Consider the following 201,190-nt stretch of genomic DNA (forward strand, 5'->3'; position numbering starts at 1 on the left):
ATATTTGTTGTCATTTTATTAAAATTCCCCCGGTTAAATGCTAACATGGGGGGGGTTTCTTCACCCGCGGGGGCGTCGGGCCGGGGGGCGTCCGCGCCCCGGGCAGCGACGTCTCAGGACCCCGCGCGCAGCACCGCCGCCACCACCGGGCCGGCCGCGTCGCCGCCGTGACCGCCGGACTGGACGACCGCCGCCGCCGCGAGGTCGTCGCTGAAGCCGGTGAACCAGCTGTTGGACGTGGCCTGTCCGTCGACCTCGGCCGAGCCCGTCTTGGCTCCCTTGTCACCGTTGACCGAGGCCATGGCCGCCTTGCCGGTGCCCCAGGAGGCGGTGGCCCGCATCATGTCGTTCAGCTGCCCGGTGACGTTCGACGGCAGCGACCGGGACGCGGTGGCGAGCTGCCGGTCGTCCAGGGACTGCGGCACGATGACCGGCTGACGGAACGTTCCGTTACGGGCGGTCGCCGTGACGGAGGCCATGTTCAGCGCGTTCATCTGGACGGTGCCCTGGCCTATGTACTGGGCCGCCGCCTCACCGCCGGTCTCCTCGGGGACGCTTCCGTCGACGGACGTGATGCCGGTCTTCCAGTTGTCGAGGCCGATCCCGAAGACGTCCCGGGCCTCCTTGGCGAGCGCGGCGTCGTCCTTGGTGTCGTCGATCAGCTTGATGAACGCCGTGTTGCACGAGCGGGCGAAGCTGGTGGTGAAGCTGCTGGAGGCGGGCAGCTCGAAGTTGTCCAGGTTGTGGAACGTACGCCCCTGCCACGTTGCTTCCTTCGGGCACTCTGTCGGGCCGTTCGCTGTGATCAGGCCCTTCTCCAGGAGCATCGCGGCCGTCACGATCTTCATCGTGGAACCGGGAGCCTGCTTCCCCTGCATCGCCGCGTTGAACCCGGTCGCAGGGTTGTTGGCCACCGCGCGTATCGCGCCCGTGGAAGGCTTCACGGCGACCACCGACGCCTCGCTGAAGTCCTTGACCGACTTCTCGGCCGCCGCCTGGGCACCGGCGTCGAGCGTCGTCTGCAGCTTGCCGGGCTTCCCCTTGGCGAGCGTCAGCAGCGTGGTGTCCGGCAGCTGCTTGTCGGCGGGCTCGATCCAGGTCTCGACGCCCGGGGTACCGCCGGCCTTGTCGCCGTACTTCTCGCGCAGGCTGTCCAGGATCGGCCCGAGCGACGGGTACGTCTCCTTGTCGAGGACCTTGCCGTTGTGGTCGACGGCCTCGATGGCCGCCGTCGAGGACTTGCCGGTCTCCAGCGTCGCGCCCTCGGTCAGCTGCGGATGGATCACCGCGGGCTTCCAGTCGACGAGGGCCTTGCCGGTGGTCAGGCCGCGCACCACGGTCAGCTCGGAGGAGTACGACCAGGGCTTGGTCTTCCCGTCGTAGGAGACGGTCGCCTTCACCGTGTACGGCACCTTCGTGCCGACAGCGGCACCCGGCGTGATCACGGCCTTCGTGACGTGGGCGTCTTCGGCGTAGCCGGCCAGCATCGGCTCGGCGCCCGTCTCGTTGTTCGTGAGCAGCGAGGCGGCCTTCGCGTCGCCGGACGCCCATGCCTTGAGGAAGCCCTCGGCGGTCTCCTCGATCTCCTTCTTGTCCGGTGGTCCGGTCTTCACCTCGGACGAGTCGGAGGCGGTCCCCATGCCCCCGGACCCGTCCCCTCCGAGCACGACCTCGTACACGCCGTAGCCGAGGCCTCCGGCCACCAGCACGAAGACTCCGCCGGCTATCGCTGCCTTCGCTCCACCGCGCATCTGTGCAGTCCCCCTCCCCCGGAGTCCCCCCTGAACGTGTTCAGGGGGCTGTCCTTCAGGACTTTACGGGACGGCAGTGAGCGCTGAGGCGGTTGTTACAGGACCGCGACGCTCATGGGGAGAGCGCCGCTTGCCCTATACCCAGGTGTCCAGCCACATCCGGTCCCGCCACGCGTCCTCCGGGATCGACGTGCCCGTGTAGAGCGGCCAGAAGTAGATGAAGTTCCAGACGATCAGCAGCACCAGGACGCCCGCCGCGATCGCGCCCAGCGTGCGTCTGCGTTCGCCCGTGGGGTCGGCGGTGTCCATGCCGAGCCGGTGCTTGGTGCCCGTGCCGGGCGCCGGGCCCAGGAGAGCGCCGATCATCATCGTGACCGCCAGACACAGGAACGGGACGAACACGACCGCGTAGAACAGGAAGATCGTCCGCTCCTGGTAGAAGAACCAGGGCACCCAGCCCGCCGCCACCCCGCACGCGATCGCGCCCGCCCGCCAGTCGCGGCGGAAGAACCAGCGCCACAGCACGTACAGCAGCGCCACGCACCCCGCCCACCAGAGCAGCGGGGTTCCGAGCGCCAGGACCTCGCGGGCGCACTTCCCGGTCTCGGATTCCAGGCAGCCCGTCTTCTCCTCGTAGAAGTACGAGACGGGGCGGCCCAGCACGATCCAGCTCCACGGGTTGGACTGGTAGGTGTGGCCGGAGGTCAGGCCGACGTGGAACTCGTAGACCTGGTTCTCGTAGTGCCAGAGGCTGCGCAGCCAGTCCGGCAGCCAGGTCCAGCTGCCGCCCTTGCCCTCGGTGGCCGCCCAGTTGCGGTAGTAGCCCTTGTCCGTGACGATCCAGCCGGTCCACGAGACGACGTACGTGCCGATCGCGACCGGCACCGTGGAGACGAACGCGGGCAGCAGGTCCCTGAGGAGCACGGTCCTGTACGGCTGTACGGCGCCCGCCGTGCGCCTCGCGCCGACGTCCCAGAGCACCGCCATCACGCCGAAGGCAGCCAGGATGTAGAGCCCGTTCCACTTCGTGGCGAAGGCCAGGCCGAGCATCAGACCGGCCGCGAGCCGCCACGGCCGCCACCCGAGGCGGAGCGTTTCCGCGATGTGGTTGTCCGGGCGCAGGAGCCCTTCCTCGTCGGCGGGGAGCGCCGCGGCCAGCTTGCGGCGGGACCAGTCGCGGTCGATGAGGAGGCAGCCGAAGGCCGCCAGCACGAAGAACATCAGCACCAGGTCGAGCAGCGCGGTACGGCTCATCACGAAGTGCAGCCCGTCCACGGCCAGCAGGGTGCCCGCCAGACAGCCCAGGAACGTCGAGCGGAACATCCGGCGGCCGATGCGGCACAGCATCAGGACCGAGACCGTGCCGAGCAGCGCCACCATGAAGCGCCAGCCGAACGGGGTGAATCCGAAGAGCTGTTCGCCGAGCCCGATGATCCACTTGCCGACCGGCGGATGGACGACGTAACCCGGGTCAACCGGGATGTCCACCGAGGACGGGTCCTTGAGGATCAGCTTGTCGACGTCCTTGGGCCAAGAGCCCTCGTAGCCCTGGTTGACCAGGGCCCAGGCGTCCTTGGCGTAGTACGTCTCGTCGAATATCACCGCCTTCGGGCTGCCCAGGTTCCAGAACCGCAGCACCCCGGCGACCAGGGCGACCAGCAGCGGCCCGCCCCAGGCGGACCAGCGCACCAGGCGGCCGGCGAGGGCCGGCGGCACGGAGAGCGCGGTCCAGAACTGGCGGCCCGGGCGGGCGTAGGGCGGGACAAGGCGCTCGCGCAGCCCCGTCTCCGGCCGTGGGGAATGGCCGAAGCGGCGCAGCCGCTGTTGCCAGGAAGGCGGCTGGTCGCCGGTGTGATCCCCGGCGTCGTTGCCCTGCTGGGCTTCGGGCGCAGTACTCGTCACCGCGCCATCGTAGGGAACGCGACTGTGCGAGTGGTGCCGCCCGTGCTGGGAGGATGGCCGATGTGACTGGAACGACTGGAACGCTCGTACTCGCAGGGACCCCCATCGGCGACGTGGCGGATGCCCCTCCACGGCTCGCCGCCGAGCTGGAGACGGCCGATGTCGTGGCCGCCGAGGACACCCGCCGGCTGCGCCGGCTCACCCAGGCCATGGGCATCCACACGACGGGGCGTGTCGTGTCCTACTTCGAGGGCAACGAGTCGGCGCGTACGCCCGAGCTCGTCGAGGCCCTGGTCGGTGGCGCGCGCGTCCTGCTGGTCACGGACGCCGGGATGCCGTCCGTCTCCGACCCCGGCTACCGGCTCGTCGCCGCCGCCGTGGAGCAGGACATCAAGGTCACCGCCGTACCGGGACCGTCGGCCGTGCTGACCGCGCTCGCGCTGTCCGCCCTGCCCGTGGACCGCTTCTGCTTCGAGGGTTTCCTGCCGCGCAAGGCGGGCGAGCGGCTCGGGAAGCTGCGGGAGGTCGCGGACGAGCGCCGCACGATGGTCTTCTTCGAGGCCCCGCACCGGCTGGACGACACCCTGGCCGCGATGGCCGAGGTGTTCGGGGCGGACCGCAGGGCCGCCGTGTGCCGTGAGCTGACCAAGACGTACGAGGAAGTGAAGCGCGGCCCGCTGGGCGAGCTGGCGGCCTGGGCGGCCGAAGGGGTGCGCGGCGAGATCACCGTCGTGGTCGAGGGCGCGACGGGCTCCGGCAACGAGGGACTGGACGCCGTCGAGCTGGTACGCAGGGTGCAGGTGCGCGAGGAGGCGGGGGAGCGGCGCAAGGAGGCCATCGCCGCGGTCGCCGCCGACGCGGGGCTGCCCAAGCGCGAGGTGTTCGATGCGGTGGTCGCGGCAAAGAACGCGGCTCGGACCGGCCAGGATCAGGGCAAAGGACTAACCTGAAATGTAAAGCCTGAGCCGCGTACCGGGCCGTTCGGCCACGAAACGGCCAAAAGCGTTCCAATACTCGGCAGACCTGGTGCATCGCCGTCGGCGAAGGCGTCCACTTGAGGGTGGAACGCACCATCCGGAGTGCTTGTCCGGAGTGCTTGTCCAGCGGACAAGAGGAGCAGGCATGAGTGAGATCGCAGCGCCCACCGTGCACGAGGCGTACGCCTTCGCGTGCATGAGGTGCGGGCACGGCTGGGAACAGGCCTACGAGATAGAGCACCATGTCGACGGCGAGGGCAACGCGTTCGTCGTCTACAAGGCGGACGGGCAGCGCGTGCCGTCGCCGCTCTCCACCCCGACCTGTGCGAACTGCGGCAACCACGTGGTGCGGATCATGCGCGCCGGCCGGGTCTCCACCGTCCAGCGGCTGCTGAGGCCCCAGGAGGCCGCGCGTCCCGTGACGGCGGGCGGGGGCGAGGCCCATGAGGAGATGTCCGCGGCCACCGCCGTCCCGGTGTCCGGACCCGTACCGCATCACTGGCAGCTCTCCGATCTGCTCCGCCCCTTCCACCGGCGGTGAGAGAGGGCTCATGCCCTCGTAGAGTCGTGGGCATGAGCCGTACCGACGCCCCGCCGCTCCCCGAACCCCTCAGGGTTCCGGTCGCCGATTCGCACACCCATCTGGACATGCAGGACGGAACCGTCGAGGAGGGCCTGGCCCGTGCCGCGGCGGTCAACGTGACCACCGTCGTCCAGGTGGGCTGTGACGTGAAGGGCTCCCACTGGGCCGCCGAGACCGCCGCCGCGCACCCCTCCGTGCACGCCTCCGTCGCCCTGCACCCCAACGAGGCGCCCCGCATCGTGCACGGCGACCCCGACGGCTCGTCCCGCCAGGGAGCGCGGGAGCCGGGCGGGAAGGCGGCGCTCGACGAGGCGCTCGCGGAGATCGACGCACTGGCCGCCCTGGGCCACGTACGCGCGGTCGGTGAGACGGGCCTGGACCACTTCCGCACGGGGCCCGAGGGCGTGGCCGCACAGGAGGAGTCCTTCCGGGCCCACATCGAGATCGCCAAGCGGCACGGCAAGGCCCTGGTCATCCATGACCGTGAGGCCCACGCGGACGTCCTGCGCATCCTCGCCGACGCGGGAGCGCCGGAACGGACCGTCTTCCACTGCTACTCCGGGGACGCCGACATGGCCCGGATCTGCGCGGCGGCCGGCTACTTCATGTCCTTCGCGGGCAACGTCACCTTCAAGAACGCGCAGCCGCTGCGTGACGCGCTGACGGTCGCCCCCGCCGAGCTCGTGCTCGTCGAGACCGACGCCCCCTTCCTCACCCCCGCCCCGTACCGCGGACGGCCCAACGCGCCCTACCTGATTCCGGTCACGCTCCGTGCCATGGCCGAGGTGCGGTCCACCGACGAGGACACCCTGGCCGCCGCTGTCTACGACAACACCGCGCGGGCGTTCGACTTCTGAGGGACGTCGGGCGCCCCGGTCGACACGTTGGGTAATCGTACGACTTTGTACGGTGACGAAGCCTCCGCTATCGTGCCCGCGCAACGGGGTCGGCAGGCCGGAACGTCGGGAGCGTCGTGGGCCATTCGCAGGGCAGTCACCGCGCGGCGCGCGGCAGTCGCACGAGGCAGGTCCTGGCGCGGGTTCCCGCCCCGCCGGCGGCGTCGCCGCGCTCCATCCACGAACAGCGGACGATCGTCGCCGGGCTGTGGCCGGCCACTCCGTCCGTCCACGACCCCACCGTGCTGGACATCCCGTCGGCCCCCCGGCCGTCGGCCCCCCGGCAGCCGGCCCACCGCAGGGAGACCGGCGGACACCGGGCGGCCCGGCGGCGCCGCGCGGCCCCGGAGAGCCTGCGGCGGATCGTCCCGCGCGCACTGGTCGTCGCCGTCCTGGCAGGCGGCACCGCCGGGTTCCTCGCCCAGGACAAGGCCGTCCGTGTCGACGTCGACGGGACGTCGCGCACCCTGCACACCTTCGCGGACGACGTCGGGGAGCTCCTGGAGGCCGAGGGCGTCACCGTCGGCACCCGCGACACCGTCGCCCCCGGCCCCGCCACGGCCCTGGACAACGGCGACGAGGTCGTCGTCCTCCGGGAGACGCGCGGCCTCGGGCCCGTGCCGGGCGGAGCGCCCTGGCTCCGGCCGTAGGCTTGACGGGTGAGCACCACAGAGCCCGACGCCCTCCTGGGCCCCGCAGACATCCGCGAGCTGGCCGCAGCGCTGGGCGTACGCCCCACCAAGCAGCGCGGTCAGAACTTCGTCATCGACGCCAACACGGTCCGCAGGATCGTACGGACCGCCGAGGTGCGGCCCGACGACGTGGTGGTGGAGGTCGGGCCCGGGCTGGGATCGCTGACCCTGGCCCTGCTGGAGGCGGCCGACCGGGTCGTCGCCGTCGAGATCGACGACGTGCTCGCGGGCGCCCTGCCGGCCACGGTCGCCGCACGGCTGCCGGAGCGGGCCGGCCGCTTCGCCCTGGTCCACTCGGACGCGATGCTGGTCACGGAGCTGCCGGGCCCCGCCCCGACCGCGCTCGTCGCCAACCTGCCGTACAACGTGGCCGTGCCGGTCCTGCTCACCATGCTGGAACGCTTCCCCACCATCGAGCGGACGCTCGTGATGGTGCAGGCCGAGGTCGCCGACCGGCTGGCCGCCCGGCCAGGCAACAAGGTCTACGGCGTGCCGTCCGTCAAGGCCAACTGGTACGCCGACGTCAAGCGCGCCGGTTCGATCGGCCGCACGGTGTTCTGGCCCGCGCCCAACGTCGACTCGGGCCTGGTGTCCCTGGTCCGGCGTGCCGAACCGGTCCGTACGACCGCGAGCAGGGCCGAGGTCTTCGCCGTCGTGGACGCCGCCTTCGCCCAGCGCCGCAAGACGCTCCGCGCGGCCCTGGCCGGCTGGGCGGGCTCCGCGCCGGCCGCCGAGGCCGCGCTGACCGCCGCGGGGGTCTCGCCGCAGGCGCGCGGCGAGGCGCTGACCGTCGAGGAGTTCGCCGCCATCGCCGAGAACAAGCCGGAGCCCTCCGCATGACCCAGAGCGTCACCGTCCGCGTACCCGCCAAGGTCAACGTGCAGCTCGCGGTGGGCGCTCCCCGCCCCGACGGCTTCCACGACCTGGCCAACGTCTTCCTCGCCGTCGGCCTGTACGACGAGGTCACCGTCACCCCCGCCGAGGCCCTGCGCGTCACCTGCTCCGGACCGGACGCCGGCCAGGTCCCGCTGGACGCCACGAACCTCGCGGCCAGGGCCGCGATCGCGCTGGCCGCCCGGCACGGCATCGCCCCCGATGTGCACATCCACATCGCGAAGGACATCCCCGTCGCCGGCGGCATGGCGGGCGGCAGCGCCGACGGCGCCGCCGCCCTGGTGGCCTGCGACGCCCTGTGGGCCACCGGTGCCACCCAGGAGGAGCTCCTGGAGATCTGTGCCGAGCTGGGCAGCGACGTGCCGTTCAGCCTGATCGGCGGGGCGGCGCTCGGGGTCGGCCGTGGCGAGCAGCTGACCCCCGTCGAGGTCGGCGGAAGCTTCCACTGGGTCTTCGCCGTAGCCGACGGCGGTCTCTCCACCCCCGCCGTCTACGGCGAGTTCGACCGGCTCACCGCAGGCACCGACGTACCGGAGCCGGCCGCCTCCCCCGCACTCCTGGCCGCCCTGCGCAAGGGGGACACCACCGCGCTCGCAGGCGCCCTCGGCAACGACCTCCAGGCCGCCGCCCTCTCGCTGCGCCCCTCGCTGGCCGGCACCCTCACGGCGGGCATCGCCGCCGGAGCCCTGGCCGCGCTGGTCTCGGGGTCCGGGCCGACCACCGCGTTCCTGACCGCCGACGAGGAGTCGGCGCGGAAGGTGGCCGACGCGCTGCCGGCGTCCGGCAGCTGCCGCGAGGCCCGGGTGGCGGCGTCCCCTGCGGCGGGGGCCACGGTCGTCCGATAGCGGGGACGGGGCCGTCGTGTTGCGCCGGCGCCCGTCAGCTCAGCTTCAGGGTCTTCCTCGCCAGCTCGTACGCCGGGAGCATCGCCTTGTGCTCCTGGGAGTCCAGCCCGCCCAGGTGCACCACCACCGGGCCGTCCGGCGTCGCGACGGCGAAGGCACGCTCCGTCTTCTGCTCGTCCAGCAGCTCGACGCCCACCGTGTAGGTGACCTCCGTGGCTGCCGCCGGCCCCGCCTCGGTCTCCCTGTACGACGCCTCGGACGCGTTCGGATCGCCGGCCACGAAGTCCTCCAGCGCCGCTCGCGGCGCGGTGCCGGCTCCCTTGCCCTGCCAGACGCGGAGGTAGCCGATGTTCCCGGCCGGCTTGGCGTCGATCTCGCAGACCATCGTGGCCGAGCCCTGCTGCCCCAGTTCCGCGAGCTCGGAGCCGGGATCCACCTCCACGGCCTCCGGCTTCCAGTCCGCCGCAAGGTCGAACGTCACCGGCAGCTCGCAGGCCGAGCCCGCGCCCCCGAGCGTGACGCCCTCCTCGGCTGCGGTGCTCTCCGCGGCCTTCGAGGGGACGCTGTCCCCGTTCTTGCCCGTATCCGTCCCGCCGCCGGACGACGACGAACAGCCGGCCAGCGCCACCGTCGCCACGACCGCCGAAACCAGAACCCGCAGTGTCCCGCGCATCATGAAGTCCCCACCCCAGAGATGTTCCGAACCGCTCCGACCTGGGGTTACTCCCCATGATCGATCGCCGCACGCTATCGCACCCCGCGCGGCGACTACTCTGGGACGTCGAGCGGTCCCCGACGCAGGGGCCACCTAGGCAGGAGTGAAATGGCCGTCAATCTGGTCAATGTCGAGCAGGTCAGCAAGGTGTACGGCACCCGTGCCCTGCTCGACGGTGTATCCCTCGGGGTGTCCGAGGGCGACCGGATCGGCGTCGTCGGCCGCAACGGCGACGGCAAGACGACGCTCATCCGGATGCTCGCCAAACTGGAGGAGGCGGACACCGGCCGCGTCACCCACAACGGCGGGCTGCGCCTCGGCGTCCTCACCCAGCACGACTCACTGGATCCCCAGGCGACCATCCGCCACGAGGTGATCGGCGATCTCGAGGACCACGAGTGGGCGGGCAGCGCCAAGATCCGCGATGTGCTGACCGGGCTCTTCGGCAGCCTCGCGCTCCCCGGCTTCGAGCACGGCCTGGACACCGTCATCGCCCCGCTCTCCGGCGGCGAGCGGCGCAGGATCGCACTGGCGCAGCTGCTCATCGCCGAGCAGGACCTGGTCGTCCTCGACGAGCCCACCAACCACCTCGACGTCGAGGGGATCTCCTGGCTGGCCGGACACCTGCGGACCCGGCGCTCCGCGCTCGTCTGCGTCACCCACGACCGGTGGTTCCTCGACCAGGTCTGCACCAGCATGTGGGACGTCCAACGGGGCTCCGTCCACGAGTACGAGGGCGGCTACAGCGACTACGTCTTCGCGCGGGCCGAGCGGGAGCGGATCGCCTCGACCGAGGAGTCCAAGCGGCAGAACCTGATGCGCAAGGAGCTGGCCTGGCTGCGGCGCGGCGCCCCCGCCCGCACGTCCAAGCCGCGCTACCGCATCGAGGCCGCCAACGAGCTGATCGCCGACGTGCCGCCCCCGCGCGACACCAGCGCGCTGATGAAGTTCGCCAACGCCCGGCTCGGCAAGACCGTCTTCGACCTGGAGGACGTGACCGTCCAGGCCGGACCCAAGACGCTGCTCACCCACCTCACCTGGCAGCTCGGCCCCGGAGACCGCATCGGCCTGGTCGGCGTCAACGGCGCGGGCAAGACCTCGCTGCTGCGCGCGCTCACCGACGCGGCCCGCAGCCAGGGCGACGTACAGCCCGCCGCCGGGAAGGTCGTCGTCGGCAAGACCGTGAAGCTCGCGTACCTCTCCCAGGAGGTCGCGGAGCTCGACCCGAAGCTGCGGGTGCTCGAAGCCGTCCAGCAGGTGCGCGACCGCGTCGACCTCGGCAACGGCCGCGAGATGACGGCCGGACAGCTCTGCGAGCAGTTCGGCTTCGTCAAGGAGAAGCAGTGGACCCCCGTCGGCGACCTCTCCGGTGGTGAGCGGCGGCGGCTGCAGATCCTGCGGCTGCTGATGGACGAGCCCAACGTCCTCTTCCTCGACGAGCCCACCAACGACCTGGACATCGAGACGCTGACCCAGCTGGAGGACCTCCTCGACGGCTGGCCCGGGTCGATGATCGTGATCTCCCACGACCGGTTCTTCATCGAGCGGACCACGGACAAGGTGATGGCGCTCCTCGGCGACCACGCGCTGCGGATGCTGCCGCGTGGCATCGACGAGTACATCGAGCGCAGGAAGCGCATGGAGGAGGCGGCGACGCCCGCGTCCGCCGCCGGGTCGTCCTCGGCGCCAAAGGTGGCGCCGGCCGAGGCCGTCTCGCCGCAGGTGGCACGTGCCGCGAAGAAGGAGCTCCAGAAGGTCGAGCGGCAGCTCGACAAGATGTCGACCAGGGAGACGACGCTGCACGCGCAGATCGCCGACAACGCCACCGACTTCGAGAAGGTCGCGTCGCTCGACGCCGAGCTGCGTGAACTGGTCGCGGAGCGGGACGTGCTGGAGATGCGCTGGCTGGAGCTGGCAGAGGAGGCCTGAGCCGGCCTGTCCGGCCCGGAGGGCGAGCCCGGTCGGGCGGCGGAAAGCGGGCCCGCCCGGGCACAGTTGACGGGGCGTCGGACCGTGCGTGCCCCGCACGGCCGCGAAGGGCGCGTAACGGCGGCATCACGGACCGGTTCTCCCTTGGGAACAGGGGGTGGACCGAACCGGTGCCCTGTGTGGTGCGGGTGGTACAAAGAAGCCCCGCTCGACTGTCGTAACGCCGCGGAAGCCATGCCCGATTCGCTCCTTTCCGGGGGGAATTCAGAGATTTCTTGCACGTGATCCTCTGAGCCCAGCGGAATCGCGGGGGAGACCGGACCGGGCACCGGACCGCACGAAGGGGGACGTGCTGATGACCCAGCCGCCCAGCCAGCAACCGCCGCAGGGGGGCTTCGGGGCTCCGCAGGATCCGCAGGGCATTCCTCAGCCACCGGCGGCTCCGCCGCAGATGCCGCCCGCACCCCCGCAGACCCCGCCGCCGGGGGCACCGCAGACGCCTCCCCCCGCGCAGCCGGGCTACGGCTACCCGCAGGCACCCGGGGCGCAGCCCGGCTACGGCTACCCGCAGGCACCCGGACAGGCACCCGGACAGGCGGCCCCCGGTCCGTACGCCCAGCAGCCCGGCCCGTACGGCGCCCCTGCCGGCCCGTACGCGCAACAGCCCGGCCCTTACGGTCAGCAGCCCGGCTACGGCTACCCGCAGCAGCAGTACCCCGGCGCCCCCGCGCCCGGCGGCTCCGGCGGCGGCCCCTTCAAGGGCAAGCCCGCCGTCATCATCGGTGCGGCGCTCGCCGTGCTCCTCGTCGTCGGCGGCGGCATCTTCTTCGCCACGAGCGGTGGCGACGACGAGAAGAAGCCCGTCGCCAAGTCCAGCAGCGGCGCCCCGGAGCCGAACACCTCGCCCAGCGTCGACCAGGGCGACGGCAAGGGCGACGGGCGTGAGGCGAACGACGACCTGAACGCCGGGCGCAAGGAGGGCGAGGCGAAGGTCCTCTGGACCACGGCGAACGACATCGACCTGCCGCGCGACGGCGCCGACGTGTACGGCCCCTGGATCGTGGGGGACACGGTCGTCAAGGGCATGTACCGCTCGGTCGTCGGCTACTCGGTCGCCGACGGCAAGGAGAAGTGGAAGCTTCCGCTGCCCGCCGACATGTGCGCGGCACCCGGGACGGCCACGGCCGACGGCAAGATCGTCATCGGCGTGATGAGCGGTACCACGGACAGGGCGAACTGCTCCGTACTCCAGATGGTCGACCTCAACACCGGCAAGGCCGGGTGGAAGAAGCCGATCAAGAAGAGCGGCAACTTCGACATGCTGTCCAACATCGGTCTGGCGATCAGCGGTGACACCGTGGCCGTCGGCCGCACGAGCAACTCCAACGCCTTCCGGGTCAGCGACGGCAAGGAGCTGTTCGGTAATCCGGATGGCAACTGCAAGCCGTACTCGTTCGCCGGAGGCGCCAAGCTGATTGCCGCCGTGAACTGCAGTACCGGCGACGTGGACAATCCGAAGCAGCAGGTCCAGGAGCTCGACCCGACCACCGGCAAGGCCAAGTGGACGTACCAGGTCGAGCGCGGCCTGGAGGTCGACAAGGTCTTCTCGGTGAACCCTCTGGTCGTCTCGCTGCTCCAGTACGAGGAGAAGAAGCGGACCATCGTCGCGCTCAACGAGAACGGAACACTCCGCTCCAGGCCGGCCGTCGAGAGCAAGGACAACCTCACCGCCGACTGCGGAGGATCCCTCAACTTCACGGAGACGCTCGAAGGCTGCGTAGGCGTCACCGCCGACGCGAACAGCTTCTACATGATGACCGGGGACGACAGCAGCGCCGCCACCCGCACCAACAAGGTCGTCGCGTTCGATCTGAACACCGGCAAGGTCAAGTGGAGGGCCTCCGCCCCCGCCGAACAGGCCATGAAGCCGCTCCGGATGGAAGGCGGCAACGTCGTGGTCTACGTGGGGCCGACCTACGAGGCGGGCGGGGGGATCTCGACGATCGCGCCCACCGGAGGCACGCCCAAGGCGCTGCTCCAGCACCCGGACTCCACGGCGGAGATCGAGAACTTCTTCTCGGCCAAGGTCGCCTACGCGGGCGGCCGTTCCTTCATCGTCAGCGACCGTGTCAGCGGTCGCGACGACTCGGAGGGCGAGACCACCATGATGGCCTTCGGCAAGTGACGGCCGGCGACGGCACCCGCAGCCCCTTCTCCCCAGACTCCGCAGAGGTACGTACGCCATGACCCAGCCGCCCCAGCCGCCCCAGCAGCCACCCAACGACCCGCCCCAGGGCGGATTCGGCGCGCCGCAGGACCCGCCTCCCGGCGGATTCGGCGCGCCCACCCCGCCGCCGTCCGACCCGTTCGGCAAGCCGCCCCCGGCCGCGCCCCCCACCCCGCCCGCCGGTGGTTACGGCAGCCCGCCGCCTCCGCCCGCGGGTGGTTACGGCAGCCCGCCGCCCCCGCCCGCCGGTGGTTACGGCAGCCCGCCGCCTCCGCCCGCCGGTGGTTACGGCAGCCCGCCACCCCCGCCCGGACAGCAGCCGCCGCAGAATCCCGCGTACGGCTACCCGCAGGCGCCGCCCCCCGGCCAGCCGCCGGCCCAGCCCGGCTACGGCTTCCCGCAGGGGCCCCCGCCCGGACAGCCCGGCATGCCTCCGCAGCAGGGGTACGGCTACCCGACCGCGCCGATGCAGCCGCAGTACGCCGCGCCCCAGCCGGGCGGCGGCAAGAAGTTCAACACCCAGATGCAGATCATCGTCGCCGCGGTCGTGGCCGTGGTCCTGATCGTCGGCGGCGGAGTCTTCTACGCCTCCAGCAGCGGTGACGACGGCAAGCAGGACGAGGCGTCCTCGGCCGGAACCGACGGCGGCGGCGAGGGCAAGGGAGGAGAGGGTGACGGCCTGGCCGGCGGCACCGAGAAGGCCCCGGCCGACACCAAGTCCAAGGTCGGCTTCCAGCTTCCCCACCCGAAGGTCACCGACACCACCGTCGTCAACGGCTCCTGGCTGACGGACAAGGCGTACGTGAAGACCGGCGCCTACGAGATCGTCGGCTACGACCCCGCCAAGGGCACCAAGCTCTGGTCGATCCCGCTCACCGGCCAGCTCTGCGCCGCGTCCCGGCACATGAGCAAGGACTTCAGGACGGCCATCGCCTTCGAGGACGGCAAGCCGAGCGCCGAGGACAAGTACCCCTCCTGCACTCAGATCGGCGCGCTCGACCTCGCCACCGGCAAGCTGATGTGGAGCAAGTCCGTCACCTCCTCGGCCAGCGGTGACGAGCCGATCAGGTTCAACGAGGTCACGCTCAGCGGCACCACGGTCGCCGCGGGCGGCACCAGCGGCGGCGCCGCCTTCAACCTGGCCGACGGCGCCGAGCTCTGGAAGCCGAAGGCCGACACCAACAACTGCTACGACATGGGCTACGGCGGCGGCGAGGCCCTGGCCGTGGTCCGCAAGTGCGGCGGCTCCGACACCCCGCAGCTGACCGTCCAGGCGCTGAACCCCACCACCGGCGCACCGCTCTCCTCGTACAACATGCCGGCCGGCGTCGAGTACGCGAGCATCGTCTCCACCAAGCCCCTCGTGGTCGCGGCCGATGTCGGCGACACCGCCGGCGACGGCAGCAGCATCTCGGACTTCTTCTCCCTCGACGCGGCCACCGGGAAGCTCATCGTCCGGATCTCCGCCGACGCGGACAAGTACGCCGCGGACTGCGGTTCCACCGAGGTCGAGGAGTGCACCTCCCTGGCCGTCGGCAACAACAGGATCTACCTGCCGACCGAGGAGCACGAGGGCACCGGCGAGTACGGCAACACCAACGAGATCGTCGCCTTCGACCTCACCACCGGCAAGCTCGTCGGAGGCAGGGCGGACGCCGGCGACAAGTACACGCTGACCCCTCTGCGCATGGACGGCTCCAACCTCATCGCGTACAAGCAGCCCCCGTACGACAAGGGCGGCCAGGTCGTGTCCATCAACGGCTCGACCTTCGAGGAGACCGTGCTCATGGTCAATCCGGACGAGGAGTCGGTCCGCGACGCGGAGACGAGCTTCTCCATCGACTACGCCGAGTTCATCTACGAGAAGGGCCGTCTGTACATCTCCGAGCGGATGGTCAGTGAGCCCAGCGAGTCGAGTTCGGCGGACGACAAGGAGTACCTCGTCGTCTCGTTCAGCACCGCCTGACCCGCCCGGCCCGTTTCCGGGCCTGACGTGACGGCCCTGCCGGTTGATCATCCGACCGGCAGGGCCGATCGTTTTCCGACGGGTAAGTGGCCCTGAATGGCACAGAATTCGGCATTCCGGTGGGCTTCTGGACGGTAGAGGGCGCGCGCCGTCGAACAAGCGTGTAACTTGCCGGGTCAGAGGGGCCGGGGGGCCTGTTCAGGGTTACGCAGCGGTAGTGCGCTGTACACATGGGGGCTTTTCCGATGGGCGTGCGGCTCATGGTGGTCGATGACCACCGTCTGCTCGCCGAGGCACTGGCCTCGGCGCTGAAACTGCGTGGGCACCGGGTGCTCGCGGCAGCCGCGCCGACGTCCGGGGCCGCGGAACTCGTCGTCAGCAGGGCGCCGGAGGTCTGCCTTTTCGGCACGGCTGCGCCCGCGGAACCAGGCACGTTCGACCCGATCGTGCGGATCGGGCGGGAGCGCCCGCAGGTGGCCGTGGTGGTGCTGGGCCCGGTGCCGAGCCCTCGGGGGATCGCCGCGGCGTTCGCCGCGGGCGCGGCGGGTTACGTCCGCCACGACGAACGCATCGAGGGCGTCGAACGCGCCATCGTCAAGGCCCGTGCGGGGGAGGTCGCGATCGCACCCCAGCTGTTGCGTGGCGCGTTCGCGGAGCTGCTGCATCCGGTGGCACAGCCGGACGACGAGGGGCAGCGGCTGCTGCGGATGCTGACCCCGCGCGAGATCGAGGTGCTGGTGCGGGTCGCCGAGGGCGAGGACACCCGGGTGATCGCGGCCGGGATGGGGATCGCGCCGAGCACCGCGCGCACCCATGTGCAGCGGGTGCTGATGAAGCTCGGCGTCGGCTCCCGGCTGGAGGCCGCCGCGCTCGCCGCCCGTACGGGACTGCTCGACCGGGCGGCGGCGGGAACACCGCAGGGGCCGGACGGCCTCGCGTGAACGCGTGACGGTCCGGCCCCTGCGGGTGTGCCGGTTCAGCTCTCCGGTGTGCCGGGTGCCTCGTCGGGCACCTGGGCCGGGCGCAGCTTCATCCAGATGAGGAAGAAGAGGCCGAGCGCCAGCATGGCCAGGCCGGTCCAGAGGTTGATGTGGACGCCCTCGGCCTTCTTGAGGTCGGCGTCGGACGGGCTGATGCCGGCGATGGTGACGATCACTCCGTAGACCACGAAGAGACCGCCGATGATCCGCCGGATGTCGAAGAGCCGGGCCGCGGTCGCGGACTTGCGCTCCAGCTCGGAGACTTCCTTGTTGAGGTCGGACATGGTGAGTGCCTCCGATCAGAGCGAGTAGGGCAGGTAGCAGAGGGCGGCGAGGACCAGGGCGCCCCAGCCGAGCAGTGCGGGCTTGCGGTACCAGGCGCTGTCGCCCTCCTCCGGAGCCTCTTCGGCCTCCGGGGACTCCGTCCCGTAGACCAGACCGGCCAGTTGGGCCTCCGGCTTGGGGGCGGTGAACAGCGTGACGACCACCATGACGACCGCGCCGGCGACGAATCCGACGATGGCGGAGACGAAGTTGGCGCCCTGGTCGGACGGGATGTCGATGATGCCCTGCTTGTAGATCACGAAGTAGTTGACCATCGCGGCGGTGGTGCCCGCCAGCAGGCCCCAGACACCCGACTTCATCGAGGCGCGCTTCCAGAACATGCCGATGATGAAGACGACGAACAGCGGGACGTTGAAGAACGAGAACAGCGTCTGCAGGTACGTCATGATGTTGGAGAAGCTGGCCGCGATGAACGCCGTGCCGATGGAGGCCAGCACACCCACGGCGGTGATCAGCCGGCCGAAGCGCAGGTAGTACGCGTCGGGCTGGTCCTTCTTCACGTACCGCTGCCAGATGTCCGTGGTGAACACCGTGTTGAACGAGGACACGTTGGCGGCCATACCGGCCATGAACGCGGCCAGCAGACCGGTCACCGCGATGCCGAGCACACCGTTGGGCAGGAGCTCCTGCATCAGCAGCGGAATGGCGTCGTTGTACGTGAGGTCCGAGCCGGGCGTACCGATCTTGGGTACGACGACGGCGGCGACCAGGCCCGGGATCATCACCGCGAAGACGATGAAGATCTTCGGGAAGGCCGCGATCAGCGGGGTCCGCTTGGCGGCCGAGAGGTTCTTCGCGGACAGCGCACGCTGCACCTCGGCGAAGTTGGTGGTCCAGTAGCCGAAGGAGAGCACGAAGCCGAGGCCGAGGATGATCGTCAGCCAGTTGGCGCCGAGCGGGTTGGCGTCACCGATGCCGGTACCGCCCCAGGCGGTCATGAAGTCCGCGCCGTGCTGCTTCTCCAGCGAGCCGCTCAGACCGTCCCAGCCGCCGACACGCTTGAGGCCCAGCAGGGTGATCGGGATCAGCGCGGCGAGGATGACGAAGAACTGCAGCACCTCGTTGTAGATCGCCGAGGAGAGACCGCCGATGGTGATGTAGATCAGCACGAAGAGGCCCGCGACGACGATCGCGACCCACTGCGGCCAGCCCAGGAGCGCCTCCACGACGATCGACAGGGCGTAGAGGTTCACGCCCGCGATCAGGATCGCGGAGAAGGCGAAGAGTACGGAGCTCAGCAGGTGCGCCGACTTGTCGAAGCGGTGCAGCAGGAACTCCGGTACGGAGCGGACCTTCGACCGGTAGTAGAAGGGCATCATCACCAGGCCGAGGAAGACCATGGCGGGGATGGCGCCGATCCAGTACCAGTGGACGACCGCGACGCCGTACTGCGCGCCGGTCGCCGCCATGCCGAGGATCTCGGTGGCCCCGAGATTCGCCGCGACGAAGGCGAGGCCGGTCACCCAGGCAGGCAGGGACCGTCCGGAAAGGAAGAAGTCGAGACTCGTCTTCACACTGGCCCGGGCGGCGAAGCCGATGCCGAGCACCACGACGAAGTAGATCGCCAGGATTGTGTAATCGAGCCCGTTCGTGGGGAGCCGGAGCCCTTCGGCCAGATATTGCATGGGGGGTACTCGCTTCGTTGCGCGAACTGAACCCGTCGGAACCTACGCCTATGTGTTCAGAAAATGAACAGCTCGCATGACGTTCTTTGTTTGATCGTGATCGCACGGGGCGAAATGTCCCGGTTCAGGCAGTCCCTACGCACAGGCTGTCCACAGGTCTCGTCAGCATTGACTGTCGTGTTGAGTTGTGATTTGTTATGTGCGGTTATGTTTGGAGGGCGTTACATGGAGGAGCCTGGTGAAGAAGACGGTTACGACCCTCGCCGACGGCCGTGAGCTGATCTATTACGACTCCGCTGACGACACCGTCCGCGACGCCGTCGACCAGCGGCCGCTCGACGCCGTCTCGACGTCCTCGGAGGTCCGCCGCGATCCCCTGCTCGGCGACTCGGTGGCCATCGCCTCGCACCGGCAGGGACGCACCTACCACCCGCCGGCCGACGAGTGCCCGCTCTGCCCCTCGCAGGAGGGCCGGCTCAGCGAGATCCCCGACAGCGGCTACGACGTCGCCGTCTTCGAGAACCGCTTCCCCTCCCTCGCCGGCGACTCCGGCCGCTGCGAGGTCGTCTGCTTCACCTCCGACCACGACGTGTCCTTCGCCGGCCTCACCGAGGACCAGGCCGCCCTGGTCCTGGAGGCCTGGACCGACCGCACCGCCGACCTCGCCGAGCTCCCGCAGGTCACCCAGGTGTTCTGCTTCGAGAACCGCGGTGCCGAGATCGGCGTCACCCTCGGTCACCCGCACGGCCAGATCTACGGCTACCCGTTCGTCACCCCGCGCACCGAGCAGATGCTCCGCTCGATGGAGACCCACCGCGCCGAGGCCGGACGGAACCTCTTCGACGACGTCGTCGCCCGCGAGCTGGCCGACGGCGACCGTGTCGTCCTGGAGGGCGAGCACTGGGTCGCCTTCGTGCCCTACGCCGCCCACTGGCCCTACGAGGTCCACCTCCACCCGCGCCGCCGCGTCCCCGACCTGCGGGAACTCGACGAGGCCGCACGCACGGAATTCCCACAGGTCTATCTGGAACTCTTGAGGCGATTCGACCGGATCTTCGGCCCCGGTGAGCCGCCGACCCCGTACATCTCGGCCTGGCACCAGGCTCCCTTCAGGGTCCCCGGCCGTGAGGAGTTCGGGCTGCATCTCGAGCTTTTCACCATCCGGCGGACCACCGGCAAGCTGAAGTTCCTCGCGGGCTCCGAGTCCGGCATGGGCGTGTTCATCAACGACGTGCCGCCGGAGGCCGCGGCCCAGCGACTGCGAGAGGTAGCGAGCGAGTGAGCAACACCGGCAAGAAGTACCTGGTGACGGGCGGCGCGGGATACGTCGGCGGTGTCGTCGCCGCACACCTGCTGGAGGCCGGCCACACCGTGACCGTCCTCGACGACCTGTCGACCGGCTTCCGTGAGGGCGTCCCCGCCGGCGCCGACTTCATCGAGGGCCGCATCCAGGACGCCGCCAAGTGGCTGGACCCCACCTACGACGGAGTGCTCCACTTCGCCGCGTACTCCCAGGTCGGCGAGTCCGTCGTCGACCCCGAGAAGTACTGGGTCAACAACGTCGGCGGCACCACCGTCCTCCTCGCCGCCATGCGCGACGCCGGGGTGCGCACCCTCGTCTTCTCCTCCACCGCGGCGACGTACGGCGAACCCGTCTCCAGCCCCATCACCGAGTCGGACCCGACCGCGCCCACCAACCCGTACGGCGCCTCCAAGCTCGCCGTCGACCACATGATCACCGGTGAGGCCGCCGCACACGGCCTGGCAGCGGTCTCCCTGCGCTACTTCAACGTCGCCGGGGCCTACGGCAGCCATGGCGAACGCCACGACCCCGAGTCGCACCTCATCCCGCTGGTCCTCCAGGTCGCCCTCGGGCAGCGCGAGTCGATCTCCGTCTACGGCGACGACTACCCCACCCCCGACGGCACCTGCGTACGCGACTACATCCACGTCGCCGACCTCGCCGACGCCCATCTGCTCGCCCTGGACGCGGCCGCCGCGGGCGAACACCTCATCTGCAACCTCGGCAACGGCAACGGCTTCTCCGTACGCGAAGTCATCGAGACCGTCCGGCAGGTCACCGGCCACCCCGTCCCGGAGACCGCCGCGCCCCGCCGCGACGGAGACCCGGCCGTCCTCGTCGCCTCCGCCGCCACCGCCAGGGAGCGGCTCGGCTGGCAGCCGTCGCGCGCGGACCTGGCCGCCATCGTCGCCGACGCGTGGACGTTCGCCCGCCGAGAGGAGCCCACCGCACCATGACCGACAACGCCGAGCTGACCGCCTCCTTCACCGAGCTCTACGGGACCGCACCCGAGGGGATCTGGGCCGCACCCGGACGGGTGAACCTGATCGGTGAGTACACCGACTTCAACGACGGCTTCGTCATGCCGCTCGCCCTCCCGCACACCGCCCGCGCGGCCGTCGGCCGCCGCACCGACGGACAGCTGCGCCTGCACTCCACCGACGTGCCGGGCGGGGTCGTCTCCCTGCGCGTCGACGAGCTGGTCCCGCACTCGGGCCACGGCTGGGCCGCCTACCCCGCCGGTGTCGTCTGGGCGCTCCGCGAGGCCGGCCACGCCGTCACCGGCGCGGACATCCAGCTCACCTCCACCGTCCCGGTCGGCGCCGGCCTCTCCTCGTCGGCCGCCCTCGAAGTCGTCACAGGGCTCGCCCTGAACGACCTCTTCGAACTGGGCCTGAGCGCCCCGGAGATCGCCGTGCTCGGCCAGCGGGCCGAGAACGCGTTCGTCGGCGTGCCCTGCGGCGTCATGGACCAGATGGCCTCGGCGTGCTGCACCGAGGGCCACGCACTGCACCTCGACACCCGCGACCTCACCCTGCGCCAGGTCCCCTTCGACCTGGCCGCGCACGGGCTGCGACTGCTGGTCGTCGACACCCGGGTCAAGCACGCGCTGGGCGACGGCGCGTACGCGGAGCGGCGGGCCGGCTGCGAGGCGGGAGCCCGGGCGCTGGGCATCGGCACGCTCCGCGACCTTCCGTACGAGGGCCTCGACGCCGCCCTGGAGATCCTCGCGGCGGCAGGCGAGGACGAGTCGGTCGTTCGCTACGTCCGCCATGTCGTGAGCGACAACCACCGGGTGGAGCAGGTCATCGCACTGCTCGACGCGGGCGAGGTGCGCGCGGCGGGCCCGGTCCTCAACGAGGGCCACGTCTCGCTCCGCGACGACCTGCGGGTCTCCTGCCCCGAACTGGACCTCGTGGTCTCCGCGGCGAACGAGGCCGGGGCGCTCGGGGCCAGGATGACCGGGGGCGGCTTCGGCGGCTCGGCGGTCGTGCTGGTGGAGGAGGCCATGGAGGACACCGTCTCCAAGGCCGTCTCGGAGGCCTTCACCTCGGCCGGTTACGCCGCCCCAGGAGTCTTCCCCGCGGTTCCCTCGGCTGGGGGCCGTCGGATCGCTCCAACTGCTTGACCAGGATGAACTCCGCGACGCCGGGCGGGTAGTTCTCGACCTCGCCGACCACCTCGTACCCCTGCTTCCGGTAGAAGTCCGGAGCCTGGAAGCTCCAGGTCTCCAGCCGGGAGCGGGTACAGGACCGGTCCTCGCGGGCGAGGCGCTCCGCCTCGGCGAGCAGCCGCGAGCCGAGGCCGAGGCCGCGGTGGCGGCTGTCGACCCAGAGCAGGTCCACATGGAGCCAGTACGCCCAGGTCCGCCCGCTCAGGCCGCCGGCCAGCTCCCCCCGGTCGTCCAGGAGCCAGACCTCCAGCGGGACTTCGTGCTCGGCGGAGGTGGAATGCAGGGCGCGCAGCTCCGGTGATCCGTCCCAGTTGTCGTCGTTCAGCCGCCGACCCAGCAGAATACGACGTTCCTTGTCCACTTCGGTCTCAAGACGGAACATGAACAACACCCTAGACACCTCGGGCAGTCAGTTCTGCGAATAGCCTTCCGGCGCCCACCACCCACCGTAGGCTGATGCGCAGCACCGGTGGGGGCCGGTGCCGTTTCAGGGGACGAGACAGTCGGATACGACGCCCGGGGCGGGTGGCGGCCGGCACACGGCGGCGGCCGTGCGCCGGCGGTCCACCGGAGTGCTCCGGGCGTCGTATCCGCCGTGGTCGGTCCACGCCGGGGCCGGCCACGAACGGGGCGCCCCAGGAGCTCACACAGCATGGGGGTGTCTGTGGCTCGTATCCGGGTTCTGGTGGTCGACGACCACCGCATCTTTGCCGAGTCCCTCGCCGCGGCTCTCGCGGCCGAACCGGACGTCGACGTGTCCGCCACGGGCAGCGGCCCCGCCGCACTGCGGTGTCTGGAGCGTGCCGCAGCCGAAGGGCGCCGCTACGACGTGATGCTGGTCGACGCCGAACTGGGCACCCTCGCCAGGGGTGGCGCCCGCACCGTCCCCGCACCGCGAGGCGCACCGGACGAGGCGCCCGCCGGCGGGCCGGTGGACGGCATCTCGCTGGTGGCGGGGGTGCGTTCCGGGCAGCCCCAGATCCGTACGGTGGTCCTCGCGGAGAGGGACGACCCGCGCCGGGCCGCGTCGGCGCTGCAGGCCGGCGCCTCGGGCTGGGTCGCCAAGGACTGCTCGCTGCAGAGGCTGCTGACGGTCATACGGGGCGTGCTCCGCGACGAGACGCATCTGCCGGCCGCGCTGCTGACCGGTGTCCTGCGGGAGCTGACGGCGGCCCGAAAGCACCGCACCGAGAGCGAGGAGCTCGTCGAGTCGCTGACCCCGCGCGAGCGCGAGGTGCTGCGCTGCATGGTGGCGGGCCTGGGGCGCAAGGCGGTCGCGGAGCGGCTCTTCCTGTCCCCGCACACGGTGCGTACCCATATGCAGAACGTGCTGGGGAAGCTGGGTGTGCACTCGACGCTGGCGGCCGTGGCACTCGCCCGGCGGGCCGGGGTGGGCCCGGTCGCGCTAACCGGGGATGTTGTCGAACGGGGCGGTCAGCTGGCGTAGCAGCCCGGCGAGTTCGGACCGCTGCCGGCGCGAGAGCTCGCCCAGGATGGCCCGCTCCTGGTCGAGCAGCCCGGCCAGCGACTGGTCGGCCTTGTCGCGGCCCAGGTCGGTCAGCCGGACGAGGACACCACGGCGGTCGCTCGGGTCGGGCAGCCGCTCCACCAGGTTCTTCTTGGTCAGCCGGTCGATGCGGTTGGTCATCGTGCCCGAGGTGACCAGGGTCTGAGTCAGGAGCTGGCCGGGGGAGAGCTGATACGGGGCGCCGGCACGGCGCAGGGACGTCAGTACGTCGAACTCCCAGGGCTCCAGCTGGTGCTCCGCGAAGGCGATTCTGCGGGCCCGGTCCAGATGCCGGGCCAGGCGGGAGACGCGGCTCAGGACCTCGAGTGGTTCCACGTCGAGGTCAGGGCGCTCGCGGCGCCATGCAGCGACCAGTCGGTCGACCTCGTCCTCCATGTCGATCAGTGTAAAGGGTCCCTCGACATGAAGTCTCTTGAATTCAAGTGTCTTGACATCAAGAGACTTTCTTGGTGATCCTGAACTCATGACGCCACCCGCCTGGGACCCCCAGCAGTACCTCCGCCACGCGGACCACCGCACCCGCCCCTTCCATGACCTCCTGGCCCGGATCGGAGCCCTCCCACACGAACCCGCACCCCGGATCGCCGACCTCGGCAGCGGCGCCGGAAACGTCACCGTCCTCCTCGGTGACCGCTGGCCGGGCGCCCGCATCACCGGCTACGACAGCTCACCCCAGATGCTCGAGCGCGCCCGCAACCACGCCGGGCCCCTCCTCGACTTCACCGAGGCCGACGCCGCGACCTGGGCGCCCACCGAGACGTACGACCTCATCGTCTCCAACGCCCTGCTCCAGTGGGTCCCCGGCCACACCGCCCGCTTCCCCCACTGGCTGGACGCCCTCACTCCCGGCGGCACCCTCGCCTTCCAGGTCCCCGGCAACTTCGACGCCCCCAGCCACACCCTCATGCGTGAACTGGCCGAATCCCCCCGCTGGCACAACCGCCTCGGCGGCCTCCTCCGCCACGGGGACGCCGTGCACACCCCCGCCGACTACCTGGAGCACCTCACCGCGCCCGGGCGCACCGTCGACGTCTGGGAGACCACCTATCTGCACCTGCTCCAGGGCGAGGACCCCGTCCTCGACTGGGTCAAAGGCACCGGCCTGCGCCCCGTCCTCGACGCCCTCGCCGACGACCCGGACGCCCGCGACGCCTTCCTCACCGAATACCGCGACCTGCTGCGCACCGCCTACCCGGCCGGCCCGCACGGCACGGTCTTCCCGTTCCGCCGGATCTTCGCCGTGGTCCGTACCGTCAAGGAGCAGCCGTGATCACCGCCGTCGACCATGTCCAGCTCGCTGCTCCGCCCGGATCGGAGGACGTCCTGCGGGCCTTCTACGTACACGTTCTCGGCCTTACGGAGCTCACCAAACCTCCAGCCCTCGCCGCCCGCGGCGGCTGCTGGTTCGGGGCCGGGCCGGTCCAGCTGCACCTGGGGATCGAAGAGGGCTTCCGCCCGGCGAGGAAGGCGCATCCGGGCCTGCGCGTCACCGGCATCGACGCCTACGCGACCCGGCTGGCCGGGCACGGCGCCCCCGTCGAGTGGGACGACAACCTTCCGGGCCACCGCCGCTTCCACTCCCAGGACCCTGTCGGCAACCGGCTGGAGTTCCTGGAGCCGGTCAGCGGGTGAGCGTCACAGCGCGTCGAGCGCCTCCGCCGAGATGTCCAGGTCGACGGGGAACGGAACGCCGGTCTTGAGCCGGTCATGGTGGATACCCGTCAGGGCGTACGTCTTGTTCACCGGGTCCAGCTCGTAGACCCGCACGACCGGGTGCCGGTCGCTGCCGGCCATCTCGACCAGCCAGAAGTTCGGGATGCCCGCCGACGCGTACTTCTGCGGCTTGGTGTCACGGTCGCGCGCCTCGGAGTCCGGGGAGACCACCTCGACGGCGAGAAGGACGTCTGCCGCCTCGAAACGGGTCAGCTCCCGCCCGGTGACCGCTTCCGCCCGGACGACGCAGAGGTCGGGCTCGGGGGCGTTACGGCGATCCAGGACCACAGTCACGTGGCGACGTGTCTTCAGTTCCAGTGGCGTGTGGTGACGGAGCCCTGTCACCAGAAGGTCGACCATCGTGCTGTGGAAGAGTCGTTGCGGGCACGCAAGGATCAGGTCTCCGTCGAGCAATTCCGTGTGCGGTGGAAGATCGGGCAAGGCCCACAGAGCATCCACCGTGTATCCGTCCTGTGGGGCTGGCCAGCGGCTGCTCTGACTGGTGATCGGCTCGTCGCCGGCGGTCATGGTTCCTCCCGTGACTCCTCCCCGCCCTGGAGACGAGGCTTCTCGCTATGCCTGGTTGGCGTCACGACGGACCAGCCCGGCCCGTAGAACATTGAGTGCCCCGACCTTGTCGGCGTGTGCCTGGTGGCCGCAGACGAGGCAGTGGAACTTCTCCTGTGTGGGCCGGTTCTCCTTGGCTATGTGCCCGCATTCGGGGCACATGCGGGAGGTGTTGCGGGGGTCCACGGCCATCACTTCCCGCCCGGCACTCTCAGCCTTTGCGTTCAGGATCGTCAGGAACACCCCCCATCCGGCGTCAGCGATCGAACGGTTCAACCCGGCCTTGGCCGCAGCCCTGTTGGGCAGGAAGCTGCCTGGATTCCAGGGGTCGGGTTTCGGCTCGGGAGTCCCGCTCATGTTGCGGATCTTGAGGTCTTCGTGCGCGATGAAGTCATGCTCCCGCACGAGCAGGAGCGCGGTCTTGTGTGCGTGGTCGAGCCGCTGACGACGCACCCTGCCGTGCAGGGCCGCGACCTTCTCCACCGCCCGCTGATGATTGCGGGTGCGGTCCCTGGCTTTGCACCGTGGAAACCGGGACAGGGCCTGCTGCGCGGCACGAAGCTTCGCTGCTGCCCTGCGGCCGTGGCGGGGACTGGGAATGTGCACGCCGTGTGAGGTGGTGAGGAACGACGCGATACCGAGATCGATACCGACCTGGCTGCCGGCCGCGGGCAACGGATCGGGCCGGTCACGCTCGGCGGTCAGCACGACGAACCACCTACGGCCCTCGCGTTTCACGCTGACAGTCTTGACCCTGCCCGTCACCGGACGGTGCTGGTTGACCCGGGCATGCCCGATACCCAGGAAACGGACCCGAGTGACAGCGTCGTGTGGGGTGGAGTCCCAACGGCAGCCGTCTCCGTCCCTGGGGAAGTCCACTGTGTCGAACCAGTTCGCCCCGCGAAAACGCGGATAACCTGGTGCGTCCCCAGCCATGACCCGGTGGAAGAAGCTGGCGAACGCCTTGTCCAGCCTGCGTAGCGTCGCCTGCTGCGAGGAAAAGGACCAGCGCCCCTGACGCCCCGGGTCGAAGGCCCGGATCTCCTTCAGCTGCGCGGACTGCTCTCCGTACCTGATGCTCGTCCTGGAGGGATGCCGGTAGGCGTCACGGCGTTCCTGCAATGCACCGTTGTAGAGCGAACAGTGATCCCGCAGCATCTCGCCCATTGCGATCGCCTGCCCCGCGGTGGGCCGCAGGAGAAACTTGTACGCACGGATCATCCAGCACACCCCCCTCCGGTCGGTACTGGGAATCATCCTACGTTCGGCGGACGCCGCCGCACCGGGAACCAGATCCCGTCACCCGGAGGGGTGATACACGACCGTTTCTTTTCCTGCACCGCACAGTAGGGTGCGCTTCGCGGCCTCGTCATCACAACGAGTGATCGCATGTGCGCCGCAGTGGCTCAGCTCTTCCGGTGGCCTATCAGCCGCGGCTTCGACTCCAGGTTCTCCAGCCCGTGCCACGCCAGATTCACCAGATGGGCGGCGACCTCCGCCTTCTTCGGCTTCCGCACGTCCAGCCACCACTGGCCGGTCAGTGCCACCATCCCGACCAGGGCCTGCGCGTACAGCGGGGCCAGCTTCGGGTCGAAGCCCCGGGCCTTGAACTCCAGGCCCAGGATGTCCTCGACCTGCGTCGCGATGTCACTGATCAGCGACGCGAACGTGCCCGTGGACTGCGCGACCGGAGAATCACGGACCAGGATCCGGAAACCGTCCGTGTACGTCTCGATGTAGTCGAGCAGCGCGAACGCCGCCTGCTCCAGCAGCTCACGCGGATGCCCCGCCGTGAGCGCCCCCGTCACCAGATCCAGCAGCTGGCGCATCTCACGGTCGACCACGACGGCGTACAGGCCCTCCTTGCCGCCGAAGTGCTCGTACACCACCGGCTTGGAGACCCCGGCACGCGCCGCGATCTCCTCCACCGAGGTGCCCTCGAAGCCCTTGTCGGCGAACAGGGCGCGGCCGATGTCCAACAGCTGCTCGCGGCGCTCCTTGCCCGTCATCCGGACCCGCCGGGCCCTTCGCGTGGGGGCAGGCCTGCTCTTCTCGCCGCTGGTACTTCCGTCGGTCGCCACGTCGTCAATCATGCAGGGTCGGCACCCACGGGCTTGCGCCGGGAGGCGATACGCGAGGCATCGGGCCACCGGACGTCATGCGCCCAGCCCAGTTGCTCGAACCAGCGGATCAGCCGGGCACTGGAGTCGATCTGGCCCCTCATCACCCCGTGCCGCGCGCTCGTCGGGTCCGCGTGGTGCAGGTTGTGCCACGACTCGCCGCACGAGAGCACCGCCAGCCACCACACGTTCCCGGACCTGTCCCGGGACTTGAAGGGCCGCTTCCCGACCGCGTGACAGATCGAGTTGATCGACCAGGTCACGTGGTGCAGCAACGCGACCCGGACGAGAGAACCCCAGAAGAACGCGGTGAACGCACCCCACCACGACATCGTGACCAGGCCGCCGACCAGCGGAGGGATCGCCAGCGAGAGAATCGTGAAGCTGAGGAAGTGACGCGAGATCGCGCGGATCGCCGGATCCCTGACGAGGTCCGGGGCGTACTTCTGCTGAGGCGTCTGCTCCTCGTTGAACATCCAGCCGATATGGGCCCACCACAGGCCCTTCAGCAGTGCCGGGAGGTTCTCGCCGAACCGCCAGGGCGAATGCGGGTCGCCCTCGGCGTCGGAGAACCGGTGGTGCTTGCGGTGGTCGGCCACCCAGCGCACCAGCGGGCCCTCCACCGCCATCGAACCCGCGACCGCCAGGACGAGACGGAGCGGACGCTTCGCCTTGAACGAGCCGTGCGTGAAGTAGCGGTGGAAACCGATCGTCACGCCGTGGCAGCCCCAGTAGTACATGGCGACCAGCAGACCCAGATCGAGCCAGCTGACCCCACGGCCCCAGGCCAGCGGCACCGCCGCGACCAGGGCCGCGAACGGCACCACGATGAACAGCAGCAGCGCGATCTGCTCGACCGAACGCTTCTTGTCCCCGCCGAGCGTGGCGGAGGAGTGTACGGAGTCGCCTGCCGTCGTCGGCAGGCCGTCGTCGATCACGTCGGGGCTGGTGGGCATTGGGGAGTCCCCTGTGAGGTGAGGAAATATGACGGTATGACCGGGCTACGCATCCGTAACCTACGGCAACGTAAGTATGGCAGCGAAGAGGCCCGCAACACGCGAACACCACCGTGGCAACCCTTGTGCGAGCGGGCCTCCGCCCTTCGTGTACCCCCGATCGTCACAACCCTGCAGGGCACCGAGCACGCCGAACGCCCGGACACCTATCCTGGGAGCGTCGGACAGCGCGGTCCGCACTCTGCATAACCGGGGTGACCCGTCAGCACCGCGAGCGCCCCGGCCCCCCTGACAGACGTGCTCAACCACTGCAAGGAGCCGCACACTGTGAGCAGTGCCGACCAGACCCCTGCCGCCAACACCGAACTGCGGGCCGACATCCGCCGCCTCGGCGACCTCCTGGGCGAGACCCTCGTACGACAGGAGGGCCAGCACCTCCTCGACCTCGTCGAGCGCGTCCGCGCCCTGACCCGCACCGACGGCGAGGCAGCGGCCGAGCTCCTCGGCGACACGGACCTGGAGACCGCCGCACAGCTCGTGCGCGCCTTCTCCACCTACTTCCACCTCGCCAACGTCACCGAGCAGGTCCACCGCGCCCACGAGATGCGCGACCGCCGGGCCGCCGAAGGCGGGCTCCTCGCCCGCACGGCCGACCGGCTCAAGGACGCCGACCCCGAACACCTGCGCGAGACGGTCAAGAACCTCAACGTACGACCGGTCTTCACCGCGCACCCGACGGAGGCCGCGCGCCGCTCCGTACTGAACAAGCTCCGCCGCATCGCCGAGTTGCTCGAAACCCCCGTGATCGAGGCCGACCGCCGGCGCCACGACCTCCGGCTCGCCGAGAACATCGACCTCATCTGGCAGACCGACGAGCTCCGCGTAGTACGCCCGGAGCCCGCCGACGAGGCCCGCAACGCCATCTACTACCTCGACGAACTCCACGCCAACGCCGTGGGCGACGTCCTCGAGGACCTCGCCGCCGAACTGGAACGCGTCGGCGTCGAGCTCCCGGCCGGCACGCGCCCCCTCACCTTCGGCACCTGGATCGGCGGAGACCGCGACGGCAACCCCAACGTGACGCCCGCCGTCACCTGGGACGTGCTCATCCTCCAGCACGAGCACGGCATCACCGACGCCCTCGAACTCATCGACTACCTGCGCGGACTCCTCTCCAACTCCATCCGCTACACCGGAGCCACCGACGAGCTCCTCACCTCGCTCCAGACCGACCTGGAGCGACTCCCCGAGATCAGCCCCCGCTACAAGCGGCTCAACGCCGAAGAGCCCTACCGGCTCAAGGCCACCTGCATCCGCCAGAAGCTCGTCAACACCCGCGAACGCCTCGCCACGGGCACGCCCCACCGCCCCGGCTGCGACTACCTCGGCACCGCCGAACTCATCGCCGACCTCGCACTCATCCAGACCTCCCTGCGCGAACACCGCGGCGGACTCTTCGCCGACGGCCGCATGGACCGCACCATCCGCACGCTCTCCGCGTTCGGCCTCCAGCTCGCCACCATGGACGTACGCGAACACGCCGACGCCCATCACCACGCGCTGGGCCAGCTCTTCGACCGCCTCGGCGAGGAATCCTGGCGCTACACCGACATGCCCCGCGACTACCGGCAGAAGCTCCTCGCCAAGGAGCTCAGGTCCCGCCGCCCGCTCGCCCCGACCCCGGCCCCGCTGGACGCCGCAGGTGAGAAGACCCTCGGTGTCTTCCACACCATCAAGGAGGCCTTCGAGCGCTTCGGCCCCGAGGTCATCGAGTCCTACATCATCTCGATGTGCCAGGGCGCCGACGACGTCTTCGCCGCCGCCGTCCTCGCCCGTGAGGCCGGACTCATCGACCTCCACGGCGGCTGGGCCAAGATCGGCATCGTGCCGCTCCTGGAGACGACCGACGAGCTCAAGGCCGCCGACGTCATCCTCGACGAAATGCTCGCCGACCCCTCCTACCGCCGCCTCGTATCACTCCGCGGCGACGTCCAGGAGGTCATGCTCGGCTACTCCGACTCCTCCAAGTTCGGCGGCATCACCACCTCCCAGTGGGAGATCCACCGCGCCCAGCGCCGGCTCCGCGACGTCGCCCACCGCTACGGCGTACGCCTGCGCCTCTTCCACGGCCGCGGCGGCACCGTCGGCCGAGGCGGCGGCCCCTCGCACGACGCGATCCTCGCGCAGCCCTGGGGCACCCTCGAGGGCGAGATCAAGGTGACCGAGCAGGGCGAGGTCATCTCCGACAAGTACCTCATCCCGGCGCTCGCCCGCGAGAACCTGGAGCTGACCGTCGCGGCGACCCTCCAGGCCTCCGCGCTGCACACCGCGCCCCGCCAGTCCGACGAGGCACTGGCCCGCTGGGACGCGGCCATGGACACCGTCTCCGACGCCGCCCACGGCGCGTACCGCAAGCTGGTCGAGGACCCCGACCTGCCCGCGTACTTCCTCGCCTCCACCCCGGTGGACCAGCTCGCCGACCTGCACCTGGGCTCGCGGCCCTCCCGCCGCCCCGGCTCGGGCGTCTCGCTCGACGGCCTGCGGGCCATCCCGTGGGTGTTCGGCTGGACCCAGTCCCGCCAGATCGTCCCCGGCTGGTTCGGCGTCGGCTCCGGCCTCAAGGCACTGCGCGAGGCCGGCCTCGACACCGTCCTCGAAGAGATGCACGGCCAGTGGCACTTCTTCCAGAACTTCATCTCCAACGTCGAGATGACCCTGGCCAAGACCGATCTGCGCATCGCCCGGCACTACGTCGACACGCTCGTCCCCGACGAGCTCAAGCACGTCTTCGACGTCATCGAGGCCGAACACGCACTCACCGTGCAGGAAGTCCTCAAGGTCACCGGCGGCAAGGAACTCCTCGGCACCAGCCCGGTGCTCCAGCAGACCTTCGCCATCCGGGACGCCTACCTGGACCCGATCTCCTACCTCCAGGTATCCCTGCTCGCCCGCCAGCGCCAGGCCGCCGAACGCGGCGAAGAGGCCGACCCGCTGCTCGCACGGGCCCTGCTGCTCACCGTCAACGGTGTCGCCGCAGGCCTCCGCAACACCGGCTGACTCGTACGCATGGCTGGGCCTCTGTCCTTCCTGGGCAGAGGCCCAGTCTGCGTGGCGTTCGCGCAGACTGTTGCCGGCTACTCGTCGGCCAGCGCAGTCAGCCTGTCGATCCATGCGCTGAAATGCGGGCAGGCGGCTCGCAGACCTTCGAGCCCGAGGTCGGTCACTGCCGCAGGCCCGTGAAGGGTTTTGTTGTACTCCGGGTGCAGCTTCAACAGGCGCTTCGACGGAGCGGTCTCCGGCCTCTCGTTGACCTCCTCCGGACCTCCGGCAGCAGCGGCTATGTTCTGCACCTTCTGCGCGAGCGCAGGGTCGTCCGTCCAATAGGCAAGCTGTTCCGCCGCAGCGAAAACCCATGCCTCGGTTTCGTGAAGAACCAGGTACGGAATGAAACGCGGGTGGCCGATGTGCTCGGCCATGCGTTTCTCCACGTGCTCGGCCTTTTGCCGAGCCGAGGCCGAAGGCCGGTCAGCCATCCCCGGACTGTCCTGCGGGAGCCCGTAGTAGTCGATCAGCGTCGTGACCGCAGCCCAGTGCGGACTGCTCCTGAGACGGTTCTGCAGATCCTTCTCGATCTTCGACCACTTACTGACACCCCCGCGCCCGGTGGGCCCGCCTGCCGCAGTTCGAGTCAAGAGGATGGTCGGCACCATGATGATGCCCAACCGCACCAACTCAGGAGCAAGGAAGTCCCGGACCATGTTCTCTTCGGTCTGCCCTTCGCACAGCACCCCCACCGTGATCATTCCGGGCGACCCCGGAAGGGAAGCTCCGCCGCAGGTCGTCCGCCCAGGACGTTCTTCTCCCACAGCTCACCGAGCGAGTAGTCTTCCAGCCAATCATGGAGCGCTTCGTGGTCTGGTCGTCTGAGCACGGTCGCTCCGTTCTCCCTCTCCACCACGACGATTTCGTCCAGCAAAAACTGGTTGAGGAGAGTGACGGACTGGGTGGCGATGACGATCTGGCTTCGCACCGCAGTTGAGCGCAGCATGTCCGCGAGCTGAACCACTGCATAGGGGTGCAGGCCCAACTCAGGCTCATCCAGGGTGAGCAGCGCCGGCGGATCAGGTTGCAGGAGCAGCACACACAGGCAGATGTACCGCAGCGTGCCATCGGACAGCGCCTCGGCGGGAAAGACCGCGTCCACACCTTCCTGGGTCCAGCGCAGCCGGATCCGGCCGCCAGGCTCCTCGGCCAACAGGAAGTCCCGGAAGAACGGTGCGACGGACTGCACCGCGCGCACGATACGCCTGTACGACCTCGGCTCCCCGTCCCGCATCCGCAGCAGGAAAGCCGCGAGATTCTCCGCGTCGGGTCTCAGCGCTTCATTGTCCGCGGCATAGCCGAAGCGTTTGACCGGTGCCTCACGGCCAGTGTCCTGGAAGTGGAACACCCGGCAGCCGGCCAGGATGGCGCGCACCGGCCCCGCGAGTCGCGACAGTTGTTCCTCCTCCTTCTGGCGAAGGAGCGATTCCCGGTGCCCCCGCCCGAAGTCCTCGACGAGGGGGCGGCCCCACTCATTGAAGTGGCCCTTCTCCTCCGAGAAGATAAGAGTGTCGTTCGCCGCTGCTATCAGGTGGGCCTCGTAGCGGTAGGGAGACGCGCTCACCCGCAGGCGAATCCCCTTGCCCGGATCCGCGCCCGCGAACTGCAGAGCCTGTGCTCCACCGCGGAGACCCACCTCGAGCGCTAGGTCCCCGTCCGCCATCCGCCCGAGCAATTCCAGCGCCCCGACCACATTGCTCTTGCCTGCCCCGTTGGCACCCACAAGCACGGTCACGCCCTCGCCCAGTTCCAGCGTGCCGGCGCGGATGGAGGCATATCCCTCGACGGACACCTCAGAGAGCTTGTAGGACGACATGGCCCAACCCTAGGCCAGGCCCGACCGCCCAGCCTGGGCACTGCCAACAAGCGAACTGTTGGCGCGCTGCGTCTCACGTAGCGCCCAGCCGCACGCAGACATGTCCGTCCCTGCCGATACGCTGGAACGCCGGCTGAGATCCAGCCACGGAGCCGATACGCGGAAGGGACGATCGAGGTCATGAGAGACGGCCGGTGGACCACTGTCACCGAGTCGCAGTTCCAGCATGAGCGCAGCGGACTGCTGCATCTCAAGGAATTGCTGCCCGACAACGAGCCCTACCGAGCTTGGTCGAACTTCACCTTCACCGCGCACAGCGGCCATGTACGCGAGGTCGACCTGCTGGTCGCCGCGCCCTCCGGGCTCTTCCTCATCGAGCTGAAGAGCTGGCAGGGCACGCTCACCTCCGCGGGGTCCAGCTGGGTTCAGACGTTGTCCGACGGCCGCACACGCATGCACCGCAATCCCCGCCATCTCGCGAACCAGAAGGCGAAGGAGCTCAAAGGGCTGATCAAGGACGCCATGGACCGGGCCGACATCCGGCTGCCCGTGCCTTACGTCCAGGAGATCGTCTACTTCACCAACCCCGGCCTGCGGATCCGTCTGGCGCCCAACGATCTGGCGGGCGTCTTCGGCAAGGTGGGGCATGCGGGGCTCCCTGACATTCTTCCCGAGCTGATCCGCCAGCCCCGCGACGTCCACGGTGGGATCGACCTCCAGCTGTCCCGTCAGCTAGGCAAGATCTTCGAAAGTGTCGGTATCGGCCGCTCCGACGCCGAGTACCACCTGGGTCCGTACAAGCTGGACCGGACCCCCTTCGACACCGGGCCCAACTGGGCCGACTACCTGGCCCACCACGACTCCCTGCGCCGGACTCGCCGCGTCCGCATCTACCTGCGCGAACGCGGCGCCGACCGGCAGAGCCGCTTGTCCATCAGCCACACCGCCGAGCGGGAGGCAAAGGCCCTCGACGGCCTCGGCCATCCGGGCCTGGTCGCCCTGGAGAACTTCGACGAGAACGGCCACAGCGCCGGTCCCGCTCTGCTCTACAAGTACGACCCGAAAACCCTGCGCCTGGACGACTACCTCCTCCAGTACGGTGACCGGCTCGATGCCCAGGCCCGCTCCGGCCTGCTGCGCCGGCTCGCCGAGACCGTGCATTACGCGCACCGTCACCGCCTCTACCACCGCGCTCTGCACGCCCGTGCCGTCCACGTCCTGCCCGGCCCGCGCACCCGCGACATCGCCGAGGAAGACCGCTGGCTGCACCCCGTCCTGCAGATCGCCGAATGGCAGACGGCCGTGCGCCGCCCGCGCACGACCGGGGCACAGGGAGGCTCAGGCGGCACGCTCAGCAGCGGCCACGAGATCGTCCCCTCGCACGATCTGGCCGCATACGTCTCCGACGCCGCCGGCCCCTACCTCGCCCCGGAGCTGTCGGCCAAGACCCCGGATCCCGTCGCCCTGGACATGTTCGGCCTCGGCGTGCTCGGCTACCTGATCTTCACGGGACGCCCGCCCGCCGCCAGCCAGGCCGAACTGGGTGCCCGGATCCAGCAGGACCAGGGCCTGATCCCGTCCGTCCTGATTGATGGACTGTCCGGATACGTCGACGAGCTTGTCAGGAACGCCACGACGTACAACCCCCTGCACCGCCCCCGCACAGCTGCCGAATTCCTGGAAGCACTCGACGCCGTCGATCTCGACCTCGCTCCGCACGCCGGGCAGCACCCGATCGGCGAGATTCCCGCCGAGGAGGGCGACCCGCTCGACGCCTCCCCCGGAAACATCATCGGCGGCGGTCGCTTCGAAGTCCTGCGCAGCCTCGGCCAGGGCTCCACCTCCCGCGCCCTGCTCGCCCGCGACCTCACCCGTGAGGACAAGGACGGCGAGAAGCGACAGGTCGTCCTCAAGGTCGCCCGCGCGGACAAGTACGCCGAAGCGCTGCGCCGCGAGGCCGACGTACTGTCCAAGCTGAGCAACGACTCCAAGGTCATTCACCTTGCCGAGGACGAGCCGGTTCGTATCGGTCCGCGTACCGTCCTGGTCCTCGACCACGCCGGTGACTCCACCGTTGCCCGCCAGCTGCGTGAGCGGGGCCGCCTCCTCACCGACCAGCTGGAGACGTACTCCACCTACCTGTTCGCCGCCGTCGACTTCCTCGACGGCGAGGGCATCTGGCACCGAGACCTCAAGCCCGACAACATCGCCATCCGGGTCCGCCCCAACGGCACCCGCCAGCTCGTCCTCTTCGACTTCTCCCTCGCCGGTATCGACGTCCGCGCCACCGGAGCAGGCACCGAGGGCTACCTCGACCCCTTCGTTGCCAAGGACATCACCCGCGGCCGGTACGACGTCCACGCCGAGCTGTACGCCCTGGCCATCACCCTGCACGAGATGGCATCCGGTGAGCTGCCCCAGTGGGGGGACGGCTCGGTGCTGCCCGACCAGACGGACCCGAAGAAGTGGCCCCACCCCAAGGTCCCCTCCGAGGCGTTCGACTCCGCTGTACGCGAAGGCCTCACCGACTTCTTCCATTGCGCGCTCCACCGCGACGCCCGGCGCAGGTTTGCCGACCTCCAGGAGATGCAGCGCGCCTGGCAGCGCGTCTTCGCCCTCGCCGACCAGCCGGTACCTGCCCGCTCCACCGGCCACCCGGAGGACAACAAGGACAAGGCCGTCCTGCCCGTGGGGCTTCTTCCCCCGGAGGACCCCGCCGACGACACCTCGCGCCTCGACGTGGACGCCGCGAAGGCGGACCGGGGCACGCAGCTCCTCGTAGCCGGGCTCACCCCCCGCGCGGTGTCCTTCCTCAACGGGATCGACCTCAACACGGTCGGCGACCTCCTCGACTACTCCACCCGCCGCCTCGTCAACCAGCCCGGGCTCGGACACCGCACCCGGGACGAGATCAACCGCCGCATCAAGCGGTGGCGACTCGCTCTCGACACCCCCGAACCCTCCCCCCTCTCCGCGGGCGAGCGCTCCGACTCTGCCGAGGAGATCGCCGAAGCCCTCGCCGAACAGGAGACCGAGGGCGATCCTCGCGCCCTGCGCCGCGTCACTCTGGACGCCCTCGTCTCCCTCCTCGTGCCCAAGCCGGCCCCCAAGGGCCGCAATGCCACCGAGGTCGAAGCGGTACGGCTCCTGCTGCGCCTGCCTGACGAGCAGGGCACCCCACTGCCCAAGGATCTTCCCGCCTGGCCGCTGAACACATCCGTGGCCCCCCTCACCAGCGAGCAGGTCACCGAGGGCCGGATCGCCCAGATCCTCGGCACTCAGCGCAAACGTTGGGCAAGGAGTCCCGTCCTGCTCGCCCTGCGCGACGAGGCCGTGGAGATCCTGGCCACCCTCGGCCGGGTCGCCTCCGTCACCGAACTCGGCGAAGCTCTCATCGGCCGCCGAGGCGTCACCCAGCGGGACCCTCAGATCCGCCGAGCGCTCGGCTTCGCAGCCGCCCGCGCCGCGTACGAGGTGGACTGGACCCTCAGCCCACGCCGGATGCGCAGCCGCCGCCACGGCGACACGGGCACCAATCTGATGCTGTTCGCCCTGGAGGTGGACGAGGACACCGACACCCCGGACACCCCCTCCGCCCCAGCACTCCTCAACTACGCCGACCGCCTGGGCAAAGCCGCCGACCTGTTGGCCGCCCGCGACGTGCTCGCCAGCCCCACGACGGTGCTGGAACAGATCGTCGCCGCCGACGCCGCGTTCCACGAGCGCTATCCAGGCACCCGAATCTCTCTCGATGATGGCCGCATGGTCACCCTGGCCGCCGCCGCCTCCGGGACCGCTGCGGCCAACGCCCGCCTGGAGATCTACAGCCGCAACCTCCAGCCCGTCCGCGCCCTGCGCTTGACCCAGGCCGGCCTGTTCCTGCCCCTCGCGGGAAAGAATCAGAACGAGCAGGACGGTCTCACCATCGAGACCATCCACCAGCGGGTCCATAACCGTTTCCCCGACCTCTCGACCCGGCTCCCGGACCAGCCCGCACCATTGAGCCGGCTGCTCAGCCAGGCGGGCTTCGCCCTGAAGTGGCGCACCCGGGGCAGAACCGGCCGCGGAGTGTTCCTGCCCGAACGCGACGAGACCAATGCGGACCGCACCTCGGCCGTCACCCAGCGCCGGATCACCCGTGCGACGATCACCGACCACTGGACAGCCGGCACCCCGGAACAGAAGCTGCGCTACCGGGCCAACGCCCAGCTTCTCGAATCCGCCGCCCGCCCCGGCTTCCGGCTCCTCACTGTCCGCTACGACGACCAGCGACTCGCCCTGCTCACCCTGACCGAACCCGGCCGCGAATGGCGCGCCGAACCGGTCGACGTCAGCGTCCTGTTTCTCACCTCGCTGCGCCGCCTGGTCGAGGCCCGCCCCCGACCCACCTGGGACACCATCCTGGAAGCCGACAACGCCGTGCCGGGATCGCGGGACGCGATGAAGTTCGGCGAGTACACGGCGGCGGCGTGGGGGGAGGTGGAGAAGGAACTGCTGCGTCGGCTGGACGCGGCACCGGCTGGGGACGCGTCCCCGTCCGATGCACGTCTCGACTCGGCTCCGTTCACAACGAACTCTCGGCCCCTGCTCCTGCATGACGCCTCCGTGATGGCCCGGTACGGAGGCACGGGCGCCCTCCAGCGCCTTGCCGACCATGCGCGGCGCGGTGGTGGCGCGAGAAGTGGAAGAGGCCTGTGGCTCCTCAGCCCGCTGAACGATGCCACCGCCGCCCCCCGGCTGGAGGACTGGACGGTGGCATTGGAAGACCGCGAGGAATGGATCCGCCTCAACCACAGTTGGGTCGTCAACGACCCGGAGGATGCTCCGGCGGCATAGTGCTCCGCAGCCTGGCCGGTCCGGACCCCGGTGCGGCCCAGCTGCTGCGGGCATTCGCCACCGCGAGCGACGCCCGCAGTCGCTCCTGCGGAGAGGCCGGGCGTACGGCGCCGGGAGCCGCGTCCCACTCCTTGCCGCCACCGAGTGGCCGCAGCTGGACGTACGGCCCCACGAAGCCCATGACCTCGCCGATCCCTATGGTGCGCTGATCCACGGCCACCGTGCCGATCGCGACGCGAGGGACGGCCCCGCTCACTCCGCGTCCGCCTGCGGGGTGCGCCGCAGTACGTCGGTCAGTCGTGCCGCTGTCGCGAGGTTCACCCGGCCCAGCTCGATGAGCGGACGGGGCGCTGTGGTCGTCGTGCACGAGGCGAGGTCGGGGCCCAGCGACGGAAGCGTAATGCCGAGCCGATGGAGCACGTCGGCGAGCTCGTCGGCAGCGACGAGCGCGACGGCGAGGGGGTTCGCGGCGAACTCGGCCTCGGCGGTGGCGGCGAGTGAGGGTGTGGGGGAGGACGGGGTGCGGTGAATATTCGGGTTCATGCTCACAGCGTGACGTTCAAGGGCTACGCTCAGTAGGGGGAGCGTGCCAACAACCGCACTGCGGGCGGCTGCCAGCCCCGGACCAACACGGGGCTGCGATGCGTGGGCACGCGCGGACCACCGAGAACCACCGAGGAGACGTGGCCGATGACCACGCAGAATCAGCTGGACCCCTACGCCTCACCGCGGACCTTCTACGGCTCCGAACTACGCCGCCATCGAGAGGTCGGCGGCTACTCCCAGGACCAGCTAGGGGAGCGAATTTTCTGCTCCGGCACGTACATCGGCCAGTTCGAGTCGGCGAAGCGGCTGCCGCAGCCGGATGTGTCGCGGCTGCTGGACGAGGTGTTCGACTCGGGGGAGCACTTCCAGCGGCTGTGTCACTTGGCGCGCAAGTCCAAGCATGCGGAGTACTTCGCGGATGCGGCGGAGCTGGAGCAGCAGGCACGGACGATCAGCGAGTACGCGCCGACGCTCGTACCGGGCTTGTTGCAGACGGAGGGGTATGCGCGGGCATTGATCGAAACAGCCCAGCAGTTCGAGTCGCAGGAGGTTGTTGAGGAGTTCGTGAGGGCGCGCCGAGAGCGACAGGGCATCCTCGACAGTGCAACAGCGCCGCAACTGTGGGTCGTTCTACACGAGTCCGTGCTACGAGTGCGGGTTGGGGATTGCGCTGTCATGGACGAGCAGCTCGTCAGTCTCGCAAGGGCAGCTCGAACCAACCGGCGTCTATTGGTACAGGTGCTTCCCTTCGAGGCCGGGGCTGCCGCCTTCCTGAACGGCACGACGATCCACATGACCTTCGACGAGGCTCCGCCAGCCGTGTACGCAGAGAGCGCCTACACTGGCCAACTGGTTGAGGAGCCAGCTCTAGTTGCCCGGTACCAGAGGGCCTACGATTTGACGAGGGCCGCTTCGTTGCCACCGGAAGCATCCCTCCAGTTGATCGAATCGGTGGCGAAGGACTACGCGACACCATGACCTTCGTACTTGACCTGACAGCCGCTGTGTGGCGTAAGTCGTCGTACAGCAATGGCGACGGCGGCGCTTGCCTTGAGATTGCCGATGCTCCTGGTGTGATCCCAGTCCGGGACAGCAAGCTGCCGAATGGGCCGGCCTTGCTCGTTCCGTACCGAACGTGGGGAACCTTTGTGGAAGCAGTTAAGGCAGGATCGATCGCTCGAAACTGACCCACGCCCGCTACGGTGCGTGCAGGCCCTGTCACTCGTGAGTGGCAGGGTTCTTACGTGGTCCAATGGATGTGGGCGCACTAGTGCGTACTTTTCGTGACACGACAACTCAACTGTTGGTGGACTCAGTGATTGATCGCGAACGGCTGCTCAAGGACCTGCAGAAGCAGGTGGAAGCCATGGAGGTAGACCTTCAGAGCCAGCTTGGCAGGCTTCCGGATGTGGACCAAAGGCTCCGGTTGGAGCACGAGAACGCAGTTAAAGCTGGGCGTACGACTGCCGCCCCCACCGAGTGGGTCGGTGATCGTGTTAACCAGGCCGCCGTTGCCTGGGTGTTGGGCACGGTTTTCGTACGCTTCTGCGAGGACAACGGTCTCCTGCGCGATCCGTTCATCGCGGGATCGGCTGTGCCTCGCCAGACTCACGCTGAGGAACGTCACAGTCAATTTATTAAGGATAACCCGGCCCACACCGACAGGCATTGGCTTTCGGCGGCCTTTTTGCAGATTGCATCCACTCAAGTGGGTAAACTTCTCTTTGATGAACGCCACAACCCTCTCTTTCAGATCCCCCTGTCGAACGAAGGGGCTAGGCAGCTGATTACGTTTTGGCGATCTCACGAGGAGATGGAAGGTGATGTTACTGGCATCATTCATAACTTTTTTGACCCTGAGTGGGATACTCGTTTTCTTGGCGACATTTATCAGGATCTATCAGTAGAGGCGAAAGAAAAGTACGCGCTGCTTCAAACGCCTGAATTTGTTGAAGATTTCATCTTGAGTCGAACTCTCCATAAAGCTATCCAAGAGTTCGGTTACGACAAGGTCAAGATGATCGATCCGACTTGCGGATCCGGTCACTTTATTCTGGGGGCGTTTCATAGAATTTTGGCTGCTTGGGAAAAAATGGCTCCTTCGGTGAGTCAGCATGACAGAGTGGAAGCTGCGCTGAATTCTGTTCACGGCGTCGATATAAATCCTTTCGCCTCGGCTATCGCGCGCTTTCGTCTTCTTGTTGCCGCACTTAAGGCCGCAAAGGTGCACCGCTTCGATGATGCGAGAAGCTATGATTGGCCAATTCATATTGCCACTGGCGATGCATTGCTGAAGTTTGAGCAGGGTAAGCTCTTCGACTCCGTGAGTGACGAAGGAGGGTTGGATGGATATGAATTTCATTTCACGACTGAAGACATCTCGCGGCATCTAAATATCCTCACACCTGGGCGGTATCATGTGGTTGTCGGTAATCCTCCGTACATCGTTCCAGGGAAAGACTCCCCCAAGGCCCTCTACAGGAAGCTGTATAAAACCTGTTACAAGCAATACCAGCTCACCGCACCATTTGCTGAGAGATTTTTCGAGCTTGCGAAGCCAGCGGAGGGGGACAGTCAACCTGGTTACGTAGGGCAAATCACCGGAAACGGCTTCATGAAGCGTGAATTTGGTGAAAAGCTGATTCAAGAATTTTTGGCAACTGAAGTGGACTTGACTGAGGTTATTGACACGTCGGGGGCCTATATCCCGGGACATGGGACCCCCACAGTGATTCTTGTCGGACGCCGACGCAAGGCGTCTCTTGGGGCTAGCACAATTCGCTCAGTACGTGGAATTAATGGTGAGCCAAGCGTTCCTCGGGACCCCGCCAAGGGCCAAGTGTGGTCCGAGATCACAAAGCTGATTGATGAGCCGAACGATAAGCCGGGGGAGTGGGTGTCTGTCGGAAATCTTGAGCGTGGAAAGTATTTTGGTAGCCACCCGTGGATTCTCATGGATGGAGGGTTGGAGGCAGTTGAGACCATTAATGGCGAAGATCGTCCTAAATTGCGTTCGCGTCTCGCTATGAATGTTGGATTCGCGAGCTTCCCCGGGCACGATGACGCATTTATTGGCGTGCCGTCATCATTTGCGCGCAGACGGCTGGAGAATGGGCGAAATCTCATTGTGGGGGAGGTGATTCGGGATTGGGGAGTCAAGGCAAAGTATCGGGCTGTCGCTCCGTATGAGGCTGATGGGTCCTTGGCGAGCTACAACGGAGGGAGTGCCTGGGGTAGAGGTCTATGGGGAGTTCGGCAAGTTCTACGTTCAACCGATAATTTCAAGAATGAGAAATCGTGGTGGGGGTGGTATAGATGGATTCCTGAAAGGTACAGGACGAGGCTCGCGCTAACCTTCTCCGCCGACGCTGCAACGCATAATCAGTTCTGTCTGACTAGGGATGATGAGGTTTTTAAGCAATCTTCCCCAGTGATTAAACTTTCTGACGACTCTGCAGAAAGCGATTATCTCGAGATTCTTGGAGTTTTGAATTCCTCGACGGCCTGCTTCTGGCTTAAGCAGATGTGTCACAATAAGGGGAGTACCGTAGACAAGAAGGGTGCCAGGCAATCGAAGGTTCCATTTGAAGATTTCTACCAATTCAACTCGAGCAACGTGCAGGAGTTTCCTCTTTCTCCAGTTTGCCCCCTCGCCCGCGCTACTGAGCTCGACAGCCTCGCGCAGAGGATTTCCGCGGTAAGCCCCGCTACGCTCGCCGCCGACCCAGAAAAGCCGCCCACAGCGGACACCCTCGCCGAGGCCCGCGAGGAATGGCACCGCATCCGTGCCCGGATGATCGCCGTCCAGGAGGAGCTGGACTGGGAGGTGTACGCCCTCTACGGACTGCACAAGGATCTGACCGCTCCCGAAGAGTCGCTCCCCGCTGAAGGGCTCGAACTAGGCCAGCGCGCCTTCGAGATCGACCTCGGTAAGCGCGTCAACGCCGGCGAAGCGAAGACCGAGTGGTTCCGGCGGCACAACTCCAAAATGATCGACGAGATCCCGGCCGAGTGGCCCGAGGCGTACAAGGACACCGTCCTCCGACGCCTCGACGCCATGCAGAACTCCAATGTCATCGGGCTCATCGAGCGCCCCGAGTACAAGCGCCGCTGGCTGACCGACGGCTGGGACAAGCAGCAGAGTGCCGCCCTGCGCGAGTGGCTGCTGGCCCGCATGGAGCGGCGCGAGCTCTGGTACCAGCCCGACTATCAGGGTGTCGAGTACCCCCGGACCCGATCGATCCGTGAACTCGTCGAGGCCCTGGCGGCCGATTCCGACTTCACGGACGTCGCCGCGCTCTACGCCCCCGGCAAGGAACTGTCCGAGATCGTGCCCGAGGTGGTCGAAGACCAGCACGTGCCGTTCCTGGCGGCCCTGCGCTACCAGGAGCCGATCATGGAGAAGAAGCGCGCGGTCTGGGAGGACGTCTGGGAGAGGCAGCGCGCCGAGGACGTAGCCACGGCCGCCGCCGACCACTTCAAGGCCAAGGAGATCCGGGACGGCACACCCGTACCTCCGAAGTACACGACGAAGGACTTCCGCAAGGACTCCTACGGCGCCCAGCGCGGCTCCCTCGACGTGCCGCGTGAGCGGTTCATCTCCTACAGCCGCACCCTCACCCCTGCCATCGAGGTGCTGGGCTGGGGCGGCTGGGACCACGCCGAGCAGGCCACCGCGCTGACCCAGGCCATCGAGGACCGCCGGGAGTCCGGGAACTGGGACAAGCCCGACTTCCTCCCCTACCTGGCCGGACTGCTGGAGCTGCTGCCCTGGGTACGCCAGTGGCATCCGGAGGACGCAGGCTTCTTCGAGGAGGTCCTGCTGGCCTGGCAGAGCGAGGAGGAGTTCGGTGTCACCGAGGCCGAGCTGCGTGCCTGGCGCCCGGCCGCCGTCAAGCGGACCCGCAAGGCAGCCGTGAAGAAGGCGAAGGCCACGAAGGTGCCTGCCGGCACGGAGGCCGCCGAGCAGCCATAGGGAACGAGTGCGTACTGCCCGCCGGCCACGGCGGGCAGTACGCGTGGATCACACCCACTACGTGCCCCTGGCACGTTACGCTGGAGCATTCGGGTGATTACGGAGTGGACGGACGTAGGGTCCGTACGTGTCACACCGGCACAGGGGCGAGCGGGAAGGCTGCGACGATGCGGCCGGCCCGCCGGGACACGAGGAGTACGCGATGGCACAGCCCGCTCAGCCACTGCTGCGTGAGGTCATCGACATCCCGGAGAACATCACTCACGAAAGCTACGTTCTGAAGCTGACTGAGGCGCTGGGAAGCGACGAGGGACTCAGTAAGGCGCTGGATGCGTACGTTCTCACCCCGGGCCTTGTGGAGGCGTACGGCGACGCACTGTCGCTGATCCAGTCAGCGCTGGACAGCGGCAGCTCCAAGGCAGCCCACCTGCACGGCTCCTTCGGTTCCGGTAAGTCCCACTTCATGGCGGTGCTCGCCGCTCTGCTCGGTATCCGGGAGCAGCCATCGCTCAAGGCCCGCGGGCGTGAGGGCTTCGCCGGGCTGATGCGGGAGCACGGCTGGCTTCAGGACCGCAAGTTCCTGCTGCTGCCGTTCCACATGCTCGACGGCAAGTCGCTGGAGCAGAAGGTGCTGGGCGGTTACGTCCAGCAGATCCGCGTCCTGCACCCCAAGGCGCCGATCCCGCAGGTCTACCGGACGGACGCGCTCTTCGAGAACATCCGCAGTCACCGGGAACGGGTGGGTGACGAGGCGTTCATCGCAGGGCTGCCCGGTGGGGATGGGGAGGACAAGTGGGGCGACGAGGTCTTCTGGACCAGCGAGAAGCTGGACACCGCCCTCGGCTCGGAGCAGGTCGACGAAGAGGTCCTGAACGATGAGGACCCGCTATGGCACCGGGAGCCCGTCACACCGGGCGGACTGCGAGCCAAGCTGGTCTCCGATTCCCTCAGCAGCTGGTTCGAGGGTCTCTTCAAGGACGCGGCCGAGGACCGGCACGGCTATGTGTCCCTCGACCGAGGACTCGGCATCATCGCCGCGCACGCCAAATCGCTCGGTTACGACGCGCTCGTGCTCTTCCTCGACGAACTGATTCTGTGGCTGGCCAGTCACATCCGGGACGAGAAGTTCGTCTCCGAAGAGTCCTCGAAGATCACGAACCTCGTCGAGGGCAGCGACGCGCGCCGTTCGATTCCGGTCGTGTCCTTCATCGCCCGGCAGCGCGACCTGCGCGAGCTGGTCGGGGAGGAGGCCGTCAAGGGCTCCGCCGAGGTGTCCATCCAGGACACGCTCTCCTTCGCGGACGACCGTTTCCGCACCATCCCGCTTCCCGACAGCGACCTGCCGACCATTGCCCATCAGCGGCTGCTGCGTGCCCGCGAGGACGTGCCGGACTCCGAGGCGCTCATCGACCAGGCGTTCAACAACATCAAGCGGGTCAAGCCCGAGGTGTGGGACGCGCTGCTCGGCAGCAGTACCAAGATCACCGCGGCCGACGAAGAGACCTTCCGCAAGGCGTACCCCTTCTCTCCGGCCTTCATGGACACCCTCGTCCGGGTCGCCGAGGCGCTGTCCCGCTCCCGCACAGGTCTCAAGCTCATGGGACAGATGCTCTACGACCAGCGCAAGACCTTGAGGCTCGGCCAGCTCGTCCCCCTGGGCGACCTGTACGAGGTGCTGCACCGCGGCGGCAGCGACCCCTTCACCCGCACCCTGACCGACCAGTTCGAATCCGCCACCCAGTTGTACAAGAACAAGCTGCGCCCCTACCTGCTCGCCCAGCACGACATCATCGACACGGATATCGAGGCCTACCGGCGGGACCCCGCATCCGTCGAGGACACGCGGCGCCGCAGAGTCGAGGCGTTCGTCACCGACGACCGGCTGATCGGCACCCTTCTGCTGTCCGCGGTCGTACCCTCCGTCCCCGCCTTCCAGAACCTCACCGTCAAGCGCCTCACCGCTCTCAACCACGGGATCGTCACGTCCCGGGTGAGCGGTATGGAGGCACGGGAGGTCACCCGGCGGGTCAAGGAGTGGAGCGAAGAGTTCCCCGAGATCAAGTACGTCGACGGACCTGACGCGGGCGTCAGCCTGGAACTCGTCGGTGTCGACTACGAGTCGGTGATCCGCCGCGCCGAGAACAACAACAACCCCGGCAACCGCCGCAACCTCATCAAGCGGCTGCTCCGCGACGAGATGACGATCACCGAAGGGCAGCTCGACGAGCGGCTCAGCCTGGTGTGGCGCGGGTCCTCCCGCTCCCTGGAAGTCCTCTTCGGTAACCTCGCCGACGAGAACACCCTGCCCGACGACCATGTGTACCCGCGCCAGGACGGCAGCTGGCGGCTCATCGTCGACATGCCCTTCGACGACGTGTACGGCGAGGCCGAGGACCGCGACCGTGTGATGCGGTTCAAGAACCTGCCCGACCACGACGAGATCCGCACCGTCTGCTGGATCCCCGCGCACTTCACCCACGACATGTACGCCAAGTTCCAGCGGCTCGTCATCGTCGACCACGTCCTCAACGGGCAGCGCTTCGATTCGTACGCAGGCCACCTCAACCCGGACGACCGGGAACGCGCCAAGGGCGCTCTACAGAACCAGCAGCGCTCCTTGACCTCCACCGTCCGCGGTGCCCTCAAGCAGGCGTACGGGCTCTCACCGAAGGAAGCCGCAAAGGTCGGGGCGTACGACGAGCACGTGCTGACCGTGCCCGACATGGCGCAGATCCTGCCGCAGTACAACATGTCCATGTACGACGCGGTCCGGCTCATCGCCGACCGGGTACTCGCCCACCAGTACCCTGCCCACCCCGACTTCGACCCGAAGAAGGACGGCCTGTCGGTACGGGCCGCCGAGATCAAGACCGTCTTCGGCTACCTGCGGACCGCTGCCGACGAAGGCACCGACGTCGTCGAGATCAAGCCCAAGGACCGGGAGCTGGTGGGCCGGGTCGCCGGGCAGAAGGGCCTCAAGCTCGGCACCATGCACGAAGCCCGCTTCCAGGTCGGCCGCCACTGGGAGGAACACTTCGGCCAGAAGGCCGGCACGGCCTGGGACGGCAAGGACATCCCCGTGCGGCAATTGCTGGACTGGATCGAGGAACCCGTCCCCTACGGCCTCGACCCGGTCGTCGCCAACCTGGTGCTGTGTGCCTACGCCGAACGTACCGACCGGGTGTGGGCCCTGCGACGCGGGCCAGTTCCCGTAGCCGACCCCACCGTCCTCAAGTCCACCTACGAGCTCAGGGCCCAGCGGCTGCCCGGCGAGACGGAGTGGGAGACGGCCGTCGAGCGGGCCGGGCGGATCTTCGGCGAGAGCCCGATGACGCCGCTGAGGCGTGCCCGAATCATCGCCGAGTTCAGCGAGCGGGTGCGCGCCAAGGCGAAGAGGTGGCTGACAGCGGCCGAGACTCTTGTCGACACCCTTCAGGACCACGCCGACAGGCTCGGTCTCGACACCACCGACGACGGTGGGCGCCTCGCGACCGCGCGCCGCGCTGCCGATCTGGTGAGGGACCTGGACGGAGCCGACGTCCACGACCCGCTGGCCGTCGTCACGGTCCTCGCCGCCGCTGATGTCGGGGAATCCGCGGGGCAGGACCGCATCGGTAAGTCACTTACCACGGCCAAGGACGTCGCCGCAGCCCTGGTGGGGGGCCCGTGGTCCATCGTCGGCATGGCCGGCACCGTGCGCGAGCCGTACGCCACCGAGGCCGAGGCCGCCCTGGGCTTTCTGAGTGGCACCGCCTACGCCGATGAGCTCACCGCGTCCCTCCCCTCCGCCCTGACCAAGGTGGAGCACGAGCTCGCCCGGATCATCCGCCGGGCCAACACAGCACAGACCCCCACCCCGGCAAAGCCGACCACCCCTGCAACCGGTGGCGCCTCTGTCTCTCCGGCGGCCGGCGGTTCCGGGAAGGCGACGGCTTCCGGGAGCACGTCCGGCGGGCTCTCCGTCTTCGGACCGTACGAGACGACGGCCGCCGAGGCCGCGGACATGCTCCGTGCCGAGCTGTCCACTCTCGCCGAGCGCGACCCCGATGCCCGTGTCCAGGTGACCTGGCAGATGGTTGATCCCACGTGAGCACGCACGACACCCGTACGACCCCCGAGGGGCGGCCCCGGCCCAGGGCCGCCCATCCGGCTGCTGTCGCCCAGGTTCTGGAGGCCCGCTCCTTCACCGAGGGTGAGCCGCGCACCGTCCTGATCCGGGCCGAACCACGATGGAGCGGCCCCGAACGGCTCCAGCTCAGCCGGGGCAGGACCGCACGGGTGACAGCAGCGGTCTCCCCGCTCGCCCTGCTCGATGTCGTCACCACCGGCCGTGCGTCAGCCGGCGGTGACGAAGAGGGCGGCGACAGCACCGAAATCCTGGCCGTCCTGACGGACGCCGAGGAAGCGGACCTCGGCCCCGGTCTCCTCGCCCGTGTCTACCGCAACCGCGTCTATCCCATAGAGCCCTGGGCCGTCGTACGCCGTATCTTCGGCGCCCGTGACATCGACCCCCGGCTGACCGCTGAGGCCTGGGCTGCGGAAGCCCTCATCGACGCCGCCGGACAGGAGAACTGGCCCAAGAGCCCCGGCACGGTCCTCGCCCGCGACACCGCCCTGTCCCGGCTCACCGCCGCCAGGCTGTCCACCACCGGCCATCGGCTCGGCGCGGACAGCCTCGATGCCCACACTCTGTTCACCTGGTCGCTCGTTCCGGGTGCCGCGGAACGCCTCGCCTCCCTGCGGACCCAGGAACGCCAGGGCATCACCGCATGGCTGACCGACCCCGAGCGGGTCGGCACGCGTGCCGCACAGACGCTCACCGCCCTGCTCGCCCTGTTTGATGGCGGCAGCGGCGCCGACGCCGTACCCGTGGGCCTGGTGTGCGCCGCGCTGTGGGCGCCGAACGCTCCCGCAAGCGCCGATCGCGCCCGAGGACGCGCCGAGCTGCTCTTCGGCGCGCACCGCCTCGACGACGACACCCTTGCCGCCTTCGGGGTCGAGGCCGAGGCATACCTGCGTGTCCTCCTCGCCGGCCGGTCCCGCCCTGTCGCAGCGGAGGACGAGCCCACCCGGGCCGGCCCCGACCCACTCGCTCTCCTGGCACGTGCCGACACCCTCGCTCAGACCCTCGGCGCTGAAGAGGCCGCCGCACAGAGCAATTTGTTGGAAGCCGGACTCCAGGCGCGGTACGCCGCGGTGGCCCGCGCGCTGACCCGTAGCGTCCCTGGTTCCCCGACAGCTGCCCCGGACCCGCGGAGGGTCAGGGAGCTCGACCGTGCCGCGGACGCACTCTCTGGCCACGCCCTGGCCGCCCAGGACAGGCACAGGAATACCCGGACCCGTATCCGGATGGCCAGGCGTCTGCTGAGCTGGCTCGCCACCCCGGCCCCCGGCTCATTCGGCACCGCAGCCGAAGCTGTACAGCAGCACATCGACGACCACAGCTGGGCCGACCTGGCTGTCGGCTGGATAGACGACGGGGACCACGCCCACCCCGAACTGCCCGCAGCCCTCGGCACACTGAGCGCCGCAGTACGGGCGCGTCGGCACATCGTCGATGAGCGCTTCGCCGTCCGCCTCACCGAGGAAACCCGCTCAGGCAGTGCCCCCGAGAAGTCCCTGGTCGTCGAGGATTTCGCCCGTCGCGTGCTCGGCCCAGTGGTCAGACCATCTCGCGCCAAAACAGTTGCGGCGCCCCTGCTCTTCATCGTCCTCGACGGAGCCAGCGCAGCCGTCACCGCGGGACTCGCGGACGAACTGCGCCGACAGTCCTGGGCGGAATACGACCCGGTCACCGACAGCGACGACATTCAGCACCGCCGCTCCATGCTCGCAGCCCTGCCCACCCTCACCAAGGTGTCCCGGGGGTCCTTGTTCGCCGGGGAACTCATTGAGATCGAGCAGCAGGAGGAGCGTCGGCGTTTCGGCGCCCACCCCTTCTGGCGCGGCGCCGATGTGCGGCTCTTCCACAAGGCAGACCTGCGCGGTCCGTCCGGGCACGGACTCGGCAGCGAACTCGCCGAAGCGCTCGTGGACCCGGCCGTGCACGTCGCCGTCGTCGTCAACACCATCGACGACCGGCTCGGCGAGGACCGTGCCGTGGCCCACTGGAAACTCGACGAACTGCTCGGCATGACAGACCTCCTCTCGCTGGCCCGCACCGGCGGCCGAGCCCTCGTCATCACCTCCGACCACGGCCACATCCTCGACCACGGAACAGCCAAGCAGCCCGTCCCCGACGCACTCTCCGCCCGCCACCGCACCGGCACTACCGCCGCCGGGCCCGGCGAGCTGGTCCTCACCGGACGCCGCGTCGTCGCCGACGACAACCGCATCACCGCCCTGTGGGACACCTCGCAGCGCTACGGCAACCGGCAGGCGGGATACCACGGAGGTATCGCGCTCGCCGAAGTCGCCATCCCCGTACTCGCCTTTGTCCCGCACGGCGCCCCCGCCCCCAAGGGATGGCGCGAACTCGGGCCGCAGCGCCCGCACTGGTGGGAGCCCGAGGGCCCCCCAGATGGCACCACCACCGCACGCCTGCATGCGCCGTCCACAGCAGTGCGGGCTCCGCATAGGACAGCGCGGAAAGCAGCACAGAAGGCGGTCGAGAAGCAGCTCACCACCGAGCAGGAAACCGGCCAGGGCGCATTGCTGTCCTTCGACGCCCTCGACGCCGCGCCGGACACCGGCGAGGTGACCGCAGCACCCGCGCCCGTCGTCATCTCCCGGGCCGGGCGTCTCGTGGAAGCTCTACGCGCCTCCGACATCATGGCTGCCCAGATCGAGGCGCTGCCCCGTCCCGAACGATTCGACACCATCGCAGCTGCTGTCGGCGCTCTCGTCGATGCCCACGGAGTGCTCCCCGTCACCGTCGTCGCCGAACGTGCCGGAAAGCGCGCGCCACGAGCGGTGGGATTCGCCGCCACGCTCCAGCGCGCCCTCAACTACGACCAGGCCGACGTCCTCACCCTCACCGACAACGGGCGCTCACTGCGCCTCGACATCGCTCTCCTCAAGCGCCAGTTCGGCATCGAAGAGGCAGCGAAGTGAACCCCGAAACACTCAGTCCCGACCGACGTCGACGCCTCATCGACGCCCTGCGCCGCGGAGCCGTACCGGAAACAGGCCTGGGGCTCCTCGCTGTGGGCCTCAGCCGCTTCGAGGAGGCCGTCGACGCCGAACTCGACGCAGCGGCCACCGGCTCCGCCGTCTTCAAAGCCGTCCGCGGTGAATACGGCTCCGGCAAGACCTTCTTCACGCGCTGGATCGCCGAGCGCGCAAAGCAACGAGACTTCGCCGTCGCCGAAGTGCAGATCTCCGAGAGTGAAACCCCTCTGCACAAGCTGGAAACCGTCTACCGGCGCCTCACCGAACGTCTCGCCACCGCGAGCTTCCCGCCCAGTGCCTTCCGCCCGGTCCTCGACGCCTGGTTCTACGCCCTCGAAGAGGACGCCCTTGCAGCCGGCGCCACCGAAGACACCCTGACACAAACCACTGAAGAGCTTCTCGCCGCTCGACTCACAGAAGTCTCCCGGAACGCCCCTATGTTCGCTGCCGCCCTTCGCGGCTACCGGGCAGCCCAGGAAGCAGGCGACGACGCCACCGCCGATGCCATCATCGCCTGGCTCGGTGGACAGCCCCACGTGGCAGCATCCGCCCGCCGTGCCGCAGGGGTCCGCGGTGACCTCGACCACTTCGGGGCACTCGGCTTTCTCCAAGGCCTGCTCACCGTCCTACGGGACTCGGGGCACCCCGGGCTGCTCCTTGTCCTCGACGAGGTAGAAACGCTCCAGCGCGTTCGCTCCGACGCACGCGACAAAGCGCTCAACGCGCTGCGCCAGCTCATCGATGAGGTACATTCCGGACGCTTCCCCGGCCTCTACCTCCTGATCACCGGCACACCTGCCTTCTTCGAAGGCCCCCAAGGCGTCCAGCGCCTGGCACCACTCGCTCAGCGTCTCGCCGCCGACTTCACGACTGACGCTCGCTTCGACAACCCGCGCGCCGTCCAGCTGCGCCTCCCCGGGTTCACCCTCGACGCACTCATCGAACTGGGCAGCCGGGTACGGGACATCTACGCCGCCGACAGCCGCGGCGCCGAGCGCATCCGTACGGTCGTCGACGATGCCTACCTCGGCGACCTCGCACGCGCGGTCGCAGGCGGCCTGGGCGGGAAGGCGGGTATCGCCCCCCGCCTCTTCCTCAAGAAACTCGTGGGAGACGTACTGGACAGGGTCGACCAGTTCCCCGACTTCGACCCCCGCACCCACTATGCCCTCACGCTGACCAGTGCCGAGCTCACCGACGTGGAACGCAACGCTGCCGTAGAACAGGCCGACGACATCGTGCTCGAACTGTGAGTGTCACCGGCCCGTCCCCCGACGCAGCGGACCGGCTCCATCCCGTCGTCCTGCACCACATCGCCAACACCCTGAACTGGCCCGATCTGCGTCCGATGCAGCGGGAGGCCATCAACCCGGTCATGGACGGCCACGACGTCCTTCTCCTCGCCCCCACAGCAGGGGGCAAGACAGAGGCGGCAATCTTCCCGCTGCTCTCGGCAATGGCTCAAACGCCGTGGCCCGGAACATCCGTTCTGTACGTCTGCCCTCTCAAGGCACTGCTCAACAATCTCCTGCCACGGCTGGAGAACTACACCTCCTGGCTCGGCCGCACAGCGGCTCTCTGGCACGGCGACGTCGCCACCAGCCGCCGTCGCAGAATCCTTCGCGAACGACCCGACATCCTCCTGACGACGCCGGAATCCCTCGAGTCGATGCTCGTCAGCACCCATGTCGACCACCACTCCTTCTTCTCCGACATCCGGACCGTGGTCGTCGACGAAGTCCACGCCTTTGCCGGGGACGACCGCGGCTGGCATCTGCTCGCTGTTCTCGAGCGCCTCCAACGCGTCACTGGCAGGCCGCTGCAACGCCTCGGACTCTCCGCCACCGTCGGCAACCCACACGAGCTCCTGACCTGGCTACAGGGATCCGGCGCAGGGACCCGCCCGGCCCACGTCGTGGCCCCCGGCACACCTCGACAGGAACCCACAGCCACCGCAGCCCCGCCCACCGGCGACATCCAGCTTGACCACGTCGGCTCCCTCGACAACGCCGCCGCCGTGGTCGCGGCCCTCCATCGTGGCGAGAAGCGCCTTGTCTTCTGCGAATCGCGCCGCCAGGTGGAACAACTCGGCGAGAAAATACGAGCCAAAGGCATCACTACCTTTCTCTCTCACGCCTCTCTCGCCACCGAGGAACGCAGACGCTCGGAAGAGGCCTTTGCCGAATCACGCGACTGCGTCATCGTCTCCACCAGCACCCTCGAACTCGGTATCGATGTAGGAGACCTGGACCGCGTGATCCAGATCGACGCCCCCACCACGGTCGCCGCCTTCCTGCAACGACTCGGCCGCACCGGCCGCCGCCCTGGGGCCCGGCGTAATTGCTTGTTCCTCGCTCTCGACGAAGGCGGGCTGCTCTCCGCTGCCGCACTGTTGCTTCAGTGGTCCCGGGGCTGGGTCGAACCCGTAGTGCCGCCCCCCGAGCCCCGTCATATCGCAGCTCAGCAGATTCTGGCGCTCTGCCTGCAGGAACACCGTGTGGGAGAAAACCTGTGGCAGGAGTGGTGGGGTGGTATCGGGCCCTTCGGCCCCGCAGCCGAACCGATCGTCCGCCACCTCGTCGCCCAGAAGTACCTCGATCGGGATGGTGGCATGCTGTTCATCGGCCCCGAAGCCGAACAACGCTTCGGCTACCGGCACTTCATGGATCTGACAGCAGTGTTCGTCGCGGCACCCGAATTCACCGTTCTCTTCGGGCGTAAGGAGATCGGCACCACCGATCCCGCACTTCTCACCGAGCGGGTCACGGGCCCCCGGCGTCTCCTCCTGGCCGGCCGCAGCTGGCAAGTCACCTATATCGACTGGTCCAGACGCCGCTGCTTCGTCGAACCGGTGGACGGAGGAGGCAAGGCCCGCTGGAGTGGCGCCGGGTTCAGCCGTGGTACCTCCTACGAGCTCACCCGCGCTGTCCGGGAAGTGCTGCTCGGAGCTACACCGCCAGTCGCCTTGACCCGCCGCGCAGAGCAGACTCTGAGCGAGGCGCGCGCAGTCCACGGTGAAAAGGTGAACCCCGAGGCCACCGTCATCCTCAGGAGCGGACGGCATACAGACGTTCGCTGGTGGACATGGGCGGGCCACAAGGCGAACGCCACCCTGGCAGCGACGCTCGGGGATATCGCGGACTCTGTCCAACGACCCACGGACGCGTACGTCCGGCTTCGTGAAGGCATGTCCACGCAGGAATGGACTCAGGCCAAAAAGAACGCTCTACAGAGCCTTACCCTGCCCTCTGTGGACCCGGGCGCTGTGCGTGGCCTCAAATTCGGAGCTGCTCTGCCCGAGCGGCTTGCTGTAGCGACCCTGTCTGCCCGATTGGCTGATCTCGACTCTGCGGCTTCGGTACTCGGCGAAGCGACGCGCATCACGTCCCGGGCCGGGGAGTGAGGGGCCGAAGACGGAAGCGGTTGCGCACGCGGCAGCGCATATCTCAGAGGGCGACGAACGTCGCCGTCAACAGGGCCGCACCCGCGAACCCGGTGCCCCACGCCGTCCGCGTCAGCCGCATACCGCCACCGATCAGGAACGCGGCCAGCACCAGCGCACCGCCCAACGGCACCCAGGCATGCAGCAAGCCCGGCGTCCCGGTGCGAACGACGTCACCGGTGCCGGGCTTCACCACGACAGGGACACGGGCCCCCTTCTTCACCGCGACGGACCGCTGAGCCGTCACAGCGGACCGGTCCCGCGACTCCGCGTCCGCCGCGAACGACCCCGTGCAGGAATCCTCACCGCACGCCGTCACCGTCATCGTCCCGTGCTCACGGCCCTTGGCCAGAACGATGTGCTGCGCGCTGCTCCACGACGACCACACACCCGCCACCAGCAACAACACGACGACACAGCCCGCGGCGAACGTACGGCCATGGGCCACCAGCCGGTGGGAGGAACTCCGCTTCATGGGGGCCGATCCTTGGGCAGAGCCCTGCCACCGGTCAACCTATGGCCGAAAAACACCCAAGAAGCGGCAGGAATGTCAGGAGTTGTACGCGGACTGCGCCCGATCGAGCCCGTCCGCCAGCAACGACTCCACCGCATCGGCCGACCGGTCCACCAGGTAGCCGAGCTCCTTGCGCTCCGTGGACGAGAAATCCTTCAGCACGAAATCAGCGACCTGCATCCGCCCCGGCGGCCGGCCGATCCCGAACCGCACCCGGTGGTAGTCCGGACCCATCGCCTTCGTCATCGATTTCAGCCCGTTGTGCCCGTTGTCACCGCCGCCCAGCTTCAGCCGCAGCATCCCGAAATCGATGTCCAGCTCGTCGTGGACCGCCACGATGTGGTCCACCGGCACCTTGTAGAAATCCCGCAACGCGGTGACCGGCCCCCCGGACAGATTCATGTACGACATCGGCTTGGCCAGCACCACACGGCGGCTCAACGGCCCAGGCGGACCCACCCGCCCCTCCAGCACCTGCGCCTGCGCCTTCTGCGCCCGCTTGAACTTCCCGCCGATCCGCTCCGCCAGCAGATCAGCGACCATGAAGCCCACGTTGTGCCGATTCGCCGCATAGTCGGGACCCGGATTGCCGAGGCCCACGATCAGCCAGGGGTCGGTGACGTCGGACATCAGAGCTCGGTCTCCTCGCAGTGCGTACAGAACAGGTCGATACAGGTCGATACAGGGAAACGGGGCGGCGGATCCCCCGGAAGGGAACCGCCACCCCGTCAGTCAAGCAGGTGGGGCGAGGCTCAGGCCTCGGCGGAAGCCTCCTCGGCGGGGGCCTCCTCGACCTGCGCCGAGACGATCTGGAGCACGACGGCGTCCTCGTCGCCCGCGAGCACGGAGCCCTTGGGCAGCGGGATGGCCTTCGCCAGGATCGAGTCACCGGCGTCCAGACCCGCGATCGAGACCGTGACGGACTCGGGGATGTGGGTCGCCTCGGCCTCGACGAGCAGGGTGTTCTGCACGTACTCGAGGAGGTTGCCGCCCGGGGCCAGCTCGCCCTCGACGTGCACCGCGATCTCGACCTCGACCTTCTCGCCACGCTTCACCGTGAGGAGGTCGACGTGCTCGATGTTGCCCTTGATGGCGTTGCGCTGCACGGCCTTCGGGATGACCAGCGCGTCCTTGCCGTCGATCTCGAGACCGATCAGGACGTTCGCCGTACGCAGGGCGAGCAGCAGGTCGTGGCCCGGGAGGTTGACGTGAACCGGCTCAGCACCGTGGCCGTAGACGACTCCGGGAACCAGGTTGGCGCGACGGGTGCGACGGGCAGCGCCCTTGCCGAACTCCGTGCGGATCGTTGCGTCGAGCTTGATCTCAGCCATGCTGCACTCCTCGTAGGGTGACTCGAAAGGTGACGAAAAACCGATGGTCACCCGGCCCACGACAGGCCTGCTACGAAGAGCGCGTCGATAACGGACCGCCGACCCCATGACCACGCATGAGAACGGCCTCCCTCGCCGAGCAACTCGCTGAGTCTACCCGGCGGGGAGGCCGCACCCCAAGTCGATCACCCGCAGGTGATCACTCCTGCTCCTCGAAGAGGCTCGTCACCGAACCGTCCTCGAACACCTCACGCACCGCACGCGCGATCGTCGGCGCGATCGAGAGCACCGTGATCTTGTCGATCTCCAGCTCACCCGGGGTCGGCAGCGTGTCCGTGAACACGAACTCGCTCACCTTCGAGTTCTTCAGGCGATCGGCGGCCGGACCCGACAGCACACCATGGGTGGCCGTCACTATGACGTCCTCGGCACCGTGCGCGAACAGGGCGTCAGCGGCGGCACAGATCGTGCCACCCGTGTCGATCATGTCGTCGACCAGCACACACACCCGGCCCTCGACGTTGCCCACGACCTCATGGACGCTGACCTGGTTCGGAACGTCCTTGTCGCGGCGCTTGTGGACGATCGCCAGCGGGGCGTCCAGCCGGTCGCACCAACGGTCGGCGACACGCACCCGGCCGGCGTCCGGAGAGACGATCGTCAGCTTCGAACGGTCGACCTTCGCGCCCACGTAGTCCGCCAGGATCGGCAGCGCGAACAGATGGTCGACAGGACCGTCGAAGAAGCCCTGGATCTGGTCCGTGTGCAGGTCCACGGTGAGGATGCGGTCCGCACCCGCCGTCTTCATCAGATCCGCGATCAGACGCGCCGAGATCGGCTCACGGCCACGGTGCTTCTTGTCCTGGCGGGCGTAACCGTAGAACGGCACGATCACCGTGATCGAACGGGCCGACGCGCGCTTCAGCGCGTCCAGCATGATCAGCTGCTCCATGATCCACTTGTTGATCGGAGCCGTGTGGCTCTGGATCAGGAAGCAGTCGGCGCCACGGGCGGACTCCTGGAAACGTACGTAGATCTCACCGTTGGCGAAATCGAAGGCCTTCGTCGGCACGAGGCCGACACCCAGTTGATGCGCGACCTCCTCGGCCAGCTCGGGGTGGGCGCGGCCGGAGAAGAACATCAGTTTCTTCTCGCCGGTCGTCTTGATCCCGGTCACAGCACAGTCTCCTCAGACGTGTATCTGGCACCGCGCGCATGTGTCCCGATGTGCAACGAGCCAGCCGAATTGGGTGAGTACCTATCACGGTACGCCGCCTTTGGCGCACCTGTTTCCGGTCAGCTTTCGCCGTCGGACTCCTGCGAGGCGGCCTGAGCGGCCTGGGCCGCCGCGCTCCCGGGCCGCTTGCGGGCGACCCAGCCCTCGATATTCCGCTGCTGGCCCCGGGCCACGGCCAGCGAACCGGCCGGCACGTCCTTGGTGATGACCGAACCGGCAGCCGTGTAAACGCCGTCCCCCACCGTGACGGGCGCCACAAACATATTGTCCGACCCGGTCCGGCAGTGGGACCCGATCGTCGTGTGGTGCTTGGCCACCCCGTCGTAGTTCACGAACACGCTCGCCGCACCGATGTTGGTGTGATCGCCGATCGTCGCGTCCCCGACATAACTCAGATGCGGCACCTTCGTGCCCTCGCCGATCGTCGCGTTCTTCATCTCGACGTACGTACCCGCCTTGGCCTTCGCACCCAGACGCGTCCCCGGCCGCAGATACGCGAAGGGCCCCACGGTCGCCCCGGCGCCCACCTCGGCGCCGTCCGCGACCGTGTTGTCCACGCGCGCGCCCGCGTGCACGACCGTGTCCTTCAGCCGGGAGTTCGGGCCGACCTCGGCGTCCTCGGCGAGGTGCGTCGCGCCCAGCAGTTGCGTCCCCGGGTGCACGACCGCGTCACGCTCGTACGTCACCGTCGCGTCCATCAGCGTCGACGCCGGGTCCACGACCGTCACGCCTGCCAGCATGGCCCGCTCCAGGAGCCGCTCGTTGAGCAGACGCCTGGCCTCGGCGAGCTGGAGACGGTTGTTGATGCCGAGGATCTCCCGGTGGTCGCCGGCGACCGCTGCGCCGACGCGGTGACCCGCCTCGCGCAGGATCGACAGCACGTCGGTGAGGTACTCCTCGCCCTGGCTGTTGTCCGTACGCACCTTGCCGAGCGCCTCGCTCAGAAGCCGGCCGTCGAACGCGAAGACCCCGGAGTTGATCTCCCGGATCCCGCGCTGTGCGGCGGTGGCGTCCTTGTGCTCGACGATCTCCTTGACCGCGCCGGTGGCCGCGTCGCGGACGATCCGGCCGTAGCCGGTGGAGTCCGGGACCTCGGCGGTCAGCACGGTGACGGCGTTCGCGTCGGCTCCATGGGTGGCCGCGAGCGCGGACAGGGTCTCGCCGGAGAGCAGCGGGGTGTCCCCGCAGACGACGATCACGGTGCCGTCCACGCTGCCGCCGAGCTCCTCCAGGCCCATCCGGACCGCGTGGCCGGTGCCGTTCTGCTCTGCCTGGTAGGCGGTGCGTACGGGGGTGCCCCCGGCGGTGAGGTGCGCGGTGACCTGCTCGCCGGCGTGGCCGACCACGACGACGAGGTGCTGGGGGTCGAGCTCACGGGAGGCGGCGACGACATGTCCGACGAGCGAGCGCCCGGAGATCTCGTGCAGGACCTTGGGTGTCTTCGACTTCATGCGGGTGCCTTCACCCGCTGCGAGGACGACGACGGCTGCCGGGCTGTTGGCGCTCACGGATGTGCCCTTCGGCTTCGGGTGGTGGACATCCGCAGGATACCGGGGGCGTATATGCCCGAAACGAGCGCGGGCCCCGACCATGAGGTCGGGGCCCGGACGTGAGCTCCCCCACCAGGACTTGAACCCGGACAAATAGCACCAAAAGCTACTGTGCTGCCAATTACACCATGGGGGAATAACCATCCGTACCGGACATTGTGCCCGTTGGCCGGATTGGCTGGCACCCAACACTATGCCGTACCAGGCCCCTTCCACGCGACGACAGAAGCAGCCTCGATCGCAGGTCGCTCGGTATCACCGGATCGCGCGATCTGCCCGGCTTTGCTGTAGGTCCGGCCACTTTCTGTGCTGACGGACTCGCCGGAAATCGGGATGCGTCCGCCCGTAGGCTGGATGCCATGACCGCAACGGGGGCAGACCGGGAAGCGGCGGGTTTGACCACCCGCGGCTACTGGTGGTGGGGGCGGCGGCGCAGTGTCGCCCTGGACGTGGGGCTGGCGCTGGTTTCGGCGCTGGAGTGTGCGCTGGAGGGGGTGGCGTTCGCCGGGGACACCGGGCTGCCTGTGCCGCTCGGGGTGCTCTTCGGGCTGCTGGCGGGGTCGGTGCTGGTGCTGCGCCGGCGGTGGCCGATCGCGGTGGTGCTGGTGTCGATAGCGACGACGCCGGCCGAGATGGGCTTCCTGATGGGGATCGTCGGGCTGTACACCCTGGCGGCTTCCGACGTGCCGCGCAGGATCACGGTGGTGCTGACGGGGATGACGCTCGTGGGCACGTTCATCGTGTCGTACGTGCGGTTGCGGCAGAGCGTGACTGATCATGCCGAGTTCGGGCCGCTCTGGTACGTCCCGGTGGTGTCGCTCTTCATGTCGCTGGGGCTGACGGCGCCCTCGGTGCTCTTCGGCCTCTATATCGGGGCGCGGCGCAGGCTGATGGAGAGCTTGCGGGAGCGTGCGGACTCGCTGGAGAGGGAGTTGTCGCTGCTGGCGGACCGGGCGGAGGAGCGGGCCGAGTGGGCGCGTACGGAGGAGCGGGGCCGGATCGCGCGGGAGATGCATGACGTGGTGGCGCACCGGGTGAGTCTGATGGTGGTGCACGCGGCGGCGTTGCAGGCGGTGGCTCCGAAGGATCCGGCGAAGGCGGTGCGTAACGCGGCGCTGGTGGGGGACATGGGCCGGCAGGCGTTGACGGAGTTGCGCGAGATGCTCGGGGTGCTGCGGAGCGGGGACGCTCTGGTGGCTCCGCGGGGCGGGCAGGTGCCGTTGGCGTCGGTGGGGCGGGTGGCGGCTGCGGCTGCCGCCGAGGCGGCGGAGGACGGGCCGCGGCTGTGTGAGGTGGAGGCGCTGGTGGCGCAGTCCCGTGAGGCGGGGATGACGGTGGAGCTGTCGGTGGAGGGGGAGCTGCGTCCGTATGCGCCGGAGGTGGAGCAGACGGCGTACCGGGTGGTGCAGGAGGCGTTGACGAACGTGCACAAGCATGCGGCGGGCGCCAGGACGTGGGTGCGGCTGGCGTATCGGGGGGCGGAGGTGGCGATGCAGGTGGAGAACGGTCCGACGGACGGTGCGACGGCGGACGCGGGGCTGCCGAGCGGTGGCAACGGTCTGGTGGGGATGCGGGAGCGGGTGCTGGGGCTCGGGGGTGTGTTCGTGTCGGGGCCGACGGACGTGGGGGGTTTCCGGGTGTCGGCGGTGTTGCCGGAGGGCGGGGCGGCGTAGGCGTTCTCAGCCGGAGGTGAGGCGGGTGGGCTGTACGCCTGTCACCAGGGTTTCGAGGGCGCGGTCGATGTCGGAGCCGAGGTACCAGTCGCCGGTGTGGTCGATGGAGTAGACGCGTCCCTCGTTGTCGATGGCGAGGACCGCTTGTCCGTCGCCTTCCTCGCCGAGGGGGGCGACTTCGGTTTCGAGGGCGCGTCCGAGGTCGCCGAGTGTGCGTGCCAGGTGGAGCCCGGTGAGCGGGTCGATGTGCACGGTGGTGGTGGCGATGTGCCGGCCGGGTGCGGCCGAGGTGATCCGGAGTCCGCCGAATTCGGCCCAGGCTTCGACGGCTGCGGGGAAGACGGCGTGCTGGTGTCCGGCGGGGGAGGCGTGGGAGCGGAGGGCGTCGGCCCATTCCTCGGCCTGGCGGATGTTCCAGCGGCCGGGCTGCCATCCGGCGTCGTGGAGTGCGGCGTCGACGGCGACGGGGAAGCGCGTGGTGGAGGTGCGGCTCTGTTGGCCGGGTAGGTCGGTCGGTTCGTGCATGGTGGTGTGTTCAGCCCTTCTCGGCGGTGGTCGCCGCGCCGGTGGTGAGGTCGACGGGGCGTACGCCGAAGTGGGCGAGCATGACCGTGCAGGAGCGGCAGGGGGGTGCGTAGCTGCCGTGGAGGGGGTCGCCGTCCTCGCGGATGCGGCGGGCGGTGAGGCGGGCGTGTTTGAGCGCGCGGCGGGCTTCGCCGTTGGTGAGGGGTTTTCGCTGGGCCCGTTTGGAGCGGCTGTCGTCGGCTGCGGTCAGCTGGCGTGACAGGAGTATGGCTTCGGGGCAGCGTCCTGTGAAGCGTTCGCGCTGGTTGGTGGTGAGGGTGTCGAGGAAGTCCTGCACGAGCGGGTGGAGGACGGGTGGCTGGTCGCCTTTGCCCGCGGTGCAGGTGAGTGTCTCTCCGCGTACGGACAGGGCTGCGGCCACCGCGGGCAGGATGCCGTCGCGGCGGTGGTGGAGGTGCGGCGCCCGGTCGGGTTCGGTGGTGCTCCAACTGAGTCGCGGGTCTCCGGATGTGACTGTTTGTGCTGTGTGCATGGTGCTGGTGTCCCTCCCTGCAATCCCCCGAGTTGCGGGGGACAGCCTGCCAAATATGCAGGGTGGTGGGGAAGCGGGGTGGGTGAAACGTGTCTGCGTGTCGTGGGCCGGTGGCCTGTTTGTCGCGCGTCCGTCACGCCGTGGTGACGTTGGGTGAGGCTGGTGCCGGGGCGGGGGGCGTTGTTGCGTCACCGCATAGGCTGTGCGGAACACCGGACGCAGCAGGGGGCAACCGCCATGACGACAGGTCGGCTCGGGCAGCAAGCCGCGCCACCGAACGCGGCCTATGCCGGGCAGGTCGTGCATTTCCCGGATCCTGTCCGGGCGTCCCGCCACCCCAGGGGTGTGCGTGTGGACGAGGACGGCTTTCCGGTTCTTTCGCCGTACGCGCGTGCGGCCGCGGAGATCGCTGACCCGCCTCCGGGGTTCGGTATCGACGAGTTGCGGCTGACGGACTACGTGTCGGCGAACGCGGCGTTGGCGGCGAGTGGTCATGAGCTGTGGGACACGATTCCCGCGGTGGCGACTCCGCACGGCTGGACGTGGCATCACGTGGCGGGTGGCCGGCGGATGGAGCTGGTGCCGGTCGAGGTGAAGGCGTTGTTGCGTCATCACGGTGGTCTGGCGACGACTCCGGTGGATCAGAACCGTCGGGGTACGCGGCCGCTGCAGGAGACGCGGCCTGCTCATTTCCGGCTGCCGAAGGGTTCTGTGGCGGTGGGTGAGCAGCAGATCCTGGGTGTCGAGGAGGATCTGGGGTATCGGCTTCCGGGTGCGTACCGGTCGTTCCTGAAGGCGGCGGGGGGCTCGGCGCCGGTGGGTGCGGCGTTGGACGCGGAGCTGGGTCTGCTGGTGGACCAGCCGTTCTTCACGGTGCGTGAGGAGGCGGCTGTGAATGATCTGGTCTATGTGAACAAGTGTCTGCGGGATCACTTCACGAAGGATTTTCTGGGCGTGGGTTTCGTCCAGGGCGGGATCCTGGCGGTGAAGGTGCGTGGTGGTGGCGTGGGGTCGGTGTGGTTCTGCGCGTACGACGACGCGCGGGATCAGGACGGCTGGGGCGTGCAGGAGCGGGTTGAACGGCTTCTGTTGCCGTGCGGTGAGGATTTCGATGCTTTCCTTCAGCGTCTGGCGGGTAATCCGCCGGAGCTGGAGACGGTGGCGAACCTGATGGTGGACGGTGGCTTCGCGCGGGCCGTCCCGGTGGAGGGGTGAGCGCGGTGGTGACGTTCGCGCAGGCGCAGGAGCGGGCGGATGAGTGGGTCAACGGTGATGTACCCGCGTACCAGCACCGTGAGGTCCGGGTCCGTGAGTTCGAGCTGGGTTTTGTGGTGTGGTCCGAGGACCGTGCGGAGGGCCCTGTTTCGGACGGCGGCCGTCAGCGGCTGGTGATCGCCCGGGACAGTGGTGAGGCCACGTTGTGGCCGGGGTTGCCGGTGGGTGAGGTGATCCGGCGGTACGAGGAGGGTTACGGGGTGTCCGCCGAGGCGGAGACCGCTCCGGAGCCGCCGCAGCGTATTGATCTGAATCAGACGTCGTTCCTGCTGACGCCGCCGGAGTGGTTGCAGGAGGCGGCGGACAAGCTGGGGATTCCGGACCGGCGGGCGGAGGGGGGTGCGGCGCCTTCCGGTTCTGCGCCGTCTTCGTCCGTGCCGGTTCCGCCTCCTGTTCCTTCCTCTCCTGCTGTTCCGGGGCCGGCTCGTCCGGATTCGGGGTCGGCGTGGCCGGCCGCGGGTGGGCAGCGGGATCACGAGCCCACGGCGAACGACGGGGTGCCGGCCGGGGGTACGCCTTGGGCGGGTACGGACACGAACGCCGGTGCGGACGAGGGCGGGGTGCCGCTGCCCGCGACGGTGTTCGCGCCGCCGCTTTCGGGGTCGGACGATGACGGGGCTCCTCCGCCGGTGGTTTCGGCGGAGGCGCCTACGGCGTTGATGTCGGGTGGCAGCCGGCTGCCGCCGACCGCTGTTGTTCCTGGGCTGGATCCGCAGGCGCCGCCTCCGGGGCCTCCTGCCTCTGCTCCTGCTCCTGCTCCTGCCCCCGTGGTTCCTGCCGCGCCGGCTCCGCATGCCCCGGCGCCCGGTGCCGGGGACATCGCGGACGCGGCGACGAGCAAGGCTGTGGTGACTCCTCGGGGCGCCCGGGGATCGGGGTCGACGACTCCGCCGCCGCCCGGGGCGCCGGGTATGCCGGGGGCGCGGCCGGGGGCGACTCCGCCGCCTTCGGCACCTGGTGTGCCGGCCGGTGGTTATGTGCCGACGCAGCTCGTCTCGCAGCTGGGGCCTCCGGGTTCGCCGGATTCGGGTGCGACGCCGCCTCCGGGTGCGCAGCCGCCTGGTCCTCCTCGTCCGCCCGGCCCTCCTGGGGGCACGCCGCCTCCGGGTGGCGGGATGCACCATGCCGCGACGATGTTCGCCGATGCGAGCATCGGCGGCCCGAACGCGCCGGGCCCGCCCGGGCCGCCCGGTCCTCCCGGGGCTCCTGGTGCCCCGGGTGCGATGGCGCCGCCTCCGCCGCCTCCGCCTGGGTCCACGCCTCCTCCTGGTCCTCCTCCGGGGGCGATGCCGCCTCCGGCTGGCGGGGTGCATCAGGCGGCGACGATGCTGGCGGGTCCGGGGCCGGCCGGCCCGGGCGCGCCGCCGCCTCCCGGTCCTCCCGGTCCCCCTCCGGGGGCGCCTGGGGCGCATACTTCGCCGCCGCCTCCCGGTGCGTACGGCTATCCGCAGCAGCCGGCGGGCCTGCCGACGGTCGGTCCCGGCTATCAGGCCGTGCTGCGTTTCCGTGCGGCCGACGGCAGCGAGCAGCAGCTGATCCGGCGTTCGGCGCCGGGTACTCCGCATCCGGAGTGGCAGATGCTGCATGAGCTGCGTGGGATGAACGTGCCGCCGCAGCAGGTGATCGAGCTTCATACGGAGCTGGAATCGTGTGAGCTGCCCGGTGGTTACTGTGCGCGGATGATCCGGGAGACCTGGCCGCAGGTCCGGATCACGAGTGTCGCGCCGTACGGTACGGATCACGCGAGCCGGCAGCAGGGGATGCAGCATCTGCTGACGCATCAGGGTGAGCTGCATCAGGTGGCCGATGGTCCGGCGCGGCCGGCTCCGGTGCGGGCGCCGTTGCCGCAGATGCCGCCTGCGATGGCTGTGCCTCCTGAGGCGTTGGCGGAGGAGCTGCTGGGGGCTTTCGGTCCTCAGGGTGTGCTGCGTTTCGATCAGCGGGCGGTGTCCCGTCAGGGCGTGCCCGAGGTCGTGGCGCGGACGCTGGTGTGGGCGGGGCTGCCCGCCGATTTCGGGCCGTTCTTCTGGGCGCAGCCGGGGCATCCGGTGGTGCCGACGCTGGCGGAGCTGGCGGCGCAGCGTCAGGTGCAGCCGGCGTCGGACGCGGGTTCGTATCTGGTGATGGGTTCGGACTTCGGCCGGGCGATCTGTGTGCAGTACGGGACGGCGAACATCGTGGCTGTTCCGGTGGAGGCGGGGCCTGGTGGTCAGCCGGTTCCGCCGCAGTTCGTGAACACGGGGCTGCCGGAGTTCGTGCGGTCGATGGCGTTGCTGGGCCGGATGTGGCGGTTGCGGTTCGGGTTGAACCCGGAGCAGGCGGGCCGTTGGACGGTCGATTTCCAGGCGCAGTTGGTGGCGGTCGACCCGGCGGCGCTGGCGTCGCCCGAGGGCTGGTGGTCGGTTCTGCTGGAGCAGATGTGGGACGGGCTGCTATAAGGCCAGATCGGATCTGATCCGTTGTGTACGAGAGGCGCTCGTCCCGTGATGGGGCGGGCGCCTTTTGTGTGGAGTTCTGTGATGCGGGTCGCTTCGGTCTTGAATACGGCTGATCGATTCAGACTTCCGGGCCAATTACCGCATCCTTGACGTATTGCTTCATGGTCGTGGAGTCGGAGAGTTGGAAAGAGGGCTTCAGGGATGAGTGGTGGACCGGTGTCCGAGCACGGTTTCGTCGGTGTCCGGGGGCGTGGTTACCGTCCTGAGCAGGTGGACCGCACCATGGCCTCGCTGTCAGCGGAGCGGGACGGGGCCCTGGACCGGCTCTCCCTGCTGACGGCGCGGGCCGAGGAGCTGGCGGCGGAGTCGGCGCGGCTGGGGGAGGTGGTGGCTTCGCTCGCGCCGCAGACGTTTGTGTCGCTGGGGGAACGGGCGCAGCGGATTCTGGCCCTGGCCGAGGCCGAGGCCGAGGCGGCGCGGGGTGCGGCGCTGGAGGAGGCGCAGGCGCTGCGGGACGCGGCGGACGCGGCGGGCCGGGAGGTCCGTGAGGCGGCGCGGGAGCGGGCGGCGGCTGTACGGGCCGCGGCGGACGCCGGTGCGGAGGAGGTGCTGACGGCGGCAGGGGGTGCGGCCGGGGTGCTGGTGGAGGAGGCGCGCCAGGAGGCCGGTGAGGCGCGTGGGGCCGCGGAGGCGGAGATGGCGGAGACGCGTCGACGTACGGCGGGTGTGCTGTCGCACCAGGAGCAGGAGCATGCCGAGCGGGGTAAGGCGGCGGACGGGGAGATCGCCCGAGCCGAGGCTGCCACGGTGGAGCTTGAGGCGGAGCTGACGGCCCGTGGGGAGGCGCTGCTCGGGCAGGCGCGGCGGGAGCTCGCGGAGGCGGAGGAGGAGGCGCGGCACGGCCAGGAGGACGCGGAGGCGCGGGCGGCCGAGCTGCTGTCGGGGGCGGGGATGGCGGAGGAGCGTGTGGTGCGGGAGACGGACCGGATCCTGCGGGAGCACGAGGAGGGCCGCGAGGAGGTGCAGGCGCACATGGCGCATGTACGCAATTCGCTGGCCGCTCTGACGGGGCGTGCGGTGCCGGGGCCGGCGGGGGACTGAGGCGGCGCGTCCGGCGGGCGGTCCGGGTCAGGGGCGTGGCCAGGGGCGCTCGGAGAGGTGCTCGATGCCGGTGTTGAAGCGCTTGAGGTAGGCGGCGTAGGCGGCGATGTCGGCGTCCGGCCAGTCGCCCATGACCCGGTCCAGTGCGCGCACGATACGTTCGCGCTCTTCGTCCAGGAGCCGGGCGCCCTTGTCGGTGATGCGGAATTTGCGGGCCATGCCGCCGTCGGGGTCGGCGATGCGTTCCGCCAGTCCGGCGTGTGCCGCCGCGGCGGTCTGGCGGTTGAGGGTGGAGGCGTCGAGGCCGAAGGCGTCGCTCAGTTCGCCGTTGGACATCGGCCCCTGGACGCGGATGCGGCTCAGCAGGACGTAGGCGCTTTGCTCCAGGAGCGCGTTCCTGTGGTGTCCGCCCCGGTGGTGGGCGAGGTCGTGACGCCAGAGCAGCATCTGCTCGTACTCCACGTCGTCCGTGGGTCCGGCCATGTGTCCGCGTCCTCCTGCTCCCGCACCGGATCGATCGCACGTCGCGTGGACGTGTGCTCCATGCTCTCATGGAGTGTGCATTGGACACATAACGTGTACGACACATTCGACGTGTAGGATGCACATTGCCCTTGGGTGAGGGCGACCCGACACGACACCTAGGAGTTCCGCCCTCATGGATGCCCCCCAGCCGACCGCCAGATCAGGCGGTGTGATCGCAACCCTCGCCTTTGCCGGGACCGTCGCGGCGGTCATGCAGACCCTGGTCACCCCGCTCATCGCGGAGCTGCCGAAGCTCCTCGACACCACGTCCTCCAACGCCGCCTGGGTGATCACCGTCACCCTGCTGGTCTCCGCGGTGTGCGTGCCGGTCTCCGGACGGCTGGGCGACCTGCTGGGCAAGCGCCGGATGCTGCTCGCGTGCTCGGTGCCGCTGGTCGTCGGATCGGTGGTGTGCGCGCTCGCGTCCTCCGTCGTCCCCATGATCGTCGGACGAGGTCTGCAGGGGATGGGCATGGGCATGGTGCCGCTCGGCATCGCTCTGCTGCGTGACGTGGTGCCGAAGGAGAAGATGAGCTCCTCCATCGCCCTGGTCAGCGCCTCCCTCGGCATCGGCGGCGCCCTCGGCCTGCCGATCGCCTCGGCCGTCGCCCAGTACGCGAACTGGCGGGTGCTGTTCTGGGGCTCCGCCGTGCTGGCCCTCGTCATCTTCGCCCTGATCTGGTTCCTGGTCCCGGACGTCCCGGCCGGCGCCAAGGGACAGCGTTTCGACGTTCCCGGCGCCCTCGGCCTGGCCGTCGGTCTGGTCTGCCTGCTCCTCGCCGTCTCCAAGGGCGCCGAGTGGGGATGGGCCTCCACGACGACCATCGGCCTGTTCGCCGCCGCCGTCGTGGTGCTCCTCGTCTGGGGCTTCTGGGAGCTGCGCACCAAGGATCCGCTGGTCGATCTGCGGACCACGGCCCGCCCCCGCGTGCTGATCACCAACCTCGCGTCGCTCTTCGTCGGCTTCGGTATGTACGCCGGCATGCTGATCGTCCCGCAGTTGCTGCAGTTCCCCGAGGCCACGGGCTACGGCCTCGGTCAGTCGATGCTCGCGGCCGGCCTGTGGATGGCCCCCGGTGGCCTCATGATGATGGTCATCTCCCCGCTCGGCGGAAAGCTCACCGACTCCCGTGGCCCGAAGTTCACGCTGATCTGCGGTGTGCTGGTCATCGCCGCGGCCTACGGGCTGGGAATCCTCCTGATGGGCTCCGCCTGGGGCCTGATGCTGTTCCTCATGGTCAGCAGCGGCGGCGTCGGCCTCGCCTACGGCGCGATGCCCGCCCTGATCATGAGCTCGGTCCCGGTGTCCGAGACGGCGGCCGCCAACGGGTTCAACACCCTCATGCGCGCACTCGGCACCTCGATCGGCGCCGCGGTGATCGGCGCGGTCCTCGCGCAGATGACCACGGAGACGGCCGGCTACTCCTTCACCTCCGAGGCCGGGTTCCGTACCGGCCTGATGTTCGGCTGCGGTGTCGCACTGGTCGCCGTGGTGATCTCGGCGTTCATCCCCGCCCTTCGCCGTCCTGCCGCCGCCCCCGGCGAGCAGGCCGAGGTGGCCGCCCCGCAGGAGGCGGCCGCGGTCAAGAGCTGACCCGGCAGAACTCCTCGTACGCCGGACTGCCCGGCTCCGGCCCCTCGGGGCCCGGAGCCGGGCAGTCCGCTGTTCGGCCCCGTACTACTTCGGCCCCGCGGGTGGGGCTGACGAGGCCGGTCGTGGTGAGCGGGAACCAGTTGTTGCGGATGAACTACCCCAGGTAACACGACAGTTGTCCAGGGTCTTTCGTTTGGATCGAGCCCGGCAGGATCCAAAAATGCATCTGCTTCCCGAGGGGACACTGTCTCACCGCCCGCGGCCATACGGAGCCGCAGGCCCGCGAGTGAGACCCCTACTAAGGTCCCGCACCGGGGGGACTGACCCCTAGGGGGAGCACCGGAGTTGCGCCCGGGGGCCGTTCCTCCCGCCGGAGGACGAGACGGGGGCGTCCCGTTCCTTAGCGTGTTCTTACACCGCGGATGCGGCCGGCCTCAGGGGGGCGGGGTGGGGAAAACCCCCCTCGAAGACTGCGCCCGGCACCAGCGCGCCGGAACACCTCTTCACCCGAGACTCGGAACGTACACAGAGACGCCCCGGCATCAACTGACATAGGAGAAAAACCGTGACAACGGCTGTAACCATTCCCAGGCACGGGGACACTGGAGGGCGTACGGCCGTTGCTGCGCGAGCGCGGCAGGTCGTCAAGGCGTACGGAGCCGGCGAGACCCGGGTCGTGGCGCTCGACCACGTCGACGTGGACATCGTCCGCGGGCAGTTCACGGCGATCATGGGCCCCTCGGGGTCCGGCAAGTCGACGCTGATGCACTGCCTGGCGGGTCTGGACACGGTGACCTCGGGTCAGATCCACCTCGCCGACACCGAGATCACGGGTCTCAAGGACAAGAAGCTGACGCAGCTGCGCCGGGACCGGATCGGCTTCATCTTCCAGGCGTTCAACCTGCTCCCGACGCTCAACGCGCTCGAGAACATCACGCTGCCGATGGACATCGCGGGCCGTAGGCCCGACGCCGCCTGGCTGCGGCAGGTAGTGGAGACCGTCGGGCTCTCCGAGCGGCTCAAGCACCGGCCCACACAGCTCTCCGGGGGTCAGCAGCAGCGCGTCGCCGTGGCCAGGGCACTCGCCGCCCGGCCCGAGATCATCTTCGGTGACGAGCCCACGGGGAACCTGGACTCCCGTGCCGGAGCCGAGGTGCTGTCCTTCCTGCGCAGGTCGGTCGACGAGCTCGGCCAGACCATCGTCATGGTCACCCACGACCCGGTGGCCGCCTCCTACGCGGACCGGGTCCTCTACCTCGCGGACGGCTCGATCGTCGACGAGATGAAGAACCCGACCGCCGAGCAGGTCCTGGACCGGATGAAGGACTTCGACGCACGCGGGCGGACGTCATGACCGTCTGGAAGACCTCGGTGCGCAACTTCCTCGCGCACAAGGGCCGGATGGCGCTCTCCGCCGTCGCCGTCCTGCTGTCGGTGGCGTTCGTGTGCGGCACGCTCGTCTTCACCGACACGATGAACACCACCTTCGACAAGCTCTTCGCGGCGACGTCCGCGGATGTCACGGTCAGCCCGAAGTCGGCCGAGACCGCCGACATCCCGGAGAACGGCAAGCCCGAGGCGCTCCCCGCGTCCGTCGTCGCCGAGGTCTCCGGCGTGGACGGGGTGAAGAAGGCCGAGGGCGCGGTCAGCAGCATGGCCGTCACCCTCGTCGACAGTCACAACAAGAACCTCGGGTCCGACACCGGTGCCCCGACGATCGCGGGCAACTGGACCGACAACGACCTGCGGTCCATGGAGATCACCTCGGGCCACGCACCGCGCGGACCCACCGAGGCCATGATCGACGCCGACACCGCGGAGAAGCATCAGCTGACCCTCGGCGACGAGGTGCGCACCATCGCCGTCACCGGTGACATCAAGGCGAAGATCAGCGGGATCGCCGAGTTCACCGTGACCAACCCCGGTGCGGCCATCGTCTACCTCGACACCGCCACCGCGCAGCAGAAGCTGCTGGGCGCGTCCGGTGTCTTCACGCACATCTCGGTCACCGCCGAACCGGGTGTCGGTGACACCGAACTGAAGAAGGACGTCGCCGCGGCCCTGGGCGACCCGGCCGCGTACAAGCTGCAGACCCAGAAGGAGGCCGCGGACGCCAACAAGGACTCCATGGGCTCCTTCCTGGACGTCATGAAGTACGCGATGCTCGGCTTCGCCGGGATCGCCTTCCTCGTCGGCATCTTCCTGATCGTCAACACCTTCTCGATGCTGGTCGCCCAGCGCACCCGTGAGATCGGCCTGATGCGGGCCATCGGTTCCAGCCGTAAGCAGGTCAACCGGTCCGTGCTCGTCGAGGCGGTGCTCCTGGGCATCGTCGGATCGGTCCTGGGTGTCGCGGCCGGCATCGGCCTCGCCGTCGGGCTGATGAAGCTCATGGGCGCCATCGGCATGGAGCTGTCCACCGACGACCTCACCGTCGCCTGGGCGACACCGGTGACCGGGCTGGTCCTGGGCATCGTCGTCACCGTCCTCGCCGCGTACATCCCGGCCCGCCGTGCCGGGAAGGTCTCCCCGATGGCCGCCCTGCGGGACGCGGGAACCCCGGCGGACGCCAGGTCCGGCTGGATCCGTGCCGGAATCGGCCTGGTCCTCACGGGGGCCGGTGCCGCGGGTCTGTGGGCGACGACCCGGGTGGACGAGGCGAGCGAGGGCTCGCTCTACCTCGGCCTGGGCGTGATCCTCACCCTCGTCGGCTTCATCGTGATCGGCCCGCTGCTGGCGGGTGTGGTCGTGCGGGTGCTCGGCGCCGTCGTGCTGCGGCTGTTCGGCCCGGTCGGCCGGCTCGCGGAGCGCAACGCGCTGCGCAACCCCCGGCGTACGGGAGCGACCGGCGCGGCACTGATGATCGGCCTGGCCCTGGTGGCGTGCCTCTCGGTCGTCGGCTCGTCGATGGTCGCCTCGGCCACCGAAGAGCTGGACAAGTCGGTCGGCACGGACTTCATCGTCCAGTCGAACACCGGGCAGCTCGTCGTGCCGCAGGCAGCCGACGCCATCGAGAAGGTGCCGGGCATCGAGCACGTCACCGACTACAAGGTGCTCGCCGCGAAGCTCACCAACCCCGACGGCTCGACCGGCGACGAGGAGGTCACCGCCGCCGACCCGACGTACCCGCAGGACCTGCGGCGTGAGACGGTCGCCGGTGACCTGGCCAAGGCGTACGGCGCGAACTCCATGTCGGTCGGATCGGACTACGCCGCCCTGCACAAGATCGAGGTCGGCGACGAGATCACCGTCGACTTCAAGGCGGGCGAGACCGCGAAGCTGAAGGTCGCGGCGATCACGTCGGACGACACGAACGTCGACCAGGGGTCGATGTACACCAACATCACCACGGCCGAGCGCTATGTCGCAGCCGACAGGATGCCCGAGAACATGATCATGTTCGCCGCGGCGGAGGACGGCAAGGAGAAGGAGGCGTACGAGGCCCTCAAGAGCTCGCTCGCCGCCTACCCGCAGTACAAGGTGCAGAACCAGGCCGACTTCAAGCAGGACCTGAAGGACCAGATCGGCCAGCTGCTGAACATCGTGTACGGCCTGCTCGCCCTGGCGATCGTCGTCGCGGTGCTCGGCGTGGTGAACACCCTGGCCCTGTCGGTGGTCGAGCGGACCCGCGAGATCGGCCTGATGCGGGCGATCGGCCTCTCCCGCCGTCAGCTGCGGCGCATGATCCGGCTGGAGTCGGTGGTCATCGCCCTGTTCGGCGCGCTGCTCGGACTCGGTCTCGGAATGGGCTGGGGCACCTCGGCCCAGAAGCTGCTGGCCCTGGAGGGGCTCGGGGTCCTGGAGATCCCGTGGCCGACGATCCTCACCGTGTTCGTCGCCTCGGCCTTTGTCGGACTGTTCGCCGCCCTGGTACCGGCCTTCCGGGCCGGCCGGATGCACGTCCTGAACGCGATCGCCACGGACGGGTGACGGAGCCTGTCGCAGGATGACGGACCCGGGCCCGGGGTGTTCCTCCGAACGCCCCGGGCCGGATCGCGTCGTCAGTTCTCAGACGGACAGGACCTGTACGTCGTACTGGGGGATCCACTTGTCACGGGTGACGACCATCAGCCCTTCCGTCTGGGCCTGGGCGACCAGGATCCGGTCGAAGGGGTCACGGTGGAGCGGGGGGAGGCGGCCGGCGCGTACACCGTGCTCGGCGGTGATCGGGAAAGGCCTGAACTGCATGTCTCTGGCGCGCTCGGCGAGGTCCGGGGCGCCCTCCAGCTTTCCGAGGCTTTGCTTGATCTCGATTTCCCATGGCGTGGCAGCGCTGACGTAGACCTCGGACTCCGTGCGCAGGAGCTCCCTCGTGTCCTCGGGAAGCTCCGGTGAGGCATTGAGCCACCACAGGACGACGTGTGTGTCGAGAAGAAGCCTCATCCACGCATCCCGAACGCTTCAGCGATGTCGTCGGGGAGCTCGTCGAAGTCCTCAGGGATATGAATCTGTCCCCGAAGGGCGCCGTAGTCGGTCCGGTTGACCTTGGACCGCAGGGGCACCACCTTCGCGATGGGCTCCCCGGCCCGGCTGATCACGACTTCCTCGCCGGTCTCGACCTGTTGCAGTATGCGCGAGAAGTGGGTCTTGGCCTCGTGCACGTTGTACTGCCGGGCTGCTGCCATGACTGCCTCACAGGGGCGAAGAGTGGACTAGCTCAGGACTAAGGCTAGTCCGCCTGCCGCCGTCCGGACAACGGCGTTCCCTCGCGCGAGTGACACACCGGCGTCGTACGCTGGAGCCCCCGGCCCGTGCCACGTGTCGGGCCCTTCGCGTTGCTCACTCGCCACACCGGACGGAACCTTCATGAGCCTGCACGGTCTGCTGGATGTCGTCGTCACCGACCCGGCGCTCTCCGAAGCGGTGAAGGCCGCGGCCGACGGCCACCGGGCCCATGTCGACCTGGTCGGCCCGCCCGCCGCACGCCCCTTCGCCGTGGCCGCGCTGGCCCGTGAGGCCGGGCGTACGGTGCTCGCCGTCACCGCGACCGGGCGGGAGGCCGAGGACCTGGCGGCGGCGCTGCGGACCCTGCTGCCGCCCGACACCGTGGCGGAGTTCCCCTCGTGGGAAACCCTGCCCCACGAGCGGCTCTCACCGCGCTCGGACACCGTGGGCCGCCGCCTCGCCGTGCTCCGCCGCCTCGCCCATCCCCGGCAGGACGACCCGGAGACCGGGCCGGTCAGCGTGGTCGTCGCCCCGGTCCGGTCCGTGCTCCAGCCGCAGGTCAAGGGGCTGGGCGACCTGGAGCCCGTCGCGCTGAGCAGCGGGCAGACCGCGGATCTGGGCGAGATCGTGGACGCGCTCGCGGCAGCGGCGTACTCCCGGGTCGAGCTGGTCGAGAAGCGCGGCGAGTTCGCCGTGCGCGGCGGCATCCTGGACGTCTTCCCGCCGACCGAGGAGCACCCCCTCCGAGTGGAGTTCTGGGGCGACGACGTCGAGGAGATCCGCTACTTCAAGATCGCCGACCAGCGGTCCCTGGAGGTCGCCGAGCACGGGCTGTGGGCCCCGCCCTGCCGTGAACTGCTGCTCACGGAGGACGTACGCGGCCGGGCCGCAGCTCTCGCCGAGGCGCACCCGGAGCTGGGCGAACTGCTGGGGAAGATCGCGGAGGGGATCGCGGTCGAGGGCATGGAGTCCCTCGCGCCGGTCCTCGTCGACGAGATGGAGCTGCTGCTCGACGTCCTGCCGAAGGGCTCGATGGCACTGGTCTGCGACCCGGAGCGGGTGCGGACCAGGGCGGCCGACCTCGTCGCGACGAGCCAGGAGTTCCTCCAGGCGTCCTGGGCGGCCACGGCGGGCGGCGGCGAGGCCCCGATCGACGTCGGCGCGGCCTCCCTGTGGGGCATCGCGGATGTCCGGGACCGGGCCCGTGAGCTGTCCATGATGTGGTGGTCGACCTCCCCGTTCGCCGCCGACGAGGAGCTGGACGGGGACTCCCTGAAGCTCGGGATGCACGCCCCGGAGACGTACCGCGGCGACACCGCCCGGGCGCTCGCCGACACGAAGGGGTGGCTCGCCGACGGCTGGCGCACGGTGTACGTCACCGAGGGGCAGGGCCCCGCCGCCCGCACGGTCGAGGTGCTCGGCGGCGAGGGCATCGCTGCCCGCCTCGACCAGGACCTGGCCGAGATCACGCCGTCGCTCGTCCATGTCTCCTGCGGAGCCATCGACAACGGTTTCGTGGACCCGGGGCTGAAGCTCGCCGTCCTGACCGAGACGGATCTGACCGGGCAGCGCACCGCCAGCAAGGACCTGGGGCGGATGCCGGCCCGCCGCCGCAAGTCCGTCGACCCGCTGACCCTCCAGGCGAACGACTACATCGTCCACGAGCAGCACGGTGTCGGCCGCTACATCGAGATGGTCCAGCGCACCGTGCAGGGCGCGACCCGCGAGTACCTCCTCGTCGAGTACGCCCCCGCCAAACGCGGCCAGCCCGGTGACCGCCTCTACATCCCGACCGACCAGCTGGAGCAGGTCACCAAGTACGTCGGCGGCGAGGCCCCGACCCTGCACCGGCTCGGCGGCGCCGACTGGACGAAGACGAAGCAGCGGGCCAAGAAGGCGGTCAAGGAGATCGCCGGCGACCTGATCAAGCTGTACTCGGCGCGGATGGCGGCCCCCGGCTACGCCTTCTCCCCGGACACCCCGTGGCAGCGGGAGCTGGAGGACGCGTTCCCGTACACGGAGACGCCCGACCAGTTGTCGACGATCGCCGAGGTCAAGGAGGACATGGAGAAGTCCGTCCCGATGGACCGGCTGATCTGCGGTGACGTCGGGTACGGAAAGACGGAGATCGCGGTGCGCGCGGCCTTCAAGGCCGTCCAGGACGGCAAGCAGGTCGCCGTCCTCGTGCCCACGACGCTCCTGGTCCAGCAGCACTTCGGGACGTTCACCGAGCGGTACGCCCAGTTCCCCGTCAACGTGCGGGCGCTGAGCCGCTTCCAGTCGGACACCGAGTCGAAGGCGACGCTGGACGGGCTGAAGGACGGGTCCGTGGACCTGGTCATCGGCACGCACCGGCTGTTCTCGTCGGAGACGAAGTTCAAGGACCTGGGCCTGGTCATCGTCGACGAGGAGCAGCGTTTCGGCGTCGAGCACAAGGAGCAGCTGAAGAAGCTGCGGGCCAACGTCGACGTGCTCACGATGTCGGCGACCCCCATTCCCCGTACGCTCGAAATGGCTGTCACGGGCATCCGCGAGATGTCGACGATCACGACGCCCCCCGAGGAGCGGCACCCGGTCCTCACCTTCGTCGGGCCGTACGAGGAGAAGCAGATCGGCGCGGCCGTGCGGCGCGAACTCCTGCGTGAGGGCCAGGTGTTCTACATCCACAACCGGGTCGAGTCCATCGACAGGGCCGCGGCGCGGCTGCGGGAGATCGTGCCCGAGGCGCGGATCGCCACGGCGCACGGGCAGATGGGCGAGAGCCAACTGGAGAAGGTCGTCGTCGATTTCTGGGAGAAGCGGTTCGACGTGCTGGTCTCCACGACGATCGTCGAGTCCGGCATCGACATCTCCAACGCCAACACGCTGATCGTGGAGCGCGGCGACAACTTCGGTCTGTCCCAGCTGCACCAGCTGCGCGGCCGTGTCGGCCGTGGCCGGGACCGGGGCTACTCCTACTTCCTGTATCCGCCGGAGAAGCCGCTGACGGAGACCGCGCACGAGCGTCTGGCGACGATCGCCCAGCACACCGAGATGGGTGCGGGCATGTACGTGGCGATGAAGGACCTGGAGATCCGCGGCGCCGGAAACATGCTCGGCGGTGAGCAGTCGGGTCATATCGCGGGCGTCGGCTTCGACCTGTACATCCGCATGGTCGGCGAGGCGGTGGCGGACTACCGGGCGGCCGTGGACGGAGGGGTCGAGGAGGAGCCGCCGCTGGAGGTCAAGATCGAGCTCCCGGTCGACGCGCACATCCCGCACGACTACGCCCCGGGTGAGCGGCTGCGCCTCCAGGCGTACCGCTCGATCGCCTCCGCGAATTCGGAGGAGGACATCAGGGGGGTGCGCGAGGAGCTCACCGACCGCTACGGCAAGCTGCCGGAGCCGGTGGAGAACCTCCTGCTGGTGGCGGGGCTGCGGATGCTGGCCCGGGCCTGCGGGGTCGGCGAGATCGTGCTGCAGGGGCCGAACATCCGCTTCGCGCCGGTGGAGCTGCGGGAGTCGCAGGAGCTGCGGCTGAAGCGGCTGCACCCGAAGACCATCATCAAGCCGGCCGCCCACCAGCTCCTGGTGCCGCGGCCGACGGCGGGCCGGATCGGCGGGAAGCCGGTGATGGGGCGCGAACTCCTGTCGTGGACCGGGGAGTTCCTCACGACGATCCTTGGGTCGTAGGGGTCGTAGGGGTCGTAGGAGCGCGTCAGCTGTCCGGGGGGCCCGGCCTGAAGACCAGCCCGGCCGCCGCGCGGAACGCCTCCTCCGGGGTGCGGCCCTCCAGGGCGTCGGACAGGTTGCCGCTGAGCAGCAGGGTGGCGAAGCCGTGGGCCAGGGACCAGGCGGCGACGCCGGTGAGGCGGGCGTCCTCGCCCCGGGCCGCTTCGGGCAGGCCGCTGACGCCTGCGCGCAGTTCCTCGGTGGCGCGGGCCTTCGCGGCGATCAGGGTGGGGTCGTCGGCGCGGTGCAGTTCCGGGCGGAACATCACCTGGAAGTGCGCGGGACGGTCGACGGCGAACCGCACGTAGGCCACGCCCCGTTCCTGGAGGCCGGGGGCCTCGGCCAGGGCGTCGGCGAAGAGTGCGTAGCCCTCGGCGGCGACGGCGGTGAGCAGGCCGGTGCGGTCCTTGAAGTGGTGGGCCGGTGCGGCGTGCGAGACGCCGGCCCGGCGGGCCAGGTCGCGCAGGGACAGGGCGTCGGGGCCGTCCGCCGCGATGACGTCGAGTGCGGCGGTCAGGACCGCGCGCCGTAGGTCGCCGTGGTGATAGGTGCGCTCGCTGCTCATGGTTCCCTACGGTACGCGACATCTAGGCATTGACAAGTTATGGGGGCGGCCGCATGCTGGAACAGGATCTAGACGCTGACAAGTTTCAGGATGACGGGGAGACCGGGGACATGGCCGACGAGCTGGGACACGTACGTCAGATGTGGCACCTGCTGGAGCCGCTGCACGCCGTCTTCTACTACGCGCCGGAGGTGTTCGAGGAGGCCGCCGCCCTCGGGTACGCCACGGACGAGCGCTGGCCCAGCTACTTCGCGTGGCGCGCGGCCCCGCTGGGGGCGGCGGACGCGGACAGGGTGACGGCGGTGTTCCACAGCTTCAGCCCGGCCATGGTCGCCCGGTACGTCCCGGCCGGGTGGGACGTGGCGGAGCCGCGGGCGGTGCTCGCGGCGCGTACGAGGGCGGTCGACCGGGCGTACCGGGCGCTGTTCGGTGACCGGGTGGAGGGTGCGGAGTTCGCCGAGGCCGCCGCACTGGTGCGCCGGGCCGCCGAGGCGGCGGACGTCACGGGGCGGCCGCTCGCCGGGGCCAACGCCGCCCTGCCCTGGCCCGAGGCGCCGCATCTGGTGCTGTGGCAGGCCGCCACGGTGCTGCGGGAGCACCGGGGGGACGGGCACATCGCGGCGCTGGTCGCGGAAGGGCTCGACCCGGTGGAGTCGCTGGTGTCGTTCGCGGCGGTCGGCGCGGCCCCGCCCGAGGTGTTCGCGAGCCGGGGCTGGAGCGCGGCCGAGTGGGATGCCGGCCGGGCCCGGCTGGTGGGCCGGGGGCTGGTCGCGGCGGACGGGTCCGCCACCGAGGCCGGGCGGGCGCTGCGGGCGCGGGTGGAGCGGCGGACGGACGAAGCCGCTTCGGTGCCCTGGGCGGCGTTCGGGGCGGAAGAGCGGGAGCGACTGGTGGAGTTGCTGGGCCCGCTGTGGGTGGAGGCGATCGGCTCCGGGCTCCTGCCGGCCGAGACGACGCTGGGGATCGGGAAGGTCTGAACAGGGCCCTGGGAAGCGGCGGTCCGGCGTCCTGCGCCTACGCTGGACCGCTGTGACGCCTCTTCCTTCCGTACGCCGCCCCCGCAGTGCCCGCCTGGCCCCGTTGCTGACGCTGGCCATGACCGGATCGCTCGCCCTCACGGGCTGCGACGCCCTGAGCGATCTGCCGGACCCGTCGGCCACCTCGGCAGCACCGGCCGCCGGGGGCGCGGCACTTCGGGCGGTCGATGGACTCGTGGTGAAGGGCCGGGCGCCGAAGACGGGATACGACCGTGACGAGTTCGGGTCCGCCTGGGCGGACACCGACCGGAACGGGTGCGGCACCCGGGACGACGTACTGGCAAAGCAGTTGTCCGCTGTCGCGCGGGACTCGGACGGCTGCAAGGTGCTCAGCGGTGTCCTCGACCCCGATCCGTACACCGGAGGCCGCATCGCTTTCGAACGCGGTCGCAGCAAGGTGGACATAGACCACCTGGTCGCCCTCTCCGACGCGTGGCAGAAGGGCGCCCAGCAGTGGAGCGACGGAAAGCGGCGGGCGTTCGCGAACGACCCGCTCAATCTTTTGGCGGCCGACTCGTCCACCAACCGCCGCAAGGGGGACGGGGACACCGCGACCTGGCTGCCGCCCAACAAGGCCTATCGCTGTACGTACGTGGCGGGGCAGGTCTCGGTGAAGAGCAAGTACGGGCTGTGGGTGACGGAGGCCGAGCGGGACGCCATGCGGAAGGTGCTGTCCTCCTGTCCAGCCGAGAAGCTGCCCACGGGCGGCAGTCCGACCGAGGCGCCCACGCGTTGACGTCGGCTCGGCCGTGTGGGAAGGGTGCCCCGGTGGGCCGGCCCGCCCGCTGAGGGGTGGCCGGCCCTGGGGCTCTCGTCCGGAGGGGCGTCGCGTGGTCCCTCCGTCAGAGCTTCAGCTCCCACTGGCTCGCGTCCCATTCGAAGCCGGGGCCGACCTCGACGTTCAGGTTCCTGGCGTCGGCCGGGGCGTCGAAGGCGTACTTCGCCGTGATCTTCCTGCCCGGCAGGACGGTGCCGGTGAAGCCCTCCCCGACCTTGCCGTCGAAGATCTGCTCGGCGTTCACACCGTCCTCGCCCGCCCGGGCGTCGACGCTGACGAGCGCCGCGTCGAACTTCTCCTTGCCCTTGTTCTCGATGACGACCGAGACCGTCCAGGCGCTGTTGCCCTTGGTGTGGCCGATCGCGAACTCGTCGGCGGTGTATGCGGCGGGGGCGTTCACAGTGATCTCCAGGCCGTCGTCGTAAGCGGCGGAGTCCCCCTGTCTCAAGGTGTCGTCCTTGCCCTCGGCGCCGCCGGCCGCCCCGCCACCGGCCGGTTTCGCGGAGGCGGAACTGTCCTCGACCGCCTTGTTGATGTCGGTCACCACGTCGTCCACGGCCTTGAACGTCAGGACCGCCCCGACGACCGACAGGATCAGTGACACGAGGCCGAGGACCGCGCCGAACGTCGTCACGCCCTTGTTCGTGGCCTCTCCGCGCTTGGCGCGGCCCCGGCCTGCCAGGCCCAGGATCAGGGCGATGAGGCCGAGGATTCCCGCGAGCCAGAAGAAGAACGGGATCAGCCCGGAGACCGTGCCGATGATGCCGAGGACGAGGGCGGCGATGCCGAGACCGTTGCGAGCGGGGCGGGTGCCCGGCGTCTGTGCGGGGGCGTACGGCTGCTGGGGCTGTTGCGGCTGCGTGTACTGGGACATGGCTGTGCCCTTCCGATGAAGAACGGGGACTGTGAGCGGAATGAAGCGCCGCATTGATGTGCGGCAGGTCAATAAGAGCATTCCCTGTGAACCGAGTCAACAGAACAAAGCCTGTGAACCGGTGACTCGGCGGTATCGGTATGCTCGCCCCCACACAGCAGGTGACACCGATGTGCGCGGAACGGGAGACAGGCCAGTGCCGGACAACTCGACCGACTCGACCGAGGTGACCGCGGCCGGAATCGCCAGACTCGCGGGCGTGGGCCGAGCGGCCGTCAGCAACTGGCGCCGCCGGCACGCCGGGTTCCCGAAACCTGTCGGGGGGACCGAGGCCAGCCCCTCCTTCGCGCTCCACGAGGTCGAACAGTGGCTGCGCGACCAGGGCAAGCTCGCCGAGGTACCGCTGCGCGAGCGGGTCTGGCAGCAGCTGGCGGGCCACCCCGACGGCGCCGTGACCGCACTCGTCCACGCCGGGTGCGCCCTTCTGCTCGTCCGGGACAGGCCCACCGCCTGGCTGGAGATCACCGCGGTCTCGGACGCCCGGATGGCAGGTGTGCTTCCGGCCGCTCTGGACCACGTGCTCACGGACCGCTTCGGAGACGGGAGCGCGGTCCCCACGCCCACGGCTTCCGCACTCCTGCCATCCGTCCCGCTGCTGCGCGCCGCGGCCGAACTGGCGGCGGAGACCGGCGCCCGGCAGGCGTTCGACTTCCTCTTCGGACGCCAGCTGGACGCCAACCCGCGCCAGTACACACTCACGCCCCCCGGACTCGCCGAGCTGATGGCCGACCTCGCGACACCGGCCAGGGGTGCGGCCCGGCAGAGCGGCGGAAAGAGCTCCCGAACGGTCCTCGACCCGGCGTCAGGGACCGGCGCCCTGCTGTGCGCCGTCGGCCGGCCCACCGCGCTGTACGCCCAGGAGGCCGATCCCGACCTGGCGGCGCTCACCGCGCTCCGGCTCGCCCTGCACTCCACGGCGAAAGGAACCGACGCGCCCGCACTCGCGGTCCGGACCGGCGACACCCTGCGCACCGACGCGTTCCCCGGACTCGGCGCGGACGTGGTGCTCTGCCACCCGCCGTTCAACGAACGCGACTGGGGCCATGACGAACTGGCCTACGACCCCCGCTGGGAGTACGGCTTCCCCGCACGCACCGAGTCCGAACTCGCCTGGGTCCAGCACGCCCTCGCCCATCTCCGCGAGGGCGGCACCGCCGTCGTGCTGATGCCACCGGCCGCCGCCTCACGCCGCTCCGGACGCCGGATCCGCGCCGACCTGCTCCGCCGCGGCGCCCTCCGCGCCGTCATCGCGCTCCCGGCCGGCGCCGCACCCCCGTACGGCATCCCCCTCCACATCTGGGTCCTGCGAAAGCCGGGCTCCGAGCAGTCCCCGGCGCCCGAACTCCTCGTCGTCGACGCGGCGGAGCCCGAGTCCGCAGGTGCCCCGTCCGGCCGTGACCGGCTGGACTGGCCCGCGGTGCGCGGCGCGGTGCTCGACGCGTGGGCCCCCTTCGACGTGCCGGGTCGCCGTGAGCCCGTCGAGGAGCGCCCCGGGACCAGCCGGGCCGTCCCCGTCATCGAACTCCTCGACGACGACGTGGACCTGGCCCCCGCCCGTCATCTGCCGCCAACGGCCGCGGGCGGGGGCGCGGCCGAACTCGTCCGCGTACGGGAACGGCTGGACGACACCCTGAAGCTGACCGCCCGGCTCACACCGCCCCCCGCAGTCCCCTGCGAACCGGCCAGGCGGCCCTTCACCACGGTCGGTGAACTGGCCCGCGCGGGCGCCCTGCACCTGCGGACCGGCTCCGGCTCCGGCGCCGGCACCGTACCGGTCCTCACCGAGCAGGACGTCCTCGCCGGCACCGCCCCCAGTGGGGCGCCCTCCACACCGGCCGCGTCCCCGCAGGACGAGCCGCTCCTGCTGGAACCGGGTGACGTCATCGTGCCCGTACTCGGCGGCGGCGCGGTCGCCAGAGTCGTCGACGAAGCCACCGCGGGGGCCGCGCTCGGCCGCAACCTCCAGCTCCTGCGCCCCGATCCGGCGGCCCTGGACCCCTGGTTCCTCGCCGGCTTCCTGCGCGGCACCGCCAACAACCGGCAGGCCAGCAGTTATGCCTCCACCGCGACACGGCTCGACGCCCGCCGCCTCCAGGTGCCGCGCCTGCCCCTGGCCGAACAGCGCACATACGGTGAGCAGTTCAGCGCCCTCGCCGCCTTCGAGGACGCGCTGCGCACGGCCGGGCGGCTCGGCGGGCAACTCGTGCAGGGGATGTACGACGGACTCACGGACGGATCGGTCGCTCCGGAGTGACGTGAAGCACAACGGTTGTGCACATCCCGGGACCGGTTGTCCGTATCGGTGTATACGCTCACTGCACACGTCCCATTCCACGCCCTCCGGGAGCAGCACATGCACGGCTACGGCTATCCGCCGGAGCAGCAGCCGAAGCCTCGCCTTTCCTCGTCCTCGCTGGTCACGCTGCGCGTGGTCTTCGTGGCACTGGCCCTGCTGAGCTGCACGTTCCTCGCCTGGGCGCCCATGCTGCGGCTGGCGATCGTCACCCGTAAGCAGCGCGACTGGTGGCTGTTCGGCCTCGTGCTGGCGCTGAACGTCGGACTCATCGTGTACCTCGGTTCGTTGCCGGTGGAGGACGACACGCTCACGGACGGTCAGGCGATCGTCATGCTGTCCTGGATGCTGGTGGTTCTCGTCGGCTCGGTCACCCACTACCTGTACACGGACATACGGCACTTCGGCCCGTACGGCGGCGCCCGGACCGGCCCGCAGGCGGGTCCCCGCCCCGGCCCGTACGGCAACCCCTACAGCGGTCAGCACCCCGGGCCCTTCCCGTCCACCGGATTCGCGGCGCAGCAGACGGTGTCCGCCCCGCCGCCCCAGCCCTCCCCTCCCTACGGCCGTCCGCCGGCCCCGCAGCAGAGCTCCGCGCCCATGCCGCCCGCACCCGCCGCACCGCCCACCACCCCGAGGCCCGCCACCCCGCAGCGCCTCGACCAGGTGCGCGCCGAGCTCGACGAGCTGAGCGACTACCTCCGCAAGGAAGGCGACAGCCGGTGAACGGACGTGTCATCGCCGGGCGTTACCAGCTGGCGACCATTCTCGGCCAGGGCGGGATGGGGCAGGTCTGGACGGCGTACGACCAGCGCCTCGACCGCAGGGTCGCGGTGAAGCTCCTGCGCCCCGACCGGGTCGCGGGCCCTTCCGGGGGCGACGCACCCGAAGAGCTGCGCCGCCGGTTCGTCCGTGAGTGCCGGGTGACCGCGCAGGTCGACCACCCCGGTCTGGTCACCGTCCATGACGCGGGGAGCGACGGCGACGACCTCTATCTCGTCATGCAGTACGTCGAGGGCGCCGACCTCGCCGACCACCTCGCCGAGCACGTCCCCTATCCCTGGCCCTGGGCCGTGGCGGTCGCCGCCCAGCTGTGCGCGGTGCTCTCCGCTGTGCACGCCGTGCCGATCGTCCACCGCGACCTCAAGCCCCGTAACGCGATGGTGAAGCCCGACGGCACCGTGACGGTGCTCGACCTGGGTATCGCCTCCGTCATGGACACCGACACCACCCGCCTGACGCACACGGGCTCACCGATCGGCTCGCCCGCCTACATGGCGCCCGAGCAGGCGATGGGCGGCGCCGTCGGCCCCTACACCGACCTGTACGCGCTCGGTGTGCTCCTGCACGAACTCCTCAGCGGTGACGTGCCGTTCTCCGGCTCCACCGCCCTGGGCGTCCTGCACCGCCATCTCTACGAGCCACCGCTCCCCGTCCGGCAGCTGAGGCCCGAGGTCCCCGAGCCGCTCGAAGCACTCGTCCTGAAGCTGCTCTCCAAGGACCCGCAGGACCGCCCTGCCTCAGCCCAGGAGGTCTACGAGTCCCTGCGGCCCCTGCTGCCCGCCGGAGGCACACCGGCCGGGCCCCTCGACCCGACCCGGCCCTTCCTCCGCCCGCACGCCCCCTGGCCGGACAGGGCGGCCGTCCCGGCGACGGCGCCCGTCCCCGCCCAGCAGGCACCCGCAGAACCCCAGGGCCGGCCCGCCCGGCCGAACGTGGCGCAGGCCGTCGACGACGTGAAGCGGCTGCTCGGGGAGGGCCGCATCACCCAGGCCGTCGACATCCTCGGGGGGATCCTCCCTGCCGCCGCCCAGGAACACGGCGAACACTCACCGGTCGTGAGGATCCTGCGCAAGCAGTACGCGGCCACGCTGATGGACGACGGCCAGTACCGCCGCGCCCTCCCGGAGCTCCGCCGCCTCGCCGACGACCGCGTGGCGGAGGCGGGCCCCGCCGACCCCCAGGCCCTCCAGTTCCGTCACGACGCCGCGCAGTGCCTGGAGCAGCTCGGTGAGGCGGCCGCAGCGCTCACCGAGTACCGCGCCGTCCTCCCGTACTACGAGAACGGCTACGCGACGTCCTCCGGCCCCGGCCGCGCCTTTGACATCCGCCACCGGATCGGCCATCTCCTGCTCGGGATGGGCGACCACACGGCGGGCCGCGCCCAGTTGCAGACCCTGCTGTACGACACGGAGCGCGCCTACGGACCGCACCACCCGCTCCCCGTCGAGCTCCGCCGGCAACTGACCCACCACCAGGACGTACGCGGTTCGGTGTGAGGCACCGGACGGCCGGAACGGGCGGGCCGGAAGGGATTCCGTCCGCGACCCCACACTGACCGGTCCGGAAATCGTTGGTCGAAGCAGTGGCCCCAATCACGTCCACTGCCTAACATCGATCACCGCAAGGCTTTGTGCACTGATGCACAAACTCTCCCCGGGAGGCTCCTTTGCACCGCCGACGTCGCACCGCGCTCGCCCTTTCCGCCGCAACGCTCGTCGCGGCGCCGCTCCTGACCGCCTGTGGCAGCGAGGCCCATCCCGGTGCCGCGGCCGTGGTCGGCGGCGACCGCATCGACGTGGCCACGGTCCAGGCGCAGGCGGCCGACGTGCGCACCGCGCAGCAGGACTCCGAACGGTCCGAGGAACTGGTGGCGAAATCGGGCCAGCTGAACCGCGTCAAGCTGTCCGGCCTGATCTTCGGGCAGGTCCTGGACCGTGCCGCCGAGGACGCCGGCGTGAGCGTCAGCCGTAAGGAGATCCAGCAGATCCGCAGCGCCGCCGCCCAGCAGTCCGGCGGGGACCAGGGCGTGCGGACGCTGATGCTGGAGCAGCGCTGGGTGGCGCCCGGCCAGATCGAGGCGAGTCTGCGCCAGGAGGTCCAGCTCCAGAAGCTGGCGCAGGCGCTCGGCGCCGATCTGCAGGACCCCACCGGGGTGCAGCAGGTCGGCCAGAGCCTCACCGCGGCGTCGAAGGCGCTGCGCATCGACGTCAACCCGCGCTACGGCAGCTGGGACGACCAGAAGGTCCAGCTCAGCACCTACAAGGCCCCGTGGATCACCCAGGTCACCCCCGTCCAGGGGCAGGAGCCGGAGGCAGGCGCCTGACCTCGACCGGACAGAACACCTGGGGCACCCGGAGGTAGGTTCGGGGTGTGAACGCTGAAGACCCCGGCCGTATCGTCCTGCTCACCGCCAGCCACCGGGTCGCCCCCGGTCTGCTGTCCTGGCCCGCCTGGCAGACGCTGCGGGCCGCCGACCGGGTGCTGTGCGCCGAGTCCGGCCACCCGCAGCTGCCGTATCTGCGGGAGGCGGGGGTGGCCGTGGAGCACACCGCTCCCTCGGCCGAGGAGCTGGTGGACGACTGCGCGGGCGGCCGGACCGTGGTGGTGCTGGTGGGCGGCGAGGGCAATCAGCCGCTCACCGACGGCCTGGCCCGGCTCGGCGGTTCGGGCCGGGTGCAGATGCCGGACCTGGAGCTGCTGCCGGGTTCGTACGACCTGCCCGGCGCGCGGCTCCTCGATCTGGTCCAGGTCATGGACCGGATCCGGCTCGAATGCCCGTGGACCTCGCAGAAGACGCACGAGGGCCTCGCGAAGTACGCCATTGAGGAGGCGTACGAACTGGTCGAGGCCATCGAGGACGGCGACCGCGGGGAACTGCGCGAGGAGCTCGGCGACGTACTGCTCCAGGTCGTCTTCCACGCCCGTATCGCGCAGGAGGACCAGGAGGAGCCGTTCGGTATCGACGACGTCGCGGCCACGATCGTCGAGAAGCTGATCCACCGTCACCCGCACGTGTTCGGCGACGAGACCGCCGAGACCCCGGAGGACGTCCGCGCGCACTGGCTCCGTACGAAGGCGATCGAGAAGCAGCGCGAGTCGGTGACCGACGGGGTGCCGCTCGGCCAGCCCGGTCTGGCACTGGCCGCCAAGCTCGGCAGCAGGGCCCGTGCAGCGGGTCTCGACGCCGCGCTCCCCGAGGGCGACGGGGTCGGCTACCGGCTCCTCGCCCTCGCCGTACGGGCCGAACAGGACGGCGCCGACCCGGAAGCCGCCCTGCGGGCCGCCGCCCGCGCCTACCGGGACGCGATCCGGGCGGCGGAGGGGCTCGGGAGCCCCGAGGCCGCTCCGGACAGCGCCGAGGAGTGAACGACAGCCCCGGCACGGCCCCCGCGCCCGACACGGCGCCCGGACTCTTCACCTGGGAGTTCGCCACGGACCTGATACGGGACGGGCCCTCGCGGGCCTGGCCTCCGGGCCGTCACCGGGGCGTGAACTCCACCGGCAGCGTGCGCAGGCCGCGCATGATGAGGCCACCCCTCCACCGCAGGTCGTCAGCGGGCACGGCAAGCTGAAGATCCGGCAGACGACGGAACAGGGTCGCCAGCGCGGTGCGGCCCTCCAGCCGGGCGAGCGGGGCGCCCAGGCAGTAGTGGATGCCGTGCCCGTACCCGAGGTGTTGGTTGTCGCGGCGGGAGAGGTCGAGGGTGTCCGGCTCCTCGAAGCGTGCCGGATCACGGTCAGCCGCAGCGAGTACGACCAACACCGGATCGCCCTCGCGGATCTGCTGCCCGCCGATTTCGAGCGCCTCGGTGGCGTAGCGCCAGGTGGCCATTTCCACCGGGCCGTCGAAGCGCAGCAGCTCCTCGATGCCGGTATCCAGGAGGGCGTCGTCACCCCGGTCGACAGCATCCTGGAAGACGGAGCGCTGCGCGGGGTTGTGAAAGAACGCGTGGGCGCTGTTTCCGATCAAGTTGATGGTGGTTTCGAAACCCGCGAAGAGGATGACGAAGCACATGGCGGCGGCCTCGTTCTCGGTGAGGTGCTCGCCATGGTCGCTTGCCCGGATCAGGTCGGAGATCAGGTCGTCGCCGGGTTTCTCCCTCTTGCGTTGGATCAGTTCGGCGAGATAGTTGCGAATCTTCTTCACCGACCGGGCCACTCCGCCGCGAGGGCCGCCACCGTGCCGGATCATCATCCCTGCCCAGTCCCGGAAGTCGTCCTGGTCCTCGCTCGGGACTCCGAGCAGGTCGCAGATCGCATAGATGGGCAGCGGGAAGGCGAAGTCGTGGATGAGGTCCGCGTTCCCCCGGTCGGCGAAGCCGTCGATGAGGCGGTCCGTCAGCTCCTGCACTCGCGGTGCGAACTCGGCAACGCGGCGCGGGGTGAACGCCTTGGACACGAGCCTGCGCAGCCGGGTGTGATCGGGCGGGTCGATGTTCAGCAGGTGCGTCATGAGGTTGGCGCTGCGCTCCCCGGGGATGCCGGTTCTGCTCTTCCCGTGCGCGTCTTCGGCGTGGTGCGCCGGGTTCTTCGACAGGCGGCTGTCGGCGAGGGTCTGCCGGGCATCCGTGTAGCGGGTCACCAGCCAGGCCTCGACACCGCTGGGCAGGGTGGTGCGGTGCACGGGGCTGTGCTCGCGGAGCGAGGCGTACGCGCGATACGGGTCGGTGGCGAACTCCCAGGTGAAGAGTTCCGGCGACGGGGTGTGGTTCACCTGACGACGGTATCCGGCGGCCGCGGAGCTCCTGCGCTGCGCCTACCGGGACCCGGAGCGATTCCAGGACGGGGACACCCTGGACCTCGCGCGGAGTGACAATCAGCACCTCGGATACGGGCACGGGATCCACTACCGCCCGGGGGCTCCGCCGGACCGGCCGGAGGGGAAGGTGGCGCCGGCGACCCTGCTGAGGCGCCTTCCCGACCTGCGGCTTGCTGTGGAACCTGCCGATTTGCGCCGGCGCGGCGGACTCATCATGCGTGGACTACGCACACTGCCCGTCGAGTTCGGCCCCGGGGATCCGGCCGAGAAAGGTGACAGCCTGTCAACTCTGTGACTTTCACGTGATCTCCGCTGCATCGACTTGTGACACACGTTCGAGTACGGCTAGGTTCACCGTTCGACTCACCCGTCACATGTCAGTCACACGGAAGGCAATCCCATGGGCTCCGCGACCGGCAGACACCGTCGCCCTCGCCAGGCACCCGCCATCGTCGTCGCCGCAGGCGTCACCGGATCGGCCATTGCCATCCCGCTGCTCAGTGCCGGGGGCGCTCAGGCCGCTGACGCGTCGACCTGGGACCGGGTCGCCGAATGCGAGAGCGGCGGCATGTGGAGTGCCGACCTCGGCAACGGCCACTACGGCGGCCTGCAGCTCTCCGAGGACACCTGGTCGGCCTACGGCGGCACGGCGTACGCGCCCCGTGCCGACCTCGCCAGCCGCTCGCAGCAGATCGAGGTCGCGGAGAAGATCCTGGACGACAAGGGCCCCCAGGCGTGGGCCAGCTGCTCGGTGATCTCCGGGCTCGCCCTGGACGAGGGGCTGCCCGGCGTCGACCCGGGCGGCGAGCCGTCGGCGGAGCCCTCGGAAAGCGCGACCCCGTCCGAGACCCCCTCGCCGGAGGCGTCGGACGCGGCGGACACGGCTGAGGGCAAGGACGGCTCGGAGGATGGCTCGGAGGACGGCTCCGACGGCTCCGACGACTCCGACGCGAAGGGCGAGGCCGGCAAGGACGGCGCGGCGGACGAGGGCGACGAGACCGGCACGTCGCCGTCCGCCACTCCGTCCCCCGAGGCCTCCGAGACCTCCGGTGTCCCGGAGGAGGACGGCACGACGGCCGGCAAGCACCGCGGCACGCCGGCCCCCGAGGCGACCACCGGGCCGAATCAGGGCGACGGGCGCGACTCCGGCCGGCACGCCTCGCGCGGCGAATCCGAGGCGCGGCAGGGCGCGGAGGGGACGTACACCGTCCGCGAGGGCGACAACCTCTGGGCGATCGCCGACGCGCAGGGGCTCGTCGGTGGCTGGACCGGCCTCTACGAGGCCAACAAGGGCGAGCTGGGCTCCGACCCGGATCTGATCCTTCCCGGCCAGGTCCTCGACCTCAGGTCGGACGCGAAGGGCGCCAAGGCGGAGACCGCCGGCACCAACTGATCAAAGCGGGAAAACACCCCGAAAACGGGGGCAGTTCAGAGGCCTATGTCCACTTATGCGTAAGTGAGACATGGGTCTCTTTGCTTCAACTGGTGCGCCCGGTGCGCCCGGTCCGTCCATATTGGCTCCGACCTGCGAAAACGACCCTCCACATCGGGCCGTTACGGGCTGATTGGTCGTTATGTCCATCTTTGAATGTGGGGGTTGCGTGTGTTTACGGTCGGAGCCGCTCGCACCGCGGGCACCTTCGACCGTCACGCCGAATCCTGCCGTCGGCCGAAGGGAACGACGCGTAAAGCGCCGTAGGCAGGAGCGGGGGACCCAGGTAAGCGCCGGACCCGGCCGTCGGAAGACGGGTCGAGGTACGGCTAGGGGTGAAGTCGTCCGAGAGTGAGGGCGGCCGGGCAACTCACAGGCCCGAACCCGACAGCTCACCTCGTAGGCGTCGGTGAGGAGAACCATGCTGCTTTCCAGCAAGGGCAAGCACCGTCGCCCGTCCAAGGCCGCCCGTGTCGCCACCCTGGCCGGTGTCACCGGTGCCGCCGTCGTCGTACCGCTGATGGGCGCCACGGGCGCCTCCGCCGCCTCCGTCGACACCTGGGACGCCGTCGCCCAGTGCGAGTCGGGCGGCAACTGGTCCATCAACACCGGCAACGGCTACTACGGCGGGCTGCAGTTCTCGGCGTCCAGCTGGGCTGCCGCCGGCGGTACGCAGTACGCCTCCCGCGCGGACCTGGCCAGCAAGGACCAGCAGATAGCCGCCGCCGAGAAGCTCCTCGACCTGCAGGGCCCGGGCGCCTGGGCCTGCGCCGGTGCCGGCGGGCTGTCGAACGACGGTGTGGACCCGGGTGTCGACACCGGCTCGGAGAAGAACGGCGACACGGCCCCGCAGGCCACGCCGGAGCGCAAGGCCGAGCAGCCCACCACGCGCAGCGAGAAGCGCACGGCCCCCGAGAAGACCGTCACCACCCCGACCGGCAAGAAGGTCGAGAAGGGTGACGGCGAGTACAAGGTGAAGGCCGGGGACACCCTCAGCAAGATCGCTGACACGAAGAAGGTCAAGGGCGGCTGGGAGAAGCTGTTCAAGCTGAACGGCGACATCGTCGACGAAGCCGACCTGATCTTCCCGGGTCAGCAGCTCCACCTGAAGTAGTCGTAAAGCACCGGGGTCCTCCTCCTGCCCCGGAGGCTCCGGCCCGGCGCGCCGACCCCCCGTGCGCCGGGCCGGAGTCGTGTCCGGCCCCGGCGGGTGCAGAGATTTGCCCGTAATGCGGGCTCTTGGGTCCTTTTTCGTCCCGGGAGGCGGGCGGACGGCCGACGGAGCGTGCCGAGCCGGTTAGGCTCGTGGCGCAAGGCCACAGTGACCCTGCACAACCAGTGTCAGATCCCAGAAGGAGATGCCTCGTGCCGTCCATCGACGTCGTCGTAGCCAGGGAAATCCTCGACTCCCGGGGTAACCCCACGGTCGAGGTCGAGGTTGGCCTCGACGACGGCAGCACGGGACGTGCTGCTGTTCCGTCCGGCGCCTCCACCGGCGCGTTCGAGGCCATTGAGCTTCGCGACGGCGACCCCAACCGTTACATGGGCAAGGGCGTCGAGAAGGCCGTCCTCGCCGTGATCGAGCAGATCGGCCCGGAGCTCGTCGGTTACGACGCCACCGAGCAGCGCCTCATCGACCAGGCGATGTTCGACCTGGACGCGACCGAGAACAAGGGCTCCCTCGGCGCCAACGCCATCCTCGGTGTCTCGCTGGCCGTGGCGCACGCCGCGTCCGAGGCGTCCGACCTCCCGCTGTTCCGCTACCTCGGCGGTCCGAACGCGCACCTGCTGCCCGTGCCGATGATGAACATCGTGAACGGCGGCTCGCACGCCGACTCCAACGTGGACATCCAGGAGTTCATGATCGCGCCGATCGGCGCCGAGTCCTTCTCCGAGGCCGTTCGCTGGGGCTCGGAGGTCTACCACACGCTGAAGAAGGTCCTGAAGGAAAAGGGCCTGTCCACCGGTCTCGGTGACGAGGGCGGCTTCGCCCCCGACCTCGAGTCCAACCGTGCCGCCCTCGACCTCATCATCGAGGCCATCGAGAAGGCCGGTTACGTCCCGGGCCGTGACATCGCGGTCGCGATCGACGCCGCCGCGTCCGAGTTCTACAAGGACGGCGTCTACGAGTTCGAGGGCAAGTCCCGCACGGCCGCCGAGATGACCGAGTACTACGAGGAGCTCGTCTCCGCGTACCCGGTGGTCTCCATCGAGGACCCGCTGTACGAGGACGACTGGGCGGGCTGGAAGACGATCACCGAGCGGCTCGGCTCCAAGGTGCAGATCGTCGGCGACGACCTGTTCGTCACCAACCCCGAGCGCCTCTCCCGCGGTATCGAGGAGGGTTCGGCCAACGCCCTGCTCGTCAAGGTCAACCAGATCGGTTCGCTGACCGAGGCCCTGGACGCCGTCGAGCTGGCCCAGCGCAACGGCCTCAAGTGCATGATGTCCCACCGCTCCGGTGAGACCGAGGACGTCACCATCGCCGACCTCGCCGTCGCCGTGAACTGTGGCCAGATCAAGTCCGGTGCCCCGGCCCGCTCGGACCGCGTCGCCAAGTACAACCAGCTGCTGCGCATCGAGGAGATCCTCGACGACGCCGCGGTGTACGCCGGGCGTTCGGCGTTCCCGCGGTTCCGCTACGAGGGCTGACAGCCCGAGTCCGGAGCACCAGCCTCCGTCCGTCCCCGCATCCGGTCCCGTACCGTGTGCGGGGACGGACGTGCGTAACGGGGAGGCGTGAGACATGGCCGGGAAGGAGCGCGACCGGTTCTCCACCACGACCAGGCTGCGGCTGCTCGGTGAGCAGACGGCGGCCCGTGTCTACCGGTCGCAGAGCCGCCGCCAGGCCCGCCGCTCACGGCTCACCGGGCGGGCGGCGTTCCTGGCGCTGATCGTCTGCTCCCTGGTGGTCGCCCTCGCGTATCCCATGCGGCAGTACATCTCCCAGCGCGACCAGATCGCCGACCAGGAGAGGCTCTCGCGGGAGGCGCACGAGCGGACCGAGGAGCTGCGCGACGAGAAGGCGCGGCTCAAGGACGACGCGTACATCCGCCGTCTGGCACGCCAGCACCTCCACTACGTGCTGCCCGGCGAGACCGGCTACACGGTGATCGACCCGGACGCGGCAGAGGTCCGCCAGGGTGATCCGGGTGCGACCGGGCGGCCCTGGCACTCGAACCTCTGGGACGGCGTCGACAGCGCGGACCGCGAGTGATCCCGTACCGGCGCAGGGTCTTCTCCCCGTACCGATTCATACAGTCCGACCGATGACATTCAAGGCAGGCATGGACACGCCCCCTCCGCAGACCGAATCCACCACGCCCACCGCTGCGGACATCGCCGCGTTCGAGCTCCAGCTCGGCCGGCCGCCGCGAGGGCTGCGCGCCATCGCGCACCGCTGCCCGTGCGGCAACCCGGACGTGGTCGAGACGCAGCCCCGTCTGGAGGACGGCACGCCGTTCCCGACGACGTACTACCTGACCTGCCCGCGTGCGGCCTCCGCGATCGGCACGCTGGAGGCCAACGGGGTCATGAAGGAGATGACCGAGCGGCTCACGACGGATCCGGAGCTGGCCGCCGCCTACCGGGCCGCGCACGAGGACTACCTCGCGCGCCGTGACGCCATCGAGGTCCTGGAGGGCTTCCCGAGCGCGGGCGGCATGCCGGACCGGGTGAAGTGCCTGCACGTCCTGGTCGGCCACTCGCTGGCGGCGGGCCCCGGAGTGAACCCGCTGGGCGACGAGGCGATCGCGATGCTGCCGGAGTGGTGGGCGAAGGGGCCGTGCGTCACGCCGTGCGGTTCCGGTGCCGAGCCCGACGCGTCCTGACCCGCCGCACGTACAGACACAGGAGCCCCATGACCCGCGTTGCCGCCATCGACTGCGGTACCAACTCCATCCGCCTGCTCGTCGCGGATGTGGATCCCGCCACCGGGGAGTTCACCGAGCTCGACCGCCGGATGCGGATCGTCCGGCTCGGCCAGGGCGTCGACCGGACCGGCCGGCTGGCCCCCGAGGCGCTGGAGCGCACCTTCGACGCCTGCCGCGAGTACGCGGCCGTGATCGAGGAGCTCGGCGCCGACCGGATCCGGTTCGTCGCCACGTCCGCTTCCCGCGACGCGGAGAACAGCGACACGTTCGTCCGTGGCGTCCTGGACATCGTGGGCGTCGAGCCCGAGGTCATCACCGGTGACCAGGAGGCGCAGTTCTCCTTCGACGGCGCCACCAGGGAACTGGTGGGCGCCGACCATCTGGAGAAGCCGTATCTCGTCGTGGACATCGGCGGTGGCTCCACCGAGTTCGTCGTCGGTGACGACCGTGTCCGTGCCGCCCGGTCCGTGGACATCGGCTGCGTACGGATGACCGAGCGTCACCTGGTCCTGGACGGGGCTGTGGTGGACCCGCCCACGCCCGACCGGGTCGCGGCGATCCGCGCGGACATCGACGCCGCCCTGGACCTGGCGGAGGAGAGCGTGCCGATCTCGTCGGCTGCGACGCTCGTCGGTCTCGCCGGGACGGTCACGACCATCGCCGCGACGGCGCTCGGGCTGAAGGAGTACGACTCCGAGGCGATCCACCACTCCCGGGTCTCCGTAGGGCAGGTCCGGGAGATCACCGCGCGGCTGCTCGCCTCGACGCACGAGGAGCGCGCGGCGATTCCCGCGATGCATCCGGGCCGGGTCGATGTGATCGCCTCGGGGGCGCTCGTCCTGCTCGCGGTGATGGAGCGGACCGGGGCCCGTGAGGTCGTCGTCAGCGAACACGACATTCTCGACGGGATCGCCTGGTCGGCCGCCTGATCACAGCGCCGTCGCCGATGTGGCGAGACGCCGCTCATACGCATTCCGGCCTGCACCTTTGAGCCCGCGAAGCCCCCTCCGGATCCGTCCGGAGGGGGCTTTCGCGAGGTGCTCCGACGAACTTCGTGAACTTCTTCACAAGGAATTCGGCCCTACTGGGCGAAGTTCTGCTCCTGGAGGGCCGTGCGGGGCGTCCGGAGGTCCGCGGCGGGGTACTGCGGGAGGGTTTCGGGGGTGTGGCCGGGGCGTGTCCCCGGTGGGTGGTTCCTCCCGCCCGAGGACTCAAGGGCCAGCTCACAAGCGGTGAACAACGTTCGCCGGAAGGCCGTGGTTCCCCACCCGCACCATGACCTGGGTCACGTGGGCGGCGAAGTGTAGCAGAGGGTGGGCCATACCTTGTGAAGGGGCTCACGAGCATGCCCCCCGAGGGGGGTGGATACTCGATGGCATGAGCACCACGGAGCGTCCCAGGATCCTCGTTGTAGGCGGTGGGTACGTAGGCCTGTACGCAGCTCGTCGCATTCTGAAGAAGATGCGGTATGGAGAGGCGACCGTCACGGTCGTCGACCCGCGCTCGTACATGACGTACCAGCCCTTCCTCCCCGAAGCTGCTGCCGGCAGCATCTCGCCTCGGCATGTCGTCGTCCCGCTGCGACGCGTGCTGCCCAAGGCAGAGGTTCTCACCGGCCGTGTCACGACCATCGATCAGGACCGCAAGGTCGCCACGGTCGCGCCGCTCGTCGGTGAGGCCTACGAGCTGCCCTTCGACTACCTGGTCATCGCGATGGGCGCGATCTCCCGTACCTTCCCGATCCCCGGCCTCGCCGAGCAGGGCATCGGCATGAAGGGCATCGAGGAGTCCATCGGCCTGCGCAACCACGTCCTCGAGCAGCTGGACAAGGCCGACTCGACGACCGATGAGGACGTCCGCCGCAAGGCGCTGACGTTCGTCTTCGTGGGCGGCGGCTTCGCCGGTGCGGAGACCATCGGCGAGGTCGAGGACATGGCGCGCGACGCGGCGAAGTACTACACGAGCGTGAAGCGTGAGGACATGCGCTTCGTCCTGGTCGACGCCGCCGACAAGATCCTTCCCGAGGTCGGCCCGAAGCTGGGCGCGTACGGCAAGGAGCACCTGGAGAGCCGTGGTGTCGAGGTCTACCTCTCGACCTCCATGGACTCCTGCGTCGACGGTCACGTGGTGCTGAAGAACGGCCTCGAGGTCGACTCCAACACCATCGTCTGGACGGCCGGCGTGAAGCCGAACCCGGCGCTGTCCCGTTTCGGTCTGCCGCTCGGCCCGCGTGGTCACGTGGACACCTCCGAGAAGCTCCAGGTGCAGGGCACCGACTACATCTGGGCCGCGGGCGACAACGCCCAGGTGCCGGACATGGTCGGCCGCCGTGCGGGCAACCCGAACGCCTGGTGCCCGCCGAACGCCCAGCACGCGCTGCGTCAGGCGAAGGTCCTCGGCGACAACGTCATCTCCGGCATGCGGGGCTTCCCGCAGAAGGAGTACAGCCACGCCAACAAGGGTGCGGTCGCCGGACTGGGCCTGCACAAGGGCGTCGCGATGATCGTCGTGGGCAAGGTGAAGATCAAGGTCAAGGGCCGTCTCGCCTGGTACATGCACCGTGGCTACCACGGCATGGCGATGCCGACCTGGAACCGTAAGATCCGGATCTTCGCGGACTGGACGCTGGCGATGTTCCTGAAGCGCGAGGTCGTCTCGCTCGGCGCCATGGAGACTCCGCGCGAGGAGTTCTACGAGGCCGCCAAGCCGAGCCCGGCTCCGGTCGCGGCCAAGGCCGACGGCGAGAAGGCCAAGGCTTCGTAGGGCCTGTACGCACCGAAGGGGTCGTCCGCCATCCGTGGTGCGGACGGCCCCTTCGGCGTTCCCGGACCCCTTGAACTAGATGGTGAGTGCAAGTATTTTGCCGTTCCGTTGCCAAGGAACGGGATGGCGCGGGCGCTGAGCGGTGTTGACGGTCATGTACCTCGCCGCGGCCCCGAGGTGTCGCGGCCCGGTTCGGATGCGTATATGCGAATTTAGGCACGTTCGGAAACACCACCACGGAGGTGTGCACCATGGCCGACGCCGCATCGCGGCTGACCGCTCTCGCGGAAGAGTTGCTGGGGGAACCCCTGCCGGTCCGGATCCGGGCCTGGGACGGCAGCGAGTCCGGGCCGCCGGGTGCCCCCGCTCTCGTGCTGCGCCACCGCCGCGCCCTGCGCAGGCTGCTCTGGAAGCCGGGCGAACTGGGTCTGGCCCGCGCCTGGGTGGCCGGCGAGATCGACATCGACGGCGACCTGTACGCGGCCCTGAACGCCGTGGCCTCGCTGCTCTGGGAGCGCGGTGCCGACGCGAAGGACTCCGTCCACCCCGTCCGCGACCCGAGGGTGCGGGCGTTCGCCCGCGGCCTCGTACAGATGGCGGGCCCCTGGCCGCCGCCGCCCCCGCCCGCCGAGGAGATCCGCCGCCGCACCGGCGCGCTCCACACCAGGCGCCGGGACAAAGAGGCCATCAGCCATCACTACGACGTCGGCAACGACTTCTACGCGATGGTCCTGGGCCCGTCCATGGTCTACTCCTGCGCCTACTGGCAGGACGGGGCCACACTCGAGGACGCCCAGCGCGAAAAGCTCGACCTCGTCAGCCGCAAGCTCGCCCTCAAGGAGGGCGACCGCCTGCTCGACGTGGGCTGCGGCTGGGGCTCCATGGCCATCCACGCCGCCCGTGAGTACGGGGCCCAGGTCACCGGAGTGACTCTCTCCACCGAACAGGCCGCGTTCGCCCGCAAGCGCATCGCGGAGGAGGGCCTCACCGACCGGATCGAGATCCGGGTCCAGGACTACCGGGACGTCAGGGACGGTCCGTACGACGCCATCTCCTCGATCGGCATGGCCGAGCACGTCGGCTCGGTCCGCTTCCGGGAGTACGCCGACGACCTCTACGCACTCCTGAAGCCCGGAGGGCGGCTGCTCAACCACCAGATCGCCCGCCGCCCCGAGAAGGACGAGTCGGCCTACCACGTCGACGACTTCATCGACGCCTACGTCTTCCCCGACGGAGAACTGGCCCCGGTGGGGCGTACCGTCGCCACCCTGGAGGAGGCCGGCTTCGAGGCCCGGGACGTGGAGGCGATCCGCGAGCACTACGCACTGACCCTGCGTCAGTGGGTGGCCAATCTGGAGAAGCACTGGAAGGAAGCCGTACGGGCCACCTCGCCCGGGCGGGCCAGGGTCTGGCGGCTCTACATGGCCGCCTCCGCGCTCTCCTTCGAGCACAACAAGATCGGCGTCAACCAGATCCTCGCCGTGCGTCCGCGGGACGGCGGCGGCGCGGACATGCCGCTGCGCGCCCGTGACTGGACGGCGTCGGCGAACGGCTGATCCGGGAACGCGGAAGGGCCGGTACCCGCCTCGGCGGGTACCGGCCCTTCCGCATGTGCCTATTCCGTCTTGATCGCGGTCAGCATGTTCAGCTTCGCGCCGTTACGGGCCGGCCACAGCGAGGCCAGCACACCCACGAATCCTGCAAGTACCAGGAAGAGCGCGAGCCGCTCCCACGGGATGACCAGGGCGTAGCCCGGGATCGAGGCGGACAGGCTCTTCCCGATCGCCCAGCCGAGGAACGTGCCGAGGGCCACTCCGACCACCGCCCCGAAGAGCGAGATGACGACGGCCTCCAGCCGGATCATGCGCTTGACCCTGCGCCGGTCCAGGCCGATCGCCCGCAGCATGCCGATCTCCTGCTGGCGTTCGAAGACCGACATGGCCAGCGTGTTGACGACCCCGAGGACGGCGATGATCAGGGCCATGGCCAGCAGCGCGTACATGATGTTCAGCGCGGTGTTGATGAACCCGCCGGACATGTCCCTGATGCCCTGGCGGTCCATGACGCTCATCGCCGGGTTGTCACCGAGCGCGTCGATCACGGCCTTCTCGCCGGCGTCGCTCTGGCCGCCGTCCATGGTCAGCCAGACCTCGCGGATGTCGGCGAGGCTCTCGTGCGGGCCGATGAGGTCCTCGGGGATCAGGACCGAGGAGAGGAACTCGTTCCCCTCGTAGAGCGCGCCGACCTTGAGGGTCTCCTTCTTCTCGTCCTCGTACTTCACGGGCAAGCTGTCGCCGGTCTTCCAGCCGTTCGACTTCGCGGTATCGCGGTCGACGGCGATCTCGCCGTCCTTCAGCGACGAGAGCGAGCCGGAGACCGTCTTCAGGGCGAAGACCTTCTCGACGTCGCCCGGGGTGACTCCGGAGGCCGAGATGTCCGACTCGTCACCGATGCTGAGCCAGACGGACCGCTGGGGGGTGGCCGCCGCGACGCCGTCAGCCTTGCGCAGGGCGGTGATCGCCGACTCGTCGAGCGAGTCCCCGCTGGCCATCGAGACCCTGTAGTCGGCCCGGATGTTGTCCGTCGTCATCTTGTCGACGGCCTGGCCGAGCGTGACGCCGAGCACGGAGATACCGGTGACCAGGGTGAGCCCGATCGCCAGAGCGGAGGCGGTGGCTCCGGTGCGGCGCGGATTGCGGACCGCGTTCTGCGCGGCCAGCTTGCCGGAGACTCCGAACAGCCCCCGCAGCAGCGGACGTACCAGGGCGATCACCGGCCGCGAGAGCAGCGGGATGAGCACGATGACACCGATGAGGGCGAGGAAGGCGCCGCCACCGAGGAGCCACCGGCCGTTCTCGTCGCCCTGAGCGGCACCGGCGACGATCGCGGCGGCCCCGAGGAGGGTGATCACCGCGCCGAACGAGTTCCGCACGACCAGCGACTTGGTGGTGGCCACCGCGTGCACGCTGTTCATCGCAGCCACCGGCGGGATCTTGGCGGCGCGACGGGCGGGCAGCCAGGCGGCGAACACGGTGATGAGCACGCCGACGGCGAACGCGGAGGCGACCGCGGTGGGGGAGACGACCAGCGGACCGGCCGGGATCTTCCCGCCGAACATCCCCATCGCGGAACGCAGTCCCGTCGCGAGGCCGACGCCGAGGAGGAAGCCGATCACGGAGGAGATCACACCGACCACACCGGCTTCGAGCAGGATGGACCGCTTGACCTGCCGACGGGAGGCGCCGACGGCGCGCATCAGGGCGAGTTCCTTGGTGCGCTGGGCGATGAGCATGGTGAACGTGTTGGCGATCAGGAACACACCGACGAAGAGCGCGATGGCGGCGAAGGCCAGCAGCATCGAGTTGAGGCTCTTGAGGCCGGACTCGGTCAGCCTGGCCTCATCGGCCGCGACGGCCGTGCCCGTCCTGGCCACGGCGTCCTCCGGGAGGAGGGGCTCCACGGCGTCCAGCAGCTGCTGGTCGGACGCGCCGGCCGCGGCGGTCACGGTGACGTCCTTGTACTCACCGGGCCGCAGGTAGAGCTGCTGGGCGACCTCGGTGTCGAAGAGGACCAGGCTGCCGCCGGCGTTCACGGCCCCGTCCTCGGTGGTGAAGACACCGGAGAGGGTGTACTCCTTCACCGGCCCGTTGGTGGCGACCCGCACCGGCTCGCCCACGCGGTACTCGCCCTTGGCCGCGGTCTCCTTGTCGAGGGCGATCTGGCCGGCCTTCGCCGGCCCTGTGCCGTCGGTGAACGTGTACTGCGCGTCCTTGCCGTCGGCGCCGGGGGAGAAGTTGGAGCCGGTGTTGGACCAGCCGTCCCCGATGAGCTTGCCGCCGGTGTCGGCGACGCCGGCGAATCCGGAGACCCGTCCGGTGGCCTCCGCCACGCCGTCGAGGTCCTGGATCTTCTTGAGCGTGGCCTCGTCGACGGCAGTGGTCTCCTCGTCACCGCGCTCGGCCCAGGTCGTGACGGCGACGGCGACGTCGTCGTAGCTCTTGGCGGACTGGTTACGGAAGGCGTTGCCGAGGGTGTCGGTGAAGACCAGGGTGCCCGAGACGAAGGCGACGCCGAGCATCACGGCGAGCACGGTCATCAGCAGCCTGGCCTTGTGCGCAAGGACATTGCGCACGGCGGTACGGAACATGTCGTCAATTCCTGGGGGGAGTTCGGGATGCGGAAGGGAGGAACGGCAGCCTCTGAGGTGTCAGCTGGTGCGGCCCTTCGCGTCGAACGCCTTCATCCGGTCCAGGACCCCGTCGGCGGTGGGGTTCAGCATCTGGTCGACGACCGCGCCGTCGGCGAGGAACACCACGCGGTCCGCGTAGGAGGCGGCCACCGGGTCGTGGGTCACCATCACCACGGTCTGGCCGAGCTCACGCACCGAGTTGCGCAGGAAGCCGAGGACCTCGGCGCCGGAGCGGGAGTCCAGGTTCCCGGTCGGCTCGTCGCCGAAGATGATCTCCGGCTGAGAGGCCAGGGCGCGGGCGACGGCGACGCGCTGCTGCTGGCCGCCGGAGAGCTCCGTGGGGCGGTGCTTCAGCCGGTCGGAGAGGCCGACCATGTCGATGACCCTCTGGAGCCAAGCGGCGTCGGGCTTACGCCCGGCGATGTCCATCGGCAGGGTGATGTTCTCCAGGGCGGTCAGCGTGGGCAGCAGGTTGAAGGCCTGGAAGATGAAGCCGATCTTGTCCCGGCGCAGCTGCGTGAGCTGCTTGTCCTTCAGCGTCCCCAGCTCTGTCTCGCCCAGGCGTACGGAGCCGCTGCTGAAGCTGTCGAGACCGGCCACGCAGTGCATCAGCGTGGACTTCCCGGAACCCGACGGGCCCATGATCGCGGTGAATTCCCCCTGCGGGAAGTCCACGGTCACCCGGTCGAGGGCGACCACCTGGGTCTCACCCGCGCCGTAGACCTTCGACAGCTCCGTCGCGCGGGCGGCGACCGCGGTGGTGCGGTGAACGGTGGTGGTGGTCACAGGGGTACTCCTGGTTCGTACGACAGGTCGTGGGGACATCTCCATCCTCGCCGCCGTACCGTGCCGGGTCATCAGTCCTCGTGCCCGTTCCCGGGGCCCTCTTGAGTCGCACCCGCCGTGCGGTGGCGTAGTCCTGAGGTAGGAGACGACCCCGAGTCCCGCCGGTCGCTCAGCGGGGCGGGGCGGTGGACCCGCGGGGCACCAGCCGGGCCGTCGCGTCCTCGAACCCGGGGGCGGAGCCGTCGGCCACCATCGTCAGCAGGGTGCGGGCCGCGTGGCTGCCGTAAGCGGGGATGTCCCTGCTCAGTGCGGTCAGCGGCGGACGTACGACGCGGGAGAGCTGGGAGTCGTCCCAGGCGACGAGCGAGAGATCGGCGGGGACGTCGAGCCCCATCTCCTGCGCGACGGACAGCCCGGCGACTGCCATGATGTCGTTGTCGTAGATGACGGCGGTCGGCCGCTCGGGCGAGCTGATCAGCCGGCGGGTGGCGTGCGCGCCCTCCTCGCCCGAGTAGTCGGTGTGCATCACCACCGGCTCGCTCAGCCCGAGTGCGGCGCTGATCTCGCGCTGGGCGCGGTCGCGCAGCTGGGTGTGGATCAGCTCGGGCAGCCCGGCGACCCGGGCGACGGAGCGATGGCCGAGCGCGGCCAGATACGTCAGGGTGTCCCGCAGAGCCGCCGAGTCGTCCGACCACACGGGGGTGAGGGCTCCCGCCCCCGAGGGATGGCCGATCACGACGGCGGGCATGCCCAGCTCGGTGATCCCCCCGATGCGTGGATCGGGTGAGCGCACATCGGCGAGGAACACCCCGTCCACCCGGCCCTCGCCCCACCAGCGGCGGTACATCTCCAGCTCCTGCGCCGGATCGGTGACGACCTGGAGGAGCAGGGCGTAGCCACGGGTGGACAGTTCGGTCTCGATGCCGCTGATCAGCTCCATGAAGAACGGCTCGACCCCGAGCATCCTGGCCGGCCTGGACAGCGCCAGCCCCACGGTGTCCGCCCTGGCACGGGTGAGGGCGCGGGCGGCGCTGTTGGGTCGCCAGCCGATCTCCTGCGCGATGGCCTTGATGGACGCGCGGGTCGCGGAGGAGACCCCGGGGCGGTCGTTCAGCGCGTATGACACCGCGACCTTCGACACCCCGGCGCGGCGCGCGATGTCGGCGATCGTGGGGCGGTGCTTGGACATACGACCTCACTTAACCGGTTCGCCCTGAAGAGCCGCATCTTAGTCACAGGTCCCTGACCTCCGCCTTCCCCCGTGCGGTCCAGACCTCTTGGGCAAGCCCGGGAAACCGTGTGGATGGGAGCGCTCCCGCACTCTTGACACCGGTCCGGGGCACCCATACCTTCACGGCACTTACCCGGTTCAGTGACTCCGCTAATCAGGGACGGCGGGGGAAGAGGAGGGGCTATGGGTACGCGTACCCGGCTGCGGGTCACCACCGCACTCGCCGTGTTCACACTCGCCGCGACCGCGTGCACGGGAGGCGGCTCGGGGGCGGGCGGCACGGCCGGCAAGGGCGGCTCGCTGCCGCGCAACGAGACGCTCTACACGACCGGCACCCAGTGGGGGCCTCCGGCCAACTACAACCCGCTGCGCAACTGGGACCACGCGACCGGCACCAAGGGCCTGGTCTACGAGACCCTGTTCCACTACGACCCGAACGAGGGCAAGCTGACGCCCTGGCTCGCGGAGTCCGGCAGCTGGACCGGTGAGAAGACGTACGAGGTGAAGCTGCGCAAGGGCATCACCTGGGCGGACGGCAAGCCGCTGACCGCCGAGGACGTGGCGTACTCGTACGGCCTCGGCAAGATCGAGGCCTCCGCCTTCCACTCGCTGTGGAGCTGGCTGTCCGACGCGAAGGCGGTGGACGACAGCACGGTCCGCTTCACCTTCAAGGAGGCCCGCTACCAGGAGTGGGACTACACCCTCTACGGCCAGCCGGTCGTCCCCGAGCACGTCTGGGGCTCCCGCAGTGACGAGGACGTCCTCAACGGCGTCAACGACAAGCCGGTCGGCACCGGGGCGTACAAGCTGAAGAGCAAGACCCAGGACCGGGTCGTGTGGGAGCGGCGCGACGACTGGTGGGGCACCGAGGCGCTCGGCATGACGCCCGCCCCGCGCTACATCGTCGACGTCTCCAACCCGAGCAACGAAGTGGTCATCGGTCAGCTGGGCCAGGGCCAGCTGGACCTCAGCAACAACTTCCTGCCCGGCGCGGCCTCGCTGATCAAGAGCAAGAAGGTCGTGTCGTACTACGACAAGGCCCCGTACATGCTCTCGGCCAACACCGCCTGGCTGGTGCCCAACACCACCAGGAAGCCGATGGACGACGCCGCCTTCCGCCGTGCGCTCGCCGCGTCCGTCGACATCGGGAAGATCGTCAAGGGTGTCTACGGCGACCTGGTCAAGCCGGCCTCCCCGACCGGTCTGCTGCCGCAGTGGGAGCAGTTCGACGACAAGGCCCTCATCGCGGAGAAGGGCTTCACGCACGACGCGGCCGCCGCGAAGAAGGAGCTCGCGGAGGCCGGCTACGAGGACAAGGACGGCGACGGCTTCGTCGAGAACAAGGACGGCTCCACGATCAGCCTGAAGCTGGCCGTGCCCTCGGGCTGGACCGACTGGATGGAGGCGGCCAAGGTCATCGCCGCCGGGGCCAAGGACGCGGGCATCAGGATCAGCACCGAGTTCCCCGACCAGAACGCCCTCAACGAGCAGCGCGGCAAGGGCGACTTCGACCTCATCCTCAACAACGAGCGCCAGCTGTCCAACACCCCGTGGACGTACTACGACTACGTGTTCCAGATGCCGGTCCAGAAGCAGCAGAACACGGTGAACTTCGGACGGTACGAGAACGCGGAGGCCTGGAAGCTGGTGCAGGAGCTCGGCGGGGTCAAGACCGACGACACGGCGGGCATGAAGGCCGCCGTCTCGAAGATCCAGGACATCCAGCTCACCGAGATGCCCATCATCCCGCTCTGGTACAACGGCCTCTGGTCGCAGTCCACCACCGGCACCTGGACGAACTGGCCGTCGGACGCCGAGGGAGCTCCCAGGACGGCGCCGGCCCTGTGGCGCAACTGGCTGGAGCTGGGCGGCTTCGAGACGCTCACGCAGATCAAGCCCGTCAAGTAGGACTGCCCGGCAAATGGAGGCCGGCCGTCTCCGGCTTCATGACCGCCCCGCCGTGCGCGCGCACCTGACCGCGCGCGCACGGCGGGGCTCTCCACCAGGGGAGCACCCTTGCGCCGCTATTTCGCCCGCAAACTTCTCATCTACGGCCTGACGTTCGTCGTCGCCGTCACCGTCAACTGGATGATCCCGCGCTTCATGCCCGGTGACCCGGTCTCCGCCATGGTCGCCCGCGCCCGTGTCTCCCAGCCGGAGGCCGCCGAGGCGATGCGCACCTACTACAACAACCTGTTCGGCTTCGACGAGCCCTTGTGGCAGCAGTACCTCCACTTCTGGGGCGCGCTGCTCCAGGGCGACTTCGGTATCTCCATCTTCGTCTTCCCGACGCCGGTCGGTGACGTCCTGCTCGACGCGCTCCCGTACACGCTCGGCCTGATGATTCCGGCCGTCCTGCTCAGCTGGTTCGTGGGCAACTGGATCGGCGCGCTCTCCGCCCGCCGCAAGGTCCTGGACAACACCGTGCTGCCGGCCGGTTATCTGCTGACGGCCATGCCGTACATGTGGATCGCCGTCATCCTCGCCTGGGCGCTGGGTGCGAAGGCCGGCTGGTTCCCCATATCGGGGGGCTACAGCCTGGACATCCAGCCCGGCTGGAGCGCCGACTTCGCGCTGGACGCGCTGCACCACTGGGTGCTGCCGTTCCTCTCGCTGTTCCTCGTCGCGCTCGGCGGCTGGGCCATCGGCATGCGCAACATGATCATTTACGAGCTGGAGTCCGACTACTCCTCCTATCTCGCGGCCCTCGGCGCCCCCCAGCGGCTCATCCGCCGCTACGCGTTCCGCAACGCCGTCCTGCCCCAGGTCACCGGCCTGGCACTCCAGTTGGGGGTGCTGGTCGCCGGAGCGCTCGTCACCGAGATCGTCTTCGCCTACCCGGGGCTCGGCTCGCTGATCCTGGCCGCGATCCAGAACCAGGACTTCTTCCTGCTCCAGGGCGCGTTCCTGTTCATCGTCATCGGCGTCCTGATCGCCAACTTCCTCATCGACATCGTGTACGTCATCGTCGACCCCCGCACCCGTACGGGCATGGCAGGAGGCACGTCATGAGCACACTGCCCGACCCGGCCCCCGAGGTCCCTTCCGCCGAGGCACCCGTGGCCAAGCCCGGCCGCGAGTCGCTGCACTACGCGGTGCGCAACCCCAAGCTGATCATCGGCGTGACCCTGGTCGTCATCCTGCTCGCGGTCGGCGTCGTCGGGCCGATGCTGCTCGACAACGGCAACCCCAACGAATACGTGGGCCCGCAGGCGTCCGCGCCGGACGCCACCTACTGGATGGGCACCACCACCTTCGGCCAGGACGTCTACGCGCAGTTCGTGCACGGGCTGCGCGCCACCTTCCTGGTGGGCGTCGTCGGCGGAGCGATCGCCGCCGTCATCGCCATGGTCGTCGGCTTCCTCGCCGGCTACCGGGGCGGAGTCGTCGACGAGATCCTCAACATGCTCACCAACGTCGTCCTGGTGATCCCCGCCCTCGCCGTCCTGCTGATCATCAACGCCTACCTGGGGGTGCGCAGCGTCGCCGTGCAGGGCCTGTTCATCGGTCTGACCTCTTGGCCCTGGGCGGCCCGCGCGATCCGGGCGCAGACGTTCTCGCTGCGCACCAGGGAGTTCGTGGACCTGGCACGGCTCAGCGGGAGCGGCACCTGGCGGATCGTGTTCCGCGAGATCGCGCCCAACATGAGCTCGTACCTCTTCATGATGTTCATCCTGCTCTTCGGCGGGTCCATCCTCATCGCCTCCTCGCTGGACTTCATCGGGCTCGGCCCGACCGAGGGCGTCTCGCTCGGCCTGATGCTGCAGAGCGCCCAGCAGTGGAGCGCGCTCCAACTCGGCATGTGGTGGTGGTTCATTCCCCCGGGCGCCGGGATCACCGCGATCGTCGGCGCGCTCTACGTCGCCAACGTGGGCCTCGACGAGGTCTTCAACCCGAAGCTGAGGGAGTCGTGAGCACATGACCCTGACCGTCAACGACCTGCGGGTCCACTACCGCACACTGCGTGGCGAGGTCCGGGCCCTGGACGGAGTCAGCTTCGACCTGGCGGACGGCGAGATCCTGGGCCTGGCGGGCGAGTCCGGCTGCGGCAAGACCACCCTCGGCAAGTCCCTCATCCGGCTCGACGGGCGGATGCGGCACGCGGGCGGCACCGTCACCCTGGACGGTGACGAACTGCCGCTGTCCGACGACCGGGCGATGAACGCCTACCGCTTCCACAAGGTCTCGCTCGTCCCCCAGTACTCGATGAGCGCGCTCAACCCGACCCGCCGCGTCGGCCGCATGATCCGCGAGCTCCTCGCCTCGCGCGGGGCCGGCGTCGACACCGGCGAACTGCACCGCAGGCTGGCCCTCGTGGGCCTGGAACCCGATGTCCTGGACCGCTATCCGATCGAGCTCTCCGGCGGGATGAAGCAGCGTGCCGTCATGGTGATCTCCACGCTTCTGGACCCCTCGGTCCTGATCGCCGACGAGGTCACCTCGGCCCTCGACGTCTCCAACCAGCAGGCCGTCGTGGGCGCCCTCACGGGGCTCCGCGACAAGGGCCTGGTCACCAGCATGATCTTCGTGACCCACGACCTCGGACTGACCTCGCACATCGCCGACTCGATCATGGTGATGTACGCCGGCAAGCTCGCCGAGAAGGCCCCCACGAAGGCGCTCACGACCGCACCCCGCCACCCGTACACGAAGATGCTGATCGGATCGCTGCCCCAGGTGGGCGCCCGGTACAAGGACAAGCCGCTCAGCGGCATCGAGGGCTCCCCGCCCTCCCTGCTGAACCCGCCGGCCGGCTGCCGCTTCCGCGACCGCTGCCCGCTCGCCGACAGCGGGTGCGCCGAGGAGCCGCCGGTCGTCGAGGTGGCCCCCCGCCATACCGTCGCATGCTGGAAGGCGGCCTGATGCTGACCCTCGACCGTGTCACCAAGACCTTCCGGGCCGGCGCCTTCGGCGGCGGATCCGTCACCGCCGTCGACCAGGTGTCCTTCGCAGTGGCACCCGGAGAACTCGTCTCCCTCATCGGGGAGAGCGGCAGCGGCAAGTCGACCATCGGCCGCATGGTCCTCGGCCTCACCCAGGTCAGCGGGGGCAGCCTCACCCTGGACGGCGAACAGGTCAGGCCCGGCAGGGACTTCTACCGCCGCGTCCAGGGCGTCTTCCAGGACCCGTTCAGCTGCTACAACCCGGTCTTCAAGGCCGACCGAGTCTTCGACCTCATCCGCCGCTCCTACCACCCGGGCATCTCGGACAAGGAATGGGCCGACCGTGTCGAGAGCGCGGTACGCGACGTACGCCTGGACCCCGGACAGGTACTCGGCCGCTACCCGCACCAGCTCAGCGGCGGCCAGCTGCAGCGCCTGCTCATCGCCCGTGCGCTCCTGCTCGATCTACGCTTCCTGGTCGCCGACGAGATCACCAGCATGCTCGACGCCTCCACCCGCATCGATGTGCTCAACCTCCTCGCCGGCCTCAAGGAACGCGGCCTCGGCGTCCTCTACATCACCCACGACCTCTCGCTCGGCACCTATCTCGCCGAGAGGACGGTGGTGCTGCGGAACGGCCGCGTCGTCGAACGCGGCGACACACAGCAGGTCTTCGGCAATCCCCTGCACCCCTACACCCGGACACTTCTGGCCGCGGTGCCCCGGCTGAACCAGCCCTGGACGTCCGCCGAACCGGTGGGGGCCTGCGCCTACCACGAGGGGGGCGCGGGTGAGAGCGACCTGTACGAGACCGAGCCGGACCACTTCGTCGCCTGCGCCGGACTCCCCGACTGCGGAAGGACCCCCGCGTGACCCCTCGCCACCTGCCCCTGCACGACGGCTGGACGCTCACCGCCGACGGTCCCGTGCCCGTGGGGCTCACCGCGGGAGGCGTCCCGGCGGCCGTCCCCGGCTGCGTCCACACCGACCTGCTGGCCGCCGGACTGATCGACGACCCGTATCTGGACGACAACGAGACCCGGCTCGGCTGGATCGGCCGCACCGACTGGACGTACCGCACCACGTTCGAATGGTCCGCCGACGGCCACGAGTTCACCGACCTGTGCTTCGACGGCCTCGACACCGTCGCCACGGTCCTGCTCAACGGCACCGAGGCCGGCTCCACCGCCAACCAGCACCGCAGCTACCGCTTCCCCGTCCGGCCGCTGCTGCGCGAGGGCCTCAACACCCTCGTCGTGCGCTTCACCGCGCCGTACACCTACGCCGAGGCCATGCGCGACAAGCTCGGCGACCGGCCGGGCGCGTACGCCGAGCCGTACGCCTTCATCCGCAAGATGGCCTGCAACTTCGGCTGGGACTGGGGGCCGACCCTGGTCACCTCCGGCATCTGGCGCCCGGTCGCGCTGGAGTCCTGGACGGGCCCGCGCCTCGCGGGGGTGAAGGTGCTGGCCGACCTCGACGGGGAGGGGGTGCCGCGCCTGGCGGTCACCCTGGACATCGACGGTGCGAGGGACGAGGAGCTGGCGGCCTCGGTCTCGGTGGTGGGCGCGGGCGCGGTCTCCGTCTTCTTCGTCCCCGAGGGCGAGGACCACGCCACGGCCACCCTCGCCGTCCCCGACGCCGAGGTCTGGTGGCCGCACAGTCACGGCGCCCAGCCGCTGTACGACGTCATCGTCACGCTCGGCGGCGACCACGCCTGGACCGGCAGGACCGGCTTCCGGGGCGTCACCCTGGAGCGCGAGGCGTTCCGCGTATCCGTCAACGACGAGCCACTCTTCGTGCGCGGGGTGAACTGGATCCCCGACGACTGCTTCCCCGCCCGGATCACCCGGCAACGGGTCTCCGACCGCCTCGACCAGGCGATCGCGGCGGGAGTCAACCTGATCCGCGTCTGGGGCGGCGGCCTCTACGAGAGCGACGACTTCTACGAGCTGTGCGACGAGAAGGGGCTGCTCGTCTGGCAGGACTTCCCGTTCGCCTGCGCGGCCTACCCCGAGGAGCAGCCGCTGTACGACGAGGTGGCCGCGGAGGTACGCGAGAACCTCGTGCGGCTCGCCCCGCACCCCTCGCTGGTGCTGTGGTGCGGCAACAACGAGAACCTGGAGGGCCACGCCGACTGGGGCTGGCAGGAGAGACTGGAGGGCCGCACCTGGGGCCACGGCTACTACCACGAGCTGCTGCCCGCCCTGTGCGCCGAGACCGACCCCACCCGCCCGTACTGGCCGGGGTCGCCCTACTCGGGCTCCCCGGAGCTGCCCCCGCAGGACCCCACGCGCGGCACGGTCCACCTCTGGGACGTCTGGAACCGGGTCGACTACCGGCACTACGCCGACACCGCGCACCGCTTCGTCGCGGAGTTCGGCTTCCAGGGCCCGCCCGCGTACGCCACGCTGCGCCGCGCGGTCAGCGGCCCGCTCGCACCGGGCTCCCCGCTGCTCGCCCACCACCAGAAGGCGGAGGACGGCGACGCCAAGCTGCTGCGGGGGCTGGGCGACCATCTGCCGCAGCCGGACGGCTCCTCCTTCGAGGACTGGCACTGGCTCACCCAGCTGAACCAGGCCCGCGCGGTCGCCTTCGGGATCCGCCACTTCCGCTCGCACAGCCCGTACTGCATGGGCTCGATCGTGTGGCAGCTCAACGACTGCTGGCCGGTGGTGTCCTGGGCGGCCGTGGACGGCGACGGCCGCCGCAAGCCGCTCTGGTACGCCCTGCGCACGGTGTACGCGGACCGGCTGATGGCCGTACGGGACGGCGCCCTGCACCTGGTCAACGACTGCGCCCGCCCGTGGGAGGGCACGCTGAGGCTGACCCGGCGCTCCCTGGACGGCGTGGTGCTGGCCGAGGAGACGGCCGTGGTGGGCACGGCGGCCCGTGGAGTCACCCGCGTGCCACTGCCGCCCTCGGTCGCCGAACCGGACGACAGCGCCCGCGAGGTGCTGGTGGCGGAGCTCGGCGAGCACCGGGTGGTCGAGTTCTACGAGGAGGACACCCGCCTCGCGCTGCCGCCGGCGAGCTATCACTCCACGGTCACCCAGGGTGACGAATCGGGCATCGGCTACCGGGTCACGGTGACGGCGCGGACGCTGCTGCGCGACCTCTCGCTCTTCCCCGACCGGCTGGATCCGGCGGCCGAGGTGGACGACATGCTCGTCACTCTGCTGCCCGGCGAGAGCGCCGTCTTCCACGTCACGGGTGCCGTGCTGAAGGACCCTGTGGCACTGGGTTCACGGCCCGTTCTCCGCTGCGTCAACGACACCGTCGACGGCTGAGGTGGCGGGCCCTGGCGAACGGTGGCGCGGCCCATGGCGTACGCGCCGTGCGGGTGCGGCGAGTTTCCGTCATTCCCGTTTGCCGGGGGTTCGTACCCCTCGACCGGGCCGGGCGTGTGCTGATGCGGTGCGAGCTGTCTGACGGGCCCTCACATGGTCCATAAAATAAGACAACATCGAGTGCATGTTCCGCTGTTCGAGGGACGCCCCCGGATAGGGTCTTGTGCCAAACGCGGAGCCGCGCGCCCACGCCCGGGTGGTGGAATGCAGACACGGCGAGCTTAAACCTCGCTGCCTCCTCGGGGGCGTGCCGGTTCAAGTCCGGCTCCGGGCACTCGCTCGCAGAGATGTGGACGGGTGGAGGCGCGGAGGTGCCGGGCCGTTCAGGGGCATACTCCTTGTCGTGGAGCGGATGCGGTCCGTCACTGACCGTGAGGGCGTCCGTGCCGCACCGGGGGAACCGGGGCCGCCGGCTCCCACGAAGATCCTCCTCCGGTACTAGGGTGATTGTTTTGCCTACCCATTACTCTTGACGCAAGGCCGCGCGAGGTGGCCATGGAGGAGTGAAATGAGGAGCAGCAACCCGGTCTTCTCGCGACGGGGGTTCAGCCGCGACAACGGCCACGCGGGCTTCAACGCGGTGCCGCAGGCCGGGGCCGCCGCGGCGGGTGCCAACCCGTACGCGCAGGGCACCGCCGCCAACCCGTACGCCACGAACCCCTACGCCCAGCAGGACACCCAGTACGGCGCCCCACAGGCGCCGGCGCGCTCCGGCGCGATGACGATCGACGACGTCGTCACGCGTACGGCGATGACGCTGGGCACCGTGGTGCTCACCGCCGCGCTCTCCTGGGCCCTGCTGCCGGTCGACGAGGCCAATCTCAAGCAGTCCTACGGCATCGCGATCGGCGCCGCCCTGGTGGCGTTCGTCTTCGCGATCATCCAGTCCTTCAAGCGCAAGCCTGCGCCGGCGCTGATCCTTGCCTACGCCGCCTTCGAGGGTGTCTTCCTCGGGGTGATCTCCAGCACGGTCAGCACCTACATCAGCCCCGGCACGGTGATGCAGGCGGTGATGGGCACCATGTGTGTCTTCGCCGGTGTCCTCATCGCGTACAAGATGCGCTGGATCCGCGTCACCCGCCGTTTCTACGGCTTCGTGATGGCCGCGGCCATGGGCTTCGTGCTCCTGATGATGGTCAACCTGCTGTTCAGTGTGTTCGGCGGCGGTGACGGCCTCGGCTTCCGCAGCGGTGGTCTGGGCATCCTCTTCGGAGTCGTCGGCATCATCCTCGGTGCGTGCTTCCTGGCCCTGGACTTCAAGCAGGTCGAGGACGGCATCAACTACGGCGCACCGCGCGAGGAGTCCTGGCTGGCGGCCTTCGGCCTCACCCTGACCCTGGTGTGGATCTACCTGGAGATGCTGCGTCTGCTCTCCATCCTCAACGGGAACGACTGACCCGTAGTCACGACGACGACGGGACGGCCCCGCAGGCTCATCGCCTGCGGGGCCGTCCCGTTCCGTTGTCGCGGGGAGTGCGTGCCTCAGAGGAGCTTCCGGGCGGCCCGCCTCAGGTCGTACTCATGGATGATCGCCTTGGCGTGGCCGTAGGTGAGGTCGTGTTCGCTCCGCAGCCAGCTGACCTTCTCCTCGAAGCGGAAGAGAGAGGGGCCTTCGTCGACGGTGCGGAGCCAGTCGGTGATGTCACGACCGGTGCGATGGGGAATCCGGGAGAGCAGGTTGCGGTGGGTTTCTTCGGAGAAGACATGCGACATCGGCGCCTCCGACGCAGTGCGCGTTGCTGGTCCTTCCCGACACCGTGCCCGAGCGTCGGCGCGTTGGCAACCATCCTGTAGGGGCGCGTAGGGTCACGGCGTGCTCGATACGACCCCCCTGATCACCGCCGTGGACCGTTTCGCCGACCGTCTGCGGAGTGCCCCGCAGAGCCGGCTGCAGCGTGGCGTGGCCGCCGAGGCCCTGGCGACGGCCAGGGAGCTCTCCGCCCGTGCGCAGCGCGCGGAGGCCCCGGACCTGGAGCCGAGGATCATGCCGGACGCCGGGATATTCGCGGTCGGCGACCAGCTCGCGGTCGCCGGGCGGGACCTGGCCGTGGCACTGGAAACGGCCTCGTCCCAGAAGCTGGACGAGGCCGTGCGGTGTGTCGAGGAGGCGGCGGCGAGGGCGTTCGCACCCGGTCCGCGCTAGAAGGAGGCGATGACGCGGTCGGCGAGGATGTAGACGCTCTCCTCGCCGCACGAGAACGTCAGCGCATAGGCGCCGGAGACTCCGGAACCGCCCAGCAGCACCGGCTGCTCACCGGAGCGCAGCGAGTCGGCGAGCCGCTCGGCGGTCTCCCGGTGGCCAGGGGTCATGCAGAGCGTGGTGCCGTCGGCGAAGACGTACACATCGAGCGTCCCGAGGGGGCCGGGGCGTACGTCCGTGAGCTCCGTACCGGTATCGGCGAGCCGTTCCAGGCGGTTCACGGTACGCTCATGGTCGGTGACGACGGGTGCCTGTACGGGAACGAAGTCCGGGTGCGAGGGGTGGCGGCGACGGGCCGCGGCCAGCTCGGGTGAGTCCTCGGCGTACTCCGGGTACTCGGGCATGTCCGTGAGCCCTGCCAGCTCCGTCAGCTCGTCGAGGGCCTCGCCGGCTTCGAGGTCCATCGCCTCCAGGCCCGCGAAGTCGGTCTGGCGGGGCATGAAGAACGGGACGTCATCGCCGAGCCCGCCCAGCAGGGACGGGGCGTCGGCGGCGTCGCGCGCCTCCTGGGCCGCCCAGAAGGCACGGGCCTCGGCGAGCTCGCGCTCCCGCTCCTCGGCGAGTGCGTCAGCGACGGCCGCGCGTATCTCCTCGACAGGTGTGCCGGAACTCCGGTTCAGCTGTTCGGGCACGGACGCGTGCGGACTCCGTCCCTCCGCCAGCTCCGTGCGCAGGGCTGTGACCTGCTTACGCAGCCCGTGAGCAGCGTGCAGAGCGGCGGCGCCGACAGCCGTGGCAGCGGCGGTGGTCAGCAACAGGGCAAACGGCATGGCGCTCACTGACATACTCCCGGTTTCAATCGACACCCCCGACTTCCTACATCAGCTTGTCCTGTACTGGTGCCTGCTGTCAGTGCATTACGTCACGAATTGGACAGGTCTTTGGGCCCGGTGTTTAGCTCTGTGACTGGTGTGACCTGCGGAAACGACTCTCCCCCGGGACGTAGATCACATCCTGGGGGAGATTCGGTCACGATCGGAGCTCGGGTCGGTTCAAGAAGGCCCCCGCGCGGGAGCGCTGACCTGCCGGAAGCCCGGCGCGGGCGCTCAGCCGCGGCTCAGCTCAGCCGCTCGTGTTCTCGGTCGCGTTCGCTTCGCCTCCGCTGCGGCTCAGCTCAGCCGCTCGATGACCATGGCCATGCCCTGGCCGCCGCCCACGCACATCGTCTCCAGGCCGAACTGCTTGTCGTGGAACTGCAGGCTGTTGATCAGCGTGCCGGCGATGCGGGCGCCGGTCATGCCGAAGGGGTGGCCGACGGCGATCGCGCCACCGTTGACGTTGACCTTGTCCAGCGGCAGGCCGAGGTCCCGGTAGGAGGGGATGACCTGGGCGGCGAACGCCTCGTTGATCTCGGCCAGGTCGATGTCGTCGACGGTCAGCCCGGCGCGCTTGAGCGCCTGCTTGCTGGCCTCGACCGGTCCGTACCCCATGATCTCGGGGGACAGGCCGGAGACGCCGGTCGAGACGATGCGTGCCAGCGGGGTCAGGCCCAGCTCGCGCGCCTTGGTGTCGGACATGATCACCAGTGCGGCGGCGCCGTCGTTGAGCGGGCAGCAGTTGGCGGCGGTGACGAGCCCGTCGGGGCGGAACACCGGCTTCAGACCCTGCACGCCCTCCAGGGTGACGCCCGCGCGGGGGCCGTCGTCCTTGGAGACGACCGTGCCGTCCGGCGTGGTCACGGGGGTGATCTCGCGCTCCCAGAAGCCGTTCTTGATGGCTTCCTCGGCGAGGTTCTGCGACCGCACGCCGAACTCGTCCATGTCCTGGCGGGTGACGCCCTTGATGCGGGCCAGGTTCTCGGCGGTCTGCCCCATCGCGATGTACGCGTCCGGGACGAGACCCTCCTCGCGCGGATCCGTCCAGCTCGTGCCGGTCTGCTCGGCGCGGGCGGCGGTCCGGGCCTCGGCGTCGGCGAAGAGCGGGTTGTGCGTGTCCGGCAGGCTGTCGGAGTTCCCCTTGGTGAAGCGGGACACCATCTCGACACCGGCGGAGATGAAGACGTCGCCCTCGCCGGCCTTGATGGCGTGCAGCGCCATGCGGCTGGTCTGGAGCGAGGACGAGCAGTAGCGGGTGACCGTACAGCCGGGGAGGTGGTCCATCCCCATCTGTACGGCGATGATGCGGCCCAGGTTGTTGCCCTGCTCGCCGCCGGGAAGGCCGCAGCCGAGCATCAGGTCGTCGATGTCCTTCGGGTCCAGCTCGGGGACCTTGGCCAGCGCGGTCTGGATGATGGTCGCGGTCAGGTCGTCCGCGCGCAGATCCTTGAGGGACCCCTTGAAGGCCCGGCCGATGGGCGAACGGGCGGCAGAGACGATCACGGCTTCGGGCATCACGCGGCTCCATGAGGGCTGGACGGCAGGAATGCTGGACTGCCTTGGAAGTTACCCGGACGTATAGCTGAGGTCACCCGGCAGGCCATGTGATGCGGGCCTCTTTTCTAAGCAACCGCTCAGTCTCCCGGATTGTTCCCCGGCGGAGGGGCGCTGCGCTCATGCCCGCCGCCACGTCGCCCCCGGCCCGCGCCCGGGCAGCGGCCCGCCGTCCGGGCCCGTCCCCGTGCCGTCGTGAGGCACCGGTTCCGTATGGGCGGGCAGACGCCTGCGCCTGCGGTGCTTGAGCAGGGCCCACGGCGCGCGCGCCGCCGTCACCTCCGTGCCCGCCTCGCGCGCGGCACGGGAGGCCGCCTTGGCGACCGGCAGCATGCCCTCCCGGCGTGAACCGTCCAGACGGTCGGACTCCGGCCACAGGCCGAGGGCCGCGCAGAGGGTGGGCAGCATCGCCATCGAAGCGGTCGCGTACCCCTCGGCCGAGGGGTGGTAGTTGTCGGGGCCGAAGAGCTCCCGGGGGTTCGCCTCGAACTCCGGCCCGAGCAGGTCGCCCAGCGAGACCGTCCGTCCGCCCTGCTCCACCGAGCCGATCGTCTGTGCCGCCGCCAGCTGCCGGCTCACCCGCCGGGCCAGCCACCGCAACGGCTGGTAGACCGGCTCGATCGTGCCCAGGTCCGGGCAGGTGCCCACCACCACCTCCGCGCCGGCCGTACGCAGCCTCTGTACGGCCGTGGTCAGACAGCGCACCGACTGCGTCGCCGGCATCCGGTGGGTCACGTCGTTCGCGCCGATCATGACCACGCAGACGTCCGGCACCCCCGACGGATCCGCCAGCACCAGGGACACCTGCCGCTCCAGGTCGTCCGACCGCGCCCCCGGCAGAGCCACGTTCCGGAGATCCACCGGTCGTTCGGCCACCGCCGCCAGTCCGGACGCCAGCAGCGCCCCCGGGGTCTGGCCGGCTCTGCGCACGCCCTGGCCCGCAGCCGTCGAGTCGCCCAGCATGACGAATCGCAGGGGGTCGGAGGGGCCGGCGAACGCCACTCCGTACCGACCGTCCGCGCTCGGCGGGACCGGTGCCTTTCCCCCGCCCACCAACCGTTTCGCCAGCTGTACCTCGGCCAGTACCAGCCCCACCGTCGCCGCACCGATCAGACCGACGCTGCCGCCCCCATAGGCCGCACCCGCTGCGATCCGCCGCGCCACCCTCGCTCTCGACACAGTCCGGTCCACCTCCTCCGTGCCGTACAGCCGTACACAGCACTACCTGCCCCGTGGAGGGTGTAGCTCAATCGCCCGGCCCAATCTCCTGCCCGTACGCATACTCTTGCCTGACCATCACGGAGATCCCGGAGAACACGGTGCAATTCCACGATTCGATGATCAGTCTTGTCGGCAACACCCCGCTGGTCAGGCTGCGCAATGTGTCGGCAGGCATTCAGGCGACGGTCCTGGCCAAGGTCGAGTACTTCAATCCCGGCGGGTCGGTGAAGGACCGCATCGCACTGCGCATGATCGAGGCCGCCGAGGAGAGCGGTGAGCTGAAGCCCGGCGGCACGATCGTGGAGCCGACCAGCGGCAACACGGGCGTAGGTCTGGCCATCGTCGCCCAGCAGAAGGGCTACAAGTGCATCTTCGTCTGCCCGGACAAGGTGTCCACGGACAAGATCAACGTGCTGCGGGCGTACGGCGCTGAGGTCGTCGTCTGCCCGACGGCCGTCGACCCCGAGCACCCGGACTCGTACTACAACGTCTCCGACCGTCTGGTCAGCGAGACGCCGGGAGCCTGGAAGCCCGACCAGTACTCCAACCCCAACAACCCGCGCTCGCACTACGAGACCACGGGCCCGGAGCTCTGGGAGCAGACGGACGGGAGGATCACCCACTTCGTCGCGGGCGTCGGCACCGGCGGCACGATCACCGGTACGGGCCGCTATCTCAAGGAGATCAGCGAGAACCGCGTGCGGGTCGTCGGCGCCGACCCGGAGGGCTCCGTCTACTCCGGTGGCTCGGGGCGCCCCTACCTCGTGGAGGGCGTCGGCGAGGACTTCTGGCCGACCGCCTACGACCGCACCGTCACGGACGAGATCGTCGCGGTCTCGGACAAGGACTCCTTCCAGATGACCCGCCGCCTCGCCAAGGAGGAGGGACTGCTCGTCGGCGGTTCCTGTGGCATGGCGGTCGTCGCGGCCCTGGAGGTCGCCAAGAGCCTCGGCCCCGAGGACGTCGTCGTCGTCCTGCTGCCGGACAGCGGCCGCGGCTACATGAGCAAGATCTTCAACGACGAGTGGATGGCCGACTACGGCTTCCTGGAGGACTCCGGGCCGTCCGCCCGGGTCGGCGCGGTGCTCGACTTCAAGGACGGCCCGCTCCCCTCACTCGTCCACATGCACCCCGAGGAGACGGTCGGCGAGGCCATCGACGTGCTCCGGGAGTACGGCGTCTCCCAGATGCCGATCGTGAAGCCCGGCGCGGGACACCCGGACGTGATGGCCGCCGAGGTCATCGGCTCCGTCGTGGAGCGTCAGCTCCTGGACGCGCTGTTCACCGAGCGGGCCACCCTGTCCGACCCGCTGGAGAAGCACATGTCGGCCCCGCTGCCGCAGGTCGGCTCGGGGGAGCCGGTCGAGGACCTGATGGCCGTGCTCGGCGGCGCGGACGGCGCGGACGCGGCGATCGTTCTGGTCGAGGGCAGGCCGAAGGGTGTCGTGAGCAGGCAGGATCTGCTGGCCTTCCTGGCGAAGGACGCGGCACCCAGGCAGTAGCGCCAGGTTTCCCGGGTTCGCGAAAACGGTACGGGCGCGACACGTTGACGCAGCACCGGCTTAACACGGCTCCGGCAGAGTAGTGGGTGTCGGCAGGGAAACCCGTCGGCACCACATACGGCGACACGGACTACGGAGCGGCTCCCGGACCTCCACCGTCGCCTGGACGCGACACCCGGCCCTGACCCGGGACCGCGTCCCTCGCGGGGACCGCCGTCGTCCCGCCCTCCGGGCAACCGGGGGTGCGGCGGTCCCCGCGATCATCTTTCCGCGCGCCTGTCTTCCAGGGCGCCGTCCGGGCCGTGCCCGCTGTCTCTCAGCTCTCCCAGTCGGACGAGGTCCGCCGCCTTCCCCGGGCCCACGGCCACGAGCGGGCGGCGTGCACGGCGTTCACGCCGAAGATTCCCAGCCAGGCCACGACGAGCCCCTCGATACCGGCGTTCGCGACGCCGATCGCGGACAGGGGAATGGCCAGGACCAGCGAGACGACCCCGAAGCCGAAGCGCTCCCCGAAGGTGCCGGCGGCCCTGGCGGGCTGCGTGGCGCCCCGGGCGGCGGCCATCCGCTGCTCGGCGAGGTGGCGCCTCGTCTGCTGGTCGTGGGTGCCGGCGAGCCGCTGGTCGACCTTGTCAAGGAACGAGTCGATGAGGGCGGTCTCGTATTCGGGCCCCAGCTCCTTGCGGGCCTGCAGGGTGGCGTCGAGCTCTCGCCTGAGCTCAGGGTCACGGGCTTCCATGCTCTTACGGTACGAACCCGGGCCGCCCGGGTCAGTGGGGTTAGCCCCCCTTTTTCGGCGGCCCGTCGCGGGAGCGGACCGTGGTCCGTCGGCGTAGCGTTGGTGCCGCAGGGCGGGAGACGGGAGGCGCACCCATGGCCACCACGACATCCTCTGCCCGTGCCATTCCCCGGACATCCGGGACGCGGGCCCGCCTGGTCAACGAGGCCGAGCTGCGGGCGACGCTCTCCACGTACCGTGAGCTATCCGACGAGGACTGGCGGCGCCCGACCGCCTGTACCGGCTGGAACGTCCGGGACATGCTGGCCCACACCGTCGGTCAGTACGAGGAGGTGCCGCGCCCCTGGGCAGCCGTGCGCCGGATCCGCCGGGCAGCGCGCTCCCATCCGGACCTCGGCCGGCTGGACGGGCACAACGAGAGCCAGATCGAGGACCGGCAGGCCGTGCCGGGCCGCGAACTGATCGGGGCCCTCGCCCACTTCGCGCCCCAGGCCCTCATAGCCCTGCGCCGCATGCCCGCCCCGGTCCGCCGCAGGGTCCGGCTGAGCCTGCTCTATCCGGAGGCGAAGGCACTGCCCGACGACTCGATGGACTATCTCGGCAACGTCCTCGTCGCCCGCGACACCTGGATGCACCGGATGGACCTCATCGACGCGATCGGGGCCGGCCCCGTCCTCGACGGACACGACCGGGAGATCGTTGACCAGGTGGTGCTGGACCTGGCCCTGGCCTGGACGGGGCCCGCCGTGGAGATCGACCTCCACGGCCCTGCGGGAGGGCGCCGGCTGCTGGGCATCGGCACCCCGGCGGCCGTCCTGCGCGCGGACGCGGTCGACTTCGCCCGGCATGTGTCGGGGCGGCCGGCGCGAGGCCGCCTGGAGCTGGAGGGCGACCCCGGTGCGCGGGCCGCGCTGACGGCGGCCCGCGTCGTGTTCTGACGGGACGACGCGACGACGGGGACGACGCGACGACGGGGACGACGCGACGACGGGGACGACGCGACGACGGGGACGACGCGACGACGGGGACGACAGGACGGCGGGCCCCGGGCCCCGGACTACGGGGGAGTCACCGCGGCGAGGAAGGCCTCGGGCGTGACGGCGTATCCCATGGCGTTGATGACGGAGACCGGGGTGCGGTCGATCAGGACCGTCGGTGTGGACCGGACCCCGCTCGTCTCGAAGGCGGCGGAGACTTGAGCCGCCCAGGGCAGATAGGTGCGCTCCATGACCTTCTGCCGGAAGGCGTCGGTGTGCAGTGCCTGGACCTCGTCGGCCAGCCGCAGCAAGGTGTCACGGTCGGCGAACGCGTCCACGTCCTCGCTGGGCTGATCGGCGTACAGAGCCCGCAGGAAGTGCATGAACGGCTTCTGCCCCTCGTCCGCGGCGGCGCCCAGTGCGGCCAGCGCCTCCAGGGAGCCGCTGCCGCCCGCGGCGTCGTCGATGAACGTGGCGAAATGGTGGTCCACCGCGAACCTGCCCTCGTCCGCGGCCCGCTCCATCACGGCTCCGAGGCCGAGCTCCATGCGCTTGCAGTAGGGGCAGCGCAGGTCGGCGTAGACGCTCAGCACGTGCGCGGCATCGGTGTCGCCGTAGCGGACGATGAAGCCGCCCGGCCCTCTCGTATTGGCTGGGATCATGACCCCAGGGTCGGCAGGGGCGAGCGGTCCCGCAATGCGAGGGGCCGGCGTGTGTGCCGGCCGGTGAGGCCCCGGACGTGTCCCGGACCGTGGGCTGTATATGGACATGCAGACCGCTTGCTGGCTGAATGGATTCCTCGGCGCCGGACCGGTGCGGAGGAACTTCGGAGGGGACAGCATGAGCGGGAGCAGCCCGGCTGCGCGGTTGCAGCGGCTCTTCGAGGGGCAGCGGCTCACACCCACCCAGCGGCGGATCGCGCACTCCATGGTGCGGCGGGCCGCCGACGCTCCGTTCCTGTCGAGCGTGGAGCTGGCCGAACTGGCCGGGGTGAGCCAGCCTTCCGTCACCCGTTTCGCCGTCGCACTCGGCTTCGACGGATATCCCGCGCTGCGCAAGCATCTGAGGGAGGTCACCCCGGACGGGGCGGCCGGCGGGGAAGGCGTGGAGGAGAGCTTCAACGAGTACCAGCAGGCGGTGCGGGCGGAGATCGAGAATCTGCGGCAGCTGTCCGGACTGCTCGCCGATCCGGGCCCCGTGGAGCGGGCCGGGCTGCTGCTCGCAGAGTCCAGGCCGCTGCTCGTGCTCGGGCTGCGGGCCGCCTCCTCGCAGGCCAGGGGGTTCGGCTACTTCGCCGCGAAGGTGCACCCGGATGTGCGGGTGCTCGACGAGGGCGGCAGCATGCTGCACGACCGCATCGACGCCGCCGGGAGGGCGGGCGCGAGCGCGCTGATCTGCTTCGCGCTGCCCCGGCACCCGCGCGAGGTCGTGGACGCGCTGGCGTACGCCCGGGAGCGGGGGCTGACCGTCGTGACCGTGGCCGACTCGGCGTTCGCGCCGGTGGCGGCCCACAGCGATCTGCTGATTCCGGCAGCCGTGGGGACCGGGCTGGCCTTCGACACCGCGTGTGCGCCGATGCTGCTGGGGCGGGTGCTGCTGGAGGCCATGTGCGACGGGCTGCCCGAGGCGCAGGCCCGGCTGGAGGACTTCGACGCCAGGGCCGCCGCGCGGGGGCTGTTCGTCGAGTAGGCGCCGGCCTGCTGAGGGCGGCTTCCGCCGATTCTCAGACCCCCCTCATCTGCGCCTATTAATCTCCGCGCCCAGAAGGTCCACAGGGAAGCGCGGAAGAGGGGTACGGACGTGGGGCGCGGAGCACAGTCGTTGGCGAGGGTGGCCGTGATCGTACGGGCCGGGGCGGGGCCTCTGTGGTGGCCGGGGCTGCTGGCGGCGGCCGTCGGGGCGTTCGTCCCGGGCCTCACCGGCCGCCGGATCGGGCTGCTGGCCGGGGCGGCGCTGTTCCTGGTGACCCTGGCCGCCGTGGCGTACGCCCGGACGGGGCGGTACGCGGAGCTCGCGAAGGGCGCCACGAAGGCCGGGCGCGGCGACTTCCTCCAGGACCGGGACGTGACCGTACGGAACCGGCGGCGGGGCTGCCGCTGGTGGCTGGCCGGCGCGTTCCTCGTCGCGGTCGCGAGCGCTTACGTGCTGCCGGGCGCCGGCGGACTCGTGCTGGCGGGAGCCGGTGCCGGGCTCTGGCTGAAGGCCGCACGGATCGGGCAGCGGGAGCGGCGGGGCGACGTCCTGTACTGGGTGCGCACCGACTGGGTGGAGCACGGCCGGCCCACGGGCAAGCGCGTGAAGGCCTATCGGACGACCGGCCCGATGGCGGGGGACGCCGCACCCGGTGGGGCGCGGCGCCGCCGCCGGTGAGAGAGCCCGGTCAGACCTCCAGCTCAGCTTCGATCTTCCGTAGCTGGTGGCGTGCCATCGCGAGGTTGGCCCGGCCGGCGTCCAGCACGAGGTAGAGGAACAGGCCGTTGCTGCCACGGGTCTTGAGCAGCCGGATCAGGTGGTACTGGCTGCCGAGGGTGATCAGGATGTCCTCGATCTCGTCCTTGATGCCCAGGTGCTCCATGGTCCGGAGCTTCGCCCGGACGACGTCCGTGTTCCCGGCCGCGGCGACCTCCAGGTTGAACTCCTTGCCACCGCCGAGGGTGCCCAGAGCCATGCCGCTGGTGTAGTCGACGAGTGCGACACCGAGGGTCCCCTCGATCGACGCCATCGCATCCTTCAGTGACGCTTCGGTGTTGGCCATAGTGCTCGTTTCCTTTCCCTGGCCGGCCCGGTGGCCGGTCCGCTGCTGGGTGGTGCGTTTTCCGGCTGGTGCGGGTGTCATGTGGGGTCCGGTGTGGTGGTGCGGCGGGGCAGGCCCCGGGACTGCTGAGGCCGTGGAGGCGGCGCCGGGCGGTCTGGGCGGTCCTGCGCGGCGTCGACCATCTCGCCGATGCGCGCGCCGGCGCGGCGGCCTTCGAGGTGGAGACGGCCGACGTTGATGCGGTCCTCGGCCAGCAGGGTGAGGACGGCGGAGGAGCCCGCCGCGTAGGTGGCGATGTAGCCGTTCTCGCCGCGGATCAGGAGTTCGCGGAAGCCGCCGCGTCCGGTGGCGTCGGTCATCCGGATCGAGACGCCGAGCGCGGCGGCGGTCAGGGCGGCGACTCCCTCGGCCTCGATGCCCGGCGTGTCCTGGGCGACGATCAGGCCGTCGGTGCTGGCGGCCAGTGCGCCGGTCAGGAGCGGCACCCGGGCGCGTAACCGCTGGAGCTCGTCGAGGACGTTCTGTACATCTGCCTCGGGCACCATCAGCTGTCTCCTCCCGGCACGCTGTCTGAGCGCGCGTATCACAGGGCCTCCAATGCGTCTCTGAGCCGGCGCAACAGGGCGACGTCGGGGTCGGTCGTGACCTCGGGCAGTGAGATGCGGCCGTGTCCGGACGCCGGTCCCGGCCCCGACGTGGCGGGGCGGACCGCTTCGACCAGTCCGGCCGCCGCCAGCCGGCGCAGGCCGACCAGGATGTGGAAGGCCGAGCGGCCCAGCTCCTGGGCGATGTCCGTGGCCGTACGCTCGCCGTTCACCAGGGCCAGGACACGGCGCTCGCGTGGGGGGACCGGGGCGTCCACCGGGTGGGCGGTGGGGGAGAGCGGCGAGGTGTCGGTGAGCGCGTCCGGCCAGATCCGGTCCAGGAGTTCCCGGCGCCGGAGCGTCTCGCGCTGCACGGCGTGCACGGGCACGGGGCGGACAGGGCCGATCCAGTGCGAGACCCCGTATCGGAAGCGGGCCGGTGTGTGCGTGGGTGCCAGGGCGAAGAAGGCCGCGTCGTACAGGGCCCCCAGGTGGCAGAGTTCGAGCGCGCCGCCGGGCACCCGGCCGCTGTCCACGAGATAGCGGCCGACCCGCTGTCCGGCACCCGCCTGGGCGATCGCGTCCCACCAGCCCTCGGAGCGCAGGGTCCCGCCCGTGGTGAGCAGGACGTCGATCCCGGGGGTCGCGGGGCTCTCCGCGTGGACGACCTGGCCGTCGGCGAGATACAGGGTGCCCCGGTCGCGCATCAGCGCGCCGGTGGCGCGCTCCGCCTCGAGCCTCTGCAGCATCGGGGAGGGTGCGGCCCGTTCGGGTATTTCGGGGCGGGTGGTGACGGTGGGTCTCATGCCAGGACCAGCCGCTCCGCTATCTCACCGAGCCGCATGCGTGCCAGGGCGAGGTTGCCCTCTGCGCGGTCCAGCCAGAGATGGAGGAAGACGCTGCTGTCGAAGGCCGTCTCGACGAAGCGGAGGATGTGGTAGCCGGGGGCGGTGGTGACGATGACGTCCTCCACGGCGGGGGAGGACGGCCCCGGTAAGCCGGTGGGCGCCTCCGCCTGGGCGAAGACCGGCTGCTCGGCGGCCATCCTGGCCACCTCTGCCGTCTCCGCGGCCGTGGCCTCGTGATCGCCGTTGGGCGACTCGCCGATGGTGCCGAGCGCGAGGCCGCTCGTCCAGTCGACCACCGCGGCACCCCGGGCACCGGGCAGCCTCATGACTTCGATCAGGCACTCGTCGATTCCGGGCAACGCGAACTCCCTCCCGACGTGGCGTACGGATGTAATGGAGAGGCTACGCAACGTGTGCGCGCCTGGTGGGAGTTCTGGCATTTTCCACAGGTACATGCAGCTGGGCCGTGCGGAGGGCCGCTGGTGGACGCGCGGCAGCCGGCCGGAATGTGTCCGGCCGGCTGTCCTTCCGCGGCGGATCCGGTCCGCCGCCGCGCGCTGTCAGGCCTTCTCGGCGGCCGACATCACCACCTTGTTGACCACCCAGAGGCCGATCCCGATCAGGAGGAGGATCCCGGCGCGGATGTAGACGTCCCCGGCCCTGTCGGCCAGCGGGCTTGCCAGGATCAGGGACGTGACCGCCCCCAGCACGGGCAGCGCCGTCGGCGTACGGAAGTGGGGGTGGTCCACCCGGTCCTTGCGCAGCACCAGGACGGAGATGTTGACGACGGCGAAGACGCAGAGGAGCAGGAAGGACGTGGTGTCGCCGAGGCCTTCGAGCCGACGAGTTCGACGTACGAGGCCGCCGTGAGCATCGCGACCGCGAAGCCGATCAGGAACGGCAGCCAGAGTGCCCCGCCGACCTTGCCCGCGACGTTCCCGGTGGTGGCGTAGATGCCGGTGCCGAGGATGTCGCCGATGACGAACAGGATGAGGAGCTTGGGGCCGATGGCCCGCTTGAGCGGGGGTTCACCGGATGTGGCCGATGCGTTGGTGGGCTGCGACGAGTTCACGGGGCCTCCCCGGCGGTGTGATGACCTGAGGCCTGCCCGGGGAAGGCGCGCGCCTCACCTGTTGACTAGGAGTATTCAGGTAGACAGGATGTGAATAGGAGAGTCACATTCGCGAGGAGGCATCCCCATGTCAGGACCCCGCCCCGTACGGGCACCGCGCGGTACGGAACTGAGCGCCCTGGGATGGCAGCAGGAAGCCGCCCTCCGCATGCTGCAGAACAACCTGGACCCCGAGGTCGCCGAACACCCCGACAAGCTCGTCGTCTACGGCGGCACGGGCAAGGCGGCCCGCGACTGGCGGTCCTTCGACGCCATGGTCCGTACGCTGCGGACGCTCAAGCAGGACGAGACGATGCTCGTCCAGTCCGGACGGCCGGTGGGCGTCATGCAGACCCACGAATGGGCGCCCCGCGTCCTGATCGCCAACTCGAACCTGGTCGGCGACTGGGCCAACTGGGAGGAGTTCCGCCGGCTGGAGGCCCTCGGGCTCACCATGTACGGGCAGATGACCGCCGGGTCCTGGATCTACATCGGGACCCAGGGCATCCTCCAGGGCACCTACGAGACCTTCGCCGCCGTCGCCGCGAAGCGGTTCGGCGGGACGCTGGCGGGGACCATCACGCTGACGGCAGGACTCGGCGGCATGGGCGGGGCCCAGCCGCTGGCGGTCACCATGAACGACGGTGTCGCGCTCTGCGTCGACTGCGACCCGCGTGCCATCGAGCGCCGGATCGAGCACCGGTTCCTCGACGTCCGGGCCGACTCCCTCGAACACGCGCTCCAGCTGGCCGTCGAGGCACGCGACGCGCGGCGCCCGCTCTCCATCGGTCTGCTCGGCAACGCCGCGGAGCTGCTGCCCCGGATGCTCGCCGAGGGCGCGCCCGTCGACATCGTCACGGACCAGACGAGCGCGCACGACCCTCTCGCATATCTGCCCGTCGGCGTCGGCCTCGACGACATGGCCTCGTACGCGGCCGAGAAGCCCGCCGACTTCACCCGGCGCGCCCGGGAGTCGATGGCCGCGCACGTCGAGGCGATGGTCGGCTTCATGGACGCGGGGGCCGAGGTCTTCGACTACGGCAACTCGATCCGGGGAGAGGCCCAGCTCGCGGGATACACGCGCGCGTTCGACTTCCCGGGCTTCGTGCCCGCCTACATCCGGCCGCTCTTCTGCGAGGGCAAGGGGCCCTTCCGCTGGGCGGCGCTCTCAGGTGAGGCGTCGGACATCCACAAGACGGACAAGGCGCTGCTCGACCTCTTCCCGGAGAACGAGTCGCTGCACCGCTGGATCAGGATGGCCGGTGAGCGGGTCCACTTCCAGGGGCTGCCGGCCCGGATCTGCTGGCTCGGCCAGGGCGAGCGCGACAAGGCGGGCGACATGTTCAACGACATGGTCGGCAACGGCACTCTCGCCGCCCCGCTCGCGATCGGCCGTGACCACCTGGACTGCGGTTCGGTGGCCTCCCCCTACCGCGAGACGGAAGCCATGCTCGACGGCTCCGACGCGATCGCCGACTGGCCGCTCCTGAACGCCATGGTGAACGTCGCCTCGGGCGCCTCCTGGGTCTCCATCCACCAGGGCGGCGGTGTCGGTATGGGCCGCTCCCTCCACGCGGGCCAGGTCTCGGTCGCCGACGGCACGAAGCTGGCCGGCGAGAAGATCCGCCGCGTCCTCACCAACGACCCCGGCATGGGCGTCATCCGGCACGTGGACGCGGGCTACGACATCGCCGAGTCGGTGGCGGACGAGCGCGGCGTGCGCATCCCGATGCGGGAGGAAGGCACCGCGTGAGCGACACCTTCCACGCCATGTGGCGCTCGCTGCGGCCCATCGGCCGCAGCGACGCCTCCGGCGGCTACCGCCGCTACGCCTGGACCGGCGCCGACGCCGAGTGCCGCGTGTGGTTCCAGGCGCAGGCCGAGGCGCGCGGCCTCGACCACGAGGTCGACCGCAACGGCAACCAGTGGGCCTGGCTCGGCGATCCGCGGGCCGGGGACGCCGTGGTCACCGGATCCCATCTCGACTCCGTGCCCGACGGCGGTGCCTTCGACGGCCCTCTCGGCGTGGTGTCTGCCTTCGCCGCCCTGGACGAACTCCGCCGCAGACGTGCGGTGTTCACCAAGCCCTTCGCCGTCACCAACTTCGTCGACGAGGAGGGGGCCCGTTTCGGGCTCGCCTGCGTCGGCTCCCGGCTCGCCGCCGGGCAGCTGACCGTCGAGAACGCGCACCGGCTCCGAGACGGGGACGGCGTCTCGCTCCCGCAGGCCATGGAAGCCGCGGGACACGACCCCGGCACCATCGGGCCCGACCCCGAACGCCTCGCCCGGATCGGTGCGTTCGTCGAGCTCCATGTGGAGCAGGGGCGCGCCCTCGACCTGAGCGGGGACCCGGTCGGGATCGCCTCGGCCATCTGGCCGCACGGCCGCTGGCGGTTCGACTTCCGGGGCGAGGCCAACCACGCCGGCACGACGCGCCTCGCCGACCGGCGTGACCCGATGCTCACGTATGCCGAGACCGTGCTCGCGGCCCGGCGCGAGGCGGAGCTCGCCGGGGGCCTCGCGACCTTCGGCAAGATCGCCGTCGAGCCGAACGGGGTCAACGCGGTCCCGTCCCTGGTGCGGGGCTGGCTCGACTCGCGGGCCGCCGACCAGGACACACTCGACGCCGTCGTGAGCGGTGTCGAGCGTGCCGCGCGGGAGCACGCCGAGCGGGCCGGGATCGATCTCGACGTCGTACGCGAGTCGTTCACCCCGGTGGTGGACTTCCAGCACGCGCTCCGGGACGAGATCGGCCGGGTGCTGGAGAAGGGCGGCACGGACGGCGGCGGGCGCACCGTGCCTGTGCTCGGCACTGGAGCGGGACACGACGCGGGTATTTTGTCCGCTTCCGTGCCGACCGCCATGCTGTTCGTACGGAACCCCACCGGGATCTCGCACTCACCCGCCGAGCACGCCGCCGAGGACGACTGCGTGGCCGGGGTGAGGGCACTCGCCGACGTACTGGAAGGTCTCGCGTGCAGCTGACAACACAACCGACGGGCACACCGGTCACCGCGACGTACTGGATGTCGCACGCCTGGCTCGGTACCCATGTCGAGCCGGGCGTCCTCCTGGACGTGGCCGACGGGCGCATCGCCGGTGTCAGGACCGGCATCGACACGCCGCCGCCCGGCGCCACCGCGCTGGAGGGGCTGACCGTCCCGGGGCTGGCCAACACCCACTCGCACGCCTTCCACCGCGCGCTGCGCTCCACCGTCCAGGTGGGATCCGGCACCTTCTGGACCTGGCGTGAGCTGATGTACCGGACGGCCTCGCGTCTCACCCCCGACACCTATTACGACCTGGCCCGTGCGACGTACGCCGAGATGGCGCTGGCGGGGATCACCGCGGTGGGCGAATTCCACTATCTGCACCACGCGCCCGGAGGCACGCCCTACGACGAGCCGAACGCCATGGGCGAGGCGCTCATCGCGGCGGCGGCCGAAGCCGGTATCCGCATCACCCTGCTCGACACCGCCTATCTGGCCGCCGGGTTCGGGGAGAAGCCGAGCCGTCACCAGCTGCGCTTCTCCGACACCACCGCCGACGCCTGGGCCGAGCGTGCCTCCCTCCTCAAGGGCGACGACGACCTGGTGGTGATCGGCGCCGCGATCCACTCCGTACGGGCCGTCCCCGCCGGGCAGCTGTCCACCGTCGCCCGATGGGCCCAGGAACGGGCCGTCCCGCTGCATGTCCACCTCTCCGAGCAGACCGCGGAGAACGACGCCTGCCGTGCCGCCCACGGCCGCACCCCCGCCCGGCTCCTCGCCGACCACGGGGTCCTCGGCCCGCACACCACCGGCATCCACAACACACACCTCACGGCCGAGGACATCGAGCTGCTGGGCTCCACCCGGACGGGCACCTGCATGTGCCCCACGACCGAACGCGACCTCGCCGACGGCATCGGCCCCGCCACCGCCCTGCGGAGCGCGGGCTCCCCTCTCTCGCTGGGCAGCGACAGCCACGCCGTGATCGACCTCTTCGAGGAGGCCCGGGCGATGGAGCTCAACGAGCGCCTGCGCACCCATGTGCGCGGCCACTGGACGGCGGCGGCCCTGCTCAGGGCGGCTTCCGCCGAGGGACACGCCGCGCTCGGCCGGCCGGACGCGGGCGTGCTCGAACCGGGCGCGCCCGCGGATCTCACCACCGTCGCGCTGGACTCCGTCAGAACAGCGGGGCCGGTGCCCCGGATGGCAGCCGAAGCAGCCGTATTCGCCGCCACCGCCGCCGATGTGCGGCACACCGTGGTCGCGGGCCGGCACATCGTCCGGGACGGACGGCACGCACGGATCGAGGACGTGCCCGGAGCGCTCGCCTCGGCCATCGCCGCCTTGTACGGCTGAGTGCCCTGCCGGGCCCCGCGCCGAGCCCCAGTACCCGCCCCGCGCCGAGCCCCAGTACCCGCCCCGTGCCGTAACCCCGCACCCGCCCCGGGCCCGCGCCGGAAGAACGCCCGAGGCCCGGGCCAAGAGAAAGCTGTGCCCGGATGACGACGACCACGACGACCGCCATCACCCACATCGCGAACCTGGTCACCAACGACCCCTCCCTCGGAGACGGGACCCCCCTGGGCCTGATCCAGGACGCGGCCGTCGTCATCGAAGGCGACCGCGTCGTCTGGACCGGCGAATCCAGCAAAGCACCCGCCACTGACAACGCCTTCGACGCGGACGGCCGTGCCGTGATCCCAGGCTTCGTGGACTCCCACTCCCACCTGGTGTTCGCCGGCGACCGCACCGCCGAGTTCAACGCCCGTATGTCCGGCCGCCCCTACTCCGCGGGCGGCATCCGTACGACCGTGGCGGCCACCCGCGCCGCCTCCGACGAGGAGCTCTCCGCCAACGTCGCCCGCTATCTGGCGGAGGCGCTCCGGCAGGGCACCACCACCTTCGAGACCAAGTCCGGCTACGGCCTCACCGTCGAGGACGAGGCTCGCGCCCTGCGCGTCGCCGCCCGCCACACCGACGAGGTCACCTTTCTCGGAGCCCACATCGTGTCCCCCGACTACGCCGACGATCCCGCCGGTTACGTCGGCCTCGTCACCGGCCCGATGCTGGACGCCTGCGCCCCGTACGCCCGTTGGATCGACGTCTTCTGCGAGCGGGGCGCCTTCGACGAGGACCAGGCGCGCACCGTTCTCACGGCGGGCCTGGCCAGGGGCCTGCACCCCCGCGTCCACGCCAACCAGCTCGGCCACGGGCCCGGCGTCCGGCTCGCCGTCGAGCTGGACGCGGCGTCCGCCGACCACTGCACCCACCTCGACGACGCCGACCTCGACGCGCTCGGTCAGGGCCGCACCGTCGCCACCCTGCTCCCCGGCGCCGAGTTCTCCACCCGCGCGGCCTGGCCCGACGCCCGCCGCATCATCGGCGCGGGCGCCACCGTCGCCCTGTCCACGGACTGCAACCCGGGCTCCTCGTTCACCTCCTCCATGCCGTTCTGCATCGCCCTCGCCGTACGGGACATGGGCATGACCCCGGACGAAGCGGTCTGGTCCGCCACCGCCGGAGGCGCCGCCGCGCTGCGCCGCACCGACGTCGGCCGCATCACCCCCGGCGCCCGCGCCGACCTGGTGATCCTCGACGCGCCGAGCCATGTCCACCTGGCCTACCGGCCGGGAGTCCCGCTGGTGAGCGCGGTCTGGCGGGGCGGGAAGAGGGCCGTGTGACACGCCGGGGGCAGCAGGGCCGGTTCTCACCGGTCGGTCACGGGATGTCGCGGCTGTCTACCGCCGAGTGACGCCGCCCGGTACCGTTCTGGGCAGCGTGGCTCAGGGGGTAGGACCGGGGGGTCTTGTGAGCAGCAGGCGCATTCGTGTGGTCAGGCCCGGAGATCTGGGCGCGGGGGACATCGAGAGCTGGCGGGAGCTGCGGGCGAAGTCCGGCGCTCCGGCGCACCCGTTCATGGAACCGGAGTTCGCCCTTGCCGTCGGCCGCGTCCGGCCACGCGCACGGGTGGCGGTGATCAGTGAGGAATCCGGGGGGCCGGCCGGCTTCCTCCCCTTCGAGCGGGGACGGCTCGGCCACGGCCGGGCCATCGGCTTCGGGGTCTCCGACGTCCAGGGCGCCGTGCTGCGCCCCGGCCTCCCGCTGGACACGAGGGAGCTGCTGCGGGCCTGCGAGCTCTCCGCGTGGGAGTTCGACAACCTCGAAGAGGGCCAGGGTCTCTTCGAGCCGGACGCCGCGCGTGCGTACGCCTCGTACGTCATCGATGTCGGCGAAGGTTACGAGAGTTACGAGAAGGTGCTGCGCGCACAGTCGCCGAAGTTCCTCAGGACCACCCTGGCCAAGGAGCGCAAGCTCGGACGCGAGGCCGGGGAGGTGCGGTTCGTCCTCGACGAGCGGGATCCGGCGGTGCTGCGGACCCTGATGGGGTGGAAGTCCGCCCAGTACCGCAGGACCGGCCGCCGCGACCGTTTCGCGAAGCCGTGGATCCGCGACCTGACGGATTTCCTCTTCCACACCCGGGCGCCCGGCTGCTCCGGGCTGCTCTCCGTCCTGTACGCGGACGACCGGCCCGTGGCCGCCCACTTCGGGCTGCGCTCGCGGACGGTGCTCTCATGCTGGTTCCCGGCGTACGACCCCGCCTTCGCGAAGTTCTCGCCCGGCCTGATCCTGCATCTGCGGATGGCACGCGCGGCGGCGGACGACGGCATCGGGATGCTCGACATGGGGCGCGGGGCGGCCGAGTACAAGGACGCGCTGAAGACCGGCGAGCTGACGGTGTACGAGGGCGCCTCGGTCAGGCCGGGCGCCGGCGCGGCCCTTCAGTGGATCGGCCGTGAACCCTCCCGCCGCGCGCACGGTTTCGTACGGAACCGGCCCCGGCTGGCGGGCCTGGCGCGGCGCGGCCTCGAACGGGCCGGCCGGCTGCGTGAACCGAAACGTCCATAGCGCCACGACCGGGGGGACCGGATGCCGTACCGGAGCGAAAAGACGTACCGGAACGAACAGCCGGCGCGCACGGAGCGGTTACCCGGCATCGACCGGCTCGCCGGTCTGTCCGTCGCCGAGCTGGAGCTCGACGCGGCCGACGGCACGGGCGCACGGCTGGGGCCCGTACCCGGCGGACCGCCCCTGGACCCCGCCCCGCGGGACGGTGACGACCAGCGGTTCTTCGTGCTCGTACGGCTGCGCGGGCGTCCCGTCGGCACGCTCGTCGGGCGCGTCAGGGCGGGTGAGGATCCGGTCTCCGTCCTCGCCCGGCAGGCCGCGGACGAGATCGTCGTCCCGGACGCTCCGGAGCGGCCGCCGGGTGAGGTGCCCAGGGCCACGGTCGTCGTCGCGACCCGGGAGCGCCCCGAGCAGCTCGCCCGTGCCCTCGATTCGCTGCTCGCCCAGGACCACCCGGACTTCGAGATCGTGGTCGTCGACAACGCCCCGGCCACCGGCGCCACCCACGACCTCGTCACGAACGCCTACGCGAGTCGCGGCGTGAGCTATGTGCGGGAGACCGTTCCCGGGCTGGCCGCCGCGCACAACAAGGGGGTCCTCGTCGCGGAGGCGGACATCATCGCCTTCACCGACGACGACGTGATCGCCGACCCGCACTGGCTCAGCGCCCTCACCCGGCCCTTCGGCGAGGACCCCGCGACGGCCTGCGTCACGGGCCTGATCCTGCCGGCCAGACTCAGCACCCCGGCGCAGGTCCTGCTGGAGAGTCACGGAGGTTTCGCCAAGGGCTTCACCGCGCGCCGGTACGACCCGGCACACCCGCCGGCCGACGATCCGCTCTTCCCGTTCACCGCCGGACGGTTCGGCTCCGGCGCCAGCATGGCCTTCCGCGCCGGGCCGTTGAAAGCCGTCGGCGGTTTCGACCCCGCCACCGGCACCGGCACCCCTGCCAGAGGGGGCGACGACCTCTACGCGTTCGTACGGCTCCTCGCCGAGGGGCACCCGCTGCACTACACGCCCGACGCGATCGTCTGGCACCACCACCGGGAGCGCTGGGAGGACCTCTGCGGGCAGGCGTACGGCTACGGCGCCGGGCTCACCGCCTGCCTCACCGCGCTCCTGGTCCGCAGGCCCGCCCTGCTGCCGTCCTTCCTGGCCCGGCTGCCCCGCGGTCTCGCCCGTGCCCGCACGATGACGGCGCGGCGTGCCACCGGCTCCGAGGGGCGCACCGGTGTTCCCGGCGCGCACGGCGCGCACACCTACCCGTGGCCCCGGCATCTTTCCCGGCTGGAGCGTCGCGGTCTGCTGTACGGCCCCCTGGGATATGCACGCGCGCGGCTCGCCCTCCGGACACGTCCCTGGGAGGAGAGATGAGCGCGCAGGGGCCCGAGGGGGACGGGGCGCCCCGGATACCCGTGCTGCTGTACCACGCGGTGATGGACGACCCGCCGGACTGGATCGCCGAATTCACGGTCGCACCAAGGGATTTCGCCGCTCAGCTGGACGTGATCCGCACCTGCGGCCGTACACCGGTCCCGGTCGGTGCCCTCGTCGCTCATCTCAGGGGACGTGAGCCGCTGCCGGACCGGCCGGTAGTCCTGACCTTCGACGACGGCTTCGCGGACCTGCCGGGGCCGACCGCCGAGGCGCTCGCCGGGCGGTCGGTGCCGGCCACCGCGTATCTCACGACGGGCGCGCTGACCGGGTCCGGCGGGGGCAGCCTGCTGCCGCCCGCGCCGATGATGAGCCTGGCGCAAGCCCCCCTGCTGGAGCAGTACGGCATGGAGGTGGGCGGGCACACCGTCACCCACGCGCAGCTGGACACGCTGCGGGGTGCGGCCCTGCACTCGGAACTCGCCGACTCCAAGCGAGCGTTGGAGGACGTCCTGGGCCATGAGGTGGCCCATCTCGCCTATCCGCACGGATACAACAGCGTGCGGGTGCGCCGCGCCGCCCGTGCCGCCGGTTACGAGAGCGCGGTGGCCGTCCGGCACGCGCTGAGTTCGGGCCGGGACGAGCCGTACAGGATCGCGCGGCTGATCCTGAGGCGGAGCCACACGGTGCGGGACGTCGAACGATGGATGGCGGGCGGGGGCGCACGCGTGGCGCCGTTCCGCGACTCCCCGCCGACCGTGGGCTGGCGGTGGTACCGGCGGGCGCGGGCCGCCGTGCGGGGGCCGGAGTTCGCGGGGTGACGCGGGAGACGAGATGAAGCGGACGAGAGCGCCACAAAGCCGCACCAGATCGCAAGTACATTCCTATACTTCGCTTAAGGGGACAGCGGCGTGACGGCCGCGACCACATCCGTGGGGGGAGTCGCACCGTGCCACAGCATGTGCCCGCGCCGGTCAAGGGGGACGCGGCGGGGAGCGCCGAGCCGGTGCCTCCTCCCGGGCCGCCGCCCGGTGCCGTGCCCGGTGGGGCGTTCCGCCGTCTCCCCGACGCACTGAGACCCCGGACACTCCTCACCTGGCTGCCGTTACTCCTGGCGGTCGCTCTCTGGATCTCCTCGCTGCCGTACATCGGGTTCCGCTCGATGGGCGAGTACGGCCTCCTGGACCGGCTGCCCGTCACCTACTACCTCTCCCTGCTCGTCCTGACCGCCGGCTTCCTGGTCAGCCTCCGCCGTGCCGGCACGGCCCCCTGGTGGCCCGCCCTGTACTGCGCCGGACTGCTGATGGCGCTCAAGGGAGTTCCCGCCGTCCTGTACGACTCGGAGCGCTACCCCTGGGCCTCCAAGCACGACGCCGTCATCAACCATCTGCTGGCGAACGGCGAACTGCGCCCGGGTGAGGGCCTGTCCGGCAACATGTCCGCCTACGACCAGTGGCCCGGCTTCTTCACGCTCAACGGCGGACTCGTCCGTGCATTCGGGGCCGACAGCGCCGCCACCTATCTGAACTGGGCGCCTGTCGTCTTCGGCCTGCTGATGATGCCGGTCCTGATCGTCGTCTACCGCACCTTCAGCGAGGACTGGCGCCTCGTGTGGACCGCCGTCTGGATCTTCCAGCTCGCCAACTGGGTGGGCCAGGACTATCTCGCCCCGCAGGGCCTCGCCTTCCTCCTCCACCTCGCCGTACTCGCCGTCGTCGTACGGCACTTCGTCCGCCCGGGCTCCGCCGGACGGCTGCGTTCCCGGGCCTGGCTGGACCCGGCGGCGGCGGCCGTTCCGCCGCCCACCGGCACCCGGCAGCGCGCGGTCTGTGTCGTGGTCCTCGCGCCCTTGATCATCGCCGTCAACGCGGTGCACCAGCTGACCCCGGTGATGCTCTGTGTCACTCTGCTCGCGCTCAACCTCACCCGCCGCTACCGCAACCCCGGGCTCCTCGCCGTGGCAGGGCTGCTCATGCTGGCCTGGGACCTCACCATGGGCCGCCCCCTGTTCACCGAGACGCTGGGCACCCTGCGCGACTCCCTGGGCGAGCTCACCCAGAACTCCCGCGCCGGGTACGCCGGTCAGCTCACCGGGGCCGGCCCGGAACTCGCGGGGCGGGCCAACATCCTGATGGTCCTGGCCGTCGCCGTCCTCGCGGGCTCGGCCCTGCTGCTGCGGCGCCGCCTGGTGCACAGCGCCCTGCCGCTGCTGCTGGCCTCCCTCGCGCCCGTACCCCTCTTCGTGGTCAACGACTACGGCGGCGAAATGCTCTTCCGGGTCTATCTGTTCGCGCTCCCGGGCGCCGCCTTCTTCGCCGCCGCGGCGCTCGTGCCGGCCGCCGGAGGCACCGGAGCGCACCGGGTCGGGCCGACGGTACGGAGAGTCTGCGCGGTCGCCCTTCCGGTGGCGCTCGTCGCGCTGCTGGCGGGCTTCATGCCCTCGTACTACGGCAAGGAGCAGATGAACTACACCCCGCCGGCGGAGACCGCGCTCGTCACCCGCGCCATCGACAGGGCCCCCGAGGGGGCGCTGATCCTGGCCACCACGGGCTCCTTCCCGCAGGCTCTGCACCGCTACGACCGGCTGGAGCACTGGTTCTTCGCCGAACAGGAGCTCCCCGAGAACGTCGAGATGCTCAAGGATCCGGCGCGCTACCTCTCGACCCGGCTGCCGCCCGGCACCACGGCCTACGTCATCCTCACACGCACCCAGGACATCTACACCGCGGGAGAGGGGCTGCTGCCCCCCGGCGGCTTCGCCGCACTGAAGCGGGACCTCACCACCTCACCGCTCTTCCGTGTGGTCGAGCGGACCGAACACGGCGTCGTCCTGCGCTACGACAGCCCCTGAGGCCCGTCCTGAGACCCGTCCCAGACCAGGAAGGCAGCCCCGTGTCCGAGAACCGGCAACCGGCACTCCCCGCCCGGCCGACCCTGATCAGAGCCGCCCTGGCGCTCTCCGGGTGGGTGGCGCTGGCCGCGACCACGCTGCCGGCGGGAGCACCCCTGCGCTGGATACCCGTGCTCCTCTTCGTCTGCTTCGGCCCCGGGCTGGCCCTGCTGTATCCGCAGCCCGGACCGCTCAGGCCCGGTGCCCGACTCGAAGCGGCCGCGCTCGCCGCACCCGTCGCGCTCTCCCTGGCCGTCGTCGTGGCCACCGCGCTGTTCCTGGTGAGGGGCTTCTCCGGGACCGTGTTCCTGATGTCCCTCGCCGCGCTCACCACCCTCGCCTCGGTGCTTCCGGGGCTTCCGCTGCCGGCGGCCACCCGGGGCGCCGTCGAGCGGTCCCGGGTGACACCCGTGAGGCGCCGGTGACCCGCCACCGCGTACCGGAGGCGCGCCGCCCGCGTACGTACGTCCTGCTCGCCCTCGCCGCAGTCGTGGCGCTGCTGACCGGACTCCTCGCCTGGTTCGGCCCGCCCTCCTCCGAGGACGAGGAGGTGCCTTCCGCCGGCGCCCTGCCCGCCGACGCCGCCACCGGCCCGGTCACCGGCGGGACGTGCGCCCCCACCGCCACGCTCGTCCCGCCGTGCGGGGCCTGGTGGGGCGCCTATGTGCCGTACGCGGAGAACGGCTCGCTCAAGGACGCGGTGTACGCCTTCGAGGAGAAGATCGGCCGGAAGCTCGACCTCCTGTACACGTACCACGACATGTCGAACACCGAGCTGGACGGGCAGCTCCTCACCCCCGACGAGCAGATCCTGGGCCGGGACCGGATGCTGATGCTGGCCTGGGAGTCCACGGTGTGGCGCGAGCCCCACCACGCCGGCTGGACCGAGGACCAGCTCGGCTGGGGGGAGCTCGCGTCGGGGGCGTACGACCGCGAGATCATCGACCCGCAGGCGCGCCGCATCAAGGCGTACGGGAAGCGGGTGTTCTTCTCCTTCGACCAGGAGGTCGACGCCCGGGTCGGCGACGCCGGCACACCCGAGGAGTACGTCGCCGCCTACCGCCACCTCCACGACCGGTTCGAGGAGCTCGGTGTGGACAACGTGGTGTGGGTGTGGACGGTCTCCGGCTACCTCGCGGCGGGGAAGCTCTTCGAACGGCTCTACCCGGGCGACGACTACGTCGACTGGATCGGCATGGACCAGTACAACTACTTCACCTGCCACGACACCACGGACTGGAAGGACTTCGACCGCAGCCAGCGGCCGGCGTACGACTGGCTGCGCGCGAACATCAGTGCCGAGAAGCCGCTGATGGCCGCCGAGTTCGCCACGGTGCCCGATCCGGCGGACGAGGACCGCCAGCGCGAGTGGTACGAGGAGATCCCGGAGGTGGCCAGGACCATGCCCCAGGTCAAGGCACTGGTGAACTGGAACCGTGCGGTCCCGGGCCGGGGCTGCGACCTCACGGTCGACGACGGCCCGGGGCTCGAGGGTTACCGTAAGGCCGGCCAGGACGACTGGTTCAAGCAGCCGGTGCCCGGCCGCTGACCCGCCCCCGTACGCCGTACGCCACCGCCGTGGCCGCGAACAGCCCCAGGAACACCGGCAGTCCGGCCGTGGCGAAGGCGTCCTGCGCGACCCACCCCGCCACCCCGAGCACCCAGAGCGCGGCGGCGGTGACCCGCCAGTGCGCCCCGGCCGTCCGCAGCAGGACAGCGGCCGCCGCCAGACACAGCAACTGGAGCGCGAACGGCAGAGCCCGCTCCACCGCGGCCGGGGAGCTCAGCCCCGCCGCCCCGGTGAGGACGCGGGCGAGCGCCCCGTGCCACTCCGGCGAGGCGGCGTCCGGCCTGACGCCGAGGAAGAGCGGCGCGGAGTGCAGCGCCGCCACGGTCACCAGCAGTGCCGCGCCCAGCAGCGCGGGCCGGGGGCGGTACAGCGCGACGGCCGCGCTGTGGACGACGATCATGAGCACCCCGGAGGCCACCGAGACCGGTGGCAGCGCGTCGATCAGCTCCGTACCGGTCAGATGTGTGTGCCCGGCGTGCGCCGAGCGCGACAACGGCACCCAGAAGAGTCCGGCCGCGAGCACCAGCAGCCCCCAGAGCCACAGCGCGCCGCCGCTCGCCGTCCGGGCGTCCGCCTTCCCGGTCGGCCGGTCCTGGGCAGGCCGCGCCGCGAGCCGGGCCCAGCTCGTCCCGAACTCCTCGCTCCCCGGCGGCGTACGCCGGGAGTGCCGCGGCGTACGCCCGGTGAGGGCCGTGCGCAGGCCCACGGCGGACGCGGTCGCCACCGCGGTCATGGCCGTCAGCATCGCCCAGCCCGCCCCCGCGATCCCCGCAGGGCCGAGCAGCACCGCCGCGGTGCCCAGGACGAGGACGCACATCGCGCCCTGCAGGACGGCGAGCGCACCGGTGCGGCCCTGCACCCGGAGGACACCGATGTACAGCTCGACCACGACCCGGGGCAGGGCCGCCGCGGCCAGCAGCCGCAGGACCAGGGTGCCGTGGGCGGCGTAGCCGGAGCCGAAGGGGCTGAGGATCTGAGGGGCGAAGAGGACCAGTACGACCACGACGGGAACCAGCAGGACCGCCATGCGGCGCAGCGCTCCGCGTACGCCTTCGGCCAGGTGGCCGGGGCTGTGCGAGGCGTGCGCGGTGAGGGAGGAGGCCATGTTGATGGCCATGAACTCCATGGTGCCGCCGACGGTGTAGGCGATGTAGAAGAAGCCGTTGTGCGCGGCGTCGAAGCGCACGGCCACCATCACCGGCAGCAGGTTGATCATGGCCAGACTGAAGAGCGCGCCCACGGAGTCCCCGGCCAGGAACCTGCCGATCTCGCGCATCCGGGGCGGTTCGCGGTCCCGTTCGGCCCCGGCCTGGCGCGGGATCAGCCGGCGGAAGACCATCCAGCCGAGCGGCAGCACGGACAGGGCGATGGCCGCGGCCCAGGACACGAAGACGCCGAGGACCGGCAGGGCGGTCGCGAACGCGGCGAGCAGCAGCAGCTTTCCGATGGAGAACACCGCGTTGCCGACGGGTACCCAGAAGGCCTTGCGCAGCCCGGTCAGCACCCCGTCCTGGAGCGTGAGGACCGCCCAGGCGACGCAGGACCCGGTGAAGACGAGCCCGGCGGACAGCGTGCCGAGCGGGGCGTACGAATCACCCCAGAGGTCCAGCGTGAGCAGGAAGACCACACAGGCGAGGGTGACGACGGCGGAGCTGACCAGGTAGGTACGGGCGACCAGGGACCCGGTGGCGCGTCCGGCGCGGGGCACGTAGCGCACGACGGCGCCGATCATGGTGGTGGCGGTGACCGAGGCGAGGAGGCGCATCGCGGCGATGGCGGCGGAGCCCTGGCCGACGGCCTCCTCGGTGTAGTAGCGGGCGGCGACCAGCCAGAAGCCCAGGCCGAGAGCGGCGGAGACACCGGTGGAGAGCATCAGGGCGTAGGCGTTGCGGAACATCGAGTCGCCGTTCGCACCGTCCGCGGGGGCGGGCGGACGTGCCGTGCCGGTCTCCGGCCGACCGGCTCTCACCGTGTCAGACACCGGGCAGCTCTCCCGCCGGCCGGGCACCCGACGAGGCCAGGATCTCGATGACGGGACCGGCGCGCAGCGGGTCCACGGGCAGGGCGTGACGGGCGAACCAGGCCGCCCCGGCGGGGGCGGGGGACGGGTCGGTGAACGGCGTGCCCGCGTAGGTGTCGAGCGGCGGGTCGTAGAGATAGCCGACGGTGACGCGGTGGCGGGCGAGCGCGGCGACGGCCGCGTCACGGTCGTCCACCAGCAACGGCACCCGGAACAGCGGTTGTACGGGGGCACCGGCGGGGACCGGAGGCGCCCAGCGGGTCGCGAGGAGGCGCTCGGTGCCCGTCCGGTGCGCGGCGAGCCGCTCGTCGAGGCCGGCCAGCAGACGGGCGACGCGACCCAGCCGTAATCGGCCCGGCGCGATGCGGTAGTCGTGCATGTCGACGCGGACCCAGGAGTGGAAGGCCGTCAGCGAGGGCGCGGATCCCAGTGCCTCCCGCAGCTCCGAGGGCCGCAACGGCATCCGGATCTCCTCCCGTTCCTGGAGACCGAGGAGCCGCAGCGCCCACCAGGCGGCCGGGGCGAGCCGCAGCCCTCGTACGGCCGACTCCGCGTACGGGCGTACGGCGTAGGCGAGTTCGGCGGTGAGGCAGGCCGGGTCGAGCAGGACGTCCCGGGCCTGCTCCAGCGGTGCGCGCAGGGCGGGGTCGGCGACGGCGAGGAAGCCTCCGGCCTTCGCGCCGACGTGTTTGGAGAGGCTGAAGACGGCCGCGTCCCCGAACGAGCCGACCGGCTTCCCGTCCGCGGTGCTGCCGATGGCGTGCGCGGCGTCCTCGATCAGCGGGACGCCGAGACGGTCGCAGCGCTCGCGCAGCCGGCGGACGGGATCCGGGTTCCCGTACAGATTGGTGGTGAGGACGGCGGAGAGGCCGTTCCACACGGCATCGGGCACGGCGTCCACGTCGATCGAACCGTCCGCGGCTGACAGCGGGGCCTGGACGGGCCGCAGGCCGGCGGCGAGGACGACGAAGAGGATGACGTCGTCGTTCACCGGGGACATCAGGACCCGGCCGCCGGGTTCGCACCAGTGGCGGAGCGCCAGATAGAGGCCCAGCCGGCAGGACGGTACGTACAGGCATTCCCGGCCGAGCCGGGCGCCCATCGCCGTCTCCATCGCTCTCGGCACGGCACGGTCCGCCGGACCGCTCTCCCCATGAGCCATGTGTTCCCCCCAGAACCATGCCCAATGTCGCCCAGTCCGTGGCACTTCGTCAACAATGCGGAAGGACCCGCCCGTCGCCCGGGTCGGGTCCTTCCGCAATGACGTACCTGTGGTGCGCGTGACGGCGGGTCACTCCTCCACGGTCAGGCCCTTCCTGAGCTTGACCAGGGTCCTGGAGAGCAGCCGGGACACGTGCATCTGCGAGATGCCGAGCTCCTCGCCGATCTCCGACTGCGTCATGTTGGAGACGAACCGCATGGAGAGGATCGTGCGGTCACGCAGGGGGAGCGAGGCGATGAGCGGCTTGAGGGACTCGACGTACTCGATGCCCTCCAGGCCGTGGTCCTCGTAGCCGAGACGGTCCGCGAGCGCGCCTTCGTTGCTCTCGGACTGGTCGTCGGGCTTGGCGTCCAGCGAGCTCGCGGTGTACGCGTTGCTCGCGGCCATGCCCTCGACGACCTCCTCCTTGCTGAGGCCGAGGCGGTCGGCGAGTTCGGCGACCGTGGGCGAGCGGTCCAGCTTCTGGGCCAGCTCGTCGCCCGCCTTGGCCAGGTCCAGCCGCAGCTCCTGCAGTCGGCGCGGGACGCGCACGGACCAGCTGGTGTCACGGAAGAAGCGCTTGATCTCGCCGACGATGGTGGGCATCGCGAATGTCGGGAACTCGACGCCCCGGCTGAGCTCGAAGCGGTCGATCGCCTTGATCAGGCCGATGGTGCCGACCTGGACGATGTCCTCCATGGGCTCGCTGCGGGAGCGGAACCGGGCGGCGGCGAACTTGACCAGGGCGAGGTTGAGCTCGACGAGGGTGTTGCGTACGTACGCGTGCTCGTGGGTGCCCTCCTCGAGGGCCTCGAGCCGCGCGAAGAGTGTCTTCGAGAGGGCCCTGGCGTCCAGGGCGCCGACCTCGGCATAGGGCGGGATCTCGGGAAGTCCCTCGAGACCCTCGAACTCCTCGCTCGGAAGGTGGTCGTCGGCGGTCAGGTCGGTGCTGGTGCGCGGGCCGGGTACGGCGTTCGCTGCAGCGGAGTCGGAATCGGTCGGTCCCTGAGGACATGCCGACGTCGCGATATGGGTACGCGATACGTCGAGCCGGGGTGACATGGTTCTCCTCCATCGTTCTCGGCATATGGCTGCCGATGCCCATACGTCTTCCTACGGTGAAGCGGCGCCTCCGAAGCCGATCGAAATGCCTGGTGTGGATGTCCCTTCTACCCTTACCCGTTTCCAGCCATGAGTTACAAGCGCCAAATCAGCCTATATGTCCGGTATGTTGAGTTCTTCGACTACCGTGTGGCGAGGGAAACGCGTAATGTTTTACGCACGTCGGCGGCAGCCACGACGAAGCCGCGTACACAGGGGCGTGGGTAGTGACGGACGGCGAAGAGAGACAGTCAATGGACCGCGGGACGGTCGGAAGTGCGAACCGGGGCCGACTGAGCGTCGGCGTCCGGACCGAGGGGCGGAGCGAGGTCGTGACGCCGGTGGGTGAGCTGGATCACCACACCGCCGATCTGCTCCGGGAACCTCTGGAGAGCGCGGTCGCGCAAGGGCGTACACGCCTGGTGGTCGACTGTTCCGGGCTCGACTTCTGCGATTCCACCGGGCTCAACGTGCTGCTCGGTGCGCGCCTGAAGGCCGAGGCCGCCGGAGGAGGGGTCCACCTTGCCGGAATGCAGCCCGTGGTGGCTCGCGTCTTCGAGATCACGGGGGCGGAGGCGGTCTTCACCGTCCATGCCTCGCTCGAAGACGCTCTGAGCAGCTGACAGCGGCGCTTCCCATGCGCATCCCCGGTCTCGGGAGCCCTGGCTGTCACGCGAGTCACGCTTACGGCGTAGGCGAAAAGGGTGTCGTCACCATTCGGCCGGGCAGGAGACATCCCGTCGGGGTCATGGAACCCGCACACTCTGTATCTGACCAGTTCTGTTCGATGGCAACACGGTGAATCGGTGAGGTGAAGCGCTGATGAGCACCACCCGGCAGCATCCGCCGGGCGGCCTCGGCCGCGAGCCGGACGGCACAGGCGCAGCCTCTGCCGTACCCGCTGACCGGCAGTGGCGCACGCTCTCGCTGAGGCAGGCCAGCGGCATCGTCCCGATGGCCCGGGACTTCGCCAGACAGGCGCTCCACGACTGGGGCTGGCTGCCCGCGTCGGGCGCCGACCGGCGGGCGGCCGCCGAGGACGTCCTCCTGGTCGTCTCCGAGCTCGTCACGAACGCCTGCCTGCACGCGGACGGTCCCGAGGAGCTCCGTATCGGCTGCTCACCCAAGATGCTCCGGGTCGAGGTCGTCGACGCCGGTGCGGGGCAGCCCTCACCGCGCAATCCGCACCGCGCGGGGCGGCCCGGCGGTCACGGCATGTTCATCGTGCAGCGGCTCTGCCTGGACTGGGGTGTGACGCGTACGCCGGAACAGCCGGGCAAGACCGTCTGGGCGGAGCTCGCCGCACCGGCGTAGCCGCCCCTCGTGCCCCGGCGCGAGCGACTCAGGGCCCCGCACCGATCCGATCGGTGCGGGGCCCTGAGTCATGCGGGCGGGGTCCGGGTCAGCGGACGTTGCCCATGAGCGCCTTGACCTTGCCGCGGTACATGAAGATCGCGACACCCGCGAGCACCGCGAGTGCGGCCTGGAGCGCGACCACCCCGTTGCCGTTGAGCTCGACCCCCGCGAGGGAGAGCAGGCCCGTGGTGCAGTCGCCGGCCGTCACGGCCAGGAACCAGACACCCATCATCTGGCTGGCGTACTTGGCCGGGGCCATCTTGGTGGTGACCGAGAGGCCGACCGGGGAGAGCGTCAGCTCACCGACGGTCTGCACGAAGTAGATCGCGACCAGCCACATCGCGGCGGCCTTGTGGCCGTCGCCGGCGATGGCCAGGGGCGCCAGGAAGAGGAAGAACGACGCGCCGACCAGCACCAGACCGGAGCTGAACTTCACGATCGTGCTGGGCTCCTTGCCCCGCCGGTTCAGCGCCAGCCAGAAGGCGGCGAAGACCGGAGCCAGCGCCATGATCAGGACCGGGTTGACCGACTGGTACCAGGAGACCGGGAAGTCCCAGCCGAGGACCGAGTTCTCCGCCGAGGAGTCGGCGAAGATCGCCAGGGTCGAACCACCCTGGTCGTAGATCATCCAGAAGATGGCGGCGGCCACGAAGAACCAGATGTAGCCGGACATCTTCGCCTGCTCGGCCTGGTCGAGCTCCTTGTCGCGCTTGATGCGCGCCAGGACCACCACGGGGATGACGAGACCGGCGACCGTGATCGGGACCAGCAGCCAGTTCAGCGTGTAGACGCCGGTGACGACCGTGCCGATGTAGAAGACGGCGGCGACGCCCAGCCAGATCATCGACTTGCGCAGCGTGGAGGCGCGCTCGTCCGCGGAGAGCGGCTTCGGCACGACGTGGCTGCGCTCGTCCAGGTGGCGGGTGCCGAGCAGGAACTGGGCGACACCGAGTCCCATGCCGACGGCGGCCAGGGCGAAGCCCAGGTGCCAGTTGACGTTCTCGCCGACGGTGCCGATCACCAGCGGGGCGGCGAAGGCACCCACGTTGATGCCCATGTAGAAGATCGTGAAGCCACCGTCACGGCGCGGGTCGTCCGGGCCGTCGTAGAGGTGGCCGACCATCGTCGAGATGTTCGCCTTCAGCAGGCCGGAGCCGATCGCCACGAGGCCGAGGCCCGCGAAGAAGGTGCCTTCGGCCGGCAGCGCCAGCACCAGGTGGCCGAGCATGACGACGCCGCCCGCGATGGCGACGGTCTTGCGGGGGCCCCAGACGCGGTCGCCGATCCAGCCGCCGGGCATGGTGAGCAGGTACACCAGCGACAGGTAGACCGAGTAGATCGCCGTGGCCGTGGCGGGGTTCATGTGAAGCCCGTTGGGAGCGATCAGGTAGAGCGGGAGAAGGGCGCGCATGCCGTAGTAGCTGAAGCGTTCCCACATCTCCGTCATGAAGAGAGTGGCCAGGCCGCGGGGGTGGCCGAAGAAGGTCTTCTCCGAACCAGGAGTACTGGCCGAGTCCTTCGTCAGGCTGGACGCCATGGTCGATCCTTGCTGGTCGGGACGCGCTCGCCTCGTGAGCGGTACGCGCCCGGTGGGGGGTGGCCGGCACCGGGGCGGACACGCCCCGACCCCCGACGCCTCGAGGGATCCGATCCGGCCGTCGCTCCGCAGGGAGCTCGAGGGCGGGATCGTGGGACAGACCGCTCCGGGATCCACGCCCGGTGCGCGTCCTCGCGCTCCGGGCCCGGCCCACAGGTCATTCACTGGTCGGGGCCGGCGGGAACCGGCCCGTACACAAAAGTGACCCCTGGCGCGAAAGCAGCCCAAAGGTCCTTCGGTGGTGCAACAGGCGTCGAGCAACCATACGACACGACACGCGGGGATATGGAAGGACTTGAGAGATGGATCACAGGTAGGCCTGGAACCACAGTCCCATATTCAAAGGAGGATGCCCGATTCGTGGCCCTGACCCGCAGGTCATGCCCAGCGCCTCACCCCGGCGGGCCTGCGCGGACTACCATCACTGCATGACCCGTGTACTGCTCGCCGAGGACGACGCATCCATCTCGGAGCCACTGGCCCGTGCCCTGCGTCGTGAGGGTTACGAGGTCGAGGTCCGCGAGGACGGTCCGACCGCCCTCGACGCCGGACTCCAGGGAGGCGTCGACCTGGTCGTCCTCGACCTGGGACTGCCAGGGATGGACGGCCTGGAGGTCGCCAGGCGACTGCGGGCCGACGGCCACGCGGTGCCGATCCTGGTGCTGACCGCCCGGGCCGACGAGGTCGACACGGTGGTCGGCCTGGACGCCGGCGCCGACGACTACGTCACCAAGCCCTTCCGCCTCGCCGAGCTTCTCGCCCGGGTCCGCGCCCTGCTGCGCCGCGGCGCCACCGAGCCCGCCCCGCAGCCCGCAACGCACGGCGTCCGGATCGACGTCGAGTCCCACCGGGCCTGGATGGGCGACGAGGAACTCCAGCTCACCGCCAAGGAGTTCGATCTGCTCCGGGTCCTCGTGCGGGACGCCGGCCGGGTCGTCACCCGTGACCAGCTGATGCGTGAGGTCTGGGACACCACCTGGTGGTCCTCCACCAAGACCCTCGACATGCACATCTCCTGGCTCCGCAAGAAGCTCGGCGACGACGCGGCCAATCCGCGCTACATCGCCACCGTCCGGGGCGTCGGCTTCCGGTTCGAGAAGAGCTGACGTACAGAACACTCATGCGCCGCCGACTGATCAACTCCACGCTCGCCGTGGTGCTCGTCGTGATCGCCGTCTTCGGGGTCTCCCTCGTCATCGTCGAGACCCGCACCATCAGCAACAGCGCCCAGGAAAGCGTCGACTCCGAGGCCTTCCGGCTGATCAGCGTCGTCGAGAGCCGGCTGCTCGGCGCCGAGCGGATCACCCCGCAGGTCCTCGCCGAGCAGGTGGACCCCAGCCGCTACGCCCGCGTCGAGATCCCCGGGCGCGCCGCCATCGAGGTCGGAGAGCGCCCCACGGACGGCAACGCCATCCGCAGCACGGAGACGGGGGAGCAGGGCGAGAAGGTCACCGTCGAGGAGTCCCGCTCCGCCGTGACCCGGGAGGTCGGCCGGACCCTGCTGATCATCGGGGCGGTGGCGCTGCTCGCGATCATCTCCGCCGTACTCCTCGCCGTACGCCAGGCCGACCGGCTGACCTCCCCGCTCACCGACCTCGCCGAGACCGCCGAACGCCTCGGATCGGGCGACCCGCGCCCCCGGCACAAGCGGTACGGGGTGACGGAGCTGGACCGGGTCGCCGATGTCCTGGACTCCTCCGCCGAGCGGATCGCCCGGATGCTGACCGCGGAGCGACGCCTCGCCGCGGACGCCTCGCACCAGCTGCGTACGCCCCTGACCGCCCTCTCCATGCGGATCGAGGAGATCTCCGTCACCGACGACCCGGACACGGTGAAGGAGGAGGCGAACATCGCGCTCACCCAGGTCGAGCGCCTCACCGACGTGGTGCAGCGGCTGCTGACCAACGCCCGTGACCCGCGCACCGGCTCCGCCGTCGTCTTCGACCTCGACGAGGTCATCAAGCAGCAGATCGAGGAATGGCGCCCGGCCTACCGCAGTGACGGCCGCGCCGTCGTCTGCTCGGGCAAGCACGGTCTGGAGGCCGTCGGAACCCCGGGCGCCGTCGCCCAGGTGCTTGCCGCGCTGATCGAGAACTCGTTGATGCACGGTGGCGGCACGGTCGCGCTGCGTACCCGTGTCACCGGCACCCAGGTCGTCGTCGAGGTCACGGACGAGGGCCCCGGCGTCCCCGCCGACCTGGGGGCGCGGATCTTCGAGCGCACCATCAGCGGCCGTAACTCCACGGGGATCGGCCTCGCCGTGGCCAGGGACCTCGCCGAGGCCGACGGCGGCCGGCTCGAACTGCTCCAGCAGCAGCCTCCGGTCTTCGCCCTCTTCCTCAGCCGGGTCGCGCCGAGCCGCAAGGAAGCCGTACGCCCGGTGCGCTGAGACGGAAGCCGACGGGCCTCAGCGGCGGCTCTGCGGGCCTCGACCGGCTCTAACGGGCCTCAGCGGGGCACGGGGCCGGGAGTCACCTCGTCGGAGGGTCGCCGCTGCTCCAGAAATCGTTCCGCGTTGAGCACGGCCTCCTTGGCGGGCAGCGCCCTGAACACCCAGGTGCGGTACGACCAGAAGCGGAACAGCGTGGCGATCCCGATGCCGACGATCTTGAAGACGTTGCTCTGGACCGGGCTGTTCCACCCGAAGCCGTACGTCGCCAGGTAGAGCACGCCGGTCTCGATCACCGCGCCGACGGCGCTGAACAGCAGGAACAGCGTCAGCTCCCGGGTCCGGCCGGTCTTGTCGCGGTCCCGGTAGGTCCAGTAGCGGAATCCGACGTAGTTGAAGAGGATGGCGACGACCGTCCCCATCAGCCCGGCCCGCACCACCGGAAAGTCCGTGGTGCGCCAGATCAGGTTCGAGACGGCGATGTTGACGACCAGCCCGAGTGCGCCGACCGCGCCGAACTTCGCGACCTCCCTGGCCAGTAGATCAAGCCGGGCCCGCAGTGCGCCCCGTTCGCTCATGGTGATCGCAGCCCCGTCCGGTCGGTTTCGTCAACCCGGCCATGCTAACCAGCCCTCCCGTGTGATGCCCGTGAGTCCATGGTGCCCGCGTGACGAGGCTTCCTTCCCCGGGGCCTGCCCGGCCCTGCCGCCTACGGTGAGGGGAGGCCTCGAACGGCCCGATACCCTGGAGGCGTGACGTTTCCTGTAGTCGGCATGGTCGGCGGCGGCCAGCTCGCCCGAATGACCCACGAGGCGGGCATCCCCCTCGGCCTCAAATTCAAGCTCCTCAGTGACACTCCCCAGGATTCGGCCGCCCAGGTGGCCGGCGAAGTCGTCGTCGGCGACTACCGCGACCTGGAGACACTGCGTGCCTTCGCCCGCGGCTGTGACGTGATCACCTTCGACCACGAGCATGTGCCGACCGAGTACCTGCGGGCCCTGGAGGCGGACGGCATTCCCGTACGCCCCGGCCCGGGCGCTCTGGTGCACGCCCAGGACAAGGGGGTGATGCGTACGAAGCTCACGGAGATCGGCGCGCCCTGCCCCCGCCACCGCATCGTCGCGGACCCGGCGGACGCCGTCGCGTTCGCCGAGGAGGTCGGCGGCTTCCCCGTCATCCTCAAGACGGTCCGTGGCGGCTACGACGGCAAGGGCGTCTGGGTGGTCCGTTCCGAGGCCGACGCCGCCGAGCCCTTCCGGGCCGGTGTCCCCGTGCTCGCCGAGGAGAAGGTGGACTTCGTGCGGGAGCTGGCGGCGAACATCGTCCGCTCGCCGCACGGCCAGGCCGTCGCCTACCCGGTCGTCGAGTCCATCCAGGTCGACGGGGTCTGTGACACCGTCATCGCCCCGGCGCCCGGCCTGGACGAGAGCCTCGCGGGCGAGGCCCAGCAGCTCGCCCTGCGGATCGCGGCGGAGCTGGGCGTGGTCGGCCACCTCGCGGTCGAGCTCTTCGAGACGCGCGGACCCGACGGCAGTCCCGGCATCCTCGTGAACGAGCTCGCCATGCGCCCGCACAACTCCGGGCACTGGACCCAGGACGGCGCGGTCACCTCGCAGTTCGCCAACCATGTGCGGGCCGTCCTGGACCTCCCGCTCGGCGACCCCCGCCCGCGCGCCCCCTGGACGGTCATGTGCAACGTCCTCGGCGGTGACTACCCGGACATGTACCAGGCGTATCTGCACTGCATGGCCCGCGACCCGCAGCTCAAGATCCACATGTACGGCAAGGACGTGAAGCCCGGCCGCAAGGTGGGCCACGTCAACACCTACGGCGACGATCTGTCGGACGTGCGGGAGCGCGCCCGGCACGCGGCCGACTACCTGCGAGGAACGATCACCGAATGACCGCACCAGGTTCCGCCCCCGTCATCGGCATCGTCATGGGCTCGGACTCCGACTGGCCCGTGATGGAAGCGGCCGCCGAGGCCCTCGGCGAGTTCGAGATCCCCTACGAGGTCGACGTCGTCTCCGCCCACCGCATGCCGCACGAGATGATCGCGTACGGCGAGAGGGCCGCGGACCGCGGTCTCAAGGCGATCATCGCGGGAGCGGGCGGAGCGGCCCACCTGCCCGGGATGCTCGCCTCCGTCACCCCGCTGCCCGTGATCGGCGTCCCGGTCCCGCTGAAGTACCTCGACGGCATGGACAGCCTGCTCTCCATCGTCCAGATGCCGGCCGGTGTCCCCGTCGCCACGGTCTCCGTCGGCGGCGCCCGTAACGCGGGCCTGCTCGCCGCCCGTATCCTCGCCGCCCACGACAGCGCGCTGCTGGAGCGGATGAAGGACTTCCAGCAGGAGCTCAAGGAGCAGGCCATGGAGAAGGGCAAGCGGCTGCGCGCCAAGACCCAGGGCGCGGACTCCTTCGGCTTCGGGAAGTAGGGCGGTCACGATGGACAACCTGGACCGTGCGCGGCTGCTCCTGGCCGCCCACCCCGTCGTCGACGGCCACAACGACCTGCCCTGGGCTCTGCGCGAGCAGGTCGGCTACGACCTCGACGCCCGTGACATCTCCCAGGACCAGACCGGCACCCTGCACACCGACATCCCGCGGCTGCGGGCCGGCGGCGTCGGCGCGCAGTTCTGGTCCGTCTACGTCCCGCCCGAGCTGGCGGGCGACGACGCGGTCAGCGCCACGCTGGAGCAGATCGACGTGGTCGGCGAGATGCTGGACCGTTATCCGGACGACCTGCGGCGCGCCCTGACCGCGGACGACATGGAGAAGGCCCGCGCCGAGGGCCGTATCGCCTCCCTGATGGGTGCCGAGGGCGGGCACTCCATCAACAACTCGCTGGGCACCCTGCGTGCGCTGCACACCCTCGGCGTCCGCTACATGACGCTCACGCACAACGACAACACCGACTGGGCGGACTCGGCGACCGACTCCCCGCGCGTGGGCGGTCTGTCGGAGTTCGGCCGTGAGGTCGTACGCGAGATGAACCGCGTCGGGATGCTGGTCGACCTCTCCCATGTGGCGGCCACCACGATGCGGGACGCGCTCGCCACCTCCGTCGCGCCGGTGATCTTCTCGCACTCCTCGGCCCGGGCGGTCTGCGACCACCCGCGCAACATCCCTGACGACGTGCTGCGGATGCTCGCGGCCAACGGCGGTGTGGCCATGGCGACCTTCGTACCGAAGTTCGTCCTGCCCGCCGCCGTCGAGTGGACGCTCGCCGCCGACCGCAACATGCGGGAGCACGGCCTGCACCATCTGGACACCACCCCGGCCGCCATGCGGATCCACGCGGACTTCGAAGCGCTCAACCCGCGCCCGATGGCCACCGTGGCCACGATCGCCGACCACCTCGACCACATGCGCGAGGTCGCCGGGATCGACCACATCGGCGTCGGCGGAGACTACGACGGCACGGCGTTCCTCCCGCTGGAGCTGGAGGATGTCTCGGGCTACCCGCACCTGATCGCGGAGCTGCTCACGCGCGGCTGGTCGGACAGCGATGTGGCCAAGCTGACCTGGCAGAACGCGGTCCGGGTCCTGCGCGACGCGGAGGCGGTGGCCGGCGAGCTGCTGACGCGCGTCGGCCCGTCCCACGTGACGATCGACGAGCTGGACGGCCCGGCGGCGTAGCAGTACAGAACCGCCGGGCGGGCTACATCAAGCCCGTCCGGCGCCAGGGGCAGATCAAGCCCGTCCGGCGCCAGAAATCAAGCCCGTCCGGCGATTGAGGACAAGACGCCCCCCGGGCGGAACCGGTCATCCCGCCGGGGCCCGGGCTACGCCTTCGGGCGGCCCATCGCCCGGTACGTCCAGCCGGCCTCGCGCCACACCGCCGGGTCCAGCGCGTTGCGGCCGTCCAGGATGATGCGCCGCCCCGCGGCCTCGCCCAGCGCCGCCGCGTCCAGCTCCCGGAATTCGCGCCACTCCGTCAGGTGCAGCACCACGTCCGCGCCGCGCACCGCGTCCAGGGCCGTGTCCGCGTATCCGAGCGTCGGGAAGAGCCGCCGGGCGTTGTCCATGCCCTTCGGGTCGAAGACCGTCACCTGGCCGCCCTGCAGATGGATCTGCCCGGCGACGTTCAGGGCCGGCGAGTCGCGTACGTCGTCCGAGTCCGGCTTGAAGGTGGCGCCCAGCACCGCGACGCGGGTGCCCAGGAACGACCCTCCGCCCACGGCCTCGCGGGCCAGTTCGACCATGTGACCGCGCCGGCGCATGTTGATGGAGTCGACCTCCCGCAGGAAGGTGAGCGCCTGGTCGGCGCCCAGCTCACCGGCGCGCGCCATGAAGGCCCGGATGTCCTTGGGCAGACAGCCCCCGCCGAAGCCGATCCCGGCCCGCAGGAACTTCTTCCCGATGCGCTCGTCGTGGCCGATCGCCTCGGCGAGCTTCATCACGTCGCCGTCGGCGGCCTCGCAGACCTCGGCCATCGCGTTGATGAACGAGATCTTGGTCGCGAGGAAGGAGTTGGCGGAGGTCTTCACCAGCTCGGCGGTCGGGAAGTCCGTCACGACGAAGGGCGAGCCCTCGGCGACCGGCCCGGCGTACACCTCGCGCAGCAGCTTCTCGGCCCGCTCGCTCTCCACACCGATGACGATCCGGTCCGGGTGCAGGGTGTCCTTCACCGCGAAGCCCTCGCGCAGGAACTCCGGGTTCCAGGCGAGCTCCGCGTCCGTGCCCACCGGCGCCAGCTCGGCCAGCCGCGCCGACAGCCGTGCGGCGGAGCCCACCGGGACGGTGGACTTGCCCACGACCAGCGCGGGCCGGGTCAGCTGCGGGGCCAGCGACTCGAAGGCGCTGTCCACATAGCTCATGTCGCAGGCGTACTCGCCGTGCTTCTGGGGAGTGTTCACGCAGACGAAGTGCACATCGCCGAACGCGCCGATCTCCTCCCAGGAGGTGGTGAAGCGCAGCCGCCCGGTGGACCCCTCGATGCCCGCGACGTGCTTCTGCAGGATCTCCTCGAGCCCCGGCTCGTACATCGGCACCTTGCCCGCCGACAGCATCTCGATCTTCTCGGGCACGACATCGAGCCCGAGGACTTCGAAGCCCAGCTCCGCCATGGCCGCGGCATGGGTGGCGCCGAGGTAGCCGGTGCCGATCACGGTGATCCTGAGGGCCATGGGTGCTCCTGAACGATGCGGACAGACGTGCGGAGCCGAGCATAACCGTGCGTGCGGGAGGCTGTTTTCCGGCGGTCTCCGGGGCCGTCCTCACGGCTGTCGGCAAGCTCACGTGGCCCGCCCGTATGCCTCCGCTCGGCAAGGCCACTAAAATCAGGTTACTTAACGGTAGTTAGCATTCTTGGGGAGTGAACGTCTTGGCGGGTTCGACCGATTTCGACCTGTACCGTCCGGCCGAGGAGCACGACATGCTCCGTGAGGCGATCCGTTCGCTCTCCGAGGCGAAGATCGCTCCGCATGCCGCCGCGGTGGACGAGGAGGCGCGTTTCCCGCAGGAGGCGCTGGACGCGCTGGTCGCCTCGGACCTGCACGCGGTGCATGTTCCGGAGGAGTACGGCGGTGCGGGCGCGGACGCGCTCGCCACGGTGATCGTGATCGAGGAGGTGGCCCGCGTCTGCGCGTCGTCCTCGCTGATCCCGGCGGTGAACAAGCTGGGCTCGCTCCCGGTGATCCTCTCCGGTTCGGAGGCCCTGAAGAAGAAGTATCTGGGCCCGCTGGCCAGGGGTGAGGGGATGTTCTCGTACGCGCTGTCGGAGCCGGACGCCGGCTCGGACGCGGCGGGGATGAAGACCAAGGCCGTGCGCGACGGCGACTTCTGGGTCCTGAACGGTGTGAAGCGCTGGATCACCAACGCGGGCGTCTCCGAGTACTACACGGTCATGGCCGTCACCGACCCGACGAAGCGCTCCAAGGGCATCTCGGCGTTCGTCGTGGAGAAGTCCGACGAGGGTGTCTCCTTCGGCGCCCCGGAGAAGAAGCTCGGCATCAAGGGCTCCCCGACGCGTGAGGTCTACCTCGACAACGTCCGTATCCCCGCCGACCGCATGATCGGCGAGGAGGGCACCGGCTTCGCGACCGCGATGAAGACCCTGGACCACACCCGCATCACGATCGCGGCCCAGGCCCTGGGCATCGCCCAGGGCGCCCTGGACTACGCCAAGGGTTACGTCCAGGAGCGCAAGCAGTTCGGCAAGCCGATCGGTGACTTCCAGGGCATCCAGTTCATGCTCGCCGACATGGCCATGAAGCTGGAGGCGGCCCGCCAGCTCACCTACGCGGCGGCGGCCAAGTCCGAGCGCCTCGACGGCGACCTGACCTTCTTCGGCGCCGCGGCCAAGTGCTTCGCCTCCGACGTCGCGATGGAGGTCACCACCGATGCCGTCCAGCTCCTCGGCGGTTACGGCTACACCCGTGACTACCCGGTCGAGCGCATGATGCGCGACGCGAAGATCACCCAGATCTACGAGGGCACCAACCAGGTCCAGCGCATCGTCATGGCACGCAACCTGCCGTAACGGCCGCCGCGTTCCGCGCGGCAGGACCACCGGGGGTGTCACCGACGGCAGTGGTGGCACCCCCGCCCGTTCGGTCGGCGTGCCGGTCTTCCTCAACGTGCCCTCACCGTGACGAAGTTGCCGCACAGTCTCGGGCGTCAGGCTGATTACACCGGTGAATCCGGGGTAGGTGCGGCAGCTGAGTCATCGGTCATCCGCACGGACAGGACCCCGTCAGTGTCAGATTGCGCGCCTGAGTTACCGGACCGCGATGTCGCGTATGTCGACAGGTACGGCCCCCGCCTCCTGCTCTGGGTATGGGACAGGGCGGAGGGAGAGCTGGAACACCATGTGTCCTGCGCCGGCTTCGGCTCCCTCCAGAGCATCCCCATGAGCGCGGTCCGGCTCGTCGTCGACCACCTGTGCGCCGAGGGGATGCTCGATTCCGTCGGCGGCACCGGCCCGGCCACGGGGGCACCCGTGGTCACGCTCCGGTCCGACGGGGCGACACGGGCCCGCCGGCTCCAGGCCCTGCGTGCGAACGCCGCCGAGCGGACCCGCCACGCGGCGCGAGCCGTACTGCACTGGATCCACGCGAACACGCACCGGCAGCCGTTGCGGATCAGCGGCTTCCTCGATTCGCCGGACGTCTTCTTCCTCGGTGACGCACTCTCCCGGAGCGAGGTCGCCCGTGCCCTCAGCTATCTGGCCGCGGAGGAGCTGATCACCTGCGAGGGGCCGCCGTTCCACCATGACGTCGGTTCACATGTCGCGCTCACCTCGCAGGGCGTGGCAGCCGTGCTCACCGGAGCCACCGACATCGGCGCGTACGTGGCACAGCAGCGTGAGTTCCGCCGGCCCACCCAGCACACCCACATCGAGGCCGGGACGATCGAGCACCTCACGCAGGGCGACTCCGACCACAGTGTGCACACCACGATCGAGATGCACACCGCACTGCCGCCCGCCGGCCTCGCCAGACTCATCTCGGAGCTGGCGCCGGCCCTCGATCTCGATCCGGAGTCACTCGCGACCCTGCTGCGGAGCGCGCATTCACTGGCGGGCGGCGGTGTCCCCGACGACGAGCCGCCCCCGGACCGGCAGCGCGGCCTGATGGAAGGGATACGGCGCAGTCTCGGTGCCGCTCCCGACACGGTCGGCCGACAGCTCCTCCTGGACGCGGTCGGCCAGGCGCTGAGCAGGATGCTCGGCGGCTGACACCCATGGCCGGGGGGCCGCGTAGCCGGGGGAGCGGACACGCGGAGCCGGGCCGCACAGGACGGAGAAGGACGGCGGAACGGGGGGATGGGCGATGAGGACGTCTTTGTACGCACGGGATCCGATCGTGCGGGGACTGGTTCCCCGGCTGGTGGGCATGGCGCCCGACCGGCGGGAGCTGGTGCCGCAGGAACACCGGGACGACCTTCCGGTGACGCTGGTCTCCGGGCGCCACGGCATGGGCAGGACCGCGGTCCTCGACGCCCTGGACGAGTCCTACCGCGGGCGGATCCCGCTCGGCAGGGTCGATGGAACGCAGATCGAACAGGCACGCAGGTCGGGTCCCGCGGTGGCCAACACGTCGGCGGTGGTCGAGATCCTGGAGCGGCTGGTCCGTGAGCTGGCGCCGACGGTCCCTGGGGCGGCGAGGCTCCGCTTCTCCCGCCTGCTGCCGGGGCTGTTCGCCGTGTCCAGCTGGCACCGCGGCGACGAGGAGGAGCAGGCGCTGGCCCGTGACAGGATCGCGCGCCTGCTCGTCGCCTGCGGCCTGAGGAAGGGCACGGAGGGAGCCGAGGGGGACGGCACCGACTGGACGTACGACGTCAGTGAGCGCCTCGCGGACCCGGACCGGCGGCAGCACGATCTGGCCCCTGTCGCCGAGGCGGTGCTCCAGCAGTACTTCGGGCGTCATACGAGGTCCCGGGCCGAGAAGTCGGTGCAGGAGTGGTACCGGAGCCGCTCCAGCGGCTCCGAGGACGGTGAGGCCGCCCTCATCCGGCTGAGTCTGCGCTTCCACCAGGGCGGTGACTTCCAGGATGCCGTCGAGCGCACCCTGACCGCGGCCTTCCTCGAAGATCTCGCCGACGCCTACGGCCGGTGGCAGCGGGTCAACCGGGCGCCCCGGCCGCTGGTCCTGCTGGACAACGCGCACACCGCGGCCGGGCGGCGCTTCCTCGGCCTGCTGCTCGACCACCGGGCCGTGCCCGGATCCGGAGCCCAGGACCCTCTGGTCGTCGTGGCGACCGGACTGGGCGACGGCGCGGCCCTCTACCCGGACGCGACGACCAGGGAGCTGCCCGAGCTCACCCATGAGTCCGGCTGGGAACGCACCGTCGCCTCGTCGCCGTCGGCCGGCATGCTCACGGTCCCGCTGACCCCGCTGGGCCGCGGAGACCTGCTGCTGATGCTCGACGAGGCCCAGGGGCCACTGCCCCGCCATCTTCCGTCCGCCCTGTACTCCCTCACCCGTGGGCATCCGCAGGGAAGCAGAGTGCTCTGCGAGGCGGTCGTCCGCGCCGGACACCCCGTCACCCCCGAGACCCTGCTCGACCTGCCCGCCGTGGAGGGGAGGCCGGCCGGCGAGGTACTGCTGGAGCGGCTCGTGCCCCAGCCCCAGCTGCGCTCCCATCTGGCACCGCTCGCCCTGGCACGGGACCGGGCCGCCGCCCAGGTCCTGACGGCCGTTGTCGTCCCGGCGGACGGCGGACTGCCCGGCGCGGGGCTTCCCACCGCGGCCCGGTATCTGGAGGAGGAGCACTGGACCGACGGTGCGGGGGCCGGGGGCGACGCGGACGGACCCGGTGCGGAGAGCGGATTCGTGGCCGACCCCTTCCTGCGGGCCCTGCTGGTCCACGAGGCCCGCCGCGCCTGTGCCGCGGCCGGGCCGGGACGGCGCTGGGCGGACCTGCACGGCCTCCTGCGGCAGCATCACGAGGAGCTCGGGGCGGGTCACGAGCCGGACGCCCTGCGGCACGAGCTCGCCGTCGGGGACGCGGAACCGGTGGTGAACACACTGACGGAGTACTTCGGCAGCTGGCCGGCCGGCCGCTGGCTGGACGCACTGCCCCATGTCGCATCGGCCCCGCACCCTCCGTGGGAGGAGTGGACCGACCACCGCGCCGAGATCGCCCGAGGCGCCCACGACCACCTGTACGACGAGGCCGACGACATCCACCGGTCCGTCAACCGGCTGCTGCACGCGCTCTGGTACCTGTCCGAGACGTACGCGGAGCCGCTGGACGACCTGTGCGAGGACATCGGCTCGGAGCTGGCTTTCCTGTCGATGCGTCATCCGTCGGGCCGCGTGGTGCTCAACGAGGCGGCACGCTCCTGGCCTGCGGCCGTACGCGAGCGAAGGCCCTGCCCGACGTTCGGACCCGAGTACGGACGCGGCCCTCTCCGCGGCGAGGAGTGAGACAGTGCTGAACCGTTTCCGGAACCGGGCGTTCGGCCCGGGGGACAAGATCATCGCCCTGGCTGTGGGCGTCCTCCTGCTCGCGGCGGCCGCCTTCGCGGTCGTACGGCTGCTGCCGGAGAAATGCGGTGAAGGCTTGGAGGAGGCCGGGGAGGAGTGCGTCGGTGTCACCGCGGGGGTCCTGGACGGCGACCCGGAACTGGACGGTCTGATACGCGCGGTGGCGGACGAGAACGCCCGTGTGGAGAAGGGGTGGAAGGATCCGGAGAACGGCCAGGCCCGTATCCCGTATGTGCGTATCGCCCTGATGATGCCGTTCACCACGGATGCCACCAGCGCGATGAGCACCGCGCAGATCGCCCGCTCCCTGGCGGGGGCCCATGTGGCACAGCTCCGGGCCAACGCGCAGGCCGGGCCCCGGTACCAGCTCCTTCTGGCCAACGACGGGAAGGACCTCGACCACTGGCAGCCCGTCGTCGACCGGCTCGCACCGATGGTCGACGACCCGTCACCGCTGGTCGGTGCGTTCGGCATGCCGAGCAGCGTCCCGGACACGCTCGCAGCCGCCGAGACCCTCTCGGGGCACCGGATCCCGGTGATCGGGCCCGTCCTCACCTCGACCACGATGCAAGCCGAGTACTTCTTCAAGACCTCACCGTCGAACGACCTCCAGGTCCAGTCGCTGGGGGCGTACCTGGAGAACAACCCGGGAGACGGGACCGGCTTCCTGGTGACCGACCGGCGGGAGCAGGACAGCTACTCCGCCGACCTCAGAGACGTCTTCCTGAAGGAGTTCGGCCAGAAGTACGGACTGAAGCAGCGCCAGGCGTCCTACCTGGGACTGACCGGCGACGACAAGGGCGTTCCCCAGCGCTTCGCCGACGCGGCCCGGAGCATCTGCCTGACCGAGGCGGACACGGTCTTCTTCGCGGGCCGCGACCATGACCTGCCCCACCTGGTGAACCGGCTGGCGAACGAACCCTCCTGCAACCACACGAAGCCGACGCGCATCCTGAAGGTGGGCATCGGCATGGATCCCGAGTCCACCGGGACGGAGATCACCGCGCAGCTGAGGGACTCCCGGATCACCCTCGTCGCCGCCGCCTCGGTCGACACCCTGTCGTGGGGGGACGGCAAGCAGCTCCCGGCCGGGCCCCGGGGCTTCCTGGAGGGCTTCGAGAAGCTGAAGAGCGTGCCGGCATGGGGCGAGAAGCCCCTGGACGACGGTTACGCGGTCATGTACCACGACGCGTTCACCGTGCTCGCCCAGGCCACCGACCGCGCGTACGACGACATCAACGGCGCGGAGAAGCCGTCCGCGAAGGCAGGCGCCATGAAACTGCCGAACCATGACGACGTGTACAACACCATCATCAACATGAACATCCTCGGTACCGACGCCGGTGCGAGCTGTGTCAACTGTGTACGCGGCGCCGGCGGCACCTTCGGTTTCGACGACTCCCCGGACACCCGGAAGTGGGCCGTCTGCAAGCCGGTCCCCGTCATCGAGTACCCGGCCGCAGCCGTCGGCCAGGGCAAGAAGGCCGACCGGGTCTACCGCACCTACGAAAACATCTTCGACGGATCCTGCCCCTGAAACGGCGTCGCCGGTGTCCGCCGGGGCGCGCGATGAGCGAGCGAGTCGCAATCGGGTCCCGGCGTGTGCGTCCCCTTACGATTCCGATGCCTGCCGATAAGGGCTCGAAACCGGACAGATGGGAATCGCCATGCCGAACCAGTTCGCCCTCGACGTCACCAAGATCCGCGAAGAGGCCCGCAGGAACATCTCCAAGGGCCCGGTCACCCCCGCGAACACCGCCGACCTGGAGCGGCTCATCGACGTACTCAACCAGGTGGTCGCCACCGAGATGGTCTGCTATCTGCGCTACACCCAGAACGCGATCGTGGCCCAGGGGATCCACCGGGAGCAGGTCGCCGACATGTTCCGTGAGCACGCCGGCGAGGAGCTCGACCACTTCCAGCGCGTGTCGGACCGGATCAGCCAGCTCGGCGGCAGCCCTGACATGGACCCGGGCACACTCGTGGCCCGCTCCCACACCGAGTACGAGACGCCCGCGGAGACCGATCTCCAGGGGATGATCCGGGAGAACTTCGTCGCGGAGCGGATCGTCATCGAGACGTACACCGAGATCGTGCGCTGGATCGGTGAGAGCGATCCCACCTCACGTCGGCTCATCGAGGACATCCTCAAGGAGGAGGAGGACCACGCCGACGAACTCAACGACCTGTACCAGCCGTCGGGATCCGGGAGCGCGTGACGCCTGCCGGGGGTGCCCCTGCCGACGGAGCCGGAGAGAGCGGACAGCGGCCCCTCGTCCCGGCGGAAGCCGGGGCGAGGGGCCGCTGCGGGCCCGGTGCCGGGGGCGTCAGCTGCCCTTGACCGTGACCTTCTCGTCGTTCTTCAGCTGCTCCACGAGCTGCTTGACCTTGTCCTTGTCCCAGACCAGGTTGCCGTTCACGCTCCCGCCGGTGAGCGGGATGTTCATCGACGTACCCTCGCCGCCCGTGACGCCCTTCATCGCGAAGAACATGTTGCCGAGCGACCAGAGCGACATGTCCTTGTCGACGATCAGTGTGTCCAGGCCCGCGCCCATCGTGGGGTAGAGCTTGAACGGGTTGAGGATCGTCGAGGGGGTCGCCGTCTGGGAGGCCAGGGCCGCGAGGAACTTCTGCTGGTTCTTCGTGCGGTCCAGGTCGCTGCCCGCGAACGCGTACCGGGTGCGGACGAAGGCGAGGGACTGCTCGCCGTTCAGTGTCTGCTTGCCGGCCTGGAAGTCGGCACCGGAGTTCTTGTCCTTGAACGCCTTGGGGATGTCCAGCTCGACGCCGCCGATGGCGTCGACGATCTTGGCGAAGCCACCGAAGCCGATCTCGACGTAGTGGTCGATGCGCAGCCCGGTGTTGAACTCGACCGTGCGGACCAGCAGCTCGGGGCCGTCCTCCGCGTAGGCGGCGTTCAGCTTCGTGGTGCGGCCCGTCCCCTCGAACTTCTTGCCGGACTCGGAGCCGACGAAGGAGGGGATCTCGACGTTCGAGTCACGGGGCAGGGAGATCAGCGTCGGGCCGTTGGAGCCGTCGTGCAGGATCATCATCGAGTCGGTCCGCTTGCCCTCGGCGGAACCGGTGTGCAGCTTCTTCTTGTCCTCGGCCGTCATGCCCTCGCGGCTGTCGGAGCCGACGACCAGGTAGTTCGTGCCGTCGCCCCCGTCCGGCCGGTCGATGACCTTGGAGAGGTCGACCTCGCGCTTGAGCTTTCCGTCGGCCCAGAAGTACGTGCCGACCGAGACGGCGAGCACCACGACCACGAGGGTCAGTACACCGACCTTGATGCGCCGGCCCCAGTTGGGTGTCGCGCGTGGCTGGACGTATCCGCTGTCACCGCCGTAACCGCCTCCGCCATGGCCGCCCCCGCCCCCGCCGCCGGGGCCACCGCCGCGCTGTCCGCCGCCGTAGACCTGGCCCGTGCTGTAGCTGCTGTCGTAACCGGGTCCGTCCTCGTAGCCCTGTCCCTGCTGCGGAGGGATGTGGGGCGGGGACTCCGGCGGCGCGGGGCGCCGCCGGACGTGCGGCATGGCCTGTGCGCTCTCGGGCCGGGGGTTTGCGCTGCCCCGCCCGTAGCGTTCGCCTTGTCCGCCGTTCCGTCCTTCGGGCCATTCGCTCATGCGGACCAGTGTGCCGTCCGGACCTGTGGCACTTACAGGGTGTACCGGGGATCGGGGCAGGGCTGTTGCGAACCTGATGCAAAGCAACCAGGTGCAAGCCCCCGCATAAGGTGGACGGCATGACAGATCAACCCCAGCCACCGGAGGGCGATATTCCGGGCAAGCCGACCTCGGCCTCCCGTACGACCCTCAGCCACATCATGACCGGCAACGACACCAACCTCCTGGGCACGGTGCACGGCGGCGTGATCATGAAGCTGGTCGACGACGCGGCGGGTGCCGTCGCGGGCCGGCACTCCGGCGGACCGGCCGTGACGGCCTCCATGGACGAGATGGTCTTCCTGGAGCCCGTCCGCGTGGGTGACCTTGTTCACGTCCGTGCCCAGGTGAACTGGACCGGCCGTTCCTCGATGGAGGTCGGCGTCCGCGTCATGGCCGAGCGGTGGAACGAGTCGACCCCGGCCCAGCAGGTCGGCAGCGCCTATCTGGTGTTCGCGGCGGTGGACGAGGACGGCAAGCCGCGCCGCGTGCCGCAGGTGGTCCCGGAGACGGAACGCGACAGGCGGCGCTACCAGGAGGCCCAGATCCGCCGCACCCACCGTCTGGCCCGCCGCCGGGCGATCAAGGAGCTGCGGGAGCAGCGATCCGCCGAAGGCATCGACGACCGCGGGTCGCTGTGACGTCGTCGCAGTGAAGTTGCGGACAGGCGATACGGGCATATCGGGCCGCCTGCTGTCCCTTACTTCCCAGTGACCCGATGCACGCGCAGCCGCTCCAGCAGGGCGTCCTCGGCCTGCTCCGCGCGAGGCTCCTCCCAGAACGTCACGGGCACACCCCGGATGTGGCGGCCCAGAGGGTCCAGGAGATGGCCCGCGATCTTGAGCTGCCAGAGAGCGACCGCCCGGTCGGCGACTGTGAGCTCGGGGAAACGATCCGCCAGCCTGGCCTCGAAGGCACCGATGTCCTCGGCGGAGCGCAGCCACACCGTGAGCATCAGATTGTGCGGGCCGGTGAGCGACGCGCAGAGCCGGGTCTCACGCATACGGATCAGCTGTGAGGCGATGCGTGAGGTCTCACCGGCCGGGGCGACGCCCCACAGCGTGACCGAGATCGGCCAGCCGGAGAGGTGGCGGGCCACCTCGCAGCGGTAGATCAGCGCGTCCTGCCGGTGCATGCGGTCCAGCCTGCGGCGCACGGTGGTGGGGCTGACCCCGAGGCGTTCGGCGAGGCGGGCGGCCGGCTGGCGGAAGTCCTCGCTCAGCAGCAGATAGAGCTGGGTGTCCAGCGCGTCCGGGGCGGGCAGCCCGCGCCGTGGCACGGCCGGCCCCCGGTCCTTCGCCAGCAGGTCCTGGCTGTCCGGGTCCAGCCGGTCCAGGCGCCAGCGGCTGCCCTCGGTGTGGACGGCGGTCGCCGTCTGGGACCTGGTGGCCGACACCCCGGGCAGCCGGCCGAGGCGGAAACCGACGTAACGGGCCAGCATCGCCAGGTCGGGGAAGGCGGCGGTGAGTATCAGGTCCCGGGCGCCGGTGACGTGCTCGATGGTGATCAGATGCGGGTCGTCCGCGATCTCCGCCGCCACCTCGTGCAGCGCGCCGGCCGCGCAGTCCACCTCGATGAACGCGATGATCGGCACCGAAGGCCCCACCGCCACGGTGTAGCAGCTGAGCCAGGCGTGCCCGGCCTCGGTGAGCCGGTTCCAGCGGCGGGCCGCCGTCGAGGCGTCTATGCCGAGGACCTTCCCGATCTGCGCCCACTCCGCCCGCGGGGAGGTCTGGAGCGCCGTGATGAGGAGGTAGTCCAGCTCGTCCAGCGGCTCCGGCTGCTCCGTGCGCAGCAGGCGCTCCGGGTGCCCGGCGGATTCGTGCGTCGATCGGCTCATGTGGAGCGCTTTCCTGCGGAAGATCAAGGCTGAGGGGATTCTCTTCGCACGATACGCGTATGTCCTTGCTCCACGAGGCCCGTGACCTCGCCCCCGCCCTGACCGAACTGCGCCATGCCCTGCACCGGGAACCGGAGCTCGGCCTCGGCCTGCCACTGACCCAGGCGAAGATACTCGCCGCGCTGGAAGGACTGGGTCTGGAGATCCGGACCGGCAAGGCGCTGAGCTCCGTGACCGCCGTGCTGCGCGGCGGCCGCCCCGGCCCCGCCGTTCTGCTGCGCGGTGACATGGACGCACTCCCGGTCCAGGAGGACACCGGGCTGCCGTACGCCTCCGTCATCGACGGCCGTATGCACGCGTGCGGCCACGACCTGCACGTCACCGGGCTCGTCGGTGCCGCCCGGCTGCTGGCCGCCCGGAGGGAGGAGCTGGCCGGGGACGTCGTCCTCATGTTCCAGCCCGGCGAGGAGGGCCAGGGCGGCGCGCAGATCATGATCGACGAGGGTGTCCTGGACGCCGCGGGGGAAGGCGTCGTCGCCGCGTACGCCCTGCATGTGATCTCCACCGGCGCGCCCACCGGGTTCGCCGCGACCCGGCCGGGACCCATGCTCGCCGCCTCGGACGCGGTGGAGGTCACGGTGCGCGGGCGGGGCGGGCACGGCTCCTCACCGCACTCGGCCGCCGATCCGGTGCCGGCGCTGTGCGCCATGGTCACCGCGCTCCAGACGGCCGTCACCCGCGAGATCGACGTCTTCGACCCGGCCGTCGTCACGGTCGGGAGGATCGAGGCGGGCACGGCGGCCAACGTCATTCCGGAGACCGCCTCGTTCTCCGCCACCGTACGGACCTTCTCCGACGTGTCCCGGGCCCGGGTGCGCGCCGCCTTCGAGCGGACCGTGCACGGGGTGGCCGCCGCCCACGGGGTGAGCGCCGGGATCGACTACGTCGAGCAGTACCCGCCGACGGTCAACGACGCGGGCGAGGCGGCGTTCGCCCTGGAGACCGCGCGGCAGGTCATGGGCGAGGAACACGTCTTCGAGGCACCCAAGCCGATGGCCGGGGCCGAGGACTTCTCCTTCGTCCTCCGGAAGGTGCCCGGCGCCTTCGTCGGTCTGGGCGCCTGCCCGCCCGGCACCGACCCGGCCACCGCCCCGATGAACCACTCCGCGCAGGCCGTCTACGACGACGGCGCGCTGCCGCACGCCGCGGCTCTCCTCGCCGGACTGGCGCTTCGCAGGCTCGGCACCCCGCTCGTCCCGGAGCCCGAAGTCACCTACGCCCGCTTCGCGCAGGAGTAGCGCCATGACCGCCACCGCCACCCCGCCGCCGGCCGCCCCCACCGGGCAGCCGCTGCCCGCGTCCGTCACCGCCGTCGTCGGACTCCTCGTTCTCTTCGAGGTGACCAGCGGTTTCCTCCAGGTCGGGCTCGCCCCGCTGCTGCCCGACCTGGCCGACCACCTGGGCATCGGCTCGGCCGCCCTGAACTGGGTGGTCTCCGTGCAACTGCTGGCCGCGGCCGTCTGCGTCCCGTTGTTCGGGCGCCTCGGCGACCTCTACGGCCACCGGCGGATGCTCCGTATCGCCCTCGCGACGATCGCGGTGGGCACCCTCGTCGTCGCGCTCGCCCCCGGCTACGGGACGCTTCTCACCGGCCGGGCGCTCCAGGGGCCGGTCGCCGCCCTGCTGCCCCTGGAGATCGCCCTCGTACGGGACCGGCTCCCGGTCGCCGACGCGCGACGGGCGATCGCCCGTCTGGTCGGAGCGCTGACGCTGGGTGCGATGGCCGGCGGGGTCGTGATGGGGCTCGTCGACTCCGCTTTCGGCAACCTGCGGCTGACCCTGCTGGTGCCCGCCGCGCTCGCCGTGGTCTGTGTGCCCGTCTCCTTCGTCGCGGTGCCGGAGTCGCGGAACAGGGCGGGCGGCCGGGTCGACTGGGCCGGGGTGGTGCTGCTCGGCGGCGCGATGGTCGCCCTGCTCGGCGGGGTCTCCGGGGCGGAGAGCGGCTCCTGGGGTTCCGTACGGGTCCTGGGGCCCGTGGTTCTCGGGGCGGCGCTCCTGGCGATGTGGGTGCTGGTCGAGCTGCGCAGCTCCGAGCCTCTGGTCGACGTGCGGGCGCTGGCCGCCCGGACCACCGCCCCGTTCTACTGCGCGGCGTTCCTTTTCGGAGTCTTCTACTTCGGGAGCCAGGCGCCCAACTCCACCTTCTACGCGTCGGATCCGGAGGTAACCGGGTACGGGTTCGGGCTGAGCGCGCTGTCCATCTCGCTGGCCCTGCTGCCCGGTGCCGTCGGCAGTGTCATCGGTTCGCTGGGCACGGCCGCCGTCGCCCGGCGGATCGGCTACCGGCCCACGCTGATGGTGGCCTTCGGGCTGGTCGCCGTGACCTTCCTTCAGTTCGCTCTCCTGCACGAGGAGATCTGGCAGATGGCGGCCGGGTCCGCCTTCACCGGCCTGGGCATCGGACTGGCACTCGGAGCGATGCCGACGGTGATCGTCGAGGCGTCCGATCCGTCCCGCACCGGCATCGCCGCCGCGCTCTACAACAACGTGAAGACACTGGGCGGGGCCGTGGCGGGCGGTGTCTTCGCCGCCCTGCTCGGCGCGTTCCTGTCGGGGTCCACCGGCGAACCGGGCGAGGGCGGTTACGCGGCCCTCTGGACGACCGCCTCCCTCGCGGCGGTCATCGCCCTCGTGGCGACCGCGTTCTCGCGCCGCCGCGAGGGATGACCGCACCCTCGCGGCGACGGGAGGGACGGTCTCCGGAAGGCACGGTCACGGGCAGACCACCTGGTCGCCCGTCACCGTGTCGAACTCGCCGGTCTGCGGGTTCTCGGCCTTCACGCGCTGCACCTTGGAGAAGTCCGTGCCCGCCGTGACCCTCATGGTCGCGCCCTGTCCCTTCTCCGCCCTGAGCTCGCATCCGGGCAGCGCGGTGGCCAGGGACTTCGCCGAGCGGTCCCAGCGGGGGTCGTAGGTGATCAGCGTCCGCCGCAGATCGTGCGGTCCGCCGTTGAGCGGGGAGCGGGTGGTGTTGAAGCCGGTGGAGCGCAGTGCCGCGTCGACGTCCTGGCCGAGCCCGTCCTTCGGCGTCCCGTTGTAGACCTGCACCCGGATCTGTTCCGGGGCCACCTCGACGGGCGTCGCCTTGGGCTGCTTCGGCAGGTGCGGGGCGAGCGGCTTGTCCTCGCGCAGGGCCTGGAACATCTGCTTCGACTTCACGGCGTCCCACTTCACGGTGGAGCCGATGCCCTTGACCTGGTAGCCCTTCTCCTCCAGGGGCACCGAGGCGAATTCCGAGGAGGCCGGGGTGAAGCCGCGCATCGCCTTGCCGAGCTCCAGCATCTGGTCCGTGCCGAAGCCCTTGTCGGCGCGGACCGATTCGAGCATCGACGAGGCGACCTGCTGGAACTTCATCGGGTTCATCAGCACACCGCTGCTGGTCGTCTGCTTGATCAGCGCGGCCATGAACTTCTGCTGGCGCTGCATCCGGCCCAGGTCGGCCGCCCCGTCGAGGTGCCGGGAGCGCACGTACTGGAGAGCCTGCCCACCGTCCAGCTTGTGGGTGCCGGCGGCCAGGTCCAGGCCGGTGTACGAGTCCTTGAGCGGCTTGGCGGTGCAGATCTCCACCCCGCCCAGGGTGTCGACCGTCTTCATGAAGCTGGTGAAGTCGACCTCCAGATAGTGGTCGATCTTGACGCCCGTCATCTGCTCGACGGTCCGCACCGTGAGATGGGGCCCGCCCTCGGCGTAGGCGGCGTTCAGCTTCACCGGATGGGCGGAGTGCTCCTTGCCGGTGGTCCCGTCGGTGTGGGCGGGGAGCTCGGCGTAACTGTCACGCGGCAGGCTGACGACACTGGCCCGCTGCTTGTCGGCCGAGACATGGACGAGCATGAGGGTGTCGGTGCAGTGGCAGGGTGCGCCGCCCAGTCTGTACTTCTTCTTCTCCGCTGCGGTGATCTTGTCGCGCCCGTCGGTGCCGACGAGCAGGAAATTCATGCCGTGACCGCCCTGGGGACGGTTCTTCATGTCCTTGAACGGGTCGACCCGGTCGATCCCCGTCTCCAGACCGCTCACCACGGCGTGGCCGATGCCGCCGGCACCGAGCACCAGTACGGACAGCCCGGTGACGACCCGCATGCCCCACCGGGGTGGCGGTTTCCGCTTGCCGGTCCGGTTGCGCCGAGCGGCTCCACCGGCTCCTGGCTGCCGTGAGGGCCTGCGCTGCGAGGAAGCCGTGCGGGGGTGCGGTGGACGGGGCGATCGGTGCGGCGTGGGCACGAGGGACACCTCCGCGGTGCGAGTAGGACTTTCGCACGGTAGGCCCATACGATCTGCGGACCGGGGCAAGACATGGCGGCGCGCGCCGCTGTCCCCCGTTCGCGGTAACGTGGCGGCCGAATCACGCCGCCTCCTGGGGTGCGAAATCCCCCGGAACCCCGGCACCCCCGAGGACCCACCGAGGACCACATGTCTGCCGCGCAGTACCCCGCCGTCTCCGTGATCATGCCGGTGCTCAACGAGGAACGCCATCTCAGGAACTCGGTCCGGCACATCCTGGAGCAGGAGTACGCCGGCGAGATGGAGGTGGTGATCGCCCTCGGCCCCTCGAACGACCGTACTGACGAGATAGCTGCCGAGCTGGTCCGGGAGGACTCCAGGGTCCACACCGTCCCCAACCCGACCGGCCGTACCCCTGCCGCGCTCAATGCCGCGATCAAGGTTTCACGTCACCCGATCGTGGTACGCGTGGACGGCCACGGCATGCTCTCGCCGAACTACATCGCGACCGCTGTCCGCCTCCTGGAGGAGACGGGCGCGCAGAACGTCGGCGGCATCATGCACGCAGAGGGCGAGAACGCCTGGGAGCAGGCCGTCGCCGCCGCGATGACGTCGAAGATCGGTGTCGGCAACGCGGCCTTCCACACCGGAGGGAAGGCGGGCCCGGCCGAGACCGTGTATCTGGGGGTCTTCCGCCGCGAGGCGCTGGAGCGCGCCGAGGGCTACAACGTGGAGTTCATCCGCGCCCAGGACTGGGAGCTGAACTTCCGGATCCGTGAGTCGGGCGGCCTGGTCTGGTTCTCGCCGGAGCTGAAGGTGCAGTACCGCCCACGGCCCAGCGTCCGCGCGCTCTCCAAGCAGTACAAGGAGTACGGCCGCTGGCGCCATGTGGTGGCCCGCTACCACTCCGGCTCGATCAACCTGCGTTACCTGGCCCCGCCGGCCGCGGTCTGCGCGATAGCGGCCGGGATCGTCGTGGGCGCCGCCGTCACCCCGTGGGCGTTCGTCGTGCCGGCCGGGTACGCCGCGGCGATCGTCGCCGGATCGCTGCCCGCCGGGAAGGGCCTGCCGCTGAAGGCGCGCGCGCAGATCCCGGTGGCGCTGGCCACCATGCACATGTCCTGGGGGTACGGCTTCCTGACCAGCCCCCGCTCGCTGGCGAAGCGGGTCATCGCCAGCCGCCGCCCGGCGGTGCGGGAGCGGACGGCCTGACCGCCGTGGTCACGGGAAGGGGCCCCGCCGTCGCCGGCGGGGCCCCTTCCCGTTTTCACGACGTCACCAGGTGTAGTTCGGGTTGACGTGCATGCACGCCTCCTCGTCCGCGCCGTTGAGCGGGTTCGCCGAGTCCGGTGTCTTCTCCTCGGCGGCCTTGGCGGGGTACGCCTCGTCCTTGCGCCAGTCGGCTCCCACGGCCAGGACGACGCCCGAGACGTCGGTCGACTTCTTCACCTGGGACACCGGGATCCCGAGCGCCTTGGCGACCGCCTGTGCGTCGCCCTCCAGGTCCGCGCTGGGGTACAGGATGCCGGTCCTGTCGGCAGGCTCGACGTTCTCCGAGTCGACGGACGTCTTGGCGAAGCCCGCATCCGTCAGCAGTTCCTGGACCGTGGTCGCACGGCCCTGGGCCGGCCCGAGGGCGTCCGTGGAGGTCGCGTTGCGCACGGTGACAGCGATCTCGGCGTCGGGGGCGGCCTGGTCCTTGGTGACGGGCGTCTTGCGCTTGGACGCCCTGCCGTCGAGCGGGACGTCCTCGCGGACCATCCGGAAGACCTGCTCGGCCTCGTCGGCCTTCGGGTACACCCGGCCGCTGAACTGACCCGTGCCGTAGACGTTCGGCATGGTCGTCATGGTGATGCGGTCGGTCGGGGCCTTCTTGAGTTCCTCGGCCAGGTCGTACAGCTTCTTGACGGTGTCGAGGCCCTTGTCGACCGTCAGCGCGCTGGTGGCCGCCTCGGCGAGGTCCATCAGCTTTCCGGGATCGGTGAGCTTGGTGCCCTTGCGCAGCTCACGGACCATCGAGTTCAGGTACTGGTGCTGGGCCTTGGTCCGGCCGAGGTCCGTGTTGTCCTCGAAGCCGTACCGCGTGCGCAGCCACTGGAGGGCCTGCTTGCCCTGGACGGAGGTGGTGCCCTCCTCCAGCTTCAGCCCGGACCCCTTGCCGTCGCTGGTGTGCGAGTAGACGTTGGCGTCGACACAGACGGGGACGCCGCCGATCGCGTCGGCCATGGAGACCACACCCGCGAAGTCGATCATCATGAAGTGGTCGATGGTGATGCCGGTGAGCTCGTACCAGGCGGCCACCGTGCACCCGGGGCCGCCGCGGCCCAGACTCTCGTTGGTCTGGACGTCGACGGTGCTCGCCGGATACACCTCGTCGGTGTCGGGGTCGGTGCACTTGGGCATCTTCAGCATGGTGTCGCGCGGCATGCTGATGACCGAGATGTTGCTGCGGTCCGCGGAGAGATGGAGCAGCATCTGCACGTCGGCGAGCGGCGTGCCTCCGAAGGTCTCCTTCGCGCCGCCCAGCTTCTGGTTGGCCTTGGAGTCCCGGCCGTCGGATCCGATGAGCAGGATGTTCAGAGGCGTCTGCCCGGCGGAGTTGGCCTTGTGGTCGGCCATCTCCTTGTCCCCGAGCGTCAGGTCCTCTTTCTTGATGTTGCCGTTGAGGTGCTTGTAGTACAGATAACCGGCGCCGCCGGTGCCGAGTATCAGCAGCGCGAGAACGGACGCCACCCAGCGCAGGGCGCGCCGCTTGCCGCCCTTCGCGGCGGCCCGCCGCGCACTGCGGCCGGGCCTCGCCGGACCGTCGCCGCTGCCGGCCGGGGCGGACCGGTCCCACCGGCCGCGGCCCCTCCGCCCGCCGTCGCCGGGCGCGTCGCCCCCGCTCTCCCCGCTCGGCCCGTCATGCCGGCTGCGTGGCCGTGTCCCCTCCCCGCGCGTGCTGCTCCGTCCCACCAGGATCCCCCTGCTCCTCTGAATTCAGCTGTGGCGCGACGATCCGTCGTCACTTCGCGCATTCCGCCTTGTCGGCGCTTGCCCTCTGTATGTCTTCCGGCGCCTTTGCCGGACCGGTGACGGGCACGCCCGCACCCTTGAAGTCCGCTCCCAGGGTCAGCACCATCGCCTGACCGCCCTCGGCCGTTCCCTGCTCCAGCGCGGTGGCGGGCAGGCCCACGATGTCCGCGAGCGCGCGGGCCTGGTCCGCCTGGCTCGGTGCGTACGTCAGCGTCGTACTGCCGGCCTTCGCCGGGGCGTTGCCCTTGTTCGCGGACTCCGCCACGCCCTGCTCGTCCTGCAGCCAGGTGACGGTCGCGTCCGCCGCACCGGCGATGTCGCCGCCGTTGAGGACGTCGACGCGTATGTCGGCGGCGTCGGCCCTGCTGCCCTTGAGGACCGCTTCCTGCTTGTCCTTGGCCGCCTGCTCCTTCTTCTTCACCTCGGTGAGGGAGGTGTCGGAACGCATCATCGAGAACAGCTGCTGGGACTTCTCCGGGTCCACGACCACGGTGACCGGCGTCGGCTCGGCCGGGTTGTCCTTCACCGGCATGGTGACGAAGGTGATGTTCTTCGTGTCGATCTTGCCGAGCTCCTGCGCCAGCGAGGTCAGCTTCTTGATCGACCCGATGCCGGAGTCGACGGTGAGCGCCTTGGTCGCCGCGTCGGCGAGCTTGAAGAGCTTGCCAGGGTCGGTCAGTGTGTCGTCGGACTTCATCTGACGGATCATCGAGCCGATGAACTGCTGCTGGACCTTGATCCGGTCCAGGTCGCTCTGGTTGCCGAAGCTGTGCCTGGTGCGGACGAAGGCCAGCGCGTCCTCGCCCTGGATGGTGGACTTGCCGGCCGGCAGGTCGAGATGCGAGTCGGGGTCCTTGACCGCCTTGTCCAGGCAGACCTCGACGCCGCCGACCGCGGTGGAGAGGGTCTTGACGGCGTTGAAGTCGACCATCATGAAGTGGTCGACCGACAGGCCGGTTATCTCCTTGACCGTGCGCATCGTGCAGCCGGGGTCGCGTCCCTCCTGACCGAGGCTGACGTTGAAGCGCACGTTCTGCGAGCCGGGTATGTCCTTCTCCGAACCGTCCTCCTGCTTGGTGGTGCAGTCGGGTATCTCGGTCATCAGGTCCCGGGGGATGCTCATCGCCGTCGCGTTGGTGCGGTCGGCGGAGACGTGGAAGAGGATGTTGGTGTCGGCGTGGCCCGTGCTGCCCTTGTCGCCGTAGCCCTCGTTGCCCTCGCCGGTCCGCTTGTCCGTGCCGATGATCAGGATGTTGAGCGGGCCGTCGGCCGTGACGCTCTTGCTGCCCGCGTCACCGACGTCGACGGTGTCGAGGTTGCCGTTGAACTTCTGGTAGAGCGCGTAGGCTCCCGCCGATCCGGCGACGATCACGAAGGCCATGACCCCACCGGTCCACAGCAGGGCCTTCTTACGCCGCGAGGCTCGCTGCCCACGCCCCCGGCCGGCGGCCGGCTGCTTCCGGTCGCCGCCGTTCCCGGCCGGGTGGCGGCCCCGCTGGGCGGGTATCCCGGTGTGAGGTGCTTCGGATTCGCCCCGGCTGCCGGAGTGATTCGTCGTACGGGAAGGTCTTGATGACTCTGTTCCGGAGTGGTTCAGTCGCAATTCGTAATTGCCGGTCTGCGGGTTGAGCACCCATTGGTCGGCGGGATCGATTTCATCCGCCCGCCCACGGCTATGCGCGTCCACGGTTTCCTGAATCCTCCGTCGGTGCCACGCGAGGCGCCTCCCCCGGCCGGGCGCTCGGTCGTCCGTTCCGGCCGTGTGCGGCCTGATGGCCGCGAGCACCGGATCGCGTCACACTATCCGGCGGAATCGGCCACAGGGGACGCGCGTGACACATTCCACGCTCTTTACAACCGGGCATTACGCCCATTCCGTTCCGGATTGCCTTCCCTGTCTGTTGATGTCTTGGGGATTGCTTTACGAGCCGCACAGGTCATCTGCCGCATTCGACCCCGAATAGGTGGGGGCGGGGGTCGGGCTCGCGCCCGTATCGCCCGACTTCCGGCCGGCCGTGTCGTTTCCGGAGCTGTGATCCGGCTGTGAATCCCCGGATTTGATTTCGTCGGCGGGGACCACGGCGACGAGTTCGTCCTTGCGCAGCTGCGCGAACAGCCGGTCCGCGTCCGGCTGTACGAGTTCGTCGCGGTTCGGGTCGGCGCGGTACTCCCTCCGGGGCACCGTCAGGAACTGCACCTTCTCCGTGGGGACGTTCCGCATCCCGCGCACCAGGTCGTACAGGTCCCTCAGGGAGTCGAGGCCCGGGTCCGTGGTGAGCGACTTCGTCGCCGCGTCCAGCACCGGGTAGAGCCGCGTCGGGTTCAGCAGCACGCCGTTGCTCTGCATCTTGTTGACGAGGGCCCCCAGGAACTTCTGCTGACGGTCCATGCGCTCGGTGTCGCTGCCGTTGCCGATCGACTTGCGGGCCCGCACGTATCCCAGGGCCTTCTCGCCGTCGAGCTTCTGCCGTCCCGCGGGGAGCTTGAGATGGGCGTCGGCGTCGTCGACCGGCTCCTTGAGGCAGACCTCCACACCGTCCACGGCGTCGACCATGTCCTTGAAGCCGTTGAAGTCGATGACCATGTGGTGGTCGATGCGGACGCCCGTCATCTTCTCGACCGTACGGATCGTGCAGGCCGTGCCGCCGAGCTCGAAGGCCGAGTTGAACTGGGCGAACTGCTCCTTCGTGGCCTTGCCGCCGCCGGTGTGGCAGCTGGGGATCTCGGCCATCAGATCGCGCGGGACCGACATCGCCGTCGCGCTCCTGCGGTCGGCCGCGAGGTGCAGCAGGATCGTGGTGTCCGAGCGCTGGCTGCCGCCGTCGTCGCGTCCGTATCTGCTGTTGTCCCCGGAGCGGGTGTCGGAGCCGATGAGCAGGATGTTCCGGGCGCCTCTGGCGGTCGGCCGCGGGCGCTCCTTCTCGTACGCCTTGAGCTCGGCGGCCGCACTCGTGTCGGTCGTGATGTTGCCGTCGAGCTTGTTGTACAGCCACCATCCGACCCCTGCGGCGACCAGCACGAGGAAGGAGGCGGCGAGGGCGGTCCAGCGGAGCCAGGGGCGCGGGCGGCCCGGGGGTCCCTGCCGGGGGCGCTCGCCCCAGGTGCCGTCCGTGGTCCCGCCGGCGCTCCCGTCCGCCCCCGATCCGCCGGCGGAGGCGTCGTCCTGCGGGGCCGCCCCGGGCGTGTCCTGCGACCCGTCCGCCGGACCGCCCCCGGCCGGGTGGTCCGGGCGGTCCGGTTCGGCCGGGGTGCCGGGGCTGTCGCTCACGTCTGCGTCCATCCTTCACGTTCGGCGGCGCGATGGGCCGCCGGTCGCAGGAGTAGACGGCTGAACCTCACGCTTGGTTGTGCGTCCGGACGGCGTTCCCGGCGGTGCTTCGTACCGCCCGATCATGTACCGCCGCCGGCGCTCTTCCCCGAGGGCTCGGCCCGCTGTGGGCCGGACGAGTGTCCTTCGGGGCGCTTGTCATACCGCGGTGCCGGTGATCCGCTCGCTTTCGACGCGCTTGGCCAGCCCGTCCTCGTCCAGCCGGTCCAGGTGACGGCACAGGACCACGGAGCCCCCCGCGGCCAGCGGCGCGAAGAGCCCTGCGGACAGCCCCTCCCAGGTGTCGTACGTACGGCCCGTCAGGAGCCTGGACCCCGGGACAAGGCCCAGCTCCGCCGCGTCCTCGCGGGCCCGTGCGACGAGCTGGTCCGCCGTCAGTCCCACGCCGCCCACGGTCAGGGCGGGGGCCGCCGGGTCCACCGGGGCGTACGGGGCGAAGCGGTCGCCCTGGCCGGGCACCTCCACCGCGTAGTCCGCGAACCCCTCGGGAGGCTGCGGGAAGCGGCCGCCCAGCGGGCGCAGGGCCAGCGCGATCCGTTCACCCCGGCACGCGCGCGCCCGGTCTAGCGTGTCCGGTCCGCTGACGACCAGATCGGCGGAGACCGGGTCGCCCTGGACGTCGGCGACGACTCCCACCGACGAGCAGGCGAGCAGCCAGACGGCCGACTGCCAGTGAGCGGGGAGCAGCAGGGCGAGCCGGTCGCCGGGTTCGGCGGCCAGCTCGCCCTGGAGCAGATTGGCGGTCTTGGCCACCCAATTGGCGAAGGTGGCCACCGACAGTTCGACGCGCTCTCCGGTTGCGTCGTCGTAGAAGGTGACGAGGGGACGGCCGGGGTCCGCGGCGAGCGCGGATCGCAGCAGGTCGGCGGGGGTGCGATCACTGGCGTTCATCCGCGCAAGGGTACGCGGCGGGCGCCCGCCCGACGGGGCGTCACGAGTGCTTCGTACACCGGTTCGGCAGACGGTGCGTCAACTGTAGGCGGGCTTACTCCAGTAGCCGGGAATGCCGGAATCTGTCAAGGATTTCCTGTATGCGTGCACTTCTTGCAACCTCGATCGGCGTCACCTGCGCGACGGCACTCACCCTCCCGCTCGCCGCGCCCGCTCCCGCCGCCCCCGTCAAGGCCCCGTCCGCGCAGGCGCCCGCGGCCGCCCCGGCCGAACCCGCCGGTTCGACCCAGTCGATGCCCCTGCGGCCGCTCACCGACACGCTCCCGCGGGCCACCGGCACACCCACCGAATCCATGGACCCCGCAGCCGCGCAAGGGCTGCTGCGGCGTGACTCGCACCGCTTCTCGCTGGTCGGCGTCGTCTGGGACGACGCCGACGCCGAGCTGCACGGCACCGTCCAGGTCCGCACCCGCGCGACCGGCACCACCACGTGGTCCGGCTGGCAGTCCCTGGAGACCCACAACCACGACCACGCCGCCGACTCCGGCACTCCCGAACGCGAATCGGGCACGGTGCGCGGCTCCACCGCCCCCCTCTGGGTCGGCGACTCGGACGGCGTCGAGGTGCGCGTGCGCTCCGAGGACGCCGGGCCGCGAACCGGCGCGGCCGGCACCGAGCCCCTCCCCAAGGGCCTCCAGGTGGAGCTCGTCGACCCGGGCGACGACCCGGAGCAGTCGCGCGCCGAGGAGACCCCGGTCACCGGGACCCCGTCCGCGGTCACTCCCTCGCCGGGCACCGCGACGCCCGCCACGGCCCCCCAGCCCGGCGCGCTCCCGGAGTCCGCCGGCCTCACCATGGCCGCTGCCGAGAGCTCCGCGGTCAACGCCGACCTCGCCCCGCTGGGTGCCACCGAGATCCCCGCGCTGAGCAAGGCCGAGTCGGAGGAGCAGGCGGTCGTCGGAGCCGGCGCCAAGCCGTTCGTGGGACCGCGGCCGCGCATCGTCACCCGCAAGGGCTGGGGCGCCGACGAGAGCCTGCGCGAGCGCACCTTCGCCTACACCTCGACCGTCAAGGCGGCCTTCATCCACCACAGCGCCACCGGCAACAACTACACCTGCGCCCAGGCGCCCTCAGTCCTGCGCAGTATCTACCGCTACCACGTCAAGAGCAGCGGGTGGCGGGACATCGGCTACAACTTCGCCGTCGACAAGTGCGGAAACATCTACGAAGGACGCGCGGGGGGCGTGTCGAAGGCGGTTCTCGGGGCCCACACCCTCGGTTTCAACACGAACAGCATGGGCATCGCGGTACTCGGGTCGTACAGCTCGAAGAACCCGCCCGCCGCGGCGGTCACCGCCATCGCCAAGCTCACCGCCTGGAAGCTCGGCCTGTTCGGCCGCAACCCGAAGGGCAAGGTCACGCTCGTCTCCGGCGGCAGCGGCAAGTACAAGAAGGGTGCGAAGGCCAAACTCAACGTCATCTCCGGGCACCGCGACGGGTTCGCAACCGAATGCCCAGGAATCCGTCTCTACAAGAAGCTCGGCACGGCCCGGACAAGTTCGGCGAAGCTGCAGGGCCGCTGACCGGGAGGCTCCGAACGGTCTGCATACACTGGCCAGCCGAAACGAGGCCGGGCCCCAGCAGGAAGCAGAGACGGTGCTGTGACAGAGGCAAAAGAAGCGATCCTCCTGGTCGGTGGCAAGGGCACCCGGCTGCGTCCGCTCACGGTGCACACCCCCAAGCCGATGGTTCCGGCGGCGGGGGTGCCGTTCCTCACCCACCAGCTGGCGCGTGCCAGGGCGGCCGGGGTGGAGCACATCGTGCTCGCGACGTCCTACCTGGCGGAGGTATTCGAACCGTATTTCGGTGACGGTTCGTCGCTCGGCCTCTCCATCGAGTACGTCACCGAGGACGAACCCCTCGGTACCGGCGGAGCCATCCGGAACGTGGCGTCGCGCCTGGCCTCGGGCCCGGACGAACCCGTCATCGTGTTCAACGGGGACATCCTCACCGGCCTCGACATCCGGGCCCTGGTCTCGGCGCACGCCACCTCGGGGGCGGACGTCTCCCTGCACCTCACCAGAGTGGAGGACCCGCGCGCCTTCGGTCTCGTACCGACGGACGCCACGGGCAGGGTGACGGCCTTCCTGGAGAAGCCGCAGACACCCGAGGAGATAGTCACCGACCAGATCAACGCCGGGGCGTACGTCTTCCGCCGGTCGGTCATCGACACGATTCCGGCCGGCCGGCCCGTCTCCGTGGAGCGTGAGACGTTCCCCGGCCTGCTGGCCGGCGGTGCCCATCTCCAGGGCATGGTGGACTCCACCTACTGGCTGGACCTCGGCACCCCGCAGGCGTTCGTCCGCGGTTCCGCCGACCTGGTCCTCGGCCGTGCGCCGTCCCCCGCGGTCCCCGGTCGCTGCGGCGACCGGCTCGTCCTGCCCACCGCCTCCGTGGCCGCCGACGCCAAGCTCACCGGCGGTACGGTCATCGGCGAGGGCGCGCTGATCGGCGGGGGCGCCAGGATCTCGGGCTCCACCGTGCTGGACGGCGCCGTCGTCGAACCGGGCGCGGTGGTCACGGACTCGCTGGTCGGAGCCGGTGCCCGGATCGGCAGCCGTTCGGTGCTCACGGGCGCGGTGATCGGCGACGGCGCCCAGGTCGGCGCCGACAACGAGCTGAGGGACGGAATCCGGGTCTGGTGCGGCGCGGTCCTCCCGGACGCCTCGGTCCGCTTCTCGTCCGACCAGTGACCGGGCCGCCCTCCGGTCCGTGAGAGTTCCTCGTCGGCCTGACGGCCTCACCCGGCCGTTACCCTCGACAGGTACCCCGACGACCGAGGACCTCACCCGTGGCAGGACGCTTCGTACCCCGCACCACCGCCGCGCCCCGGCCGGAGCCGGCGGTGACGGACGCGTCCGCCCCGCCGCTGACCCGGACCTGGACACCGCCGGACCCGCTCGACCTGCGGCTGGTCCTGAGCCCGCTGCGGCGCGGCCCGGCCGACCCCACCTACCGGGCGCTGCCCGACGGATCCTTCTGGCGGGCGACCCGCACCCCGGCCGGCCCCGGCACCCTGCGCGTCTCGGCGCCCCACGACGGCCGGATCTCGGCCGCGGCCTGGGGGCCGGGCGCTCAGTGGCTCCTGGACGGGGTCCCCGCACTCCTCGGCGGGGGCGACACCCCGGAGGACTTCCGCCCCCGCCACCGGCTGATCGCCCTGGCCCGGCACCGCCGGCCGGGCCTGCGCCTGCTGCGTACCGGGCTGGTCATGGAGTCCCTGATCCCTTCGATCCTGGAACAGAAGGTCACCACCGACGAGGCCTACCGCGCCTGGCGGCTGCTGGTCCGCACCTACGGGACCCCCGCCCCCGGCCCCGCCGACGCGGCGTTCGGCTCGTACGGCCTGTACGTCATGCCGGATGCCAGGACCTGGTCGCTGATCCCGTCCTGGGAGTGGCACCGCGCGGGCGTGGACGCCAAACGCTCCGCCACGATCCTGCGCGCGGTCCGGGTGGCCCGGCGCATGGAGGAGGCGGCCGCCATGGAACTCCCCGAGGCGACGGCCCGGCTGCAGCTGATCCCGGGCATCGGTCCCTGGACCGCGGCGGAGACCCTGCAGCGTTCGAACGGCGCGGCGGACGCGGTGACGGTCGGCGACCTCCACCTGCCGGGCATCGTGGGCCACGCGCTCGCGGGCAACAGGAACGCCGACGACGAGGAGATGCTGGCGCTCCTCGCCCCGTACGAGGGGCAGCGCCACCGTGCGACGCGCCTGATCATGCTCTCGGGTCACGTCCCGGCCCGCCGGGCGCCCCGTATGACGCCACGCGACATCGCCCGGCTCTGACCGGCAGTCCCGGGGCCCGCTTCAGCGCACCGCGATGAACGCCCCGGCGTCCCGTGCGGCCCGCGCCGGAGGTGTCCCCTTCGGGTGCCCCACAGCCACCGCGCCCAACGGATCCCAGGAGTCCGGCAGGTCCAGCACCTCACGCACCACGGACCGGCAGAACATCGTCGAGGACACCCACGCCGAGCCGAGCCGCTCGCCCGCGAGCGCCACCAGGAAGTTCTGCACGCCCGCACCGGCCGCGACCACGAACATCTCGCGCTCCGCGGTGTCCCGGCGCTCGTCCCCGTAGGTGTGCGAGCCGTCCATCACGAGGCACGGCACCGCCAGATACGGGGCGTCGCGCAGGACGTCGCCCCGCCGCACCCGCTTGGCGACCGACTCCTCACTGCGCCCGTCCCGCCGCAGATCCTCGATCCACGCGTCCCGCATGGCGTCCAGCAGCCGGTGACGCGATCGTGCCGACTCCAGCAGCACGAACCGCCACGGTGTCGTGTGGTGGGGCGCCGGAGCCGTGACCGCCGCCGCCACCGCTCGTCGCACGGCACCGGGGTCGACCGGCTCGTCCGTGAACTCCCTCACCGTGCGCCGGAGATTCAGCGCTTCCCGTACCGCCTCGGACGTACCCAGCCGGAACATGTCGTCTGCCGCGACCCGCACCATCGCGCGGGCGCCCTCGTCCCCGGGCGTGTCCGCCACCACGTGGGGGAGCCCGCGCACCACCGCGACCGGCAGTCCGGACGCCTTGCCCTTCACCAGGTCACCGGCGGAAGCCAGTTCGTCGGCCGTGGCCACGACGGTGGCGCTCAGCGGATTGCCGTATCCGTCGGTGCCGCCCCGGAGGTCGTCCAGGACCTTGATCCCCGCCGCTCCGATCGCCACGTCCGTCAGGCCGTTGCGCCAGGGACGCCCGAAGGTGTCCGTGACGACGACCCCGACATCGACCCCGAGCGCGTCCCGCAGCCCGTCCCGGACCAGCCGGGCCGACGCGTCCGGGTCCTCGGGGAGCAGAAGGACCGTCCCGGCCGGGGTGTTCGAGGCGTCGACCCCGGCCGCGGCCATGACGAGCCCCTGCCGGTTCTCCACGATCCTGAGCGTCCCGCGCCGGGCGACCACCCGGACGGTCTCGGCGTCGATCGCCGCCTCCCGGTCGGTGGCCTCGACGATCCGGCCCTCCGCCTTGGAGACGATCTTCGAGGTGACCAGCAGGACATCGCCGTCCACCAGGCCGGGCTCCGTGGCGGCGATCAGCTTCGCGAGGTCGTCGCCCTCCCGCACCTCGGGCATCCCGGGCAGGGCCCAAACCCGGTACGAGGGTGCCGCGCCGTCCGGCCCGCCTCTCATGCCCGTACCTCCCCGGCCAGTACCAGGGCCTGCCGGGCCATCTCGGTGGTGGCGTCGAGGTCCGTCATCATCAGCGGAACGGCGCGGCAGCGGATCCCCGCCGCCTCGACCTCGTCGACCACTCCCGCGTCCACGCTGTCGACGAGCCAGCCGTCGAGCAGGCCGGAACCGTAGTGCTGGGCGACGGCCGCGGCGGTGGACTCGACGCCCACAGCGGCCAGCACCTTGTCGGCCATGCCCCGTACGGGCGCGTCGCCGACGATGGGGGAGAGCCCGACGACGGGAACGCCGGCCTCGGCGATCGCCTCCCGGATGCCGGGCACGGCGAGGATGGTGCCCACCGAGACGACGGGGTTCGACGGCGGGAAGACGATGACGTCGGACTCGGCGATGGCCTCCAGGACGCCCGGTGCGGGCTTGGCCTGCTCGGCGCCCACCGGCACGACTGCCTGCGCGGGCACGGAGGCGCGCATCTTCACCCAGTACTCCTGGAAGTGGACGGCCTTGCTCTCGCCGTCGACGTCCACCGCCACATGCGTCTCGACGCGGTCGTCGGACATCGGGATCAGCCGGACTCCCGGATTCCACCGGGCACAGAGGGCCTCGGTGACGGCGCTCAGCGGATAGCCCGCGCCGAGCATCTGCGTACGGACGATATGGGTCGCGAAGTCACGGTCGCCGAGGCCGAACCACTCGGGCCCCACCCCGTACGCCGCGAGCTCGTCCTTGACCCGGAAGCTCTCGTCGGTACGCCCCCAGCCCTGCTCCTCGTTGATGCCACCGCCGAGGGTGTACATCACGGTGTCGAGGTCGGGGCAGACCTTCAGTCCGAACAGATGGATGTCGTCGCCGGTGTTTCCGATCACCGTGATGTCCGCGTCGGGCGCGGCCTGTTTGAGGCCACGCAGGAAACGAGCACCACCGATACCGCCGGCCAGAACCACAATGCGCATGCCCGACAGTGTGGCAGGCGGAGCCTGATCGTTGTGGGGGGTGGTGTCAGGCCGGGACGGCGTCCTGGGCGGCCGGGGCGCACTGTGCCGCATGCATGGGCATGTCCGTCAGGCCGGGGAAGTAGATGTGCAGGCTGACGGAGGGTTCCAGGGAGTCGTTGACGACCTCGTGGACGTACCCCGGGGCGAAGACGCGCTGCGCGCCCGCTTTCAGGGCCTGCGCCCCCCGTGCCGTGTGCTCGGTCAACTCGCCCTCCAGGACCGTGAGTACGCCGGAGGAGAGGCCGTGGTCGTGGCGTCCGCTGCCCTGGCCGGGGACCCAGCTCAGCAGCCATACCTCGTAGCCCATCGGGGCCTCCCCTGCTCGAGCGGAGCCGAGAGCTCGGGGAACCTCCTGGAGGCGGTGGTACCAGCGGGTCGTGGTGTCGTACCGGACGAGGGGCGCCCACCGCGCGCGGTCCGCGGCGATGGACCGGGCCAGTCCGGCGAACCCGGCCACGGTGGAGGGATGGGGGGCGGCCGGCTGGAGAAGGTGCTGGACCTCAAGGATGTCGCCGGCGATCGAAAGGTCGCTGTCGCTGTTCATGGGTGCGGTGGTTCCTCGGCATGTGGGTGCGCGTGCGGGGGGTCGCGGAGACCGGAATGCGATGAAACGAAGCTGGATCAGAGCTGGAGCGCTACGGCTTCAACAGCTGTGACAGCTGGAACAGCAACAGCGGGCCTGGACAGCCGTACGGAACCCACGGGTGTGGGTCGGGTACGTCACTGCGGTCGCCTGCATACGGTCAAGAAGACCGGCTGCGTCCGCCCCTTGTCAACCCAATGCCCGATTTGGCGGCAATGTTTCACCCCATCCGGTTGCGGCGGATGGAGAAAGGTTTTGGCACCCATGGTCGGGGCAAGGTGGCGCATCGAGTGTGTCCGTAAACGCGGCTGAGGGTCCGTGACCCTACTGTGATCTTGGTCGCTCCGGTGATCAAATCGAAACATCCGGACCGCCTCGCTCGTCTCACCCGGTGGGAAGCGGGACTGGATGACGCCGATGGCATATGTCAGGTTTTTGGCGATTTGAACACTTACCGCATAGGCTTGGTTCCGCAGAGTGAATACCGAGGCCAATAGCAGATCTTCGCTTGACTGGCCCGAAGCTACACACTTGTAATTTCACTCGTGTCGTTCGGCCGGGATAACGGCCGCATCACGGGGACGCAAGAGACAGACGAGGGGCGCACATGACCGAGCTGTTCCAGCAACTGCTGGTCGAGGACGCGGACGAAGAGCTCGGCTGGCAGGAGCGCGCGCTGTGCGCCCAGACCGACCCCGAGTCCTTCTTTCCTGAGAAGGGCGGCTCCACCCGCGAGGCCAAGAAGGTCTGCCTCGCCTGTGAAGTCCGTTCCGAATGCCTTGAGTACGCCCTCAACAACGACGAACGGTTCGGGATCTGGGGAGGCCTCTCCGAGCGTGAGCGGCGGCGCCTGAAGAAGGCAGCCATCTGACGCCGCGCACTCGGACGCGCACTCGGATGCCGGACCGCGATGGCCCGGTGGCCGCACCCTGTACGCAGGGTGCGGCCACCGGGCCATCGGCATGTGGGGCCGTCTCCGGGTGCCTCCGGTTTCCGCCGGTCAACCGCCCGGCGCGGGGCGGACATCCGTACCGTTAGTGTGGGGCCCCGTCCGAGAGACGCGCCAACGCCCCGCCGGGGCGGGCGTGTACACCGATGCAGCCCCCGGGGGGAACCCCCTCCGGACCCGGCCGGAGGGCCCGTACCCCGATGTCCGTGCACAGCCACTCGGCGGCGCCGAACGAGGCCGCCGCCGCCCCAGAGTTCCCCCGGCATGTCGTCACCGCCGTGCTCGTCTCGCACGACGGCGCACGCTGGCTGCCCCATGTGCTCGGCGGCCTGCTCGGGCAGGAGCGCCCCGTGCAGAACGTCGTCGCAGCCGACACCGGCAGCGCCGACGACTCCGCCCGCCTGGTCACCGAGGCGCTCGGCGGCGAGCGCGTCCTCCACCTCGCACGGCGTACGAGCTTCGGCACCGCCGTCGAGGAGGCGACCCGCACGGCCGGTGTCCTCACCCCCGACGACCTGCCTTACCTGAAGCGCCCCAGCGGCTGGGACCCGGTCACCCGCAGCTGGCGCGACGACGCGTACGACCTGCCCGAGCTTCCGCACGGCGAACCCGTCCAGTGGCTCTGGCTGCTGCACGACGACAGCGCTCCCGAGCCTGACGCGCTCGCCGAGATGCTCCGCGTCGTCGACAACGACACGCACGCCGCGATCGTCGGTCCGAAGCTGCGCGGCTGGTACGACCGCAAGCAGCTCCTCGAGGTCGGTGTCTCCATCGCCAACAGCGGACGCCGCTGGACCGGCCTCGACCGCCGCGAACAGGACCAGGGCCAGCACGACCAGGTCCGTACCGTGCTCTCCGTCTCCTCCGCGGGCATGCTGGTGCGCCGCGACGTCTGGGAGGAGCTCGGCGGATTCGACCGCAGGCTCCCGCTGATGCGCGACGACGTCGACCTCTGCTGGCGCGCCCACATGGCAGGACACCGGGTGCTCGTCGCCCCCGACGCCGTCCTGCGGCACGCCGAGGCCTCCGCCAGGGAACGCCGCCCGATCGACTGCGCCGGACGCTCCGTCGCGAGCCCGCACCGCGTCGACAAGGCCGGTGCCGTCTACACGATGCTCGTCAACGCACGCGGCAAACAGCTGCCGTGGGCCCTGCTCCGCCTGGCCGTGGGCACCCTGCTCCGCACCCTCGCCTACCTCGTCGGCAAGGTGCCGGGGCAGGCGCTCGACGAGGTCGCCGGACTCTTCGGCACCCTGCTGCGCCCCGGGCGGATCCTCGCCGCGCGCCGTGCCCGCAAGGGAGGAGCGGTGGACGCGGCCGAGCTGCGGTCGCTCTTCCCGCCGCCCGGTGCCACGGTCCGGGCCACCGTCGAACAGGTCGCCGGCAACTTCGGCAGCAGCACCGACTCCGACTCCGGCGGCTCACGGCACGGAGCGGTCGAGTCCGGTCCCGGCGGTGACGACGCCGACTTCCTGGAGATCGAACAGTTCGCACGGCTCAAGAAGATGGGCCGCAAGCCCGGCCCCGTGCTCTTCGCGCTCCTCCTTCTCGTCTCGCTGGTGGCCTGCCGGGGTCTGCTCGGCAGCGGGGCTCTCGCGGGCGGTGCGCTGCTGCCCGCCCCCGCCGACGTCTCCGACCTCTGGGGCCGTTACGCGGACGGCTGGCACGCCGTCGGTACCGGCGGAACCCAGTCCGCCCCGCCCTACCTCGGTGTCATCGCCGCCCTGTCGGCGCTGTTCCTCGGCTCCACGGGCTTCGCGCTCACCCTCCTGCTCGTCTGCTCGGTCCCGCTCGCCGGGCTCACCGCGTACTTCGCCTCCCGGCCGCTGATCGAGTCCCGGCTCCTGCGGGCCTGGGCGAGCGTCGCGTACGCCTTCCTGCCCGCCGCCACCGGAGCGCTGGCCACCGGGCGGCTCGGCACAGCGGTCCTGGCGGTCCTGCTTCCGCTGATCGCCCGCGCGGCCGTCGCCGCGCACGGGATGCGGGGCGACGGCTCCACCGCACGTGGCAGCTGGCGCGCCACCTGGGCGTACACCCTGCTGCTCACCTTCACGACGGCCTTCACGCCGATCGTCTGGCCGCTCGCGGTGGTCCTCGGCCTCGGGGTGCTCGTGCTGCGCCGGAGCGACATCACCGCGTACGGACTGCGCTTCCTGGCCACCATCGGCACCCCGGTCCTGGTCCTCGCGCCCTGGTCGCTGTCCCTGCTGACCAGCCCGTCGAACTTCCTGAAGGAGGCCGGGCTCGACATCGGCACGGGCACGGCGTCCGCCCTCGACCTGCTCGGCATCAGCCCCGGCGGCCCCAAGGCCGCCGGCGGCGTCCTGCTGCTGGGCATCGTGCTGGCGGCGCTGGCCGCCCTGCTGCGCGGCGAGCGGCAGTTCGCGATCCGCGCCGCCTGGGCCGTCGTGCTCGTCTCCCTGGTCTTCGCGGGGATCTCCAACGGCTCCACCTGGGCCGGGCCCGCCACGCTCGTCTACGGCATCGCACTGCTCACCGCCGCGCTGCTCGGCGCGGACGGCGCCCGGGTCCGGGTCGCCGCGCTGAGCTTCGGCTGGCGTCAGCCGGTCGCCGCGCTGATCGCCCTGGCCGCCGGGCTGGCCCCTGTCCTGGCCGCGGCAGGCTGGATGATCGGCGGCGCGGCCGGTCCGGTGGAGCGCCGCGACCCGGTGCAGGTGCCCGCCTTCGTCGCGGAGGAGAGCAGCACCCGCGACCAGGCCCGCACGCTGGTGCTCGGGGGCACGTCCCCCGCCGCCGTCTCCTACACCCTGGTCCGCGGCTCGGGCGCCCGGCTGGGCGATGCCGAGCTCACCGAGGCCGGCGGCAGCAACACCCACCTCGACAAGGTCGTCGCCAACCTGGTCGCGGGCTCCGGCGCCGACCAGGGCAGCCAGCTCAGCGGCTTCGCGATCCGTTACGTACTCGTACGGGACGGGGCGCCCCGTGAGATGAGCCGGGTGCTGGACTCGACCCCGGGTCTGAGCCGGCTCAGCCAGCTGGACGGCAGCGCCCTGTGGCGGGTCGACCGCCAGGTCTCCCGGCTCGCGATCATCCCCTCCGGCGAAGGCGACGGCGCCGAGCCCGTATCCGTCGGATCGCTGGCCGTGGAGGCGCACAGTGAGATCCCCGCGGGCGGCTCCGGCCGGGTTCTGCGGATCGCCGACGCCGCCGACCCGGGCTGGCAGGCCACGCTGGACGGCCGGGCGCTGACCCCGAAGACCGTGGACGGCTGGGCACAGGGCTTCGAGCTGCCCGCCGGGGGCGGCACGCTGGACCTCACCTACGACGCGCCTGTCACCCACACCGCCTGGGTCTGGGCGCAGGTGGCGCTCGGTGTCGTCCTGGTGGTGCTGGCCCTGCCGGGCCGCCGCCGCGAGATCGACGACGACCTGCCCGAGGAGCCCGAGGCCGTCGCGGCCGAACCGGTCGCCGGAGAGGGGCGGCGGGCCCGCAGGCTGCGCGCGGCGGCCCAGGCGGAAGGTACGGCGGCGGGCGACGACGCCGTGGGGACGGCGTACGCGGAGGACGGCACGATGCCCGGGTACGACGGGGCGGAGCCGGTCGTTCAGGGACAGACGCCGGGGGAGTACATCCCGGCGCAGCAGAGCGCCGACCCGTACGCGGCGGTCCCGGATGTCCAGGACGGCGTGGATCCGTACGCGGCGGTCCCGGCGGGCCAGGACGGCACCGGCACGTATGCGGTGATTCCGGGGGACCAGGACGGCACCGGCACGTATGCGGCGGTCCCGGGGGACCAGGACGGCACCGGCACCTACGCGGCCGTCCCGCAGCAGAACTACGGGGAGTGGGACGCGCAGCAGTACCAGGGCGCCGACTACGGCCAGTACCAGGGCGGGCAGGACGCCGGCCAGTACTACCAGGCCGATCCCTATCAGCAGGACCCGTACCAGCAGGACCCGTACCAGCAGCAGGGCGCCTACGACCCGTACGGCTACCCCCAGCAGCAGCCCTACGCCACGGGGACGGGCGAAGCCGCCCCGTACGACGGGCATGACGGGCACGACGAGAACGCGACCCCGGGCCAGGACCCGTGGCCGCCGCACGGCAACGGCAACGGCAACGCATCGCGAGGCGAGTCCGAGTGAAGTCCACCCCCCTGTCCCTCATCGCGGGCGTCGTCGCCCTCGCCGCCGTCACCGGTTTCGCCGCGCTCACCGTGCCCGGCGACGAGGGCGCGACGGAGGCGAAGGCCGCTGCCCGGCTTCCCGTCGAGCGCTCCAGTCTGCTCTGCCCGGCACCGAGCACGTCCGAGCTGGCCGAGACGACGTACACGTCCTTCACCCCGGCGGGGAAGAGCGGCGCGGAGGCCGGCGCCGCCGAGCTGAAGGCGGCCGAAGCCCTTCCCGCGGACGCGGAAAAGGACGACAAGGAGAAGGACGACAAGGACGAGGAGAAGGCGGCGGCGGACAGCAAGCCTGTCATCTCCCTGAAGGACCTCGGCAAGCCGTCCACCGCCGAGACCGCGAAGTCCGGGGCCCCCGCGCTGGTCGGCACCGCCACCGGCGCGTTCGCCCCCGGCTGGACCGCCCAGCAGACCACCATGGCCGCCGCGGGCAGTGCCCGAGGTCTGCTCGGCGTCAGCTGCACCGCTCCCGACACGGACTTCTGGTTCCCGGGCGCGAGTACCGGCAAGACCCGTCAGGACTACGTCCACCTCACCAACCCCGACGACACCGCCGCCGTCGCGGACATCGAGCTGTACGGCGCCGACGGCCCCCTCAAGTCCGATGTCGGGGAGGGGATCACCGTCCCCGCGCGGTCGAGCGTCCCGATGCTGATCTCGACCCTGACCAGCGAGGCCGCCGAGAACGTGACCGTCCACGTCACCACCCGGTCGGGGCGGGTCGGCGCGGTCGTGAGCGGAGCCGAGGACGAGGTGGGCAGCGACTGGCTGGCCGCCTCCGCCGACCCGGCGGGCACCCAGATCCTGCCGGGGATCCCGGCCGACGCCACCTCCGTAAGGCTGGTGGCGTTCGCACCCGGGGAGGACGACGCCGATGTGAAGGTCCAGCTCGTGGGTAAGAGCGGGACCTTCTCACCGGCCGGGCACGACACCCTGCACATCAAGTCGCAGATGACCGCGAGCGTCGACCTCAAGGACGTCACACGGGGCGAGCCCGGCTCGCTCCGTGTGACCCCCGCCGACGGCGGTACGACGCCGGTGGTCGCCGCGCTGCGCGTGGTGCGGGGCACCGGTGCCAAGCAGGAGGTCGCGTTCATCCCGGCCACCGGCCCAGTGGGCGAGCGGGCGAGTGTCGCCGACAACAGGGCGAAGGGCTCGGTGCTTTCCCTGACGGCGCCGGGTGAAACGGCCAAGGTCAAGGTCACGGCGTCGGCGGGCAGCGGGGGTGGCGAGGCGACGGTCAAGACGTACACGGTCAAGGGCGGCACGACACTCGAGGTCACGCCCCAGGCCCCGGCCGGCCTCAAGGGCGGCTACGCCCTGACGGTGGAGACCGAGTCGGGCGGCCCGGTGCACGCCGCCCGCACGCTCACGGTCGCGGAGGACGGCATCGACATGTTCACCGTGCAGACGCTGCCGGACGACGGGGGCACGGTCGAGGTGCCCGAGGCGGAACAGGACCTGTCGGTCCTGGACGACTGAGAGCGGGAGCGGCGGCTCAGTCCTGCCCGTAGCGCGGGTCGACCGACTCGGGCGAGAGGCCGAGCAGCTCCGCGACCTGCTCCACCACGACCTCGTGCACCAGCAGAGCGCGCTCGTCGCGGTTCTTGGTGCGGATCTCGACGGGGCGCCGGTAGACGACGATCTGGGCGGGCTGTCCCTTCGCGGCGGGCCGCGCGCGCCCCAGGGGCACCGTCTCGTCGAGCGAACCCGGCACATCGAGGACCAGGAAGTCGACGTCCGTCAGCTGCGGCCAGCGCCGCTCCAGCCGCTCCACCGAATCCTGGACGAGATCCCGGAAGCTCTCGGGCCTGCTGACGGACAGCGGCACCTGCGGCGGGGCGACCGGTCCGCGCATACCGCGGCCATGGCGGTCGCGGCGGCGGGGCCGCGGCTCGGACGGGTGGGGCGGTACGGGACGGTCCATCACCGACGCAGCGTAACCCTCCTCGGGCCGGGGCGATCACGGCTTTCCAGCCGGGCCGCCGTGTGTCCCGACATGAACATTTCGGCCAGGATCGAGTGCGGTTCCGGTCCGTACTCCGATCGCGTATCCCCGTCGAATGACCGCTCGTGTTCTCCCCGGCGGGCCCGGCCCGGCCCGCGCGCACCGGCTGCCGCGCAGGTCGGAACGGTTGCGCCGAGCAGCTCCGGGGCCGTCCCGCGGGGCGACACGGTGGGGTGAGCTGAGGGAGAGTCGTCGCAGCCCGTTCAAGAGTGCGGTACCGTCCAACATCGTGAGCCCTGTACGTCGCTGTTCGCGAACCGCGTGCGGCCGTCCCGCCGTCGCGACACTGACGTACGTCTATGCCGACTCGACCGCGGTCCTCGGCCCGCTCGCCACCTATGCCGAGCCCCACTGCTACGACCTCTGCGCCGAGCACGGTGAGCGGCTCACCGCGCCGCGCGGCTGGGAAGTCGTCCGGCTCTCCGACCCCTCGGCCCCCACCCGGCCGAGCGGCGACGATCTCGAAGCGCTTGCCAACGCCGTGCGCGAGGCGGCCCGGCCCCAGGACCGGCAGCAGGGCGGCAGGGGCCCCCGGGCGGCGGACCCGGTCGAGGTCGCGCGCCGTGGGCATCTCCGGGTGCTGCGCTCCCCGGACTCCTGACACCCCTTCCGCCCCACCGGTCCCACCCGCCACTCCCGGTCCTGAAGAAGTTTTCCGGTACGGAGCATTGACGCTGCCTTGTCGCGGACACGACCATTCCCCCACCCGTGAGAGATCGCTTCCGCATCACGGAATCCGGGGAGGTCTGTGTGTTTGTCCAGCAACTCGAACCCGTAGCCGATTCGCTCGGTCTGTCCGCTCTCGTCGCTTCCCTGCCACTGGTGACCGTCCTGGTTCTGCTCGGTGCCGTCCGTATGAAGGCCCACCGCGCCGGACTCATCGGGCTCGCCGTCGCCGTGCTCGTCGGCTGGCTGGCGTTCGGCATGCCCGTCGGGCAGACCCTGTCGGCGGGGGCACAAGGTGTCCTCTTCGGGCTCTTCCCCATCATGTGGATCGTCGTCAACGCCCTCTGGGTGTACCGGATGACCGTCCGCACCCAGCACTTCGACATCCTGCGGCGCTCCTTCGGCCGGGTCTCCGACGACCCCCGCATCCAGGCCCTGGTCATCGCCTTCTGCTTCGGCGCGCTCCTGGAGGCGCTGGCCGGCTTCGGCGCCCCCGTCGCGATCTGCTCCGTCATGCTCGTCGCACTCGGCTTTGACCCGGTGAAGGCCGCCGTCGTCTCCCTGGTCGCCAACACCGCGCCCGTCGCCTTCGGTGCCATGGGCACCCCCGTGGTGACGCTCGCCCAGGTCACCGGCCTTCCGCTGGACGACGTCGCCACGGTCGTCGGCCGCCAGACCCCGCTGCTCGCGCTCGTCGTCCCGCTGATCCTGGTCTTCCTGGTCGACGGCAAACGAGGGCTGCGGGAGACCTGGCCGCCCGCGCTCGTCTGCGGAGTGGCCTTCGCCGTCGCACAGTTCGCCGCGTCCAACTTCGTCTCCGCGCAGCTCGCCGACATCGCGGCGGCGCTCGTCGGCGCCGGCGCGCTGATCGCCGTCCCCGCCGCTCGCCGGCCCGCCGACGAACCCGTACGCGCGGCCGTGCTGACGGGCGTACGCAGCGAGGACCTGGACCAGGAGGACCCGCGCCGCGAGGTGCTGCGCGCCTACGCCCCGTACGCGCTGATCGTCGCGGTGTTCTCGGCCGCCCAGATCCCGCCCGTCAAGCGGCTGCTGGCCGAGGCGACGCGCGTCTTCGACTGGCCGTTCCTCGACGTCGCGGGACCCGACGGCGAACCGGTCGGCGCCAACGTGTTCTCCCTCCCGCTCCTCGGCACCGGCGGCACCCTCGTCCTGTTCGCCGGCCTCATCACGGCCGTCGTCATCGGCGTACGGGCCGGCACCGCCGCGCGGGAGTGGGCGGCCACCGTGCACGAACTGCGCTACGCGATCCTCACCGTGACATCCGTGCTCGCCCTCGCCTACGTCATGAACCTCTCCGGACAGGCCGCCACCATCGGCCAGTCCGTCGCCGCGGCAGGTGCCGGACTCGCCTTCCTCTCACCGGTGCTCGGCTGGTTCGGCGTCGCCGTGTCCGGATCCGACACCTCGGCCAACGCCCTCTTCGGCGCGCTCCAGGTGTCCGCCGCACGGGAGTCCGGACTCTCCCCGGAGCTCCTCGCCGCCGCCAACAGCTCCGGGGGAGTGCTGGGCAAGATGATCTCCCCGCAGAACCTGACGATCGCCTGCGCCGCCGTCGGTCTCGCCGGGCGGGAGGGCGATCTGCTGCGCAAGGTCCTGCCGTGGAGCCTCGGCCTGCTGCTGGTGATGTGCCTGGTCGTGATGGCCCAGAGCACGGCGGTGCTGGGATGGATGCTCCCCTGACCGGCTGTCCGGGGGCGCCGGGTAGTTTGGGCGGTCCGTAAAGACCCCCAGGAGGACCGGCCGTGGTTGCTGACCTGTCGCAGCTCGTGAAGGCGTACGACGTGCGCGGAGTCGTGCCCGACCAGTGGGACGAGCCGCTCGCCGAACTGTTCGGAGCCGCGTTCGTCCAGGTCACCGACGCGGACGCCATCGTGATCGGCCACGACATGCGGCCGTCCTCACCCGGCCTGGCCGCCGCGTTCGCCCGCGGTGCGACCGCACGCGGCGCCGACGTGACCCTCATCGGGCTCTGCTCGACGGACCAGCTGTACTACGCGTCCGGGGCACTGGACCTGCCCGGAGCGATGTTCACGGCCTCGCACAACCCGGCGCGGTACAACGGCATCAAGCTGTGCCGCGCCGGGGCCGCGCCCGTGGGCCAGGACACCGGCCTCACCGAGATCCGCACGCTGGTCGAGCAGTGGTCGGAGCACGGCCTCCCCGGCACGGCCCTCACCACCCCCGGCACGGTCAGCGAGCGCGACACCCTCACCGACTACGCCGCGCACCTCCTGGGCCTCGTCGGCCTCTCCGGGATCAGGCCGCTCAAGGTCGTCGTGGACGCGGGCAACGGCATGGGCGGCCACACCGTCCCCACCGTCTTCGCCGGCCTCCCCCTCGACCTCGTACCCATGTACTTCGAGCTCGACGGCACCTTCCCCAACCACGAGGCGAACCCCCTCGACCCGAAGAACATCGTCGACCTCCAGGCCCGCGTCCTCGCCGAGGGCGCCGACCTCGGCCTCGCCTTCGACGGCGACGCCGACCGCTGCTTCGTCGTCGACGAGCGCGGCGAAGGCGTGTCCCCGTCCGCGATCACGGCCCTGGTCGCCGCCCGCGAGCTGGCCCGCAACGGCGGCAGGGGCACCGTCATCCACAACCTGATCACCTCCTGGTCGGTCCCCGAAGTCGTACGCGAGAACGGCGGAACCCCCGTCCGTACCCGCGTCGGCCACTCCTTCATCAAGGCCGAGATGGCGGAGCACGGCGCGATCTTCGGCGGCGAGCACTCCGCGCACTACTACTTCCGCGACTTCTGGAACGCCGACACCGGCATGCTCGCCGCCCTCCACGTCCTCGCGGCACTCGGCGGCCAGGACGGCCCGCTCTCCGGGCTCCTCGACCAGTACGGCCGGTACAGCGGCTCCGGCGAGATCAACTCCACCGTGGCCGACCAGGCGGGCCGGCTGGCGGCGATCAGGGCGGCGTACGACCACCGCGACGACGTGCGGTTCGACGAGCTCGACGGCCTCACGGTGACCAGCACCGACTGGTGGTTCAACCTCCGCGCCTCCAACACCGAGCCGCTTCTGCGCCTGAACGTCGAGGCACGGGACGCGAAGACCATGACAGCTGTACGCGACGAGGTCCTCGCCCTCGTCCGCGCGTGACCGGTACGCGTCGGGGTACACGTGTGCAGGGAGCACGCGTGTGCGGTGCGACCACGAGACCCGCCCCGTCCGCCGCGTGCACGCCGCCGACGCATGCCCGGTCGGACGGGGCCTGCCGGGCCGCGACCCTCCCGGCCCGGCGGTAGGCTGACCAGGCCCTAGCTCCGCGGACCCGAACCGGGTCCGGACCGGATCCGCACCGCATGCCCGAAGGGACCCACCCCATGCCGCTCGAAGCCGGCCTTCTGGAGATCCTCGCCTGCCCGGCCTGCCACGCCGGGCTCGACGACCGGTCCGCGGCCGAAAGCCCCGAGCTGGTCTGCACCGGCGCCGACTGCGGTCTCGCCTACCCGGTGCGGGACGGCATCCCGGTGCTCCTCGTCGACGAGGCCCGCCGCCCCGCGTAACCCGCACCCTGATCAGCACGGTGATCGGAGGCCCACCACCATGCTCGACGAGTCGCTGCTCGACGCACCGGAAGCCCTGGCCCGAGCCGACCGGCGAGGTCTGCTGCGCGGTGCCGCCGAGGCCGGAGCCCGCGTCCGCACCGCCACCCGGCACGCCGCCGAGGCGGGAATCGGCGCTCTGGCCCCCGAGGGCCGGCCCCGCGCCGTCCTCGTCGCGGGGCCCGGCACCGCCGCGTCCGGCGTCGCCGACCTGATCGGCGCCCTCGCGGGCGCCTCCGCGCCCGTCACCGCGATCCGGCCCACCGGGGTCGCGGCCGCCGCCGGAGCACTGCGCTGGGCGCTGCCCGGCTGGGCCGGATCCGTCGACCTGCTGCTCATCGCCACGGCCGACGGTTCGGAACCCGGCCTCGCGCTGCTCGCCGAGCAGGCGTACCGCCGCGGCTGCACGGTCGTAGCCGTCGCGCCCGTACGGTCCCCGCTGCGGGAAGCCGTCGACGGGGCCCACGGACTCGTCGTGCCCATGGCCGCCGCCCCGTACGGCGAGTACGACGCCGAGACCTCGGCGGCCGGCCCCGGAACGCTCTGGGCCCTGCTCACCCCCCTGCTCGCCCTGCTGGACCGCGTGGGCCTGATCGAAGCTCCCCCGGAAGCGCTGCAGAAGGTCGCCGACCGCCTCGACCGCACCGCGGAGCGCTGCGGGCCGGCCGTCGCCACGTACAGCAACCCGGCCAAGACACTCGCCGCGGAACTCGCCGACAGCCTGCCCCTCGTCTGGACGGAGGGTGAGGCCGCCGGCCCCGTCGGGCGCCGGTTCGCCGCCGTCCTGGCCGAGCTCGCGGGCCGCCCCGCCCTCGTGGCCGAGCTGCCGGAGGCACTGCCCTCCCACGGAGGGCTGCTCGCCGGAGCGTTCGCCGCGGGGGCCGACCCCGACGACTTCTTCCGGGACCGGGTGGACGAGCCCGAAGCCATGCGGGCCCGTGTCGTCCTGCTCCGTGACCGGCCCACCGGCGGCCTGACCGCGAGCCCGGCCGCTCGTGAACTGGCCCTGAGCCACGACACGGCCATCAGCGAGCTCGAACCCGAGGAGGGCAGCGAGCTCGAAGCCCTCGCCGAGCTCCTCGCGGTCACCGACTTCGCCGCCGTCTACGCCTCCCTGGCCTCCGACAACCGGGCCTGAGGCCCGCCATCCCCTGGGCGTCCACGCCCGCGCATCCCACGAGGACACATCTCCATGGACCGGCTCTCCAACACCGTGCGCCCCTACGCCTGGGGCTCCACCACGGCCATCCCCGAGCTGCTCGGCACGCCCCCGACCGACGAACCGCAGGCCGAGATGTGGATGGGAGCCCACCCGGGCGCCCCCTCCCGCCTCACCCGCCCCGCCGGAGCGGGCACCGGGGCGGACGAGCGGCCCCTCACGGACGAGCGATTCCTCACGGACGAGCGGCCCCTCACGGACGTCATCGCGGCCGACCCCGAACGCGAACTCGGCGCCGCCGCCGTCCGCGCCTTCGGCCCCCGCCTCCCCTTCCTCCTCAAACTGCTCGCGGCCGGCGCCCCGCTGTCCCTCCAGGTCCACCCGGACCTCGCACAGGCACAGCAGGGCTACGCGGACGAGGAAGCCCGGGGCATCCCGGTCGACGCACCGCACCGCACGTACAAGGACGCCAACCACAAGCCCGAGCTGATCTGTGCGCTCACCCCCTTCGACGGGCTGTGCGGCTTCCGCAGGCCCGCCGAAGCCGCCGACCTCATGGAGGCCCTCGGCGTGGACTCCCTCAAGCCCTACGTCGACCTCCTCCGCGCCCGCCCGGAGGAGGGGGCGCTGCGCGAGGTCCTCACGGCGGTCCTCACCGCGGACCCCGACGAGATGGCGCACACGGTCGCCGAGGCGGCCGAGGCAGCCGGACGGCTCGGCGGCGCCCACGCCCCGTACGCCCAGATCGCCCACCACTACCCCGGCGACCCGGGCGTCATCGCGGCCATGCTGCTGAACTACGTACAACTCCAGCCCGGCGAGGCCATGTTCCTCGGCGCGGGTGTCCCGCACGCCTATCTCGGCGGCCTGGGTGTCGAGATCATGGCCAACTCCGACAACGTGCTGCGCTGCGGTCTGACCCCCAAGCACATCGACGTCCCGGAACTCCTCCGCATCGTCCGCTTCGAAGCCACCGAGCCCGGCATCCTGCGCCCCGAGGCCGCGCCCACCGGCGAGGAGGTGTACGAGACGCCGGTCGACGAATTCCGGCTGTCGCGTTACGTCCTGCCGTCCGGCGGCGGCCCCGTCGACCTCACGGCGGCCACCGCGCAGATCCTGCTCTGCACGGCAGGCTCCCCACGGGCGGGAGAGATCGCTCTCGCCCCCGGCGAATCCGTTTTCGTCCCGGCGGACGAAACGGTAGAAGTGGCCGGTACGGGGACGCTCTTCCGTGCGACCGTCGTGGTCTGACGTACCGTCCGCACCAGCGGCTGCAACAATGTCCGGCCGTAGCGCGGCGCCCGTGCCGCAGCACCGAGGAAGGGACACCACGCACCCATGAGCGCGTCAGGCGGAACCAAGGCGATCGTGGCGGCACTCGCCGCCAACCTCGCGATCGCAGTGGCCAAATTCGTGGCGTTCCTCTTCAGTGGCTCTTCATCGATGCTGGCGGAGAGCGTCCACTCACTGGCGGACTCCGGCAACCAGGGACTCCTGCTGCTCGGGGGCAAGAAGGCCCAGCGGGAGGCGACTCCCCAACACCCCTTCGGTTACGGGCGCGAGCGCTACATCTACGCCTTCCTCGTGTCCATCGTGCTGTTCTCGGTCGGTGGCATGTTCGCGATCTACGAGGGCTACGAGAAGATCAAGCACCCGCACGAGATCGAGGCCTGGTACTGGCCGGTCGGCGTGCTGGTCTTCGCGATCATCGCCGAGGGCTTCTCCTTCCGTACGGCCATCAAGGAGTCCAACCAGACCCGCGGCAAGCTGTCCTGGACCCAGTTCGTCCGCCGCGCCAAGGCGCCCGAGCTCCCCGTCGTCCTCCTCGAGGACCTCGGCGCGCTCGTCGGCCTGGTCCTGGCCCTCGGCGGTGTCGGCCTGGCGCTGGGCACCGGCAACGGCGTGTGGGACGGCATCGGCACCCTGTGCATCGGCATCCTGCTGATCGTCATCGCGATCGTTCTCGCCGCTGAGACGAAGTCGCTGCTGCTCGGGGAGGCGGCCGGTGTCGAGGACGTCGAGAAGATCCGGGCCTCGGTGGTCGACGGGGACACCGTCACCCGCATCATCCACATGCGCACACTCCACCTCGGCCCGGAGGAACTCCTGGTGGCGGCCAAGATCGCGGTGCGGGCCGAGGAGTCGGCAGCCGAGGTCGCGGAAGCGATCAACGCCGCCGAGAACCGGATCCGCGAGGCCGTCCCGATCGCCCGGGTCATCTATCTCGAACCCGACATCTACGACGAGGCGGCAGCAGCGGCCGGCACCAACCCGGGTAAAACCCCGGGCGGCCCCACGTCTCCCGATCCCGACGACGCTCCGGCGGGATCCGGCCACTGACCCGCTGAACATCAGCCCCGAACGGCCCCGTACCTCACGCCGCCCCCCGGGCGGGCTGGGGTTCACTGGGCCGTTCGGTGTAGATTCGGGGAAGTACCAGACGTCGCTGCTGATGGCGGTCGATCGGCCCGCGGAAGCGGACCGGCCGAGGGAGAGAGGGCCTCCGACGGACTGCACTGCGGATCGCCCGGGCATTGGTGTGCCCGTGGCCGCCGCAGAGCCAGCCGCCCACCCTCGACCCACTACGAGGAGCAGCCCGTTATGACGACGGCCGCCAATCGCCAGGACTTCAAGGTCGCAGACCTTTCCCTCGCCGCCTTCGGGCGCAAGGAGATCACCCTCGCCGAGCACGAGATGCCCGGCCTGATGTCGATCCGTAAGGAGTACACCGCCGCCCAGCCGCTGGCCGGTGCCCGGATCACCGGCTCCCTGCACATGACCGTGCAGACCGCCGTGCTCATCGAGACCCTGGTCGCCCTGGGCGCCGAGGTCCGCTGGGCCTCCTGCAACATCTACTCGACCCAGGACCACGCCGCCGCGGCGATCGCGGTCGGTCCGGACGGCACCCCGGAAGCCCCCGCCGGCGTCCCGGTCTACGCCTGGAAGGGCGAGAGCCTGGAGGAGTACTGGTGGTGCACGGAGCAGGCCCTGACCTGGCCCAACACCCCGACCGGCGGACCGAACATGATCCTCGACGACGGGGGCGACGCCACCCTCCTCGTCCACAAGGGCGTTGAGTTCGAGAAGGCCGGTAAGGCTCCGGACCCGTCGACCGCGGACAGTGAGGAGTACGCCTACATCCTCACCCTGCTGAACCGCACGCTCGGCGAGTCCCCGCAGAAGTGGACCCAGCTGGCGTCCGAGATCCGCGGCGTGACCGAGGAGACCACGACCGGTGTGCACCGGCTGTACGAGATGCACCGCGACGGCACCCTCCTTTTCCCGGCGATCAACGTCAACGACGCTGTCACCAAGTCGAAGTTCGACAACAAGTACGGATGCCGTCACTCGCTGATCGACGGCATCAACCGCGCCACCGACGTCCTCATCGGCGGCAAGACCGCCGTCGTCTGCGGCTACGGCGACGTGGGCAAGGGCTGTGCGGAGTCCCTTCGCGGCCAGGGCGCACGGGTGATCATCACGGAGATCGACCCGATCTGCGCCCTCCAGGCCGCGATGGACGGATACCAGGTCGCGACGCTGGACGACGTGGTGGAGACCGCGGACATCTTCGTCACGACGACGGGCAACAAGGACATCATCATGGCCTCCGACATGGCCCGGATGAAGCACCAGGCCATCGTCGGCAACATCGGCCACTTCGACAACGAGATCGACATGGCCGGCCTGGCGAAGATCGACGGCATCATCAAGGACGAGGTCAAGCCGCAGGTCCACACCTGGAAGTTCCCGGAGGGCAAGGTCCTGATCGTGCTGTCCGAGGGCCGTCTGCTGAACCTCGGCAACGCCACCGGTCACCCCTCGTTCGTCATGTCCAACTCGTTCGCGGACCAGACCCTGGCCCAGATCGAGCTGTTCACCAAGCCCGAGGCGTACCCCACCGATGTCTACGTGCTGCCGAAGCACCTGGACGAGAAGGTCGCCCGGCTCCACCTCGACGCGCTGGGCGTGAGGCTCACGACCCTGCGCCAGGAGCAAGCCGACTACATCGGCGTCCCGGTGGAAGGCCCGTACAAGTCCGACCTCTACCGCTACTGAGCCGGCCGTCGGCCGACGGCCGGCGCAGCTCTCAGCAGCAGGTCCGAGCGCAGGCCCCCGCACCCCCGTGCCGGGGGCCTGCCCCGTACCGCACCCGCACAGCCCGAGGAACCCGAAGGACCCCATGCCCCGCGGCCGTTATTCGCTCCACGATCTCCACGACCACACCCCCCTCGGCGAAGAACACTTCCACTGCGCGCCCGGCCCCTCCGGCTGGCGCTATGTCTCCCAGACCACGGCCCCCTCGGGCGCCCACCTGGGTTCCGTCGATCTGGTCCTGGACGAGCTAGGCCGCACCATCCGCCTCGAACTGCACGCGGCGAGCTGGCAGATCCGCGGTGCCGCTCTCGACGGGGTCACCTGGGTACGGACCGATCCCACCGGCACTCACGCCACCGAAGGCAATGTCCGCGCCCACACCTTCTCCGGCACATCCCCCGCTTTCCTCGTCGCCACTGCCCGGCTCCTGCGCCTCACCCCCGCTTCCCCCGCGACCCGTGTCCGTCTGGTCACCTTCACGGACCCGGTTCTCGCCCCCCGCACCGTCGACCAGTCCTGGTCGCTGCTGAACAGTGAAGCGCACGCCACTGACAACGGGCCCCTGATCGTGGACGAGTACCAGGTCAACGCCCTGGACACCGGTGATCAGCACGCCGTGCACATCGCGGGCGACGTGGTGCTGGCGGCACCGGGCATCGAACTCGAGCACCTCGAGTCCCCACCCTCGGCCAAGCCCGGTGCGACGGACGGAGCTTGAGGCAGGGGGCTTGAGGCAAGGCTGGGGGTAGGGCCGGAGGTAAGCCCTGCGGCCGGCCGGCCGGCCGGGCTCAGGCGGGCGGGGCGAAGCCGGTCGCGGCCTGCCCCTCGGTACCGGTCCCCTTCTTCTCCGCGGGGGCCGTCGATGGCGCGGCTGCCCCACCCGGCCGGAATTCTGCCGACCGGTCATCGGGGAACTCCCGGTCCACGAAGGCGGGTACGGGGCCGGCCACGGGCGCCCCGTCCTGGCTGCCGCGGCTCGCCGCCGCGGCCACCCGCCGGATGTCCCTCGCCTGCCGCTCGTTCACCACGGCCGCCAGATAGGCGGCCGCCGGCACCCCCTGCGGCACCGGAACGCCCGTACTCGCGACGAGGTCCGTGGAGAGACGCTCGCCCATGGACACGCCCACCGCGGCGTCGAGCTGATTCATCCGCGTCAGGTACTGCCGTACGGCTAGCCAGAGACCGTCCGGCACCCCCGAGAGATCCAGCTGCGCGAAACGTCCCACCAGCCAGGGCGGGGGCGGAGGCACGGCCAGAGCCCGGCCGGCCGGCACCCGCTCACGTACGACGAGCGTTCCCGCGAACACGTCGCCGAGCCGACGGCCACGAGCGGACACCAGAGAAGCGATACAGCCCACGACTCCGAATGTCCCCAGGATCTCGACGAGTCCCATCGCACCTCGCACCAGCGCGTGCCGGAACCGGATCGGCCCGCCGTCGTCCCGCACCACGCGAAGTCCGCAGGCGAGTTTTCCGAGCGAACGGCCATGGCTGAGCGTCTCGACCGCGACCGGACCGCCCACCAGCACCAGGAGAAACGTGGCGACGGCGATCGCGGCGGACGCCGCTTCGTCGAGCGTCACGGTCGCCACCGCCAGACCGATGGACAGCAGGACGAAAACGGTCAGGAGCACCGCGAGATCGATGGAGATCGCCAACGCCCGGCTGGGGAGCCGCGCCGGCTGCAACCCCAGTACGACCGCGTCACCGGTTACGAGCTCATTCATCGCCACCCACCCCTCGTCGCCCTTCCCTGCCCCTCGGGACCACAGTCTGCCAAGCTGGCCCGCAGCGCGCCGCCGTAGTACGGACCCGTACGCACCCATGCCTGGAGCAGCAGCCGACCATGGATCTCGACGTCTTCGTGAACACCCACCGCACCGAGTGGGACCGTCTGGACCACCTTCTGCACCGAGGGCGAAGCCTGACAGGTGAGGAGGCGGACGAACTCGTCGCCCTGTACCAGCGCACTGCCACTCATCTGTCGTTGATCCGGTCCAGCGCCCCGGACCCCATGCTGACCGCGCGCCTCACGCAGCTCGTGGCCCGCGCGCGCTCCACCGTCACGGGGACCCGCCGCGCTTCGTGGCGCGACGCCGCGCGCTTCCTGACAGCGGGCTTTCCCGCAGCCGTATACCGCTCGCGGCACTGGTGGATTCCGACGGCGGTGCTCTCCGTACTCCTGGCGGCGGTCATCGGGTGGTGGATCGGCGCCCATCCGGAGGTCCAGGCGTCGATCGCGGCCCCGGACGAGCTGCGCGCCCTGACCCGGCCCGGCGGCGAGTACGAGACGTACTACTCCAGCCACCCGGCCGCCTCGTTCGCCGCCCAGGTCTGGACGAACAACGCTCAGGCGGCGGCCATGTGCCTGGTGCTGGGAGCGTTCCTCTGTATACCGGTGCTCTGGATCCTCTTCGTCAACGTGCTCAACCTGGCGGTCGGCATCGGGCTGATGTCCTCCGCCGGCCGTCTGGACACCTTCCTCGGACTCGTCCTGCCACACGGCCTGCTCGAGCTCACCGCGGTCTTCGTGGCAGCGGGCACGGGCCTGCGTCTCGGCTGGACTGTCATCGACCCGGGTCCGCGCACCCGGCGCTCGGCGCTGGCTCAGCAGGGGCGAGCCGCGATAGGCATGGCCATCGGTCTGGCGCTGGTCCTGTTCGTCTCTGGAGTCATCGAAGGTTTTGTCACCCCGTCGGGCCTTCCGACCTGGGCTCGCATCACCATCGGCATCGGCGCTGAGCTGGCGTTCCTCGTCTACGTCTATGTCCTCGGAGGCCGCGCGTCCCGAGCGGGGGACACGGGAGACCTCGAAGCCGGAGAGCGCAGTGCGGAGCTTCCCGCCGCGGCCTGAGGGCCGATGTGCGTCTGGAGCCGCTGACCTGCTAGCCTTCAGGGCGCCCACAAAGTCTGTTGACACAGCCTGTGTGGAGAGGTAGATTTTAACGGTTCGAGCGAGTTGGACAACTCGCTCAGGAACGTCTAAAGTTCATCTCGCTCGTGCGGAGGATGTTGTCCTCGCAGAGCCGATCGATTCTTCTCTTTCAAGCAGTAAGCCGGATTCGCTTCGGCCGAATTGCTTCTGATAAAGTCGAGTCAGCCGAAAGGCAAAGGCCACTCCGCAGGCCGCTGGAATCAAATTCGGACCGGAAACGGGACGGAAAAGAGTCTGGTAAAGTCGGACTCGCCGGAAAGGGAAACGCGAAAGCGAAGAACTGGAAAGCGAATCAGTAGGATCCCGCTTCGGCCGGGAATCGGACACGAAAGAGTCTGATAGAGTCGGAAACGCAAGAACGAAGGGAAGCGCCCGGAGGGCCCCGGTGAAACGG

160 protein-coding genes, 2 tRNA genes, 3 pseudogenes and 1 riboswitch are annotated in these 201,190 nt (G+C 70.3%); of the genes and pseudogenes, 104 read left to right on the forward strand and 61 right to left on the reverse strand.

What is annotated here, in order from left to right; genetic code table 11:
* Nucleotides 1–113 precede the first annotated feature (113 nt).
* Both ACIREO_RS29850 and ACIREO_RS29855 read right to left on the reverse strand, forming a co-directional pair.
* Nucleotides 114–1,751 carry a penicillin-binding transpeptidase domain-containing protein gene (locus ACIREO_RS29850; protein WP_404115784.1) on the reverse strand — a complete coding sequence of 546 codons (1,638 nt, stop codon included), beginning with the start codon at nucleotides 1,749–1,751 and terminating at the stop codon, nucleotides 114–116.
* A gap of 135 nt (nucleotides 1,752–1,886) precedes the next feature.
* Complete coding sequence (locus ACIREO_RS29855) at nucleotides 1,887–3,653, reverse strand: dolichyl-phosphate-mannose--protein mannosyltransferase (protein ID WP_404115786.1); 1,767 nt, start codon at nucleotides 3,651–3,653, stop codon at nucleotides 1,887–1,889.
* A gap of 53 nt (nucleotides 3,654–3,706) precedes the next feature.
* Here ACIREO_RS29855 and rsmI point away from each other — a divergent pair, with 53 nt between their 5' ends.
* The 6 genes from rsmI to ACIREO_RS29885 all read left to right on the forward strand — a co-directional run bounded on the left by rsmI (nucleotide 3,707) and on the right by ACIREO_RS29885 (nucleotide 8,540).
* Nucleotides 3,707–4,603, forward strand: coding sequence for a 16S rRNA (cytidine(1402)-2'-O)-methyltransferase (gene rsmI, locus ACIREO_RS29860; protein WP_404115788.1), 897 nt, complete (start codon nucleotides 3,707–3,709; stop codon nucleotides 4,601–4,603).
* A 172-nt stretch (nucleotides 4,604–4,775) separates the two neighbouring features.
* Nucleotides 4,776–5,171 (forward strand): hypothetical protein, encoded by a 396-nt coding sequence (locus ACIREO_RS29865; protein ID WP_404115790.1) that lies wholly within the window; start codon nucleotides 4,776–4,778, stop codon nucleotides 5,169–5,171.
* A gap of 32 nt (nucleotides 5,172–5,203) precedes the next feature.
* A complete protein-coding gene (locus ACIREO_RS29870) occupies nucleotides 5,204–6,070 on the forward strand; it encodes a TatD family hydrolase (protein ID WP_404115792.1) in 867 nt (288 codons plus the stop codon).
* Between the two features lie 116 nt (nucleotides 6,071–6,186).
* Nucleotides 6,187–6,759, forward strand: a complete 573-nt coding sequence (locus ACIREO_RS29875) for a ubiquitin-like domain-containing protein (RefSeq protein ID WP_404115794.1) — start codon at nucleotides 6,187–6,189, stop codon at nucleotides 6,757–6,759.
* Between the two features lie 9 nt (nucleotides 6,760–6,768).
* Nucleotides 6,769–7,641 (forward strand): 16S rRNA (adenine(1518)-N(6)/adenine(1519)-N(6))-dimethyltransferase RsmA, encoded by an 873-nt coding sequence (rsmA, locus tag ACIREO_RS29880; protein WP_404115796.1) that lies wholly within the window; start codon nucleotides 6,769–6,771, stop codon nucleotides 7,639–7,641.
* Nucleotides 7,638–8,540: a 4-(cytidine 5'-diphospho)-2-C-methyl-D-erythritol kinase gene (locus ACIREO_RS29885; RefSeq protein WP_404115798.1), complete on the forward strand. Its 903-nt coding sequence runs from the start codon at nucleotides 7,638–7,640 to the stop codon at nucleotides 8,538–8,540. The genes rsmA and ACIREO_RS29885 overlap by 4 nt, the downstream gene beginning before the upstream one ends.
* A gap of 34 nt (nucleotides 8,541–8,574) precedes the next feature.
* Here the strand turns inward: ACIREO_RS29885 and ACIREO_RS29890 are convergent, their stop codons facing one another.
* Nucleotides 8,575–9,216 carry a lipoprotein gene (locus ACIREO_RS29890; protein WP_404115800.1) on the reverse strand — a complete coding sequence of 214 codons (642 nt, stop codon included), beginning with the start codon at nucleotides 9,214–9,216 and terminating at the stop codon, nucleotides 8,575–8,577.
* A gap of 147 nt (nucleotides 9,217–9,363) precedes the next feature.
* On the opposite strand from ACIREO_RS29890, the gene ACIREO_RS29895 reads away from it, so the two are divergent.
* From ACIREO_RS29895 to ACIREO_RS29910, 4 genes are all read left to right on the forward strand, one after another.
* Nucleotides 9,364–11,184 (forward strand): ABC-F family ATP-binding cassette domain-containing protein, encoded by a 1,821-nt coding sequence (locus ACIREO_RS29895; RefSeq protein ID WP_404115802.1) that lies wholly within the window; start codon nucleotides 9,364–9,366, stop codon nucleotides 11,182–11,184.
* A gap of 355 nt (nucleotides 11,185–11,539) precedes the next feature.
* Nucleotides 11,540–13,369, forward strand: coding sequence for a PQQ-binding-like beta-propeller repeat protein (locus ACIREO_RS29900; RefSeq protein ID WP_404115804.1), 1,830 nt, complete (start codon nucleotides 11,540–11,542; stop codon nucleotides 13,367–13,369).
* Between the two features lie 58 nt (nucleotides 13,370–13,427).
* Entirely contained in the window at nucleotides 13,428–15,377 is a 1,950-nt protein-coding gene (locus ACIREO_RS29905; protein ID WP_404115806.1) for a PQQ-binding-like beta-propeller repeat protein, read from the forward strand.
* A gap of 245 nt (nucleotides 15,378–15,622) precedes the next feature.
* Entirely contained in the window at nucleotides 15,623–16,318 is a 696-nt protein-coding gene (locus tag ACIREO_RS29910) for a LuxR C-terminal-related transcriptional regulator (RefSeq protein WP_404116062.1), read from the forward strand.
* 35 nt (nucleotides 16,319–16,353) lie between these two features.
* Here the strand turns inward: ACIREO_RS29910 and ACIREO_RS29915 are convergent, their stop codons facing one another.
* Together ACIREO_RS29915 and ACIREO_RS29920 are read right to left on the reverse strand one after the other, a co-directional pair.
* Complete coding sequence (locus ACIREO_RS29915; protein WP_401521941.1) at nucleotides 16,354–16,641, reverse strand: hypothetical protein; 288 nt, start codon at nucleotides 16,639–16,641, stop codon at nucleotides 16,354–16,356.
* Nucleotides 16,642–16,656: 15 nt separating this feature from the next.
* Nucleotides 16,657–18,327, reverse strand: a complete 1,671-nt coding sequence (locus tag ACIREO_RS29920; protein ID WP_404115808.1) for a sodium:solute symporter family protein — start codon at nucleotides 18,325–18,327, stop codon at nucleotides 16,657–16,659.
* 238 nt (nucleotides 18,328–18,565) lie between these two features.
* Between ACIREO_RS29920 and galT the strand changes: the two genes are divergently transcribed.
* From galT to galK, 3 genes are read left to right on the forward strand one after another with little or no spacing between them, the layout of a single operon-like run.
* Complete coding sequence (galT, locus tag ACIREO_RS29925) at nucleotides 18,566–19,609, forward strand: galactose-1-phosphate uridylyltransferase (RefSeq protein ID WP_404115810.1); 1,044 nt, start codon at nucleotides 18,566–18,568, stop codon at nucleotides 19,607–19,609.
* Nucleotides 19,606–20,586, forward strand: coding sequence for a UDP-glucose 4-epimerase GalE (galE, locus tag ACIREO_RS29930; protein WP_404115812.1), 981 nt, complete (start codon nucleotides 19,606–19,608; stop codon nucleotides 20,584–20,586). Before galT ends, galE begins: the two co-directional genes overlap by 4 nt.
* Nucleotides 20,583–21,758, forward strand: coding sequence for a galactokinase (gene galK / locus ACIREO_RS29935; RefSeq protein WP_404115814.1), 1,176 nt, complete (start codon nucleotides 20,583–20,585; stop codon nucleotides 21,756–21,758). The genes galE and galK overlap by 4 nt, the downstream gene beginning before the upstream one ends.
* Here galK and ACIREO_RS29940 read toward each other — a convergent pair.
* Nucleotides 21,748–22,185, reverse strand: a pseudogene (locus ACIREO_RS29940) (GNAT family N-acetyltransferase); the annotation flags it as partial. The gene galK and the pseudogene ACIREO_RS29940 overlap by 11 nt on opposite strands.
* Nucleotides 22,186–22,455: 270 nt before the next feature.
* On the opposite strand from ACIREO_RS29940, the gene ACIREO_RS29945 reads away from it, so the two are divergent.
* Complete coding sequence (locus ACIREO_RS29945) at nucleotides 22,456–23,250, forward strand: LuxR C-terminal-related transcriptional regulator (RefSeq protein ID WP_404115816.1); 795 nt, start codon at nucleotides 22,456–22,458, stop codon at nucleotides 23,248–23,250.
* Here the strand turns inward: ACIREO_RS29945 and ACIREO_RS29950 are convergent.
* Nucleotides 23,209–23,706, reverse strand: coding sequence for a MarR family winged helix-turn-helix transcriptional regulator (locus ACIREO_RS29950; RefSeq protein WP_401631003.1), 498 nt, complete (start codon nucleotides 23,704–23,706; stop codon nucleotides 23,209–23,211). The genes ACIREO_RS29945 and ACIREO_RS29950 overlap by 42 nt on opposite strands.
* Nucleotides 23,707–23,794: 88 nt before the next feature.
* On the opposite strand from ACIREO_RS29950, the gene ACIREO_RS29955 reads away from it, so the two are divergent.
* The gene (locus tag ACIREO_RS29955; RefSeq protein ID WP_404115818.1) at nucleotides 23,795–24,601 is read left to right on the forward strand and encodes a trans-aconitate 2-methyltransferase; all 807 of its coding nucleotides are present in this window, start codon (nucleotides 23,795–23,797) and stop codon (nucleotides 24,599–24,601) included.
* Complete coding sequence (locus ACIREO_RS29960; protein ID WP_404115820.1) at nucleotides 24,598–24,963, forward strand: VOC family protein; 366 nt, start codon at nucleotides 24,598–24,600, stop codon at nucleotides 24,961–24,963. The genes ACIREO_RS29955 and ACIREO_RS29960 overlap by 4 nt, the downstream gene beginning before the upstream one ends.
* Nucleotides 24,964–24,966: 3 nt before the next feature.
* Here the strand turns inward: ACIREO_RS29960 and ACIREO_RS29965 are convergent, their stop codons facing one another.
* From ACIREO_RS29965 to ACIREO_RS29980, 4 genes are all read right to left on the reverse strand, one after another.
* Nucleotides 24,967–25,572: a Uma2 family endonuclease gene (locus ACIREO_RS29965; RefSeq protein ID WP_404115822.1), complete on the reverse strand. Its 606-nt coding sequence runs from the start codon at nucleotides 25,570–25,572 to the stop codon at nucleotides 24,967–24,969.
* Nucleotides 25,573–25,617: 45 nt separating this feature from the next.
* A complete protein-coding gene (locus ACIREO_RS29970; protein WP_404115824.1) occupies nucleotides 25,618–26,832 on the reverse strand; it encodes an RNA-guided endonuclease InsQ/TnpB family protein in 1,215 nt (404 codons plus the stop codon).
* Nucleotides 26,833–27,017: 185 nt separating this feature from the next.
* The gene (locus tag ACIREO_RS29975) at nucleotides 27,018–27,704 is read right to left on the reverse strand and encodes a TetR family transcriptional regulator (RefSeq protein ID WP_404115826.1); all 687 of its coding nucleotides are present in this window, start codon (nucleotides 27,702–27,704) and stop codon (nucleotides 27,018–27,020) included.
* Complete coding sequence (locus ACIREO_RS29980; RefSeq protein WP_404115828.1) at nucleotides 27,701–28,687, reverse strand: acyl-CoA desaturase; 987 nt, start codon at nucleotides 28,685–28,687, stop codon at nucleotides 27,701–27,703. Before ACIREO_RS29980 ends, ACIREO_RS29975 begins: the two co-directional genes overlap by 4 nt.
* A gap of 327 nt (nucleotides 28,688–29,014) precedes the next feature.
* Here ACIREO_RS29980 and ppc point away from each other — a divergent pair, with 327 nt between their 5' ends.
* Nucleotides 29,015–31,744 carry a phosphoenolpyruvate carboxylase gene (gene ppc / locus ACIREO_RS29985; RefSeq protein WP_404115830.1) on the forward strand — a complete coding sequence of 910 codons (2,730 nt, stop codon included), beginning with the start codon at nucleotides 29,015–29,017 and terminating at the stop codon, nucleotides 31,742–31,744.
* Between the two features lie 77 nt (nucleotides 31,745–31,821).
* Here the strand turns inward: ppc and ACIREO_RS29990 are convergent, their stop codons facing one another.
* Nucleotides 31,822–32,490 carry a DUF4276 family protein gene (locus tag ACIREO_RS29990; RefSeq protein WP_404115832.1) on the reverse strand — a complete coding sequence of 223 codons (669 nt, stop codon included), beginning with the start codon at nucleotides 32,488–32,490 and terminating at the stop codon, nucleotides 31,822–31,824.
* Nucleotides 32,487–33,605, reverse strand: a complete 1,119-nt coding sequence (locus tag ACIREO_RS29995; RefSeq protein WP_404115834.1) for an AAA family ATPase — start codon at nucleotides 33,603–33,605, stop codon at nucleotides 32,487–32,489. The genes ACIREO_RS29990 and ACIREO_RS29995 overlap by 4 nt, the downstream gene beginning before the upstream one ends.
* 180 nt (nucleotides 33,606–33,785) lie before the next feature.
* Here ACIREO_RS29995 and pglW point away from each other — a divergent pair, with 180 nt between their 5' ends.
* Nucleotides 33,786–38,441 (forward strand): BREX system serine/threonine kinase PglW, encoded by a 4,656-nt coding sequence (gene pglW, locus ACIREO_RS30000; RefSeq protein ID WP_404115835.1) that lies wholly within the window; start codon nucleotides 33,786–33,788, stop codon nucleotides 38,439–38,441.
* On the opposite strand, the gene ACIREO_RS30005 is transcribed toward pglW, so the two are convergent.
* Both ACIREO_RS30005 and ACIREO_RS30010 read right to left on the reverse strand, forming a co-directional pair.
* Nucleotides 38,410–38,697: a hypothetical protein gene (locus tag ACIREO_RS30005; protein ID WP_404116084.1), complete on the reverse strand. Its 288-nt coding sequence runs from the start codon at nucleotides 38,695–38,697 to the stop codon at nucleotides 38,410–38,412. The genes pglW and ACIREO_RS30005 overlap by 32 nt on opposite strands.
* On the reverse strand, nucleotides 38,694–38,984 hold the full coding sequence (locus ACIREO_RS30010) for a hypothetical protein (protein WP_404115837.1): 291 nt from the start codon (nucleotides 38,982–38,984) through the stop codon (nucleotides 38,694–38,696). The genes ACIREO_RS30005 and ACIREO_RS30010 overlap by 4 nt, the downstream gene beginning before the upstream one ends.
* A gap of 147 nt (nucleotides 38,985–39,131) precedes the next feature.
* Here ACIREO_RS30010 and ACIREO_RS30015 point away from each other — a divergent pair, with 147 nt between their 5' ends.
* The 7 genes from ACIREO_RS30015 (at nucleotide 39,132) to ACIREO_RS30045 (ending at nucleotide 54,475) form a co-directional block, all read left to right on the forward strand.
* Nucleotides 39,132–39,965 (forward strand): Scr1 family TA system antitoxin-like transcriptional regulator, encoded by an 834-nt coding sequence (locus ACIREO_RS30015; RefSeq protein ID WP_404115839.1) that lies wholly within the window; start codon nucleotides 39,132–39,134, stop codon nucleotides 39,963–39,965.
* Complete coding sequence (locus tag ACIREO_RS30020; RefSeq protein ID WP_404115841.1) at nucleotides 39,962–40,174, forward strand: DUF397 domain-containing protein; 213 nt, start codon at nucleotides 39,962–39,964, stop codon at nucleotides 40,172–40,174. The genes ACIREO_RS30015 and ACIREO_RS30020 overlap by 4 nt, the downstream gene beginning before the upstream one ends.
* A 179-nt stretch (nucleotides 40,175–40,353) precedes the next feature.
* A complete protein-coding gene (pglX, locus tag ACIREO_RS30025) occupies nucleotides 40,354–43,962 on the forward strand; it encodes a BREX-2 system adenine-specific DNA-methyltransferase PglX (protein ID WP_404116064.1) in 3,609 nt (1,202 codons plus the stop codon).
* Between the two features lie 202 nt (nucleotides 43,963–44,164).
* Nucleotides 44,165–48,052, forward strand: a complete 3,888-nt coding sequence (locus ACIREO_RS30030; RefSeq protein ID WP_404115843.1) for a phage resistance protein — start codon at nucleotides 44,165–44,167, stop codon at nucleotides 48,050–48,052.
* Nucleotides 48,049–51,015, forward strand: a complete 2,967-nt coding sequence (gene pglZ / locus ACIREO_RS30035) for a BREX-2 system phosphatase PglZ (protein ID WP_404115844.1) — start codon at nucleotides 48,049–48,051, stop codon at nucleotides 51,013–51,015. The genes ACIREO_RS30030 and pglZ overlap by 4 nt, the downstream gene beginning before the upstream one ends.
* Nucleotides 51,012–52,325: a BREX system ATP-binding protein BrxD gene (brxD, locus tag ACIREO_RS30040; RefSeq protein ID WP_404115846.1), complete on the forward strand. Its 1,314-nt coding sequence runs from the start codon at nucleotides 51,012–51,014 to the stop codon at nucleotides 52,323–52,325. Before pglZ ends, brxD begins: the two co-directional genes overlap by 4 nt.
* A gap of 95 nt (nucleotides 52,326–52,420) precedes the next feature.
* Entirely contained in the window at nucleotides 52,421–54,475 is a 2,055-nt protein-coding gene (locus ACIREO_RS30045; protein WP_404115848.1) for a DEAD/DEAH box helicase, read from the forward strand.
* A 43-nt stretch (nucleotides 54,476–54,518) separates the two neighbouring features.
* On the opposite strand, the gene ACIREO_RS30050 is transcribed toward ACIREO_RS30045, so the two are convergent.
* From ACIREO_RS30050 to ACIREO_RS30075, 6 genes are all read right to left on the reverse strand, one after another.
* Nucleotides 54,519–54,989: a hypothetical protein gene (locus tag ACIREO_RS30050; protein WP_404115850.1), complete on the reverse strand. Its 471-nt coding sequence runs from the start codon at nucleotides 54,987–54,989 to the stop codon at nucleotides 54,519–54,521.
* Between the two features lie 75 nt (nucleotides 54,990–55,064).
* Entirely contained in the window at nucleotides 55,065–55,658 is a 594-nt protein-coding gene (pth, locus tag ACIREO_RS30055) for an aminoacyl-tRNA hydrolase (RefSeq protein WP_404115852.1), read from the reverse strand.
* Between the two features lie 122 nt (nucleotides 55,659–55,780).
* On the reverse strand, nucleotides 55,781–56,359 hold the full coding sequence (locus tag ACIREO_RS30060; protein ID WP_404115854.1) for a 50S ribosomal protein L25/general stress protein Ctc: 579 nt from the start codon (nucleotides 56,357–56,359) through the stop codon (nucleotides 55,781–55,783).
* 199 nt (nucleotides 56,360–56,558) lie between these two features.
* Nucleotides 56,559–57,536: a ribose-phosphate diphosphokinase gene (locus ACIREO_RS30065; RefSeq protein WP_099177314.1), complete on the reverse strand. Its 978-nt coding sequence runs from the start codon at nucleotides 57,534–57,536 to the stop codon at nucleotides 56,559–56,561.
* 119 nt (nucleotides 57,537–57,655) lie between these two features.
* Nucleotides 57,656–59,104: a bifunctional UDP-N-acetylglucosamine diphosphorylase/glucosamine-1-phosphate N-acetyltransferase GlmU gene (gene glmU, locus ACIREO_RS30070; protein WP_404115856.1), complete on the reverse strand. Its 1,449-nt coding sequence runs from the start codon at nucleotides 59,102–59,104 to the stop codon at nucleotides 57,656–57,658.
* A 106-nt stretch (nucleotides 59,105–59,210) separates the two neighbouring features.
* Nucleotides 59,211–59,282, reverse strand: a tRNA-Gln gene (locus ACIREO_RS30075).
* Nucleotides 59,283–59,505: 223 nt separating this feature from the next.
* Between ACIREO_RS30075 and ACIREO_RS30080 the strand changes: the two genes are divergently transcribed.
* Nucleotides 59,506–60,819 (forward strand): sensor histidine kinase, encoded by a 1,314-nt coding sequence (locus ACIREO_RS30080; protein WP_404115858.1) that lies wholly within the window; start codon nucleotides 59,506–59,508, stop codon nucleotides 60,817–60,819.
* 6 nt (nucleotides 60,820–60,825) lie between these two features.
* Here ACIREO_RS30080 and ACIREO_RS30085 read toward each other — a convergent pair whose 3' ends face one another.
* Both ACIREO_RS30085 and ACIREO_RS30090 read right to left on the reverse strand, forming a co-directional pair.
* Nucleotides 60,826–61,344: an SUKH-3 domain-containing protein gene (locus ACIREO_RS30085; protein ID WP_404115860.1), complete on the reverse strand. Its 519-nt coding sequence runs from the start codon at nucleotides 61,342–61,344 to the stop codon at nucleotides 60,826–60,828.
* 10 nt (nucleotides 61,345–61,354) lie between these two features.
* Entirely contained in the window at nucleotides 61,355–61,876 is a 522-nt protein-coding gene (locus ACIREO_RS30090; protein WP_404115862.1) for a YwqJ-related putative deaminase, read from the reverse strand.
* A gap of 237 nt (nucleotides 61,877–62,113) precedes the next feature.
* Here ACIREO_RS30090 and ACIREO_RS30095 point away from each other — a divergent pair, with 237 nt between their 5' ends.
* The 3 genes from ACIREO_RS30095 to ACIREO_RS30105 all read left to right on the forward strand — a co-directional run bounded on the left by ACIREO_RS30095 (nucleotide 62,114) and on the right by ACIREO_RS30105 (nucleotide 66,690).
* Nucleotides 62,114–63,091, forward strand: a complete 978-nt coding sequence (locus ACIREO_RS30095) for an SMI1/KNR4 family protein (RefSeq protein ID WP_404115864.1) — start codon at nucleotides 62,114–62,116, stop codon at nucleotides 63,089–63,091.
* Nucleotides 63,088–65,589: an SUKH-4 family immunity protein gene (locus tag ACIREO_RS30100; RefSeq protein WP_404115866.1), complete on the forward strand. Its 2,502-nt coding sequence runs from the start codon at nucleotides 63,088–63,090 to the stop codon at nucleotides 65,587–65,589. Before ACIREO_RS30095 ends, ACIREO_RS30100 begins: the two co-directional genes overlap by 4 nt.
* A 201-nt stretch (nucleotides 65,590–65,790) precedes the next feature.
* The gene (locus ACIREO_RS30105; protein WP_404115868.1) at nucleotides 65,791–66,690 is read left to right on the forward strand and encodes a cellulose-binding protein; all 900 of its coding nucleotides are present in this window, start codon (nucleotides 65,791–65,793) and stop codon (nucleotides 66,688–66,690) included.
* A gap of 27 nt (nucleotides 66,691–66,717) precedes the next feature.
* On the opposite strand, the gene ACIREO_RS30110 is transcribed toward ACIREO_RS30105, so the two are convergent.
* Entirely contained in the window at nucleotides 66,718–67,173 is a 456-nt protein-coding gene (locus tag ACIREO_RS30110; RefSeq protein WP_404115870.1) for a MarR family transcriptional regulator, read from the reverse strand.
* A 175-nt stretch (nucleotides 67,174–67,348) separates the two neighbouring features.
* Between ACIREO_RS30110 and ACIREO_RS30115 the strand changes: the two genes are divergently transcribed.
* The 3 genes from ACIREO_RS30115 (at nucleotide 67,349) to ACIREO_RS30125 (ending at nucleotide 72,739) form a co-directional block, all read left to right on the forward strand.
* Nucleotides 67,349–68,809, forward strand: coding sequence for an MFS transporter (locus ACIREO_RS30115; RefSeq protein ID WP_404115871.1), 1,461 nt, complete (start codon nucleotides 67,349–67,351; stop codon nucleotides 68,807–68,809).
* 565 nt (nucleotides 68,810–69,374) lie between these two features.
* A complete protein-coding gene (locus ACIREO_RS30120) occupies nucleotides 69,375–70,163 on the forward strand; it encodes an ABC transporter ATP-binding protein (protein WP_404115872.1) in 789 nt (262 codons plus the stop codon).
* Nucleotides 70,160–72,739: an ABC transporter permease gene (locus tag ACIREO_RS30125; RefSeq protein WP_404115874.1), complete on the forward strand. Its 2,580-nt coding sequence runs from the start codon at nucleotides 70,160–70,162 to the stop codon at nucleotides 72,737–72,739. Before ACIREO_RS30120 ends, ACIREO_RS30125 begins: the two co-directional genes overlap by 4 nt.
* A gap of 78 nt (nucleotides 72,740–72,817) precedes the next feature.
* Here ACIREO_RS30125 and ACIREO_RS30130 read toward each other — a convergent pair whose 3' ends face one another.
* Both ACIREO_RS30130 and ACIREO_RS30135 read right to left on the reverse strand, forming a co-directional pair.
* Nucleotides 72,818–73,192, reverse strand: a complete 375-nt coding sequence (locus ACIREO_RS30130; protein ID WP_404115876.1) for a type II toxin-antitoxin system VapC family toxin — start codon at nucleotides 73,190–73,192, stop codon at nucleotides 72,818–72,820.
* Complete coding sequence (locus ACIREO_RS30135; RefSeq protein ID WP_267075256.1) at nucleotides 73,189–73,434, reverse strand: type II toxin-antitoxin system Phd/YefM family antitoxin; 246 nt, start codon at nucleotides 73,432–73,434, stop codon at nucleotides 73,189–73,191. The genes ACIREO_RS30130 and ACIREO_RS30135 overlap by 4 nt, the downstream gene beginning before the upstream one ends.
* Before the next feature lie 181 nt (nucleotides 73,435–73,615).
* On the opposite strand from ACIREO_RS30135, the gene mfd reads away from it, so the two are divergent.
* Nucleotides 73,616–77,146, forward strand: a complete 3,531-nt coding sequence (mfd, locus tag ACIREO_RS30140) for a transcription-repair coupling factor (protein WP_404115878.1) — start codon at nucleotides 73,616–73,618, stop codon at nucleotides 77,144–77,146.
* Between the two features lie 25 nt (nucleotides 77,147–77,171).
* Here the strand turns inward: mfd and ACIREO_RS30145 are convergent, their stop codons facing one another.
* Nucleotides 77,172–77,750: a TetR/AcrR family transcriptional regulator gene (locus ACIREO_RS30145; RefSeq protein ID WP_404115880.1), complete on the reverse strand. Its 579-nt coding sequence runs from the start codon at nucleotides 77,748–77,750 to the stop codon at nucleotides 77,172–77,174.
* Nucleotides 77,751–77,860: 110 nt separating this feature from the next.
* On the opposite strand from ACIREO_RS30145, the gene ACIREO_RS30150 reads away from it, so the two are divergent.
* The gene (locus ACIREO_RS30150) at nucleotides 77,861–78,727 is read left to right on the forward strand and encodes a hypothetical protein (RefSeq protein ID WP_404115881.1); all 867 of its coding nucleotides are present in this window, start codon (nucleotides 77,861–77,863) and stop codon (nucleotides 78,725–78,727) included.
* Nucleotides 78,728–78,845: 118 nt separating this feature from the next.
* Nucleotides 78,846–79,523, forward strand: a complete 678-nt coding sequence (locus ACIREO_RS30155) for an HNH endonuclease family protein (protein ID WP_404116066.1) — start codon at nucleotides 78,846–78,848, stop codon at nucleotides 79,521–79,523.
* Between the two features lie 106 nt (nucleotides 79,524–79,629).
* Here the strand turns inward: ACIREO_RS30155 and ACIREO_RS30160 are convergent, their stop codons facing one another.
* Nucleotides 79,630–80,439: a DUF4352 domain-containing protein gene (locus ACIREO_RS30160; protein WP_404115883.1), complete on the reverse strand. Its 810-nt coding sequence runs from the start codon at nucleotides 80,437–80,439 to the stop codon at nucleotides 79,630–79,632.
* Nucleotides 80,440–80,665: 226 nt separating this feature from the next.
* Between ACIREO_RS30160 and ACIREO_RS30165 the strand changes: the two genes are divergently transcribed.
* The 5 genes from ACIREO_RS30165 (at nucleotide 80,666) to ACIREO_RS30185 (ending at nucleotide 86,941) form a co-directional block, all read left to right on the forward strand.
* Entirely contained in the window at nucleotides 80,666–82,753 is a 2,088-nt protein-coding gene (locus ACIREO_RS30165; RefSeq protein WP_404116068.1) for an N-6 DNA methylase, read from the forward strand.
* A 99-nt stretch (nucleotides 82,754–82,852) separates the two neighbouring features.
* On the forward strand, nucleotides 82,853–83,518 hold the full coding sequence (locus tag ACIREO_RS30170; protein ID WP_404115885.1) for a hypothetical protein: 666 nt from the start codon (nucleotides 82,853–82,855) through the stop codon (nucleotides 83,516–83,518).
* Nucleotides 83,515–85,071, forward strand: a complete 1,557-nt coding sequence (locus tag ACIREO_RS30175; protein ID WP_404115887.1) for a protein kinase — start codon at nucleotides 83,515–83,517, stop codon at nucleotides 85,069–85,071. Before ACIREO_RS30170 ends, ACIREO_RS30175 begins: the two co-directional genes overlap by 4 nt.
* A 170-nt stretch (nucleotides 85,072–85,241) precedes the next feature.
* Nucleotides 85,242–85,898, forward strand: a complete 657-nt coding sequence (locus ACIREO_RS30180) for a SurA N-terminal domain-containing protein (RefSeq protein WP_404115889.1) — start codon at nucleotides 85,242–85,244, stop codon at nucleotides 85,896–85,898.
* 47 nt (nucleotides 85,899–85,945) lie between these two features.
* Entirely contained in the window at nucleotides 85,946–86,941 is a 996-nt protein-coding gene (locus ACIREO_RS30185; RefSeq protein WP_404115891.1) for a nucleoside triphosphate pyrophosphohydrolase, read from the forward strand.
* Between the two features lie 112 nt (nucleotides 86,942–87,053).
* Here ACIREO_RS30185 and ACIREO_RS30190 read toward each other — a convergent pair whose 3' ends face one another.
* Entirely contained in the window at nucleotides 87,054–88,289 is a 1,236-nt protein-coding gene (locus ACIREO_RS30190; RefSeq protein ID WP_404115893.1) for a cytochrome P450, read from the reverse strand.
* Nucleotides 88,290–88,317: 28 nt separating this feature from the next.
* On the opposite strand from ACIREO_RS30190, the pseudogene ACIREO_RS30195 reads away from it, so the two are divergent.
* From ACIREO_RS30195 to ACIREO_RS30235, 9 genes and pseudogenes are all read left to right on the forward strand, one after another.
* Nucleotides 88,318–88,629: pseudogene (locus tag ACIREO_RS30195) on the forward strand (cytochrome P450); the annotation flags it as partial.
* 105 nt (nucleotides 88,630–88,734) lie between these two features.
* Nucleotides 88,735–89,727 carry a transglycosylase family protein gene (locus ACIREO_RS30200; RefSeq protein WP_404115895.1) on the forward strand — a complete coding sequence of 331 codons (993 nt, stop codon included), beginning with the start codon at nucleotides 88,735–88,737 and terminating at the stop codon, nucleotides 89,725–89,727.
* A gap of 288 nt (nucleotides 89,728–90,015) precedes the next feature.
* Nucleotides 90,016–90,187, forward strand: a riboswitch (cyclic di-AMP (ydaO/yuaA leader).
* Nucleotides 90,188–90,880, forward strand: a complete 693-nt coding sequence (locus ACIREO_RS30205) for a transglycosylase family protein (protein ID WP_404115897.1) — start codon at nucleotides 90,188–90,190, stop codon at nucleotides 90,878–90,880.
* Nucleotides 90,881–91,131: 251 nt separating this feature from the next.
* On the forward strand, nucleotides 91,132–92,418 hold the full coding sequence (gene eno, locus ACIREO_RS30210; protein ID WP_404115899.1) for a phosphopyruvate hydratase: 1,287 nt from the start codon (nucleotides 91,132–91,134) through the stop codon (nucleotides 92,416–92,418).
* Nucleotides 92,419–92,512: 94 nt separating this feature from the next.
* Nucleotides 92,513–92,983: a septum formation initiator family protein gene (locus tag ACIREO_RS30215; protein ID WP_404115901.1), complete on the forward strand. Its 471-nt coding sequence runs from the start codon at nucleotides 92,513–92,515 to the stop codon at nucleotides 92,981–92,983.
* 70 nt (nucleotides 92,984–93,053) lie between these two features.
* Nucleotides 93,054–93,596, forward strand: a complete 543-nt coding sequence (locus tag ACIREO_RS30220; protein WP_404116070.1) for a DUF501 domain-containing protein — start codon at nucleotides 93,054–93,056, stop codon at nucleotides 93,594–93,596.
* A 29-nt stretch (nucleotides 93,597–93,625) separates the two neighbouring features.
* The gene (locus tag ACIREO_RS30225) at nucleotides 93,626–94,567 is read left to right on the forward strand and encodes an exopolyphosphatase (RefSeq protein ID WP_404115903.1); all 942 of its coding nucleotides are present in this window, start codon (nucleotides 93,626–93,628) and stop codon (nucleotides 94,565–94,567) included.
* Nucleotides 94,568–95,015: 448 nt separating this feature from the next.
* Entirely contained in the window at nucleotides 95,016–96,401 is a 1,386-nt protein-coding gene (locus tag ACIREO_RS30230) for an NAD(P)/FAD-dependent oxidoreductase (protein ID WP_404115905.1), read from the forward strand.
* Nucleotides 96,402–96,652: 251 nt separating this feature from the next.
* Nucleotides 96,653–97,957, forward strand: a complete 1,305-nt coding sequence (locus ACIREO_RS30235; protein ID WP_404115907.1) for a class I SAM-dependent methyltransferase — start codon at nucleotides 96,653–96,655, stop codon at nucleotides 97,955–97,957.
* 59 nt (nucleotides 97,958–98,016) lie between these two features.
* On the opposite strand, the gene ACIREO_RS30240 is transcribed toward ACIREO_RS30235, so the two are convergent.
* The 3 genes from ACIREO_RS30240 to ACIREO_RS30250 all read right to left on the reverse strand — a co-directional run bounded on the left by ACIREO_RS30240 (nucleotide 98,017) and on the right by ACIREO_RS30250 (nucleotide 102,565).
* Entirely contained in the window at nucleotides 98,017–100,548 is a 2,532-nt protein-coding gene (locus ACIREO_RS30240) for an ABC transporter permease (protein ID WP_404115909.1), read from the reverse strand.
* 60 nt (nucleotides 100,549–100,608) lie between these two features.
* Nucleotides 100,609–101,415: an ABC transporter ATP-binding protein gene (locus ACIREO_RS30245; protein ID WP_404115911.1), complete on the reverse strand. Its 807-nt coding sequence runs from the start codon at nucleotides 101,413–101,415 to the stop codon at nucleotides 100,609–100,611.
* A gap of 130 nt (nucleotides 101,416–101,545) precedes the next feature.
* Nucleotides 101,546–102,565, reverse strand: a complete 1,020-nt coding sequence (locus tag ACIREO_RS30250; protein ID WP_404115913.1) for a LacI family DNA-binding transcriptional regulator — start codon at nucleotides 102,563–102,565, stop codon at nucleotides 101,546–101,548.
* A gap of 225 nt (nucleotides 102,566–102,790) precedes the next feature.
* Between ACIREO_RS30250 and ACIREO_RS30255 the strand changes: the two genes are divergently transcribed.
* The 8 genes from ACIREO_RS30255 (at nucleotide 102,791) to ACIREO_RS30290 (ending at nucleotide 112,236) form a co-directional block, all read left to right on the forward strand.
* Complete coding sequence (locus ACIREO_RS30255; RefSeq protein WP_404115915.1) at nucleotides 102,791–104,515, forward strand: ABC transporter substrate-binding protein; 1,725 nt, start codon at nucleotides 102,791–102,793, stop codon at nucleotides 104,513–104,515.
* A gap of 108 nt (nucleotides 104,516–104,623) precedes the next feature.
* Nucleotides 104,624–105,619 carry an ABC transporter permease gene (locus tag ACIREO_RS30260; RefSeq protein ID WP_404115916.1) on the forward strand — a complete coding sequence of 332 codons (996 nt, stop codon included), beginning with the start codon at nucleotides 104,624–104,626 and terminating at the stop codon, nucleotides 105,617–105,619.
* A complete protein-coding gene (locus tag ACIREO_RS30265) occupies nucleotides 105,616–106,521 on the forward strand; it encodes an ABC transporter permease (RefSeq protein WP_404115918.1) in 906 nt (301 codons plus the stop codon). The genes ACIREO_RS30260 and ACIREO_RS30265 overlap by 4 nt, the downstream gene beginning before the upstream one ends.
* A 4-nt stretch (nucleotides 106,522–106,525) precedes the next feature.
* Nucleotides 106,526–107,470, forward strand: coding sequence for an ABC transporter ATP-binding protein (locus ACIREO_RS30270; RefSeq protein WP_404115920.1), 945 nt, complete (start codon nucleotides 106,526–106,528; stop codon nucleotides 107,468–107,470).
* Entirely contained in the window at nucleotides 107,452–108,363 is a 912-nt protein-coding gene (locus ACIREO_RS30275; RefSeq protein WP_404115922.1) for an ATP-binding cassette domain-containing protein, read from the forward strand. Before ACIREO_RS30270 ends, ACIREO_RS30275 begins: the two co-directional genes overlap by 19 nt.
* On the forward strand, nucleotides 108,360–110,780 hold the full coding sequence (locus ACIREO_RS30280) for a glycoside hydrolase family 2 protein (RefSeq protein WP_404115924.1): 2,421 nt from the start codon (nucleotides 108,360–108,362) through the stop codon (nucleotides 110,778–110,780). Before ACIREO_RS30275 ends, ACIREO_RS30280 begins: the two co-directional genes overlap by 4 nt.
* A gap of 250 nt (nucleotides 110,781–111,030) precedes the next feature.
* A tRNA-Leu gene (locus tag ACIREO_RS30285) sits at nucleotides 111,031–111,114 on the forward strand.
* 234 nt (nucleotides 111,115–111,348) lie between these two features.
* Complete coding sequence (locus tag ACIREO_RS30290; RefSeq protein WP_404115926.1) at nucleotides 111,349–112,236, forward strand: Bax inhibitor-1/YccA family protein; 888 nt, start codon at nucleotides 111,349–111,351, stop codon at nucleotides 112,234–112,236.
* Nucleotides 112,237–112,322: 86 nt separating this feature from the next.
* On the opposite strand, the gene ACIREO_RS30295 is transcribed toward ACIREO_RS30290, so the two are convergent.
* Entirely contained in the window at nucleotides 112,323–112,553 is a 231-nt protein-coding gene (locus ACIREO_RS30295) for a DUF4287 domain-containing protein (protein WP_404115928.1), read from the reverse strand.
* A gap of 100 nt (nucleotides 112,554–112,653) precedes the next feature.
* Here ACIREO_RS30295 and ACIREO_RS30300 point away from each other — a divergent pair, with 100 nt between their 5' ends.
* Nucleotides 112,654–112,983, forward strand: a complete 330-nt coding sequence (locus tag ACIREO_RS30300) for a hypothetical protein (protein WP_404115930.1) — start codon at nucleotides 112,654–112,656, stop codon at nucleotides 112,981–112,983.
* Here ACIREO_RS30300 and ACIREO_RS30305 read toward each other — a convergent pair.
* From ACIREO_RS30305 to ACIREO_RS30315, 3 genes are all read right to left on the reverse strand, one after another.
* Nucleotides 112,980–113,825 carry a hypothetical protein gene (locus ACIREO_RS30305; RefSeq protein WP_404115932.1) on the reverse strand — a complete coding sequence of 282 codons (846 nt, stop codon included), beginning with the start codon at nucleotides 113,823–113,825 and terminating at the stop codon, nucleotides 112,980–112,982. The two genes, ACIREO_RS30300 and ACIREO_RS30305, sit on opposite strands and share 4 nt — an antisense overlap.
* 324 nt (nucleotides 113,826–114,149) lie before the next feature.
* Nucleotides 114,150–115,370 (reverse strand): acetyl-CoA C-acetyltransferase, encoded by a 1,221-nt coding sequence (locus ACIREO_RS30310; protein WP_404115933.1) that lies wholly within the window; start codon nucleotides 115,368–115,370, stop codon nucleotides 114,150–114,152.
* 159 nt (nucleotides 115,371–115,529) lie between these two features.
* The gene (locus ACIREO_RS30315; RefSeq protein ID WP_404116072.1) at nucleotides 115,530–116,573 is read right to left on the reverse strand and encodes an SGNH/GDSL hydrolase family protein; all 1,044 of its coding nucleotides are present in this window, start codon (nucleotides 116,571–116,573) and stop codon (nucleotides 115,530–115,532) included.
* Between the two features lie 155 nt (nucleotides 116,574–116,728).
* On the opposite strand from ACIREO_RS30315, the gene ACIREO_RS30320 reads away from it, so the two are divergent.
* Nucleotides 116,729–118,132 (forward strand): cystathionine beta-synthase, encoded by a 1,404-nt coding sequence (locus ACIREO_RS30320; RefSeq protein WP_404115935.1) that lies wholly within the window; start codon nucleotides 116,729–116,731, stop codon nucleotides 118,130–118,132.
* A 316-nt stretch (nucleotides 118,133–118,448) separates the two neighbouring features.
* Here ACIREO_RS30320 and ACIREO_RS30325 read toward each other — a convergent pair whose 3' ends face one another.
* Nucleotides 118,449–118,868 (reverse strand): hypothetical protein, encoded by a 420-nt coding sequence (locus ACIREO_RS30325; protein ID WP_404115937.1) that lies wholly within the window; start codon nucleotides 118,866–118,868, stop codon nucleotides 118,449–118,451.
* Nucleotides 118,869–119,002: 134 nt separating this feature from the next.
* Here ACIREO_RS30325 and ACIREO_RS30330 point away from each other — a divergent pair, with 134 nt between their 5' ends.
* A complete protein-coding gene (locus tag ACIREO_RS30330; protein ID WP_404115939.1) occupies nucleotides 119,003–119,806 on the forward strand; it encodes a maleylpyruvate isomerase family mycothiol-dependent enzyme in 804 nt (267 codons plus the stop codon).
* A gap of 119 nt (nucleotides 119,807–119,925) precedes the next feature.
* Here the strand turns inward: ACIREO_RS30330 and ACIREO_RS30335 are convergent, their stop codons facing one another.
* Nucleotides 119,926–120,507, reverse strand: a complete 582-nt coding sequence (locus tag ACIREO_RS30335; protein ID WP_404115941.1) for a thioredoxin domain-containing protein — start codon at nucleotides 120,505–120,507, stop codon at nucleotides 119,926–119,928.
* A 178-nt stretch (nucleotides 120,508–120,685) separates the two neighbouring features.
* Here ACIREO_RS30335 and ACIREO_RS30340 point away from each other — a divergent pair, with 178 nt between their 5' ends.
* Both ACIREO_RS30340 and ACIREO_RS30345 read left to right on the forward strand, forming a co-directional pair.
* Entirely contained in the window at nucleotides 120,686–121,534 is an 849-nt protein-coding gene (locus tag ACIREO_RS30340) for a MurR/RpiR family transcriptional regulator (RefSeq protein ID WP_404115943.1), read from the forward strand.
* Between the two features lie 111 nt (nucleotides 121,535–121,645).
* The gene (locus ACIREO_RS30345; RefSeq protein WP_404115945.1) at nucleotides 121,646–122,215 is read left to right on the forward strand and encodes a hypothetical protein; all 570 of its coding nucleotides are present in this window, start codon (nucleotides 121,646–121,648) and stop codon (nucleotides 122,213–122,215) included.
* A gap of 10 nt (nucleotides 122,216–122,225) precedes the next feature.
* Here the strand turns inward: ACIREO_RS30345 and ACIREO_RS30350 are convergent, their stop codons facing one another.
* The 5 genes and pseudogenes from ACIREO_RS30350 to ACIREO_RS30370 all read right to left on the reverse strand — a co-directional run.
* A complete protein-coding gene (locus ACIREO_RS30350; protein ID WP_404115947.1) occupies nucleotides 122,226–122,600 on the reverse strand; it encodes a hypothetical protein in 375 nt (124 codons plus the stop codon).
* A gap of 77 nt (nucleotides 122,601–122,677) precedes the next feature.
* Nucleotides 122,678–123,145 (reverse strand): roadblock/LC7 domain-containing protein, encoded by a 468-nt coding sequence (locus ACIREO_RS30355; protein WP_404115949.1) that lies wholly within the window; start codon nucleotides 123,143–123,145, stop codon nucleotides 122,678–122,680.
* 38 nt (nucleotides 123,146–123,183) lie between these two features.
* Nucleotides 123,184–123,990, reverse strand: a complete 807-nt coding sequence (locus ACIREO_RS30360) for a winged helix-turn-helix domain-containing protein (RefSeq protein ID WP_404115951.1) — start codon at nucleotides 123,988–123,990, stop codon at nucleotides 123,184–123,186.
* Nucleotides 123,987–124,391 (reverse strand): hypothetical protein, encoded by a 405-nt coding sequence (locus ACIREO_RS30365; protein WP_404115953.1) that lies wholly within the window; start codon nucleotides 124,389–124,391, stop codon nucleotides 123,987–123,989. The genes ACIREO_RS30360 and ACIREO_RS30365 overlap by 4 nt, the downstream gene beginning before the upstream one ends.
* Before the next feature lie 201 nt (nucleotides 124,392–124,592).
* A pseudogene (locus tag ACIREO_RS30370) lies at nucleotides 124,593–124,895 on the reverse strand (amino acid permease); the annotation flags it as partial.
* A 336-nt stretch (nucleotides 124,896–125,231) separates the two neighbouring features.
* Between ACIREO_RS30370 and hutU the strand changes: the two are divergent.
* The 10 genes from hutU (at nucleotide 125,232) to ACIREO_RS30420 (ending at nucleotide 137,852) form a co-directional block, all read left to right on the forward strand.
* Entirely contained in the window at nucleotides 125,232–126,896 is a 1,665-nt protein-coding gene (gene hutU, locus ACIREO_RS30375) for a urocanate hydratase (protein WP_404115955.1), read from the forward strand.
* Between the two features lie 17 nt (nucleotides 126,897–126,913).
* The gene (locus tag ACIREO_RS30380) at nucleotides 126,914–128,128 is read left to right on the forward strand and encodes an allantoate amidohydrolase (protein WP_404116074.1); all 1,215 of its coding nucleotides are present in this window, start codon (nucleotides 126,914–126,916) and stop codon (nucleotides 128,126–128,128) included.
* A complete protein-coding gene (locus ACIREO_RS30385) occupies nucleotides 128,119–129,489 on the forward strand; it encodes a formimidoylglutamate deiminase (RefSeq protein ID WP_404115956.1) in 1,371 nt (456 codons plus the stop codon). Before ACIREO_RS30380 ends, ACIREO_RS30385 begins: the two co-directional genes overlap by 10 nt.
* Before the next feature lie 143 nt (nucleotides 129,490–129,632).
* A complete protein-coding gene (gene hutI, locus ACIREO_RS30390) occupies nucleotides 129,633–130,814 on the forward strand; it encodes an imidazolonepropionase (RefSeq protein WP_404115958.1) in 1,182 nt (393 codons plus the stop codon).
* 127 nt (nucleotides 130,815–130,941) lie between these two features.
* Nucleotides 130,942–132,039: a GNAT family N-acetyltransferase gene (locus tag ACIREO_RS30395; RefSeq protein WP_404115960.1), complete on the forward strand. Its 1,098-nt coding sequence runs from the start codon at nucleotides 130,942–130,944 to the stop codon at nucleotides 132,037–132,039.
* A gap of 105 nt (nucleotides 132,040–132,144) precedes the next feature.
* Nucleotides 132,145–133,413 carry a glycosyltransferase gene (locus tag ACIREO_RS30400; RefSeq protein ID WP_404116076.1) on the forward strand — a complete coding sequence of 423 codons (1,269 nt, stop codon included), beginning with the start codon at nucleotides 132,145–132,147 and terminating at the stop codon, nucleotides 133,411–133,413.
* Nucleotides 133,410–134,234: a polysaccharide deacetylase family protein gene (locus tag ACIREO_RS30405; RefSeq protein WP_404115962.1), complete on the forward strand. Its 825-nt coding sequence runs from the start codon at nucleotides 133,410–133,412 to the stop codon at nucleotides 134,232–134,234. The genes ACIREO_RS30400 and ACIREO_RS30405 overlap by 4 nt, the downstream gene beginning before the upstream one ends.
* A 128-nt stretch (nucleotides 134,235–134,362) precedes the next feature.
* Nucleotides 134,363–136,264 (forward strand): hypothetical protein, encoded by a 1,902-nt coding sequence (locus ACIREO_RS30410; RefSeq protein WP_404115964.1) that lies wholly within the window; start codon nucleotides 134,363–134,365, stop codon nucleotides 136,262–136,264.
* A gap of 41 nt (nucleotides 136,265–136,305) precedes the next feature.
* Nucleotides 136,306–136,728, forward strand: a complete 423-nt coding sequence (locus ACIREO_RS30415; RefSeq protein WP_404115966.1) for a hypothetical protein — start codon at nucleotides 136,306–136,308, stop codon at nucleotides 136,726–136,728.
* The gene (locus ACIREO_RS30420; RefSeq protein WP_404115968.1) at nucleotides 136,725–137,852 is read left to right on the forward strand and encodes a glycoside hydrolase family 26 protein; all 1,128 of its coding nucleotides are present in this window, start codon (nucleotides 136,725–136,727) and stop codon (nucleotides 137,850–137,852) included. The genes ACIREO_RS30415 and ACIREO_RS30420 overlap by 4 nt, the downstream gene beginning before the upstream one ends.
* Here ACIREO_RS30420 and ACIREO_RS30425 read toward each other — a convergent pair.
* From ACIREO_RS30425 to ACIREO_RS30435, 3 genes are all read right to left on the reverse strand, one after another.
* Nucleotides 137,827–139,854 (reverse strand): lipopolysaccharide biosynthesis protein, encoded by a 2,028-nt coding sequence (locus ACIREO_RS30425; protein WP_404115969.1) that lies wholly within the window; start codon nucleotides 139,852–139,854, stop codon nucleotides 137,827–137,829. The genes ACIREO_RS30420 and ACIREO_RS30425 overlap by 26 nt on opposite strands.
* Nucleotides 139,847–140,995: a DegT/DnrJ/EryC1/StrS family aminotransferase gene (locus tag ACIREO_RS30430; RefSeq protein ID WP_404116078.1), complete on the reverse strand. Its 1,149-nt coding sequence runs from the start codon at nucleotides 140,993–140,995 to the stop codon at nucleotides 139,847–139,849. The genes ACIREO_RS30425 and ACIREO_RS30430 overlap by 8 nt, the downstream gene beginning before the upstream one ends.
* Before the next feature lie 189 nt (nucleotides 140,996–141,184).
* Entirely contained in the window at nucleotides 141,185–142,156 is a 972-nt protein-coding gene (locus ACIREO_RS30435) for an RNA polymerase sigma factor SigF (RefSeq protein WP_404115971.1), read from the reverse strand.
* Between the two features lie 293 nt (nucleotides 142,157–142,449).
* Here ACIREO_RS30435 and ACIREO_RS30440 point away from each other — a divergent pair, with 293 nt between their 5' ends.
* Together ACIREO_RS30440 and ACIREO_RS30445 are read left to right on the forward strand one after the other, a co-directional pair.
* Nucleotides 142,450–142,818 carry an STAS domain-containing protein gene (locus ACIREO_RS30440; protein WP_404115973.1) on the forward strand — a complete coding sequence of 123 codons (369 nt, stop codon included), beginning with the start codon at nucleotides 142,450–142,452 and terminating at the stop codon, nucleotides 142,816–142,818.
* 199 nt (nucleotides 142,819–143,017) lie between these two features.
* Nucleotides 143,018–143,509: an ATP-binding protein gene (locus ACIREO_RS30445; protein WP_404115975.1), complete on the forward strand. Its 492-nt coding sequence runs from the start codon at nucleotides 143,018–143,020 to the stop codon at nucleotides 143,507–143,509.
* 88 nt (nucleotides 143,510–143,597) lie between these two features.
* On the opposite strand, the gene ACIREO_RS30450 is transcribed toward ACIREO_RS30445, so the two are convergent.
* Nucleotides 143,598–145,088 (reverse strand): oligopeptide:H+ symporter, encoded by a 1,491-nt coding sequence (locus tag ACIREO_RS30450; RefSeq protein WP_404115977.1) that lies wholly within the window; start codon nucleotides 145,086–145,088, stop codon nucleotides 143,598–143,600.
* A 488-nt stretch (nucleotides 145,089–145,576) separates the two neighbouring features.
* Here ACIREO_RS30450 and ACIREO_RS30455 point away from each other — a divergent pair, with 488 nt between their 5' ends.
* Nucleotides 145,577–146,254, forward strand: a complete 678-nt coding sequence (locus ACIREO_RS30455) for a response regulator transcription factor (protein ID WP_031098784.1) — start codon at nucleotides 145,577–145,579, stop codon at nucleotides 146,252–146,254.
* A gap of 14 nt (nucleotides 146,255–146,268) precedes the next feature.
* Nucleotides 146,269–147,537 (forward strand): ATP-binding protein, encoded by a 1,269-nt coding sequence (locus tag ACIREO_RS30460; RefSeq protein WP_404115979.1) that lies wholly within the window; start codon nucleotides 146,269–146,271, stop codon nucleotides 147,535–147,537.
* 59 nt (nucleotides 147,538–147,596) lie between these two features.
* Here the strand turns inward: ACIREO_RS30460 and ACIREO_RS30465 are convergent, their stop codons facing one another.
* The gene (locus ACIREO_RS30465; RefSeq protein WP_404115981.1) at nucleotides 147,597–148,115 is read right to left on the reverse strand and encodes a GtrA family protein; all 519 of its coding nucleotides are present in this window, start codon (nucleotides 148,113–148,115) and stop codon (nucleotides 147,597–147,599) included.
* Nucleotides 148,116–148,289: 174 nt separating this feature from the next.
* Here ACIREO_RS30465 and ACIREO_RS30470 point away from each other — a divergent pair, with 174 nt between their 5' ends.
* From ACIREO_RS30470 to ACIREO_RS30480, 3 genes are read left to right on the forward strand one after another with little or no spacing between them, the layout of a single operon-like run.
* Entirely contained in the window at nucleotides 148,290–149,441 is a 1,152-nt protein-coding gene (locus ACIREO_RS30470) for a 5-(carboxyamino)imidazole ribonucleotide synthase (protein ID WP_404115983.1), read from the forward strand.
* Nucleotides 149,438–149,974, forward strand: coding sequence for a 5-(carboxyamino)imidazole ribonucleotide mutase (gene purE / locus ACIREO_RS30475; protein WP_404115985.1), 537 nt, complete (start codon nucleotides 149,438–149,440; stop codon nucleotides 149,972–149,974). Before ACIREO_RS30470 ends, purE begins: the two co-directional genes overlap by 4 nt.
* Nucleotides 149,975–149,984: 10 nt before the next feature.
* Nucleotides 149,985–151,178 carry a dipeptidase gene (locus tag ACIREO_RS30480; protein ID WP_404115987.1) on the forward strand — a complete coding sequence of 398 codons (1,194 nt, stop codon included), beginning with the start codon at nucleotides 149,985–149,987 and terminating at the stop codon, nucleotides 151,176–151,178.
* A gap of 146 nt (nucleotides 151,179–151,324) precedes the next feature.
* Here ACIREO_RS30480 and ACIREO_RS30485 read toward each other — a convergent pair whose 3' ends face one another.
* Nucleotides 151,325–152,668, reverse strand: coding sequence for a UDP-glucose dehydrogenase family protein (locus tag ACIREO_RS30485; protein WP_404115989.1), 1,344 nt, complete (start codon nucleotides 152,666–152,668; stop codon nucleotides 151,325–151,327).
* A 197-nt stretch (nucleotides 152,669–152,865) separates the two neighbouring features.
* Here ACIREO_RS30485 and ACIREO_RS30490 point away from each other — a divergent pair, with 197 nt between their 5' ends.
* The 5 genes from ACIREO_RS30490 to ACIREO_RS30510 all read left to right on the forward strand — a co-directional run bounded on the left by ACIREO_RS30490 (nucleotide 152,866) and on the right by ACIREO_RS30510 (nucleotide 159,693).
* Nucleotides 152,866–154,023, forward strand: coding sequence for an acyl-CoA dehydrogenase family protein (locus tag ACIREO_RS30490; RefSeq protein WP_404116080.1), 1,158 nt, complete (start codon nucleotides 152,866–152,868; stop codon nucleotides 154,021–154,023).
* A 369-nt stretch (nucleotides 154,024–154,392) separates the two neighbouring features.
* Nucleotides 154,393–155,220 (forward strand): hypothetical protein, encoded by an 828-nt coding sequence (locus ACIREO_RS30495; protein ID WP_404115991.1) that lies wholly within the window; start codon nucleotides 154,393–154,395, stop codon nucleotides 155,218–155,220.
* 94 nt (nucleotides 155,221–155,314) lie between these two features.
* Entirely contained in the window at nucleotides 155,315–157,414 is a 2,100-nt protein-coding gene (locus ACIREO_RS30500) for an ATP-binding protein (protein WP_404115992.1), read from the forward strand.
* A gap of 4 nt (nucleotides 157,415–157,418) precedes the next feature.
* Nucleotides 157,419–159,011 carry an ABC transporter substrate-binding protein gene (locus tag ACIREO_RS30505; RefSeq protein WP_404115994.1) on the forward strand — a complete coding sequence of 531 codons (1,593 nt, stop codon included), beginning with the start codon at nucleotides 157,419–157,421 and terminating at the stop codon, nucleotides 159,009–159,011.
* A 130-nt stretch (nucleotides 159,012–159,141) separates the two neighbouring features.
* Nucleotides 159,142–159,693, forward strand: coding sequence for a ferritin-like fold-containing protein (locus tag ACIREO_RS30510; protein WP_404115996.1), 552 nt, complete (start codon nucleotides 159,142–159,144; stop codon nucleotides 159,691–159,693).
* A 108-nt stretch (nucleotides 159,694–159,801) separates the two neighbouring features.
* Here ACIREO_RS30510 and ACIREO_RS30515 read toward each other — a convergent pair whose 3' ends face one another.
* Nucleotides 159,802–161,097, reverse strand: coding sequence for an LCP family protein (locus ACIREO_RS30515; protein WP_404115998.1), 1,296 nt, complete (start codon nucleotides 161,095–161,097; stop codon nucleotides 159,802–159,804).
* A gap of 119 nt (nucleotides 161,098–161,216) precedes the next feature.
* Here ACIREO_RS30515 and ACIREO_RS30520 point away from each other — a divergent pair, with 119 nt between their 5' ends.
* Entirely contained in the window at nucleotides 161,217–161,777 is a 561-nt protein-coding gene (locus ACIREO_RS30520; RefSeq protein WP_404116000.1) for an acyl-CoA thioesterase, read from the forward strand.
* A 59-nt stretch (nucleotides 161,778–161,836) separates the two neighbouring features.
* On the opposite strand, the gene ACIREO_RS30525 is transcribed toward ACIREO_RS30520, so the two are convergent.
* Nucleotides 161,837–162,976 carry an Lrp/AsnC family transcriptional regulator gene (locus tag ACIREO_RS30525; protein ID WP_404116002.1) on the reverse strand — a complete coding sequence of 380 codons (1,140 nt, stop codon included), beginning with the start codon at nucleotides 162,974–162,976 and terminating at the stop codon, nucleotides 161,837–161,839.
* A 59-nt stretch (nucleotides 162,977–163,035) separates the two neighbouring features.
* Here ACIREO_RS30525 and ACIREO_RS30530 point away from each other — a divergent pair, with 59 nt between their 5' ends.
* Nucleotides 163,036–164,274, forward strand: coding sequence for a M20 family metallopeptidase (locus ACIREO_RS30530; protein WP_404116004.1), 1,239 nt, complete (start codon nucleotides 163,036–163,038; stop codon nucleotides 164,272–164,274).
* A 4-nt stretch (nucleotides 164,275–164,278) separates the two neighbouring features.
* Nucleotides 164,279–165,703, forward strand: a complete 1,425-nt coding sequence (locus ACIREO_RS30535) for an MFS transporter (protein ID WP_404116006.1) — start codon at nucleotides 164,279–164,281, stop codon at nucleotides 165,701–165,703.
* Nucleotides 165,704–165,748: 45 nt separating this feature from the next.
* Here ACIREO_RS30535 and ACIREO_RS30540 read toward each other — a convergent pair whose 3' ends face one another.
* Complete coding sequence (locus ACIREO_RS30540; RefSeq protein WP_404116008.1) at nucleotides 165,749–167,113, reverse strand: LCP family protein; 1,365 nt, start codon at nucleotides 167,111–167,113, stop codon at nucleotides 165,749–165,751.
* A gap of 330 nt (nucleotides 167,114–167,443) precedes the next feature.
* Here ACIREO_RS30540 and ACIREO_RS30545 point away from each other — a divergent pair, with 330 nt between their 5' ends.
* Entirely contained in the window at nucleotides 167,444–168,466 is a 1,023-nt protein-coding gene (locus ACIREO_RS30545; RefSeq protein ID WP_404116010.1) for a glycosyltransferase family 2 protein, read from the forward strand.
* 63 nt (nucleotides 168,467–168,529) lie between these two features.
* Here ACIREO_RS30545 and ACIREO_RS30550 read toward each other — a convergent pair whose 3' ends face one another.
* The 4 genes from ACIREO_RS30550 to ACIREO_RS30565 all read right to left on the reverse strand — a co-directional run bounded on the left by ACIREO_RS30550 (nucleotide 168,530) and on the right by ACIREO_RS30565 (nucleotide 174,488).
* Nucleotides 168,530–170,209, reverse strand: coding sequence for an LCP family protein (locus ACIREO_RS30550; RefSeq protein ID WP_404116012.1), 1,680 nt, complete (start codon nucleotides 170,207–170,209; stop codon nucleotides 168,530–168,532).
* Between the two features lie 49 nt (nucleotides 170,210–170,258).
* Nucleotides 170,259–171,956 carry an LCP family protein gene (locus ACIREO_RS30555; RefSeq protein ID WP_404116014.1) on the reverse strand — a complete coding sequence of 566 codons (1,698 nt, stop codon included), beginning with the start codon at nucleotides 171,954–171,956 and terminating at the stop codon, nucleotides 170,259–170,261.
* 234 nt (nucleotides 171,957–172,190) lie between these two features.
* The gene (locus ACIREO_RS30560) at nucleotides 172,191–173,549 is read right to left on the reverse strand and encodes an LCP family protein (protein ID WP_404116016.1); all 1,359 of its coding nucleotides are present in this window, start codon (nucleotides 173,547–173,549) and stop codon (nucleotides 172,191–172,193) included.
* 186 nt (nucleotides 173,550–173,735) lie between these two features.
* Complete coding sequence (locus ACIREO_RS30565) at nucleotides 173,736–174,488, reverse strand: TIGR03089 family protein (protein WP_404116018.1); 753 nt, start codon at nucleotides 174,486–174,488, stop codon at nucleotides 173,736–173,738.
* Between the two features lie 140 nt (nucleotides 174,489–174,628).
* Here ACIREO_RS30565 and ACIREO_RS30570 point away from each other — a divergent pair, with 140 nt between their 5' ends.
* The 3 genes from ACIREO_RS30570 (at nucleotide 174,629) to ACIREO_RS30580 (ending at nucleotide 178,338) form a co-directional block, all read left to right on the forward strand.
* Nucleotides 174,629–176,071: an N-acetylmuramoyl-L-alanine amidase gene (locus tag ACIREO_RS30570; RefSeq protein WP_404116020.1), complete on the forward strand. Its 1,443-nt coding sequence runs from the start codon at nucleotides 174,629–174,631 to the stop codon at nucleotides 176,069–176,071.
* Nucleotides 176,072–176,149: 78 nt separating this feature from the next.
* Entirely contained in the window at nucleotides 176,150–177,241 is a 1,092-nt protein-coding gene (locus ACIREO_RS30575; protein ID WP_404116022.1) for a sugar phosphate nucleotidyltransferase, read from the forward strand.
* Between the two features lie 98 nt (nucleotides 177,242–177,339).
* Nucleotides 177,340–178,338 carry a DNA-3-methyladenine glycosylase family protein gene (locus tag ACIREO_RS30580; RefSeq protein WP_404116024.1) on the forward strand — a complete coding sequence of 333 codons (999 nt, stop codon included), beginning with the start codon at nucleotides 177,340–177,342 and terminating at the stop codon, nucleotides 178,336–178,338.
* Nucleotides 178,339–178,359: 21 nt separating this feature from the next.
* Here ACIREO_RS30580 and ACIREO_RS30585 read toward each other — a convergent pair whose 3' ends face one another.
* Genes ACIREO_RS30585 through ACIREO_RS30595 form a run of 3 tightly spaced genes read right to left on the reverse strand, consistent with a single transcriptional unit; the run spans nucleotide 178,360 to nucleotide 181,221 of the window.
* A complete protein-coding gene (locus ACIREO_RS30585; protein ID WP_404116026.1) occupies nucleotides 178,360–179,682 on the reverse strand; it encodes a coenzyme F420-0:L-glutamate ligase in 1,323 nt (440 codons plus the stop codon).
* The gene (gene cofD / locus ACIREO_RS30590; protein WP_404116028.1) at nucleotides 179,679–180,635 is read right to left on the reverse strand and encodes a 2-phospho-L-lactate transferase; all 957 of its coding nucleotides are present in this window, start codon (nucleotides 180,633–180,635) and stop codon (nucleotides 179,679–179,681) included. The genes ACIREO_RS30585 and cofD overlap by 4 nt, the downstream gene beginning before the upstream one ends.
* A gap of 46 nt (nucleotides 180,636–180,681) precedes the next feature.
* Nucleotides 180,682–181,221 (reverse strand): cysteine dioxygenase, encoded by a 540-nt coding sequence (locus ACIREO_RS30595; protein WP_404116030.1) that lies wholly within the window; start codon nucleotides 181,219–181,221, stop codon nucleotides 180,682–180,684.
* Between the two features lie 646 nt (nucleotides 181,222–181,867).
* Between ACIREO_RS30595 and ACIREO_RS30600 the strand changes: the two genes are divergently transcribed.
* The 3 genes from ACIREO_RS30600 (at nucleotide 181,868) to ACIREO_RS30610 (ending at nucleotide 187,835) form a co-directional block, all read left to right on the forward strand.
* Nucleotides 181,868–182,131, forward strand: coding sequence for a WhiB family transcriptional regulator (locus ACIREO_RS30600; RefSeq protein WP_031093859.1), 264 nt, complete (start codon nucleotides 181,868–181,870; stop codon nucleotides 182,129–182,131).
* A gap of 278 nt (nucleotides 182,132–182,409) precedes the next feature.
* Nucleotides 182,410–186,315, forward strand: coding sequence for a glycosyltransferase (locus tag ACIREO_RS30605; protein WP_404116032.1), 3,906 nt, complete (start codon nucleotides 182,410–182,412; stop codon nucleotides 186,313–186,315).
* Nucleotides 186,312–187,835, forward strand: coding sequence for a DUF5719 family protein (locus tag ACIREO_RS30610; RefSeq protein WP_404116034.1), 1,524 nt, complete (start codon nucleotides 186,312–186,314; stop codon nucleotides 187,833–187,835). Before ACIREO_RS30605 ends, ACIREO_RS30610 begins: the two co-directional genes overlap by 4 nt.
* 16 nt (nucleotides 187,836–187,851) lie before the next feature.
* Here ACIREO_RS30610 and ACIREO_RS30615 read toward each other — a convergent pair whose 3' ends face one another.
* Nucleotides 187,852–188,280, reverse strand: a complete 429-nt coding sequence (locus ACIREO_RS30615) for a metallopeptidase family protein (RefSeq protein ID WP_404116082.1) — start codon at nucleotides 188,278–188,280, stop codon at nucleotides 187,852–187,854.
* Between the two features lie 310 nt (nucleotides 188,281–188,590).
* Here ACIREO_RS30615 and ACIREO_RS30620 point away from each other — a divergent pair, with 310 nt between their 5' ends.
* The 9 genes from ACIREO_RS30620 to ACIREO_RS30660 all read left to right on the forward strand — a co-directional run bounded on the left by ACIREO_RS30620 (nucleotide 188,591) and on the right by ACIREO_RS30660 (nucleotide 198,579).
* Complete coding sequence (locus tag ACIREO_RS30620; protein WP_053929176.1) at nucleotides 188,591–188,962, forward strand: DUF3499 domain-containing protein; 372 nt, start codon at nucleotides 188,591–188,593, stop codon at nucleotides 188,960–188,962.
* A 149-nt stretch (nucleotides 188,963–189,111) separates the two neighbouring features.
* On the forward strand, nucleotides 189,112–190,728 hold the full coding sequence (locus ACIREO_RS30625; RefSeq protein WP_404116036.1) for an L-lactate permease: 1,617 nt from the start codon (nucleotides 189,112–189,114) through the stop codon (nucleotides 190,726–190,728).
* 62 nt (nucleotides 190,729–190,790) lie between these two features.
* Nucleotides 190,791–192,158 (forward strand): phosphomannomutase/phosphoglucomutase, encoded by a 1,368-nt coding sequence (locus ACIREO_RS30630; protein WP_404116038.1) that lies wholly within the window; start codon nucleotides 190,791–190,793, stop codon nucleotides 192,156–192,158.
* A gap of 224 nt (nucleotides 192,159–192,382) precedes the next feature.
* Entirely contained in the window at nucleotides 192,383–192,565 is a 183-nt protein-coding gene (locus tag ACIREO_RS30635; RefSeq protein WP_073752985.1) for a Trm112 family protein, read from the forward strand.
* 40 nt (nucleotides 192,566–192,605) lie between these two features.
* The gene (locus ACIREO_RS30640; RefSeq protein ID WP_404116040.1) at nucleotides 192,606–193,742 is read left to right on the forward strand and encodes an SIS domain-containing protein; all 1,137 of its coding nucleotides are present in this window, start codon (nucleotides 192,606–192,608) and stop codon (nucleotides 193,740–193,742) included.
* 54 nt (nucleotides 193,743–193,796) lie between these two features.
* A complete protein-coding gene (gene manA / locus ACIREO_RS30645) occupies nucleotides 193,797–195,014 on the forward strand; it encodes a mannose-6-phosphate isomerase, class I (RefSeq protein ID WP_404116042.1) in 1,218 nt (405 codons plus the stop codon).
* A gap of 87 nt (nucleotides 195,015–195,101) precedes the next feature.
* On the forward strand, nucleotides 195,102–196,103 hold the full coding sequence (locus ACIREO_RS30650; RefSeq protein ID WP_404116044.1) for a cation diffusion facilitator family transporter: 1,002 nt from the start codon (nucleotides 195,102–195,104) through the stop codon (nucleotides 196,101–196,103).
* A 261-nt stretch (nucleotides 196,104–196,364) separates the two neighbouring features.
* Entirely contained in the window at nucleotides 196,365–197,822 is a 1,458-nt protein-coding gene (gene ahcY / locus ACIREO_RS30655; RefSeq protein WP_404116046.1) for an adenosylhomocysteinase, read from the forward strand.
* A gap of 124 nt (nucleotides 197,823–197,946) precedes the next feature.
* Nucleotides 197,947–198,579, forward strand: a complete 633-nt coding sequence (locus ACIREO_RS30660; protein WP_404116048.1) for a hypothetical protein — start codon at nucleotides 197,947–197,949, stop codon at nucleotides 198,577–198,579.
* 70 nt (nucleotides 198,580–198,649) lie between these two features.
* Here ACIREO_RS30660 and ACIREO_RS30665 read toward each other — a convergent pair whose 3' ends face one another.
* A complete protein-coding gene (locus tag ACIREO_RS30665; protein ID WP_404116050.1) occupies nucleotides 198,650–199,588 on the reverse strand; it encodes an RDD family protein in 939 nt (312 codons plus the stop codon).
* A gap of 119 nt (nucleotides 199,589–199,707) precedes the next feature.
* Here ACIREO_RS30665 and ACIREO_RS30670 point away from each other — a divergent pair, with 119 nt between their 5' ends.
* The gene (locus ACIREO_RS30670; RefSeq protein WP_404116052.1) at nucleotides 199,708–200,715 is read left to right on the forward strand and encodes a stage II sporulation protein M; all 1,008 of its coding nucleotides are present in this window, start codon (nucleotides 199,708–199,710) and stop codon (nucleotides 200,713–200,715) included.
* Nucleotides 200,716–201,190: the final 475 nt, after the last annotated feature.

This window comes from Streptomyces sp. NPDC102441, assembly GCF_044765585.1.
In the GTDB taxonomy this organism is placed as follows: Bacteria; Actinomycetota; Actinomycetes; order Streptomycetales; family Streptomycetaceae; genus Streptomyces.

Bases quoted from the DNA above. Each gene is read 5' to 3' on its own strand.
- ACIREO_RS30515 (WP_404115998.1), bottom strand. From the start codon at position 161,097: ATGAGCGAATGGCCCGAAGGACGGAACGGCGGACAAGGCGAACGCTAC.
- ACIREO_RS30535 (WP_404116006.1), top strand. From the start codon at position 164,279: ATGACCGCCACCGCCACCCCGCCGCCGGCCGCCCCCACCGGGCAGCCG.
- ACIREO_RS30110 (WP_404115870.1), bottom strand. From the start codon at position 67,173: ATGGCCGGACCCACGGACGACGTGGAGTACGAGCAGATGCTGCTCTGG.
- ACIREO_RS30205 (WP_404115897.1), top strand. From the start codon at position 90,188: ATGCTGCTTTCCAGCAAGGGCAAGCACCGTCGCCCGTCCAAGGCCGCC.
- ACIREO_RS30600 (WP_031093859.1), top strand. From the start codon at position 181,868: ATGACCGAGCTGTTCCAGCAACTGCTGGTCGAGGACGCGGACGAAGAG.
- ACIREO_RS30230 (WP_404115905.1), top strand. From the start codon at position 95,016: ATGAGCACCACGGAGCGTCCCAGGATCCTCGTTGTAGGCGGTGGGTAC.
- ACIREO_RS30290 (WP_404115926.1), top strand. From the start codon at position 111,349: ATGAGGAGCAGCAACCCGGTCTTCTCGCGACGGGGGTTCAGCCGCGAC.
- ACIREO_RS30500 (WP_404115992.1), top strand. From the start codon at position 155,315: ATGAGGACGTCTTTGTACGCACGGGATCCGATCGTGCGGGGACTGGTT.
- ACIREO_RS29885 (WP_404115798.1), top strand. From the start codon at position 7,638: ATGACCCAGAGCGTCACCGTCCGCGTACCCGCCAAGGTCAACGTGCAG.
- ACIREO_RS29975 (WP_404115826.1), bottom strand. From the start codon at position 27,704: ATGATTGACGACGTGGCGACCGACGGAAGTACCAGCGGCGAGAAGAGC.
- ACIREO_RS29945 (WP_404115816.1), top strand. From the start codon at position 22,456: ATGGGGGTGTCTGTGGCTCGTATCCGGGTTCTGGTGGTCGACGACCAC.
- ACIREO_RS30265 (WP_404115918.1), top strand. From the start codon at position 105,616: ATGAGCACACTGCCCGACCCGGCCCCCGAGGTCCCTTCCGCCGAGGCA.
- ACIREO_RS30350 (WP_404115947.1), bottom strand. From the start codon at position 122,600: ATGGCCAACACCGAAGCGTCACTGAAGGATGCGATGGCGTCGATCGAG.
- ACIREO_RS30015 (WP_404115839.1), top strand. From the start codon at position 39,132: ATGACCACGCAGAATCAGCTGGACCCCTACGCCTCACCGCGGACCTTC.
- ACIREO_RS30115 (WP_404115871.1), top strand. From the start codon at position 67,349: ATGGATGCCCCCCAGCCGACCGCCAGATCAGGCGGTGTGATCGCAACC.
- ACIREO_RS29970 (WP_404115824.1), bottom strand. From the start codon at position 26,832: ATGATCCGTGCGTACAAGTTTCTCCTGCGGCCCACCGCGGGGCAGGCG.
- ACIREO_RS29955 (WP_404115818.1), top strand. From the start codon at position 23,795: ATGACGCCACCCGCCTGGGACCCCCAGCAGTACCTCCGCCACGCGGAC.
- ACIREO_RS30160 (WP_404115883.1), bottom strand. From the start codon at position 80,439: ATGTCCCAGTACACGCAGCCGCAACAGCCCCAGCAGCCGTACGCCCCC.
- pglW (WP_404115835.1), top strand. From the start codon at position 33,786: ATGAGAGACGGCCGGTGGACCACTGTCACCGAGTCGCAGTTCCAGCAT.
- ACIREO_RS30030 (WP_404115843.1), top strand. From the start codon at position 44,165: ATGGCACAGCCCGCTCAGCCACTGCTGCGTGAGGTCATCGACATCCCG.
- ACIREO_RS30215 (WP_404115901.1), top strand. From the start codon at position 92,513: ATGGCCGGGAAGGAGCGCGACCGGTTCTCCACCACGACCAGGCTGCGG.
- ACIREO_RS30510 (WP_404115996.1), top strand. From the start codon at position 159,142: ATGCCGAACCAGTTCGCCCTCGACGTCACCAAGATCCGCGAAGAGGCC.
- ACIREO_RS29905 (WP_404115806.1), top strand. From the start codon at position 13,428: ATGACCCAGCCGCCCCAGCCGCCCCAGCAGCCACCCAACGACCCGCCC.
- ACIREO_RS30310 (WP_404115933.1), bottom strand. From the start codon at position 115,370: ATGCCCGAAGCCGTGATCGTCTCTGCCGCCCGTTCGCCCATCGGCCGG.
- ACIREO_RS30235 (WP_404115907.1), top strand. From the start codon at position 96,653: ATGGCCGACGCCGCATCGCGGCTGACCGCTCTCGCGGAAGAGTTGCTG.
- ACIREO_RS29995 (WP_404115834.1), bottom strand. From the start codon at position 33,605: ATGTCGTCCTACAAGCTCTCTGAGGTGTCCGTCGAGGGATATGCCTCC.
- ACIREO_RS30450 (WP_404115977.1), bottom strand. From the start codon at position 145,088: ATGGCGTCCAGCCTGACGAAGGACTCGGCCAGTACTCCTGGTTCGGAG.
- ACIREO_RS30105 (WP_404115868.1), top strand. From the start codon at position 65,791: ATGAGTGGTGGACCGGTGTCCGAGCACGGTTTCGTCGGTGTCCGGGGG.
- hutI (WP_404115958.1), top strand. From the start codon at position 129,633: ATGACGACGACCACGACGACCGCCATCACCCACATCGCGAACCTGGTC.
- ACIREO_RS30130 (WP_404115876.1), bottom strand. From the start codon at position 73,192: ATGAGGCTTCTTCTCGACACACACGTCGTCCTGTGGTGGCTCAATGCC.
- ACIREO_RS30240 (WP_404115909.1), bottom strand. From the start codon at position 100,548: ATGTTCCGTACCGCCGTGCGCAATGTCCTTGCGCACAAGGCCAGGCTG.
- ACIREO_RS30430 (WP_404116078.1), bottom strand. From the start codon at position 140,995: ATGGGCGCCCGGCTCGGCCGGGAATGCCTGTACGTACCGTCCTGCCGG.
- ACIREO_RS30465 (WP_404115981.1), bottom strand. From the start codon at position 148,115: ATGAGCGAACGGGGCGCACTGCGGGCCCGGCTTGATCTACTGGCCAGG.
- ACIREO_RS30020 (WP_404115841.1), top strand. From the start codon at position 39,962: ATGACCTTCGTACTTGACCTGACAGCCGCTGTGTGGCGTAAGTCGTCG.
- ACIREO_RS30460 (WP_404115979.1), top strand. From the start codon at position 146,269: ATGCGCCGCCGACTGATCAACTCCACGCTCGCCGTGGTGCTCGTCGTG.
- ACIREO_RS29990 (WP_404115832.1), bottom strand. From the start codon at position 32,490: ATGATCACGGTGGGGGTGCTGTGCGAAGGGCAGACCGAAGAGAACATG.
- ACIREO_RS30520 (WP_404116000.1), top strand. From the start codon at position 161,217: ATGACAGATCAACCCCAGCCACCGGAGGGCGATATTCCGGGCAAGCCG.
- ACIREO_RS30480 (WP_404115987.1), top strand. From the start codon at position 149,985: ATGGACAACCTGGACCGTGCGCGGCTGCTCCTGGCCGCCCACCCCGTC.
- ACIREO_RS30445 (WP_404115975.1), top strand. From the start codon at position 143,018: ATGAGCACCACCCGGCAGCATCCGCCGGGCGGCCTCGGCCGCGAGCCG.
- ACIREO_RS30670 (WP_404116052.1), top strand. From the start codon at position 199,708: ATGGATCTCGACGTCTTCGTGAACACCCACCGCACCGAGTGGGACCGT.
- ACIREO_RS29890 (WP_404115800.1), bottom strand. From the start codon at position 9,216: ATGATGCGCGGGACACTGCGGGTTCTGGTTTCGGCGGTCGTGGCGACG.
- ACIREO_RS29895 (WP_404115802.1), top strand. From the start codon at position 9,364: ATGGCCGTCAATCTGGTCAATGTCGAGCAGGTCAGCAAGGTGTACGGC.
- ACIREO_RS30545 (WP_404116010.1), top strand. From the start codon at position 167,444: ATGTCTGCCGCGCAGTACCCCGCCGTCTCCGTGATCATGCCGGTGCTC.
- ACIREO_RS30360 (WP_404115951.1), bottom strand. From the start codon at position 123,990: ATGAGACCCACCGTCACCACCCGCCCCGAAATACCCGAACGGGCCGCA.
- ACIREO_RS30595 (WP_404116030.1), bottom strand. From the start codon at position 181,221: ATGAACAGCGACAGCGACCTTTCGATCGCCGGCGACATCCTTGAGGTC.
- ACIREO_RS30155 (WP_404116066.1), top strand. From the start codon at position 78,846: ATGACCGGATCGCTCGCCCTCACGGGCTGCGACGCCCTGAGCGATCTG.
- ACIREO_RS29850 (WP_404115784.1), bottom strand. From the start codon at position 1,751: ATGCGCGGTGGAGCGAAGGCAGCGATAGCCGGCGGAGTCTTCGTGCTG.
- ACIREO_RS30405 (WP_404115962.1), top strand. From the start codon at position 133,410: ATGAGCGCGCAGGGGCCCGAGGGGGACGGGGCGCCCCGGATACCCGTG.
- ACIREO_RS29980 (WP_404115828.1), bottom strand. From the start codon at position 28,687: ATGCCCACCAGCCCCGACGTGATCGACGACGGCCTGCCGACGACGGCA.
- hutU (WP_404115955.1), top strand. From the start codon at position 125,232: ATGTCAGGACCCCGCCCCGTACGGGCACCGCGCGGTACGGAACTGAGC.
- ACIREO_RS30245 (WP_404115911.1), bottom strand. From the start codon at position 101,415: ATGTCCCCACGACCTGTCGTACGAACCAGGAGTACCCCTGTGACCACC.
- ACIREO_RS29865 (WP_404115790.1), top strand. From the start codon at position 4,776: ATGAGTGAGATCGCAGCGCCCACCGTGCACGAGGCGTACGCCTTCGCG.
- ACIREO_RS30530 (WP_404116004.1), top strand. From the start codon at position 163,036: ATGTCCTTGCTCCACGAGGCCCGTGACCTCGCCCCCGCCCTGACCGAA.
- ACIREO_RS29920 (WP_404115808.1), bottom strand. From the start codon at position 18,327: ATGCAATATCTGGCCGAAGGGCTCCGGCTCCCCACGAACGGGCTCGAT.
- rsmI (WP_404115788.1), top strand. From the start codon at position 3,707: ATGGCCGATGTGACTGGAACGACTGGAACGCTCGTACTCGCAGGGACC.
- ACIREO_RS30330 (WP_404115939.1), top strand. From the start codon at position 119,003: ATGGCCACCACGACATCCTCTGCCCGTGCCATTCCCCGGACATCCGGG.
- galK (WP_404115814.1), top strand. From the start codon at position 20,583: ATGACCGACAACGCCGAGCTGACCGCCTCCTTCACCGAGCTCTACGGG.
- ACIREO_RS30095 (WP_404115864.1), top strand. From the start codon at position 62,114: ATGACGACAGGTCGGCTCGGGCAGCAAGCCGCGCCACCGAACGCGGCC.
- ACIREO_RS30050 (WP_404115850.1), bottom strand. From the start codon at position 54,989: ATGAAGCGGAGTTCCTCCCACCGGCTGGTGGCCCATGGCCGTACGTTC.
- ACIREO_RS30060 (WP_404115854.1), bottom strand. From the start codon at position 56,359: ATGGCTGAGATCAAGCTCGACGCAACGATCCGCACGGAGTTCGGCAAG.
- ACIREO_RS30525 (WP_404116002.1), bottom strand. From the start codon at position 162,976: ATGAGCCGATCGACGCACGAATCCGCCGGGCACCCGGAGCGCCTGCTG.
- ACIREO_RS30635 (WP_073752985.1), top strand. From the start codon at position 192,383: ATGCCGCTCGAAGCCGGCCTTCTGGAGATCCTCGCCTGCCCGGCCTGC.
- ACIREO_RS30605 (WP_404116032.1), top strand. From the start codon at position 182,410: ATGTCCGTGCACAGCCACTCGGCGGCGCCGAACGAGGCCGCCGCCGCC.
- ACIREO_RS30640 (WP_404116040.1), top strand. From the start codon at position 192,606: ATGCTCGACGAGTCGCTGCTCGACGCACCGGAAGCCCTGGCCCGAGCC.
- ACIREO_RS30325 (WP_404115937.1), bottom strand. From the start codon at position 118,868: ATGGAAGCCCGTGACCCTGAGCTCAGGCGAGAGCTCGACGCCACCCTG.
- ACIREO_RS30275 (WP_404115922.1), top strand. From the start codon at position 107,452: ATGCTGGAAGGCGGCCTGATGCTGACCCTCGACCGTGTCACCAAGACC.
- cofD (WP_404116028.1), bottom strand. From the start codon at position 180,635: ATGCGCATTGTGGTTCTGGCCGGCGGTATCGGTGGTGCTCGTTTCCTG.
- ACIREO_RS30455 (WP_031098784.1), top strand. From the start codon at position 145,577: ATGACCCGTGTACTGCTCGCCGAGGACGACGCATCCATCTCGGAGCCA.
- ACIREO_RS30135 (WP_267075256.1), bottom strand. From the start codon at position 73,434: ATGGCAGCAGCCCGGCAGTACAACGTGCACGAGGCCAAGACCCACTTC.
- ACIREO_RS30255 (WP_404115915.1), top strand. From the start codon at position 102,791: ATGGGTACGCGTACCCGGCTGCGGGTCACCACCGCACTCGCCGTGTTC.
- ACIREO_RS30295 (WP_404115928.1), bottom strand. From the start codon at position 112,553: ATGTCGCATGTCTTCTCCGAAGAAACCCACCGCAACCTGCTCTCCCGG.
- ACIREO_RS29950 (WP_401631003.1), bottom strand. From the start codon at position 23,706: ATGGAGGACGAGGTCGACCGACTGGTCGCTGCATGGCGCCGCGAGCGC.
- ACIREO_RS30665 (WP_404116050.1), bottom strand. From the start codon at position 199,588: ATGAATGAGCTCGTAACCGGTGACGCGGTCGTACTGGGGTTGCAGCCG.
- ACIREO_RS30200 (WP_404115895.1), top strand. From the start codon at position 88,735: ATGGGCTCCGCGACCGGCAGACACCGTCGCCCTCGCCAGGCACCCGCC.
- ACIREO_RS30150 (WP_404115881.1), top strand. From the start codon at position 77,861: ATGGCCGACGAGCTGGGACACGTACGTCAGATGTGGCACCTGCTGGAG.
- ACIREO_RS29910 (WP_404116062.1), top strand. From the start codon at position 15,623: ATGGGCGTGCGGCTCATGGTGGTCGATGACCACCGTCTGCTCGCCGAG.
- ACIREO_RS30125 (WP_404115874.1), top strand. From the start codon at position 70,160: ATGACCGTCTGGAAGACCTCGGTGCGCAACTTCCTCGCGCACAAGGGC.
- ACIREO_RS30225 (WP_404115903.1), top strand. From the start codon at position 93,626: ATGACCCGCGTTGCCGCCATCGACTGCGGTACCAACTCCATCCGCCTG.
- ACIREO_RS29965 (WP_404115822.1), bottom strand. From the start codon at position 25,572: ATGACCGCCGGCGACGAGCCGATCACCAGTCAGAGCAGCCGCTGGCCA.
- ACIREO_RS30570 (WP_404116020.1), top strand. From the start codon at position 174,629: ATGCGTGCACTTCTTGCAACCTCGATCGGCGTCACCTGCGCGACGGCA.
- ACIREO_RS30540 (WP_404116008.1), bottom strand. From the start codon at position 167,113: ATGCGGGTCGTCACCGGGCTGTCCGTACTGGTGCTCGGTGCCGGCGGC.
- ACIREO_RS30440 (WP_404115973.1), top strand. From the start codon at position 142,450: ATGGACCGCGGGACGGTCGGAAGTGCGAACCGGGGCCGACTGAGCGTC.
- purE (WP_404115985.1), top strand. From the start codon at position 149,438: ATGACCGCACCAGGTTCCGCCCCCGTCATCGGCATCGTCATGGGCTCG.
- ACIREO_RS30250 (WP_404115913.1), bottom strand. From the start codon at position 102,565: ATGTCCAAGCACCGCCCCACGATCGCCGACATCGCGCGCCGCGCCGGG.
- ACIREO_RS30145 (WP_404115880.1), bottom strand. From the start codon at position 77,750: ATGAGCAGCGAGCGCACCTATCACCACGGCGACCTACGGCGCGCGGTC.
- ACIREO_RS30305 (WP_404115932.1), bottom strand. From the start codon at position 113,825: ATGTCAGTGAGCGCCATGCCGTTTGCCCTGTTGCTGACCACCGCCGCT.
- ACIREO_RS30010 (WP_404115837.1), bottom strand. From the start codon at position 38,984: ATGAACCCGAATATTCACCGCACCCCGTCCTCCCCCACACCCTCACTC.
- ACIREO_RS30650 (WP_404116044.1), top strand. From the start codon at position 195,102: ATGAGCGCGTCAGGCGGAACCAAGGCGATCGTGGCGGCACTCGCCGCC.
- mfd (WP_404115878.1), top strand. From the start codon at position 73,616: ATGAGCCTGCACGGTCTGCTGGATGTCGTCGTCACCGACCCGGCGCTC.
- ACIREO_RS30380 (WP_404116074.1), top strand. From the start codon at position 126,914: ATGTGGCGCTCGCTGCGGCCCATCGGCCGCAGCGACGCCTCCGGCGGC.
- ACIREO_RS30080 (WP_404115858.1), top strand. From the start codon at position 59,506: ATGACCGCAACGGGGGCAGACCGGGAAGCGGCGGGTTTGACCACCCGC.
- ahcY (WP_404116046.1), top strand. From the start codon at position 196,365: ATGACGACGGCCGCCAATCGCCAGGACTTCAAGGTCGCAGACCTTTCC.
- ACIREO_RS30170 (WP_404115885.1), top strand. From the start codon at position 82,853: ATGCACGGCTACGGCTATCCGCCGGAGCAGCAGCCGAAGCCTCGCCTT.
- ACIREO_RS30560 (WP_404116016.1), bottom strand. From the start codon at position 173,549: ATGGACGCAGACGTGAGCGACAGCCCCGGCACCCCGGCCGAACCGGAC.
- ACIREO_RS30615 (WP_404116082.1), bottom strand. From the start codon at position 188,280: ATGGACCGTCCCGTACCGCCCCACCCGTCCGAGCCGCGGCCCCGCCGC.
- ACIREO_RS30485 (WP_404115989.1), bottom strand. From the start codon at position 152,668: ATGGCCCTCAGGATCACCGTGATCGGCACCGGCTACCTCGGCGCCACC.
- ACIREO_RS30090 (WP_404115862.1), bottom strand. From the start codon at position 61,876: ATGCACACAGCACAAACAGTCACATCCGGAGACCCGCGACTCAGTTGG.
- ACIREO_RS30085 (WP_404115860.1), bottom strand. From the start codon at position 61,344: ATGCACGAACCGACCGACCTACCCGGCCAACAGAGCCGCACCTCCACC.
- ACIREO_RS30045 (WP_404115848.1), top strand. From the start codon at position 52,421: ATGCAGCGGGAGGCCATCAACCCGGTCATGGACGGCCACGACGTCCTT.
- ACIREO_RS30335 (WP_404115941.1), bottom strand. From the start codon at position 120,507: ATGATCCCAGCCAATACGAGAGGGCCGGGCGGCTTCATCGTCCGCTAC.
- manA (WP_404116042.1), top strand. From the start codon at position 193,797: ATGGACCGGCTCTCCAACACCGTGCGCCCCTACGCCTGGGGCTCCACC.
- ACIREO_RS30660 (WP_404116048.1), top strand. From the start codon at position 197,947: ATGCCCCGCGGCCGTTATTCGCTCCACGATCTCCACGACCACACCCCC.
- ACIREO_RS30495 (WP_404115991.1), top strand. From the start codon at position 154,393: ATGAGCGCGGTCCGGCTCGTCGTCGACCACCTGTGCGCCGAGGGGATG.
- ACIREO_RS30565 (WP_404116018.1), bottom strand. From the start codon at position 174,488: ATGAACGCCAGTGATCGCACCCCCGCCGACCTGCTGCGATCCGCGCTC.
- ACIREO_RS29915 (WP_401521941.1), bottom strand. From the start codon at position 16,641: ATGTCCGACCTCAACAAGGAAGTCTCCGAGCTGGAGCGCAAGTCCGCG.
- ACIREO_RS29870 (WP_404115792.1), top strand. From the start codon at position 5,204: ATGAGCCGTACCGACGCCCCGCCGCTCCCCGAACCCCTCAGGGTTCCG.
- ACIREO_RS30585 (WP_404116026.1), bottom strand. From the start codon at position 179,682: ATGAGAGGCGGGCCGGACGGCGCGGCACCCTCGTACCGGGTTTGGGCC.
- ACIREO_RS30270 (WP_404115920.1), top strand. From the start codon at position 106,526: ATGACCCTGACCGTCAACGACCTGCGGGTCCACTACCGCACACTGCGT.
- ACIREO_RS30355 (WP_404115949.1), bottom strand. From the start codon at position 123,145: ATGGTGCCCGAGGCAGATGTACAGAACGTCCTCGACGAGCTCCAGCGG.
- ACIREO_RS30220 (WP_404116070.1), top strand. From the start codon at position 93,054: ATGGACACGCCCCCTCCGCAGACCGAATCCACCACGCCCACCGCTGCG.
- ACIREO_RS30340 (WP_404115943.1), top strand. From the start codon at position 120,686: ATGAGCGGGAGCAGCCCGGCTGCGCGGTTGCAGCGGCTCTTCGAGGGG.
- ACIREO_RS30435 (WP_404115971.1), bottom strand. From the start codon at position 142,156: ATGTCACCCCGGCTCGACGTATCGCGTACCCATATCGCGACGTCGGCA.
- ACIREO_RS29900 (WP_404115804.1), top strand. From the start codon at position 11,540: ATGACCCAGCCGCCCAGCCAGCAACCGCCGCAGGGGGGCTTCGGGGCT.
- pglX (WP_404116064.1), top strand. From the start codon at position 40,354: ATGGAGGTAGACCTTCAGAGCCAGCTTGGCAGGCTTCCGGATGTGGAC.
- pth (WP_404115852.1), bottom strand. From the start codon at position 55,658: ATGTCCGACGTCACCGACCCCTGGCTGATCGTGGGCCTCGGCAATCCG.